Origin of the sequence: Egicoccus sp. AB-alg2 (assembly GCF_041821065.1) — a bacterium.
GTDB lineage: Bacteria > Actinomycetota > Nitriliruptoria > Nitriliruptorales > Nitriliruptoraceae > Egicoccus.
The window spans coordinates 343,114-511,464 of record NZ_JBGUAX010000003.1 but is presented as its reverse complement, the minus strand read 5'-3'; the positions used below and the strand labels follow the sequence as shown (position 1 = coordinate 511,464).

Annotated in this window: 137 protein-coding genes, 1 other RNA gene and 1 riboswitch (1 of these 139 only partly in view); of the genes, 62 read left to right on the top strand and 76 right to left on the bottom strand. The window is 73.0% G+C overall.

Features of this window, described 5'->3' with window-relative positions:
* The 6 genes from ACERM0_RS07550 to malQ all read left to right on the top strand — a co-directional run.
* Positions 1-411 (top strand): hypothetical protein (locus ACERM0_RS07550; RefSeq protein WP_373677947.1); only part of this gene is annotated, 411 nt, incomplete at its 5' end.
* A gap of 81 nt (positions 412-492) precedes the next feature.
* Complete coding sequence (locus tag ACERM0_RS07545; RefSeq protein ID WP_373677946.1) at positions 493-1,824, top strand: NAD(P)/FAD-dependent oxidoreductase; 1,332 nt, start codon at positions 493-495, stop codon at positions 1,822-1,824.
* A complete protein-coding gene (treZ, locus tag ACERM0_RS07540) occupies positions 1,821-3,674 on the top strand; it encodes a malto-oligosyltrehalose trehalohydrolase (RefSeq protein ID WP_373677945.1) in 1,854 nt (617 codons plus the stop codon). The genes ACERM0_RS07545 and treZ overlap by 4 nt, the downstream gene beginning before the upstream one ends.
* 163 nt (positions 3,675-3,837) lie before the next feature.
* Positions 3,838-5,943, top strand: a complete 2,106-nt coding sequence (gene glgX / locus ACERM0_RS07535; RefSeq protein WP_373677961.1) for a glycogen debranching protein GlgX — start codon at positions 3,838-3,840, stop codon at positions 5,941-5,943.
* The gene (treY, locus tag ACERM0_RS07530; protein ID WP_373677944.1) at positions 5,940-8,507 is read left to right on the top strand and encodes a malto-oligosyltrehalose synthase; all 2,568 of its coding nucleotides are present in this window, start codon (positions 5,940-5,942) and stop codon (positions 8,505-8,507) included. Before glgX ends, treY begins: the two co-directional genes overlap by 4 nt.
* Positions 8,507-10,456, top strand: coding sequence for a 4-alpha-glucanotransferase (gene malQ, locus ACERM0_RS07525; protein ID WP_373677943.1), 1,950 nt, complete (start codon positions 8,507-8,509; stop codon positions 10,454-10,456). The genes treY and malQ overlap by 1 nt, the downstream gene beginning before the upstream one ends.
* A 22-nt stretch (positions 10,457-10,478) precedes the next feature.
* Here the strand turns inward: malQ and ACERM0_RS07520 are convergent, their stop codons facing one another.
* The 8 genes from ACERM0_RS07520 to ACERM0_RS07485 all read right to left on the bottom strand — a co-directional run bounded on the left by ACERM0_RS07520 (position 10,479) and on the right by ACERM0_RS07485 (position 20,332).
* Positions 10,479-11,759, bottom strand: coding sequence for a glycosyltransferase family 4 protein (locus ACERM0_RS07520; protein ID WP_373677942.1), 1,281 nt, complete (start codon positions 11,757-11,759; stop codon positions 10,479-10,481).
* Positions 11,760-11,806: 47 nt separating this feature from the next.
* Positions 11,807-13,051, bottom strand: coding sequence for an NAD(P)/FAD-dependent oxidoreductase (locus ACERM0_RS07515; protein WP_373677941.1), 1,245 nt, complete (start codon positions 13,049-13,051; stop codon positions 11,807-11,809).
* Positions 13,051-13,956: a TIGR01777 family oxidoreductase gene (locus ACERM0_RS07510; protein ID WP_373677940.1), complete on the bottom strand. Its 906-nt coding sequence runs from the start codon at positions 13,954-13,956 to the stop codon at positions 13,051-13,053. The genes ACERM0_RS07515 and ACERM0_RS07510 overlap by 1 nt, the downstream gene beginning before the upstream one ends.
* Positions 13,957-14,028: 72 nt before the next feature.
* On the bottom strand, positions 14,029-14,925 hold the full coding sequence (locus tag ACERM0_RS07505) for a RimK family alpha-L-glutamate ligase (protein ID WP_373677939.1): 897 nt from the start codon (positions 14,923-14,925) through the stop codon (positions 14,029-14,031).
* Positions 14,926-15,015: 90 nt separating this feature from the next.
* Positions 15,016-16,173, bottom strand: a complete 1,158-nt coding sequence (locus ACERM0_RS07500) for a hypothetical protein (RefSeq protein WP_373677938.1) — start codon at positions 16,171-16,173, stop codon at positions 15,016-15,018.
* Positions 16,163-16,537 carry a thioredoxin family protein gene (locus ACERM0_RS07495; protein ID WP_373677937.1) on the bottom strand — a complete coding sequence of 125 codons (375 nt, stop codon included), beginning with the start codon at positions 16,535-16,537 and terminating at the stop codon, positions 16,163-16,165. The genes ACERM0_RS07500 and ACERM0_RS07495 overlap by 11 nt, the downstream gene beginning before the upstream one ends.
* 128 nt (positions 16,538-16,665) lie before the next feature.
* Entirely contained in the window at positions 16,666-19,779 is a 3,114-nt protein-coding gene (locus ACERM0_RS07490) for a BTAD domain-containing putative transcriptional regulator (RefSeq protein WP_373677936.1), read from the bottom strand.
* Between the two features lie 121 nt (positions 19,780-19,900).
* The gene (locus tag ACERM0_RS07485) at positions 19,901-20,332 is read right to left on the bottom strand and encodes a VOC family protein (RefSeq protein WP_373677935.1); all 432 of its coding nucleotides are present in this window, start codon (positions 20,330-20,332) and stop codon (positions 19,901-19,903) included.
* Between the two features lie 139 nt (positions 20,333-20,471).
* Between ACERM0_RS07485 and ACERM0_RS07480 the strand changes: the two genes are divergently transcribed.
* From ACERM0_RS07480 to ACERM0_RS07470, 3 genes are all read left to right on the top strand, one after another.
* Positions 20,472-21,065: a carboxymuconolactone decarboxylase family protein gene (locus ACERM0_RS07480; protein WP_373677934.1), complete on the top strand. Its 594-nt coding sequence runs from the start codon at positions 20,472-20,474 to the stop codon at positions 21,063-21,065.
* A complete protein-coding gene (locus ACERM0_RS07475; protein WP_373677933.1) occupies positions 21,062-21,931 on the top strand; it encodes an RNA polymerase sigma-70 factor in 870 nt (289 codons plus the stop codon). Before ACERM0_RS07480 ends, ACERM0_RS07475 begins: the two co-directional genes overlap by 4 nt.
* A 97-nt stretch (positions 21,932-22,028) precedes the next feature.
* Positions 22,029-23,081, top strand: a complete 1,053-nt coding sequence (locus ACERM0_RS07470) for a CAP domain-containing protein (RefSeq protein ID WP_373677932.1) — start codon at positions 22,029-22,031, stop codon at positions 23,079-23,081.
* A gap of 11 nt (positions 23,082-23,092) precedes the next feature.
* Here ACERM0_RS07470 and ACERM0_RS07465 read toward each other — a convergent pair whose 3' ends face one another.
* The 4 genes from ACERM0_RS07465 to ACERM0_RS07450 all read right to left on the bottom strand — a co-directional run bounded on the left by ACERM0_RS07465 (position 23,093) and on the right by ACERM0_RS07450 (position 26,778).
* Positions 23,093-23,857, bottom strand: coding sequence for a nitrilase-related carbon-nitrogen hydrolase (locus ACERM0_RS07465; protein WP_373677931.1), 765 nt, complete (start codon positions 23,855-23,857; stop codon positions 23,093-23,095).
* A gap of 30 nt (positions 23,858-23,887) precedes the next feature.
* Positions 23,888-25,066 (bottom strand): aminotransferase class I/II-fold pyridoxal phosphate-dependent enzyme, encoded by a 1,179-nt coding sequence (locus tag ACERM0_RS07460; protein WP_373677930.1) that lies wholly within the window; start codon positions 25,064-25,066, stop codon positions 23,888-23,890.
* A complete protein-coding gene (locus ACERM0_RS07455) occupies positions 25,063-25,728 on the bottom strand; it encodes a TetR/AcrR family transcriptional regulator (protein WP_373677929.1) in 666 nt (221 codons plus the stop codon). Before ACERM0_RS07455 ends, ACERM0_RS07460 begins: the two co-directional genes overlap by 4 nt.
* Positions 25,729-25,803: 75 nt before the next feature.
* A complete protein-coding gene (locus ACERM0_RS07450) occupies positions 25,804-26,778 on the bottom strand; it encodes an acyl-CoA desaturase (protein WP_373677927.1) in 975 nt (324 codons plus the stop codon).
* A 147-nt stretch (positions 26,779-26,925) separates the two neighbouring features.
* Here ACERM0_RS07450 and ACERM0_RS07445 point away from each other — a divergent pair, with 147 nt between their 5' ends.
* Entirely contained in the window at positions 26,926-27,744 is an 819-nt protein-coding gene (locus tag ACERM0_RS07445; protein WP_373677926.1) for an inositol monophosphatase, read from the top strand.
* 81 nt (positions 27,745-27,825) lie between these two features.
* Here the strand turns inward: ACERM0_RS07445 and ACERM0_RS07440 are convergent, their stop codons facing one another.
* A complete protein-coding gene (locus ACERM0_RS07440; RefSeq protein ID WP_373677925.1) occupies positions 27,826-28,068 on the bottom strand; it encodes a hypothetical protein in 243 nt (80 codons plus the stop codon).
* A 370-nt stretch (positions 28,069-28,438) separates the two neighbouring features.
* On the opposite strand from ACERM0_RS07440, the gene ACERM0_RS07435 reads away from it, so the two are divergent.
* Positions 28,439-28,684 (top strand): hypothetical protein, encoded by a 246-nt coding sequence (locus ACERM0_RS07435; RefSeq protein ID WP_373677924.1) that lies wholly within the window; start codon positions 28,439-28,441, stop codon positions 28,682-28,684.
* A 16-nt stretch (positions 28,685-28,700) separates the two neighbouring features.
* Here the strand turns inward: ACERM0_RS07435 and ACERM0_RS07430 are convergent, their stop codons facing one another.
* From ACERM0_RS07430 to ACERM0_RS07420, 3 genes are all read right to left on the bottom strand, one after another.
* Positions 28,701-29,177, bottom strand: coding sequence for a MarR family winged helix-turn-helix transcriptional regulator (locus ACERM0_RS07430; protein ID WP_373677923.1), 477 nt, complete (start codon positions 29,175-29,177; stop codon positions 28,701-28,703).
* A 30-nt stretch (positions 29,178-29,207) separates the two neighbouring features.
* Positions 29,208-32,078 (bottom strand): AAA family ATPase, encoded by a 2,871-nt coding sequence (locus ACERM0_RS07425; protein ID WP_373677922.1) that lies wholly within the window; start codon positions 32,076-32,078, stop codon positions 29,208-29,210.
* Positions 32,079-32,170: 92 nt separating this feature from the next.
* Positions 32,171-42,772 (bottom strand): hypothetical protein, encoded by a 10,602-nt coding sequence (locus ACERM0_RS07420; RefSeq protein WP_373677921.1) that lies wholly within the window; start codon positions 42,770-42,772, stop codon positions 32,171-32,173.
* A gap of 574 nt (positions 42,773-43,346) precedes the next feature.
* Between ACERM0_RS07420 and ACERM0_RS07415 the strand changes: the two genes are divergently transcribed.
* Positions 43,347-44,903: a hypothetical protein gene (locus ACERM0_RS07415; RefSeq protein ID WP_373677920.1), complete on the top strand. Its 1,557-nt coding sequence runs from the start codon at positions 43,347-43,349 to the stop codon at positions 44,901-44,903.
* 159 nt (positions 44,904-45,062) lie between these two features.
* Here the strand turns inward: ACERM0_RS07415 and ACERM0_RS07410 are convergent, their stop codons facing one another.
* From ACERM0_RS07410 to ACERM0_RS07350, 13 genes are all read right to left on the bottom strand, one after another.
* Complete coding sequence (locus ACERM0_RS07410; RefSeq protein ID WP_373677919.1) at positions 45,063-45,662, bottom strand: M23 family metallopeptidase; 600 nt, start codon at positions 45,660-45,662, stop codon at positions 45,063-45,065.
* A 609-nt stretch (positions 45,663-46,271) separates the two neighbouring features.
* Positions 46,272-47,117, bottom strand: a complete 846-nt coding sequence (locus ACERM0_RS07405) for a hypothetical protein (protein ID WP_373677918.1) — start codon at positions 47,115-47,117, stop codon at positions 46,272-46,274.
* Positions 47,118-47,161: 44 nt separating this feature from the next.
* Positions 47,162-48,286 (bottom strand): hypothetical protein, encoded by a 1,125-nt coding sequence (locus tag ACERM0_RS07400; RefSeq protein ID WP_373677917.1) that lies wholly within the window; start codon positions 48,284-48,286, stop codon positions 47,162-47,164.
* Between the two features lie 80 nt (positions 48,287-48,366).
* Positions 48,367-49,245 carry an SIR2 family protein gene (locus ACERM0_RS07395; protein WP_373677915.1) on the bottom strand — a complete coding sequence of 293 codons (879 nt, stop codon included), beginning with the start codon at positions 49,243-49,245 and terminating at the stop codon, positions 48,367-48,369.
* Positions 49,246-49,503: 258 nt separating this feature from the next.
* The gene (locus ACERM0_RS07390) at positions 49,504-49,872 is read right to left on the bottom strand and encodes a hypothetical protein (protein WP_373677914.1); all 369 of its coding nucleotides are present in this window, start codon (positions 49,870-49,872) and stop codon (positions 49,504-49,506) included.
* A gap of 108 nt (positions 49,873-49,980) precedes the next feature.
* On the bottom strand, positions 49,981-50,331 hold the full coding sequence (locus ACERM0_RS07385; RefSeq protein WP_373677913.1) for a hypothetical protein: 351 nt from the start codon (positions 50,329-50,331) through the stop codon (positions 49,981-49,983).
* Positions 50,332-50,369: 38 nt separating this feature from the next.
* Positions 50,370-51,200 (bottom strand): hypothetical protein, encoded by an 831-nt coding sequence (locus ACERM0_RS07380; protein ID WP_373677912.1) that lies wholly within the window; start codon positions 51,198-51,200, stop codon positions 50,370-50,372.
* Positions 51,201-51,247: 47 nt separating this feature from the next.
* Positions 51,248-54,289 (bottom strand): type I restriction endonuclease subunit R, encoded by a 3,042-nt coding sequence (locus ACERM0_RS07375; protein ID WP_373677911.1) that lies wholly within the window; start codon positions 54,287-54,289, stop codon positions 51,248-51,250.
* The gene (locus tag ACERM0_RS07370) at positions 54,289-54,681 is read right to left on the bottom strand and encodes a hypothetical protein (protein WP_373677909.1); all 393 of its coding nucleotides are present in this window, start codon (positions 54,679-54,681) and stop codon (positions 54,289-54,291) included. The genes ACERM0_RS07375 and ACERM0_RS07370 overlap by 1 nt, the downstream gene beginning before the upstream one ends.
* Positions 54,678-55,103, bottom strand: coding sequence for a hypothetical protein (locus tag ACERM0_RS07365; RefSeq protein WP_373677908.1), 426 nt, complete (start codon positions 55,101-55,103; stop codon positions 54,678-54,680). Before ACERM0_RS07365 ends, ACERM0_RS07370 begins: the two co-directional genes overlap by 4 nt.
* Before the next feature lie 28 nt (positions 55,104-55,131).
* Positions 55,132-56,289 (bottom strand): hypothetical protein, encoded by a 1,158-nt coding sequence (locus tag ACERM0_RS07360; protein WP_373677907.1) that lies wholly within the window; start codon positions 56,287-56,289, stop codon positions 55,132-55,134.
* The gene (locus tag ACERM0_RS07355; RefSeq protein WP_373677906.1) at positions 56,286-58,322 is read right to left on the bottom strand and encodes an N-6 DNA methylase; all 2,037 of its coding nucleotides are present in this window, start codon (positions 58,320-58,322) and stop codon (positions 56,286-56,288) included. The genes ACERM0_RS07360 and ACERM0_RS07355 overlap by 4 nt, the downstream gene beginning before the upstream one ends.
* Before the next feature lie 159 nt (positions 58,323-58,481).
* A complete protein-coding gene (locus ACERM0_RS07350) occupies positions 58,482-59,012 on the bottom strand; it encodes a hypothetical protein (RefSeq protein ID WP_373677905.1) in 531 nt (176 codons plus the stop codon).
* Between the two features lie 218 nt (positions 59,013-59,230).
* Between ACERM0_RS07350 and ACERM0_RS07345 the strand changes: the two genes are divergently transcribed.
* From ACERM0_RS07345 to ACERM0_RS07330, 4 genes are all read left to right on the top strand, one after another.
* A complete protein-coding gene (locus ACERM0_RS07345; protein ID WP_373677904.1) occupies positions 59,231-60,007 on the top strand; it encodes a hypothetical protein in 777 nt (258 codons plus the stop codon).
* Between the two features lie 144 nt (positions 60,008-60,151).
* Positions 60,152-61,123, top strand: coding sequence for a hypothetical protein (locus tag ACERM0_RS07340; protein WP_373677903.1), 972 nt, complete (start codon positions 60,152-60,154; stop codon positions 61,121-61,123).
* Complete coding sequence (locus ACERM0_RS07335) at positions 61,120-62,772, top strand: hypothetical protein (RefSeq protein ID WP_373677902.1); 1,653 nt, start codon at positions 61,120-61,122, stop codon at positions 62,770-62,772. The genes ACERM0_RS07340 and ACERM0_RS07335 overlap by 4 nt, the downstream gene beginning before the upstream one ends.
* A 124-nt stretch (positions 62,773-62,896) precedes the next feature.
* Positions 62,897-63,700 (top strand): hypothetical protein, encoded by an 804-nt coding sequence (locus ACERM0_RS07330; protein ID WP_373677901.1) that lies wholly within the window; start codon positions 62,897-62,899, stop codon positions 63,698-63,700.
* On the opposite strand, the gene ACERM0_RS07325 is transcribed toward ACERM0_RS07330, so the two are convergent.
* The 7 genes from ACERM0_RS07325 to prfB form a co-directional block, all read right to left on the bottom strand.
* Entirely contained in the window at positions 63,659-64,099 is a 441-nt protein-coding gene (locus ACERM0_RS07325) for a DUF488 family protein (protein ID WP_373677900.1), read from the bottom strand. The two genes, ACERM0_RS07330 and ACERM0_RS07325, sit on opposite strands and share 42 nt — an antisense overlap.
* A 281-nt stretch (positions 64,100-64,380) precedes the next feature.
* Positions 64,381-64,740, bottom strand: a transfer-messenger RNA (tmRNA) gene (gene ssrA, locus ACERM0_RS07320).
* A gap of 222 nt (positions 64,741-64,962) precedes the next feature.
* Positions 64,963-65,451, bottom strand: a complete 489-nt coding sequence (smpB, locus tag ACERM0_RS07315) for an SsrA-binding protein SmpB (RefSeq protein WP_373677899.1) — start codon at positions 65,449-65,451, stop codon at positions 64,963-64,965.
* Positions 65,452-65,497: 46 nt separating this feature from the next.
* Positions 65,498-67,003, bottom strand: coding sequence for a M23 family metallopeptidase (locus ACERM0_RS07310; RefSeq protein ID WP_373677898.1), 1,506 nt, complete (start codon positions 67,001-67,003; stop codon positions 65,498-65,500).
* A gap of 138 nt (positions 67,004-67,141) precedes the next feature.
* Complete coding sequence (gene ftsX / locus ACERM0_RS07305) at positions 67,142-68,035, bottom strand: permease-like cell division protein FtsX (RefSeq protein WP_373677897.1); 894 nt, start codon at positions 68,033-68,035, stop codon at positions 67,142-67,144.
* A gap of 144 nt (positions 68,036-68,179) precedes the next feature.
* A complete protein-coding gene (ftsE, locus tag ACERM0_RS07300) occupies positions 68,180-68,878 on the bottom strand; it encodes a cell division ATP-binding protein FtsE (protein ID WP_373677896.1) in 699 nt (232 codons plus the stop codon).
* A gap of 174 nt (positions 68,879-69,052) precedes the next feature.
* On the bottom strand, positions 69,053-70,168 hold the full coding sequence (gene prfB / locus ACERM0_RS07295; protein WP_373677894.1) for a peptide chain release factor 2: 1,116 nt from the start codon (positions 70,166-70,168) through the stop codon (positions 69,053-69,055).
* Positions 70,169-70,565: 397 nt separating this feature from the next.
* Here prfB and ACERM0_RS07290 point away from each other — a divergent pair, with 397 nt between their 5' ends.
* The gene (locus tag ACERM0_RS07290) at positions 70,566-70,736 is read left to right on the top strand and encodes a hypothetical protein (RefSeq protein WP_373677893.1); all 171 of its coding nucleotides are present in this window, start codon (positions 70,566-70,568) and stop codon (positions 70,734-70,736) included.
* Positions 70,737-70,837: 101 nt separating this feature from the next.
* The gene (gene add / locus ACERM0_RS07285) at positions 70,838-71,902 is read left to right on the top strand and encodes an adenosine deaminase (protein ID WP_373677892.1); all 1,065 of its coding nucleotides are present in this window, start codon (positions 70,838-70,840) and stop codon (positions 71,900-71,902) included.
* Positions 71,903-71,921: 19 nt separating this feature from the next.
* Here add and ACERM0_RS07280 read toward each other — a convergent pair whose 3' ends face one another.
* Positions 71,922-72,350 (bottom strand): antibiotic biosynthesis monooxygenase, encoded by a 429-nt coding sequence (locus ACERM0_RS07280; RefSeq protein ID WP_373677891.1) that lies wholly within the window; start codon positions 72,348-72,350, stop codon positions 71,922-71,924.
* Positions 72,351-72,612: 262 nt separating this feature from the next.
* Between ACERM0_RS07280 and ACERM0_RS07275 the strand changes: the two genes are divergently transcribed.
* The 4 genes from ACERM0_RS07275 to ACERM0_RS07260 all read left to right on the top strand — a co-directional run bounded on the left by ACERM0_RS07275 (position 72,613) and on the right by ACERM0_RS07260 (position 76,344).
* Positions 72,613-73,287, top strand: a complete 675-nt coding sequence (locus ACERM0_RS07275) for an ABC transporter permease (protein WP_373677890.1) — start codon at positions 72,613-72,615, stop codon at positions 73,285-73,287.
* A complete protein-coding gene (locus ACERM0_RS07270; RefSeq protein WP_373677889.1) occupies positions 73,284-74,444 on the top strand; it encodes a betaine/proline/choline family ABC transporter ATP-binding protein in 1,161 nt (386 codons plus the stop codon). The genes ACERM0_RS07275 and ACERM0_RS07270 overlap by 4 nt, the downstream gene beginning before the upstream one ends.
* On the top strand, positions 74,441-75,268 hold the full coding sequence (locus ACERM0_RS07265) for an ABC transporter permease (RefSeq protein ID WP_373677888.1): 828 nt from the start codon (positions 74,441-74,443) through the stop codon (positions 75,266-75,268). The genes ACERM0_RS07270 and ACERM0_RS07265 overlap by 4 nt, the downstream gene beginning before the upstream one ends.
* A 68-nt stretch (positions 75,269-75,336) precedes the next feature.
* Positions 75,337-76,344, top strand: coding sequence for a glycine betaine ABC transporter substrate-binding protein (locus tag ACERM0_RS07260; RefSeq protein ID WP_373677887.1), 1,008 nt, complete (start codon positions 75,337-75,339; stop codon positions 76,342-76,344).
* Between the two features lie 25 nt (positions 76,345-76,369).
* Here ACERM0_RS07260 and ACERM0_RS07255 read toward each other — a convergent pair whose 3' ends face one another.
* A complete protein-coding gene (locus ACERM0_RS07255) occupies positions 76,370-76,867 on the bottom strand; it encodes a DUF427 domain-containing protein (RefSeq protein ID WP_373677960.1) in 498 nt (165 codons plus the stop codon).
* Positions 76,868-76,981: 114 nt separating this feature from the next.
* Here ACERM0_RS07255 and ACERM0_RS07250 point away from each other — a divergent pair, with 114 nt between their 5' ends.
* Complete coding sequence (locus tag ACERM0_RS07250) at positions 76,982-77,395, top strand: hypothetical protein (protein ID WP_373677886.1); 414 nt, start codon at positions 76,982-76,984, stop codon at positions 77,393-77,395.
* On the opposite strand, the gene tkt is transcribed toward ACERM0_RS07250, so the two are convergent.
* Positions 77,346-79,364 (bottom strand): transketolase, encoded by a 2,019-nt coding sequence (tkt, locus tag ACERM0_RS07245; RefSeq protein WP_373677885.1) that lies wholly within the window; start codon positions 79,362-79,364, stop codon positions 77,346-77,348. The genes ACERM0_RS07250 and tkt overlap by 50 nt on opposite strands.
* Positions 79,365-79,475: 111 nt before the next feature.
* Between tkt and ACERM0_RS07240 the strand changes: the two genes are divergently transcribed.
* Positions 79,476-80,975 (top strand): NAD-dependent malic enzyme, encoded by a 1,500-nt coding sequence (locus ACERM0_RS07240; protein WP_373677884.1) that lies wholly within the window; start codon positions 79,476-79,478, stop codon positions 80,973-80,975.
* 4 nt (positions 80,976-80,979) lie between these two features.
* Here ACERM0_RS07240 and mscL read toward each other — a convergent pair whose 3' ends face one another.
* The 4 genes from mscL to ACERM0_RS07220 form a co-directional block, all read right to left on the bottom strand.
* Positions 80,980-81,381, bottom strand: a complete 402-nt coding sequence (gene mscL / locus ACERM0_RS07235; RefSeq protein ID WP_373677883.1) for a large conductance mechanosensitive channel protein MscL — start codon at positions 81,379-81,381, stop codon at positions 80,980-80,982.
* 25 nt (positions 81,382-81,406) lie between these two features.
* Positions 81,407-82,150, bottom strand: coding sequence for an alpha/beta family hydrolase (locus ACERM0_RS07230; RefSeq protein ID WP_373677881.1), 744 nt, complete (start codon positions 82,148-82,150; stop codon positions 81,407-81,409).
* Positions 82,147-83,754: a class I adenylate-forming enzyme family protein gene (locus ACERM0_RS07225; protein WP_373677880.1), complete on the bottom strand. Its 1,608-nt coding sequence runs from the start codon at positions 83,752-83,754 to the stop codon at positions 82,147-82,149. The genes ACERM0_RS07230 and ACERM0_RS07225 overlap by 4 nt, the downstream gene beginning before the upstream one ends.
* A gap of 126 nt (positions 83,755-83,880) precedes the next feature.
* A complete protein-coding gene (locus ACERM0_RS07220; RefSeq protein ID WP_373677879.1) occupies positions 83,881-84,324 on the bottom strand; it encodes a universal stress protein in 444 nt (147 codons plus the stop codon).
* A gap of 171 nt (positions 84,325-84,495) precedes the next feature.
* On the opposite strand from ACERM0_RS07220, the gene ACERM0_RS07215 reads away from it, so the two are divergent.
* Both ACERM0_RS07215 and ACERM0_RS07210 read left to right on the top strand, forming a co-directional pair.
* Positions 84,496-85,098, top strand: coding sequence for a PH domain-containing protein (locus ACERM0_RS07215; RefSeq protein ID WP_373677878.1), 603 nt, complete (start codon positions 84,496-84,498; stop codon positions 85,096-85,098).
* 112 nt (positions 85,099-85,210) lie between these two features.
* A complete protein-coding gene (locus tag ACERM0_RS07210) occupies positions 85,211-85,603 on the top strand; it encodes a CBS domain-containing protein (protein WP_373677877.1) in 393 nt (130 codons plus the stop codon).
* Between the two features lie 23 nt (positions 85,604-85,626).
* Here the strand turns inward: ACERM0_RS07210 and ACERM0_RS07205 are convergent, their stop codons facing one another.
* Together ACERM0_RS07205 and ACERM0_RS07200 are read right to left on the bottom strand one after the other, a co-directional pair.
* Positions 85,627-86,649: a YbhN family protein gene (locus ACERM0_RS07205; protein WP_373677876.1), complete on the bottom strand. Its 1,023-nt coding sequence runs from the start codon at positions 86,647-86,649 to the stop codon at positions 85,627-85,629.
* 80 nt (positions 86,650-86,729) lie between these two features.
* Positions 86,730-87,047: a hypothetical protein gene (locus ACERM0_RS07200; protein ID WP_373677875.1), complete on the bottom strand. Its 318-nt coding sequence runs from the start codon at positions 87,045-87,047 to the stop codon at positions 86,730-86,732.
* A gap of 68 nt (positions 87,048-87,115) precedes the next feature.
* Here ACERM0_RS07200 and ACERM0_RS07195 point away from each other — a divergent pair, with 68 nt between their 5' ends.
* Genes ACERM0_RS07195 through ACERM0_RS07175 form a run of 5 tightly spaced genes read left to right on the top strand, consistent with a single transcriptional unit; the run spans position 87,116 to position 90,639 of the window.
* Complete coding sequence (locus tag ACERM0_RS07195) at positions 87,116-88,144, top strand: GlxA family transcriptional regulator (protein WP_373677874.1); 1,029 nt, start codon at positions 87,116-87,118, stop codon at positions 88,142-88,144.
* 43 nt (positions 88,145-88,187) lie between these two features.
* Positions 88,188-88,769, top strand: coding sequence for a TetR/AcrR family transcriptional regulator (locus ACERM0_RS07190; RefSeq protein ID WP_373677873.1), 582 nt, complete (start codon positions 88,188-88,190; stop codon positions 88,767-88,769).
* A 5-nt stretch (positions 88,770-88,774) separates the two neighbouring features.
* Positions 88,775-89,449, top strand: a complete 675-nt coding sequence (locus tag ACERM0_RS07185; RefSeq protein ID WP_373677872.1) for a lysoplasmalogenase — start codon at positions 88,775-88,777, stop codon at positions 89,447-89,449.
* Positions 89,450-89,474: 25 nt separating this feature from the next.
* On the top strand, positions 89,475-90,020 hold the full coding sequence (locus ACERM0_RS07180; protein WP_373677871.1) for a TetR family transcriptional regulator: 546 nt from the start codon (positions 89,475-89,477) through the stop codon (positions 90,018-90,020).
* 55 nt (positions 90,021-90,075) lie between these two features.
* The gene (locus ACERM0_RS07175; protein WP_373677870.1) at positions 90,076-90,639 is read left to right on the top strand and encodes a zinc-binding dehydrogenase; all 564 of its coding nucleotides are present in this window, start codon (positions 90,076-90,078) and stop codon (positions 90,637-90,639) included.
* 5 nt (positions 90,640-90,644) lie between these two features.
* Here the strand turns inward: ACERM0_RS07175 and paaK are convergent, their stop codons facing one another.
* The 7 genes from paaK to paaA form a co-directional block, all read right to left on the bottom strand.
* The gene (gene paaK, locus ACERM0_RS07170; RefSeq protein WP_373677869.1) at positions 90,645-91,958 is read right to left on the bottom strand and encodes a phenylacetate--CoA ligase PaaK; all 1,314 of its coding nucleotides are present in this window, start codon (positions 91,956-91,958) and stop codon (positions 90,645-90,647) included.
* Positions 91,959-91,965: 7 nt separating this feature from the next.
* The gene (locus ACERM0_RS07165) at positions 91,966-92,811 is read right to left on the bottom strand and encodes a 3-hydroxyacyl-CoA dehydrogenase family protein (protein WP_373677868.1); all 846 of its coding nucleotides are present in this window, start codon (positions 92,809-92,811) and stop codon (positions 91,966-91,968) included.
* A complete protein-coding gene (gene paaZ / locus ACERM0_RS07160; RefSeq protein ID WP_373677867.1) occupies positions 92,808-94,844 on the bottom strand; it encodes a phenylacetic acid degradation bifunctional protein PaaZ in 2,037 nt (678 codons plus the stop codon). The genes ACERM0_RS07165 and paaZ overlap by 4 nt, the downstream gene beginning before the upstream one ends.
* A gap of 72 nt (positions 94,845-94,916) precedes the next feature.
* Entirely contained in the window at positions 94,917-95,417 is a 501-nt protein-coding gene (gene paaD / locus ACERM0_RS07155; protein ID WP_373677866.1) for a 1,2-phenylacetyl-CoA epoxidase subunit PaaD, read from the bottom strand.
* A 32-nt stretch (positions 95,418-95,449) separates the two neighbouring features.
* On the bottom strand, positions 95,450-96,283 hold the full coding sequence (gene paaC, locus ACERM0_RS07150) for a 1,2-phenylacetyl-CoA epoxidase subunit PaaC (RefSeq protein ID WP_373677865.1): 834 nt from the start codon (positions 96,281-96,283) through the stop codon (positions 95,450-95,452).
* Positions 96,280-96,624 (bottom strand): hypothetical protein, encoded by a 345-nt coding sequence (locus ACERM0_RS07145; RefSeq protein ID WP_373677864.1) that lies wholly within the window; start codon positions 96,622-96,624, stop codon positions 96,280-96,282. The genes paaC and ACERM0_RS07145 overlap by 4 nt, the downstream gene beginning before the upstream one ends.
* A gap of 11 nt (positions 96,625-96,635) precedes the next feature.
* Positions 96,636-97,592 (bottom strand): 1,2-phenylacetyl-CoA epoxidase subunit PaaA, encoded by a 957-nt coding sequence (gene paaA, locus ACERM0_RS07140; RefSeq protein WP_373677863.1) that lies wholly within the window; start codon positions 97,590-97,592, stop codon positions 96,636-96,638.
* Positions 97,593-97,828: 236 nt separating this feature from the next.
* Between paaA and ACERM0_RS07135 the strand changes: the two genes are divergently transcribed.
* The 10 genes from ACERM0_RS07135 to thiD all read left to right on the top strand — a co-directional run bounded on the left by ACERM0_RS07135 (position 97,829) and on the right by thiD (position 109,674).
* The gene (locus ACERM0_RS07135; protein WP_373677862.1) at positions 97,829-100,051 is read left to right on the top strand and encodes an NADP-dependent isocitrate dehydrogenase; all 2,223 of its coding nucleotides are present in this window, start codon (positions 97,829-97,831) and stop codon (positions 100,049-100,051) included.
* 80 nt (positions 100,052-100,131) lie between these two features.
* Positions 100,132-103,077 (top strand): BTAD domain-containing putative transcriptional regulator, encoded by a 2,946-nt coding sequence (locus tag ACERM0_RS07130; protein WP_373677861.1) that lies wholly within the window; start codon positions 100,132-100,134, stop codon positions 103,075-103,077.
* Positions 103,078-103,194: 117 nt separating this feature from the next.
* Positions 103,195-104,289, top strand: a complete 1,095-nt coding sequence (locus ACERM0_RS07125; protein WP_373677860.1) for a trans-aconitate 2-methyltransferase — start codon at positions 103,195-103,197, stop codon at positions 104,287-104,289.
* Positions 104,286-105,200, top strand: coding sequence for a hypothetical protein (locus ACERM0_RS07120; RefSeq protein WP_373677859.1), 915 nt, complete (start codon positions 104,286-104,288; stop codon positions 105,198-105,200). The genes ACERM0_RS07125 and ACERM0_RS07120 overlap by 4 nt, the downstream gene beginning before the upstream one ends.
* Positions 105,201-105,221: 21 nt before the next feature.
* Positions 105,222-105,336, top strand: a riboswitch (TPP riboswitch).
* The gene (gene thiE, locus ACERM0_RS07115; RefSeq protein ID WP_373677858.1) at positions 105,326-105,979 is read left to right on the top strand and encodes a thiamine phosphate synthase; all 654 of its coding nucleotides are present in this window, start codon (positions 105,326-105,328) and stop codon (positions 105,977-105,979) included. Its footprint overlaps the riboswitch before it by 11 nt.
* Positions 105,976-107,121, top strand: coding sequence for a glycine oxidase ThiO (gene thiO / locus ACERM0_RS07110; protein WP_373677857.1), 1,146 nt, complete (start codon positions 105,976-105,978; stop codon positions 107,119-107,121). Before thiE ends, thiO begins: the two co-directional genes overlap by 4 nt.
* Positions 107,118-107,318: a sulfur carrier protein ThiS gene (thiS, locus tag ACERM0_RS07105; protein WP_373677856.1), complete on the top strand. Its 201-nt coding sequence runs from the start codon at positions 107,118-107,120 to the stop codon at positions 107,316-107,318. Before thiO ends, thiS begins: the two co-directional genes overlap by 4 nt.
* A 33-nt stretch (positions 107,319-107,351) precedes the next feature.
* Complete coding sequence (locus ACERM0_RS07100) at positions 107,352-108,167, top strand: thiazole synthase (RefSeq protein ID WP_373677855.1); 816 nt, start codon at positions 107,352-107,354, stop codon at positions 108,165-108,167.
* Complete coding sequence (locus tag ACERM0_RS07095) at positions 108,164-108,835, top strand: thiamine phosphate synthase (protein ID WP_373677854.1); 672 nt, start codon at positions 108,164-108,166, stop codon at positions 108,833-108,835. The genes ACERM0_RS07100 and ACERM0_RS07095 overlap by 4 nt, the downstream gene beginning before the upstream one ends.
* Positions 108,832-109,674: a bifunctional hydroxymethylpyrimidine kinase/phosphomethylpyrimidine kinase gene (gene thiD / locus ACERM0_RS07090; protein ID WP_373677853.1), complete on the top strand. Its 843-nt coding sequence runs from the start codon at positions 108,832-108,834 to the stop codon at positions 109,672-109,674. Before ACERM0_RS07095 ends, thiD begins: the two co-directional genes overlap by 4 nt.
* Here the strand turns inward: thiD and ACERM0_RS07085 are convergent.
* Both ACERM0_RS07085 and ACERM0_RS07080 read right to left on the bottom strand, forming a co-directional pair.
* Positions 109,647-110,852, bottom strand: coding sequence for a citrate synthase (locus ACERM0_RS07085; RefSeq protein WP_373677852.1), 1,206 nt, complete (start codon positions 110,850-110,852; stop codon positions 109,647-109,649). The two genes, thiD and ACERM0_RS07085, sit on opposite strands and share 28 nt — an antisense overlap.
* A 17-nt stretch (positions 110,853-110,869) precedes the next feature.
* The gene (locus ACERM0_RS07080) at positions 110,870-111,868 is read right to left on the bottom strand and encodes a serine hydrolase domain-containing protein (protein ID WP_373677851.1); all 999 of its coding nucleotides are present in this window, start codon (positions 111,866-111,868) and stop codon (positions 110,870-110,872) included.
* 116 nt (positions 111,869-111,984) lie between these two features.
* Between ACERM0_RS07080 and ACERM0_RS07075 the strand changes: the two genes are divergently transcribed.
* Entirely contained in the window at positions 111,985-113,106 is a 1,122-nt protein-coding gene (locus ACERM0_RS07075; protein ID WP_373677850.1) for a citrate synthase, read from the top strand.
* On the opposite strand, the gene ACERM0_RS07070 is transcribed toward ACERM0_RS07075, so the two are convergent.
* The 4 genes from ACERM0_RS07070 to ACERM0_RS07055 form a co-directional block, all read right to left on the bottom strand.
* Positions 113,074-115,833 carry a cation-translocating P-type ATPase gene (locus ACERM0_RS07070; RefSeq protein WP_373677849.1) on the bottom strand — a complete coding sequence of 920 codons (2,760 nt, stop codon included), beginning with the start codon at positions 115,831-115,833 and terminating at the stop codon, positions 113,074-113,076. The genes ACERM0_RS07075 and ACERM0_RS07070 overlap by 33 nt on opposite strands.
* 228 nt (positions 115,834-116,061) lie before the next feature.
* Entirely contained in the window at positions 116,062-117,171 is a 1,110-nt protein-coding gene (locus ACERM0_RS07065; RefSeq protein ID WP_373677848.1) for a CaiB/BaiF CoA transferase family protein, read from the bottom strand.
* Positions 117,168-118,499: a sensor histidine kinase gene (locus ACERM0_RS07060; protein ID WP_373677959.1), complete on the bottom strand. Its 1,332-nt coding sequence runs from the start codon at positions 118,497-118,499 to the stop codon at positions 117,168-117,170. The genes ACERM0_RS07065 and ACERM0_RS07060 overlap by 4 nt, the downstream gene beginning before the upstream one ends.
* 50 nt (positions 118,500-118,549) lie before the next feature.
* Entirely contained in the window at positions 118,550-119,251 is a 702-nt protein-coding gene (locus ACERM0_RS07055; RefSeq protein ID WP_373677847.1) for a response regulator transcription factor, read from the bottom strand.
* Positions 119,252-119,478: 227 nt separating this feature from the next.
* On the opposite strand from ACERM0_RS07055, the gene ACERM0_RS07050 reads away from it, so the two are divergent.
* Both ACERM0_RS07050 and ACERM0_RS07045 read left to right on the top strand, forming a co-directional pair.
* Positions 119,479-120,033, top strand: coding sequence for a cysteine hydrolase family protein (locus tag ACERM0_RS07050; protein WP_373677846.1), 555 nt, complete (start codon positions 119,479-119,481; stop codon positions 120,031-120,033).
* Positions 120,030-121,004 carry an EamA family transporter gene (locus tag ACERM0_RS07045; protein ID WP_373677845.1) on the top strand — a complete coding sequence of 325 codons (975 nt, stop codon included), beginning with the start codon at positions 120,030-120,032 and terminating at the stop codon, positions 121,002-121,004. The genes ACERM0_RS07050 and ACERM0_RS07045 overlap by 4 nt, the downstream gene beginning before the upstream one ends.
* On the opposite strand, the gene ACERM0_RS07040 is transcribed toward ACERM0_RS07045, so the two are convergent.
* Positions 120,953-123,136 (bottom strand): malate synthase G, encoded by a 2,184-nt coding sequence (locus ACERM0_RS07040; RefSeq protein ID WP_373677844.1) that lies wholly within the window; start codon positions 123,134-123,136, stop codon positions 120,953-120,955. The two genes, ACERM0_RS07045 and ACERM0_RS07040, sit on opposite strands and share 52 nt — an antisense overlap.
* A gap of 197 nt (positions 123,137-123,333) precedes the next feature.
* On the opposite strand from ACERM0_RS07040, the gene ACERM0_RS07035 reads away from it, so the two are divergent.
* From ACERM0_RS07035 to ACERM0_RS07020, 4 genes are all read left to right on the top strand, one after another.
* Positions 123,334-125,475: a heavy metal translocating P-type ATPase gene (locus ACERM0_RS07035; protein WP_373677843.1), complete on the top strand. Its 2,142-nt coding sequence runs from the start codon at positions 123,334-123,336 to the stop codon at positions 125,473-125,475.
* 60 nt (positions 125,476-125,535) lie between these two features.
* Complete coding sequence (locus ACERM0_RS07030) at positions 125,536-125,805, top strand: metal-sensitive transcriptional regulator (protein ID WP_373677958.1); 270 nt, start codon at positions 125,536-125,538, stop codon at positions 125,803-125,805.
* A 19-nt stretch (positions 125,806-125,824) separates the two neighbouring features.
* A complete protein-coding gene (locus ACERM0_RS07025; protein WP_373677842.1) occupies positions 125,825-128,323 on the top strand; it encodes a heavy metal translocating P-type ATPase in 2,499 nt (832 codons plus the stop codon).
* A 108-nt stretch (positions 128,324-128,431) separates the two neighbouring features.
* Complete coding sequence (locus ACERM0_RS07020; RefSeq protein WP_373677841.1) at positions 128,432-129,043, top strand: GNAT family N-acetyltransferase; 612 nt, start codon at positions 128,432-128,434, stop codon at positions 129,041-129,043.
* A gap of 15 nt (positions 129,044-129,058) precedes the next feature.
* On the opposite strand, the gene ACERM0_RS07015 is transcribed toward ACERM0_RS07020, so the two are convergent.
* Genes ACERM0_RS07015 through ACERM0_RS07005 form a run of 3 tightly spaced genes read right to left on the bottom strand, consistent with a single transcriptional unit; the run spans position 129,059 to position 130,382 of the window.
* On the bottom strand, positions 129,059-129,403 hold the full coding sequence (locus ACERM0_RS07015; protein WP_373677840.1) for a rhodanese-like domain-containing protein: 345 nt from the start codon (positions 129,401-129,403) through the stop codon (positions 129,059-129,061).
* The gene (locus ACERM0_RS07010; RefSeq protein WP_373677839.1) at positions 129,400-130,035 is read right to left on the bottom strand and encodes a hypothetical protein; all 636 of its coding nucleotides are present in this window, start codon (positions 130,033-130,035) and stop codon (positions 129,400-129,402) included. Before ACERM0_RS07010 ends, ACERM0_RS07015 begins: the two co-directional genes overlap by 4 nt.
* Complete coding sequence (locus tag ACERM0_RS07005; RefSeq protein WP_373677838.1) at positions 130,032-130,382, bottom strand: rhodanese-like domain-containing protein; 351 nt, start codon at positions 130,380-130,382, stop codon at positions 130,032-130,034. The genes ACERM0_RS07010 and ACERM0_RS07005 overlap by 4 nt, the downstream gene beginning before the upstream one ends.
* A gap of 126 nt (positions 130,383-130,508) precedes the next feature.
* Between ACERM0_RS07005 and ACERM0_RS07000 the strand changes: the two genes are divergently transcribed.
* Positions 130,509-133,808, top strand: a complete 3,300-nt coding sequence (locus ACERM0_RS07000; protein ID WP_373677837.1) for a BTAD domain-containing putative transcriptional regulator — start codon at positions 130,509-130,511, stop codon at positions 133,806-133,808.
* Here ACERM0_RS07000 and ACERM0_RS06995 read toward each other — a convergent pair.
* The 6 genes from ACERM0_RS06995 to ACERM0_RS06970 all read right to left on the bottom strand — a co-directional run bounded on the left by ACERM0_RS06995 (position 133,784) and on the right by ACERM0_RS06970 (position 142,244).
* Positions 133,784-134,434, bottom strand: a complete 651-nt coding sequence (locus ACERM0_RS06995; RefSeq protein WP_373677836.1) for a class I SAM-dependent methyltransferase — start codon at positions 134,432-134,434, stop codon at positions 133,784-133,786. The two genes, ACERM0_RS07000 and ACERM0_RS06995, sit on opposite strands and share 25 nt — an antisense overlap.
* 105 nt (positions 134,435-134,539) lie before the next feature.
* Positions 134,540-136,039: an MFS transporter gene (locus ACERM0_RS06990; protein WP_373677835.1), complete on the bottom strand. Its 1,500-nt coding sequence runs from the start codon at positions 136,037-136,039 to the stop codon at positions 134,540-134,542.
* A complete protein-coding gene (locus ACERM0_RS06985; protein ID WP_373677834.1) occupies positions 136,036-139,047 on the bottom strand; it encodes a BTAD domain-containing putative transcriptional regulator in 3,012 nt (1,003 codons plus the stop codon). Before ACERM0_RS06985 ends, ACERM0_RS06990 begins: the two co-directional genes overlap by 4 nt.
* Before the next feature lie 113 nt (positions 139,048-139,160).
* Positions 139,161-139,997 carry a lysostaphin resistance A-like protein gene (locus ACERM0_RS06980; protein WP_373677833.1) on the bottom strand — a complete coding sequence of 279 codons (837 nt, stop codon included), beginning with the start codon at positions 139,995-139,997 and terminating at the stop codon, positions 139,161-139,163.
* Positions 139,998-140,123: 126 nt separating this feature from the next.
* The gene (locus ACERM0_RS06975) at positions 140,124-141,569 is read right to left on the bottom strand and encodes a PAS domain-containing protein (RefSeq protein ID WP_373677832.1); all 1,446 of its coding nucleotides are present in this window, start codon (positions 141,567-141,569) and stop codon (positions 140,124-140,126) included.
* Complete coding sequence (locus ACERM0_RS06970) at positions 141,570-142,244, bottom strand: response regulator (RefSeq protein ID WP_373677830.1); 675 nt, start codon at positions 142,242-142,244, stop codon at positions 141,570-141,572.
* A gap of 328 nt (positions 142,245-142,572) precedes the next feature.
* Here ACERM0_RS06970 and ACERM0_RS06965 point away from each other — a divergent pair, with 328 nt between their 5' ends.
* On the top strand, positions 142,573-144,258 hold the full coding sequence (locus ACERM0_RS06965; RefSeq protein WP_373677829.1) for an EAL domain-containing protein: 1,686 nt from the start codon (positions 142,573-142,575) through the stop codon (positions 144,256-144,258).
* Between the two features lie 48 nt (positions 144,259-144,306).
* On the opposite strand, the gene ACERM0_RS06960 is transcribed toward ACERM0_RS06965, so the two are convergent.
* The gene (locus tag ACERM0_RS06960; protein ID WP_373677828.1) at positions 144,307-145,851 is read right to left on the bottom strand and encodes an HD domain-containing phosphohydrolase; all 1,545 of its coding nucleotides are present in this window, start codon (positions 145,849-145,851) and stop codon (positions 144,307-144,309) included.
* Between the two features lie 187 nt (positions 145,852-146,038).
* Between ACERM0_RS06960 and ACERM0_RS06955 the strand changes: the two genes are divergently transcribed.
* Both ACERM0_RS06955 and ACERM0_RS06950 read left to right on the top strand, forming a co-directional pair.
* Positions 146,039-147,289, top strand: a complete 1,251-nt coding sequence (locus tag ACERM0_RS06955; protein WP_373677826.1) for an MFS transporter — start codon at positions 146,039-146,041, stop codon at positions 147,287-147,289.
* Between the two features lie 321 nt (positions 147,290-147,610).
* Positions 147,611-148,492, top strand: coding sequence for a CapA family protein (locus ACERM0_RS06950; protein ID WP_373677825.1), 882 nt, complete (start codon positions 147,611-147,613; stop codon positions 148,490-148,492).
* Between the two features lie 22 nt (positions 148,493-148,514).
* Here the strand turns inward: ACERM0_RS06950 and ACERM0_RS06945 are convergent, their stop codons facing one another.
* Both ACERM0_RS06945 and ACERM0_RS06940 read right to left on the bottom strand, forming a co-directional pair.
* Positions 148,515-150,953, bottom strand: coding sequence for an AAA family ATPase (locus ACERM0_RS06945; protein ID WP_373677824.1), 2,439 nt, complete (start codon positions 150,951-150,953; stop codon positions 148,515-148,517).
* A gap of 1 nt (position 150,954) precedes the next feature.
* Entirely contained in the window at positions 150,955-151,590 is a 636-nt protein-coding gene (locus tag ACERM0_RS06940; RefSeq protein WP_373677823.1) for a hypothetical protein, read from the bottom strand.
* A 295-nt stretch (positions 151,591-151,885) separates the two neighbouring features.
* Between ACERM0_RS06940 and ACERM0_RS06935 the strand changes: the two genes are divergently transcribed.
* From ACERM0_RS06935 to ACERM0_RS06920, 4 genes are all read left to right on the top strand, one after another.
* Positions 151,886-152,467 carry a response regulator transcription factor gene (locus tag ACERM0_RS06935; protein WP_373677822.1) on the top strand — a complete coding sequence of 194 codons (582 nt, stop codon included), beginning with the start codon at positions 151,886-151,888 and terminating at the stop codon, positions 152,465-152,467.
* Between the two features lie 178 nt (positions 152,468-152,645).
* A complete protein-coding gene (locus tag ACERM0_RS06930) occupies positions 152,646-153,413 on the top strand; it encodes a hypothetical protein (RefSeq protein WP_373677821.1) in 768 nt (255 codons plus the stop codon).
* Positions 153,414-153,464: 51 nt separating this feature from the next.
* Positions 153,465-155,093, top strand: a complete 1,629-nt coding sequence (locus ACERM0_RS06925; protein WP_373677820.1) for a long-chain fatty acid--CoA ligase — start codon at positions 153,465-153,467, stop codon at positions 155,091-155,093.
* Between the two features lie 137 nt (positions 155,094-155,230).
* On the top strand, positions 155,231-155,644 hold the full coding sequence (locus tag ACERM0_RS06920) for a nuclear transport factor 2 family protein (RefSeq protein WP_373677819.1): 414 nt from the start codon (positions 155,231-155,233) through the stop codon (positions 155,642-155,644).
* Positions 155,645-155,681: 37 nt separating this feature from the next.
* Here ACERM0_RS06920 and ACERM0_RS06915 read toward each other — a convergent pair whose 3' ends face one another.
* A complete protein-coding gene (locus ACERM0_RS06915; RefSeq protein WP_373677818.1) occupies positions 155,682-157,433 on the bottom strand; it encodes a sensor histidine kinase in 1,752 nt (583 codons plus the stop codon).
* A gap of 268 nt (positions 157,434-157,701) precedes the next feature.
* Positions 157,702-158,148 (bottom strand): hypothetical protein, encoded by a 447-nt coding sequence (locus tag ACERM0_RS06910; RefSeq protein WP_373677817.1) that lies wholly within the window; start codon positions 158,146-158,148, stop codon positions 157,702-157,704.
* A 302-nt stretch (positions 158,149-158,450) separates the two neighbouring features.
* On the opposite strand from ACERM0_RS06910, the gene ACERM0_RS06905 reads away from it, so the two are divergent.
* Positions 158,451-159,674, top strand: a complete 1,224-nt coding sequence (locus ACERM0_RS06905; RefSeq protein WP_373677816.1) for an FAD-dependent monooxygenase — start codon at positions 158,451-158,453, stop codon at positions 159,672-159,674.
* Between the two features lie 13 nt (positions 159,675-159,687).
* On the opposite strand, the gene ACERM0_RS06900 is transcribed toward ACERM0_RS06905, so the two are convergent.
* The gene (locus tag ACERM0_RS06900; RefSeq protein WP_373677815.1) at positions 159,688-160,749 is read right to left on the bottom strand and encodes an alpha/beta fold hydrolase; all 1,062 of its coding nucleotides are present in this window, start codon (positions 160,747-160,749) and stop codon (positions 159,688-159,690) included.
* Positions 160,750-160,894: 145 nt separating this feature from the next.
* Between ACERM0_RS06900 and ACERM0_RS06895 the strand changes: the two genes are divergently transcribed.
* From ACERM0_RS06895 to ACERM0_RS06875, 5 genes are all read left to right on the top strand, one after another.
* On the top strand, positions 160,895-161,395 hold the full coding sequence (locus ACERM0_RS06895; RefSeq protein ID WP_373677814.1) for an ASCH domain-containing protein: 501 nt from the start codon (positions 160,895-160,897) through the stop codon (positions 161,393-161,395).
* A 28-nt stretch (positions 161,396-161,423) separates the two neighbouring features.
* A complete protein-coding gene (locus ACERM0_RS06890) occupies positions 161,424-162,134 on the top strand; it encodes a Crp/Fnr family transcriptional regulator (RefSeq protein WP_373677813.1) in 711 nt (236 codons plus the stop codon).
* A gap of 228 nt (positions 162,135-162,362) precedes the next feature.
* Positions 162,363-163,583: an FAD-binding oxidoreductase gene (locus tag ACERM0_RS06885; protein ID WP_373677812.1), complete on the top strand. Its 1,221-nt coding sequence runs from the start codon at positions 162,363-162,365 to the stop codon at positions 163,581-163,583.
* 65 nt (positions 163,584-163,648) lie between these two features.
* Entirely contained in the window at positions 163,649-165,286 is a 1,638-nt protein-coding gene (locus tag ACERM0_RS06880) for a LuxR C-terminal-related transcriptional regulator (protein ID WP_373677811.1), read from the top strand.
* A gap of 113 nt (positions 165,287-165,399) precedes the next feature.
* Positions 165,400-166,314 carry an alpha/beta fold hydrolase gene (locus tag ACERM0_RS06875; protein WP_373677810.1) on the top strand — a complete coding sequence of 305 codons (915 nt, stop codon included), beginning with the start codon at positions 165,400-165,402 and terminating at the stop codon, positions 166,312-166,314.
* 121 nt (positions 166,315-166,435) lie between these two features.
* Here ACERM0_RS06875 and ACERM0_RS06870 read toward each other — a convergent pair whose 3' ends face one another.
* On the bottom strand, positions 166,436-167,221 hold the full coding sequence (locus ACERM0_RS06870) for an SDR family oxidoreductase (RefSeq protein WP_373677809.1): 786 nt from the start codon (positions 167,219-167,221) through the stop codon (positions 166,436-166,438).
* Positions 167,222-167,235: 14 nt separating this feature from the next.
* A protein-coding gene (locus ACERM0_RS06865) for an MFS transporter (protein WP_373677808.1) crosses the window boundary here: on the bottom strand, positions 167,236-168,351 show its 3' portion. Its footprint extends 285 nt past the window's final position; only the last 1,116 of its 1,401 coding nucleotides appear in the window; the start codon falls outside the window, past its right edge; the stop codon is at positions 167,236-167,238.

The following is a 168,351-nucleotide window of genomic DNA, read 5'->3' as shown; positions in this document are numbered from 1 at the left end:
CTGCGCGAGGCGCTCGCCGGTGATCCCGAGCCCGAGCGTGTCCAGGCGCTGATCGCGGAGGCCGACCGCTTCGGCGTGACCCTGGACACCGACGGCCTCGCCCACGCGTTCGGGCAGGCGTTGACGCGGCTCACCCGCCGCGTGCGCCGCGCGGTCGCCGACGACGACACCTTCGCCACGTTCGGGCCCGAACAGGCCCGGGTCATCGCCGGTTTCACCACGCTCGTGGAGATCGCGGAGTCCCTGCCGTTCGAGGTGGATCTGGCCCAGGCGCAGAACCTCACCTGGCAGGTGCGTCGTCAGCGCCGCGAGTGGCTGGAGACGCGGGCGGGCGCCGGTGACGAGGCCGCCCGGGCCTGGGCGGACGCCATCGACGCCCTGACCGAGCGACTGGGCTTCGCACTCCGGTGACCCTGTCGACGGACCGGGTCGGCGTCACGCAGGAGCTGGAACACTGCCGCGTCCTGCCCGACACCGACGCCCGGAGCGTGCATGCAGGTGGGCGAACGCCCCGAAGGAAGCGACCGACGTCACCACGTCGTCGTGGTGGGAGCCGGCTTCGCCGGACTCAACGTGGCCCGGCGACTCGGCCGGGCCGCGAGTGACACGCCGCTGCGCATCACGCTGGTCGACCGCCACAACCATCACACCTTCCAGCCACTGCTGTACCAGGTGGCGACCGCCGGGCTCGAGTCCGACAGCATCGGCCACAGCGTGCGTGGGCTGTTCCGGCGGCTGCCCGTCGACGTCCGTCTGGGCACCGTGGTCGGCGTCGACTGGGACGCCCGCCGGGTCGAGCTCGACGACGGTGCGTCCCTGGACTTCGACACGGTCGTGTTCGCCGCCGGCGCCGAGTCCGCCGACTACGGCATCGAGGGCGTGTCCGAGCACGCGTTCATGCTCAAGTGGATCCCGGACGCGCTGCGGCTGCGCAACCACCTGCTCCGACAGTTCGAACGGGTCGAGTCGCACCCGGAGCTGATCGAGCAGGGCGCCTTGAACTTCGTCGTCGCCGGTGGCGGTCCGACCGGTGTCGAACTGTCGGGCGCCATCGCCGAGCTGGTCGAGCACGTGGTCCAGCGCGACCACCCCAACGTCGACATCGCCAAGGTGCGCGTCGTGCTGGTCGAGATGATGGACGCGTTGCTGGGCACGTACAGCCAGGCCAGTCAGCGCTATGCCCGTCGAGCGTTGGAGGAACGCGGGGTCGAGGTCCGCACGGACACCGCGATCGAGGCCGTCGAGGCGGACGAGGTCCGGCTCTCCGACGGCGAACGCATCCCCACCGCGACGGTGGTCTGGACGGCGGGCGTGCGCGCGAACCCCCTGGCCGACGTGCTGGGGCTCGAGCAGGGCAAGGGCGGACGCGTGAAGGTCGCCGGCGACCTGCGCGTCCCGGGCCGCGCCGACGCGTTCGTCGTCGGTGACCTCGCCGCCGTGACGGGCAAGGACGGACAGGTCCTGCCCCAGCTCGCGCCCGTGGCCATCCAGCAGGGTCAGCACGTCGCCGACCAGATCGTGCGACTGCGCCGCGGCGAGCCGACGGCGCCGTTCCGCTACCGCGACCGGGGCACCATGGCGACGATCGGCCGCCGCGACGCCATCGCGGAACTGGCCCTGGGCGTGAAGCTGCACGGCAGCCTCGCGTGGCTGTCGTGGCTCGGCCTGCACCTGCTGTACCTCGTGGGCTTCCGCAACCGCGTCGCCGTGCTGGGCAACTGGGCCTACGCCTACCTCACCTACGACCGCGCGGCGCGCCTCATCATCGAACTCGAACCGCCACCGGGCGACGACGACGACCGTGCCCAAGGAGCCCACCGGTGACCCACCACGCGGACCACGACCACCTCGGTGCCACCGCACGCGACGACGGCTCCACCCGTTTCCTCGTCTGGGCCCCGGAGGCCGAGGGCGTCGAGGTGGTGCTCGACGACGGCCAGCGCGTCGAACCGCTGGCCGCCACGCACCGCGGCTATCACGAGGCCACGGTCGACGGCGTCGGTGCCGGGGACCGCTACCGGGTGCGGCTGCGCACGTCCGACGGCAGCCACCTCGACCGCAACGACCCCGCCTCCCGCTGGCAGCCCGACGGGCTGCACGGCCCGTCCGCCGTCGACGACCCGAGCTTCGACTGGACCGACGCCGGCTGGGTCAACCCGCCGCTGCGCGAACACGTCCTCTACGAACTCCACGTCGGGACGTTCACGCCCGAAGGCACCTTCGACGCGATCGTCCCCCGCCTGCCGGACCTGCGCGAGCTCGGCGTCACGGCGATCGAGCTCATGCCGGTGTGGCAGTTCCCCGGCGAGCGCAACTGGGGCTACGACGGCGTACTGCCCTATGCGGTGCAGCACTCCTACGGCGGCCCTGCCGGGCTGCGCCGGTTGGTCGACGCGGCCCACGCGGCGGGTATCGCGGTCGTGCTCGACGTCGTCTACAACCACTTCGGGCCGGAGGGCAACCACCTGTCCGACTTCGGCCCGTACCTCACCGACCGCTACGACACGCCGTGGGGCCAGGCGGTCAACGTCGACGGTGCGCACAGCGACGCCGTGCGCCGCTACTTCGTGGAGAACGCGGTCCGCTGGGTCCGCGAGTTCCACGTCGACGGGCTGCGGCTGGACGCCGTGCACGCCATCCTCGACCAGTCGGCGGTCCACCTTCTGGAGGAGATCGCGCGCGAGGTCCACGCCGAGGCCCGACGGGCAGGTCGGCACACCTTCGTGATCGCGGAATCCGACCTGGCCGACCCACGCCTGGTGCGCGCGACGGCGCTCGGCGGCTACGGGCTGGACGGCCAGTGGCTCGACGACGTCCACCACGCTCTGCACGTCGCGTTCACCGGAGAGCGCACGGGCTACTACGAGGACTACCGCGGGCTGGTCGACCTCCAGCACGCCCTGCGCGACCGCTTCGTGATGGCCGGCCGCTGGTCGGCACATCGTCAGCGCACCGTCGGCCGGCCGGCGCGCGACGTGCCCTACGGCCGGTTCGTCGCGTGCACGCAGAACCACGACCAGGTCGGCAACCGCATGCTCGGCGAGCGCCAGGCCGACCTGCTCGACCACGAGCAGCTGAAGACCTCGGCCGCGGCCCTGCTGCTCCTGCCCTTCACGCCGATGCTGTGGATGGGCCAGGAGTACGCCGAGACGGCGCCCTTCCAGTACTTCGTCTCGCACACCGACCCGGACCTCGTCGAGGCGGTCCGCACCGGCCGGCGACGCGAGTTCGCCTACTTCGCCGACCAGGGCGAGGCCCCGGACCCGCAGGCCGAGGCCACCTTCGAGCGTTCCAAGCTCGACTGGTCGCTGCGCGAGCAGGACCGCAACGCCACCGTGCTCGCGTTGTACCGGGAACTGCTGCGACTGCGCCGCGAGGTGCCAGCACTGACCGCGGAGGACGCCGGCCCCGCCGACGCCGTGCTGCACGCCGCGACGACACTGTCGTTCCGGCGCTCGCGCGCGGCCGATCCCGCCCAGGACGTCGTGGTCGTCCTCCATGCCGGGGAGGCGGCGGCCGACGTGCCGCTGCCACCGGACGCGACGTGGCAGGTGGTGTTCGACACCGCCGACGTGCGCTGGGGCGGCCCGGGTGGTGTGGCGGTGGACGACGCCCCTGGCGCACCTCGCGTGCGCCTGCCGGGCACCTCGGCGGTGCTGCTACGGCGAGGGTGACGGCGCCGAGCGCGCCGCACCGCCGCATGCGCCATGCTCGCCCCCGGTCGGGACGTACGGATGACCGTTCGGGCCGCCTTCGGGCCCGGCGGCCGCTTCCGAGGCGCGAAGATGCCACTCGCTCCTCCACCCGCCCGGGGACGACGAAGGAACACGTGTGACGATCGAGACCTGGCCCGGTCAGCCTTACCCGCTGGGCGCCACCTACGACGGCTTCGGCACCAACTTCGCGCTCTTCAGTGCGGCCGCCGATGCGGTCGACCTGTGCCTCTTCGACGACGAGGGCACGGAGACGTGCGTCCGCCTGAGCGAGGTCACCGGCCACGTCTGGCACGGCTACCTGCCCACGATCGGGCCCGGCCAGCGCTACGGCTACCGCGTCCACGGGCCCTACGACCCCGCACGCGGGCTGCGGTGCAACCCGAGCAAGCTGCTGATCGACCCCTACGCCAAGGCCGTCGACGGGGAACTGCAGTGGGGCCAACCCGTGTTCGGCTACACGTTCGGTGACCCGGATGGTCCGCCCAACACCGAGGACAGCGCGCCGTACGTGCCCCGCAGCGTCGTCGCCAACCCGTTCTTCGAGTGGGGCGACGACCGCCACCCGCGCACGCCGATGCACCAGACCGTGATCTACGAGGTCCACGCCAAGGGGCTGACCAAGCTCCACCCGGATGTGCCCGAGTCGCAGCGCGGCACGTACGCCGGGCTGTCCCACCCGGCCGTGATCGAGTACCTGCAGGACCTCGGCGTCACCGCGGTCGAACTGCTACCGGTCCACCGGCACGTCCCCGAGTCGGACCTGGTGGAGCGCGGCCTGACGAACTACTGGGGCTACAACTCGATCGCCTACCTCGCCCCGCACGACGGGTACGCGTCGGGCACGGCCGAGCAGGCGGTCACCGAGTTCAAGCAGATGGTCAAGACCCTCCACCAGGCCGGCATCGAGGTCATCCTCGACGTGGTCTACAACCACACCGCCGAGGGCAACCACCTCGGCCCCACCCTGTCGCTGAAGGGCATCGACAACCCGGCCTACTACCGGCTGGTCGACGACGACCCGCGCTACTACATGGACTACACCGGCACCGGCAACTCCATGAACATGCGCCATCCCCACGTGCTGCAGTTGATCATGGACTCGCTGCGCTACTGGGTGAACGAGATGCACGTCGACGGCTTCCGCTTCGACCTCGCCTCCACGCTGGCCCGCGAACTGCACGACGTGGACCGGCTGTCGACCTTCTTCGAGGTCATCCAGCAGGACCCGGTCATCAGCCAGGTCAAGCTCATCGCCGAGCCCTGGGACGTCGGCGAGGGCGGCTACCAGGTCGGCAACTTCCCGCCGCTGTGGTCCGAGTGGAACGGGATGTACCGCGACACCATCCGCGACTTCTGGCGCGGCGAGCCCGCGACGCTGCCGGAGTTCGCCTCCCGGTTGACGGGCAGCTCGGACCTGTACGAGTCGGACACCCGCCGCCCCGGCGCCAGCGTCAACTTCGTGACCGCCCACGACGGGTTCACGCTGGCCGACCTGGTGGCCTACAACGACAAGCACAACGAGGCCAACGGCGAGGACAACCAGGACGGCACCGACGACAACCGCTCCTGGAACTGCGGCGCGGAGGGGCCGACCGACGACCCCGAGGTGGTCGCGTTGCGGGCCCGCCAGCAGCGCAACTTCCTGACCACGCTGCTGCTCAGCCAGGGCGTGCCGATGCTGCTCGGCGGTGACGAGTTCGGACGCAGCCAGGGCGGCAACAACAACGCCTACTGCCAGGACAACGAGATCTCCTGGTTCGACTGGGAGGCGGTCGACGAGGACCTGCTCGCCTTCACGACGGGGCTGATCGCCCTGCGCTCCGAGCACCCGGTGTTCCGTCGTCGGCGCTGGTTCCAGGGCCGACCGTTGCGCGGCGAGGAGATCGACGACATCGGCTGGCTGCGGCCCGACGGGTCGGAGATGGACGACCAGGACTGGGACGCCAGCTTCGCCAAGTCGCTGCAGGTCTTCCTGAACGGTCACGGCATCCCGAGCCCGGACCCGCGCGGCCAGCAGGTCGTCGACGACTCGTTCCTGATCCTGTTCAACGCCAGCGACCAGACCATCGAGTTCACGCTGCCCCCCGAGCCGTGGGGCGAGCGCTGGCAGGTCGTCGTGGACACGGCGGCGAAGGTGCTGCCGGACCCCGGCGAGACCATCGCCGCGGGTGGCGCGTGCAAGGTGGTCGGGCGCGGCATCGTCGTCCTGCAGGAGCTCGACGCGTGACCGACCGCGACGTCCCGACCGGCACCTACCGCCTGCAGCTCCACGCGGGCTTCACGTTCCGTGACGCGGCGGACCAGGTGCCCTACCTGGCCGAGCTCGGCGTGTCGCACGTGTACCTGTCCCCGGCGCTGCAGGCGGCACCGGGCAGCAGCCACGGCTACGACGTCGTCGACCCGGGCCGCCTCAACGAGGAGCTCGGCGGCGACGAGGCGTTCGCGGCGCTCGCCGACGCCTGTCGCCAGCACGACCTGCGGCTGGTGCTCGACATCGTCCCGAACCACGTCGGGCTGGTCAGCCCGCACAACCCGTGGTGGTGGGACGTGCTGCGCCACGGCCCCGACAGCCAGTACGCCGACCACTTCGACATCCGCTGGGAGCACCGTGGCGACGGGCCGCCGCAGGTGCTGGTCCCCCACCTCGGCCAGCCACTGGAGGTCGAGCTCGCCGACGCCGGCGACCTCCGGCTCGTGCACGCCGGCGGCGAAGCATCCGCCGACGGCGAGGCATCCGCCGGCGACCCGGAGGCCGGCTACCGGGTCGTCTACCACGAACACGCCTGGCCGGTGCGCCCGGGGTCGCTGGCCGAGCTGGAGCTGGACCCCACCGACGTCCAGGCGACGCTCGCCGCCTTCGAGGCCGACCGGGGACGGTTGTTCTCGCTGTTGCTCGGGCAGCACTACCGGCTGGCGCACTGGCGGCGCGCGAACACCGAGCTCAACTACCGCCGCTTCTTCGACATCACCACGCTGGGCGGCATCCGGGTCGAGGAGCCGCACGTCTTCGACGCGGCCCACCGTCGGGTGCTCGACCTGGTCGACGATGGGATCGTCACCGGCCTGCGCATCGACCACCCCGACGGCCTGTACGACCCCACCGGCTACTTCCAGCAGCTGCGCGACGCGGCCCCGGACGCCTGGATCGTGGTGGAGAAGATCCTCGAGGCGGACGAGCCGCTGCGCACCGACTGGCCCGTCGACGGGACCACCGGCTACGAGTTCGCCAACGACGTGCTGGGCCTGTTCGTCGAGCCCAACGCGGCCGGAGTCCTCGACGACCTCTACGAACAGGTCGTCGCCCGCGACGGCATCGAGTCGCCGGCCTACGACGGGATCGTGCGCGAGGCCAAGCACCGGGTGCTCGACCGGCTGCTCGTGGCGGAGTTCCGCGGCCTGTGTCGGGCCTTCATCGACCTCGCCCGCCAGGCCGGCGTCGTCGCCGACGAGGACGAGCTGTCGGCCGCGCTGCGGGCGGTCGTCGTCGCCTTCCCGGTCTACCGCACCTACGTCCGCGCGGAGCTGGCAGCCGTCGACGACCTCGACCGCCACTACGTCCACGAAGCGGTCGCCCGCGCCCGGGCCCGCCACCCGGAACTCGAGGAGGCGCTCGACCTGCTGATCGAGCTGCTCCTGCTCGACCAGGTCGGTGTCGGCGCCACCGACTTCGTCATGCGTTTCCAGCAGCTGACCGGGCCGGCCATGGCCAAGGGCGTCGAGGACACCGTCTTCTACCGCTACCTGCGATTCGTGGGCGTCAACGAGGTCGGCGGTGACCCCGCCCACCTCGGCACCGACCCGGCCGTGTTCCACGAGCGCAACCGCCGACGGCAGCGCACGTGGCCCGCCTCAATGCTGTCGACGTCCACCCACGACACCAAGCGCAGCGAGGACGTGCGCGCCCGGCTGGCCGCACTCTCGGAGCTGCCCTACCTGTGGGTGCGCACGGTCGAGGAGTGGTTTGCATTGACCGCTCGGCACGTGGGCGAGCGTGGGCCGTCCGCGCTGCACGGCTACCTGACGCTGCAGACCCTGCTCGGGACGTGGCCGATCACCGCCGACCGGACCGTGGAGTACCTGCGCAAGGCGGCCCGCGAGGGCAAGCAGTACACCGACTGGATCGACCAGGACGCGCGCTACGAGGCCGACCTCGAGGCGTACGTCCGGGCGGTCCTGGCCGACGACGAGGTCCTGACCGCCCTCGAGCGACTGGTGGACACGCTGCGGCGTGCGGGCCGGCTCACCTCGCTGTCGCAGACGCTGCTGAAGCTGACCTCGCCGGGGGTGCCCGACGTCTACCAGGGCTGCGAGGTGTGGGACCTGTCGCTGGTCGACCCCGACAACCGACGCCCGGTGGACTTCGACGGTCGCCGGCAGCTGCTGAAGGAGCTGCAGGCCGACGACCACCCGGTCGAGCTCCTGGCGCGGATGGACGAGGGCGCCCCGAAGCTGTGGGTCACGCACCGGGCGCTGCGTCTGCGCGCCCGGATGCCGGAGGCGTTCGGGCCCGGGGGGACCTACGAGCCGCTCCACGCCGAGGGCCTGCGCGCCGGTCACGTGGTCGCGTTCGTGCGCGGCGGTAGGGTCGCCACCGTGGCGCCGCGCCTGACGGTCGGACTCGGTGGCCGCTTCGAGGACTGGGACTGGCGCGGGACCTCGTTGCAGCTGCCCGCCGGGACGTGGCGCTGCGAGCTGAGCGGACAGGTGGTCCCCGGGGACCGTCCCGTCGCGCTCGCCGAGATCCTGACCGCCTTCCCGGTCGCACTGCTGGTGCGGGACGAGGACGCCTGATGGCCGACACCCCCGAACGCCGCTCGGACGAGGAGCGGCGACGCACCGGCGGCCGCTCCGCCGCCCCCGATGCCTGGGGCATCGTGACGGCCTACGAGGACGCCTTCGGCGCCTGGGCCGAGGTACCCCGCAGCACCCGCGACGCGCTGGTGCGGGCGATGGACGGTGATCCGGCAGCGGCGGGGCCGCCCCCGGTCGACGCCGTCCTGGTGGTACGCACCGGCGAGTCCGTCGACGTGCCCGGCGCGGTCGAGGTGCGTCTCGAGGACGGCACGGTCCGCCCGCTGGACGGTGCGGTGCCCGGCGATCTGCCCGCCGGCTATCACGACCTCGTCGTCGACGGGGACGAGGAACCACGCCGGCTCATCGTGAGCCCGGGACGGTGTCACCTGCCCGACGACCTCGTCGCCTGGGGCTGGTCGGTGCAGCTCTACGCCGCCCGGTCGGCCGACAGCTGGGGCATCGGGGACCTCGCCGACCTGCGCCACCTCGCGATGTGGTCGGCCGACATCGGCGCCGGCACGATGCTGATCAACCCGTTGGACGCCGTCACCCCGGTGGCGCCCCGTGAGACCAGCCCGTACTACCCCACCTCGCGCCGCTTCCTCGATCCGCTCTACCTGCGGATCGACGAGATCCCGGGAGTGGCACGGCTGGAGGACTTCGAGCAGCTGTGTGCGGCCGGGCGCGCCCTGACCGACGACCAGCCCATCGACCGGGACCGGATCGCCCAGCACAAGCTCGCCGTCCTCGAACGGGTGTGGAGCGAGGTCGACGGCGCGGGCGACGATCCGGCGTTCCACGCGTTCGTGGAGGAGCGCAGCGATGCGCTGACCGAGTTCGCCACCTTCTGCACGCTGGCCGAGCACCACGGCTCCGGGTGGCGCAGCTGGCCGGCCGAGCACCGCCACCCCGCGTCCGAGGCGGTCGCGAGCTTCGCCAAGGAGCACGCCGACCGGATCCGCTTCCACTGCTGGCTGCAGTGGCTGTGCGACGAACAGCTGCGCTACGCCGGCGCACCGCTGGCGCTGCTGGGTGACCTGCCGATCGGCGCCGACCCGGACGGTGCGGACGCGTGGGCGTGGCAGGACGTGCTGGCCACCGGCGTCAGCGTGGGGGCGCCACCGGACGAGCTCGGCCCGCAGGGCCAGAACTGGACGCTGCCGGCGTTCGTGCCCTGGAAACTGCAGGCGGCCCGCTACGAGCCCTTCATCGACACGGTGCGCGCCGCCCTGCGCCACGTCGGCGGGCTGCGGATCGACCACGTGCTCGGGCTGTTCCGGATGTTCTGGATCCCGCCGGGCGGCACGGCCGCCGACGGCGCCTACGTGAAGATGCCGACCGACGACCTGTTCGACATCCTCGCCCTGGAGTCACAGCGGGCGCGGGCGTTCGTCGTGGGCGAGGACCTGGGCACGGTGCCCGAGGGCGTGCGGGAAGAGCTCGACGCCCGTGACGTGCTGCGCTACCAGGTGTGGTGGTTCGAGGAGGACCCGATCGAGGCGTGGAGCACCAAGGCGCTCGCGTCGGTGTCGACCCACGACCTGCCGACCGTGGCCGGCGTCTGGACCGGCAAGGACGCCCGGATGTTGGAGTCGCTCGGCCACGAACCCGACGACGACTGGCACGCCCAGCTGCGCACCCGCATCGTCGCCGCCACCGGCCTGGACCCGGACGCCTCGGCGGCCGAGGCGATCGTCGCCCTGCACCGCCACCTCGCCTCCGCTCCGAACCAGCTCGTGCTCGCACAACTCGACGACGCGGTCGGCACCCCCCACCGCCCCAACGTGCCGGGCACCGACCGCTCCGTGCGTGCGGAGAACTGGTCGCTGCCGCTGCCGGTCCGCATCGAGGACCTGCCCGGTCATCCCACCGTGACGGCTCTGGCCACCGCCATGTCCCACGGCCGCGCCTCCCGCGTCACCCCCACCGGCGACGCCACCCGCTGAGCTTCGTCGGCCGGCCGCGTGATCAGCCGGCGGCTTCGCCGAGCTCCAGGATCGGGGCGGCGTGGAGGATCGGGCGCAGCGCCGGGCGCTGCTCGCGGCCGGCCAGCGCCGCCTCCTCGCGCGCGGCCCGGGCGTAGACGTCGACGGTGGCCGCCGCGACCGACGACCAGTCGTAGCGTTCGGCGATGCGGCGGCGCGCCCGGGCGACCATGCGCTGGGCGAGCGCGTCGTCGGTGAGCACCCGGGTCAGGGCGCTGGCCAGCTCCTCGGCGTCCTGGGGCGGGAAGCTCAGCCCGGAGCCACCGGCGACGATCTCGCGTAGGCCGCCCGTGTCACCGGCGACGACCGGCGTCCCGCAGGCCATCGCCTCGACCGCGACCAGCCCGAACGGCTCGTAGATGCTGGGCGCGACGGCGACGTCGGCGGCCGCGTAGTGCAACCGCAGGTGCTGGTCCTCGAGGAAGCCGGTGAAGTGGACGTGCCGGCGCAGGCCCAGCTCGCGGACCCGGCGTTTGAGCTCGTCGGAGTAGGTGCCGATCCCCGCGATGAAGAACTTCACGGGTCCGACACCGCCCCGCACGGCCTGCAGTGCCTCCAGCACGGTCTGCACGCCCTTCTCGTACTCGAGCCGTCCCGCGAACACCACCATGCGCGTGCGGGGCCCGACGAGCGTGCGCCGGTACGCGGCCACCTCGTCGTCGGGCAGGGCGAAGTCCCGTACGGCCACGCCGTTGGGGACGACGTCGACCTTCTCCGGCGGGAGGACGAAGATGTCCTCGACCTGCTCGCGCATGTACCTGGAGCAGGCGATGACCCGCCGGGCCTCGTAGGTCAGCCACCACTCGACCTGGTGGATGAGTTTGTTCATCGGGCCGGGCAGCCAGCCCTGGTGGCGGCCGTACTCGGTGGCGTGCACGGTCGCGACCAGCGGAAGGTCGAACGCCTCCTTGATGCCGGCGGCGGCGTAGGCGACCAGCCAGTCGTGGGCGTGGACGACGTCGAAGTCGTAGCGGCGGGCCAGCTTGGCGGCCGCCGTCTGGACCCGGTTGTTGAACGCCAGCACCCAGGGCACCAGGTCCTGGAACGGGATCACCGGCGGCGCCTCCGCGACGCGCACGACGTGGACGCCCTCGAGCCACTCCTCGCCCGGGGCCGGAGGGCCGTCGCCCGTGACGTGGTCGCGGGTCACGACGTGGACCTCGTGCCCCTGGGCGACCAGGTTGCGGGCCAGCGCGGCGCAGTGACGGCCGAGCCCGCCGACGACCCGCGGCGGGTACTCCCAGGTGAGCATGAGGACGCGCATGGGCGGCAGCCTGCCAGAGCGGCGGCCGGAGGCACCAATCCGTGCTCTCAGGCGGCGAGCACGGCGTCGGCCGCACGCCGGCCCGACACCAGTGCCCCCTGGATCGAGGCGGTGTCGAGGTGGTCGCCGCAGACCCAGGTGCGCTCCCCCGCACGCGATTCGCGGGCGAGGACGTCCAGATCCGGGAGGTCCTGGCGCGGCTGCGCGTACGGGACGCGGTGGACGGCCAGGGGCTGCCAGCCGTCGACCTGGCTGCCGTACCAGCCGCGCAGCTGCGCACGGACGGCGGCGTCCAGGGTGGCGTCGTCGTCGCGCGGGTAGCCACGCAGCGACACCGCGAGGCAGGTGCGACCCGGCGGGGCGTAGCCCGGTGCCACGTCGCTCATGGCGGCGACGTTGTTGACCGGGCCGTCGTCGTCCGCGGCCAGCACGAGATCGGGTGCGTCGACGGGCGAGCGGTCGGCCGCGTACCACAGCGTCACGTTGCCGCGCCCGGGCGCGGGCGCCCGCGCGAGACGCTCGCCCAGGAGGGCTGCGGCCGTCGGGCCGTCGACCGCGACGACGACGTGGTCCGCCGCTCGCGTGCTGCCGTCTGCGAGGGTCACCTCGCCGTCGCCCACCCCGTCCACGCGCGTGGACAGCCGCACCGTGCCGGCCGGCAGCCGGGCGGCGAGCTGTTCGGGCAGGCGCTGCATGCCCCCGTCGGGCACGGCCACCTCGCCGCGGAAGAACGACCGGAACACCAGCTCGGTCATCCGGCTGGAGGTGGTCAGCTCGGCGTCGAAGAACGTGCCGGTCAGGAACGGCCGGAAGAAGCGCTCGACCAACGCGTCGGAGAAGCCCCGGCGGCGCAGCAGGTCGCGGGTCGTGAGCGGGCGCCGGTCGGCGAGTTCGCGTCCGGGGGTCGCGAGCAGGTCGTGGCGCCAGGCCACCAGCCGCAGGGCGTCGCGCGGGCCGAGCCGGACCCGCGGCAGCGAGCGGAGGGCGGCGACGGGGTCCTGCAGCGGGTCGACCAGCCGTTCGAACCGTCCGGCGCGCCGGATCGTGACGCCCGGTGAGAACGGCCGCAGCTCGAGCGCGGCGTAGTCGAACCAGCGCCGCGCCGCCGGGTAGCCGGTAAGCAGCACCTGGAAGCCGCGGTCGACGCGGAAGCCGTCCACCACGTCGGTCCGCACCCGTCCACCGACGCCGTCGTCCGCCTCCAGCACCTCGACGTCGGCGCCGGCCTCGGACAGCCGGACCGCGCAGGTCAGGCCGGCCAGGCCGGCCCCGACCACCAGCACCCGCGACATCAGGCCGCCGGGCGCTGTAGGGCGGCGCGCAACGCGGAGCGCAGGTCACCGTGCACGAACGTGAAGCCGGCCTCCAACAGGCGGGCCGGACGCGCCCGCTGGCTGACGCTGGCCAGGGTCCGGCCCATCTCGCCGTACAGGGCGGTGACCGCGAACGTCGGGATCGGCAGCACGGTCGGGCGGTGCATCACCTCGCCCAGCGCCCTGGTCAGCTCGGCGTTGGTGACCGGTTCCGGACCGGTGAGGTTCACGGGCCCGGCCAATTCGCGCTCCAGCAGGAACCGCAGGGCACGCACGTGGTCGGTCAGCGAGATCCACGGCACGTACTGACGTCCGGAACCGACCTTGCCGCCGATGCCGAGCTTGAACGGCAGCTCGATCTTGTCGATCAGCGGCCCGTCGGCGGCGATCACCACGCCGGTCCGCGGGTGCACGACCCGGATGCCGGCCGCCCGTGCGGGGTCGGCGGCGGCTTCCCAGGCCACGCACACTCGGGCGAGGAAGTCGTCGCCGGGTGCGGCGTCCTCGGTCAGGATCTCGTCACCGCGGTCGCCGTAATAGCCGACCGCGGAGCCCGACACCAGCACCGCCGGGGGGCGGTCCAGGCCCGCCAGGGTGCGCGCGAGCAGGTCGGTGCCCTGCACGCGGCTGTCGCGGATGCGGCGCTTGGTGTCCTCGGACCAGCGCGCGGCCCCGATGGGCTCGCCGGCCAGATGCACCACGCCGTCGAGACCCTCGAGCCGGGCCGCGTCGATGGTGCCGGCCGCCGGGTCCCAGACCACGTCGTCGGCGCCGGCGTGGGCCCGCGACCGGGTGACCCGCACGACCTGGTGTCCGTCCGCGCGCAACTCGTCGGTCAACGTCTGACCGATCAATCCTGTGGCGCCGGTGATCGCGATCCGCACCGTTCCCCGCTCCTGATCCGCTGGCTGCTGGACGACCGCCTCGACCGTGCGGGTCCGTCCGAGCTTCGCAGATCAGCCCTCGACCGGACGGGTGCCCGGGCCGTCGGACGGACGCAGCCGCGCGACGACGGCGTCGGCGATCCGCTCCCCCGCCTCGGGTACCGAGCGCAGGAACAGGTCGGGTTCGGTGGCCTCCAGCTCGATCAGCTGCGGCTGGCCGACCTCGTCCTCCAGCAGGTCGACGCGGGCGAGCAGCAGGTCGTGTCCGGTCGACTCCACGATCCAGCGGGCCAGCGCGACGGTGTCGGCGTCGGGTTCCTCGACGAGGTTGCGGCCGCCGAACTCCTCGTGGATGCGGAACTCGCCGCCCTCGGGGACCTTGCGCACGGCGTGGCTGACCTCGCCGTCGACCACGACCACGGACAGCTCGCCACGGGTCTCCACGCTGGCGAGGTACGGCTGCACCAGCACGTCACCGGCGGCGAGCTGTGCCTCGAGGTGGGCCTGACCGGCAGGGTCGCCTGCGCGGATCCGCTGCAGGCCGCTGGCGCCGGCCCCGACGGCGGGTTTGACGATCGCCTCGGTCCAGCCACGGGCCTGCAGCAGCTCGTCGAGCCGGATGCGGTCACCCTGGCCGAGCCATGCGGTGGGCACGACCGGTGCGCCGCGCTCCTCCAGCTCCAGCAGGTACGACTTGTGGGTGTTCCAGCGCAGGACCCCGGCAGGGTTCCACAGCCGGGTCCGCTCGCCGGCTGCGGCCGCCCACGCCACGAACTCGTCGCGCCGTTGCGGATAGTCCCAGGTGGTGCGCACGACGGCGGCGTCGAAGGACTCCCAGGCCACGTCGGGGTCGTCCCAGCGCGGCTGGGTGACCGTCACGCCACGCGCCTCGAGCGCCGTGACGAGCGGCACGTCGACGTCGGCGACGAAGTCCAGTTCGGAGCTGCCGGTGACCAGCGCGACCTGCATGGGTGTGGGTTTCCTCGTACGCGAACGCGGTGCGCCCGGCCGGACGCACCGCATCCACAGGCTACTGGCGTGCGCCTGCCCTGCTCGCCGTCACGAGCACGCGGGATGGCACTCGAGCGGGTTCGCCAGCATCCGTCCCGCCCCGCCGAGGATCGCGGTGGTCCGCCCGCGCGCGACGTTGTCCTTACCGCCTGCGATGCTGGCGTGGTAACCGTTGGCCGTATTGCCGTGACCGCCGCTGACCGTCGAGTAGTCGCCGTCGCGGAGGATGTCGTCGCCGTTGCCGGTCGCGACGTTCTTCCGGCCGCCGGTCACCGAGGAGGCCAGCCCGCTGGCCGTGTTCTCGGCCCCGCCCGTGACCGCGGCCCGCGTGCCGGACGCCACGTTCGCCCCGCCGCCCGCCACGACGGCATGGGTGCCGCTGGCGGTGTTGCCGAGCCCGCCGGTGACGGTGGCGTAGTGCCCGCTCGCGGTGTTGCGCTCGCCGCCGAGCACCGAGGCGGCGAAGCCGTCGGCGGTGTTCCAGTGACCGGCGACGATGCCGCCGGTGGAGGTCCACGAGTGGAAGTCACCGATCACGAGGTAGTGCGAGCCGGTGCGGCGCGGTTCCTTCGCCGCCGCGGCGTAGCCGAGCAGCAGGTTGCCCCGGCCGTTGGCGACATCGGTGCGGCCACTGCCGTTGACCAGCTGGAGGTTCACGCCGTCGAAGCGGATCGTCGGCTGACCGGCGACCTGTCGTCGTTCGACACCTGCCAGGAGGGCCTCCAGGTCGGCCACGCGTGCCGCCAGCTGCGTGTCTGCGCCGGGACGGGCCTCGAGTTCGACGACGCGGGCCTCCAGCGCGGCGTGCTGTGACGTGAGTGCGGCGTGGCTCGCCTGTAGCGCCGCATGTTCGGCCTTCAGCTTGTCGAAGGCGGACTTCGGCGTGAACGTGGACGCGTCCTTGCCGTCGAGCAGGTCCGCGTTCAGGTTGGCGACACGGACCGACCGGTTGACCCGTAGTGGGGGCGCGCCGGCCGGCGCCTGCAGCGACAGCGCCGGGCCGGTCGTGTTGGACAGGGTCGTGACGGTCTCGGCGATGTTCTTGCGCCCGAGGACGAACGTGCCGCCGGTCGCGGCGAAGGCCGTCCCGCCGAGCGCGATCAGCAACGCCAACGCCACCAGGACGACGTTGGCGGCGCCACGTCGTGCTCGGCTCGCGCGGCGGCGTGGGGCGTGCGCGGGAACGTGCGAACGGTCAGAGCTCATGGTCGTGACTCCTGGATACGGCCGACGACGCGACCGACGGTGGGTATGGGTCGAGCAGTGCCGCGAGCTCACGGCGTAGCTGGTCCGGCTGCCGGGTACCGACGAGCCGGTGGCGCAGGACCCCGTCGACGAAGACGAGCAACGTCGGCACCGACGTGACGCCGTAGCGCCGTGCCACGGCCGGGGCGGCGGTCACGTCCAGCCGTCGGACGACGAGGCCGGGCCATGCGTCGACGAGGGCCGTGAGCACGAGCGAGAAGCCGGCCGACGACGCCCAGTCGGGTCGATCGAGGTCGACCAGGACGACCCCGGAGGCGGCGAGCACCTCCTGCTCCCAGGTGTCGGCGGTCACGTCGATGCTCACGGGGTCCTCCCGCAGCCCACCGGTTCCACGCCGGCAGCTGCTCGGAGGTCACCGTCCGCGACGCGGCTTGTGCTGGCCTTGGCACGGCCTTGGAGCGGCGCTCCGCCGGTCTCGCGCCGACCGGGACCTCAGGCCGCAGGCACCGTCGGTGGTGTCCCCAACGTCCCCTGCAGGCGCCGCAGCCGCTCGGCAGGCAGCGCCTCTGCCGTCTCGGCGGCGAGGGCCACGGCCTGCCACAGACAGTCGCGGGCGTCGTCGAGCGCACCGGCGAGCAGGAAGGTCTCGGCGGTGAAGAGCAGGTACTGGGGCTGGGCGTAGCGCACGCCGGTGGCGAGGATCGCCTCGACCCCGGCCCGCATGTCCGCCGCCCGAGCGGCGGCGTCTCCGTCGATCCGCGCGCGGGCCCAGTTCGCGCTGACCGTCAACATGTCGCGGGCGAGGCCGAAGCCGTGACGGGTCGCCACCTCGATGGCGGGCTCGGCGATCTCGAGGACGAACTCCGGGTCGTCGGCGACGATGCCGGTCCAACCCGACAGCAGGGCGGCCCAGGCGAAGGCGAAGAGGTCGTCCGTGTCGGCGGCAAGACGTTGCGCCGTCCTGGCCGCGGCGAGCGCCGGTCCGGTGTTGCCACGCATGGCCTCGGCTTCACCGAGCAGGCAGTGGACGACGACGGTCAGCGTGGCGCCGAAGCCGTCGAGGCGTCGCACGCCGGCGCCGGCCGACCCACGGCGGCCGGTCGCCTCGGGGGCTCGCCACTCGGCGAGCTCGCGCGCGACCCGGGTGAAGGTGTCGACGGCGACCTCGGGGTCCAGCCCGGTGTCCAGCCCCGTCGAGGCGCGCATGACGGCGCCGGCCAGGTCGGCCAGACGCTGCGCCGATCCGACGGCCGGCACCTCCGCGGCGACGGCCAGGGCACGATCGAAATCCGCCCGGTTCTGGTGGTAGGTCCACAGCGACCACCACAGGCCCACGTGGGTCTGGCCGTCGATGTCCCCGTCCCTGGCCAGATCCAGCGCGCGCTCCACCACCTCCACGATCTCGGTCGCGATCCAGCCGTGCGTGGTCGTCAGCAGGCTGAGCAGCGCCAGCAGGACCTCCAGCTCACCCGCCGCGTCGCCGCGGGCGGCGGTCAGCTCGCGGGCTCGACGCAGGTACCGCTCGGCCTGCTCGTGGGCCAGGACGGCGCGTGCCTCGGCCGCCGCGAGCAGGAGCTGGCGGACCGGCCGGTCGTCGTCGATCAGGTCAGCCGCCCGCCAGTAGTGCTCGGCGACGGCCGACGCGGGTGCCCGTCCGGTGGCCTCGAGCGCGGCCCCGAGCTCCCGGTGCAGCCGGAGCCGGCGCGCGGGCGGGACCGCGTCCACGAGGCACTCGCGGACGAGCGCGTGCACGAACCGGTGTGCGGTGACGGGCCCGGTCCGCTCGACGAGGCCGTGGGCCACCGCCGGCTCCAGGCGCTCCAGCACGCCCGCGGTGTCGCCACCCACGATCGGCCCGACGACGGCCGGGTCGATGTCGCGTCCGGCGAGGGCCGCGGCCTCGAGCAGCGTGCGGGTCTGGTCCGGCAGGGCGGACAGGCGGCGTGCCAGCACGTGTCGGACGCCCGCGGGAAGCGCCTCCGACGTCGGGACACCGTCCGGGTCGGACGACTCGCGACGCAGTTGGGCGAGCTGGTGCACGAAGAAGGGGTTGCCGCCCGTGCGCTCGTGCAGGCGCAGCAGTTCCTCGACCGGCAGTACCTGCCCGGTGCGGTCGGCGACGACGCGGGCGACGTCGGCGGGGAGCAGACCCGCCAGGCCGAGTTGCTGCAAAGTCGGTGCGCGCACGAGTTCGGCGAGCGTCGCCTGCAGTGTCGGTGACCAGTCGGCGACCACGTCGCGGTAGCTCGCCGCGAGGACCAGCCGTCGATCCCCGACATGGGGTGCGAGGTAGCCCAGCAGTTGCAGGCTCGGCTCGTCCGCCCAGTGCAGGTCGTCGATCACGACCAGCAGCGGACGCGCGGCGGTGAACCGGCGCAGGAAGAGGTCCACCGCGTCGAAGAGCACGAACCGGGCCTCGGCGTGTCCGGCCAGGTCGCCGGGCGCCGCCCCCGTCCGGTCCGCAATCGTCGGCACGAGGTGCGCGAGCGCGCTGGCCTCGCCCGCCACCAGCTGCGACAGCGTGGGGTCGTCCACGGCGTCCGCGAGGGTCCGCAGCGCCTGGACCCAGGGCCAGAAGGCCGGCGCACCGGGCGTCTCGGGGCACCGGCCCCAGGCCGCGACGGCACCGAGGGCCACGGCGTCCTCGACCATGCCCTCCAGCAGCGTCGTCTTGCCGATGCCGGGCTCGCCGACCACCAGCAGCACGCTGCCCGTGCCGGCCGTCATCCGCTCGAGCGACGAGCGCAGCTCCGTCCGCTCGTGGACGCGACCGGCGAGGCGGGTCGGGGGGGCGTCCGGGCCGGCGATGGGAGCAGCCACCGGTGGGGCCGCAGGCGGGGTCGCCGCGCCGTCGCGTTCCCGCGACAGCTCCGGCTCCTGCCGCAGGATGTCGTCGGCGAGTCGCTGCAGGTGGGGACTGGGGTCGAGGCCCAGCTCGTCGGCGAGCAGGGAGCGGAACCCGTGGAAGGCCTCGAGCGCGTCCGGGCCACGGCCGGTGCGGTACAGCGCGAGCATCAGCTGGCCGCGGGCGCGCTCGCGCAGCGGCTCGCGAAGCACGAAGTCGGTCGCGGCGGCCACGACCTCCTCCGGGCGTCCCAGCTGCAGCAGCGCCTCCATCCGGTCCTCGTGCGCACCGCGCCGCAACTCGTCGAGCCGGACGGCGTCGCCGCGCAGGAGTTCGTTGTCGGCCGCGTCGGCGAAGACGTCACCGCGCCAGAGCGCCAGTGCCGCGTCCAACGCCCCGAGGGCGGCCGCGGGATCACCGGCCCGCAGGTGGCCACGGCCCGTCGCGAGCAGACGCTCGAAGCGGACGTGATCGACGGCGTCCGGGTCGGCGTCGAGCAGGTAGCCACGATTGCGCGACGCGATGGTCACCCCGGTGCCGTCCAGCGTCCGACGCAGGTTCGAGACGTACGAGCGCAGGCTCACGAGCGCCTGCGCCGGCGGCTGCTCGCCCCACAGCCCGGCCACGAGCTGCTCGATGGGGACGGGCCGCCTCGCCTGCACCAGCAGGTGGGTCAACAGGGCCCGCTGCTTGGGCGTCGTCACGTCGATCGTCGCCCCGTCACGGACGAGCGAGAGCGGTCCCAGTACTCCGAACTGCACGTCGGTCCCTGCCCCCCGGATGCCCGCTCGGCGTCCCGGACGATACCAACTCCTTCAGTGCGAGTTCAGGGAAACGGCAGCCCGGCCTGGGTACGCACGACGACGGATCCGGTGCCGGTGCTCAGCCGACGAACACGCAGAACGTGTGGCCGGCCGGGTCGACGAACACCCGCAGCGGCTCCTCGGGGTCGTCGGAACGGTCCAGGCGCAGCGCCCCGCCGAGCGCGAGCACCCGCTCGTGCACCGCCTCCAACTGCTCGACCCCGTCCACCGTCAGGTCCAGGTGCAGTTGCTGGGGCACGGCGTGCTCGGGCCAGGTCGTCGGGGCGAGGTCCGAGACGTGCTGGAAGGCCAGGCGCGGGCTCCCGTCGCGATCGAACAGGTTGAGCCAGTCGCGACCGGCGGTGTCGTCCTGGCCCTCCGGCGGCGGCTCGTGCCCGGCGCGATAGACCAGGCCCAGCAGTTGCCGCCAGAACTCCGCGGTCGTGCGAGGGTCCGTGGCGTCGATGACGACCTGGCACAACTTCGGGACCGGGACGGCCTCGGCGGACATGGCGACGTCTCCTCGCGTGCGCGTCGGCGTCCTGCCGATTCGGCAGCGACCCGACACATCCGTCGCAGTCTCGCACGGTCTGTCACAACCCGCCGCCGGCCGGTGTCTTCATGCCATGGCATGAACGACAGGAGGACCCATGGCCAGCACCACCCGAGTTCCCTCCGCAGAGGTCGGCGGCATCAAGGGGACACTGCTCAAGCGCATCGTCCGGAAGAAGCTCGGCGAGGTGCCCGAACCGCTGGGCGTGATGTGGCACAACCTGCCGGTGCTGAAGGCCTTCTTCGGGCTGTCCACCAAGGCCGAGCGCTGGAATGCGTGCGACAAGCAGCTGAAGTCGCTCGCGCACATGGCCACGGCCTCGCTCGTGGGGTGCAGCTTCTGCCTGGACCTCGGGTACTTCCAGGCCAACGACGAGGACCTCGACCTCGACAAGGCGCGCGAGGTGCCGCGCTGGCGCACGTCGGACGTGTTCACCCCGCTGGAACGCGAGGTGATGGCGTACGCCGAGGCGATGGCGGCCACACCACCGACGGTGACCGACGAGATGTCGGCCCGGCTGTTGGAACAGCTGGGCCCCGCCGGACTGGTCGAGCTGACCGCGTTCGTCGGCGCGGCGAACATGGCGGCACGTTCGAACATCGCGCTCGGCATCCGGTCGCAGGGCTTCGCGGCGTCGTGCGGGCTCCCGCCGCTGGCCAGCCCGAGCCACGACCTACGCTCGACCGCATGAGCGAGGACCCGTTCGTCACCCACCGCGGCCTGCTGTTCACCGTCGCCTACGAGATGCTCGGCTCGGCCGTCGACGCCGAGGACGTCGTGCAGGAGACGTGGCTGCGGTGGGCCGAGGTCGCCCACGCCGAGGTGCGAGACCCGCGCGCCTACCTGGTCCGGATCGTCACCCGCCAGGCGCTGAACCGGCTGCGTTCGCTCGGCAGACGCCGCGAGGACTACGTCGGCCCATGGCTGCCGGAGCCGCTGCTGACCAGCCCCGACGTGGCCGAGGACGCCGAGCTGGCCGCGAGCGTCTCGGTCGCGATGCTCACGGTGCTGGAGACGCTCGGCCCGGCCGAGCGCGCGACGTTCGTACTTCGCGAGGTCTTCGACACCCCCTACGACGAGATCGCCGGGGCGCTCGACAAGTCCCCCGAGGCGGTGCGGCAGATCGCCCACCGGGCTCGGGAGCACGTCGCCGCCCGACGGCCACGCATGGAGGTGGACCCGACGCAGCAACGGGAGGTGGTGGAGCGGTTCCTGGCCGCGGCACAGGACGGCGACGTCGACGCGCTGCTCGAGGTCCTGGCGCCCGACGTCGTCGCGGTCGCCGACAGCGGCGGGCTCGCGGCGGCGATCCGGCAGCCGGTGCACGGCGCGCAGCGGGTGGCACGCCTGCTCGGCGGGCTCACCCGGGCGGCACCCGGCGCCCGCATCCAGACCATCTGGCTGAACGGCGCCCCGGCGGCCCGGCTCGACCTCGACGGAGAAGCCGTCGCCGTGGTCAGCCTCGTCGTCGCCGACGGCCGCATCACGCACCTCTACGCGGTCAACAACCCGTACAAGCTGGCCGGGATCGACGAACCGTCCCTGCTCACGAGGTGAGGCGGCTGTCGCCCCAGCGCGCGGGCGCTCAAGGCTGGCGCATCGACGGTCGACGAGTTGGACGAGCGACCGCCGCTGCCGACCAGGATCGCCCGCGATGCTCCGACGAACCGTCACCGCGCTCATGGCCGTGCTGCTGCTCGCCGGCGCCACGAGCGTCCCGGCGAACGCCACGACCGTCGCGTGCACGGAGACGGCGGCGCGGATGGAGCGGCTCGCGCTGGAGTTGATCAACGAGACGCGCGCCGCGGGCGGGGTCGCGCCCGTCGCACCGCTCGAGGGGCTGCACGACGTCGCCCGCACCTGGTCGCGCAACATGGCCTCCACCGGCACGTTCGCGCACAACCCGTCGTACTTCGGCCAGTACCCGGCCGGCGCGACGAGCGGCTCGGAGAACATCGCCTACCGCTACCCGGAACGGGGGCTGGACTCGGTGCGGGCCCTGCACCAGCAGCTGGTGGACTCGCCCGGCCACCACGCCAACATCATGCGGGCCACGTCGACGCACGTCGGGCTCGGCTTCGCCTGCGCCCCGGCCGCCTACGGCAGCGCCATCTACCTCACGCAGAACTTCGCGACCTATCCGAGCACCACGTCGCCGGCGACCCATCCGGCACCCGCACCACCGGCGTCGCTGACCGGCAAGGTGGCGGGGCCGGGCGCGGTACGGCTGGCGTGGCCACACCCGACCACGCCGACGACGAGTCTGCGCGTCCAGGTGAATGGCACCACGGTCGCGAAGCTCCCGCCGGAGACGACCACGCACACCCTGACCGGCCTGCCGACCGGCACGACGGCGACCTTCGGCGTGCGCGCGGTCAACCAGGCCGGCACGTCGAAGGCCGTCACCGTCGAGGTCAGGCCCATCGACCGCCCGGCGCGCCCCGGCGGTGCGAGCGCCACCGCGCTGGGCAGCGGGCGGGTCGAGGTCCGGTTCACGCCGGCGGCGTCCACGACGGCCGCGCCGGTCAAGGGCTACCGGGTCAAGTGCGTGGCGGGCTGCGCGTCCACCGCGACGCTGGCGACGGTGAAGACGTCGCCGGCCGTCGTCACCGGCCTGCCGCGCGGCAAGACCGTGACGCTGCGGGTCATGGCCTACAACGCGGCCGGCCGGTCCGCGGGCCGGGACGTGTCGCTCACGGTCCGGTAGCCGGACCGAGGTCAGCCGGTGCGCCGGTCGGGCAGGAACGGCAACTGGTCGCGGACCTTGGCGACCACGTGCGGGTCGAGATCGGCGAACAGCACCGTCTCACCGCCGGCTCCGGACACGAGGACCTCACCGAGCGGGTCGACGATCCGGCTGTCGCCCGTGTAGCTGAGTCCGCCGCCCTCGCCGACACGGTTCACGCCGACCACGTACGCCTGGTTCTCGATCGCGCGGGCGTCCAGCAGCGCCCGCCAGTGGTGGCGGCGGGGCGCCGGCCAGTTCGCCACCACCAGGTAGGCGTCGGTGGTCGCGGCGCACGCCCAGAACTCGTCGGCGAAGCGCAGGTCGTAGCAGACGAACGGCGTCAGTCGGACTCCCTCGACGTCGACGGTGACGAACCGGTCGCCGGCCCCGAACCGCTCGTGCTCGCCGGCGTAGCTGAAGGGGTGAATCTTGTCGTAGCGGTGCACCTCGCCACCGGGCGAGACCACGCACAGGGCGTTGACGGGCAACTCGCGCTCGGGCAGGCGCATCGCCAGCGACCCGGCCACCCAGACGTCGTGCCGGGCGGCCTGGTCGACCATCCACGTGACGGTCGGCCCATCCGGCGCCTCCGCGGTCGTGTGCGTGTTCATGGAGAAGCCGGTCGCGAACATCTCCGTGAACGCGACCAGTCGGGCGCCGCCGGCCACCGCGCCGGCCACGCGGTCGTCGAGGTGGCGCAGGGTCGCCTCGCGGTCCTCCCACACGATGTCGTGCTGCACGGCGGCGATCCTCATCGCGGCGCTCCGATCGGTCGACGACGACGGCTACGGCCGATGCTCGCGCGCGCGGAGGAGCCGGTCCAGCCCTTCCTCGAGCACGGCGTCGGGCTTGCAGATGGCCAGTCGCACGAGCGTACGCACCGGCCCCGGGTCACGGACGAACGCGCTGACCGGTACGGCCGCGACGCCGAGCGCCTCCGGCGCCCAGCGGCAGAACGTCTCCCCGTCGTCGTGGCCGAGCGCGGCGACGTCGAGGGTGACGAAGTACCCGCCGGCGGGGCGGTGCACGGGCAGATCGGCGGCCAGGAGCCGGTCGACGACGAGGTCGCGGCGGCGCCGGTGCCGCTCGCGGACACCGTCGTAGACCGCGTCCTCGGCGCCCAGGCCGACCGCGACGGCGTGCTGCAGCGGGGTACCGCCCGCGAAGGAGAGGAACTGCTTGGTGGTGCGCAGCGCCCGCGTCAACGGCGGCGCGGCGCACGCCCAGCCGGTCTTCCAGCCGGTGCAGGAGAAGGTCTTGCCGGCCGAAGAGATGGTGACGGTCCGTTCGCGCATGCCGGGACGCGTGGCCAGCGGCACGTGGCGACCGTCGTAGACGAGGTGCTCGTACACCTCGTCGGTCAGCGCGATCACGTCGTTCTCCACGCACAGCGCGGCGATCGTGTCCAACTCGTCGGGCAGCAGCACGGTGCCGGTCGGGTTGTGGGGGGTGTTGAGCACCATCGCGCGCGTCCGTGGGGTGATGGCGGCTGCCAGCGCGTCGAGGTCGAGGGTGAAGTGCGGCGGGCGCAGCGGGACCCGCACCTCCACCGCACCCGCGAGGGTGATGATGGCCGTGTAGGCGTCGTAGGTCGGCTCGAGCACGATCACCTCGTCGCCGACCTCGCACAGGGCGAGCAGGCTGGCGGCCATCGCCTCGGTGGCGCCGAACGTGACAGTCACCTCGGTGTCCGGGTCGTGGTCGAGGCCGTGGAAGCGCTTCTGGTGGTCGGCGACGGCCTGCCGCAGGGCGGGCACGCCCGGCCCGGGTGCGTACTGGTTGTGGCCCGCACGCATCGCCTGCGCCGCCGCCTCGACCATCGCCGCGGGCGGATCCTCGTCGGGGAAGCCCTGGCCGAGGTTGACGGCGTCGTGCGCGATCGCCAGCGCGGTCATCTCGCTGAAGATCGTCGTGCCGAAGCCCTGGAGGCGGGCGATCAGTTGCGGCTCGGGGCGCGGGATCATGCGGGATCCTCCTCGGCCGCGCTGGCGTGGCCACGCAGCCGGTCGTCGCGGAGGCGGGTCGTGGGTGCCGGGTCGAGGTGGCGCAGGCCGTTCCACAACAGATTCACGACGTGGGCCGCCACGACCTCGCGCGGCGGCTCGCGGACCTCCAGCCACCACTCGCCGACCAGGGCCACCGCGCCCACCAGCATGCGTGCGTACATGGGCGCGGTGTTCTCGTCGAAGCCCCGTTCGCCGAACTCGTCGACCAGCAGCCGTTCGGCGCGGACGGCCACGTCGTCGAGCACGGAGGCGAGGGTGCCGTCGCTGGCGCCGACGGGGGCGTCGCGGACGAGCACCCGGAAGCCGTCCTCGTGCTCCTCGATGTAGGCGAGGAACGCGTCGGCCGCGGACTCGGCGACGAGCCGCGGGTGGATCGCGTCGAACGAGCCGGCGATCGCACTGGTCAGCCGGCGGACCTCACGGTCGACGACGACCGCGTACAGGCCCTCCTTGCCGCCGAAGTGCTGATAGACCACCGGCTTGGACACACCCGCGCGGTCGGCGATCTCCTCGATGGCCGCACCCTGGTAGCCGCGTTCGGCGAAGACGGACCGTGCGACGCCGATCAACTGCTCGCGCCGCTCGGGCGCCGTCATGCGCACCCGCCTGACCGTGGTCACGCACGCCCCCTCAGCGCCGGCGATGGTCTGGCCCGGCACGCTACCCGCCCGGGGCGCGGCTACGCGCGGGCGCGACTACGCGCGGGCGCGGGCGCGACGGGTACGGCGCTCGAGTTGGGCCGTCGAGGGCAGCTTGATGTCACGCGCGAGCCGCAGCACCTGCAGGGTGCGGATCACGACCCACGACACGTCGAACTCCCACCAGCGCAGCCCGTGGCGGGCCGAGGCCGGGAACGCGTGGTGGCCGTTGTGCCAGCCCTCGCCGAAGCCGAGCAGGGCCATGACCGGGTTGTTGCGGCTCTCGTCGTGCGCGGCCCACGGGCGGGTACCGAAGACGTGGCAGATCGAGTTGATCGACCAGGTCACGTGGTGGAGCAGGAAGATCCGGACGAGACCGCCCCACAGGAAGCCGGTGAGCGCACCGGCGAACGACATCGTCAGCAGACCACCCAGCACGGCCGGCAGGAGGAAGGTGGCGAGGATCAGCCACGGGAACAGCCGGTTGACCCGCAGGATCGCCTTGTCCTTGAGCAGGTCGGGCGCCCAGGCCTGCTGCACGGTCTGCTCGGGCGAGACGAGCCAGCCGACGTGCGCGTGCCACAGGCCCTTGAGCAGACCTCGGAAGCCGTCCTCGAAGTCCACGTGCGGCGAGTGCGGATCGCCGGGCCGGTCCGAGTAGGCGTGGTGACGGCGGTGCGTGGCGACCCAGTCGATGACGGCGCCCTGGATGGCCATCGACCCGGCGACCGCGAACAGCACCCGGACCCACTGCGGCGCCCGGAAGCTCTGGTGGGTCAACAGCCGGTGGAAGCCGACCGTGATGCCCAACCCCGTGAAGACGTAGAAGCCGAGGAACAGCCCGAGGTCGACGGCGCCGATCCCGCGTCCCCACCCCCACCACAGCGCGGCGCCGAGACCGAGCAGGGGCAGCGCCACGATCAGCAGGATCGACAGCCGCTGCCAGCGCACGGCGCGGGGCGAGGCCAGTTCGACGCCACGGACGGGCGTGTCGGGCTCCGGAGCAGGACGGGACGCAGTGACGGAGGACACGCGGGCTCCCTCGGGGACGGGGGTCTGGCTACGAGAGAGTAAGTTACGGTGCCGTAGGCGTCGACGCGAACGGCCAGGCGTCCGTCGCCCACCGAACGGCCCCGACCTCGGCGGGTAGGGTGCCGACATCCCCCGCTGAGGACCGCCGTGACGCCGCTGCCCGCCGACGTGCGCCTGGTGATCGAGCATGCCCGTGGGCTGCTCCACCCCACGTTGGACGCGCTCGGTGTCGACCTGCGCCAGGCCAGCGGACGTGTCGAGGCGAGCGCGAAGGCGGACGGCACGCCGGTCACGGACCTGGATCACGAGGCCGACGAACGCCTGCGAGCCGCGATCGGCCGCGTGCTGCCCGGCCACGGGATCCTCAGCGAGGAACACGACACCGTGGTTCCCGATCGCGAGTGGTGCTGGGTCATCGACCCGATCGACGGGACCTCGAACTTCACCGCCGGATTGCCGTACTGGTGCGTCGCGGTCGCCCTCACCTACCGGGGTGAGGTGGTGCTCGGCGCCGTGGACGCCCCCGCCCTGTCGCGGCGCTACGAGGCGGTGCGGGGCGAAGGCACGCGTCGCGACGGTGCCACGGTCCACGTGCGCCGTCCCGTCGCCTGGGACGACGCCACCATGGGTCACGTCCCGGTCATGCTCACCACCGGCACCGCTCGGCGGGCCCGGCGGGCGGGTGTGGCCCTGAACCCGCGCGTGATGGGCTCCACGGCCCTGGACCTCGCCCTCGTCGCCGAAGGGGTGGCGGCCGCGTCGGTCGCGGTCGTCCCCCACGTCTGGGACATCGCCGCGGGCTCGCTGCTCGTCGAGGAGGCCGGTGGCATCGTCGTCACCCTGGAGGGCGACGACCTGCTGCCCCTGCGCCCGGGCGACGACCACGCGACGCTGCACGCAGCCACGGCGGCCGGCGGCGACCTCGAGGGTGTGCGCTCGCTGGCCAAGCGCCTGCTCGCCGACTAGGCCGCGCCGCCCAGGCATACGACGGCGACACCCACCGCCGAACGGCGGTGGGTGTCGCGCGAAGGTCGTTCGGAGAGCGGATCAGCCCTCGGTCTCCGTGTCCTCCATCGTGTCGCCACCGGTGGCGTCGTCGGTGGCGCCGGTGTCCTCGGTGCCGGTTTCCGCGCCGGTCTCGCCACCCAGGTCCTCGGTGCCGGTGTCCTCGGTCGTCCCGGTGTCGGTCGTGCCGGTGTCCTCGGCGGTGCCACCGTCGTCGCAGGCGACGCCCGCGAGGGCCAGGCCGGCGACCGCGGCGAGCGAGAGGAAGCGTTTACGGAGCAGCATGTGTCGATCTCCTTGGTCAGGGGTCCCAGCCGCGCGGCTGGGAGGTGCTTGGGGAAGCGTCACCCACCGGGCCGGTGAGGTGGTCGCGCCCCCGCCACCCTCCGGACGGTGACCCGGGCGGGCCGCTGGCCGGGGGGCGGTGTCCGGACGAGACCCGTTCGGACACGAGGCGGGAACCCCCGTTTCGGATGACCCCATGCTGACCTACGACCGCGGTCGGAGACAGGGGGCGGGTCCCGCCTCCCGGCCATGACCTCCTGGCCACGTCCGCCCGGACAGGAGAGGATGGTGCACCCGCCTGCCCGCCACGATTCGCGTCCCCGGTTGGGTACGGTCCGGTCCACGCCGAGTCGCCGACGCACGGGGCAGGATGCAGGACCGGTCCACGATCCGTCGCCCGTCACGCGCCATGTGGCTGGCCTGGGGGCTGGCCTTCGCGGGCGGACTCGCGGTGATGGTCGCCGCCGTCCTGGCGTTGCTGCACCCGTGCACGCGTGAGGGTGCCTGTACCGCCGACTCGCTCGCCCTGGCCGGCTACCTCGCGATGGGCGGGACCGCGACCGCCGTCACCGGCGGGGTCGGCTCGGCCGTGCTGCTGGTCCGTCGCCGGACCTGACCCGCCGGACCTGCCGTCAGGCGCGCGGTGCGTAGGCGTCCGTGTCCAGCCGGGCCACGATCGCCCAGCAGATCCGCTCGAGGTCGGCCACGTCCGCGGTGTCCAAGGCGTCGAACACGAGGGACCGGACGGCCCGGACGTGTCCGGGGGCCGCCGCGACGACCTGGGTGAACCCGTCCTCGGTCAGGACCGCGTAGGTGCTGCGGGCGTCGTCGGGTACCGGCTCGCGCACCACCCAGCCGCGGCGCTCCAGCCGCGTCACGACATGCGAGAGCCGGGACAGCGAGCAGTTCGCCTGCGCGGCGAGATCCCGGAGCCGCCGTGCCCGGCCGTCGGCCTCGCTGAGCAGTGCCATCACCCAGTACTCGAAGTGCGACAGGCCCGCGTCCCGCTGCAACTGGCCTTCCAGCGCGCCCGGCAAGCGCAGGAACACGGCGGCCAGCCCGCGCCAGGCGCGTTGCTCGTCGTCGGACAGCCACGGCGTCGCATCCATGGCCGCACCGTAGCAACGTGCTCGACGCCGTCAGCCGGCCGGTTCGCAAAGCAGCTCGGGGCCCGGCAGGTCCCGCCGCGACGACACGCCGAGCTTGCGGTAGGCGTTCCCCAGGTGCCATTCGACGGTCTTCGGGGTTACGAACAACTCACGGGCGATGGCGGCGTTCGTGCGCCCGCTCGCCGCGAGCCCGACGATCCGACGCTCCGACGGCGTCAGTGCGGGGAGTCCCTCGAGCGGGCGCGGCGGGCGGTACCGGCCGCCGGCACCCCGCAACTCCCGCCGTGCCCGCTCACGCAGCGGGACGGCGCCGGCCCGCTCGGCGAGATCGATGGCCTCGACGAGCCGGCGGCGCGCGCCGGTGCGGTCACCGCAGCGGTGGAGCGCGACGCCCAGGTCGCAGCGGGCCGCCGCCTCGTCGAGGCGGGCGTGGGTACCGGCCAGCACGGCCACGGCCGCCTCGAGGTCGGCGATGGCGGCGGGGCCGGGTTCGGCGACCACGCCGGCCGTGTGCAGCGCCCGGCCGATGCAGCGCCCCGATCCGGTGCGGCGCGCCCGTTGCCGGGCAACCGCGGCGAGCCGCGTGGCGACGTCACGGCGTCCGAGACCGGCCGCGACGACCGCCGCGCGTGTCTGCCACGCGGAGACCACCGGGCTGCGCAGGCCGATGGCGTCCAACCGCGCGCCCGTCTCCAGCAGCAGGGCGAGCGCGGACTCGTCGTCGCCGTCCGCCTGGGCCAGCCGGCCGCGCACCTCCGTGACCAGGGCCGCCCCGAGGGCGTCCGTCGGGAAGGTGGCCGACTTCTCGACGACGGCGATGGCTTCTGCGAGCCGCCCGCGATCGAGGTGCACATGGGCCAGGACGGCCGCCGTCCACGAGGCATGGAGGTTCCAGCCGTCCTCGCGGCCCGACAGCGCGCGCTCGGCCTCGGCGCGAGCGGGATCGAGGTCACCTTGCAACCAGTGCAGGGTCGCGCGCCAGTGGCCCACGACCACCCGTGCGGCGCCACGGCCGCGGGTCGCCACGCAGGCGGCGGCAGCCGCCAGGCTCGCCGCCGCCCGCGGACCCGTCTCCGCAAGCACGAGCGCGGCGGCAGCGAACGCGTAGGGGACGCCGTGCGCACCGGCCGCCACCAGCGGATCGGCCGCGAGTGCCTGCTCGGCGGCGCGCACGACCCCTTCCGTGTCGGCACCGGTCGCCATGGTGAGCGCGGCGAGCCGGGCGGCCAGGGCCGGGTCGTCCGGCACGCGCGCCCGGCGGGCGTCGGCGAGGAGGCGACGCAGCCGCGGCGACGGCGGCGTGGTCGTGCCCCGGCCGAGTGCGCTCGCCACCAGCACGTCGGCCTCGAGTACGTCCCGACGCCCGTCGCGCTCGGGCAGGTCGCGACGCGCCGTGTCGGCGAGTTCGGCGGCCGCGTCGAAGGCCCCTCGGGCGAGGAGCAGCCGTCGCAGGTGGTCGCGACCCTCGTGACGACGCTCCACCGGCAGGCGGTCCAGGTGGCGGCGGAGCTCGTCCGTCGACGCGGTGTCGCCCCTGCCCGCCCGGGCCAGGGCGAGCTCCGCGTCGAGTTCGGCTCGGACGTCCGGGGCGGGCGACTCCCGAATCGAACGCTCCAGGAAGGCGACCGCGCCGTCGAAGTGCCCGCGCGCCGACGCCTGGGCCGCGGCACGCCGCAGACCGGCCACGACCCAGGCGTCCTCACCGGGTCGCACCAGCAGCAGGTCGTCACCGACGGCCGTGTCGTCCTCTCCATCGGCGTGGCGGAACTCGGCGGCACGCCGGTGAAGTCGGGAGCGCTCGAAGGCCGCCAGCTCGCCGAGGAGGGCGAGCCGGACCAACGGCACGCGGAAACGCAGCGGCTCGCCGGCGTGCAGCACCTGCCACGCCGCGAGCTCGTCCGCACACGCCTCGGCCTCGGCGGCCGCCAGCCCGGCCGTTCCTGCCGCCAGCCGCAGCGAAGGGTGCCCGCCCAGGACGGCGACCGCGTTCGCGAGCTCACGGCAGGCGGCGGGCAGGTCGTCGAGTGCGCGCAGCACCACCCGCCGGACCGGCTCCGGGGGTGCCCAGCCGTCCGGAGCGCTCGACGGCCCGGGCGCGGTCGGACCGAGGCCCGGCTCCAGCAGCGACCGCACCAGTCCGGGACGCCCGCCGGCCAGGGCCGTGATCCGCCCGGCGACCACGTCCGGTGGTGGCTCCGGCGTGCGGGCGATCATCGCGGCGACCTCGTCCGGGGTGAGGGGCCGGAGCCGCAGCACCGTGACGTCGGGCCGCCGGCACCAGTGGTCGAGCCGGGCACCGACGGCACCCGCGGCGACGGGACCGCGCGCCGCGACGATTCCGATGGCGCGTTCGCCGGCGCGAGCGGCCAGGTAGGTCAGGAAGTCCAGCGACGCCGAGTCGGCGTGCTCGAGGTCGTCGACGACCACCAGCAGGGCCGAGCCGGGGAAGGTCTCCGCGAGGTGGACGGTGAGCCAGAACAGGCCGTGCACGACGGCCGGCCCCGTGCTCGGCCCCGGTGTGGATGCGGACGTCCGCGACCACCACGGGAAGAGGGGCGCGGCGAGTCCGGCGGCGCCGCGCAGCAGGCTGACGGGCGACTCGGCGGCCCGCAGGGCCGGCTCGAGCAACTCGCGCACGATCCCGTACGACGGCGGCGCGCCCAGCGGCACCCCGCGAGCGCGCAGCACGCCGATGGCGCGGGTCGACGCTGCCTCGGCGGCGGCTTCCAGCACCGCGGACCGGCCGCTTCCGGCCGGTCCGTCGACGACCACCGTGGTGCCCGTGCCGCCCTGCAGCCGTTCGACCAGGCGATCGATGACGGCGAGCTCCCGCCGCCGCCCCACCAGCGGCGACGGTGTCGCGGCCGTCTGCCCGACGGCCGCCGTCTCACCCCTGCCCAAGGCCACGTCTCCGGCCCGACGGCGACGCCAGACCGGTTCGACCACCGAACCGGTCCCCCCTTGTCACGACGCTAGCAGTTTCCCCGCGGGGGTCACCGGCCGCGCCCGTTGCCGTTGCCCGGGTTGCCGTTGCCCGGGTTGCCGTTGCCATTGCCCGGGTTGGACGTACCGTCGTCGGCACCCGTGTCGGTGGACTGGTCTGCCGGCGGCTGCACCCCACACGTGGCGTTGTTGCCGGGATGATCCGCATGCGGCTGCCCGCGGTTCTCCGCCGCGTGTTCCTGGGTGACCAGCGCGAGTTGACGCCAGCCGGACGACGTGGTGTCGCTGGCCCGCCAGGCGCCGTCGGCCTCGGCGAGCAGGAGCAGCGCAGACTGGATCCCGGGGCTCGGCTGGCGCAGGATCCACCCGGCGCCGTAGGCCCCCTCACACGTCAGGAACAGGTTGTAGGAGCCGTAGAAGTTCAGCAGTCGGTCGCCCTCCTGCTGGCCCGGCCCGCCGGCGTCGGCCTGCAGGACGTCGCGCCCACGGCCGCCGTAGACGAGGTCACGGCCGTTGTCGACACCCCACTGCGGGCTGCGATCGACCGCCGGCGCCAGCGTCCAGGCCGCGTCCCACCACGAGGTGTCCGCGGTCCACCACGCCGCACCGGTGTGGACGACGTCGGTGAGGTGGGCGTCGAACGTGGGCTTCTTCACGTCGACGAAGTTGCGGCCGTTCCCGCCGTAGATGCGGTCGTCGCCGGGACCGCCCCAGACGATGTCGTCACCGTCGCCGGCGAAGATCACGTCACCGGAGGGATGCTGCTGCGTCCCGTCACCGGGACTGCCGACGATCACGTCGTTGCCCGGCCCGCCGAAGACGACGTCGCCGTCGCTGCCGCCGCGGATGACGTCGCCTGCGCCGCCCTGCCCGTCGAAGACGTCCACCTCGTAGACGAACGGCTGCTCGCGGAGGACCAGGTCGAGGAACCCGTCGTTGGTGCGGACGGCCACCGGCTCGGGGGCCTCCCGACGCCAGACGCGACCGTGGTCGCCGACCAGCGCGTTGCGTCCTGCCGTGGCCTCGATGCGGTCGTTGCCCAGCCCGCCGAAGACGACGTCGTCGCCGTCGCCGACCTGGATCGCGTTGCGTCCCGGCGCGGGCAGCGCCGACACGCCGGCACGGTCCAGCAGCCCGTCGTCCTCCCACATGGTCCGGATCTCGTCGGGCCGGCGCGCGATCCCGTCGTTGCGGGTCGCGAGGCGGTCGTCACCCAGTTCCGTGACGAGCCTGCCGGCCGCGTCCCGGTAGCGGATGGTGCCGTGATCGGCGAACACGACGTCGTCGCCGGCCCCGGTGGTGATGGTGTCGTCGCCGCTGCCACCGAAGGCGACGAAGCCGAGGGTGGCGTCGTCGCCGTCCAGGACGTCGTCGCCGTCGCCGAGGTTGACGACGAGCAGCCCGTCGGACCCGGCGTCCACCGCGACGCCGACCCGATCATCACCGCCGCCCGTGTTCAGCGTGGTGATCGTGCGCGGACCACCCTCCGGACGGTCGAGGTGCCAGTCGAGCGTGGTCGGGTCACCGTCGCGCCGGGCGCCGGTCACCTCGACGTGGTCGGCGTGTTCGTCGCTGGTCCAGACCGTGACGCCGCCGGTGAAGGTGCCCTGGGCGTCGTAGTGGATCGTGCCGTCCGCGAACCCGCGCAGGTGGTCGGCTCCCAGCCGTGCCGGTGACGTGGCGGTACCGGTTCCCGATGCCGCGTCGAGGTCGCTGACCATGAGCAGGTTGTCGCCGGTCCCCGCGTCGACGTCGAGGTCGCCAGCCACGGCCGCGAGCGTCCCGGGCAGGTGGGCCGGCGACGGCACGCCGGGGTCGTCCTGCCGTGGCCGGGGCTCGGTGCCGGGTTCCCGGACACGGTGGCCCGGGTCCAGCCCGTAGTCGGCTGCGTCGGACACGAAGACGCGGTCGTCGCCCTCTAGACCGCTGAGGCGGCTGGTCACCGCGGTCGTGCCGGTCACGTTGGCGACGTCCGCGCCGTCGGTCAGGGCGACGTGCAACAGGTCGACGTCCTCGAAGACGACCTCGCCTGGCATGCCGAGGCCGCGGACCACGCCGGGTGCGACCTCGACGACGTCCCCGAGCCCGTCGGGGCCGACGCGTGTGCCGCTGGCGTCGAGGTGGACGCTGACCGGCCGCCCCTCGGCGTCCTCGCCGCCGGAGACGCGCAGGCGGTCCACGATGCCCTCCAGGGTGCTGAGACCGTCGGGCACGTCGACCGTGCCGGCGGCCGCCCGGGAGCCGACCACCACGTCGTTGGTGCCGGCGGGCGCGACGACCTCGGTCGGGCCGGCGATCGCACGGACGGTGACCACGTCGTCGCCGGCCCCCGTGTCGACGGTGGTGACCGTCTCGATGGGCGTCGCAGTGGTGACGTCGTCGCGGAAGTCGTCGACGTCGTGCTCCGTGACGACGCCCTCCTCGACCGTGATGCAGGTGCGGTCGCGGCTGCCGTCGGGGAGGCGCCGCAGGTACTGCTCGTAGGGCGGTCGCACGAACGTGGCGGTGTCCTCGACCAGTAGCTGCTCGCTGCCCTGGCCGAGCAGCAGCGTCAGGTGGTCGAACTCGGCGTAGCGCAGTCCGGGCGGGAACGGCACCGGACCGTCCTCGGTCCGCACCTCGCCTCCCGGGTACAGCCCGAGGCCCTCGAGCCGGTCGCCGGTGAGCCGTCCGGTCACGTCCGCGGTCTCACCGGCGCCGAACACCACCAGCTCGTTGGGGGCCGGTGCGTAGCAGATGCGCCGCGGGTCGGGGGCGACGGTGGCGTCCTCGCCGGGCAGCGCCACGGGCTCCCGGGTGGCCAGCTCGAAGTCGACGCCGAGCTCGTCACCCAGGTCGCCGGCGAGCGTCACCGGCCCGCGAACACCCGTGAGCCGGCCGTCGGCGTCACCGACCAGGACGGTGGCGCCGTCCGGTCCGCCATAGGCCTCCATGACGCGTTCGGGGCTCGTGCCACGCACCCAGATCGCGTTGCGACCGCCGGTGCTGGCCGCCACCACCCGGTGGATCTGCCGGTAGGTCGCGTCGATGGCGCAGCTGACCCCGTCCTGGCCGGGCTCGCCGGGGACCCGGTCCACCGGCATCCCCTCGGGGAAGCCGTCGGACACGCCGCGGACGAGCACCGAGCAGACCGCCAACCCGCCGACCTCGGCGTCGGCCGGCTCGGCCCCGTCGAGCAGGTCGTCCGGGTCGACCAGGTCGAAGTCGTCCGGGTCCAGCCCGTCGTCGAGGAGGAAGCCGTCCGAGCCCTGCGTGCCGTACACGAACATCGTGTTGAAGCCCGACCCGCCGACGATGTCGACCGGTGCGTTCTCCACGTAGCGGAACACGTCGTTCCCGTCACCGCCCAGGGCCCGCACGGTGCCGTCGGCGATGAAGGCTCGCAGGACGAAGGAGTTGTTGCCGGAGACGCCCAGGAGGTTCAGCCCGGCCACGTTGCTGTAGACGCTGAACTCGTCGTTGCCGCGCCCGCCCTGGATGGTGGTCTCGTGGCTCACGCCCAGCGTCATCGGCCCCTGGTCGAAGACCGCGCGGGTGCGCACCTCGTCGTCGGGGCGGGCGAGGTTCGCCAGCGCGTTGTCGAACTCGCGCGTGTGCTCGAACAGTTGCCCGACCTGGAAGAGGTTGCCGCGCGTGCCGGCCCCGTCGCCACCGCGGATGGTGGTCCGGGTCGCGACGTCGTCGAGGTAGAACTCGTTCTCGCCGGCCACGCCGTGGACCTCGAGGGTGTCGACGTGGTGGTCGTAGGTGATGCGCTCGACGGGGGTGTCGGCACCGCCGGCCGGGTCGAACAGGGCGACGAAGCCGTGCTCGGCGGCGGCGTTCTGCCCGGCCTCGGGTGCCGGCTGGTGGGTCACCTCGTCACCGGGCGGCTGGGCGCGCAGCAGGAACGTGTCGGCAGCCCGGGTGCCGGTGACGACCAGCGTCTCCTCGGCGTCCGGGTTGCCCTCGACGACGATCTCCCGGTCGCGGGTGCTGACGTCCGTCTCGATGCGGTTGCCGTCCCCGCCGCCGACCCTGACGACGAAGCCGTCGGGCACGTCACCACGCAGGGTGATGTCGTCGCCGTCGGCGGCCGTGGTGTCCAGCCGGTCGGCGCCGTCGACGTTGAACTCGAGCAGGTTGCTCCCCGCCCGGATCTCACCGACCCCGAAGAAGGTGTCGCCGACGATCGGGCCGGTGGCGCCGGTGAAGTCGAGGTACGCGCCGCCGCCCGCGTGCGGTTGCTGGGTCAGGATCGTGCGGCCCCAGTTCCCGAGGAAGTCGTAGTCGACGCGCCCACCGCCGGCACGGACGTCGTTGTCGCCGCCGGCGAGGGTCACCGTGTCGCCGCCCTGGACGACGAGGGCGTTGGTCCCGGCCGACACCTGCACCGAGGAGCCACCGCCGTTGGTCACGACCCGGGCCGTCACGTCGGCGTCGATCCGGATCCGGTCGGCACCGGTGCTGCCGAGGATCGTCACGGGTGTGCCGCGCAGCAGCGCCGACGCGCTCGCCTCGATCGTGATGGCGCCCGCCACGGTGCCGTCGCGGCCACCGAGGTCCACGAGCACCTCGTCGATCTCGTCCGGATCGAACCGCAGGTCCCGGAACTGCGCCTCGGCCGGTGTCGAGGCGTTGCCGGTCCACGACACCACGACGTCGCCGGCGTCGCCCCGGATCCGGAACCGTTCGGCGCGGCCCGGCATCCGGTCGAGACGGTCCTGCCAGTGGTCGGGACCGGCGTTCAGCACGAGCTGACCCTCGTCGAGCTTGGCCGCCTGGTGCACCGCCGGGCAGCTCACGCCCGCCGCGAACCCGGGCCAGTCGCTCTGCCAGCTCCCGCTCCACACCTTGCCGCCGAGTACGTACGCCGCGGCGCTGAAGCCGAGGTCGGCCGTGAAGCGCACGCCGGGCCGGAACACGCACAGCGTGTTGGCCGCCGCGGCGAAGTCGCCGCTGCCGAACAGGCTGGCCACCCCGGGCAGGTAGTGGCCCTGCTGCACGAGCAGCACGTCGTCGAGGTGCATGCGGCCGTTCGTGCGCCGGGCCGGCGGGATGACGGGCGAGTCGGTGTACAGGTTCAGCCCCACGGACAGGCGCGCCTGACCGCCGCCGCGGAAGCGGGCTTCGGCCACGTTGAGCCCCGCCACCTTGATGGCGAAGTTGCCGTCGATGCCGGCGCCGAGTTCGGCGAACAGGGCGACGACCTCCTTGGGCCGGCCGCGGTCGTCCTTGGGCTCGATCAGGTACAGCCCGTACAACAGGTTGCCGCTGGTGATGCCGCGGGAGTCGTACCCGAAGCCGAGCGTGAGCTCGAGTCCGGCCTGGCCGGTCGCCTTGACGGTCAGGGAGCCTTCGAGGAAGGCGACGTCCAGCGCGAACAGCTGCCGTTCGAAGCTGCCGCCCTTCGCGATCCGTACCGACCCGGGATCGACCTCGACGAACGAGACCGGTTGGGCTGGCTCGCCGCCGGTGGCCAGCGTGACCAGGCCGATCGGGTCGTCGAAGACCGGGAAGCGGATGAGCCCGCTCGGCAGCCCGCTGGCGGTGGTCCCCGAGCCGCCCGAGCCACCGGAGCTGCCGGACCCGACCGAGCCACCGGACCCCCCGGAGGTGCCGCTGCTGGGCCGGCGGGACAGCTCGGCCGGGAAGATGTTCTGCAGCCGCTGCAGCACCGCGAGCAGGTCCTCGATCTCCGCGAGGTCGAGTTCGATCTCCGACCGGTACGTCGGCAGCACCTGCAGGTGGCCGAGCCCGACCACGCCGCTGAGCCCGCTGTCGGCGAGGTCGTCCGCGATGAGCACGAGGTCGAGCAGGGCCAGCAGCAGTTGCAGGCCGGGCTGACCCGCGGCGCCGATCTGGACCAGGTCGCGAACCGACTGGTCGATGGTCGGGATCGTGTAGTCCAGCCCGCCGCGCACGGGACCGAAGTCGACCGGGTTGTGCTTGGCGATCTCGCGCAGGATCGGGTTGATCAGCTCCTCCGCGATCGACGACGCGTCCACGACGATGGGCGTGTCGGCAGTGCCGAGGGTGAGCGTCATGTCGGGCCGCGGGTCGAAGGGCGCCGTCACGACGTAGCGCTTCGGACCCCAGCCGAACTCGATCGGCAGGTGCACCTCGGGCACGTAGTCCAGCCCACCGGCGAACACGATCGGCAGCGAGGCCGCCATGTCGACGTCGACCAGCGGGGTCACCAGCCGGTCGGCCGGCGTGGCGCGGTTGGCGAGGTCGACCAGACGCAGCGGCGCGCCGCCGTTGAGCTGGAGGGCGAAGCCGCCGCCCGTGCCCTGGGGCCCGAGGGCGCCGCCCAGACGGATGCTCCCGTCGCGGACCGCGGCGAGCTCCACGCCGGCGACCCGCACCTGCTCGTCGAGGTCGTCGACGTCGAGGGAGGCGTACAGCTCGACGAGGTTGCCGCTGCCGCCGATGGTGTCGACGACGAACCCGTCCTGGATGTCGACCACCAGCGCGAGGCCGGCGCGGTACCCGACCGTGTAGTCCAGTTCGGTGTCGAGGCCGAGGTCGATGGCGCCGTCGAAGGCCAGCCCGCCGTTCAGCGGCAGCGCGCCGGTCAGCTCCTTGCCGAACGCCACCTCCAGGCGGACCTGCGTGGCGGTCCCGATGGTGGTCGGCTGTCCCTGGGCGTCCAGCATGCGCAGGGTGACGCAGTCGCGCCCGACGAGCTCGGCACACACCGTCTGGTTGAGTTGCTGCTCCGCGTCGGCGACGAAGGCGGCACTGTCCGCGTCCGCCGCCTCCCACAGGCGTTCGACCTCGTCGGCGAGGGTGCGCAGGTCGCTGCCGACCGTCGCGGCATCCGTCAGGGCGTCGCCGACCAGCGGCAGGCCGGCGCCCAGCGTCGCGGAACGCGTCAGGGTGTCGCCGACGAACCGCGAGGTCTGGATGGCGCCGCGGGCGAGGGTTTCGAGGCTCAGCTCGATACGACCCCAGTCGATCGAGCTGCGCTCGACGGTCAGGCCGTTGCCGGCGAGCAGGTCGGCGAACGATCCCCGCAGTGCCAGCTCACCGCTGGGAACCGGCCCGACCGACAGGTTGGCGGCGAGCGTGCCACCGGGTGTGACCACCGCGTCCGGGGCCGGCAGCGCCGGCTGGCGCAGCGCACGCTGCAGTGCCGCGGCGGTGAGCTCCTCGCCGCCCACGAAGGCGCCGAGGTCGAGGGTCAAGCTCGGGTCGGCCTCCAGATCGCCGCGCAGGTTCACCGGCATGGGGCCGAGGTTGACGTCGCCGCGGACGTCGGCCGCCAGCCTGGCGGAGACCGACGGGTTGGCGCGGATGCGCGCCCGCTCCAGCGGGTCCTCGCCCTGGTAGGTGAGCCCGAACGTGGGTCGCCAGGTGAAGGACGCGTCGGCGGTGAGCGTGGCGCCGCCGTCGAGGGGCGCAATCGGCACCGGGAGGTCCGTCAGCCCCGGCAGGTCGAGCGAGAAGGGGTAGGTCGCCGACACGGACCGGCTCATGTCGAGCCCGAACTCGAGGGCCGCGTCCGTCGCCTCCACGGTCAGCGGCCCGTCGTCCAGCCCGGCCTCGCGCATCGCGCCGCGCAGGGCCGACGTCACCGTGGTCAGGCGCGTGGGGACGCGTTCGCGGATGCCGGCCGCGAGGTCCTCGAGCGCGGCCGGCGCGGCCGCCATGTCGGGCAGTCCGACGCCGGTGAAGGGCACCTCGACCGCGACCACGGCGGAACCCAGGACACCGGCCACCGATTCGAGGCTGCCCGCGAGCCCGTCGACGGCCGCGCGGGCGTCGAGGTGCTCCAGGCCGGCCCAGTCGCCGAGCACGATGGCGACGACGAGGTCGTCGTCACTGCGTGCGGCGACCCGGTCGGCGCTCGGCGCGGCGTCGTCCGCAACGCGGGCGAGCGGCCCGGAGACGTCCACCCCCAGCTCGACCGGGTTGCGGGCCGTCGCGACGACCTGGTTGTCGAGGTCGACGGTGCCGTGCACCGTCCCGATGACCGTCGGCGTGGCGATGACGTGCTCGAGCGCGTCGTCGTCGCCGTGCCGGGCGAGCTCGATCAGGTCGATGCGACCGGGGTCGCGGGCGAACGCGTCGTCGTCGGTCGGCTGGCGCAGCGCGACACCCAGCGCGGGCGTCAGCTCGATGGTGCCGTTCGGGACCGCGTCGAGCAGGCCGAGCCGCACGTCACCGTCCTCGACCGTGCCGTCGAGGTCGAGGTCGACCGTCAGCAGGTCGGTGCCGGTGGGTCGCAGCGAGACGCGGTGCCCGAACTGCACGGGAGACGGTTCGGCGGGGAGGTACTGCAGCGGCTGCGGGCTGGCGCCGCTCGCGGCCCGGACGGCGCTCGCGCAGGCCGAAGCGGTCCCGCCGTTGAGGGCGACGAAGTCGGCGACCGGGACCTGCCAGATCGCGGCGGCGGCCGCGCACAGCCGTTGATCCGTGACCGTGCCCGCAGCCTCGTCGTCGCCGCCGGAGGGCAGTTCGACCGTCGGCGGCGTCGCCCGGAGCGCCGCGTCGCAGGACGCATCGGCGGTCTCGCTGCCCAGCCAACCGTTGGCGCGCTGCAACGCGAGCAGCGACACGGACACGCCCTCGTCGTTCAGGGCACGGACGAGGCCCTGGCACAGTTCGCCGGCTGCGGGCAGGTGCCGATAGGGCGTCGCGTCGGCGGGCCGGTCGCTGCCGTCGAGCGCGAACGCCGCCTGCAGCTCGTCGTCCGTACGCAGGTCCAGGACGAGTTCGGCGGCCAGACGCACCTCGGCGCTCGAGCCGTCCCAGGTCACGTTGCTGAGGACGACGTCGAAGCCGGGCACCTGGCCGGCGTCCAGGCCGGGCACGGCGTCGACGAGCGACAGGTCGAGGTCGAGCGTCAGCGGCAGGTCCGACCATGCCTCGGGCTCGGCGGGCGCCGCGGCGGGGAAGGTGTGCTCCACCGTGACGTCCAACGGCAGCACGAGGCGGGTCGGATGCGTGTCCCCGTCGGTCGCCGTCTGCGCGGGGTCCCCGGCCTCGATGAGCAGTCCCGGGACCCCGGTGCAGTCCGCCGCGTCGAGCCATCCCTGCTCGCAGAGGAGCCTCGCCGTCGCCTGCGCGCTGAGATCGCCGCCCGCGTCGACCACGGCGCCGACGACCTCGTCGAGCTCCTCGCCGAGCAAAGCCGCCACGTCCACTGCGTCCAGCGGTGAGCCGGCCACGAGCGGCATCGCGCGTCCGGCGACCGGGTCCTCGCGCAGCGCGTCGAGCCACTGGACGACGCCTTCGATGGCCAACGTCACCGCGTTGGACGCCAACGTGTCGAAGCGGATCAGGCGGGCGTCGTCGAACGCCTGGCGGTGGGTGACGGCGAGGTCCACCGCGTCCGCGGAGGCCGTCACGGTGATGGTGAGCGGGTCGTCACCATCGGTCACGTCGTACGTGTGGGTCGTGTCACGGTCGGTGACCTCGAAGGCGTCGATGGTCAGCGTGCCGCCCCCCGTGAACGTCGGGGCGGTCACGACACCGTCGAGCTCGCACGCCGCAGCCCCGTCGGGACAGGACAGGCCGAGTGGCGCCTGGACGTCCAGGTCGGCGTCGACACCCGTCGCGGTGGCGTCGACGTAGCCGAGACGTGCGGCGAGGTCGTCGTCGTGGTCCACGAGCACGGCGATGGCCAGGTCGGTGCCGGCATCCAGGACGCGCGTGTCGGTCGTGGCGTCGCCGGCACCGTCCGCCATGGCGGTCACGCCGACGACCAGGCCGTTGCGCAGGCCGAGCGTGAGGTCGAGGTCGGGCTCCTCGACCAGGAGGCCGAGTTCCTCGACCGGAAGGGCGGGTTCGTCGACGACCGCGGCGGCAGCGTGCGTGTCGTCGAACTGCAGACGCAGGGTCCGGTTGCCGAACCCCAACGTGAGACCGACGTCTTCGATGGCCTCGGCCAGGCGCCGCTGGGTGAGCTCGTCGCCGTCCAGTTCGGCAGCCAGCGCCGCACGGGTCGGCAGCGGTGCGGCCAGCAGGTCGTTGAGGGCCCGCGGCGTCGACGTCGTGGTGAGCTCCACGTCGACCAGCGCGTGACCGTCGGGCAGCTGCAGGTCGAGTTCGGGGTCCTCGAGCAGGGCCGCCTCCATGGCGGCGGGCAGTGCGCCGTCCGGGCGGCTGCCGTCCCCGTCCAGTGGGGTCGTCACCGCCGACGCCGCGGTCCGCAGGTCGGCCAGCCACGTGCCGGCGAACGGCAGCTGCTGCAGGTCCGCGAGGTCCAGCGGCAGTGCACCGAGGTCGTCCGCCAGCAGGTAGAGGTCGGCCTCGGTCATCGGCACGGGCTCGGTCAAAGCCGGCGCCGGCTCGTCCTCATCGACGTAGAAGCCCTGGAACCGCAGCGAGGTCACGTTCGGTTCGACCGGCCCGTCGAGGGTCACCTCCCACGTCGTGCCGTCACCGGTCGCGGCGAACGACTGCACCTCGACGTCGCCGGACTCCTGCCCGTCCGCGTCGAGCACGGCCACCCGCGCGCCGGTCGCCGCCTCTTGCTCGCCGTCCTCGTCGGCCGGGCCGGCCGAGAGGGGCTTGGAGAACGTGACGCTCACCTGTTGGTAGCCGTCGGCGGTCGACGACTCGACGACTTCGAGATCGCTCGCCATCGCCCCCAGTACGAGGAACGTCGTGGCCGCCACGGCTGCCACGGTGCCTGCGGCGAGCACGATCCGTCGAGTCAGCATCGGCCCCTGCTCCTGTCACCCCTGGTGCAGGCGTCGGCCCACGCGTGACCGGCCCCTGCGGGCGCATGCCCGCGGCACGCGCCCGACCCCTGGCCGATGCGCCGCCATGACGGCGCGACCGACCGATTCGGCCGGACACGCTCCGGCCGTTCGGCCATCCTCCCATGACATCGACCGGGTCGATACCCGGGTGACCCCCGGGGAATAGGCAGCACGACCCCGGGGGCCAACGTCGAACCGGGCATCGGCCGAGCCACGGCGACGTCGAACGGTCGCGGACGACGGAGACCCCGCCGGGGTCGGCGGGGTCTCGTTCCTTCCGGCGTCGCTCACGCCGGGCGTTCATGCGATGAAGGCGTGGACAGGACCCGTTGCGTCGCTCCCTTGGCGGAGCGGCGCCCGGTCGCCCGTCCCCTCGGTCCGGCCCTTGGTGGCTGACCCGGAGGCGCGTTCATCACACGAACCCGCCGAGTGTCGGCCGTCACACGGAGGGCCCGCAGTGACGAACGTCCCGAATCGCTGCGGTCCAGGTGCCCCCGTCGGGATGTCACAGGGTCGGTGTTCACTGTCGGCCATGTACTCGACCACCCGGATCCGCACCGCGCCCGTCGCCCACGGGCGGCGCCAGCGGTGCACCGCCCGCCGGCCGGGTGGCCCGGTCCTGGCCGGCGAACACCAGGGGGCCTACCAGGCGTCGCCGGCCGGCCCGACGGGTTCGCCGTCGACGTCCGAGGCACCGTTCGGGCTGCCGGTACTGGCCGAGCTGCCGCAACTGGCCGGGGTGCTCCAGCGGCTGCAGGCCGCGGACGGCGCGCTGCTGGACGCCGTGGCCGGGCTGGCCGACCTGCTGGCCAACGACACGGTCGAGCGCACCACCGGTGTCGGCATCGAGCACTGGCTGGCCACCATCGGCGTTCAGACACGCATGGACCGCCGCCTGCTGTTGCGGGCCTGCCGGCTGCTGCGACGCCTCCCGTCGCTGCACGCGGCCGTCCGCGGCCACCGGATCTCGTTCGCACAGCTACGTGGCCTGACCATCGGGCTGCGCAACGCCCGCCGTGAACTCGACCAGCAGCTCGACCAGCTCTTCGCCGCCCTGCTCGACGAGCTCAGCCGGCTTGCACGTCCCGACCCCGACGTGCTGGTGCGCCAGATGGTCGATGCCGTGGACGAACTCGACACCGACGACCTCGCCGCACGCGAACGCGACGCGCAGGCGGGCCGGTTCCTGCATCTGCAGCCGCGGCTGGACGGAACCGGTGGCACCCTGCACGCCGAACTCGACGCCGCCGGGCTGGCCCTGATCGATGCCGCCACCACGCCCACCGCCGCGGCGATCGAGGCGACCGGCAGCGTCAGCGCCGCCCGCCTCGACACGTTGCTGGCCCGCCTGACCGGCTCGTTCCAGACCGCCGACGGGGAGCCCCCCGCCGAGGTCGCCGAGGTCGCCGAGGTCGCCGATGCGTCGGCCGCCCCCGACTGGCGGGACACGCTGCCCGCGCCCCGGCTGCTGATCCGCCTGCCGTTCGACGCGCTGCTCGACGACCGGCTGCCCGCCGACCTGCTCACCACCCTGGTCGGTGGCCGGCTGCGGCTCACCTCTGCGGCGGCCGCTCGTCTGCTCGAGCGGGCCGGCACCCGGCTGCGCACGATCATCATCGACGACGACGGCGAGGTCCTCGGCATCGGCCGTGCCTCACGCCGACCGCCCGGCTCGTTCGGCGACATCCTCGCCGCCGTGTACGACACCTGTACCGGCCCGGGCTGTGACCGCCCCGCCAGAGGCGCCCAGATCGACCATGCCGCCCCCTGGTGGCCGGCCGGCCCAAACACGCCGGCCGGTACGACCGACCTCGACAACCTCGGACCGCTGTGCGCCCGCACCAACCGGGACAAGGAGTCGGCCGGCTGGCAGGTCACCCAACGGCGCGGCGGCACCCGGACCTGGGTGCATGCCCGCTCCGGGCTGACCACCACAACCATCCCCACGACCTGGCGGCCAGCCAACGACCCCCGCCGACGACGACCACCCCGCCCCGAACCGCCCGGCCACCACGGCCCCGGGCCGACCGACCCTGCCCCGCCCCCACCCGAACCCACCCGAGGCGGCCCCGACGCCCTGCCGTTCTGATGACGCGAGTCCGGCGGTGGGCGCTCGGGGCGTGCCGCGACTTCGTTCGGGACCGCCCGGGGCGAGCACGTGATCGTCGTCACCGACCAGCCAGTCAGGACGCGTCCCCGCGCGGCAGCGGGACGACCTGCTTCCGGGCCGTCTCGTCACTGAGTGGAACTACAGCGGCTCGACGACTTCGAACTCCTCGGGGATGCCGCGATCGACCAGCACCGGGGTCCTACTCCGCCGGCGCCACACCCGATAGTTCTCGAAGGCAATCGGCAGACCGCGTGCGGTGAACGGATCCGCAGCATCCATGACCTGGATGTGGACGTGCGGCTGCGTCGAGTTCCCCGAGTTGCCACAGGCGGCCAACTGCTGGCCGGCGACGACCCTGGCGCCGACGTCGACCCGCAGGGAACCGGCGCGCAGGTGGGCGAGCACGACGTGGCTGCGCTGCTGCTCCAGTTCGACGATCACGTGGTTGCCCGCGAGCGCAGCAGCACCCGCGCGTGCCCGCGCCGCCTGTGTCAGGGCGTAGGAGACCCGCGAGGGCGGCGAGCGGCGAGCGGCGTGATCGGTTTCGCCATCGTGTGCGGCGACGACCCGGCCACTCGCCGGTGCGACGATCGGCTGACCGAAGGCGAAGAACCGTGCCGCCGGCTCCGTGGTCAACAGCGTGCGCCAGTCCTTGGTGGACGCCGTGCGCCGATCCTTCACGGCGATGAAGTCGATGGCGTAGGTCGTGGCGAACAGATCGGTACCGTGGCTGGGCACGCGTCGGACAGGGCTGTTGCGCGCCAGCCAAGAGCCATCGAACGGCAACCTGAGAAGGACGGGGTCGGATCCGGACATCGTGAACCACCCGCAACCGCGCGCGCCGAACGCCGTGAACGAATCGTCCGCCCGTTCGAGGCGGTCCACGTAGAGGCGAAGGTCGGCCTGGTACGAGATCCGCTCCCGGCCATGCCCGTCGTGCCCGCCGGCCGACCCGGCCCGGACACGACGGAGACCCCGCCGAACTGATCGGCGGGGTCTCGTCACTACAGGCGTCGAATCGCGCCATGGGTATCGTGAGATGAAGGCGTGGACAGGACCCGTTCCCGCGTCCCCTTGGTGGAACGAAGGCCGGTCGCCCGTCCCCTCCGAGTCGTCCTTGGCGACGATTCGGGAGGCGCGTTCATCACACGAGCTTGGTGAGCTGGACCGTTTGCGAAGGCACGTTCGGTGACGTACGTCTGCCACGGTGGCTCGCGGTGGGGTGTTCGGCGAAAGCCCGCACCCCCGCCTACGACATCACGGGGGGCCGTTCCGGCCGGCGCCGCATCGAGGGATCCACACCGCTGCCCTCCGTTCGTCACACGGCCTTTCAACGAACGAACGCGGTCACCCGGCCGGTCTTACCGTCTGTTCCCACTGGGCGTGAACCTCACGCCAGGCGGGCGAGCGGTTGCCCGGGTGTGTCAGCGCGTACCACCGTGCCCGGTACCGACCGATACGCAAGGTGCCAGGTTCGCCGTAGTTATCACGCCGGAGGTCGCGTGCCGGAACGCCGTCGGCGTCGTCCACGATCTGACGAAGGGCCTCCCGCGCCTCGCTGCCCAGCGTCACGATCACGGACGCGCCCGCGGCAGCCAGCTCGTTCCTCAGTCGGTTTCGCTCCTCCGTTACGACGCCCGAAACCAGCTGTCGCTGTGCGGGGCGGGCCGGCAGGTTCGCCGGCGGAAGACCGACGAGCCGAGCGAACGGTTCGTACACGTCCCGGATGCGATCGCCCTGCTCGGCGCGACCGCCGGTCCCCGTCTTCACGAAGAAGCGCGGGACGAGGTCGGTGAACATCGTCCGGCAGGGATCGACGCCCAGGGGGCCGAGAACTCGCTCGACGACGGAGCGCCCCGAGGTGCCGTTCATCGTCTCGCGGACGTGCCCGTGCTTCCCCGGCTCGTCACCAGAGAGGAAGCCGACCCGTTGCTGCCATGCCGCAACGAGTTCTGTCGGTTCGGGGTCGGTGCCGTCCCAGAACACGGTCGGTTCAACGTCGACAGCCAGTGCACCGACACGCGGCGGCAGATCCTGACCCGCGACAGCCCAAGTAGGCAGGTCCCAGCGGACGTGAAGTGCACTCGGGTAGACGCCGACGACCGCGAGGTGGGTGTCGCCAGAGGGCGGCACATTGGCAGGTCGCAGGGTGGAAGGAGCTCCGAAGGGGAACCGGTCGTTCCCAGCGATCACAGGCACCTCACTCGATCGGGTGCCAGCAACTTCAGGCGGTCTGGTCATACACCGGTGCTGCCCTTACCGGCATGCCCGTCGTCCGGACCCTCCGGAAGTTGAAGGATCGGCGGACCGTCGAGCTTGATGAACCGTAGACCGGGGAGTCGCTCGCGCACCAGACGGCTGTAGGCAAGGTCCTCTTGGGAAGTCGGGACTGGATCCTCCGCATCCTCCTCCGGCTCGGGCAACGGCTCGTGTCGTACCTCCACGCTGTATCCAGCGTCGATCCGGTTGGCGAGCTTCCTCAGGGACCGCAAGAGTTCGGAAGTCAGTTCGTTGCGACGATGGCCGTCCAGGTGCTCGGGGAACTCAGTCTTCAGCTCCTCTACGACCCGCTCCAGACCCTGCTCCATCGTTGCTTCGACATGGCGCTTCAGCCCCTCCAGCGCTTCTGGCGGCACTTCGTGATCACTCAGTTCGTTGCGCAGTCGGCGTAGCTCGAGGACGTTCTTGTAGAGCGCGATCACCCGCTCGACCGCGACCGCTACGCACGCGGCCGCTGCGGGTAGAGCGTCCAAGAAAGCTGTGAAGTCTGACGAGCCGATGGCCCGCACCTGCAGCGGGGGCCGACTTCCCGTCGCGAGCTCGACGAAGGGCAGCAGGATGCGCTCGATCTCGATGAACTCGTTACCCAGCTCAGCAAGTTCACTGTCGACCGCGTGTCGCGGTACGAGGATTCCGAGCTCGTAGGCGCCGGGTTCCAGTTCCTCACGACCGACCCCCAAGCTCCCCAGTCCAGCGACTGCTTGTTGGACGGCCTCGAGCAGTTGCGCGAGGTCGTCACGCACCGGCTCAAGCTCATCTGCTGCAGAGGCGGGGGTGATCTCGTTGGCCGTGAAGACCGACTCGATGGTCTGCAGGAGCTCTGCGCCGAGCAAGTGGGCGATTCCCAGTTCCTCCAGATGCTGCCGCCAGCCGGGCGAGAAACCGTCGCTGGAGGCGCGCCCAAGAGCTTCGCGCAGCTGAGTGCGCAGTTCACTCACCTTCTGCTGCGGTTCAGGCTGATTGGGCTGCTCGACCACACGGCGTAGAGCGGCCACGAGGTTCTCGAGCAGCTCAGGCGTCTTGTCCGACTTGAGTTCTTGCAGGACCTCAGCGAGCAGCGCATGAAGCCGTTCCGAGTTCATCCCCACTCCCCATCGTTGACAGCAGCGTAGACGCAGACGGTGACGCCGGCCCTGAGCCGGTTCATCGCCGAAGCGAGGGCCTACGGACCAACAAGCGCCCGGACAGCCTCCGCGCTGGGTAGACCGACGTCCACCGGAAGGACTTGGGCCTCGTCGAGGGTGCTTCCTGCCGGCAGGGCGCCGCGAAGAGCTGCGACTACATCGTCTACCGCTTGAGTAGCCGTCGGTCGCCAGTCCTGTAGGAGTCGCTGGTTGTCCGCGGCCAGGTATCGCGCAAGCCGTGTGTTCAGCGGCACGTCCCCGAACCCGTATCCACCGACGACCACGCTCGATGCACGCTCGAGGTCCACGCTCAGTGCCTCGTAGTAGGAAGCGAACGGCTCCTGTCGAATGCTGTGGCGCTTCGCGTCCCCGAGGACCACGGCGGGCAGACCAGGACCGAAGTCGCCGTCACGCCAACCTTCGAGCATCCTTCGGGCTCTCACGTCTTCCATCCGCGTCTTGCGCACACTGCCGTCAGGTGTCTGGTAGGCGCCCAACGTTCCGTGCAGCGGGTAGAGCGGCAGCTGGTTCGGCCAAGGTGCGAGCGGGTAAGCGAGTTCCCCGTACGGAAACCCGTCGTAGACCACTCTGCCATCGCGGCTATCGAGGAGCGCTTCCATCAACAGGGAGTCGTAGTTCAAGGTGTAGATGGCCAAACCTTCTCGTTCGAACAGCTCCCAGAGGGCGATGCCCATCTCTCGGATAGCCATCCGGTCGGCACCTACGTAAGGATGGGCTGGGTCGAAGTCCCGCGGGGCAACCGCGTTGTCCACGGCCAGCAGCGCTGTCCCGACGACGCGGACGTAGAGAACTCGCAGGGCATGGGAAGCGTCGGCCAGAGCGTCTGCGATACCCAGGCCCGCGTTGATCAGCGGAACGATCTCGCGAACCGCCCCGCGAGAGACGGTCAAGGGCACCCGCGATCGCTTCGAAGTTGCGTTCGTTGTCGGCGGCGTCCAGCTCTGGTTGATCCGGCCGACTCCATCGGACAATGGCTCTAACATCCTCATCGAGACCTTGGACGCCCAGCCACTCCCAGACGGCGGGCATGAGCTGGGGCAGGGCAAGGCGCCCACCGGTGGGCGCGTACGAGAGCCCGTTTCCGAAGACCATTACGTGCATAGTTCCTCCTTGGGAGCGACGAGACGCTCGTGCACCGATAACCGGCCCTTACGTCAACCGGGCAGGTCGTTGGGGTGGCTGTGGCGCCACAGCAGCAGCTCAGCGGCGAGCTGCCCGAGGAGCTCGTGTGCATCGAGCGTCTCGAGCGCGAGGTCGGTGCTGCCCTCGCGTACGAGCCGGCTGCGGCGGATGAGCCGCTCGAGCTCATCGTTCGCGGGTCGCCGGTCCAGCGGCTCGCCTGCCGGCGCGGTGAGGACCGGGTCGAGACCGAGAGACCTTCGAGCTTCGTGAACGACCAGGCGCCAGCTGCGCGCCTCTCCGAACCCCTGCTGCTCGTGGTGCTGCGTCATGCGCTCGGCGAAGACCGCGATGCGCTGCACGGCCTCTTCGAGCGTTGGCGCCTCGTTCGCTTCTGCGTTCATCGCTCCGGACCCTTCCAGCACCGCCCTGTGACGGAGCCAGTGTCGCTGCGGGCTGTGACGTGCCACGCCGCGACGCTCGGGCAGACGGCTCGGGACCACACTGCACGTCTACGGTCCGGTGGTGAAGTCGTCGCGCAACCGTGCCCGGACGGGTCGGCTCCGGTCGAGCTCGAGCACACCTGCCTTCTCGAGGACGACTGCGACCCAGTTCGCGGTCTCGCGCTTCACGAAGCGCTTCAGGTGGGCACTCAGGGAGCCTTCCTCGGACTCGGTGTCGAAGGTCCCGGTCGTGCGCAGCCAGCCGCGACCTTCGAAGACCCCGGGGATCTCCTCGAGCGCCTGCCACGGCAGGCGGGTGTGCGACTGTCCCTGCCCGAGTAGGAGCACGATCCCTCTGGCGTCGATCCGGTCGAGGACGAAGCTGGCACCGGTCGGGGTGAGCAGACTCTGGCCGGCCACGCAGCCTCGCCGGACGGCGGTCTCGACAGGCCCCATGGTCAGCCGCCCCCGACCCGGGTGCCGTAGTACTTCTCAGCGTCGACCGCGAGCTGACGGAGTGCGTCACTTCGCTGCTCGAGATCCTCTGGTGTGAGCCGGAAGCGGTAGGCGTTCCACCGCGTGTCGTAGGGCAGCACGTCGAAGCCGAGTGCTTCTTGCTCCTCGCGGCGAGCCTCGTCGAGGGCGAGGCGGAACTCGGCGATGAGGTGCTGGCGGCGTGGGCGCATGATCAGGAAGTTCTTGGCGACGCCTTGCTTGGCAAGCCCGATGTAGTGCTTGTTGTAGTTGAGCTCGATACCCGGATCGACCGGCTCGACAATGGCGTGGAGCCGGTCAGCGAGCTCGACGGTCGCCTGGGAGCCCTTCGCGATCCAGTAGCTGCGGTCGGCCGGCTCGGCTGCTTCGTCCTCATCATCTGTGGCGAGCGTGACGTGGTCGAGCACCCGGGTGAAGACCAGGGTCCGTGCTTCCCCGACCTCGAGCAGCTGGACGTGGATGGCGATGATGGGGATCTGGCCGTTGAGCAGGCTGATGACGTTGAAGAAGCGGGCGGTGATGTCCTCGGCGACGATGACCGCGACGTGTTCGTACTGCGGGTAGCGTCGCCGTTCGTTGTCCCAGTACTCGATCGTGCGGATGATGTGGGACTCGTCCGTCGCGCCGAGCTGCAGCTCGACCTCGTAGCGGGTGTTGGTCTCCGCGTCGTGCAGCAGCAGGTCGAGGCGCCCGGTCGCGTGCTGACGACGCTCGACGTCCTTGACGTCGACCTCACCCAGTCCGAGTAGCGCCGGGTCGGCGATGATCCGCTCCTGCAGCCACTTCTCGGACACGGTCGGATCGGTGCGCATTTCGATGCGGCGATGAGCGACGTAGTCCATCACGGGGCTTCCAGGTCGAGCTCTGGCGTGTCGTGACGTTCGGCAGCGCGGCGGTGGACGTAGCGCAGCATCCAGGTCTTGACAATGCTGGCGTAGGCGGGGTCGTCGAGGAGGCGCTTGCCGAGGTCGGTGTTGTGTTCCATGGCGTCGATGACGGCTTCCATGAACGCGTCGTTGAACGCGTACTGGAAGGTCGCCTCGTCGTTGACGGCGGCCTGCTGCTGGAGCTCGGGGTTGGCCGACATCCGCTCACCGACGGCTTGGTAGAAGATCTTGTCGTCGTCAGTGACCTCGGCGCCGAACCGGTCGTTGATCGCGTCGACGACCTCCGACAGCAGGGCGAGTTCCTCGTCGGTCAGGCTGCCTTGCCCGGTGCCGGTGAACGCGGTCTGGTCGTGCTCGCCGCCTTCGAGGTGGATGTCCTCGGTGCCGCGTTCGGCGAGCTTGAGGTGGGTGAGCTCGAGCTCGTCGGAGAGGTCCAGCGCGGTACCGGCGCGTGCGCCGATGCGCTTGAGCAGCATCTTGGCGTAGGGGTAGGCCTTCTCGAACTCCTCGTCGGCGTAGGGCAGCACCTGGGCGAGGAAGGCGTACATGCGGGTGAACTGCGCCAGCGCGGTCCGGAAGGTCTCCTGCCGCTCCTCGTCGAGCGCCTCGAACCGTGCTTCGGCCGGTGCGAGCGCCGCGTGCAGGAGCGGGTGGGCGCTGCGGTCGTCGGGCGTGGAGGTGAACCAAGCCTGCGCGAAGGTGGCGAGGTCGGCCTCGTCGAGGACGTGGTGGTCCTCGAGCCGCTGCCACACCTCGTAGAGGGTCTGGTCGTCCGTGGGAACGCCAACGGGGCCGTCGTAGAACGGCTCGAACGCGGCGGCGATGCCGTCGCGGTCGTTGACGAAGTCGAGCACGAAGGTGTCGTCCTTGCCATCGCGGGACCGGTTGAGCCGGCCCAGGGTCTGCACAGCGGCGACGCCGTCGAGCTTCTTGTCGACGTACATCGTGTGCAGCTTCGGCTGGTCGAACCCGGTCTGGTATTTCTCCGCCACGACCATCAGGTGCATGTCATCGCCGTCGAACCGTCGGACGGTCTGGGACTCGCCGAAGCCGTTCATGGACGCTTCGGTGTGCTCGACCTCCGGTGCATCGGGGTCCTGGACCTTGCCGGAGAACGCCACGACCACGCCAAGGTCATAGCCCTGCTCGGCGATGTAGCGGTCGAGCGCCTGCTTGTAGCGGACCGCGGCGAGCCGGCTGCGCGTGACCACCATCGCCTTGGCCTGCCCGCCGATGCGGTGGCGGACGTGCTGCCGGTAATGCTCGACGATGACCTGGGACTTCTCAGCGATCATCGCCGGGTGCAGCACCGCGTACTTGGTGACCGCCGATGAGGCCTTTGACTTCTCGACCTCGGCGCCGGAATCGGTGGTGACCTTCCAGAACGTGGCGTAGGTGGTGTAGTTGCGCAGGGTGTCGAGAATGAACCCCTCCTCGATGGCCTGGCGCATCGAGTACAGGTGGAACGGGCGGAGCTTGCCATCTGGGTGTCGGGTGCCGAACAGCTCCAGCGTCTTGCCCTTCGGGGTCGCCGTGAACGCGAACAGCGACACGTTGTCCGGCCGCCCTCGCGCCTTTGCCGACGCCGCGACCGCCTCGGCGACGGGGTCGGCGTCGTCGTAGACCGCCCATTCCTCAGCCGCGAGCGCGACCTGCTCGCCAGCGCCGAGGTCCGCCGGACGCAGGACCTCCTTGAGCTGCTTGGCCGACTCCCCCGACTGTGACGAGTGGGCCTCGTCGATCAGCACCGCGTACCGGCCGCCGCCAGCGTCTCGGATCGCTTCCAGCTGCGCTGCGAACGGGAACTTCTGCAACGTCGAGACCACGATGCGGGTCGAGGGCCGCGACAACGCGTCCGCGAGTTCGCGCGATGAGTCGACCGACACGACCTTGCCGGCCGCCGAGGCGTGTTCGAACTGCGCGACCGTGGCCGACAGCTGCGCATCGAGCACGCGGCGGTCGGTGATGACGATCACCTTGTCGAACACCCGGGCCGTCCCTGCCGGGTCGGTCAGCCCGGTCAGCCGGTGGGCGAGCCAGCCGATGGTGTTGGACTTGCCCGACCCTGCCGAGTGGACGACGAGGTAGGACTGGCCGGTGCCGTGGGTGCGGGCGTGCGCTTCGAGCTTGCGGACCGCGTCCCACTGGTGGAACCGGGGGAAGATCATCTGCGTCACCGCGCCCGGGTCGGCCGGGTCGGCGGGAGTGACGTGCACGAACCGGTGCAGCAGATCCAGCCAGTTGTCCCGCTGCCACACCTGCCGCCACAGGTACGAGGTCTTGTGCGACCCATCCCCCGGGTTGTAGTTCCCGGCCCCGCCGGCACCGTCAGGTGATGAGCCGCGGTTGAACGGCAGGAACCTGGTCGTCGGACCCGTCAGGCGGGTGGCCATCATCACCGCGTCGGTGTCGACCGCGAAGTGCACCACTGAGCGGAACCCGAGCAGCGTGTCGCCCGGGTCGCGGTCGTGGCGGTACTGGCGGACTGCTTGCTTCACCGACTGGCCGGTCAGCGAGTTCTTCAGCTCCGCGTCCGCGACCGGGATCCCGTTGACGTACAGCGCGAGGTCTACCTCACCCCAGGTGCCGTCGGGCTTACGGACCGGCGCCTCCAACACGACCGTCAGCCGGTTCGCCTGGTAGGCGGCGACCAGATCGAAGTTGAGATCGTTGGCGGGCTTGAACTGGCAGAACGAGAACCGCACCCCACCTCGGACCTTCTTCCCGCCACGCAGCAGGCCGAGTGCCCGACCGGGTTCCTTGTCGAGGTCGTTGGCGACGATGTCCGCCAGCTGCTGCTGCCACCCAGCGCCGGCGACCGACGCGAACTTCTCCACCGCCGCCGGCTGCGTCGCCTCGAGGTAGCCGACCAGGTCGTCGACCAGCAGCCGCGTCGCTCGGTCGACCTCGGCCGCCGGCCGCTGCTGCCAGCCGGAGTTGGCGACCATCTCCGCGGCGATGTCGCGCTGGAACTGCCCCTCGTTGTGTACCGACATCACGGCCCCTCGACTTTCTGTGGTTGCGTCCGGCGCAGGTAGCGCGCTCTGACGGTCGCGAGCGGCACCGTCGTCCCGTCCCGCTCGACCGCCCAGAACGCCCACCCGTTGGTGGCCTTGCCGCCGCGGACGTGCGATCTGGTAGCTGACGGCGTGGCGAACCCCCGCCCGTCGATGGTGAGGCCGCCGTCACTGCTGACAACCGCGGTGGCCTGTGCTGACGCCTGCGTAGAGCTCACACGCTCGTCTACGGCGAGGGCGGCGATGAGGTCAGCGACCGTGACGTTGTACTGCCGGGGCGCTGACCGCACCGGCGACTCCGACGGCGCGCCCTCATCGAAGGCATACGGCGAACACCCCAGCAGACGCATCACCGCCGAGATGGGCGTCACCGCCGCCTCCAGCGCGATTCGGGCGTAGGCCGGCAGTGTCTCGTCCTGCGGCCGGTTCCCATTCGACGGCTCAGCGAGCGACGCCCCATCCAGAAGGTCGTACAGCCGCCCCTCAAGCCAGCCAACCTGAGCCGAATGCCACCCGTGGTCGTGTCACGCACCACCAGTAGCGCCCGCGCCCAATGGACCTTGCCCTTCAGAGGCTGCCTCAGGCAGGTACGGAGCCCTGCCGGCGCCTTGCCCACGTAGACCCCGTAGGCGCCGTCCAGCGCCACCGGGTCGAGCAGGTACACACCCGGCGCGTCCCACGACTCGTCGAGCCCGTACACCGACTGCCGGTCGACGACCGTCATCCGCAGCGCCGCGTTCGAGTCGAACACCACGACCGGCAACCCAGGCTCCGACGCGAGCAGAGCCATCACGGGCAGGGCATCTCCCGTCACCGCCACGTCACACCTCCAGCTCGCCCGTCACCGCTGCCGTGATCAGCGCCTGCTGTCGTTCCATCAACAGCCGGTCCTGCGCTTCAGAGACCGCGAGCAGCCGCTCGAAGCTCTGCAGTTCGGCTTCGAGCTCCCTGCATCGCGCGTCGAGTTCTGGTCGGGGAGGGACGAGTACTGGCGTTCGGGCGATGTAGGCCATCTCGACTCGCTGCTGGCTCCGCGTCGCCGATCGGACGTTGGCATCGAGGTATGCCCGAACCGGTACTGACCGCATGCTGTGCCAGACCCAGGCAAGAGGTAGCCGTCGCGGCTTTAGGATGAAGAACTCCGTCGAGGCAACCGAGCGCTGAGAGCTTGTGAAGGTTCGGAACACATGACCTCGTCGGGGGTTGAGCCGCGATACCAGTAGCTCACCGCCCTCCACGACGAGCTTGTCGCTCGCGATGTCGGCCCCTGGCTGCAGTCGGGGCTTTCCCGACTGAGCCAACTCCTCGATGGTCCAATGTGTGACCTCAGAAAGCTCCGCGAGCTGTTCGACCGTGACCTTGCCAGTCGCAGCGTCACCCACCGAGGCCAAGCGGGTCACTGCCCATCCTGCTGGAGCCTTGGCCGCAGCGTGCGAGGTTGTGTCGAGGGTCTCGATCGGATCCACCCAGGGCGCCACGACCGATGCCTGCCATGCCGCAAATCGTTCAGATGCAAGTTGACGCATGCGTTCGTTGGCTCGCATGACGCGATCGATTCGGGCGGTCTCGGTGTCGAGGTAGTCCGCGATGCGCACCTGCTCGGCCAGTTCCGTCGACGGCAGGCATTGCTCCGCCAAAAGCCGGCCAGTCAACAGCGGCTGCGCTGTGCCAGTCAGCTGAGGGCCCCAATCGAGGGTTGACAGCCAGTACGCCACCCATCGTCGGTCGAGTTGGGCGGTGTCAATCGCGCAGACGAGCGCATTGTCGCTGACACCAAACTGGCCAACGGGCACTGTGACCCTGCCCACGCTCCCGACGCGGCCCACGAGCACGACAGAGCCCCGCTGGAGCTGGTCCGTGCAGCCGATGACTCCGTTTGCCCCATAAAGTTCGTACGTCCCACCTTCGACCTTCGTCTGCTGCCCGCTGAAGATGCGCGCGACAGTCCAAAGACGTCGTGTGCTCGCCAGCCGGGTCACTCCGTGACCTCGGCGAGGAGCTGGAGGATCTCGGCTTCGACCTGCTTGATGTCTGCGTCGATTTCGGCGAGGGGGCGAGGCGGTTGGTAGCGGTAGAAGATGCGGGTGAAGGGGATCTCGTAGCCGAGCTTGGTCTTGGTGTGGTCGACCCAGGCGTCGGGGGCGTGTGGGAGGACCTCGGTCTTGAGGTGGTCTTCGACACCGTCGGTGAGCACGTCGGTGGTGTCGTCGTTGGGCTGATAGGTGTCGGGCAGCGGGACGGTCTCCTGTCCGCGCAGGTCAGGATCGGGCTGCGGATGGCCCTTGGCGTCAACGAGTGGTTCGGCGTCGGGGTCGGGGACGGTGAGCGCGGCAGCGATGGCGTCCTTGGCCTTCTTCAACAGCGCCGTGTAGCCGTCGGTCTCCTTGACGCGGGTAACGGCCTCTGCCGTGGTCAGCTCGTCAGTCGGCAGGTCAGCGACGACCTGCTCGATGCCGGCCAGGATGTCCTCGGCGCGGTCGGCATCGGACTTGCGGACCTGGGCCGCGTTCCAGTCGGGTGAGGTGCGGAGCCGATCGACGGCTGCGGCGCCGCCCTCGTAGCGGGCCCGTAGAGGTCGTTCGATGGTGACGCGGCGGAACCCGAAGCGGTGGTTGGGGACGAGCTTGGCCTGCTCACCGTCGGCGTCGAGGCCGTGGTAGAGGTCGACGATGCGCTCGATGTGCTCGTCGGCGAGTTCGTTGCGCTTGGCGCCGAGGCTCTTGCGCATCCTGCGGAACTGCTGGCGGGCGTCGATGAGCTGGACATGCCCCGCGCGTTCGGGTGCCTTGCGGTTGGTGATGACCCAGATGTAGGTCGAGATGCCGGTGTTGTAGAACAGCTGGTCGGGCAGCGCGACGATGGTCTCGAGCAGGTCGTTCTCTATCAGGTAGCGGCGAACCTCCGACTCACCGCCGCCGGGGGCGCCGGAGAACAGGGGCGAGCCATTCATGATGATGGCAAGCCGACCCCCGCCGGTCCCGGTGGCGTGGTCGTAGGGCTTGAGCTTGGACAGGAGGTGCAGCAGGAACAGCAGCTGCCCGTCGCCCTTCGCGGGCAGACCCGGGCCGAACCGGCCGTCGTGGCCGAGTTCGGCGTGTTCTCGCTCGATCGGCCCTGCGTAGCCCTTCCAGTCGACCCCGAAAGGTGGGTTCGTCAGGGCGTACATCACGCTTCGGTTCGGGAAGGCGTCCTCGGTGAGACTGTTGCCGAACGCGACGTTGTCGGCGTCCTGCCCCTTGATGAGCAGGTCCGCCTTGCAGATGGCGTACGACTCGTCGTTGATCTCCTGCAGGTGCGGGATCAGCCGGGCCCGGCTGTTGCGCGCGCGCAGGTGCTCTTCGAACACTGACGCCATCCCGCCGGTGCCAGCGCAGCAGTCCAGCATGGTGACGATCGCACCCGGCTGCGAGAGCCGGTCCCAGTCGGCCGCCGCGAGGAGCTCGACGCACAGGGCGATGACCTCGCGCGGGGTGAAGTGTTCACCTGCGGTCTCGTTGGACTGCTCTGCGAACCGGCGGATGAGCTCCTCGAACAGGTAGCCCATGTCGAGGTTGGAGACGCGGTCGGGGTGGAGGTCGACGTCGACGAAGCGCGCGAGAATCGGGTAGAGCAGGTTGGCACCGTGCAGCTTGTCGATCTGGGTGTCGAACCCGAACTTCTCGATCACGTCGCGGGCGTTGGGTGAGAACGCCTCGATGTAGGCGCGCAAGTTGGCCGGGACGTTGTCCTCGTCGTCGAGCAGCCGGTCGAAGGTCAGCGGCGAGGTGTTGTAGTACGACCGGCCGGAGACTGATCGGAGCACCGGTTCGCGGTTCTCGATGCCACGGTCGGCCAGCTTCGCATCGCGCTCCAAGACCGCCGGCTTGGTGTCGAGCAGGGCCTGGTCGAGACGTCGGAGCACGACCAGCGGCAGGATGACGTCGCCGTAGTCATGGGCCTTGTAGGTGCCCCGAAGCAGGTCCGCGATCGACCAGATCAACCCGACCGCTTCCCCATGGGTGTACGCCGCCACTACCGCTCCTCGCGTCCGTTCGCGCTCTCGCCCCGCCCGCCGCGGGCCGCGCCGGCAGGGACCGCCACTGTAAGCGTTGTCTGCCGGGCAGCCCGGGGGTGATGAGCGGGATGGTCGCGACTCGCACTGCTGCGGGCAACCCCGACCGTGACCGCGGGGTTAGAGTTCGCCGCGTTCGTCGAGTGGCGGCTCCGGCTGCTCATCAGGACGCTGCAGCAGCTCAGGCGAACGGGCGACCTTGAGCCGCAGCGGGCGGCCCTCCTCGATGGCGGCCCGCAAGCCGCTGGCGCTTGAGAGCACTGCCCAGGGTGCGTCTCGGATGTCGACCAGCGTCCAGTGGTCGTCCTCGTGGAGGCGGCGGACACACAGGACCGCCGGCAGACCGCCTCGTCCGACCGCCACGAGGGCCCACGAGGGGCGCGTCGGCGTCGCGTCCGGGGACCAGCCGAGCAGCGAGACCATCGCCGCCATCCTGCGTGGGGCCGCCAGGAGCTGGTCGAGCTCGGCCATGACCGCATCGCGTGTCGCGGGCCCACCTGGGAGCAGGAGCGCATCAGCGCCGTCAGCCACGGCGACGGCCATGTCGTGCTCGCCGGGGGCGATGCCGAGATGGTCGACCGAGGTGGCGACCAGGTGGGCGAAGCGCTCGAGCTCGCTGCGGGTGACGGGCGCGTTGTTGACGTCGAACATGCCATCTCCTTCGGGTCGTGGGGTGGAACGACCCGGACGGTGACGGCCGGCTCACCCCTCGCAGCCGCCACCGACGCGCCCTTCGCGGCCGTCACCGACGCAGCACTGGTGCCGCCTCACAACCCGGAGCCGGTCGCAGCGCGAGCTGGCCGCTACCGCTGCCGTTCACCGCGGCGGAGGCGGTTGCACGCACCGGTGGCCCACGGACGGTGGGATGCATGGACACCTCACACGCCCCCGCCCCCCTTCCGCTTCCGACCGCGGTCAGCCAGGTGCTCACCTCCTACCGGCCGCGCACCCTCACCGAACCACAGTGGACCGCCCGTCGCGCCGAGGTCATCGAGCTTGTCGCTGCCGCTCCACCGGCCGACGAGGCCGACGTCCGCGCATTGCTCGGCTCCGCCGTCGCTCTGCTCGCGTGGGCAGCGCCACAGGTCGCAGACCTCCGGCTGGTGGACGTGCTGACCGGCCCGTGGGTCGAACGGTTCGCCGTCGCCTGGCGCCAGGAAGGCAGATCGGACAACAGCCTGCGCAACCACCTCGCGGCCCTCCACCGCCTGCAACGGACCCTCGCCGGCGAGGACGGGTCACGACGCATCAACCGCACTGATCGGTCCGGTCCCCGGACGGCGGCGCCCTACGGCGACATCGAGTTTTCCGCAGTCCGTGCAGCCGCGGAACACGCGCCACGCCATCTGGCGGACGCCATCGGCACAGCGCTCACCCTGCACGAGCAGGGCATCGTCGCGCCGGATGCCTTCGACCACGGTCTGGACCCTGCGGCCTGGTCGGAGGCCAAGCGGTGGATGCGCGAACACCGGCTGCCACCGCTGGACGCCACCCAGTTGCGGCGAGCGTGGGCGTTCACCGTGGTGCAGAGCACCTCGCTTCTCGAGGCCATGCGGGCTGGGCTCCGCAGCGACGAGATCGACGGCCTGCGCGACCACCTGCCCGCTGACGGCAACGCGAGCCGCGATGCGCTCCGCAGCTTCTGACCTTTCTCCTTCCCCCCTTGCGCCCCCGCCCCCCGGCGGGGGCGCTGCGCATCCACCGCGCACCGGCGCCTGCCCTCATCGGGGCGAATGCCCGCGCCGACCGCGTCCTCACGGTCCGTCGCGTCCACCACGAAGGAGATGGACGTGACAAGCAAGAAGATCAGCAAGGCCGCCGCCCGGCGGATGGCAAAGCAGGTCCGCGGCCACCAGCAGGGACGGCAGCTGCCCGGTGAACTCCAGCAGCTGCTCGACGACTACTCCCCGGCCAGCATCACCCCCACGACCTTCCAGATCGTCAAACCGACCATGATCGAGGTCATGCGGCGAACCACGACGACCGGTGCGGAGAAGTTCCGCCAGCAGCGCCAGTACGTCGCGCAGCTCACTGCGTGGAGCCACGAGCACGGTCTGCCGCTCGAGCCGGAACTGCTGCTGACCGTCGGTCGGATCGGTGCGTTCATCACCTCGCCGAGGTGCGCGCACCTGAGCGACGCATCCCGCGCCGACCTCCGCAGCGACCTGCTCGAGATCGCCAAGCAGGTCAACCCTGCATACGACGGCATCCCGCGGCCTCAGCCCATCGCGCGTCCGCGGGTGAAGCCGCCGTACCTCGCCGACGAGGTCGCCACGATCGTCCGCGTGGCACGGAACCAGAACACCGCTGTGCGGCGACAGAGCATGTGCGCCGTCGTCGGGCTCGGCCTCGGGGCTGGACTCGACTCGACCGACATCAAGCCGTTGCGCCGCAGCCACGTCGTCGACGTGAGCGTCGATGAGCTGGACGTGCAGGTGTCGGGTCGGCGTCCACGCGTCGTTCCGGTCCGCGCCCGGTATGTCGGGCTGGTGAGAGAGGGGCTCACCGGGCTTCGCCCCAATGACCTGGTGATCGGCCGCACCGAGGACCGCAAGGACGTGGTCAACCGGGTCGTGGCTCAGGCGGTCATCCCCTCGACCTGCCCGCACATCGAGCAGACCCGCCTGCGGGCGACCTACCTCGCCGAGCTCATCCAGCTCAGCGTGCCGCTGCTCGACCTCCTCGACGTCGCCGGGCTCAAGTCGGTGCAGACGCTCGTGGACATCGCCCGCTACGTGCGGGAGCAGGAGGGCGACCGATGATCACCGTCGGCCAGTACCTCCTCGCCTGTCACCTCGTCGACGCGCACGGCGCCGCGGAACGGTTCGAAGCCTTCTGCTACCCGAGCAAGCAAGGCCGACGGAACCTCTCCCCACGGACGTTCCTCATCGGCAGCCTGCTGAGCATCCAGGCGAAGGGCAGCATGCGCTACAACGACGTCCATACGCTGCTCACCAGCGAGATCCCGCCCTTCGCAATGGTCGAACTGGGTGTCGCCAAGGAAGTCCGACGTGAAGACGGCACCCGTGTCGCGTGCGTCTGTCTGACCATGGACGGCCTCTACAACTTCACCCGCAAGGTTAGGAAGTCCTGCGGTGCGCAGGGACGAGCGATCGACCCCGCGACCAAGGACGTCCTGCTCGACATCGTCAACCGCATCATCCGAGCGACGCTGCCGACCCGCCCGGACGGTTCGAGCGCGTACGCCGCCGACGAGACCGGGGTCTGGGCCTGGAACAAGGGCCGCAAGGTGCCGACCGAGGTGAAGGACCGTCCTGAGTACCTCGAGGATGACGTCACCACCGACGAGCTCGAGCGATCCCAGGATCGCCGGTCGGTCGACCCCGACGGCGCGTGGGGACGCAAGACCAAGAAGCGCGGCGGCACCGAGACGTTCTTCGGCTACTCGATGCACGGCATGGTGCGCGCACCAGCGATGGGCTGCGGCTACGAATCCGAGCCCTTGTTGCTCGAGTACGTCGACCTCACCCCGGCGTCCACGGACCTGGTGCGCGCGACTCTCGGCATGATCGACCAGATGCGTGCGGCAGGGAGCAAGGTCACCGAACTGATCGTCGACCGGCACTACAGCTTCAAGAGCCACGAGCGGTGGTCCGTGGAGCTGCGCAAACGCGACGTCCGGCAGGTCCTCGACCTGCGCAGTGAAGATTGCAACGGCTTCCTGGATGCGGGTGGTACACGCGTCGCGGCTGGCGTGCCGCACTGCCCGCTGATCCCCGAACACCTGGGACACCTGACGCGCCCTGGTCCGGTCGAGAAGCGCCCGAAGTCGCTCTGCGGCCCGAACGGAGAGGACCCCGACGCCGACGAACGCAAGGCGAAGCTCGAGCTCTTCCGCCAGCAGATCGACCTGCGGTCCAAGTACGCGCTGGAACGTCATGGACCGGGGAACGGCAACCCGCTCGACAGCCGGTGGGGTTGCCCCGCCGCCGCTGGGAAGATCGGTTGCCCACTCCGGCCGGGAACGGTCGAAGCGGCTACCGCTCTCGGGCTGCCCGTCGTTGAAGGCGCTGGTGACCTCACTCCGCCGCCCAAGGTGTGTACCCAGGCGACGGTGACCCTCAAGTACGAGGACGTCCAGCCGAAGCTGCAGCAGGAGCACTACTGGGGCAGCGAGAAGTGGGAGGTGTCCTACGGCCGCAGATCCCGTGTCGAGGGCTTCTTCGGCACACTAAAGGACGCCTCCGTCGGGAACCTCCGGCGTGACGCGTTCCGCGGAGACTGTCTCGGACTGCGGCTCCTCCACGTCGGACTGTCCTCCGCCATCACCAACGTGCGGCTGCTGCGGAAGTGGCACCTCAGCACGGGGAACCGGCTCGACCTGCCAGACGTGCTGCTCGCGAACTTCGACCCGCCGACCGAGTACCTCCTCGAGGACCCGGCTGCCTGACCGGCGGACCGGCTGCGAACGCCGCCCTGACGGCGCTTCGGGGCCGGTCCGTCCTCGGCTCCGCCGGCAGGCCGTCGCGCTGTGGCAAGCTCGGCACGAACCAGGGGGACTCATGCACCATGGGGTGAAGGAGCGCCTGCGGATGCTCGTCACGGTGAAGGCCTACCCGAGCATCTCGAAGCGCAAAGGCGAAACCGTCTGCGTCGCCGGGCTCCGCGAGCGTGGCGAGGGCAGCTTCGAGTGGGCGCGTCTTTGGCCAGTGCCGTTCAGGGACATGGACATAGCCGGACGCTTCTCGACCTGGCAGTGGGTCGAGCTGGACGCACAGCGGACGTCCTCTGACCAGCGGCCCGAGAGCTGGCGGCCAGTGATCGACAGCATCGTCACCAGGGAGCCGGTGGAACCGCGAGCCGGGTGGCGCGACCGGCTCCACTTCCTGGAACCGGTCATGCTGAGTTCGATGTGCGAGCTCCGCCGGAAGCAGGAAGCGGCGGGAACGTCCCTGGCCGCCTTCCGCCCACGCGAGGTCTTCGACGTCACAGCCGAACCGAATGATCCCTGGTCGGCAGAACACGAGGCCGTCGCCTCGCAGACGTCGCTGCTGATGCCCGACAAGCGGCCCCTGGAGTGGATTCCCACGCGGTTCAAGTTCCACTACTCCTGCGGAGACGTGGAGGCAGGGTGCAGGGGACACTCACAGACGGTCGTCGACTGGGGGCTCCTGCAGCTCTACCGCAACTCGAAGCGGAACCACGGCCCCGCGAAGGCCGAAGGCGACGTCATCCAGATCGCGGGCCCTACGAAAGACACGATCTTCTTCGTGGGGAACCAGCATCAGGCCCGCAGGGGCTGGATGGTCATCGGCATGGCCTACCCGCCCGTGAGATCAGAGGGGGAGAGCGACCAGCTTCGGCTCGAGCTCCTGTAGGTGGTCGATGAGCACGTCGCGGTGACAGTGGCGAGTGTCTCGCTCGAAGCACAGCAGGGCCGCACTTCGCTCGCGGACCACCTCGAGCAGGTCCGCCACCACTGGTGAAGACCCATTGCTCAAGTGCTCGCGGTAGCGATCCCTCGCAGCTTCAGCGGTCGGACCCGCCAGGTACGCGAAGCCAGCACGGTTGTCGCGGTCATTGCCGAGCGCGCGGAGGTGGAGGTAGTCGATGCCCGCTGCCGCGAGATGTTCACGTAGCGCGGTCTTGGCGAAGCCCCGTTTGCGCGATGACGCGTTCTGGCGAACGTCGACGAGCACCTCGACACCGGCCGCGCACAGGGCCTGCACGAGCTGCGCTGGCTCGCGCCCTTCGTAGCCGATCCCGTAGACGAGCATGGTCCCTCCGTTCGGGGGCACGCTACCCGCGGAGAAACCACACGCGGACACCGGCACGACAGAGACCCCGCCGACATCGTCGGCGGGGTCTCGTCTCGCAGGCGTCGATGCGCCGTGTCACGTGTGGTGGAAGCGTGGACAAGACCCGTTCCGTCGCTCCCTTGGCGGAGCGGCGGCCGGTCGCCTGTCCCCGTCCGGCAGCCCTTGACGGCTGTCCGGACGGCGCGTTCACCACACGAGCTTTCCACGAACGGATGGGGCGTTCTTCAACGAACACCCCGCGGTGGAGCTGCCGGGAGTCGAACCCGGGTCCCGCGATCCCGAAGCTCGGGGCTCTACGTGCGTAGGTCCTGGATGATCTCGGATGCGGTGCTCCAGGGCCAGACAGCCTCCGCATCCATACCGTCGAAGGTTTCCCCCACCGGCCCGACGGTCGGAGCCGGCGAGGTGGAGCCTCGTGATGTCGATCCGGTCCCCCTACGAGGCGTCAGGGGCGGATCGTCGCGGGTGTTTAGGCCGCGAGAGCCAGGTCGTTGTCCTTGGCGATTATGGTTTCCCACGCGTTTTGTCGAGGTCGCGTGAGCACCCTCGGCACGCTCCCATGGCAACGGACTGACCACGGTCGAGACCGAATCAGCCCCAGGTGTGTGCGCGTTTCGACGCTCTGCAGTTGTCAAACCCGGTCGGCCTTCCGGCTGAGCCGGGCCGATCAGTGTAACCCGCGCGGCCGGGCACGCGCAGCCCTTCGTGCCCGGAAGGTCACCGACGCGTGCCCGGCCGGCGGTCCCCGTCCCGGACGCCATGCCCACCGGACCCGTCGGCCGCGAGCGCCGCAGCTGAAGTGGCCGCGGACCGAGTAGCCGTCAGCGCCGCTGCTTGAGCGCTCGTTCGATCTCGCGCTGGGCGTCCCGCTTGGCGGCGGTCTGCCGCTTGTCGGCGACGTTCTTGCCGCGCCCGACGGCGAACTCCAGTTTGGCACGGCCGTCGCGGAAGTACAGCCGGGTCGGCACCAGCGTCACGCCCTTGGTCTCCACCGCGTGACGCAGCCGTTCGAGTTCGCGGCGGTGCAGCAGCAGCTTGCGCGGCCGGACCGGGTCGTGGTTGTTGCGGTTGCCGTACTCGTACTCGGGGATGTGGGCCTGCATGAGCCAGGCCTCGCCGTCCCGGTCGACCTTCACCCAGGCCTCTGCGAGCGAGCCCTTGCCACCACGCAACGTCTTCACCTCGGTGCCCTGCAGCACGAGGCCGGCCTCGAAGGTGTCGTCGAGGTGGTAGTCGAATCGGGCCCGCCGGTTGCTGACGATCAGCTTCGTGCCGTCGCCGCCGGCGCCCTTCTTGTTCTTGGCAGCCATCGCCGACGAGCCTAGCGGTCGTGCCAGCGTGCCCGACGCGTCGTGCCTAACAGCCGATGTAGGGGCACGGATCGGTGCGCGACCCGCCCTTCCAGATCTCGAAGTGCAGGTGCGGACCGGTCGAGTTGCCGGTCGAACCCTCCCGCCCGATGACCTGCCCCTTGGTGACCGAGGTACCGGCACCCACGGCGAGGCTGGACATGTGGGCGTACAGCGACAGGTCGCCGTCGAGGTGGTCGATCATGACGCACAGCCCATAGCCGCTGCCGCAGTTGGTGGTGTGGACGACCCCGCCGCGGCTGGCGTAGATCGGCGGGTTCCCACCGAGTTGGCTGGTGCAGGCGATGTCGACGCCCTGGTGCATGCGGCCCCAGCGCGAGCCGTACCGCGAGGTCACCCGTCCACAGGCCGCCGGCCACCCCCACGACGTCGAGGACGGTGGAGCGGCCTGGCCGCCACCACCGCCGCCGCTCCCACCGCTGCCGCTCCCGCCACTGCCGCTGCCGCCGCCACTGCCGCTGCCGCCACCGCTCGAGCTGCCACCGGCGGACGCCTCGCGCTCGCGTGCGGCCCGTTCCTCGGCCTCGCGACGCTCACGCTCCTCGCGCTCGGCCGCCTCGCGTGCGCGCTGCTCCTCCTCGGCACGCTGCCGGGCCTCCTCGGCGCGGCGGCGGGCAACCTCGGCGATCTCGCCCTCGAGGCGGGCGGCGTCCGCCTCGACGGCGGCGAGGTGGTCCTCGATGGCGTTGCGGTCGTCGACGATCGCCTCGAGCGCGGCCTGCTGCTCGGCGCGCTTGTCCGCGACGACCGCCGTCTGCGCCTCCTGGTCGGCGACGGCCCGTTCGACGTCGGCCGCGGCCTCGGCCGCCCGGGCCTCCTTGGCCTCGGCCTCGTCGGCGGCCCGCTGAGCGGCGGCGGCCTGCACCTCGGCGGCCTGGCGCAGCTGCTGCGCCCGCTCCCGCTGGGCCTGTACCCGGTCGAGCAGGCGCAGCACGGCCTCGACCAGCTCGCGGTCGTTGGCCATCACCTTGCCGACGTAGGTCGAGGAGTTGAGGAAGTCGGCGATGTCCCGCACGCCGGTGAACGCCTCGGCGAACGACACGTGGCCGTACTTGAAGGCCGCCCGCACCCGCTGGTCGAGCCGGGCCTGCTGCTCGTCGAGTTCGGCCTCGGTCTGCTCGAGCTCGTCGGTCACGCGCCGCAACTCGGCGCGGGCCTCGGCGGCCTGCTCGTTGGCCTCGTCAGCGGCCGCAGCGGCCTCGTCGGCGGCGGCCCGGGCTTCGTCGAGCCGTGCCTCGGCCGCGGTCAGCTCCGCGCGCCGCTCGCCAAGCGCGGCCTCGGCCTCCTCGAGCGCGGCCTGGGCCTGCGCGAGCCGCTCGCGGGCGCCCTGCTCGCGGGTGCGCACCTCGCCGAGCTGGCGCTCGCCCTGCTCTCGCTGCTGCTGGCGGTCCGCCAGCTCCCGTTCCAGTTCAGGGCTCTGCGCCGAGGCGACCGTCGGCAGCAGCAGCACCAACACGGTCGTCCCGGTGACGAGGTGGCGCAGGCGCAGCACGAGCCACGGCCCCTGATCGATCGGACGGCGCGAAACGGTAACACCGAAGTCCCACCGATGCGGGACGTTCTTCCTCGCCCTGTCGGCGTACCCGCCGCCGTCTCGAGCGTTTCTTGCACGGCGGCGGGTACGGGCCCCTCAGACGTCCAGGAAGCGGCGGAGGGCGACGACCGACGAGAAGGCGGCGATACCGGCACCGGCGGCCAACAGCCACGGGCCGACGGCGATCACCTGCGTGACGCCGATGAACGGCATCAACTCGATGTCACGCGACAGCTGGGCGGCGACCCGCGGGACGGAGGCGTACAGCAGCCCCCAGGAGATCACGGCGCCCAAGACCCCGGCGAACACACCCTCGAGCACGAAGGGGAGCCGGATGTACCAGTTGCTGGCGCCGACCAGCTTCATGATCGAGGTCTGCTCGCGGCGGGCGAACGCGGCCACGCGGATGGTGTTCGCGATCAGCACGCCGGCGGCGATCAGCTGGATGGCGGCGACGATGAGCGCGGCGTTGCGGATGACGTTGGTGAACCGCAGGAACTGGTCGAGCACCTGGCGCTGGTCGACGATCTCCTCGACCCCCGGGTAGGCCTCGAACTGCTCCGCGATCACGTTGAACAGCTGCGGGTTCTCCAGCCGCACCCGGAACGAGGCGGGCAGGACGTCCGGGTCGACCGACTCCACGAGGTTGGGCTGGTCGCGGAACAGCTCCCGGAACCGGTCGTAGGCGTCCTCCTTGGACTCGAAGAACACCTCGGCGACGACCGGCTGGGACTGGAGGTCCTCGCGCAGCTGCTCCTGCTGCTCCGGGGTGATCTCCGGGCAGGTGCGCCCGTCGCAGAGGAAGATCGAGACCTCGACCTTGCCGACCCAGTCGTCGGTGGCCAGCTCGACCTGGTCGGAGAGCAGCAGGCTGGCGCCCAGCAGCGTCAACGACACGGTCACCGACAGGATGACCGCGACGGTCATCATCAGGTTGCGTCGGAGGCCGACGAAGGCCTCCTGGAGGATGTAGCGCCAACGCGCGGACATGCGCCGTCCTTGTCGCTGTTGCGCCCCGGGACGGGGGGCGGCTTGCTGGTCACGTCCCCGCCACCGGCGGGGGTGGACGTGGCAGGGCTTATGTTTCGCGGGCAGGCGTGGACCCGGCGTCGGGAGCCGGGACGCCGCCCAGTCCTAGCCGGCGTAGCCGTAGACGCCGCGGGACTGGTCACGGACCACCAGACCGTTCTCGAGCTCGATGACGCGGCGGCGCATCGAGTCGACGATGTGTTGGTCGTGGGTCGCCATCACGACGGTGGCGCCCGTGCGGTTGATGCGATCGAGCAGCTTCATGATCCCGACGGAGGTCGACGGGTCGAGATTCCCCGTCGGCTCGTCGCACAGCAGGATGCGGGGGTTGTTGACGAACGCGCGCGCGACGGACACCCGCTGCTGCTGCCCGCCCGACAGTTCGTGGGGGTGGGCGTTGGCCTTGTCCTCGAGCCCGACGAGCTCGAGCACCTCGGGCACGCGCCGGTCGATCTCGCGGCGGTGGCGGCCGATGACCTCCATCGCGAACGCGACGTTCTCGTAGACGGTCTTGTTCGAGAGCAGCTTGAAGTCCTGGAAGACGTAGCCGATCTCGCGCCGCAGCATCGGCACCTTCCAGGGCCGGATGCTGGCGAGGTTCTTGCCGGCCACCCAGATCTCGCCCTCGTCGGGGCGCTGCTCGTGGGTCAGCAGGCGCATGAAGGTGGACTTGCCCGAGCCCGAGGGGCCGACGACGAAGACGAACTCGCCCTTGGCCACCTCGAGGGACACGTCCTTCAGCGCGACGACCTCGTCGTCGGCGCCGCGCTTGTAGGTCTTGGTCACGTTTCGGAGCGTGATCACGAGGGATCCTCCGACCGGGGGTGCGGTACTGGGGGGAGGCACCGCTCGGCGCCCCGACTCACGGGGCGCCGCTGGCTATGGGAACTGGGCGGTGCCGCGAGAAGGGCGCGGCCGGCCGCCGGACGATCGGGCAGGTTACCCAAGCTGGACGGACCGTCGAGGCGCCCGGCGGGGTCAGGCCTCGGCCGTGGTGCGGACCCGCCGCCGGAGTTCGGCCTCGATGAGGGCGTCGAGGTCGCCGTCGAGCACCGCCTGCACGTTGCCGGTCTCGTGCTCGGAGCGCAGGTCCTTGACCATCTGGTACGGGTGGAGCACGTAGCTGCGGATCTGCGAGCCGAATCCGACGTTCTGGACCGCGCCGCGCAGTTCGTCGAGCTGTTCGGCCCGCTTCTGCCGCTCGAGCTCGGCGAGCTTGGCCTTGAGCACGCGCAGCGCGGCCGCCCGGTTCTGGTGCTGCGACTTCTCGTTCTGGCAGCTGGCGACCAGGCCGGTCGGCAGGTGCGTGATACGGACCGCGGAGTCGGTGGTGTTGACGCTCTGGCCGCCCGGCCCGGACGAGCGGTAGACGTCCACCCGGATGTCCTCGTCGGGGACGTCCACCTCCTCGTCCACCTCCGGCAGCACCGGCACGACGTCGACCAGGGCGAAGGAGGTCTGCCGGCGCGCCTGCGAGTCGAACGGGCTGATGCGCACCAGGCGGTGCACGCCGTGCTCGGCGTTGAGCCAGCCGTAGGCGTCGGGCCCGCGCACCTCGAAGGTGGTCGACTTCAGGCCGGCCTCCTCGCCGTACGACTGGTCGAACACCTCGGTGTCGAACCCGCGCGTCTCCGCCCAGCGCAGGTACATCCGCTGCAGCATCTGGGCCCAGTCCATGGCGTCGACGCCACCCTCACCCGCGTGGATCGACACGATGGCGTCGTCGTGGTCGTGCTCGCCCCCCAGCATCGTCGCGATCTCGAACCGGTCGAGCTCGGCCCCGACCGCCTGCAGACCGGCCACCACCTCCGACGCCGAACCCTCGTCGTCCTCCTCGGCGGCGAGCTCGTCGAGCACCTCGAGGTCGTCGAGACGGGCGACCAGCGCGTCATAGCGCTGCAGGTCTCCTTCCACCCGTGACAGCTCCGTGGTCACGCCGCGGGCCCGATCGGGGTCGTCCCACAGTCCTGGCGACGCCGCCAGCTCCTGCAGTTCCTCGAGGCGCTGCCGCTTGGCGGCGATGTCGAGGTCGGCCTCGAGCTGCGCGACGCGACCGCGCGCCGTGGCGATCTCGTCGGCATGGGTGTCCGGCATCGGGGACGTGCTCCTGCGGAGAACGGGCGTCGGCGCCACCCCTCGGAGGTCGTCACGAGGCGGCGCGGCGATGCTATCGACCCGGCTTCGACCGGCCGACGGCGGGGCTGCGCACGCCCGGACGTGGGCATGGCGGGACGGGAGCCCTCCCCTCCAAGGGCGCCCGCCCCACCGGAAGTGCGCCCCGGACCGGACTCGGGATGCACCGCGTACCGGGTTCTGCGGTCGCCGGGCTCGCTCCTGCCGGGCGTCGCCCGACGAGCGGGCACCGCCCACCGTGGCGGCTGATGGGCGCTCGACGCGCAGGGAGGTATCGGCAGCAACCCGCCACACCTCCGGTGCGTCGAACGGGGCGCGGGCGGCCGGTGCCGCTCGCCGCGGCACCAGGAGGCCTGCCATGGAACACCTGCTCGTCGTCGCCGGCGTGCTGGCGACCGCCACGTTCGCCACGGGTGTGCTGCTGCCGGTGCTGGCACGCCGTGCGGCCACCGACGCCGACCGTGCCGCCGGTGACCGCATCGCCGCCGACGAACTGTCGGCGCTGCGTCGGGGCGCCGCGTCGCGCTGACCGCCCCGGACGGTGGTGAAGTAGGTTGCGCCGCCACCCGGTGCACCGGTGCACCGGGCCGGCCCGCGTGACGTCCCGCGCGGACCTCGAAGGAGCCGGTCGTGTCCGCGTCCTCGCCCTCGTCCCGCGCGTCCGCCCCGGGGGTGACGGACGACGACCTCGTCGCACTGCCCAAGGTCGAGCTGCACGTGCATCTCGAGGGCTCGATCGCCGCACCGACGGCCGTGGAACTGGCCCGGCGGCACGGGGAGGACCCGGAGGCCGTGTTGGAGGTGGTCCGCGGCCGCGACGGTCAGCTGGCCTACCCGGCCCCGTTCCGCGACTTCCTCCACTTCGTCGACACCTTCCTGGCCACCAGCCGCCAGGTCCGCACGCCGGACGACCTCGCGACGGTCGCGGCGGCCTTCGCACGAGGTCAGGCCGCGCAGGGCGTGCGCTGGACCGAGGCGACCTTCACCGCGCTGACCCTCGTCGACAACGGCATGGAACCGGCCGCGATGTGGCAGGCGCTGCGCGACGGGTTCGCCGAGGTGCCCGACACCCGCGTCGGCCTGATCGTCGACAGCGTGCGCGACCTGGGCGTCGATGCCAGCAAGCGCACGGTGCGCCTGGTCGAGGAGGCCGACGCGCCGATCGTCGGACTCGGCCTGACCGGGATCGAGGGGTCGGTGCCCGAGCGTGACTTCGGCCACCTGCGCGAGGTCGCCGACCGGCTGGGGCTCGGCCTGGCCGTCCACGCCGGCGAGACCGGGACGCCCGACAACGTCCGCTCGGCGCTCGACGACCTCGGCGCGCAGCGCATCGGTCACGGCATCGCGACCGCCGCGGACCCCGAGCTGCTCGCGCGGGTCGCCCGCGAGCAGGTGGTGCTGGAGGTGTGCCCCAGCTCCAACGTGACGCTGTCGATCGTGCCCGACCTGGACGCCCACCCGCTGCCGACGCTGTGGGAGGCCGGCGCCGCCGTCACCATCAACAGTGACGACCCGCCGTTCTTCTCCACCACGCTGACCGACGAACTCCGGCACGCCGAGCGGCTGCTGGGACTGAACCGCCGCGACCTCGCCGACCTGCAGCGCCGGGCCGCGCGCGCGGCCTTCGCGCCGCCGGAGGTACGGGCCGACCTCGTGGGCCAGATCGACCGCTGGGACGCCGGCTCCCCCGGGTGAGGAGCCGGCGCCGGACGGCTCAGGCCTTGACGGCGCTCGTGACCACGTCGAAGTGCCACAGTTCCGAGCCGGTGGCCGCCGGGCCGCCGTGCCCGGCGCCCGCCTCGCCGCCGTGCCCGGTCGGCGCGCCAGCGCCCTGCGGGCCGCCGCCGGCGGGCACGCCCGGGTGGCCGCCGCCCTCGCTGGCCTCGGCCCGGGCCGCGTCCGCCTGGCTCTGCGCGTGCCCCTTCTGGAAGGCGTTCGAGCTCATCCAGGCCTCGAACGCCGCCTCGTCACGCCAGCGGGTCACCACGAGATAGCGGTCGAAGCCCTCGGTCGGTCGCAGCAACTCGAACGACTCGAACCCGTCGACCTTCTCCACCTCCCCGGCGCGGGCGGCGAAGCGCTGCTCGAGCACCTCACCGCGACCCTCGGGCACCGTCAGGACGTTGATCTTCACCACGGACACGTCTCGCACTCCTCTGGGCGGGATCCCATGAGCCTACGGGCGCGCGCCGGCGTCACCGTGCGCCACGGGCAGCACGGTCGCCGTGTGTGCCGCGGGGCAACACGCCGGCACCCCGGACCGCCACCGGCCGATATGGACGAGCGGACAGGAGTTCGTCCGTTCGGACGGGCCTAGCGTGCTCATTCCGGGGACGAGGCCGCGCGACGCCCCACGGAGCGCGGCCGGGAGGAGAAGCAAACCGGCCGCGTCCGGCCCTGCCGCCGTGACGCTGCCCTCGACGAAGACGGACGACGTGACGGTCTGGGACTACCTCGAGCGCCGGTGGGACACCGTGCTCGAACTCGCCATCGAGCACCTGCTGCTCGTGCTCGGTTCCGTCCTGATCGCCACCATCATCGGCGTCGGCCTGGGTCTGCTGGTCCACCGCCACCGGGCCGCGTCCACCGTCCTCGTCACGGTCACCAACACCGCCTTCACGGTGCCGTCCCTGGCGTACTTCTCGGTGTTCCTGGTGTGGTTCGGGCTCGGCCTGCAGCCATCGGTGTGGACGTTGGTGATCTACGCCCTCCTGCCGATCGTGCGCAACACCATCACCGGACTCGCCCAGGTCGACCAGGCGATCGTGCGCGCCGCCACCGGCATGGGCATGGGCCGCGGCCAGGCGCTGCTGCGCATCGAGTTGCCGCTGGCCCTGCCGGTGATCATGTCGGGCGTGCGCATCGGCGCGGTGCTGACCGTCGGCATCGCCGCCGTCGCGGCCTACGTCGGCGGACCGGGCCTGGGCAGCGAGATCTTCGGCGGCCTCGGCGCGATCGGTTCGGCGCGCGGGGTTCCGCAGGCGATCGTGGGAACGCTCGCGATCGTGGTGGTGACCGTGATCGTCGACCTGATGATGGCCGCCAGCCACCGGGTCCTGACGCCGAAAGGCCTGCGATGACCGCCGCATCGGAGCCGATGATCCGGCTCGAGGCGCTGACCAAGCACTACCCCGGGCAGCGACAACCGGCCGTCGACGCGCTGGATCTGGCCATCCCCGAGGGCGAGATCGTCATGCTGGTCGGCCCGTCGGGCTGCGGCAAGACGACCACCCTGGAGATGATCAACCGGCTCGTCGAGCCCAGCTCGGGACGGATCATCCTCGAGGGCGAGGACGTCACGCACATCGACCCGGACGCGCTGCGGCGCCGGATCGGCTACGCCATCCAGCAGATCGGGCTGTTCCCCCACCGCACGATCGCGCAGAACATCGCCACGGTCCCGCGGCTGCTCGGCTGGTCCAAGGAGCGCATCCGGGACCGTGTCGACGAACTGCTCGAGATGGTCGGGCTCGAGCCCACCGAGTACCGGGACCGCTACCCGAAGGCACTCTCCGGCGGACAGCGGCAACGCGTCGGTGTGGCGCGGGCCATGGCCGCCGACCCGCCCGTGCTGCTCATGGACGAGCCGTTCGGCGCCACCGACCCGATCACCCGCAACCGGCTGCAGGACGAATTCCGTCGGATCCAGGACGACATCGGCAAGACCATCGTGTTCGTCACGCACGACATCGACGAGGCGATCACGCTCGGCGATCGCATCGCGATCCTGCAGGTGTCCGCACAGATCGCCCAGTACGACACTCCGGAGAACATCCTCAGCAACCCGGCCGACGACTTCGTCGTCGACTTCCTCGGCAGCGGCAGCGTCTTCAAGCGCCTCGATCTCGCCCGCGTCCGTGACGCGCATCCCGACCGCGACTGGCCGACGCTGCCCGTCGACGCCGACGTCGAGGCAGCACGGCGCCTGACCGCCGGCGACCACCGTCCCGTGCTGGTCGTCGACGAGGGCAAGCCGCTGCGCTGGCTGCGCCCGGAACACCTCGCCGACGCGCCGGAGCTGCGCGACGCCGGCCTGGCGGTGGGCCGTCTGCTGCAGCCGACCGACCGGCTGTCCGAGGCGCTGACCGAACTGCTGGTCGCCAGCGTCCCGGCGGCACCCGTCATCGACGGCAACGGCCGCTACCTCGGCGTGCTCGACCTCGCGACCCTCCACCGCGCCGTGGCCGACCTGCAGTCGGAGGCGCGCGGCACCGGCCAGCAGGGGGCCGCGACGTGAGCGCACCGACGGAGGCGGACGCGGCACCGTCGCTCGAGGAGGGCGACGACGCCGGTGCGAGCCCGCACGCGCCGGTCACGCTCGGCGCGACCTCCCCGGCCGGACGGGTGCTCGGTTACGTCTGGACCCCGCTGCTGGTCGGTGCCAGCTGGGCGCTGCTGTACTGGTGGCTGTCGCAGCGGGAGCTCGGTTCCATCGAGCAGCGCAACCTGACGTGGAGCAACGTCCGCACCGCGTTCGTGCAGCACCTCGACATCTCGCTGTGGGCGACCGTGTTCGTGCTGCTGATCGCGATCCCGCTGGGCGTCGCACTGACCCGGCCGTGGGCACGGCGCGTGGCGCCGTCCATCGTCACGTTCGCCAGCATCGGCCAGGGCGTCCCGTCGCTGGGCACGATCATCCTGGCCTTCCTGATCATCACCCGCACCGGCCGCAACGCCGCGATCATCGGCCTGGTCGCCTACTGCTTCCTGCCCGTGCTGCGCGGCACGATGGTCGGGCTGCAGCAGGTGTCCGTGGACGTCGTCAAGGCCGGTCGCGGCATGGGCATGAGTCGCGGCCAGGTGCTGCGACTGATCGAGCTGCCGCTGAGCGTGCCGGTCGTCCTGACCGGGGTGCGTACCTCGTTGGTCCTGACCGTCAGTTCCGCGCCGCTGGCCGCGTTCATCGGCGCCGGAACGCTGGGCGCATTCATCACCAGCGGCTTCGCCCTCACCCGCCCCACGCTGATCTACGTCGGTGCCGTGCTGGCCGCCGGCCTGGCGCTGCTGGCCGACTGGCTGGGCGGGATCATCGAGGACGTCCTGCGCCCCCGCGGGCTGTGACGTCCTCCCCCGCCTGCTTCTCCGCCCGCTCTCGTCCACCACACGAACCCGACGACAAGGAGCATCACGTGCGACCCACCATCCGATCGGTGCGGCGACCGTTCGCCGCCGTCGCCGCCGCAGCGCTGCTGCTGGCCGCCTGCAACGGTGACGACGACGCCACCCCCGACGGCGGCGGCGACGCCGGGGCCGCCGAGGACGGCGGCGAAGGCAGCATCGCGCAGAACTACGACCTCTCCGGCGCGTCGTTCCACGTCGGCACCAAGGACTTCGCGGAGCAGTACATCATCGCGCAGATCCTCGTCCAGGCCCTCGAGGCCGCCGGCGCGGACGTGGAGTACACCCAGGACCTCGCCTCACCCGACGGCGCCCGCAACGCGCTGCTGGCCGGCGAGGTCGACCTGGCCTGGGAGTACACCGGCACGGCATGGATCAACTACCTCGGCAACGACGAGCCCCTCGACGACCCGATGGAGCAGTACGAGGCCACCGCCGAGCAGGACCTCGAGGAGAACGGGGTCGTCTGGTCCGAACCCGCACCGTTCGACAACACCTACGGGTTCGCGATGAGTCGCGAGGCCTACGAGGAGTACGGCCTCGACACGGTGTCCGACCTGGCGGCCTGGGTGGAGGAGAACCCCGATCAGGCGACGCTCTGCGCCGACGCGACCTTCCCGACCCGTGACGACGGTCTGCCGCGCATCGAGGAGGTCTACGACTTCCAGTGGCCGACCGACGTCATCATCGGCAACATGGACTTCGGCGTGATCTACCAGTCGATCGCCGAGCGCGACCCGTGCGAGATCGGCGAGATCTTCACCACCGACGGCCGCATCCTCGCCCTCGACCTGCAGGTGCTCGAGGACGACCAGAACGGCTTCATCAGTTACCTGTCCGCCGTGCAGATGATGGAGGCGACCGCGGACGAGTACCCGGAGCTGCTGGACCTGATCGCGGAGCTGGGTGCGCCGATCGACGAGGAGCTGATGACGGAGATGAACGCCGCCGTCGACGTCGACGGCGAGTTCCCCGAGGACGTGGCCGAGCAGTACCTGCGCGACCAGGGCTTCATCTGAGCCGACCGACCCTACGGTGGCCGGCTCACCACCACTCGGTCCCGGGCCCGCCCTTGAAGGGCCCGACGACCCGTGAGGTGATCCAGCCACCGTAGAAGTCGCCCTGGACGCTACGAACCGTCTCGTCGTCGACCGTGATGCGCTCGACCCGCTGCGGGTAGAAGGCGATGCGGTCGGTGAGCACCTCGTAGCCGGGCGTCGGCCGCGGGTACCACCAGCAGGCGTGCGCGGAGCGCTGGCCCTCGACCAGCAGGTCCGCGTACGCCGCCTGGCCCTTGAACTCGCACCAGGTCCGCCGCTCGGTGGGCGCCAGCGCGGATGCGTCCACGTCCTCCCGCGGCAGGTAGTAGACCGGCGGGTGCGAGGTCTCGCACACGCGTACGGCCGCGTGGCTGTCGCCGACGATCCGCCCGGCGAACCACACGCGCACGTGCTCGCGCGACGGGTCGACGGTCGGCGGTCGCGGATAGTCCCAGACGGATTCCTGACCGGGGCCGGGACGCTCCGGACGTGGACGACGCAGCACGGCGCTTCCTCTGCCGACGGCTTCCATCCCACGTTCGAACCCGATCCGTCCCTGGACCGTACGCTCCCGCCCGCACGCAGACGACCGACCCCGAGCACACGAGTCGACGCCGTGGCCAGGATCCCCGACCCGGACGACCACCGCCGACAGTTCGCGGCGCTGGATCTCGCCCAGCGCCGGGCCATCGTGCGGGCCGTCAACCGCGGCGTGGCCGTCGACAAGCGCAAGCACGCCCCGCTGGCCGTGGTGATCGCCCGCCGTCAGATGCGCCTGTGGCGCTGGGCCTGGCTGCTCGGGCCGGTCATCGGGCTCGTGCAGATCACCGCGGGCTGGCAGGCGGCGCTGCTCAACGCCCTCATCGGCACGACCATGCTGGGGCTCGTCGCGCGCTTCTGGTACCTGCGGGCCAGCCGGGCCGAGGCCGCGAACCTCGCCTTCGCCGAGGGTCGCGGCCGCGGCCGGCCCACGAAGGACGTCAGCCGTCCAGCAGGCCGCGGGCGACCTCGGCGACGTGCTCGGGGGTGAACCCGAACACCTCGAAGAGCTTCTCGGCCGGCGCGGACGCACCGAAGCGCTCCATGGCGACCACTGCACCGGCGTCGCCGACCCAGCGCTCCCAGCCGAAGTTCGCCGCGGCCTCGACGGCGACCCGCGCCCGGACCTGCGGGGGCAGCACCTCGTCGCGGTAGGCCTGGTCCTGGGCGCCGAAACGCTCCCACGAGGGCATCGACACGACGCGGACGCGGTGGCCCTCGCCGGCCAGTTGCTCGGCGGCGCCGAGGCAGTGCTGCACCTCGGAGCCGGTACCGATGAGGATCAGCGCCAGCTCCGTGTCGGCCGGGCCGAACTCGCCGAGCACGTACGCGCCGCGGTCGACGGCGTCGGCCGGCTTGTCGCCCAGCGGCGGCAGCCCCTGGCGGGTCAGCGCCAGCACCGACGGGCCGTCGTGCTCCAGCGCCGCCCGCCACGCGCCGACGGTCTCGTCACCGTCGGCGGGGCGCAGCACCTGCAGCCCCGGGATGGCACGCAGCGCGGGCAGGTGCTCGATCGGCTGGTGGGTGGGGCCGTCCTCGCCCAGCCCGATCGAGTCGTGGGTCATGACGTAGACGACGTTCTGCTTCATCAGCGCCGACAGGCGGATCGCCGGGCGGCAGTAGTCGGTGAAGATCAGGAAGGTGGCGACGTACGGCCGGATCCCGCCGTGCAGCGCCATCCCGTTGGCCATCGCGGCCATCGCGTGCTCGCGCACGCCGAACCGCATGTTGCGCCCGAGCCTCCCCCCGGGGCCGCCCCCACCCGGCCGCTCGTCGGCGGAGAAGTCGCCGCCGCCCTTGACGTCGGTGTTGTTCGAGGCAGCCAGATCGGCCGAGCCGCCGAACAGTTCCGGCACCCGCTCGGCGATGGCGTTGATGACCGCTCCCGAGTGCTGGCGCGTGGCGGCCTTCTCGTCCAGCGTCGGCAGGGCGTCGGTCCAGCCCTCGGGCAGCTCGCCGCGCACGACCCGGCGCTCGAACTCGGCCGCCAGGTCCGGGTGGGCGTCGCGGTAGGCGGCGAAGCGCTCCTCCCACGCCTCGCGCGCGGCCCGCCCGCGCTCGCGCAGGTCGAGGTGGTCGCGGACGTCGTCGGGGACGGTGAACGGCTCCTCGTGCGGCCACCCCAGCGCCTGCTTGGTGGCGGCGACCTCGTCGGGACCCAGCGGCGAGCCGTGCGAGGACGAGGTACCGGCCTTGTTGGGAGAGCCGAACCCGATCACCGTGCGCACCGCGACGAGGCTGGGGCGCTCGTCGGCGTCGGCGGCGGCGATCGCCGCGCGCAGGGCGTCGAGGTCGTTGCCGTCCTCCACCCGCTGGGTGTGCCACCCGTAGGCGTCGAAGCGGGCCAGCACGTCCTCGCTGAAGGCCAGGTCGGTCTTGCCGTCGATCGTGATCGTGTTGTCGTCGTACAGGTAGGTGATCCGTCCGAGTCGCAGGTGGCCGGCCAGCGAGGCGGCCTCCGCAGCGACGCCCTCCATGAGGTCGCCGTCGGAGACGATCCCGTAGACGCGGTGGTCGACGACGTCGTGGCCGGGCCGGTTGAACTCGGCCGCGAGGCGCTCGATCGCCACGGCCATGCCGACGCCGTTGGCGAGGCCCTGACCGAGCGGCCCCGTCGTGGTCTCCACGGCGTCCAGCAGGAAGTTCTCCGGGTGGCCCGCGGTCGGGTAGCCCCACTGGCGGAAGTGCTGCAGGTCCTCGAGGTTCGGGCGTTCGTAGCCGGCCAGGTGCAGCGCCGCGTACAGCAGCATCGAGCCGTGGCCCGCGGACAGCACGAACCGGTCGCGGTCGGGCCAGTCGACCCGCGTCGGGTCGAGCCGCATGACCTCGTTGAACAGCACGTACGCCATCGGGGCGCACCCCATCGGCATCCCCGGATGACCGGAGTTGGCCTGCTGGACGGCATCCATGGCCAGCGTGCGGATCGTGTCGATGGACCGCTGGGCGAGTTCGGCGGACATGCAGGAGGCTCCGGAGACGAGGACGGATACGGCGCGCGGCGCGAATGCGGGCGACGGTGGCCGGCAGCCTATCCTCGCCATGGTCCTGGCCCGGGAGAGCGGGAAACCACTGTGCCACCGTTGCCGCAACGCCTGACCCTCCGGCTCGCCCTGGAGAACGCCCCCGGGATGCTGGCGCGGGTCACGGGCGTCCTGGAGGCGTGTGGCGCCGAACTCGTCGCCACCGAGCGCACCGACGAGCAGCGCCACGTCGTCTTCCGCGACATCACCGTCGAGGTCCGCGACGACACCCACGCCGACGCCGTCGCCGCCGCGCTCGTCGACGAGGAGGGCGTGGAGCTGCTGTCGATCCTCGACGACGTGCTGGCGGCGCACGAGGGCGGCAAGATCCGCGTCGAGGTGACGCGCGAGGTGCGCGGCCCCGAGGACCTGGCGCTCGTCTACACGCCCGGGGTCGCGAAGGTCTGCCAGCTGATCGCCGAGGACCCGGTCGCGGCCTACCGGTTCACGGTGCGCGGCAACTCCGTCGCGATCGTCACCGACGGCTCGGCGGTGCTCGGACTGGGCGACATCGGACCGCTCGCGTCACTGCCCGTCATGGAGGGCAAGGCGATGCTGCTGAAGTCGTTCGGCGGTGTCGACGCCTACCCGCTGCTGGTCGACGAGCACGACCCGGACGCGTTCGTGGAGACCGTCGCCCGCATCGCCAGCGGCTTCGGTGGCATCAACCTCGAGGACATCTCGGCGCCGCGCTGCTTCGAGATCGAGGGCAAGCTCCGTCAGCGGCTGGACATCCCCGTCTTCCACGACGACCAGCACGGCACCGCCGTGGTCGTGCTGGCGGCGCTGATCAACGCCGCCCGCGTGGTCGAACGCGACCTCACGAGCCTGCGGGTCGTCGTGCAGGGCATCGGCTCGGCCGGCGTCGCGATCATCAACCTGCTGCGGGCCGCCGGTATCCAGGACATCGTCCCGGTCGACGTGCACGGCATCGTGGAACCGCGCCGGAAGGGCACCGACCCGATCCGTCGCCGCCTCGCCCGGCAGGTCAACCCTCGGGAGTTGAGCGGCGGCAAGGCGGTCGCCCTGCGCGACGCCGACGTGTTCATCGGCGTGTCCGGCCCGAACTCTCTGCCGCTGGAACTGGTGCAGACCATGGCACCGGACCGGATCGTGTTCGCGCTGGCCAACCCGACGCCGGAGATCCATCCCGACGTGGCCCGCGGGCACGTCCGGGTGATGGCCACCGGTCGCTCCGACTTCCCGAACCAGATCAACAACGTGCTGTGCTTCCCCGGGCTGTTCCGCGGCCTGCTGGACGCGGCCGCGACCACGGTCACCGACGAGATGAAGATCGCCGCCGCGCACGGCATTGCCTCGATCGTCGGCGACGACCTGGGGGCGGACTACGTCGTGCCCTCCCCCTTCGACCGCTCGGTCGTGCCGGTCGTCGCCGACGCGGTGGCCCGCACGGCCCGCGAGCAGGGGCTCGTGCGGCCCGGATCCCACGGCTCGCGCGACTCGGAGTCCCAGGCGGCCCTGCACGAGGCGGCGCGGCGCGCGGTGAAGCGCGCCGTGGCCGCCCGCTTCGCGAGCGAGTCGACCGGCTGAGGCGTCAGACCTGAGGGCCGGCGGGGTCGCGGTGGGCGAGCGCGTCGCGGATCTCGCGTAGCAGCACGACCTGCTCGGGGTCGGCCTCGGGCTCCGGCTCGTCGGGGTGCTGGCGCTGGAGACGGTTGTAGCCCTTGACGATGAAGAACAGCACGATCGCGATCAGCAGAAAGTTGACCAGCGCCGTGAGCACCGCGCCGACGGAGCCGGCGCACTGGCCGCCCTCGCAGGCGAACTGCCCGACGCTGTCGAAGTCGGGCTGACCGAAGACGAGGGCGATCAGCGGCATGATCAGCCGCTCGACGATGGCGTTGACGACGCCGGTCACGGCCACACCCATGACGAAACCGACGGCCAGGTCGACGAAGTTGCCGCGGTTGACGAACTCCCGGAACTCCTGGATCACGCGGGGAACCTCCTGGCGCCCGCGCTCATACGTGCAGCGAGGCGAGCCACTGGGCGATCGGGTCGGTCAGATCCTGCAGGACCCGGACCGCGCTGCGGGGGGTGCCGTCGGGGCTGGCGGCACCCGTGACCTTCAGCGAGTGGTCGCCGCCCGGGACGACCTGGAGCGTCGCACGTCGCGGCAGCTTGCGCACGTGTTGGCGTAGCAGGTCGAGGTCGCAGAACGGGTCGCGGTCGCCCTGCAGGAACAGGCACGGCACCGGCACGTGGGGCCAGTGGGCGACGCGCAGCTTGTCCGGCTTTCCCGGCGGGTGCAGTGGATAGCCGTAGAACAGCAGGCCTGCCGCGGGCGGCTGGGCGCCGGTCGCGTCCGAGGTACCGGGCTCGGTCGCGACCGCGAGCGAGGCGACCCGACCGCCGTAGGACTTGCCGCCGACCACCCAGCCGACCGGGCCGGGGTGGATGCCCTCGGCGTGGAGGAGCCCGTCGGCGGCCTGCCACAGCGAGCGGAAGGACGCGACGGAGGTCTCCGCGCGGGGCGCCGCACGCCGGCCGGCCTCGCGGTAGGCGAGGTTGGCGCGGACGGTCACGCAGCCGAGCCCCGCGAGGACGTCGGCGAGCGCGACGAGGCCCTCGCCGTCGAGGTCGCCGCCGGCACCGTGCGTCAGCAGGACCGCCGGCCCGGTGAGTTCGTCGGGCAGGTGGAGGACGGCCGTGACGTGGTCGACGTTGGCGTCGACGACCGGGAGGGTCAGTCGTTCGGTCTTCACGGGGCTCCTGTTGCGTCGTCGTCGCGCCGTTCGGCCACCAGCCGCGTGGCCGCGTCGCGGTCGATCTTGCCGTGGTTGCCGCGCGGGATCGCCTCGACCGTCACCACCTCGCGGGGACGGCGGTAGCCGGCGGTCTGCCGGCCGGCCCACGTCAGGAAGCGGTCGGCGTCGAAGTCGGGCGCCGGCACGACCGCCGCGACCGGCCGCTCGCCGGTGCGTTCGTCGGGCAGGCCGACGACGGCCAGCTCACGCACGCCCGGCGCGTCGCGCAGCGCCGCCTCCACCTCCGCGGGGAAGACCGAGAAGCCGGCGACCTTCAGCCGGTCACGGTGGCGTCCGGAGACGGCGAGCAACCCGCCCGGCCAGACGCGCCCGACGTCGCCGCTGGCGAACCATCCCTGCCCGTCGGGGCCGGGGTCGTCGCGGCCCTCGTAGCGACGTAGCACGGCGCTTCCGCGCCACTGCAGCTCGCCGCTGCGGCCGGCCGACAGTGGTCGTCCCTCGCCGTCCACGGCGCGCACGCGGACGCCCGGCAGCGCGAACGCCAGCGGCGGGGACGGCAGCCGGCCGACCGGGCTCGGCGGCAGCAGCCGCACGGCCGCCGGGCCGGACAGTTCGACCATGCCGTAGATGTCGAGGAAGGCCGCCTCCCCCACGGCCCGACCGGCGACCTGCGCCATCGCGCCCCGGCGCTGGAACCGGCGGGCCCGGTCGAGCGGCATGGCGTCCGCGGACGAGACCCACAACTGCACGCTCGACAGGTCGAACGCGTCGGCGCCGGCGGATTCGAGGTCGGCGTACATGGTGGGGACGGCGACGACGACGTTGGGGCGGCGGTGCTCGAGCAGCTCCAGCACCTCCGACGCGTCGAAGCGCGACCGCCGCAGCAGCGGCACGCCGGCGGCGAGACTCGCCAGCAGGACCGACAGACCCATGACGTGCGTCAGCGGCAGGGCGGCGAAGACGAGGTCGCGGCCACCGCGGACCCCGGAGCGACGCCCCACGGGGAGGCCCGCAAGCCGCCCGAGTACGCCCAGCAGTCCCCGGCTGCTCAGCGCGGCCGCCTTCGGCACCCCGGTGGTACCCGAGGTGGCCAGCAGCACGGCCGTCTCCCGCGGGTCCCGGCCAGCGGCAGCGAGGGGAGCCGCGGTCTCGACGGACCGGGCGAGCTCCGCGGTGGCCCAGACCTCGAGCCCCGAGGGCAAGCGGTCGCGCACGTCGGTGTCGGCCACCGCGGCGGTGGCGTCGGCGGCGTCGGCCACCGCGGCCAGCTCTGCCGGCGCGAGCCGGGGGTTGACCGGCACTGCCACCGCGCCCAGCCGCGCCAGGGCGAACAGCAACAGCGCGACGTCGACGCGATCGTCGATCACCACCAGGACCCGCCGACCGGGACCCGCGCCGGTCTCGCGCAGGACGGCTGCGAAGCGCCCGACCGCCTCCTCCAGGTCCCGGAACACGAGCGCCACCCCAGCCGCCGACGTGGGCGTTGGGGTGGGATCCTCGATGGCCGGCCGGTCGCCGTAACGCGACGCGAGCACGGCGGTGAGATCCCCGAGATGGACGCCGCGACCGCGCACGAGCGCGGCCGCGTCCGGGCCCAGCACTCGGACGGGCTCCTCGGTGGGGGACGCGGTGCGGGCGCGCAACCTAGCCGCCGGTGCGCCGGCGGCGTCGAGTGGTGCGCCGCGCGGCGCGGCCGGGGCAGTGGACGCGCCGGCGGAACTTCCCCGTCAGTCGGCGTGCCGGCGCTCCGGCACGACCACGACGACCGGGCAGGGACTGTGCGTGACGACCTGCTGGCTGACCGAGCCGAGCAGCAGACCCCGGAACCCGCCGAGCCCGCGGGCACCGACGACGACCAGCTCCGCGTCGGCGGCGCGGCCGCACAGCACACCCGCCGCCCCGCCCGCCTGGACGGTCGTCACCGTCGCCACGTCCGGCTTCGGGACGATCTTGGCGACCGCGTCCTCGACCACCTGCTTCGCCGCGGCCTCGAGCTCGGCGTCCGTGGGCAGGTCCGTGACCAACATGCCCGGCATGAACGCGACCTCTGGCCTGGCGAAGGCGTGGACGAGCTCCAGCTCCGCTCCTCGTAGTTCGGCTTCCGCGAATGCCCACTGCAACGCGCGCTGCGCGTCCTCCGAGGCGTCGATACCCACGACGATGGTGCCCATGTTCTGACCTCCCGGACCAGGACGGCCGTGTGGCGGTCCGAGATCAGCATCGCCACAACGGCGGCGCTCCGGCAGGGAGGCAAGGCCCCAATGGGATGGTCCAAGGGCCCGGCGGCGGGTCGGGCTCTCCTAGCATGCCGTGTCGGGGCGTCGCGACGACGGAGGACCTCCATGCGCTATCCGGAGCGGCTGTTGTCCGACGACGAAGAGGTGCTACTGCTGTTCCGGCCGCACTGGAAGGTGCTGCTCCCCGCCCTGGCGTGGGCGATGGTCCTCGCGGCGCTCGGCGGTGCCGCCTTCGCCGCGCTCGACGCCCCGTGGGAATGGACGGCCGTCGGGGTGGCCGTCGCGCTGTGGCTGCTGCTGTCCGGCCGCGCCGTCCTGTCCTGGTGGTTCACCGCGTACGTGCTCACCACGGAACGGATCGTCGTGCGGCGCGGCATGATCGCCCGCACGGGTGTGGAGATCCCGCTCGAGCAGGTGACCAATGTGCTCTTCAGTCAGACGGTGCTCGAGCGGCTGTTGCGCTACGGCGACGTGGTCCTCGAGGCGGCCGGGAGCCAGGGGCGCAGCGAACTGCACGACATCCCGGATCCCGAGGGCTTCCAGCACGACGTCTACAAGGCCCGCGAGCTGCGCATGCTGCACCACCGCACCGGTGCCACGCGAGCCGACCCGGTCGGGGCGCTGGAACGGCTGGCCGACCTGCGCGAGCGTGGCCACCTGACGGCCGAGGAGTTCGAGGCCGAGAAGCGCCGCCTGCTCGGTCGGTGAGATCCGGCCCGACAGTGCCCTCGCCAAGGTCCCGACGACGCGGTGACCTTGTGCCCTGCCCCGGCAGGTGCCCGTGCGCGACGGTGACGGCCCCGCCTGCAGGAGGCACCTCATGACCACCACCCTCACCTCCAATGTCGGCGACGTCGTCCACGCGCCGATCGCCACCGTGGCCCCCAGCGCCACGCTCGAGGCGGCCGCGTCGCTGCTGGCCGCCGACCAGGTCGGCCTGCTCGTGGTCGTCGACCCGACCGGGGTCCGTGGCGTGCTGTCCGAACGGGACATCGTCGCCGCGGTCGCCGACGGGGTCGAGCTGGCCGTCGAACGCGTCGCCGACTTCGCCGTCACCGACGTGCTGATGGTCGACGAGGCCAGCACGATCCGCGAGACGGCGACGCTGATGGGCGAGGCGCAGGTCCGCCACCTGCTGGTGACCCGGCGCGGCACCCCGGTCGGCGTCGTGTCGATCCGCGACCTGTTGGCAGCGCTGCTCCCGACGGCCTGATCGCGGCGTACCGACCCGTCGGGTCAGTCCCCGGCCGCGGCCGCCTCCCCGCCAGGGGGCCGGACCAGCATCGTCGTCCCCGCCAGCGCCGGGAGCCACGTCGCCAGGACGCGGTACAGCACGACCACGGTCGCGGCCTGCGAGGCCGGCGTGCCGAGGGCGACGAAGGCACCGACCATCCCGCTCTCCACGAAGCCGACGCCCCCGGGCGTGACCGGGACGGCGGCACCGATCTGCGAGACGCCGAACCCCACCAGCAGAACCGTCAGCGACACCGGTTCGCCGATGGCCAGGAAGACCAGGGCAAGCGCGGCGATGTCGGCGCTCCAGTTGACGGCGGACCAGGCCACGACCCGGAGCAGCCTGCCCACGGTCGGTGGGTCGTCGTGCACGACCTCCAGGGAACGCCGCCAGCCGTCGACGCGGGTCGCGACGGCCCGATGGAGCCGCCCGAGCCGTCCGAGCACCCGCCGGGCGACGGCCGGCGAGCGCAGGACCGCCACGACGGCGGCGACGACGCCGAGCAGGACGACGACCAGGCCGGCGATGCCGCCGAGCACGATCCCGGGCAGTTCGGCCTCCAGGACGGCCGAGGCGACACCGACCGCGGCGAGCAGTGCGATGGTGACGGTCGCCAGCGTGGCCGTCAGCACCATGCTTGCGGTGGCCTGTGGCCCGCTGAGGCCGAAGGCCTGCAGACGACGCACGATCAGCGCGCCCGCGACGGCGCCGCCGCCGGGCACCGTCTGGCTCACGGTGAACGCGCTCATCGACACGTTGAGCGCCTCGCGCAGGCGCAGGCGGCCCCGTACCGCCGCGGCGCTGCTGCGGTGGACCTGCCCGAGCGTCACCAGCGTGATCGCCTCCAGGCCCAACGCCGCCAGCAGCGGCCACCAGGCGGCCCTCGCCAGCGCGTCGAGGGCGTCGCGGACACCGATGAACGCCACCCCGACGGCGTAGACGGCGACCACCAACACGACGCCGAGGAGGAGCCGCCGCCCCGGACGCGTGGACGCGGTGGCGTCCGCGTCCGTGTCCTGTCCCAACGCTCGCTCCGGCCGCCCGACGGTTCGCCCCACCGCGGGACCCTAGGGGCTGCGGCGGGGCGCGAGGCACCGGCGACCGGTCAGGCCGCGGGGTGCCGACGGGTGCCGTCGGCCTCCGGCGTGACGGCGCCGTGCGCGAGCCGGAGCAGGCGCCGATGGGCGGCGGCGAAGCGTCGTCCGATGACCGGCGCGGGTGGCACGGGCTCGGCGATGGTGCTGGTCGGGTCGGCCTCGTGCTCGATGCCGCGGGTGTGTCGCCAGGCGGCGTCGACTGCGCCGCGTTCGAGGTCGGCGGCGACGCGGGCCGCGAGGTCGTCCAGGCGGGCCCGCAGGAGCTCCGGCGCGACGGCGCCGTTGCCCATGATCGGGGCGGTGAAGGCGGTGCGGGTGGGGTTCATGGCGGTCCTCCGTGGTCGAGGCCCACTGTGCGCCGAACCCTTGACAACCACGACTGGCAGGAGAGACGATGTTCGAAACTTTTCTGCCAGCCACCTCGGAGCTGCGTGCCATGGGCCACCGTGTCGCCGCCGTCGTCCTGGACGAGGCCAACCCGTTCGAGTTCTCCGTCGCGGCCGAGGTGTTCGGGGTCCACCGCCCGGAGATCCCCGGCTGGGACTACGACTTCCGCCTCGCCGCACCACGGCGCAGCGTGCGCCTGGCCGGCGGCATCGAACTGCGCACCCCGTACGACATCGACGCCGTCGCGGGCGCGGACACCGTGGTGCTGCCCGCCCTGAACCCGTTCGGCGACGTGTCGACGGACCTGCTCGACGCCGTCCGCCACGCCCATGCCGGCGGCGCGCGTGTCGTGTCGTTCTGCAGCGGCGCGTTCCTCGTCGCGGAGACGGGACTGCTGGACGGACGCCGCGCGACCACGCACTGGATGTACACCGACCTGTTCCGTGAGCGCTTCCCGCGGGTGCGCCTGGATCCGAACGTGCTGTTCGTCGACGAAGGCGACGTGCTGACCTCCGCCGGCACCGCGGCCGGCATCGATCTGTCGCTGCACATCGTGCGCAAGGACCTCGGTGCCGAGGCCGCCCGGGTCGTCGCCCGCCGGATGGTCGTGCCGCCGCACCGGGACGGCGGACAGGCCCAGTTCATCGACGGGGCGGCCGAGCCGCGGGTGCGCGCCGACGACCTCGCCGGGGTGCTCGAATGGGCGCGCCGTCACCTCGAGGAGGACCTGTCCGTGGCCGTGCTGGCCGGCCGCGCCAACATGAGCGAGCGCACCTTCGCGCGCCGGTTCAAGGAGTCCACCGGCACCACGCCGTTCCGGTGGCTGCTGACCCAGCGGCTGCAGCGCGCCCAGGAACTGCTGGAGACCAGCGACCTCGACGTCGACCACATCGCCGTGCGGGCCGGCTTCGGCACCTCGACGAACCTGCGGGAACACTTCCGGCGCGAACTGCGCACGACGCCGTCGGCCTACCGCCGCTGCTTCGTGGGGACGCGCCCGCCCGCCACGCCACTCCCCGACCGCCGAAGCGCCTGAGCGTACGAGGCGGACCTCCCCCCGTGTGTCAGACTGCCGCGCCATGCCGACCACCCCGCGCCCCAACTACTCGGCCACGTCGCTGCTGGACGTGGCCGTGCGCGTGTTCAACGAGCGCGGCTACGACGGCACCTCGATGGGCGATCTCGCCACGGCGCTGGGCATCACCAAGTCGAGCATCTACCACCACGTCGCCGGCAAGGAGGCTTTGCTGGGCCTCGCCCTGGACCGGGCGCTGTCGGCCTTGTTCGCGGTGCTCGACGAGCCGGCGTCCACGACCGGTCGGCCGCGCGACCGCCTCGAGCACGTCGTGCGTCGAAGCGTCGCCGTCCTCGACGCCGAACTGCCGTTCGTCACCCTGCTGCTGCGGGTGCGCGGCAACACGCCGACCGAGCAGGAAGCGCTGGAGCGGCGCCGGGAGTTCGACCGGCGCGTGGCCGACCTGGTGGCCCGGGCCGTCGCCGACGGGGACCTGCGCGCCGACCTCGACCCGGCGCTGGTGACCCGGCTGCTGTTCGGCACGGTGAACTCGCTGGTGGAGTGGTACCGGCCAGGGCGCGGGTCGTCGGCGGAGGAGGTCGCCGACACGCTCGTCGAGATGACCTTCCGCGGCCTGGAACGCTGACGTCCATGGCCGTGCTGTGGGCGTACGTGGCGCTGTCCATCGCCAACGTCGTCGGCCACCTCGGCGACGCCGCCTGGCTCACGACCGCGTCGAAGCCGCTCCTGATGCCGGTGCTGGCGGCCTGGCTGTGGACGTCCACGCCTCCATCACGGTTACGGCGCCTGACCTTCGTGGCCCTGGCCTGCTCGTGGCTGGGCGACCTCGCGCTCATGGGTGCTGGCGACGGCTGGTTCCTCGCGGGCATCGGTGGGTTCGCCCTGGCGCAGATGGTCTACGTGGCTGCCTTCTGGCCGCTGGCACGCACGGGACCGCCGCGACGCCGGCCGGCGGTCCTGCTCCCCTATGCCGTGGTCTGGATGGCGCTGATGCCGTACCTCGCGACGCGGGTCGACGAACTGTTCGTCCCGGTCGCGGTCTACGGGCTGCTGCTGGTGACCATGGCGGCGCTGGCCCTGGGCGTGCACCGCCTGACCGCGATCGGGGCGGTCCTGTTCGTGGTCTCCGACGGCCTCATCGCGTTGACCGCACTCGCCGACCTGACGCTGCCGGCCTCGGGCGCGCTGGTCATGGCCACCTACACGGCCGCGCAGGCGCTGATCGCCGCGGGCGTGCGGGACCGGTCCCGCGCGGCCGAAGACTCCGCGCACCTCGGCGACGGTGCACCGCGCCTTACGCTGTAGGCCCCGGCCGGTGGAGATGCCGAAAGTGACGTCGCAGTCCGAGGCGCGCACGCCGCGGCGCCCGCTGAGCCGCGAGCGGGTGCTGCGCGCCGCCATCGATCTCGCCGACCGGGACGGGATCGAGGCGCTGACGATGCGCAACCTCGCCCAGGGGCTCGGGGTGGAGGCGATGTCCCTGTACCACCACGTGCGCAACAAGGACGCACTGCTGGATGGCGTCGTCGAGGTGGTGGTCGAGGAGATCAACGCCGCCGTGGCGCCGGTCGACGGGACATCCGCGCAGGACTGGAAGGCCGCGATGCGCGAGCGGATCCTCACCGCCCGCGCGGTGCTGCTGCGCCACCCCTGGGCGCCTGCCCTGATCGAGACCCGCCCGTCGATCAGCCTCGCCGTCATGCGCTACTACGACGACCTGCTCGCGCTCATGCGCACCGGCGGGTTCTCCTACGACCTCGCGCATCACGCCCTGCACGCGCTGGGCAGTCGCGCGCTCGGCTTCACCCAGGAACTGTTCGCCCCGGACGACCTCTCGCCGAGGACGACCGCTGCCTGCCGCTGCCCGACGGGCTGACACCGCAGGAGGCCGCGTCGCTCCCGGTCTCTCGGGCAACACGGCACTGCAGGCGGTGCGCCGCCACGGCCGGGTCCGGGCCGGCCAGCCCGTACTGGTGCTCGGGGCCGGCGGCGGCGTCGGCACGCTCGCCGTCCAGGTCGCGGCCACCGACGGGGCCACCGTCACCGCCGTCTGCAGCGCCGGCAAGGCCGGCCTCGTGCGCGAGCTCGGCGCCGCCGAGGTGATCGACTACCGGCGGGCCGACCCGCTGGAGCGCGAGCACGCGTACGACCTGATCGTGGACATCGCGGGGCTGCGTCCACTCTCGCACCTGCGGCGGGCGCTGACGCCGACGGGCACGCTGGTCATCGTCGGCGGCGAGGGCGGCGGACGCTGGTTCGGGGGGCTCGGGCGGAACCTGCTGGCCTCGCTCCTCACCCCCTTCACCTCGCAGCGGCTGACGTGGTTCGTCGCCACCGACCGGCCACAGGATCTGCAGGAGGTCGCCGCCGCGGTCGCCGACAGGACGATCCGACCGGTCCTGGACCGGACCTTCCCCCTAGACGAAGCCGCGCGGGCCCTGCGCCACGTCAAGGACGGCCACGCCCGCGGCAAGGTCGTCGTCACCGTGACCTGACGTTCTCAGCGGGGCTCGCGCAGGTCGCGGACGCGTCTGGCCTTGCCGATCGAACGGGTGATCGCGGCCGGGTCGACCACCTCGACGCCGACGCTGACGCCGATGCGGGCCTTGATCCGCTCGCGCAGCCGCGTGGCCGCGCCGTCCCGCTCCTGCGGCGAGGTCAGCTCGCCGTCGCGAGCCTCGACGCGGACCGTCAGCTGGTCCATGCGCTCGGGCCGGCTCAGCACGCACTCGAAGTGGGGCGCCAGGCCCGGCACGTCGAGGAGCAGTTCCTCCACCTGCGACGGGAACAGGTTCACCCCGCGCAGGATGATCATGTCGTCGCTGCGTCCGGTGATCTTCTCGATCCGGCGCATGGTCCGGGCGGTGCCCGGCAGTAGCCGCGTCAGGTCGCGGGTGCGGTACCGGACGATCGGCATCGCCTGCTTGGTCAGCGAGGTGAAGACCAGTTCGCCCTCCTGGCCGTCGGGCAGGACCTCGCCGGTGACCGGGTCGACGACCTCCGGGTAGAAGTGGTCCTCCCAGACGTGCAGGCCGTCCTTGGTCTCCACGCACTCGTTGGCGACGCCCGGGCCGATCACCTCGGACAGGCCGTAGATGTCGACCGCGTGCATGTCGCAGGTCGCCTCGACCTCCTGCCGCACCGCGTCGGTCCAGGGCTCGGCGCCGAAGATGCCCACCTGCAGCGCGGTCGCCGCCGGGTCGACCCCCTGTGCGCGCATCTCGTCGATCAGCGCCAGCATGTACGACGGCGTGACCATGATGACCTGCGGCGCGAAGTCGACCAGCAGCTGGACCTGCCGCTCGGTCATGCCGCCCGAGACCGGGATCACGGTGCAGCCCAGCCGCTCGGCGCCGTAGTGGGCCCCCAGCCCGCCGGTGAACAGCCCGTAGCCGTAGGCGACGTGCACCTTCATGCCGGGCCGGACCCCCGACGCCCGCATCGAACGGGCCACGACGTCGGCCCAGACGTCGAGGTCGTCCTTCGTGTAGGCCACGACGGTCGGCTTGCCGGTCGTCCCCGACGACGCATGGACGCGGGCGACCTGCTCCTGGGGCACGGCGAGCATCCCGAACGGGTAGTGGTCGCGCAGGTCCTGCTTGGTCGTGAACGGGAACCGCGCCAGGTCGGACAGCTCGCGCAGGTCGTCGGGATGCGCGCCGGCGTCGTCGAAGGCCTTGCGGTAGTGGTCGACGTGCTCGTAGGCGTGCCGCAGCGACCACTGCAGGCGTTGCAGCTGCAGGCCACGCAACTCGTCGACGGACGCGACCTCGATCGGGTCGAGGCTCTCCCGCGGCGGCGTGAGGTCCAGCATCGCTCGCTCACTCCCAGGTGAAGAAGCCCTCCCCGGACTTCTTGCCGAGCTTGCCGGACGCCACCAGGTCGCGCAGCAGTTGCGGCGGCTCGAAGCGCGGGCCGAGCTCCCCGGCGAGGTACTCCGCGATGCCCAGCCGCACGTCCAGGCCGACCAGGTCGGTCAGCCGCAGCGGCCCGATCGGGTGCTTGTAGCCCAGCCGCATCGCGGTGTCGATGTCCTCGGCGGAGGCGACCCCGTCCTGCACCATGCGGATCGCCTCGAGCCCCAGTGCCACACCCAACCGCGAGGTCGCGAAGCCGGGCGCGTCGCCGACCTCGATGGTGGTCAGTCCCAGCCGCCCGCCCAGGTCGGCCGCCGCGGTCATGGTCGCCGGCGCCGTGGCCGACCCGCGGATCAGTTCGAGCAGGTCGGAGGCCGGCACGGGGTTGAAGAAGTGCATGCCGCAGAACCGCTCGGGCCCCTGCAGCGCCTTGGCGAGCCCGTCGATCGACAGCGACGAGGTGTTGGTGCCGATGACGACGTCGTCACCGACGGCGGCCTCGATGCGGCCCAGCAGCCCCTGCTTGAGGTCGACGACCTCCGGCACCGCCTCGACGACCAGGTCGACGCCGGCCAGCGCGCCGGGCTCGCCGGCGACCGTCAACCGGCCGAACACCTCGTCCACGTCGGCGTCGAGGTAGCCGCGCCGTGCCGCGCGCTCGAGACTGCCGGCGACCCGTTCGCGGGCCGCGGCGGCCTCGGCGTCGTCGCGCTCGACGAGCACCACCTCGAGGTCGTTGACGAGGCAGCGGTGCACGATGCCCACGCCCATCGTGCCGCCGCCCGCGACCCCGACCGTGGTGAGGCTCATGCGGGCACCTCGCGCTTGACGATGGTCAGCACGTCGTAGGCGGCCACCACCTCGCCATGCTGGTTGACGACCTCGACGTCCCAGGTGACCGTGCCCTGGTCCGGCTCGCGCCGCGTCACCTTGTCCTTGCAGGTGAACAGGACCTTGATGCGGTCGCCCGGGTAGACCGGCGTCAGGAAGCGCAGGTTCTCCAGCCCGAAGTTGGCCAGCACCGGGCCGGGGTCGGGCCACACGAACAGGCCGGCAGCGGCGGAGACGAGGAAGTAGCCGTGCGCGACGCGGCCCTCGAAGATGGGGCTGGCCTTGGCGGCCTCCTCGTCCATGTGGGCGTAGAAGGTGTCACCGGACAGCTCGGCGAACCGCTCGATGTCCGCCAGCGTGATCTCGCGCTCCTCGGACTCGAGCGCGTCGCCGATCCGCAGCTGGTCGTAGGTGAGCTTGAAGGGGTGGTCGACGTCGAGGTGACGCGGAGCCCCCGGGGCATAGCGGCCGGTCAGGCGGGTGATCAGCTCGGGCGAGCCGGTCAGGGCCGTGCGCTGCAGGTAGTGGTGGATGCCGCGCACGCCGCCCATCTCCTCGCCGCCACCGGCGCGACCCGGGCCGCCGTGCACCAGGTGCGGCAGCGGCGTGCCGTGCCCGGTCTGTGTCTCCGCGGACACGTCGTCGACGAACAGCAGTCGCCCGTGGTGCGAGGCGATGCCGGCGAACACGGTCGCCGCGTCGGGGTCGGCCGCGTCCCCGAACACCGACGTCACCAGGCTGCCGCCGCCGCGCTTGACCAGTTCGACGGCCTCGTCGGCGTCGTGGAACGGGATGATGGTGGTGACCGGGCCGAAGGGCTCGAGCTCGTGCACGGCGTCGAAGTCGCGGTCCTCGAGCAGCAGCACGGTCGGCGCCATGAACGCGCCCGGGTCCACGTCACCGACCAGCTGCGGGGCGTCGTCGCCCACGACCTTGCGGCAACCGGCGAGCAGCTTCTCCACCGTCCGCACGACGTCCTGCTTCTGCGAGGCGCTGACCAGCGCGCCCATCCGCACCGACTCGTCGGTCGGATCGCCCAGCGTGACGTTGGCGAAGGCGGCGCGCAGGCCGTCCACGACCGCGTCGACCGCGGCCTCGGGCACCAGGGCCCGACGGATCGCGGTGCAACGCTGGCCGGCCTTGGTGACCAGCTCGCGCTTGATCTCCTTGACGAACCGTTGCACGTGCGCGTCGTCGGACGCGGCCGCCGGCAGCAGGACGGAGGCGTTGAGCGAGTCGGTCTCCGTGATGAAGGTCGCCGAGCGGGCCGTGAAGGCCCGGTGGCCGCGCAGCAGCTCGGCCGTCGCCGCGGAGCCGGTGAAACCGACCACGTCGCGGCCGTCGAGGTGGTCGAACAGGTCGCCCGGGTGGCCCGCCACGAACTGGATCGCGCCCTCGGGGAAGACCCCGGACGCGATGACGTGCCGGTACAGCGCCTCGGCCACCTGGGCCGTCTGCGGAGCCGGCTTCACGATCACGGGCATCCCGGCGACCAGCGCGGGCGCGAGCTTCTCCAGCGAGCCCCAGCAGGGGAAGTTGAACGCGTTGATCTGCACGGCGACGCCCTCGCGGGGCGTCCACACGTGCTGTCCGAGGAAGCTGCCGTCGCGGCTGAGGTGCTCGGGCTGACCGTCCACGGCGACCTTCGCGTTCGGCAGCTCCTTGCGGGCCTTCGAGGCGTAGGTGGCCAGCACGCCCATGCCGCCGTCGACGTCGACCCACGCGTCCTTGAGGGTCGCGCCGGACTCGGCCGACAGCGCGTACAGCTCGTCCTTGTGCTCGGCGATGACGCCGACGAGTTCCTTGAGCTTGGCCGCCCGCTCGTGGAAGGTCAGCGCGCGCAGGGCCGGGCCGCCGACCTCGCGGGCATGGCGGACCACCGCGCCGAAGTCGATGCCGGCCGCGGTGCTGATGGCCAGCAGCTCGCCGGTGACCGCGCTGTGGATCGGCTCGCCGTCACCCTCTGGCGTGACCCACTCCCCCAGGACGTAGCTCTGCAACGTGCGTGCCATCGTGCCTCTCCTCACGCGAGACGCGGCGTGCCGGCCCCGGTTCCCGGTCGGGCCACCGGCGGGTCGCCGCGTTCAGAACGTCTTGAACGCCTCGAACGGTTGCTGGCAGGCCTCGCAGAACCGTAGGTCACGGCACGGCGTCGGGCCGAAGTTCGATTCCCGGATCGTCGCCTGCGCACCGCAGTAGGGGCACGGGCGCGGGTCGCTGCCGGGCGCGATGGCCAGCGGCAGGGTCGGACGCCCCTCGGGACGCGGGGCTCCCGTGGCGCCACCCGGCGGGGCGATGCCGAACTCGCGCAGCCGCTCGCGGCCGGTCGCGTCGATGCGGTCGGGCGTCCACGGCGGGTCGTAGCGGAACCGCACCCGCACCGCCTCGACGCCGTCGACGGCGTGGACGGCGGCGACCACGTCGCGCTCGATCATCTCGGTCGCGGGACAGCCGGAGAAGGTCGGCAGCAACTCGACCCGCACGGCGCCGTCGTCGCCGACCTCGAGGTGGTGGACCATCCCGAGCATGCCGATGGTGAGCGGCGGCAGCTCGGGATCCGGCACGCCCTCGACCGCCCGACGCACGGCGTCGGAGTCAACGCGGGTGCCGGCGCGGGTCACCACCGGGCTCCGGGGAAGGCGCGGTACAGCGCCGTCATCTCGGGCCACACGTCCCGGGTGAAGTCCTCGGTGTGCCGTCCGGCGCGCCCGCCGGCGGCGGCTAGCGGTACCTCGGCGTCGGCGCCGGGCAGCAGGTCGCCGAGACCGGCGTCGTCGAGCATCGCGCCCACGATCTGCGCCCACCGCGTCCGCAGCTCGGACGAGGGCACCCGCAGCAGACCGGCGGCCACGGCATCGGCCTCGCCAGCAAACGGCTCGAACAGCCCGAGCGCCTCCGGGAGCACCTCGGCGAGAGCCGTCCGCAGCCGCTGCCGGGCCTCGTCGCCGCCACCGGCCAGCCGGGCGAACCAGTGGTCGGCGTGCTCGAGGTGGTATCGCTCCTCGTGCAGCAGCTTGGTCGCCACGGCCGCCACGGCGGCGTCCGACGAGTCGGCGAGGGCCGCGAGCCGGACCACGTCGAAGCGGTCGTAGGCCCAATGCCGGGCCAGCGTGTAGGCGAAGTCCCGCGGGGCGTGCTCGCAGAGGATGGCGTGCCGGTAGTCCTCCGGTGCCCGGCCGAGGCCGAGCGCGTCCACGCCGGCCCGCACGTCGGGATGGTCCTCACCGAGCAGCAGCTGGTACCAGACGTCGGCGTGGTTGATCTCGTCCTGGGCGATGGTGGAGAACGCGAGGTCCTCCTCCAGCGACGGGGCCACCCCCGTCCAGTGCGAGGCGCGGTGCCCGCTGATCAGTTCGTCGTCCGCGACGCTGAGCAGCAGCTGCGCCCGCGGCGTGCCGAGGTCGGGCAGCGCGACCGTGGCCGTGGTGTCCGTGGCCGTGGTGTCCGTCATGCCTCGACCTTCTTCCCACGACCGGGGGCGGGCCGCTCGCGCAGGTGCGAGCGGCCGCGGCGGTCGGCGGCCTCGCGGGCCGCCTGCCGCTTCTCGCGGAAGCCCGAGTAGCCGGCCTGCAGCCGGTAGTCCATGTCGACCCGGTGTTCGAGCAGCGACGGGTCGTCGAGCCGGAAGACCTGGTCGGCTGGCACGACCGCGTAGTCCACGCCCTCCTTGTGGCGGAAGTGGGTCTCGCGCACGAGCAGCAGCGCGGTCTGCGGGTCGGCGGCGTGGACGGCGCCGACGTGCTCGAGCGGGTCGTCGGCCTTGCGGCGACCGAACACCTCGAAGACGGGCATGGTGGGTCTCCTCAGGCCGCGACGGCGGGGGGCCGGTCGCCGGTGACGATCTGGCGCACCCACTCGTGGTTGCTGGCCAGCAGTTGCCGCCAGTACAGGCGGCGGGCGGTCGCCTCGGTCGGCTCACCCTTCACGATCTGCTTGAGCCGGTCCCAGTCCGGCTCGGTGTAGTGCCAGACGCCGGTGGCCTCGTCGTAGCGCAGGTTCGGGTCCGGGGTCTCGATCCCCATGTCCCACATCTTGGGCACGTACTGGTTGATCCACTCCTGGCGGGACTGCTCGTTGGTGCGCGTCTTCACCCCCCAGTGGATCATCGGGTCGTCCTCGGCAGGGACGTCGGTGCCGAAGAAGTGCATGATCGGCTCCCACCAGCGGTTGACCGCCTCCTGCAGCATCTCGAACTGCTCGTCCGTGCCGCTGGCCATGGCCAGCATGATGTCCTCGCCGTGGCGGTAGTGCAGCGACTCCTCGGCGACCACGCGGCGCATGACGCGCACGTAGGGCAGATACGAGGTGTCGAGCAGCGCGCGCTGGGTCACGATCGCCGCACCGTCGACCAGGAACCCGATGCAGGCGACGTCGCCCCAGGAGTAGGTCGGGTAGTGGAAGACGTTGTGGAACTTGCCGCGTCCGGCGACGAGGTCGTCGTACATCTGTTGTCGCGGCTTGCCCAGCGTCTCCGCCACCCGGTAGATCAGGTGGGCGTGACCGACCTCGTCCTGGACCTTGGCGGCCAGCGAGCGCTTGCGCCGCAGCGTGGGCGCGCGGGCGATCCACTCGCGCTCGGGCAGCGCCCCCATGATCTCCGAGTTGGCGTGCATCTCGATGAACTTCAGGTGCAACTGCCGGTAGGTGTCCGGCATCCAGGCGTCGTCCCACCCGGGACCCACCCAGCCGGTGGCCTCGACCTTGCCCCCGGCGTGGATGTGCGCCAGGAACTCCTCGGTGCGTTGGTCGGTGGACGTCATCGCGTTGCGCTCCCCTCGGCTGGCTCGTGCCACGCCGGACCGAACGTTCGGTCGGTCAGCCTACCCGTCCCGCTCAGCTCCGACAAGGGCGGCTGACCATGGACCCGTGGGGAGCCGCGGCCATCCGGGCCCCATGGCCCAGCGAGTAGGTTGTCGACGTCCCGGCACCCGGCGGTCCGGCGCACCCCTCCTGCGGCGCCACCGCGGCTCCACGACACGCGAACGGGCGAGCTCACATGACGAAGATCATCTACACCTACACCGACGAGGCGCCGGCCCTGGCCACGCACTCGCTGCTGCCGATCATCGAGGCGTTCGCCGGCGCGGCGGGCATCGACGTGGAGACCCGCGACATCTCGCTGGCCGGGCGCATCCTCGCCGCCTTCGCGGACCGGCTGCCGGAGGACCAGCAGGTCGCCGATGCGCTCGGCGAACTGGGCGAGCTCGCCAAGACGCCCGAGGCCAACATCATCAAGCTGCCCAACATCAGCGCCTCGATCCCACAGCTGAAGGCGGCCGTGCGCGAGCTGCAGGCGGCCGGCTACGCCCTCCCGGACTATCCGGAGTCGCCGTCCGACGACGACCAGCGCGACGCGAAGGCCCGCTACGACGCCGTCAAGGGCAGCGCGGTCAACCCCGTCCTGCGCGAGGGGAACTCGGACCGGCGTGCCCCCGCCGCGGTCAAGGAGTACGCCCGCAAGCACCCGCACTCCATGGGCGAGTGGTCCTCGGACTCCAGGTCGCACGTCGCCACCATGGGGGCGGGCGACTTCCGTTTCTCCGAGCGCTCGACCACGGTCGCCGACGCCGACGACGTGCGCATCGAACTGGTCACGGCCGACGGACGGACCACGGTGCTGAAGCCGTCGACCCCGCTGCAGCCGGGCGAGGTCATCGACGCCGCGGTGATGCGCAAGGCGGCGCTGGTGGACTTCCTGCGCGAGCAGGTCGAGGACGCTCGCCAGGCGGGGGTGCTCTTCAGCGTCCACCTCAAGGCCACGATGATGAAGGTCTCGGACCCGATCATCTTCGGTCACGCCGTGCGCGCCTACTACGGCGAGCTGTTCGAGAAACACGGCGACACCTTCGCGCGGCTGGGCGTCAGCGCCAACGACGGCATGGCCAGCCTCGAGTCCGCCATCGAGCAGCTGCCGGAGGACGAGCGCGACGCGATCCGGGCCGACATCCAGGCCGCGTACGAGCGCGGTCCCGACCTCGCCCAGGTGGACTCGCACCGCGGCATCACGAACCTGCATGTGCCGTCCGACGTCATCGTCGACGCGTCGATGCCGGCCATGATCCGCTCGTCCGGCCAGATGTGGAACAAGGACGACCAGACGCAGGACACCAAGGCCGTCATCCCCGACTCCAGCTACGCGGCGCTGTACCAGGAGACGGTCGAGCACTGCCGCCAGCACGGCGCGTTCGACCCGTCGACCATGGGCACCGTCCCCAACGTCGGGCTGATGGCGCAGAAGGCCGAGGAGTACGGCTCGCACGACAAGACGTTCGAGATCCCCGCGGCCGGGACCGTCCGCGTCGTGGCGCAGGACGGGACCACGTTGCTCGAGCACGAGGTCGAGGCGGGCGACATCTGGCGCATGTGCCAGACGAAGGACGCCGCCATCCGCGACTGGGTGAAGCTGGCCGTCAACCGGGCCCGCGCCACCGGCTGGCCGGCCGTGTTCTGGCTCGACCGCGACCGCGCGCACGACGCCGAGCTGCTGAAGAAGGTCGAGGAGGAGCTCCAGCGTCACGACACCGACGGGCTCCAGATCGAGATCCTGCCCGTCGCCGAGGCCACTCGCTTCACGCTCGAGCGGGCCCGTAACGGCGAGAACACCATCTCGGTCACCGGCAACGTCCTGCGTGACTACCTCACGGACCTCTTCCCGATCCTCGAGCTCGGCACCAGCGCGAAGATGCTGTCCATCGTGCCGCTGATGAACGGTGGTGGGCTGTTCGAGACCGGTGCCGGCGGCTCCGCGCCCAAGCACGTGCAGCAGTTCGTCAAGGAGAACCACCTGCGGTGGGACTCGCTCGGCGAGTTCCTGGCGTTGACGGTCTCGTTCGAGCACCTCGCCCAGCAGGCCGGCAACGCCAGGGCGCAGGTGCTGGCCGACACCCTGGACCGCGCGATCGGCACGCTGCTGGAGGAGGGCCGCTCGCCGCAGCGCAAGGTGGGTCAGCTGGACAACCGCGGCAGCCACTTCTACCTCGCGTTGTACTGGGCCCGCGAGCTCGCCTCGCAGGGCGCCGACGCGAATCTCGCGACCGTGTTCGGCCCGCTGGCCGAGCAGCTGGGCGAGCAGGAGGCGACCATCGTCGAGGAGCTCAACGCCGCCCAGGGCGGGCCGGTGGAACTCGGTGGCTACTACTGGGTCGACCGCGAGAAGGTCTCCGCGGCGATGCGTCCCAGCCGGACACTGAACGGCATCATCGACGGGTTCCGCGGCTGAGCGCCGGCGAGGTCCGATCCGACGGGGAGCGCGACGGTTCGCGCTCCCCGTCGGCGTTCGCGCCGGCCATACTGCGCGACGTGGTCGAGCCGGTACGGATCCGGGTGCTGGGACCGCTCGCGATCGAGCGGGCCGGCGTCGCCGTACCCCTGACCGGGCCGCGACGCCAGCGGCTGCTGACCGCGCTGGTGCTGGCCGGCGGCAGCACCGTCTCCACCGACGCGCTGGTCACGGCCGTGTGGGGCGACGACCCACCCGACAGCGCCCGCAACAGCCTGCAGTCGCACGTCACCCGGCTGCGCGAGCTGCTGGGCGGCGTCACCACCATCCGTGGCGGTGCCGCCGGCTACGCGCTGACGCTGGCCCCGGGCCAGGTGGACGCCGAACGGTTCACGGCCGCGGTGGCCGCGGCACGCCGGCGGACGGGCGAGCCCGCGACGACGGTGCCCGTGTTGGAGGCCGCCCTGGCGTGGTGGCACGGCCGCGCCTACGGCGAGTTGGCCGACGACCTCGCGCAGGTCGAGGCCGCACGGCTCGAGCGGCTGCGGTTGGAGGCGCGCGTGCTGCTGGCCGGCGCCCGGCTACGGGTCGGCGACGCACCGACGGCCGTGGCGGAGCTGCAGGCGGTGGCCGCCGAGCAGCACCTCGACGAGGAGGCGGCGCTCACGCTGGCGACGGCGCTGGCCGCTGCCGGTCGTGTCCCCGACGCGCTCGCCGCGCTGGGGCGATGGCGCCGCACGCTGGCCGACGAGCTGGGGCTCGACCCCGGCCCGCGGGTGGCCGACCTGGAACGCCGGCTGCTGCGCGGAGGAACCGTCGCCTGGCACGAGGACCCGACACCGGCGGTCTCGACGACCGCAGCCGTCACGTCGCCGCGCTCAACCGTGTCCCCGACCGGCGCCGCGGCGCCGCCGGAACACACCGCCAGCTACGGCCGTGACCGCGAGCGCGAGCGCGTGACGGCGGCGCTGCGGTCGGGGCCGCTGGTCACGGTCGTCGGCCCGGGCGGGGTCGGCAAGACCCACCTGGCCGGTCTGGTCGCGGCCACGGAACCTGCCGTGTGGGTGGACCTGGCCACGGCCCGCACGGGCGACGAGGTCGCCGGCGTCGTGCTGGAGGCGATGGACGCCGGGCCGTCCGGCGGCGCCGACCCGCTGACGCAGGCCGTCGAGGTCCTCGCCCGCCACCGCGGCCTGGTCGTGCTGGACAACTGCGAGCACGTCCTGGACACGGTGGCCACCGTCGTCGGCACCGTCCTGCGGCGCCGCACCGACGTCCGGCTGCTCGCGACCAGCCGGCAGCGCCTGGACGTGGACGGCGAGGTGGTGCGGCGACTGGAGCCGCTGCCCGTGCCGGCGACCGACGACGCGTCGGAGGCGGATGCGGGCGTCGCGCTCTTCCTCGACCGGGTCGCCCGCGCCGGTGGTCCGCCGGTGGCGGTGCGCGACGCGGCCGCCGTCGTCGGGGCGGTCGACGGCCTGCCGCTGGCGATCGAACTGGCGGCTGCCCGTGCCGCCGCACTCCCGGTCGGCACGCTGCTGGCCCGCCTGCGGACCCACCTCGACGTGCTCGACCGTCCGGGCGGCCGCGGCGCGCTACGGCACCGCACCGTCCGCGGCGTCGTCGACTGGTCCTACGACCTGCTGCCCGAGGTCGACCAGCGGCTGTTCCGCCACCTGGGCGTCTTCTCCGCCACGTTCGGCCTGCAGGACGTCCGGGCCGTGTGCGGCGAGCCGGGCACGGACGGGTACGCGACCGCCGCCGCGCTCGGCCGCCTGGTGGAGTGCTCGCTGGTGGTGCGGGTCGGCGACGAGCGCTACCGCCTGCTGGAACCGGTGCGGCTGGACGCGTGGGACCGGCTACGGCGCGACCCCCAGGCACCGATGGTGTTCGCACGACAGACCGCGGCCGTGCTCGACCTCGTCCGCCGCTCCGACCAGGCCGTGAACACCGCGGCGGAGACGGAGGCGCTACGCGACCTGGTGCTCGCGCTGCCGGATCTGCGGGCCGTCCACCGGCGGGCGCTCGCGGCCGGCGACGGCGCCACCCTGGCCGAGATGACCGGGATGGTGCACCGGGCCGCCTACGTCCTCGCGCGGGCCGACCTGCTGGACTGGGGTCGCGACGTGCTGGACCGCGACGACGTGACGTCGCCGTCGCTGCGTACCCGCGTCCAGGCCTGCGCCATCGCCGCCGCGATGATCGCCGGACGCACCGAGGAGGCCCAACGGCTGGCCGCACCGCTGCGCGACGGCCCCTTCGCCGGGCCCGAGGCCACGACGCTCACGGAGATGCTCGGCGACCTGTGCATCACCACCGGGGACCTGGACGGCGGGCTGGCGCTGTACGCCACCAACCTGGAGCTCGCCCGCGCACAGCAGCATCCCGGGCTGATGGCGCTGGCATTGGTCGGCACCTCGCTGGCACACGGCTACCAGGAGCGCAGCGGCGAGGCGGTCCGCGCCGCCGAGGAGGCGGTCGCACTCGCGGAGCGCAGCGGCGCCCCGAGCACCCGCGCCATGGCCCACTACGCGCTCGGTGAGGCGCTCGCGGACGTCGCGCCCGACCGGGCGCTGGAGGCGCTCGACACGGCGCTGCAGGTGGCCGCCGCGGGCGGCGCCCGCTTCGCCGAAGGGGTGGCGCGGCTGGCCGATGTCGCCGTCCGCGGCCGCCACGGCGAGCCAGGAGACGCCCTCCGGCGCCACCGCGACGCCCTCACCATGTGGCTGGAGGCGGGCGCCGACGCGTTCCTGGCCACGGGGCTGCGCAACCTCGTGGTCCTGTTCGCCCGCATCGCGGCGGACGCCGACGCCGTCGAACTGGCCGCGGCGCTGGAGCGGCTCGTCACCCGGCCCTCGTTCGGCTCGGAGGCCCGGCGGATCGGTTCGGCGCTGGAGGCCGCCCGGGCGCGGCTGGGATCCGCCGAGGTGGCGGCCGCCCGTCGCGCGGGCGACACCCACCCCGACATCGCGGCGCTGACCGTGTCGTGCCTGGCACGCATCGACGCGCTGGCCGCGAGACGCTGAGGACCGGCACACGCGTGCACGCGCCGTCATGCGGCGTGCACGCGACGTGCAAGGCCTGTCGGCCACGGTGCGGGTGCCGGCCGGAACGCCGGCCCGCCCACGACCCTGGAGTCCGCCGTGTCCACCTCGATCACGACCCCCGTCTCCGTCGACGAGCGCCTGCTCGCCGACGCCGTCGCGGCCATGGAGCTCGCCAGCGTGTCCCTCGGCCTCGAGCTCGGCCTCTACCGCGCTCTGCACGAGCAGGGCCCGGCCACGGCCGAGGAACTGGCCGACCGCGCCGACGTCGCGCCCCGCTACGCCCGCGAGTGGCTCGAGCAGCAGACCGCCGCCGGCTGGCTGCGCTGCCCGAACCCGGACGAGGCCGCCGAGGTGCGGCGCTTCTCCCTGCCGGCGGTCGCGGCCGCCGTCCTGCTCGAGCCCGACAGCGGGATCCACCTCGGCCCCCTGGTGCACATCGTGCGCGCGTCGGTCGGCGTCTTCGACCGCCTGCTGCCGGCCTACCGCACCGGTACGGGCATCCCGTACGCCGACTACGGAACGGGCGTCCGGCAGGGGCTCGCCGCGCTGAACGGCCCGACCTTCGACACCCAGCTGGCGGCATGGATCGCCGCGCTGCCCGACGTCGACCGGCGGCTGCGGGAGGGCGCCGCACCGCGCGTCCTCGACCTCGGCTGCGGCGTGGGCCGCTCCACGCTGGCGCTGGCACGCGCCTACCCACGCGCGGTCGTCCACGGCATCGACCTCGACGCGGCCTCGGTCCGCGAGGCCGAGGCCGCCGCGTCCGCCGCCGGGCTCGCCCACCGCGTCACGTTCCGCGTCGCCGACGCGGCCGAACTGGCCAGCGAGGGACGCTACGACCTCGTGACGGTGCTGGAGGCGCTGCACGACATGGGCGATCCGGTCGGTGCGTTGCGGGCCGTGCGGCCGCTGCTGGCCGAGCACGGCGTCGTCTACGTCGCCGACGAGCGGGTGGCGGACACGTTCGGCGAGGACGCCGACCTCGTCGAGCGGCTCACCTACGGCTTCAGCATCCTGCACTGCCTGCCGGCCACGTTGGCCGAGGACCCGGTTGTCGCCAACGGCACGGCGCTGCGCGCGACGACGCTGCGGGCGTGGGCCCGGCAGGCCGGTTACCGCGACGCGGTCGACCTCGGCGTCGACGACCCCTTCTGGCGCCACTACCGCCTCGATCCGGAGCCCGTGGCATGAACCGCACCTCCGACGCCACGACCGTCGCCGTCCCCGCGACGTCCCCCGCCCCGGCCGGCACGGTCACCACGCCGTTGCCGCCGGTGCGGCCGGTCGCCGGCAGGGACCCGGCCGGTCACCTCGCCACCGGGTGGGAACCCCACCGCCCGGTGCAGGACGGCCTCGTGCGCCGGTTCGTGCACGCCTACGCGTCCTCGTTCGCGGCCGTGGTGCAGGCGCACGGCGGCCGGGTCGTGCAACGCGACGGCTACGTGGTGCACGACCTCGGCCGGCCCGCGGCCACGTACGGCGGCGTGTCGCTGCTCGCACCGCTGCCGCACGGCGAGCACCGCCGTGTGCTCGCCGCGATCGAGGCCGACCTCGTCCCCGGCGGCACCGGCGACGTGCTGCTGTGGAGCGCGTGGCCGACGCCCGACCTGTCGGCGGACGGGTGGCGGCTGCAGGGCCATCCGCCACTGCTGCTGCGACCGACCGGCGAGGCGGAACCTCCACCACCGGCCTGGCTGCGGATCGAGCGGGTGTCCGACCGTCGGCGCCTCGCGGACTGGGAGCGCGTCGCCGTCGAGGGCTACCCCTTCACCGACGTGCAGCCCTGGCGGCCCGGCGTCCTGGCCGCACCCGCGCTGCTGGACGACCCGCGTTTCCATGCCTGGGTCGGCTACGACGGCGACGAACCGGTCACGATCGGCACCTCGTACGTCGCGCACGGCGTGCACGTGTTCGCGCTCGGCGTCACGCGGCCGAGCCACCGCGGTCGGGGGGCCTGGGAGGCGATGGCACGCCGGCGGCTGGGCACGTTCCCGCGCCTGCCCGTGATGTCGCTCTTCTCCGACTTCAGCCGCGGACCGGCCGAGCGGCTGGGGTTCCTGCCGCTGTCGCGCTGGACCCTGTGGGGCCGTGCACGGAGGTGAACCGCTCGCTACGGTCGGGAACGCAGACGCCGAGGGAGCCCTCCGAACCGCAGGGCTGAGATCGCGCCGGGCGGGCGCGCTACCTCGGAACCTGATCCGGGTCATGCCGGCGGAGGGAGTGCGTCGTGCGGGAGACCACCGTCCCGTCGCTTCACGTCATCACCGACGACCGTCCCGGTCGCGAGGTGCTCGCGACCGTGGCGTCGGCGCTGTCCGCCGGGGCCCCGTGCGTGCAGGTGCGCCGCAAGCGCGGCCGCGACCGGGACCGGCTCGCGTTCGCCGTCAGGGTGGTCCGGGACTGCCACGCGGCCGGGGCGCGCTGCATCGTCAACGACCGCGTCGATCTCGCGCTGGTCGCGGATGCCGACGGCGTCCACCTCGGCGCCGACGACCTGCCGGTCGCCGCGGCACGCGCCCTCGCGGACGCCGTCGCCGGGCCGGGCTTCCTCGTCGGCGGCACCGCGCGCGACCCGGACACCGCCCGGGCGCTGGTCACCGACGGCTGCGACTACCTCGGCGTCGGCCCGGTCCACGCCACGCACACGAAGGACGGCCTCCCGCCGCCGCTCGGCCACGATGGGTTGCGGCGCGTCACGGCCGCCGTCGACGTCCCGGTCGTCGCGATCGCCGGCATCACCGCGGCGCGCGTACCGGACGTGCTGGCCGCAGGTGCCCACGGCATCGCCGTCGTCGGCGCCGTCTCGGACGCTGCCGACGCGGCGGCGGCGACCCGCGACCTGCTCGACGCACTCGCCGGCACGACGGCGGGGCGGTCATGACACGGCAGGACGTCCTGGTCGTCGGCGGCGGCCTGATCGGACTGAGCATCGCCTGGCGGGCCGCCCTGGCCGGGCGACGCGTCACCGTCGTCGACGACCGGCCCGGTGAAGGCGCCTCCGGCGTCGCGGCCGGCATGCTGGCACCGGTGACCGAGGCGGCCTACGGCGAGCAGGCCCTGCTCGCCCTGACGGTCGCGTCGGCACGCCGCTGGCCGACCTTTGCCGCCGACCTCGAGGCCGCCGCCGACACGTCCGTCGACCACCGTCAGGAACCCACCCTGCTGGTCGGCCACGACCGCGACGACGTCACCAGCATCGAGGAGCTCGCCGCGTTCCAGCGCGACCTCGGCCTGGACGTCGAGCGCCTGACCGCTCGCGCCTGTCGGCAGGTCGAGCCGCTGCTGCACCCGCGCGTCCGCGGCGGCGTGCTCGCCCGCGACGACCACCGCGTGGACGCCCAGCGCGTCGTGTCGGCACTGCTGACGGCGTGCGCCGCCGCCGGCGTGGACGTCGACCGCCGCCGTGCGGTGCACCTGGAGCACGACGGCCGCCGTGTCGAGGGCGTCACGCTCGACGACGGCACGCGACTGGCCTCGACGACGGTGGTCCTGGCCGCCGGCACGTGGTCGGCGGACCTGGCCGGCATCCCGGACGCGGCCCGCCCCCCGGTCCGCCCGGTCAAGGGCCAGCTGCTGGTGCTGCGGGCGGACGACCCACTGGCCCTGCGGCCAACCGTGACGGTCCGCGCGCTGGTCCGCGGCCGGCCCGTCTACCTGGTGCCCCGCGAGGACGGCCGGCTGGTCGTCGGCGCCACCCAGGAGGAACGCGGCTTCGACACGACCGTCACCGCCGGTGCCGTCCGCCAACTCCTCGACGACGCCGTGGAGGTGCTGCCGGTCGTCGACGAGCTGACCGTCGAGGACGTCCGTGCCGGGCTGCGGCCCGGCACGCCCGACAACCGCCCGCTCGTCGGGCCGACCGGGCTGGACGGGTTGCTCGTGGCCACGGGACACCACCGTCACGGCGCCCTGCTCGCCCCGCTGACCGCGGACGTGGTCGTCGCCCACCTCGACGGGGGCGACCCGGGCGTCGACCCCGCGGTCCTCGACCCCCGCCGTTTCGCCGCCGAGGTCATCGTATGAACGTCCACGTCAACGGCCACACCCGCACGCTGACGCCCGGGACCACGCTGGGGCAGCTCGTCGACGGACAGGTCCCCGATCGACGCGGCGTCGCCGTCGCGGTCGACGGCGAGGTGGTGCCCCGCCGCGACTGGGACGCCACCGCCCTGGACGACGGCGCACACATCGAACTGGTGGGCGCCGTCCAGGGCGGCTGAGCGACCCCTGACCACCCGTCCGCGGAGGAGCGCATGACCGACCCACTGACCGACCCACTGACCGACCCGCTGGCCATCGGCCGCACCAGCCTGTCGTCGCGGCTGATCCTCGGCACGGGCGGCGCCAGCAGCCTCGACGTGCTCCAGCGGGCCATCCTGGCGTCGGGCACGGAGCTGGTGACCGTCGCCCTGCGCCGTGTCACCGACCACGGCCCCGGCTCGCTGCTGGAGGTGCTGCGCCGCACGGGGGTCGCGGTGCTGCCCAACACCGCCGGCTGCCGGACCGCCGCGGAGGCCGTGATGCTGGCCCGCCTCGGCCGTGACGCGTTCGAGACGGACCGGGTGAAGCTGGAGGTGATCGGTGACGAGCGCACGCTCCTGCCGGATCCCGTCGAACTGCTCGACGCCGCGGAGACGCTCGTCGACGACGGCTTCGAGGTGTTCGCCTACACCAACGACGACCCTGTCACGGCCGTGCGGCTGGCCGACGTCGGATGCGTGGCCGTGATGCCGCTGGGCTCGCCGATCGGCAGCGGCATGGGGATCGTCAACCCGTACAACCTGGCGCTGGTCCGGGAGCAGGTCGAGGTACCGGTGATCCTGGACGCCGGCATCGGGACGGCGTCGGACGCGGCACTCGCGATGGAGCTCGGCTGCGACGCGGTGCTGCTCGCGTCGGCCGTCACCCGCGCACAGGACCCTCAGGCGATGGCCGCGGCCATGCGCCACGCCGTGGCAGCCGGCTGGCTGGCGCGGCGGGCCGGCCGCATTCCCCGCCGCCGGCTGGCGCTGGCCTCGACCAGCGACGTCGGCCGGCCCGACCTCGCCGCGGTGGGAGACCCCACGTGAGCACGACGCTCCCGGCCGCCCGCCCCACCCCCGTGGCCGTGCCGCGGCTGCTCGTGCTGAGCGACCGCGGGCAGGCGGCCGCCGCCGGGAGTGATCTGGTCGGCCACGCCCGTGCCGTCGGGGAGGCCGGCGCGGACGCGCTGGTGCTGCGCGAGAAGGACCTGCCGCGCGCCGAGCGCCGCCGACTGGCCGAGGCGGTCGCCTCGGCCCTGGCCGGTACCGCGACGCGCCTGCTCGTGGCCGGCGACCCCGAGCTGGCGACGGCCGTGGGTGCCGCCGGCGTACACCTCGCCGCGAACCAGCCGGCGCCTTCCGACATGCCCGGACGCCTGGTCCTGCGCTCGTGCCACGACGCCGGCGAGGTGGCCCGCACACGACGCGCCCCGGTGGACGCCGCGGTCGTGTCGCCGGTCGCCGTCACCACCTCGAAGCCGGGCTACGGACCCGCCCTGGGCCGCGACGGGCTGCGCGACCTGGTCGAGGTGGCCGACGGGCTCCCGGTGCTCGCGCTCGGCGGCGTCACGCCGGACGACGTCGCCGCCTGGTGCCACGCCGGTGCCCACGGCGTGGCGGTCATGGGCGCGGTGATGCGCGCGCCCGACCCGGCGGCCGTCGTCCGGCGCCTGCGTGCCGCACTGACCCCGCCCGGCCGAGAGGATCGCCCGTGACCGACCGCACCCCCACCCCCGCCGTCGCGCTCACCATCGCCGGCTCGGACTCCGGCGGGGGCGCCGGCCTGCAGGCCGACCTGCGTGCCTTCGCGGCCATGGGCACGTTCGGCGCCAGCGTCGTGACCGCCGTGACGGCCCAGAACACCCGCGCCGTCACCGACGTCCACGTCGTGCCGGCGCAGGTCGTGCGTGCCCAACTCGACGCCGTGCTCGACGACCTGCCCGTGGCCGCGGTCAAGACCGGCATGCTGGCCACCAGCGAGCTGGTCGCCCTGGTCGCCGACCAGGCGGCGGCCGGACGCCTGCCTCAGCTGGTGGTCGACCCCGTCCTCGTCTCCGCGACCGGGCACCGGCTGTTGGAGCCCGACGCCGTGGCGACCTACCGGGAACGGTTGCTGCCGCACGCGGCCGTGGTCACGCCGAACCTGCCCGAGGCCGCCGCCCTGCTGGAGCGGGCCGTCGACGACCTCGACGCCGCACGCGCGGCCGCCCGCGACCTGGCCGCGACGGGCGCCGGCGTGGTGGTGGTCAAGGGCGGCCACCTCGACGGCGGCGAGGCGGTCGACGTGGTCATCGCCGGCGGCGAGGAGCACCTGCTGTCCGCGCCGCGGATTCCGACCGCCAACCTGCACGGCACGGGCTGCACGTTCGCGGCGGCCACGGCGGCCGGCCTGGCGTCGGGCCTGCCCCCGCTGCGGGCGGTCGAGCGGGCCAAGAGCTACGTGACCGGCTGCATCGCGCGCGCGGCGGACTGGCGGCTGGGCGCCGGCGCCGGACCGCTGGACCACCTGGGCATCACGCATGCCGCTCAGGCCGACGGCGCCGGCCCGGTGTAGACGGCCTTCGGGCGCAGCAGCCCGGGCTCCTCGTACTGCTCCATGGCATGCGCCAGCCAGCCGACGGTGCGGGCGACGGCGAACAGCAGCTCGCCGGTGCCGACCGGTGCGTCCATGGCCAGCGTGAGTCCCGCGAGCGCCGCGTCGACGTTCGGTGGCGGCAGGCCGCGGTCCGCGGCGACGGCGAGGACGGCGTGCAGCGGCGCGAGCCGGCCCGCGGGCACCTGCTCGTCGAGCAGAGCGAGCAGGTGCGCGCCGCGCGGGTCGCCGGCCGGGTACAGCGGGTGCCCGAATCCGAGGCCGACCGGGGAGCCGGGTCGCACCTGGGCCAGGGCGGTGGCGGGCGGGCGGCCGTCCCGGACGGCCAGCAGCGCTTCCTCGAGCCCGCGGGACGCGGCGCCGTGCCGGGGGCCGCTGAGCACGGCCAACCCGGCGAGCACCACCGCGTAGGGATCGCAGCGGGCCGAGGCGGCCACCCGCGCCGCGAGGGTCGAGGCCGCCAGTTCGTGGTCGGCCAGCAGGATCAGGGCGGCCTCGACCAGATGCGCCACCTCCGGGGTGCCAGCGCCCGCGCTCGACCACCGCGCCAGCCGCTCGGCCAGCGGGCCGTCCGAGCCCCCACCGTCGAAGGCGGTCGCCGCCGCGAGCAGCAGCGCGCGTCCGGTCGCGGCGACCACCTCGCGCCGTGGGGCACCCTCACCCTGGTCCGTGGCGCGACCGAGTGGGTCGGCCGCCCGGGCCGCGGCGGTCGCGGCCAGCAGGACCTGACTGGCCTCCAGCCGATCTCCCGCCGGGTGTGCCAGCGGGCGCACCGACGCGAGCACCTCGTCGGGCGCACGCCACGTGTCGACGTGGTCAACGTCCCACAGGTGCGCGGCCAGGGCTTCGAAGGTGGTCGTGCCGGCCAGGTCCCGGGCGAGGCGGCCGCGGTAGGCCGGGCCGTCGGGCGTGATCGCGGTCAGTGCCGTCGGGACGATGACGTCGGAGGGCCGGGTCGGTCGGGCCCGCCGCCCGCGCACGGCCAGGGTCGCGACGTCCCCCGGGTGGTACTCGCTGCGGCGGCCGTCGGCCGCGGTCCGGCGGCGAAGCTGCCCGCGGGACACGTAGGCGTAGAGCGTCGGGGCCTTCACCCCCAGACGCCGGGCGGCCTCGGCGGTGTCCAGCCAGGTGTCGACCACGGTCGTCCGCCTTCTCGTCAAGCCTCGTTGGCGAGCCACTTCGCCACCGGCCACGCGCCTTCGCTGCTATTGGCGACGACCGTGAGCGTGCGGGCCTCGGCCGGTCGGTGGATGCTGCGAAACGACACGCCGGCGTCGTAGCCCTCGAGTGCCACCCCGTCGCCGTCGGGCTCCAGCCAGAAGCCGAGGCCGTAGCGCAGGTTCTCGGCCGGCACGTCGCTGTGTGGGTGCACCATCGCCTCGACCAGCGCGGCCGGGACGATGCGGCCCTCGAACAGGGCCCGCCACAGCGCGTGGACGTCGTCCACGGTGGTGTGGATGCCCCCGTCGCCACTGCCGCGGACCGGCAGGTGCAGGAGGTTCGTGCGCGGCCCCTCGGCGTCGAGGTAGCCGAGCGCGACGCCGCCGGGCAGGGCGTCGGTGCGTTCGAACGCGGTGTCGTGCATGCCGGCCGGCGCGCAGACCCGCTCGACCACCAGGTCGTGGAACGGCCGACCCGTGATCCGCTCCGCGAGCAGGGCCAGCACGACGTAGCCGCTGTTGCAGTAGGTGAACCGCTCGCCCGGCGGGAACTTCTGGGGATGCCCCTCCAGTAGCGGGAGGTAGCCGTCGGTGGTGGCCAGCGTGTGCACCGGCACCGACAGCACGTACTCGTCGATGTCGCCCAGGCTCTCCTCGTCGAGGTAGTCCCCGATCCCGGACCGGTGGGCGAGCAGATCGCCGACCGTGACGGCGTCGTCGATCGAAGGCAGGTCCGCGCCGAGCAGCGCGCGCGCCGGCGTGTCCAGTCCCACCGCCCCGTCGGCGACCAGGCTCATGACGGTGAGGGCGGTCAGGCCCTTGGTGCCGCTGGCGATCGCGAACCGGGTGTCGGCTCGGTTGGGGATCCCCTCGCCGCGCTGGGCCATGCCGCGAGCGACGACCACCTCGGGGTCACCGTCGCGGTCGATGCGGACCACGCCCGAGAACGCGGCGTCAGCGACGAGGTGGCCGAGCCGGTCGGCGAGGGCGGTCAACACGGTTCCTGTCGGGCGGGGAGGTGCGTGCGCAGAGTGACGTTGACGACGTCATCAACGTTGACGTTACCGGGCGCGGCGCGGAATCGTCGCCCCATCGACCAACGGAGCGTGACATGACCACGGCAACCGCCGCGCCGGCCGGCCTCGAGGGCCTCGTGGTGACGGACACCGCCATCGGCGACGTCCGCGGGGACGAGGGCTTCTTCCATTACCGCGGTCACGACGCCACGGTGCTCGCCCGAACGCGCCGCCTCGAGGAGGTCTGGCACCTGCTGGCGCTCGGCCACCTGCCCGACGCCGTGGAGGTCACGGCGTTCACGGGGCGGCTGGCGGCCTGGCGCGAGCGCGTCCCCGCCGACCTGGTGGCCGCGACCCATCGAGCGGCGCGCAGCGGCGCCGACACGCTCACGACGCTGCGCACGGCGTGGTCGGCGGCGGCGACCCCGCTGGGCGCGCGCCCGTGGCTGGACCTCGCGCCGGCCGAGCGCCTGGACCAGGCGCTGGGACTGGCCGCGATCGGGCCGGTGCTGGTCGCGGCCGGCCACCGCGCCGGCGTCGCCGACGACCTGGCGTCGGCGCCGGCCCCGACGGCGGCGGCGTACCTGCACCTGCTGACCGGGGCGACGCCGCCGGCCGCGCACGTCCGGGCGCTCGAGCGCTACCTCGTCGCCACGATCGACCACGGGCTCAACGCGTCGACGTTCACCGCGCGGGTGGTGGCCTCCACCGGGGCGGACCTGGCCGCGGTGCTGGTGGCCGCGCTGGGGGCGCTGTCCGGACCGTTGCACGGCGGCGCGCCGAGCCGGGCGCTGGACATGCTCGACGCGATCGGGACACCCGGCCGGGCCGAGGCGTGGGTGGCCGACGCCCTGGCCCGCGGTGAGCGGATCATGGGCTTCGGCCACCGCATCTACCGGACCGAGGATCCGCGCGCCGCCCTGCTGCGCGAGACGGCCCGCGACCTGGGCGGCGACCGGTTCGAGCTCGCGCTGGCCGTGGAGACGACCGTCCGCGAGCTGCTCCGGCGGCATCGACCCGATCGCGTCCTGGACGTCAACGTGGAGTACTGGGCCGCGGTCGTCCTCGACGCGGTCGGGGTCCCACGCCCGCTGTTCACCCCCACGTTCGCCGTCAGCCGGGCGATCGGCTGGATGGCCCACGCGCTGGAGCAGACCGAGCACAACCGGATCATGCGCCCGAGCTCACGCTACGTGGGAGCCTTCGGGTCGGGGTGACGCGTCTGGCGACGGCGCCGTGCGGGCCTGCCGGCGGGCGAGCAGCCGCACCACGAACTTGCGCAGCTCCTCGACGACGATGATCGACGAGGCCGTGGCCGCAGCCAGTGCCCAGTGCACCGGCTCCAACTCGACCGTGCCGACGATCGGTCGCAGCAGCGCCAGGTGCACGGCCGCGATCTGCAGCACCAGCACGCCGCCCAGGGCCAGCCACAGTTGCCGGTTGCGCAGTGTGTGCCGGGAGAACACCGTGGCGCTCTCCACCCGGGCGTTGATCGCGTTGCCGAACTGGTACAGCACGAACGTGGTGAACGCGAGGGTGACCGCGAACGCCGCGTCGTCGTCGGGGCGGACCGAGAGCCCCCAGCCGAACACGACCAGCGTGCCGGTGGCCATGACGGCCCCCGTCAGCAGCAGCCGCGACAGGCGCCGTCGATCGAGGATCTGGGCGGACGGGTCGCGCGGCGGGCGGTCCATCGTGTCGGGGCGGGCAGGGTCGACGCCCAGTGCCAGGGCCGGCGGGCCGTCCATGATCAGGTTCACCCACAGCAGCTGGATCGGCGTGAACGGGGTCGGCAGGCCGATCGCCCGGGCGGTCAGGATCGTCAGGATGGCGCCGATGTTGGTCGCGACCTGGAACCGCACGAACGAGACGATGTTGTCGTAGATCGCGCGGCCGCGCTCCACGGCGGCGACGATGGTGGTGAAGTCGTCGTCGGCGAGGACGAGGTCGGCGGCCTGCTTGGTGACCTCGGTGCCGGCGATGCCCATCGCCACGCCGATGTCCGCCCGTTCCAGGGCGGCGGCGTCGTTGACGCCGTCACCGGTCATGGCCGTGACGTGTCCGCGTTCGCGCAGCGCCGCGACGATGCGGACCTTGTGCTCCGGCGCGACCCGGGCGCAGACGCCGATGTCCTCGATCTCCGAGGCGAGGCGGTCGTCGTCCATCGTGTCGAGGTCGGCGCCGGTCACGGTCCGCCCCGGGATGCCGAGCTCGCCGGCGATCGCCGACGCCGTGGTGGGGTGGTCACCGGTGATCATCTTGACGGTGATGCCCGCGCCGTGCGCCCGCGCCACCGCGTCGGCGACGCCGGACCGTGGTGGGTCGACGATCCCGACCAGCGACTCGAACACCAGCGACTCCGCCAGCGCCTGGACGTCGGCACGCGCCTCCGCGGGCGCGTCGACGCGGCGGCTCGCGACCGCGAGCGTGCGCATGCCCTCGCGCGCCAGGGCGTCGATCGCGTCCCGGATGCGCGCCTCCCAGTCCTCGTCGAGGGCGACGACACCGTCGGGCCCGACGACCTCGGAGCAGCGTCGCAGCACGACGTCCGGGGCACCCTTGACGTGGACGAGCGTGCCCCGGCCGGTGTCGTCCTCGTGCACCGTGGCCATGAACTTGATGGCGGCGTCGAACGGCAACTCGGCGACGCGGGGGCGGGCCCGCAGCGCCCCGACGTCCGCCCCGGCGCGCTCGGCGAGGACCAGCAGCGCGCCCTCGGTCGGGTCCCCGACGATCTCGCCGTCGCGGACGTCGGCGTCGTTGGGACGCACCATGGCGGCGAAGCCGAGGTCGCGGCCCTCGGCCCACGTCGGGCGCGGGCCGTGCCCGTCCTGGCTCGGGTCACCGTCGACGTCGTGGCGCTCGCCGGCGTGCCACACCGCCCGCGCGGTCATCTGGTTGCGGGTCAGCGTGCCGGTCTTGTCCGTGCAGATCACGTCGGCCGAGCCCAGCGTCTCCACCGACGCCAGCCGCTTCACGATCGCGTTGCGGCGCGCCATCCCGGCCGTGCCGACGGCGAGGGTGACGGTCACCACCGCCGGCAGGCCCTCCGGCACGGCGGCGATGGCCAGCGCGATGGCATCCATCGCCGCGGCCAGGAAGGTCTCGCCGCGCAACAGCGAGATCGCGAGCACGACCAGCACGGCGACGCCCGCGATCGCGGCCAGTCGCTTGCCGAGCGCGTCGATCTGCCGTTGCAGGGGGGTCGCCCGCGGGGTCGCCTCGGACAGGAGTTGGGCGACCTCGCCGATGCGGGTGCGCATGCCGGTCGCCGTCACCAGCAGCTCGGCGCGGCCGCGCACGACGGTGGTGTTCATCCACAGCATGCTGTCGCGGTCGGCGACGGGGGCGTCGGCGGCGACCGGCTGCGCGGTCTTGTCCGCGGCGGTGGTCTCGCCGGTCAGTGACGACTCGTCCGCGGCGAGGGTGGTGGCGACCAGCAGGCGCCCGTCGGCCGGGACGCGGTCGCCCGCCTCCAGCAGCGCCACGTCGCCGGGGACCACCTCGGCGCCGTCGACGTCGAGCAGCCGCCCGTCGCGCCGCACGCGGGCGCGGCTGGGCAGCATCTGCTTCAGCGCCTCCATGCTGCGCTGCGCGCGCCCCTCCTGGACGTAGCCGAGGGTCGCGTTCAGGAGCAGCACCACGGCGACGACGACCGCGTCCTTGTACTCGCCGACCAGCGCCGCGAGGCTGGCCGCCACGACCAGCACGACGATCAGCAGGCTCTTGAACTGGCTCGCGAAGCGGCGCAGTCGTGAGGGGCGGGGCGGTTCTGCGAGCTGGTTGGCGCCGTGACGCTCGAGGCGCAGGGCGGCCTCGACGGCGGACAGTCCGCGGGCGGGATCGACACCGAGGTCGGCGGCGACCGCGGCGGACTCACGGGCGTGGGGGTCGTCGCCGGCGAGGGTGTCGGGGGCGGACGGGGCGGGGGACGATCGTGGCATGGGCGAAGGCTCCGGCAGCAGGGAGAACGTGACGTTCGTGCCGAAGGTCTCCCCCACCCGGCCGCCTGCCGGGCGCGGCACCGGGCCCGAGCGGGCCGTCCTGACGATGCCGACGTGGTCGGGGTACTCCCCTTCGCGATCCACGGTACGTCCGCCGGAGGTCGCTGTCCCGGGAACGGCCTGCCCCCGCGCGACCACCGGACGTCCCGGCGCGGCCGCTCAGGCGGGTCAGCCGGTCCCGGCGGCACCGGCCCACGAGCGCACCGCCGCCGCCAGGTCCGTGCTGCCGGGCGCCGGAGGCCGCTGCGGCTCGACCGCGGGCGTGCGCGACAGCCGCGGCGCCGCGGCGGCCTGCTCCACGTCGCCGACCACGCCCACGCTGCCGCGTGCGGCGACGTGTGGGTGCTTGGGTGCCTCCGCGAACGTCAGCACGGGCGTCACGCAGGCGTCGGTGGCCTCGAACCGTTCCGCCCACTCGTCACGGGTCCGGGTGGCGAAGACGGCGGTGAACCGCGCTCGCAGGGTCGGCCAGCCGGCGGGGTCGTACTGGGCCGGCAACGCCTCGCCGGCCAGGCCGAGTCCGGCGAGCAGCTGCGCGTAGAACGGTGGCTCCAGCGCGCCGACGGCGACGTGGCGGCCGTCGGCGCACGCGTAGGTGTCGTAGAACGGCGCGCCGCCGTCCAGCAGGTTCGCACCCCGCCGGTCCTGCCACAGGCCCTGGCCGCGCAGCCCCCACACCAACTGGGCCAGGTTCGCGACCCCGTCCACGATCGCCGCGTCGACCACCTGCCCGAGCCCGGACCGCTCGCGCTCCAGCAGTGCCGCCAGGATCCCGAGCACGAGGTAGAGCGAGCCGCCGCCGTAGTCGCCGACGAGGTTCAGCGGGATCGCCGGACGCTCGGCCGGGCCGATCGCGTGCAGGACCCCGGTGACGGCGAGGTAGTTCAGGTCGTGCCCGGCGCGCTGGCTCAGCGGCCCATCGGCGCCCCAGCCGGTGATGCGGCCGTAGACGAGCCGGGGGTTGCGTGCCCGCAGCCCGTCGGGCCCCAGGCCGAGCCGGTCCGTCACGCCGGGACGGAATCCGTCGATCAGGACGTCGGCGCGGTCGAGCAGGGCCAGGACCCCGGCGAGGTCGTCGGGATCGCGCAGGTCCGCGTGGACGGACCGGCGGCCGCGCAGGACCGGGTCGCGGGTCGCGTCGGCGACCTGCAGGCCCCCGGCGGGGCGCTCGATCCGGACCACGTCGGCGCCGAGGTCGGCCAGGAGCATGGCGGCGTGGGGCCCGGGGCCGATGCCTCCGAGTTCGACGACGCGCAGGCCGTCCAGGGGTGCGGTCACGAGGAGATCCCTTCCGAGCGGTCGGCGGCACCGGCGGCCGGGAGACGGATCTCGGCGACCAGGCCGCCGCCCTCCCGGGAGTGCAGCGCAATGGTGCCACCGCTGACCTCCACGAGCCGCGCCGCGATCGGCAGGCCCAGGCCCGAGCCGCCCGCGGTGCGGGTCTCGCCACGCCAGAACCGCTCGAAGGCGCGGGCGCGGTCCGCGTCGCTCATGCCGGGGCCTCGATCGGCGATCCGAACCGTGACCTCGTGTGGGTCGCCCTCGACGGTGACGTCCACGCCGCCGTCGGGTGGCGAGGCCTGCAGGGCGTTGGCGAACAGGTTGTCCAGCACCTGCCGGATGCCACCGGGGACCCCGGTCGCCACGGCCGGTCCAGTCGCCGACGAGCGCAGCGTGACACCGGCGGCCGCCGCCAGCGGTGTCCACGCCACGGCCACCCGCTCGCGGACCACGGCGGCGACGTCGACCGGCTCGGGTCTCGGTGGCGCGTCCTCGGCGCGGGCGAGGGTGAGCAGGTCGTTGATGATGGTCGCGAGGCGGTCGACCTCCTCGATGGTGGCAGCGATCCGTCCGTCCGGGTCGCCCGCCGCCAGAGCCATGTTCTCCAGCCGCAGGCGTATGGCGGCCAAGGGCGTGCGCAGTTGGTGGGAGACATCGGCGACGAAGCTGCGCTGCCGGGCGAGCAGCACCTGGATCTGCTGCGTGCTGTGGTCCAGCCGCTCCGCCAGGCGGGTGATCTCCGGTGGGGCGCCCACCAGGTGCGCGCGCGCCTCCAGGTCGCCCGCCTCGAGCCGGGCGGCGACGGCATCGAGCGTCTGCAGTGGCCGGACGACGGTGCGTGCCAGCGCCCGGGCCGACAGGGCGCTGGCCACCAGCAGCGACACGGTCAACGCGGCGACCAGCCCGAGTCCGGGGCCGAGCCGGTCGGTGATCACGCTGGTCGGGACCCACACCACCGCCGCCCCGGCGGCTCCGTCGCCGGCCACGGGCGCGGCGGCGACCACCAGCCCGAGCTCACGGTCGACCGCGGCACCGAGGTGGCCGGCGAGCGCGCCACCGACGACCTCACCGCGCCGGACCCGGAGCGGCAGGTCGGCGCCCTCCACGGTCACGCCATGCCGGTCGACGACGGCGAGCTGCTCTCCCGGCAGGTCGGCGAGCCGGTCCAGCCCCGGGAGGGGTCCGGCGTCCGGTTCGGCGGCCAGCAGCGACACCGACACGGCCCGCCGTTCGGCGAGTTCCACCACCTGGCCGCGGACCTGCCGTTCCATGACGACCAGCAGCGGGGTGACGAGGACGAGGAGGGCGACCAGCACGGGGACCATCACCCGCCGGACGATCCGGCTGCGGAGGTCCGTGCCGGCCCGTCCGCGGGTCACCGGACCCGGCTCACCCGGAAGCCGACGCCCCGGACGGTCTCGATCCAGGCCGGGTCGCCGAGCTTGGCCCGGAGCGAGGCCACGTGCACGTTGAGCGTCTTCGTGGAGCCGAACCAGTTCGCGTCCCAGACCTCCTCCATGAGCTCCTCGCGTCGCCGGACGGCCCCGGGGTCCGTGAGCAGGGCGGCGAGCAGGTCGAACTCCTTCGGTGTCAGGTCCACCGCGACGTCGTCGACGGTGACGGCGCGGGTGCGACGGTCCAGCGCCAGCCCGCCGTAGCGGACGATCGCGCCGGTGGACGCGGTCCCTCGCGCGGGCGGCGCTCCGGCGCGCCGCTGGTCGATGCGCTCCAACCGCCGGGCGAGCGCGTGCAGGCGCGCGACCAGTTCCCGCGAGGAGAAGGGCTTGACGAGGTAGTCGTCGGCGCCCGTCTCCAGGCCCAGCACCTTGTCGATCTCCTCGCCGCGTGCGCTGACCACCACGATCGCCACGTCGGAGCTCGCCCGCAGCCGCCGGCACACCTCGAGCCCGTCCAGGTCGGGCAGGCCGAGGTCGAGGAGCACCACGTCGGCCTCGGCGGCGGCCGCCAGCCCCTCGGTGCCCGTACGGACCCAGTGCGGGTCGAAGCCCTGCAGTCGAAGGCCGTCGATCAGTGCCTCGCCCACGGACGGATCGTCCTCGACGACCAGCACGCGCACCGCTCGCCTCCCCGTGCCCACGGCCGGTCAGGCTACCGCCGCAGGCCCCGCCTGAACCGGTGTCTGCCGAGCCGCGTACTTGCAGACGGGCCCCGCCGACCGGCACCCGACGAGCGCCTGCCCGCGCCGCCCGTGGCAGGAAGCTTTCGCAACGTGGCGTCCCTGCCAGTGGCCGGCCGTGGGCCCGTCGGCGATCGTTCGCGCGTTCCCGGACGAAGGCCACCGTCATGCCCACCGCCCTGATCGTCGTCGACGCCCAGCAGGGGTTCCACGACCCGTACTGGGGGCGTCGGGACAACCCCGCCGGCGAGGAGCACATCGCGGCGCTGATCACGGCCTGGCGGCGGCATGGCGAGCCGATCGTCTTCGTGCGTCACGACTCGGTCCACCCCGACTCCCCGCTGCACCCGTCGTCCCCGGGCAACGCCTTCCTGGAGGTCGTCCACGGCGAACCGGACCTGCTCGTCGTGAAGTCGGTGAACTCCTGCTTCTACGGCGAACCCGACCTGGACGCCTGGTTGCGCGCCCGCGGGGTCGATCGCGTCGCGATCTGCGGGTTCACCACCAACCACTGCTGCGAGACGACCGCGCGCATGGCCGGCAACCTCGGCTACGAGGTGCAGTTCGTCCTGGACGCGACCGTCACCTACGACCGCCGTGACCTGGACGGCGCGATCATCCCCGCGGAGACGATCCGGCGGGTCAGCGCCGCCAGCCTGCAGGACGAGTTCGCCGACGTGGTGGACACCGCCACGTTGGTCGGCGCACGAGGGGCCCGGTGACGCCGCCGCGGGCGCGGGGTCGCGCGCTGCCGTGGGTGGCGCTGGTGGCCGTCTACGTGCTGTGGGGCTCGACCTACCTCGGCATCAAGGTGGCGATCGAGACCCTGCCGCCGTTCACGATGGCCGGGGTGCGCTTCCTGCTGGCCGGGACGTTGCTGTACCCGCTGGCGCGGCGGCGGCCGGCCGCCGCCCGGCCCACCCGGCGCCAGTGGGCGGCGGCGGCCGGTGTCGGCGTGCTGCTGCTGGTCGGCGGCAACGGCCTGGTCACGTTCGCGGAGCAGACCATCCCGTCCGGGATCGCAGCGCTGCTGGTCGCCACGGTGCCGCTGTGGATGGTGGCGCTCGACCGGCTGACCGGCGGCGGCCGGCTGCGGTGGCAGGTGGTCGCGGGCCTGGTCCTGGGCAGCGCGGGCGTCCTGCTGCTGGTGCGCCCGTGGGAGGGGGTCGGCGGCGAGATCGACGCCGTCGGCGCCGGCATCGTGCTGATCGGGTCGCTGTCCTGGGCGATCGGCTCGCTGCGGGCCCGCACCGCACCCCTGCCGCCGGAGCCCCTGCAGGGCACCGCCATGCAGATGCTGGTCGCCGGGGTCGTCCTACTGCTGTTGGGCGCCGCCACCGGTGAGCCGGCCGACGTGCGCGTCGGCGAGGTCTCCGCCGCGTCCCTGGCGGCATTGGCCTGGCTCGTCGGCGCCGGTTCGATCGTGGCCTTCTCCGCCTACGGCTACGCGCTGCGGACCCTGCCGACGGCGACGGTCGCGACCTACGCCTACGTCAACCCGATCGTGGCGGTGGCACTCGGCTGGGCGATCCTGGGCGAGCGCCTGTCCGGCCAGACCCTGCTGGCCGGCGCGGTGATCGCGGTGGCGGTGGTGCTGATCGTGACGTTCCGGACGCGACCGGCGGCTCCGAAGACGGGCGGTCAGGCGCCGGTCCCCCAGAAGCGTGCCTTGGCCTCGGCCCGCCGGCGGTGAAGGATCGGCTCGGTGTAGCCGGAGGGCTGCTCACGCCCGGCGAGGACGAGTTCGACCGCGGCCGCGAACGCCGGCCCGTCGAAGTCGGGCGCCATCGGCCGGTACAGCGGGTCGGCGGCGTTCTGCTCGTCGACGACGGCGGCCATCCGCCGGAAGGCGGCCAGCACCTCCTCCTCGTTCACGACGCCGTGGTGCAGCCAGTTGGCGACGTGCTGGGACGAGATCCGGCACGTGGCGCGGTCCTCCATCAGCGCCGTGCCCGACAGGTCCGGCACCTTCGAGCAGCCGACGCCCTGGTCGATCCAGCGCACGACGTAGCCGAGGATCCCCTGCACGTTGTTGTCGATCTCGGCCCGGCGCTCCTCGGCCGACCAGTCGTGCCCGTCCGCCAGCGGGATGGCCAGCAGATCGTCGAGCGGCGCCATCGGCCGGTCCAGCAGTTCCGCCTGCCGGGCGTGCACGTCGACCCGGTGGTAGTGGGTCGCGTGCAGGGTCGCCGCCGTCGGCGAGGGCACCCAGGCACAGTTCGCCCCGGCCTGCGGGTGGCCGATCTTCTCCTCGAGCATGGCGTGCATGCGGTCGGGCGCGGCCCACATGCCCTTGCCGATCTGGGCCCGCCCGCGCAGGCCGGCGGCCAGACCGATGTCGACGTTTCGGTCCTCGTAGGCCTGCAGCCACGGCTGTGACTTCATGTCGGCCTTGCGGACCATGGCCCCGGCCTCCATGGAGGTGTGGATCTCGTCGCCGGTGCGGTCGAGGAAGCCGGTGTTGATGAACGCGAGCCGGGCGCCGGCGGCCTGGATGCAGGCGGCGAGGTTGACCGACGTGCGCCGCTCCTCGTCCATCAGCCCCAGCCGGATCGTGCCCTCCGGCAGGTCCAGCAGCCGTTCGACCGCGGCGAACAGGTCCACGGTGAAGGCGACCTCGTCGGGGCCGTGCAGCTTGGGCTTGACCACGTAGACCGCGCCGACGGCCGAGTTGCGGTCCTCGGGCGCGCGCTGGAGGTCGTGGCGGGCGGCCAGGACCGTGAAGACGGCGTCGACGATGCCCTCGAAGACCTCGTGGCCGTCGGCGTCGTGGACGACCGGTGTGGTCATCAGCGGACCGACGTTGCGCACGAGCAGCAGGGCACGGCGTCGGCGGCGCAGCGGCTGACCGTCGGGGGCCGTCCAGACCACGTCTGGCTCGATCCGGCGGACGAAGCTGCGATCGCCCTTGGCGACGGGGGTGGTGAGGTCGCCGCGCATCAGCCCGAGCCAGTTGCCGTACACCGCGACCTTGTCGACGGCGTCGACGGCGGCGACGGAGTCCTCGGCGTCCATGATGACCGTGACGGCCGCCTCGAGCTTCACGTCGGCGAGGCCGGCCGGGTCGTCGGCGCCGACCGGGTGGTCGCGGTCGACGACGAGGTGGATGCCCAGGCCGTGGTGCTCGAGCAGGATGCCCTCGGGCGCGGCCGCCTCCCCGAGGTGGCCGAGGAAGGCCTCGGGGTCCTGCAGGCCGGCGGTCCCGCCGTCCTGCGTGGCGGCGACCAGCCGACCGTCACGCACCTCGTAGCCGGTGACCTCGCCGTGGCCGGCACCCTCCAGCGGCACGACGTCGTCGAGGAAGGCGCGCGCCCAGGCGACGACCCGTGCGCCGCGCGCGGGGTCGTACGGTCCGGGCGGGGGCGGGTCGCCCAGCGCGTCCGTGCCGTACAGCGCGTCGTAGAGCGAGCCCCAGCGCGCGTTGACGGCGTTCAGGGCATAGCGGGGATTGGAGACGGGGACGACCAGTTGGGGCCCGGCGATCTCGCCGATCTCCGGGTCCACGGCGGCCGCAGGGATCCGGACGTCGGACGGCTCCGGGCGCAGGTAGCCGGTCTCCTCGAGAAGGGCCCGGTAGGCGTCCGCGTCGTGCGGTTCGTCCCGGTGCTTGACGTGCCAGGCGTCGATCTCCTGCTGCAGTTGCTCACGGACCGCGAGCAGGTCGCGGTTGCGCGGGGTGAACTCGCGCACGAGTTCGGCGAACCCCGACCAGAACCGGCTGGTGTCCGCACCGCTGCCCGGCAGCAGCGCGTCCTCGACGAAGTCGTACAGGACCCGGTCGACCGTCAGGCCCTCGACCGTCACGGTGGCGTCGCTGCTGGGCACGTCCTCGCTCCTCGACGTCGTCGTCTCCCGATGCGACGTCGTCGGCGTGGACGCCGCGCCCGGCACCGTAGACGCCCGCCGACGGCCCGGCAGCGACCGATCGACCCGCCACTTGACGGAATACCCTACGGGGGTATGGTGGCGGGCACGGCCGGATACCCCCTACGAGTATCTGGCCTCGATCGGAGGCGAGGACGATGCAGCGCCACGGCCACACGTCGGAACCCGCGCCCGTGCGGCACGTCCACCACGACGAAGCGGCCGACGACGCGGCGCGCCCTGCCGCCGCCGGCGAGCGCGGCCACGAGGGACACGAGGGGCGTGCGGGTCACGGGGTCCACCACGACCACGGCGACCACGCCGCCAGCTTCCGTGACCGGTTCTGGCTCACGCTGGTGCTCACGATCCCGGTCGTCGTCTGGTCCCACCACGTCCAGGACCTGCTCGGCTACCAGGCGCCGGCGATCCCCGGCGCGGCCTGGATCGGGCCCGTGCTGGGCTCGGTGGTGTTCTTCTACGGCGGCTGGCCGTTCCTGACCGGCGGCCTGCAGGAGGCTCGCGCCCGCACGCCCGGCATGATGCTGCTGATCGCCACGGCGATCACGGTGGCCTACCTCGCCTCCATGGCCACCTCGCTCGGCTGGTTCTCGCAGGAGGTGTGGTGGGAACTGGCCCTGCTGATCGCGATCATGCTGCTTGGCCACTGGATCGAGATGCGGGCCATCGGACAGGCACGCGGCGCGCTCGCGGCGCTGGCCGAGCTGCTGCCCGACGACGCCGAGCGCGTCCGCGAGGACGGCGAGGTCGAGCACGTCCGGGTCGGCGACCTGGCCGTCGGCGACCTCGTCCTGGTACGGCCCGGGGCGCGCACGCCCGCCGACGGCGAGGTGGTCGCGGGCACCGCGGACGTCGACGAGTCGATGATCACCGGCGAGTCGACGCCGGTCACCCGCCGTCCCGGCGACCGTGTCGTCGCCGGCACGGTGGTCGCCGACGCGAGCCTGCGTGTGCGCGTGACCGCAACCGGTGAGCAGACCGCGCTCGCCGGCATCCAGCGGATGGTGACCGAGGCGCAGGCGTCGCGGTCGCGGACGCAGGTCCTCGCCGACCGCGCGGCGGCGCTGCTCTTCTACGTCGCCCTGGCCGCGGGCGCCGTCACCGCGGTCGTGTGGCTCCTGCTCGGCCAACCGGCCTTCGCGCTCGACCGGACCGTGACGGTCCTGGTGATCGCCTGTCCGCACGCGCTCGGGCTGGCGATCCCGCTCGTGACCGCCATCTCGACCGCCAAGTCGGCCCGGTCGGGCATCCTCGTCAAGGACCGGCTCGCGCTCGAGCGGATGCGGACGGTCGACGCCGTGCTGTTCGACAAGACCGGCACGCTGACCCGCGGCGAGCACGTCGTCACCGGTGTCGCGGCCGCCGGCACGGCGACGCCCGACGAGGTGCTCCGGCTGGCCGGTGCCGTCGAAGCGGACTCGGAGCACCCACTGGCCCGGGCGATCCACGCCCACGCCCGCGAGCAGGTCGGTGCGCTGCCGGCCTCCTCGGGGTTCCGGTCCATGACGGGCCGCGGTGTCGCGGCCGCGGTCGACGGGGGCGAGGTCGCCGTCGGCGGGCCGGCGCTGCTGCGCGAGCGCCACCTCGAGGTCCCGGCGTCGCTGACGGCGCGGACGGCGGCGTGGTCGCGGCGCGGTGCCGCCGTGCTGCACGTGGTCCGCGACGACGAGGTCGTGGGTGCGGTCGCCCTGGAGGACGAGGTCCGCGACGTGTCGCGTCAGGCGGTCGAGCAACTGCACGCCGCCGGGGTCACGGTCGTGATGATCACCGGCGACGCGCGGCCGGTCGCCGAGGCGGTGGCGGCGGAACTCGACATCGACGAGGTCTTCGCCGAGGTGCTGCCGGAGGACAAGGACGCCAAGGTGGCCGAACTGCAGGCGCGCGGCCTGACCGTGGCGATGGTCGGCGACGGCGTCAACGACGCGCCGGCGCTCGCCCGCGCCGACGTCGGCATCGCCATCGGGGCGGGCACCGACGTCGCCATCGAATCGGCCGGGATCGTGCTCGCGTCGGACGATCCGCGCGGTGTGGTCGCCGTGCGGCGGCTGTCGGCGGCCAGCTACCGCAAGATGGTGCAGAACCTGTGGTGGGCGGCCGGCTACAACCTCGCGGCCATCCCGCTGGCGGCCGGCCTGCTGGCGCCGATCGGGTTCGTCCTGCCGATGGCGCTGGGCGCGGTGCTGATGAGCACCTCGACCGTGATCGTGGCGCTGAACGCCCAGCTGCTGCGCCGCGTGCAGTTGGCGCCACCGGTGGCGACCGCACCGGCGTCTGCCACCTGAAGGCATACCCCAGTACCGTAGTGGGCACCGGGACAGGAGACCTCGTTGCGCGGCTACACGATGACCAAGGAGCAGTACCAGGCGCGCCTGCGCCGCATCGAGGGCCAGGTCCGCGGCCTGCAACGGATGATCGACGAGGACGTCTACTGCATCGACGTCCTGCAGCAGATCGCCGCGGTCAACGGTGCCCTGCAGAACGTCGCCATCGGCCTCCTCGACGAGCACGTCGGCCACTGCGTCGCCAACGCCGCCGCCGAGGGCGACGTCGACAAGGCCCGCGCGATGGTGACCGAAGCCACCCGCGCCATCGAGCGTCTCGTCAAGTCCTGACCGACCGGAAGCGAATCCCATGTCGACCGACACCTCGACGAACCGTCTCGACCTCCCCGTCGAGGGCATGACCTGCGGCTCGTGTGCCGCCCGGGTCCAGCGCACGCTGGCCAAGCAGCCCGGGGTCGCCGACGTCGAGGTGAACTTCGCCACCGGCAACGCCCGGGTGCGGGTCGCCGACGACGTCGACCTCGACCAGTTGCGCGAGGCCGTGATCCGGGCCGGCTACACGCTGCTGGTCCCCGAGCCGGCGCCGGCGTCCCCTGCCGCACCGTCGGTGCACACGCTGCAGGTGGACGGCATGACCTGCGGATCCTGCTCCGCGCGCGTGCAGCGGGCGCTGACCAGGCAGCCCGGGGTCGTCGACGCCCAGGTGAACTTCGCCACCGGCGTCGCCACCGTCACGGCCGGGCCCGACGCCGATCCGGCATCGTGGCCGAGCGTGATCGAGGCGGCCGGCTACTCGGTGGAGTCGGGCACGGCCGCCATGGACCCGGCGAGCTCGTCCGGCGAGGCCACCGATGCCAGCGCGGGCCGCCCGGTGGCGGCCGGCCCGACGCCCGCCGAGCGGGCCGCTCGCGCGGAGCGCACGGAAGCCGAGCACCGGCGGGGGTGGGGGCGGCGCCTGGCGCTGGTGGCCGCGCCCGCGCTGTTCCTGCTGTCGACGATGCTCTACCACGACTTCGCGGTGATGGACCCGCGGATGCGGGCGGCGCAGTCCGTCGTCGCGACGCTGGTCCAGTTCCACGTCGGCTGGCCGTTCCTGCGCGAGGCCGCCCGGCGGGCGCGCCACCTCAGCGCCAACATGGACACGCTCATCGCGATGGGCACCTCGGCGGCCTACCTGTACTCGACCTGGGAGGTGTTCACGGGCGGGCACGACCTGTACTACGAGGCGCAGGTCGTGATCATCGCGTTCATCGTGCTGGGCCGCTACCTCGAGGCCCGCGCGAAGGGCAACGCCGGGCGCGCGATCCGATCGCTGCTGGAGCTGGGCGCCAAGGAGGCCCGGGTCCTGCGCGACGGGGTCGAGCACCTCGTGCCGGTCGAGCAGGTGCAGGTCGGCGACCTGCTGAAGGTCCGCCCGGGCGAGAAGATCCCGGTCGACGGCGAGGTCGTCGACGGCGGCTCGGCGGTCGACGAGTCCATGCTGACCGGCGAGTCCGTGCCGGTCGACAAGACGGTCGGCGCGACGGTGGCCGGCGCGACGGTCAACACCTCGGGGGCGCTGACGATCCGGGCGACGGCGGTCGGGGCCGACACCGCACTGGCCCAGATCGTGCGGCTGGTGGAGGACGCCCAGGCCGGCAAGTCGGATCTGCAGCGCCTGGCCGACCGGGTCTCGGGCGTGTTCGTGCCCACCGTGATCGTGATCGCGCTGCTGACGTTCGCGGCCTGGTCGCTGGTCGGCGGTGACGCGGGGCAGGCGATGCTCGCGGCCGTCGCGGTGCTGATCATCGCCTGCCCGTGCGCGCTCGGGCTGGCCACGCCGATGGCGACCATGACCGGGACCGGGCGGGGCGCCCAGCTGGGCATCCTGATCAAGTCGATGGACGTGCTCGAGCGCACGCACGAGATCCACACGATCGTGTTCGACAAGACCGGCACGCTCACGAAGGGCGAGATGGCGCTCACCGACGTGGTGACGGCCGCCACCGACGAGCCGACCCTGCTCCGGTCCGCTGGTGCGGTCGAGGCCGACTCCGAGCACCCCGTCGGTCAGGCCATCGCCGCCGGCGCACGGGCCCGGCTCGACGACGCCCTGCCCGCGGCGCACGGGTTCGCCAGCGTGGCCGGACAGGGCGTGCGCGGCGTCGTCGACGCCGTCGAGGTCGCCGTCGGCCGCCGCAAGCTGATGGCCGAGGCCGGGCTCGTGCTGCCCGGACACCTCGAGGAGGTCGCGTCCGGGCTGGAGGCACGGGGCCGCACCGCCGTGTTCGCCGGCTGGGACGGCGAGGTCCGTGGTGTGCTGGCGGTCGCCGACACGTTGAAGGACGGCGCCGCCGAAGCGGTCGCGCGGCTCCACGGCCTGGGGCTGCGGGTGGCCATGATCACCGGTGACAACCAGCGCACCGCGCAGGCCATCGCCGACCAGGTCGGCATCGACCGGGTGCTGGCCGAGGTGCTGCCCGAGGACAAGCAGGCCGAGGTCGAGCGTCTGCAGGCCGGCGGGCACGTGGTCGCCATGGTCGGCGACGGGGTCAACGACGCACCGGCGCTGGTGCAGGCGGACCTCGGCATCGCCATCGGCACCGGCACCGACGTCGCGATCGAGTCCAGCGACCTCACCCTCATGCGCGGCGACCTCGCCGGCGTGGCGAGCGCCATCGAGCTGTCCCGGCGCACCCACCGGACGATCCGCCAGAACCTGTTCTGGGCGTTCGCCTACAACACCGCGGCCATCCCGGTCGCGGCCCTCGGCTTGCTCGATCCGATGATCGCGGGTGCCGCGATGGCGTTCTCCAGCGTGTCCGTGGTCACCAACTCGCTGCGGCTGCGGCGCTTCGGTCGGGGCTGACCGAACGGCGACGGATCTGCGTAGTCGGACGCGTGCCAGCACGCAGGTCGGGCGACCGCGGTCTCCGTAGCGTCGGGCGGTGACACCCCGCGCTACGAGGAGACCACGATGACGGCGCCGACCGTGTCCGCACCCAGCACCCTGCCGGCCCGGCCGGCGACCTCGCCCCCGACCCCGCAGGAGGCCGGCGCGACCCTGGTCGTCGCCTTCGCCACCGACCCGGTCATGCGGTGGCTGTGGCCGGAGGCCGACGACTATCTCGCCGGCTTCCGGGCCCTCGCCGAACTGATGGGGAGGACGGCGTGCGATGCCGGCACCGCCGACCGGTCCGCGAACGACGCCGGCGTGGCCCTGTGGATCCCGCCCGACACGGAACTACCGGACGAAGCGGTCGCCGACCTCGTCGAGCAGATCCTGGCGCCGGAGCGCCGGGAGCGGCTCTTCGCGTTGCTGACGGCGCTCGCGGAGCTCCACCCGACCGACGTGCACTGGTACCTGCCGCTCATCGGGGTCGACCCCAGCCACCAGGGCCACGGGCACGGCTCGGCCCTGCTGCGCCAGGGCGCACGACGTTGCGACCGCGACGGGCTGCCGGCCTACCTCGAGGCGTCGTCGCCGCGCAACCGGGCCCTCTACGAGCGCCACGGGTTCCGGGTCCTCGGCGAGGTGCGGGTGCTGGACTCGCCACCGCTGTGGCCGATGCTGCGCGCACCTGCGTGAGCCCCGGCCGGGACCTCACGGCCGGGATGGCGGGCGCGCACCGCCGCCCTCCACGGGTGCCCCGCTCGCCCGCCACTCCGTGAGCCCGCCGGCGTACCACCGGGCGTGCCGGTAGCCACGGGCATGCAGACCGGCCGCGAGTTCGCGACTGCGCAGGTCGTCGTGGGACTCCCCGTAGACGACCACGTGGTCGTCGCGGCGCAGCATCCGCTCCAGGTGCCGGTCGTCCGGGAAGGCGACGGCGCCGGGCAGGTGGGCGGACCGGAAGCTGACCGGGCCAGCGGCGTGCACCAGCCAGAGGCGCTCGCCGGCGGCCAGTCGGCGCCGCAGCTCGGGGCCGCCGATCACGGGCGCGTTCACGGCCGCGCCGCCTCGACCTGCGGGACGCGACTGCCGATCCCCGCACGAGCCGCGGCGACGGCCACGGCGAACGCCGTCATCGCCACCGCGCCGGTCAGGCCCGGGTGTCCGGCTGCGAACAGCACCGCGCAGGCCAGCAGCGCGTAGGCGACCAGCGGACCCCGTCCGGCACGGTGCGCGGCGATCGCCGCGGCCGCCACCGCGATGGCCCACGAGGCCACGGCGGCGGCCGACAGCCAGCCGACCACCGCGGGGACCTCCCACCACCACTGCACCAGCGCCTGCGCACCGGCCCGCTGGGCTGGCGGCAGGGCCGCCGCCTGCCGGGCGAGGAGTCCGGTGGCCAACCCGACCAGCGCGTCGAACGCGGCGTAGAGCGCCGCCGCGGGGACCGCCAGGGTGCGTGCCGCGGCGGCGGCGCGCCCGTCGATCCCGCGCAGCACGTCCCGCAGCAACAGGGCGAGCAGCGGCATGGCCAGCAGCAGCCAGAGGTGGATGGCGGCCCATCGCACGGGGATGTCGGCGAGCGCGACGGCGAGTTCGGGGTCGCGCGGGTGCCAGGCGAGCAGCGCCGCGGTGACCAGTGGGACGGCGACGGCCGGTGCGGTGCGCAGCAGGTGGGTGCCCGTCATGCCGCCACCTCCCGGCGCTGGTCGTCGGAGGCCAGCGGCAGCCCGGCCGCGTCCCAGTCGGCGAGCCCGCCCGGGTACCGGCGCACCGAGGTGTAGCCGCGGCTCTGCAGCACCCGGTGGGCCCAGCGGCTGGCCGTGCAGTCGGGGCCGGAGCAGTACAGGACGATGTCCTCGTCCCGCTGCAGCGCGTCGAGGGCCGCGTCGAGGTCCTCGAACGTCTCCGAGCCGGGGATGTGGGCCTGTGCGAAGCGGCGCGGCCCCATGGCCATGACCACGCGCGTGCCGGTGTCCGCGGCGAGCAGGTCGCGCAGGGTGTCGCGGTCGACCGTCTCCATCTCGATCACCATCCTTTCGTGTCGTCGGTTGTGGCGTCGGGCGTCACCCTCGCGGGCCGCGCTGTCACGGCGCTGTCGTGCCACTGCTGCCACCGCGTTCCGGCTCGTGCGCGGGAGCGAGCGAGTAGCGTCGGGGCCGTGGACTTCCGCGTACTGGGACCGCTCGAGGTGCGCGTGGCCGGTCGGCCCGTCGACCTCCCCGGAGCCAAACAGCGCCTGCTGCTGGCGGCGCTGCTCGTCCGTGCCGGTGAGGTGGTCGCCGCCGACCAGCTGATCGAGCTGCTGTGGCCGCGGGCGCTGCCGGCCAACCCCCGCAACGCCCTGCAGTCGCAGGTCGCCGGGCTGCGACGGGCGCTCGGTCCGGCCGGCCACGACGTGCTGGTGTCACGCCCGCCCGGCTACGCACTGCTGCTGGAGCCCGCCGACCACGACGCCGCCCGCGTCGAACGGCGTCTGTCTGCGGGCCGGCGGGCGCTGGCCGCGGGGCGGCTGGACGAGGCGCAGACGCACCTCGACGCCGCACTGGCCGAGTGGCGTGGCGAGGCCCTGGAGGAGTTCGCCGGCCACGCGTTCGCCGACCCGGAGATCGGCCGGCTCGCCGAAGTCCGCCTGGCCGCCATGGAGACCCGCGTCGAGGTGCTGCTGCGCCGCGGTGCGCACGCCCAGCTCGTCCCGGAGCTCGAACGCCTCGTACGCGAGCACCCGCTGCGGGAAGGTCTGCGCGCCCAGCTGATGCTGGCCCTGTACCGGTCGGGCCGCCAGGCCGACGCGCTGGCCGTGTTCGCCGACGCCCGCCGGGTCCTGGCCGACGAGCTGGGCCTGGACCCGGGCCCGGAGCTGCAGCAGCGTTACGAGGCCGTGCTGCGCCAGCAGGACCCCGACCCCCCGGTGGCGGCACCCGCGGCGGGCGTCGCGCCCCCGACGCCGCCCGACGTCGGCACCGGCCCGAGCGCGACGGCCGGCAACCTGCGGCGGCCGATCTCCACCTTCGTCGGGCGCGAGGAGGAACTGCCCCGGGTGGCGGACCTGTTCGACGGCGGTCCGCTGTTGACGCTGGTCGGCCCCGGCGGGGTCGGGAAGACCCGGCTGGCGCTGGAGTTGGCGACGCGGGTCCTGGGCGCCGGCGAGCTGCCCGGCGGCGCCTGGTTCGTCGACCTCTCCACCATCACCGACCCGTCCCAGGTCGCCGAGGTGGTCGCCTCGACGCTCGGGCTGACCACCACCGGTTCGCCGGCGGGTGCCGGCGCCGGCGACGACGCCGCCCGGGTGGTGGCGGCGACGCGGCAGCGGCCGACCCTGCTGGTCCTCGACAACTGCGAGCAGGTCGTCGACGGCGTCGCCGTGTTCGCGCAGGACGTCCTGTCCGCCGGCGGCCGGGCACGCCTGCTGTGCACGAGCCGGGAGACGTTGGGCATCGCCGGGGAGGCGGTCTGGTCGGTCGCGTCGCTGCGCACCCCGGCGCCGGAGGCGAGCGGCCCGCAGGAGGTGGGCGACGTCGAGGCGGTCCGGCTGTTCCTGGACCGCGCGAGCCGCGTGCGACCCGACTTCGCCCTGACGGCGGACAACGCCGCCGCGGTCGGCGAGGTGTGCCGACGGCTGGACGGCATCCCGCTGGCACTCGAGCTGGCGGCCGCGCGGCTGCGCACGATCGGGATCGCCGACCTCGCCGAACGGCTGGACGACCGGTTCCGGCTCCTGACCGCCGGGGACCGCACCGCCCAGCCGCGGCAGCGGACCCTCCGCGCCGTCGTCGAGTGGAGCTGGGACCTGCTCGACACGCACGAGCGCCGGCTGCTGCGACGGCTGGCCGTGTTCGCGGGCGACGTCACGCTGGCCGACGCCGAGGAGGTCTGCTCCGACGGCGCGACCCCGACCGGCGAGGACGCGTTGGCCACCTCGGACGTCCTGGACGTGCTCACCCGGCTCGTCGACAAGTCGCTGGTCGTCGCGAGCCCCGATGCCGACCCGCCCCGCTACCGACTGCTGGAGACCCTGCGGGCGTTCGGACACGAGCAGCTGGTGACCGCCGGGGAGGCGGACCACGTGACGGATCGGCACGCCGCCCACGTCACGACCCGGGCCCTGGCGGCGGCTCCGCTGCTGCGCTCGGCCGACCAGTTGCGCGCCGCCCGGGTGCTGGACGACCTGCTCGACGAGCTGCGTGCCGCCCTGCGCTGGCTGGCCGGGACCGGCCGCGTGGAACGGATCACCCCGGTCGCGGTCGGCCTGGGCTGGTACTGGTATCTCAGCGGCCACCGCCGCGAGGGTGAGCGCTGGCTGGCGCTCGCGGCGGCCAACGGCGACGCGCGCGACCGCGCCCTGGCCACGCTGTGGGGCACCTACCTCGCGCTGGACCGCGTGGTGATCCACACGCGCCGCGACGAGCTGGACACGGCGATCCAGACCTTGCGCCGGCATGGCGGCGACGACGACCGGGCGCTGGCCGAGCTCGTCGGCGCCGTCGTAGCCACGCAGGTGGGCGACGTCACGGCCGCCGACGCGCATCTCGCCGCGGCACGGGTGGCGGCGCAGTCGGCCGGCGACGCGCTCGCGCTGGCCACGGTCGAACTGGTCGAGGCGACGGGCTGCCTGCAGCTGGGTGACCTGGACACGGCCCGGACGCGGATGACGGCCGCCCGCGAGCGGTTCCGGACCCTGGGCGACCGGTTCGGGCAGGTCCAGACCCTCATCGCGCTCACGCAGCTGGACGTGTGGGCGGGCTGGTTCGGCGAGGCGGTCGCCGGCGCCGACGAGGGGCTGCGGCTGGCGGCCGAGCTGCGGCTCCGGGACCTCGAGGCGGTGCTGGCGACCCGGCTGGCGCTGGCACTGGTCGAGACCGGCGATCTGGCCGGCGCCCGCGAGGCGGTGGCCCGCGCACGCCGGCTCGGCGACGACCTCGGCTCGACCCTGGTGGCCCGGCACGCCGACCAGGCGGCCGGGGTGATCGCGGCCGCGGCCGGTGACCTCGACGAGGCACGGGTCCTGCACCAGCGGGTGCTGGACTGGTTCGCGTCGCTGGACCTCGGGATGTCGGCGGTGGCCCAGCGACACCAGCTCGGCATCGTCGCCGAACTGGGCGGCCGGTTCGCCGAGGCCCGCCGGTGGCACCTCGACGCGCTGGCCGCCGTCGTCGACTCGCTACCACCGGGGACCGACGTGCAAACCAGCGCCGGTGCGGCCCGCTGGCTCCTGGGCCAGGGGCTCGAGGCACTGGCGGCGACCCTGGCCGGCGACGGGCAGCCCGCCACCGCCGCCGCCTGCCTCGGTGCGGCCGCGGCCCTGCGCCCGGCGGACGCGCGGCCGGATTCGACCGCGCGGCGGGCTCGGGCTCGGGCCGAGACGGCGCTGGGGGCCGCGGCCTTCGCGGAGGCGGCCGAGGACGGCCGCCGCGCGACGCTGGCGGCTCTGCTCGATCAGGCGCGGGCCGGCGCCGGCTGACCCGACGCTGGCGACGTCGAGGTACGGATCGCCACGCCCTGCACCACGGGTTGGAGGCGTTCGGTCAGCGCGTCCCCGCCGTGCTCGACCAGGTGGCTGATGCGGAAGCCGGCGTCGCGGACCGCGGCGACCGTGTCGCGGTTGGGGTGGCAGTTGCCGGCGACGCGGCTGGTGACCGGGACCAGGCGGTCCTGCCAACGGGCGATCCGCGGCTCGGGCGAGCGGACGTGCTCCAGGAACAGCAGACGACCGCCCGGCCGCAGCACCCGGTGGACCGCCGCCAGTGCCCGCGACGGGTCGCCGACGCTGCAGAGGACCAGCGTCGCGACCACCGTGTCGACCGTCGCGTCGTCGAGCGGCAGGGCCTCGGCCGCGGCGTCCAGCACCTGCACGCCGCGGTGGTCCGCCGCCCGCGCCTGCAGCCGCCGGCGCATGTGTGGGTCCGGCTCGGTGAGCAGCACCTCGACGTCGTCGGGATACAGATCGAGGTTCGCGCCGGTTCCGGCGCCGAGTTCGACGACGGTGCCGTGTGCCTCGCGCAGCAGCTCGTGGCGGCGCGGTCGCATCACGGTGCGCTCGTAACCGGCGCCGATGTGGTCGTAGAGGGCGGCGAACAGACGGGGCACGGGGTTCCTCCTCGGACGGGGCGGGCGGCCGCGGGTTCGCGGACGCTCCTCACACCGCGGCACCGTCGCCGAGCCCGCTGTGGAACCACTGTCGCGGCGCTGCCGTCATCGTGCCGCCTCCTCGCCCATCGCGGGACGCAGGGCCGGCGGGCCGTCCAGGGGGCAGGCCGTGCAGGGTTCGAGCTCGGCGGCCTCGCCACCGACCGCGGGGGTGAGCACGTCGTGGCGAACGAACATCCAGGCCACGCCCGCGCCCAGCACCCCCAGTGCCGCAGCGACGCGCATCGCGACCGGGAAGGCCGTCGACATGGCCGCCGGGTCGGCGTACGCGTCGCCGGACAGGCCGGCCACCAGCGGGAGCACGGCGACCGCCAGCAACTGGGCGGTGCGGGCGACGGCGTTGTTGACGGCGCTCGCGACACCCGCCTGCCGGTCCGGCGCGGCCGCCAGCGCGGTGGCCGTGACCGGTGCGACGATCAGCACGAGCCCGAGGCCGAACACCACCACCCCCGGCAGCACCCCGCGGGCGTACGTGTCGCCCGCCTCGATCCCGCCGAGCACGACCGTGCCCGCCGCCAGCACGAGCGAACCGACGGCGAGGGGACCCCGCGGGCCGACGCGCTGGGCGAGGGCACCGGCCCGGCCGGACAGCACGAGCAGCAGCAGCGTGATGGGCAGCGACGCCGCGCCCGCCTGCAACGCCGTGTAGCCCAGCACCGTCTGCAGGTGGATGACGAGCAGGAAGAAGACCCCGCCGAGCGCCGCGTAGACCACCAGCGTCACCCCGTTCGCGGCCAGGAACGTCGGGTGACGCAACAGCGACGGCGGCAGGACCGGTGCGGCGGCGCGGTGCTCGATGGGGTGCAGCGCGGCGAGGGCAGCCACGGCGACGGCGAGCCCGAACCAGACCGGTGCGTCGACCCCGTCGCCCGCGCGCAGGAGCGCGAACGACCCGGCTGCCAGTGCCAATGTCACGGTCAGGGCGCCGGCGACGTCGAGCGGACGTCTCCGCGCGGCCGGGTCGAACGACTCGGGGACCGTGCGGGCCGCCAGCAGGGCCGCACCGAGGGCGAGCGGCACCTCCAGCCAGAACACCGCCGGCCAGCCCACCGCGTCGACGAGCCAGCCACCGACGACCGGTCCGACGGCCGCGCCGATGCCGCCGAACGCGGACCAGTACCCGATGGCGACCGGCAAGTCCTCGGGCGCGAACCCGGCCTGCAGGATCGCGAGCGAGCCGGGCGTGACGAGGGCGCCGGCGACCCCCTGCAGCGCGCGAGCCGCGATCAGCCACGCGAGCGAGGGCGCCAACGCACACAGTGCGCTGGCGGCGGCGTAGGCGACCAGGCCGATCACGTAGGCGCGCCGGCGCCCGTACCGGTCGCCGAGCACCCCACCCAGGAGCAGCAGCGCGGACAGCGTGACGAGGTAGGCGTTGAGTACCCACTGCAGCTGCGTCAGCTCGGCGTCGAAGGCGCGACCCAGGGTCGGCAGCGCCACGTTGACCACGGTGGCGTTCAGGAGCACGACGGCCGAGCCGGCGACCGTGGCGACGAGTGCCAGCCGACCGGCGCGGTCGCCCAGGCGCAGGCCGCCGGCGCTCATGGGACCGGTGTCGCGGGCTCGCCGTCGGCGGCGGCGAGGCTGGCCTCGGCGTGGGCCAGCACGCGGGGGTCCGACACCCGGGCGGCCGCGGCCACGGCCGCGCGGGCATGCCGCTGCGCCGCGGCGCGGTCGCCGTCGCCGGCCTGGAGCAGGGCGAGCTCGGCGTGCGTCAGGGCCGTGCCGAGGTCGTCACCGAGCTCCTCGAAGACGGCCGACGCCGCCTGCAGGTGCGCGTCCGCGGCGGCGGGGTCGCCCGCCCGGCGCGCCACCTCCCCGGCGCGCAGCCGGGCGTGGCCGAGCCCCAGGTCCCGGCCCGCCCGTGCCGTGTCCGTCACCGCACGTTCGAGGTGCTCGCGGGCCTCGGACAGCTCGCCGAGCTCGGCCAGGGTCGTGCCGAGCTGGACCCGCAGGCGGGCCTCGAGCTGCGGGTAGCCGAGCCGCCGGCACAACGCGAGCCCGTCCGCGGCCAGCTCGGCGGCCGGTCGCGTCTCGCCGCGTTCGAGCAGGTCGTCGACCACCAGGTCGATCGCGTACGCGCGCGCCCAGTCGACGCCGGCCGCGGTCAGCAGCTCGAGGGCGGCGCGGGCGTCGTCGGTGACCTCGACCGCCCGCCCGGCCATCCGTCCGAGCTGGGCCCGGATCAGGTGCCGGAAGCCGGCCGGCCAGCCGCCGAGCTCGTCGGCGAGCGGCCGTTGCGCCTCGAGGTCGTCGAACGCCTCGCGCAGGCGCCCGGCCCGCGCGTGGCCGATCGCCCGGAACACGGTCGCGACGAGCCGGGCGGTCCGTGTCGGCGCCACCGCGACGGCCAGGTCGGCCCACGCGGTGGCGGCGGGATCAGGCAGACCGACGACACGCAACGCGCCCGCCCACGCGACGGCGTGCGGGTCGACGTCGGCCGGATCCAGCTGCGCCGGATCGCCCAGCCCCCGGTCCAGCCACCGGACCCCCTCCCGTGCCTCGCCGCGCAGGAACCATGCCCACCCGCACCGGCCGGCGACGCGCTGCAGCCGCCGGCGATCGCCGTCGCGGTGGGCCCACGCCAGCACCGTGCGTGCCTCGTCGAGCCACGTCAACAGTGCGGCGACGTCCACGCCGAACCGACCGTCGTCGAGGCCCGCGTGCGCCGCGGCCAGGCGTCGCTCGACGGCGTCGGCGTGAGCGGCACGGGCGGCGGGGGCCACCTCGTCAACGCGTTCGCGGCCATAGGCACGGACCGAGTCGAGCATCCGGTACCGCGCCCTCGCGCCCTGCGTCTCGGCGACCAGGAGGGACCGGTCGACGAGGTCGGCCAGCAGGTCCACGGGATCGCCCGGGACACCCGCGGCGTCCAGCAGTTCGGTCGCGAACGTGCGGTCGACGTCCCCGGCCGGCAGCGCCAGCACCGCCCACGCCTGGCGGGTCGGCTGGTCGAGCAGCTCCCAGCTCCAGTCGAGGGCGCCGCGCAGGCTGCGCTGCCGCGACGGCAGCCGGTCGCCGCGGGCGGCCAGCAGGCGGAAACGGTCCTGGAGGCCGTCGAGAACTTCGGGCAGCGACAACACGCGCAGCCGTGCCGCCGCGAGCTCGATCGCCAGCGGCAACCCGTCGAGCCGACGGACCAGGTCCGCGACCGCCGGCGTGTCGGCGTCCCGGAGTGCGTACGTGGGCGTGTGTGCCCGGACCCGCTGCACGAACAGTTCGACGGCCGCGGTGGCGGCCACGGTCGTCGGGTCGGCATCCGCTGCAGGCAGCGCGAGCGGCGGGACGGACCACACCACCTCCCCGGGCACGCCCAGCGGCGCGCGGCTGGTGGCCAGCACGCGGACGTCGGGGGCGGCGGCCAGGAGCCGTGCCACGACGTCGGCGACCTCGTCGAGCAGGTGTTCGCAGTTGTCCAGCACCACCAGCCGCCGCTGGCCGGCCACGGCCGCCGTCAGGGCCTCGACGTCGAGGTTGCCGGCCAGCCCACCGCCGCCGAGGTCGAGCGCCGTCGCGACGATGGACGGCAGCGCCGCGCCCTCGGTGACGGGCGCGAGCTCCACCAGCCACGTGCCGTGGGACGGGCGGGTGTGACGACGCGCGGCCGCCAGGGCCAGCGTGGTCTTGCCGGCCCCGCCCGGGCCGGTCAGCGTGACCAGTCGCGCGTGTTCGAGCAGCCGTCCGACCCCTTCCACCGCGTCGTCGCGCCCGACGACGTCGCTGGTGGCCGCGGGCAGGTTGCCGTCACGGCTCGGCCGGGCGGGTGCCGCCGGTTGCCCGCCGGCCACGTCGGGCCCACGCGCCAGCAGGACGGCGTCCTGCCGGAGGATCTGCTGGTGCAGCGCCTGCAGGTGCGGGCCGGGGTCGACGCCGAGCTCCTCGGCCAGCAGCTGGCGCGTCGCCTCGTGCACGGCCAGCGCGTCGGCCTGCCGGCCGGCCCGGTACAGCGCGAGCATCAACTGGCCGCGGCGACGCTCGCGCAGGGGCTGTGCCGCGACCTGGTCGCGGAGTCCGGCGACGAGCTCGGCGCCGCGACCCGTGGCGAAGGCGGCGTCCGTGCGCTCCTCCTCGGCGCTCAGGTACAGCTCGGTGAGGCGCGCGGTCTCGGCGACGGCCCACGGTTCCTCGGCGCAGCCGTCCAGCGCCGGCCCCTGCCACAGCGCCAGCGCCTCGGCGTAGGCGACCTCCGCCGCCGCGGCGTCTCCGGCGGCCAGCGCCCGGGAGGCCTCGGCCAGTCGTGCCTCGAAGCGGCGGGCGTCGACCTGCTCGTCCTCGACCTGTAGGACGTACCCGCCGTCTGCCGCCCGCAGGACCCGGCCGGTCCGGTGCGGGTCCAGCAGCTTGCGCAGGCTGGAGACGCGCTGCTGCAGGGCGTTGGCAGGGTCGCCCGGCAGGCGCGTGCCCCAGACGACCTCCACCAGCCGCGACGCGGAGACCACCCGCCGGGCGTCGATGGCGAGGGCCGCCAGCAGGGCCGGTTGCCGCCCGGCGACGGCCACCGTCACCCCGTCGACCTCCGCACCGGGGCGACCGAGGAGGCGGATCTGCACCATGGCGCTGTTCCCGTCGAGGGCCGGAACGCCTGCCCCGGTCCGGCCGCCTGCTGCCCCGCCGACCGGATGCTACCGACGACGCCCCGGCGCGTCGCCACCCCGTGGCAGCACGGTCAGGAACCGCCGGCCACGAGGGCGAGCAGGCCCAGCAGGAAGACGAGGTTGATGGTCACGTGCGCGGCCATGGCGACCTGCGTGCTACGGCGGCGCCACGCCACCCACGTCAGCGGGAGGAAACCCACGATCCGGGTCAGGTTCTGCCACGGCGTCCAGAAGTGGTAGAGCGAGAACAGCACCGTGTTGAGCACCGGCGCCCACCGCCCGTACCGGTCGATGCGCGGCAGCAGGTAGCCACGGAAGTACAGCTCCTCGGTCACCGGACCGACGACGCCGTTGAACACGAACGCGACGACGATCATGACGAGCGTGGCCGCGGCAGGGGCCGACTCGCCGGCCTCCTGCACGGCCGAGAACTGCAGGATGGCGTCGGGCACCCAGGTGAAGAACCGGGCGGCGATCCATTCGTCCAGCACGGCGGTCGCCAGCGCCAGCAGCACGGTGAACCAGGCGAACAGTCCGAGCACCATCGGCACCAGGCGGCGGGTGGCCATTCGCTCGCGGTAGACGACGGTGGCGCGCAACGAGAAGGAGCCCGTCGCCCGCCTGGCGTGGAGCAGCAGGATGCCGAGCTCGATCGGGACGATGACCAGCGGGATGCCGACGAACAGCGCGAACACGGACGGGAAGCCCGCCGCCCGCACCACGGGCGCGGCGAGGACGATGAAGACGGTCAGGGCCGCGCCCGGCAGCAGATGCAGCAGGATCGACAGCGGCAGGGCGTGCTGCTGCGGGCTCGGCGGCCGGTGCTCGGGTGGCGTGCCGGCAGCGTCCGTGGGGTCGCCGCTGGCGCGAGCGGACGTGGTGTCGACCGGGTGTCGTGTCGTGCCCATGGAAGGTTCTCCGTCGAGGTGGTGGGCCGCCGGACCGGCGGTGCGGCGCGTCGCTCGCGCCGTCATCACCACCACCGTGCGCGGAGGGCCTGTCACCGACCTGTGACGGGCCTGTGCCGCCGCGTGTCAGGCCGGCAGGTCCCAGCTGACCCGGGTACCCCGCGGCTGGGCCCGGGTCACGCTCGCGTGGCCGCCCAGGACCTCGGCGCGCTCGCGCATGAGTCGCAGGCCGAGGTGCCCCGGCGACTCGAGCGAGCCGTCCGGCAGTCCGCGGCCGTCGTCGACGACCTCGCCGCGCAGGGCGTCGCCCTCCCGGCGCACCTCGACGCGCACGTGCCGGGCGTGCGCGTGCCGACGGACGTTCGCGAGCGCCTCCTGGGTGATCCGGTAGGCCGTGAGCGCGACGTCGTCCGGGAGGTCGTCGACGCCGTCGACCGCGACGTCGACCGCGATCCCGTCGACCTCCAGCAGCCGGTGTGCGTACGCCGACACGGCGGATGCCAGCCCGCCGTCAACGACGTCCGCACTCGCCAGCTCCAGGATCGTGCGGCGGAGGGCGTCGACCGCCTCCGCGACCAGGCGCCGGACGTGCTCGACGCCGACGTCCGCCTGCTGGCCCAGCAGCTGCAGACGCAGGTCCGTGGCGGCCAGCACCTGGACGACGTCGTCGTGCAGCCGTTCCGCCAGCCGCTGGCGTTCGTCGTCGGCGGCGGTGACGCTGCGGTGCAGCAACTCGGCCCGCTCCCGCTGCCGCTCGACCTCCTCGGTGACGTCCTGCACGGTGCCGAGCATCCGTACGGCCCGTCCGTCGTCCGCCACGCACTCACCGCGTTCGTGGAGCACGCGGACGCGCCCGTCGGGCCGCTGGTAGCGGTAACGGCTCTCGTACGAACCACCGGCCCGCAGAGCATGGTCGACCAGCGCCGCGAAGCCCTCCACGTCGTCGGGATGGATGCCGGCGAGCAGGGTCCCGTAGCCGAACCGTTCGTCGGGGTCGTGGCCGAGGATGCGCCGCATCTCGTCGGACATGGTCACGACGTCCTGCTCGACCAGCCACTCCCAGCTGCCCAGTCGGGCGACACGCTCGGCCTCCGCGAGGAGGCGTTCGCTGTGCCCGAGGCGCTCCTGGGCGCGGTGCGGGGCCGTGACGTCGCGCACGACGACTCCGACCGCCCGCCGGCCGGTCCCCCGGCGCAGGGGGAAGAGGCTGGCCAGCCAGTGTCGGACGTCGGCGGCATCCGCCGGTGACGGACCGGTGACGAGTTCGTCGACCAGGACCTCACCGTCGAGGGCGCGTCGCAGCAGCGGCTCGATCGACGGCCACAGGTCCGGCAACACGTCGACGACGGGGTGCCCCACGTGGACCTCGGCGGGGCGGTCGTGCAGCTTCCCGAGGTGCGCGTTCACGTAACGGAACCGCAGGGTGTCGTCGACCACGCCCAGGCCGATCGGCGCCGCCTCGACGAGTGGGCCGATCAGGGCGGCGTTGCGCGCGTCGTGGACGGCGCCGCGACTCGGATCGGCTGCGGCCTCCATGTCGTCCCCGTCGTCGAACCCGGCCCGGGCGGCCACCTACCGGCCGTTCCCGAGCCGTTGCGGTGCTGTGGCCGACCGGCCGTCCACCCCGTCGACCGGCGCCACCCATCCGTTGCGGATCGCCAGCGTGACGGCCTCCAGCTTCGTGTGTACGCCCAGCTTCGCCATGAGGTTGCGCACGTGGTTGCGCACCGTGTGCCGAGAGATCACGAGCCGCCGGGCGATCTCCTCGGTCGAGCAGGGTTCCGCGAGCAACTGCAGGACCTCGCGCTCGCGGGCGGTCAACTCGGCCGAGCGCACGTCGCGATCCCGCAGCGCCGTCGTGGCCGAACGCAGTTCGATCGGGGTGAACAGCACGTGGCCGGCGGCGATCTGCCGGATGCCGTCGACCACCTCGGGCAGGCTGGCCGTCTTCGGCAGGAACCCGGCCGCACCGGATTCCACGGCCTGCGCAAGCAGCTCCGGACCGCTCGAGGCCGACAGCAACAGGACCCGGGTATCTGGCGACCGACGCGTCAGTTCGGCCGTCGCGCGGGTGCCGTCGCCGTCCGGCAGGCGGACGTCCATGACGACGACCTGCGGGCGCAGGCGATCGACGAGCCCGCGGACCGGCCGCAGGCGGTTCGCCACACCCACGACGTCGATGCCCTGGTGCACGAGCGTGTCGCGCAGGGCCTGGGCGAAGACCTGGTGGTCGTCGACCAGGACCACCGTCGTCCTCGCCGTCCCTGCGCGTGCGTTCACATCGCCCTCTCGGCGGCCAGGTGCCTCCGGCGACCCCGTCGCGCGACTGACATGTTCGTGCCACCACCAAGATGGCGCAAGCGGATCGCGCGCATGCGCGCCCCTGCCGCGACACTCCCCGGCGACCCACGGCTCACCACCGGGCCGACGCTGCACCACGTGCATCGAGGTGAGCTCTCGGGGGGGAGCGCGCTCGCAGCGACCATGTCGGACGTGGTCGCGGTTCGACCTCGGACGTCGGACGTCCTCGGTGGTCGTTCGCCGTGGCTGCCCGCTCCCGCAGGAGAGAACCCCCGTGGACGTCCGTCAGCGCCTCCGCTCCCCCGAGCACACGCGACGACTCGACGACCCCCTGGCACCGGACGTGGTGTGGCTCCTGGCCGGCACGGCGGTGCTCGGCCACCTCGTCGCCCTGTGGGTCGGCTCCCACGACGCCGCCATGGTCGCGTACGGACTGCGTGACCTCTGGACGCACGAGGTCGTCGCCGTCGTGGCCGGCCTGCTGACCGTCGTCCCGGCGCTGGTGACCGTCGCGGCGGCCCGGGCCGCGTCGACCCCGCTGGCCGAAGTCGCCCCCGGCCCGGACGGTCGACCGCACCTGCCGGCACGCCCGCAGGTGCGGGCGCGGACGCTGGCCGCCGTCGTGCCGACCGGGGGCGGCCGCCTCGGCCGCGGCCTCGTGACCGACCCGAGACAGGCGACGGAGGCGCTCCGTCAGGGTCTGGACGACGCGCAGGTCCGGCTGGTGTTCGAGCCACTGGTCATCCCGTCGACCGACACCGTCGCGGGCGCCGAGGTGCGCCTGCGCTGGGACGCGCCGGCAGGGGCCACGCTCGAGCACGAGGCCGTGCTGGAAGCGGCGGCGCACGCCGACTCCAGCACCGAACTGGGCGTCTGGATGGTCGAGCAGGCCATCGCCGAGCGGTCCCGCTGGCCGACGGGCATGTTCGTCGCGGTCGACGTGCCGGGCGGCCTCGTCGCGGACCCGACACCGCTCGTCCGCGCGGTCACCGGTGCCTGCCGACGGTTCGGGGTGCGACCCGAGGACGTGTGGCTGGAGTTCGACGAACGTGTCGTGGCCGACGTGCCACTGGCGGGCGCCTCGCTCCAGGCCGTCGCCGCCACGGGCGCGCGGATCGTGCTGGACCGGTTCGGGGCCTGCAACGCCTCGCTGATCCAGCTGCGTGAGCTGCCGGTCGATGCCTGCAAGCTCGATCCGTCGCTCGTGGACGCGCTGCTCGATCCCGCCGGCATGTTCGTCGTCAAGGCGGTCCGCACGGTCGTGCACGCCTACGACATGGAGGTCGTCGCCGCCGGGGTCGCCACGCCGGACCAGCGGCTGCTCCTCGACGACCTCGGCTTCGACCTGTTGCAGGGCGACGGGGCACACGGGCCGCTGACGGCTCCCGAGTTCCGGGCACTACTCGCCGTGGTCCCGGACGTGCCGGCCGAGCCGCCCGCCCCGACGCCCGCGGATCCCGTCCACGCCACCACGTCCGCGCAGCAGCAGCGCGTCCTCTACTACCGCGACGAGCGGGTGCTGGCCGAGTGGGTCGCCGACGCGTTCGCCGCCGGGCTGGCCGCCGGCCATCCCGTGGTCGCCATCGCCGACGCGACACGCCTCCATGCCGTGACCGAGTGCCTGCTCGAACGCGGCGTGGACGTCCTGGCCGAGCTGCGCGCCGGACGGCTCGTCGAGGTGGAGGCGCGCACCGTCCTCGACCGCCTCCTGACCACCGACACCGTCCCCGACGCGATCGCCTTCGAGGAGCTCCTCGACGACCTGCTGAGCATCCCCGGGCGGCCGTGGGTCTACAGCGAACTGACGGCACAGCTGTGGGAACGCGGCGACGTGGCGGCGACGATGGCGATGGAGGCCCTGTGGGAGCGGGCGCTCGAGCGTGACCCGTTCCTGTTGCTGCGCAGCCATCGGACCTACGAGACCATCAGCGACGGGGCCACCGACGCCGTCGAGTGGTGAGTCCAGGGGCCGCCCGCCCACCGCGTCTCTGGTGCCACCCGCTGCGCCTCAGTGCAGCAGGGCGTTCTCCATCGCGAACACCGCCGCGGCGGCACGGGTCGACCCACCGATCTTGGCGTAGATGGCCTGCACGTGGTGCTCGGCCGTCCGCGGGGAGATGCGCAGCCGGCTCGCGATCTCCCGGTTGCGGTCGCCGGCCGCGAGCAGCCGGAGCACCTCGACCTCGCGATCGGTCAGCCCGGCCGGCCACGTCCGCGGGCGCCGGACGGTCCGCTCGCCGGCCGCCTCGGTGACGGCGCGGGCGCAGTCCACGTCGAAGCGGCCACGGGCGGCCTCGGAGACGAGGTGGTCGGCCGCCGCGCCCGGCGGGTGGGCCGGACGGTGCGCACGGGCCTGCGTCATGGCCTGGAACGCGTCCGCCGCGGCCAGCAGGCGCGCCTCGACCGGGATGGCGCTGCCGGCGAGCCCGTGGTGGTAGCCGGAGCCGTCGTGCCGTTCGTGGTGCATCCCGGCGATCCGTGCCAGGGGTGCCAGCACCTGCGAGCGATCGAGGATCCGCTGGGTGTGGTACGGATGCAGGCGCACCTGTTCCCAGTGACTGGTCGTGAGTGCGCCCGGGCGTTCCCACACCGCCGAGGAGACGGCGACCCGACCGAGGTCGTGCAGCAGCCCGGCACGGCGCACACGCGCACGCGCCGCCTCGTCCAGACCGAGGCGGGCCGCGGCCCCGACGGCGAGCTCGGCGACCGCGCGGGAATGACCGTGGGTGAACGGCGTCTTGAGGTCCACCATGTCCGCGAAGACGGCCGCCACCGCGTCCACCTGGCCCGCCGGGACGTGGCGGTGCGGTTCCGGCTCCGCGGCCAGGACCGCCGCCCAGACGTCGACCCCGGCGAGCTCGCGCAGGTGCGACTCGCTGCCGGCGAGGAACGTCGCGGCGACGTCGGGCGCGAACCAGTGGCCGGCGCGCTCACGGACCACGGTCGCGGCGGCGCCCGGACCGCCGACGCGGTCCCAGAGCACCACCTGGGCGGCCAACAGGGCGAACCGGGCCGGGACCGGGATGTCCTCACCGCCGGTCCGGAAGGCGCCGCTGCTGCCGTCCCACACCTCGGTGCTCGCCCGCAACGCCGCGCTGACCCCGTCGCCGAGGTGCAGGCGGTCGGCCATGCGCGAGCCGACCTCGCAGGTGGCGCGCATGATCGTCGTCGCGCCGGCGGTGCCCGCCCCCAGCAGGCGCGCCAGGTACTGGGGGCGGTGCAGGCCGGTGCCCTCGCCGACGACGCCCAGCAGCTGCAGCGACGCGCGCAGGGACGCGTCGTCGGTGCCCTCGGCACGGGCGAGGAACCGTCGCTCGTCGCCGGTCATGTGCGCCAGCTCGTGCGCCGGTGCCGTGCAGCCGAGGTGCAGCAGCATCGAGGAGTAGTACACGTCGCGAACCTCGACCTCGCGCAGCCCGCAGGCCCGGGCGAGGCTGGTCGCGAGCAGGCACGAGCGCACCGCCTTCTCCGACTCGTGTCCCATGCCGAGGTCGGTCGCCACCGACAGGGCGGCCAGCAGGTCCGCCAGGCGCAGGTCGTCCGTCGCCGTCATGCCCACCGCGCCGCCCATTCCCGCCGTCCGCCTCGCGGCTTCGCCCGGTCCAGGTACGCCCCCGTCGAGCCGGCCGGTCCGCGACCGCTCCACCATCGCACGCCGCGCCGTACATGGGTAGCCCTACCGATGCGTGCGACGGCGTCACGGGCGCAGGCTCGCGGGACACCAACTCGGAGGACCGACGGTGCGACCCGGCAACCGGCCCGATCTCTCGCCCACGACGGACGGCGCGGCGGCGGCGGCGCCACGCCCGCGCCTGTTCACCTCGACGTTCGCGGCCGTCGCCGCGGCGTCGCTCGCCTACTTCACCGGGGTGGGCATGCTGATCCCGGCGCTGCCGCGCTACGTCGAGGGTCCCCTCGGCGGCGGCGACGTGGCCGTCGGGTTCACGTTCGGCGTCTTCAGCGTCTCCGCCGTGCTGCTGCGGCCCGTCGCCGGCATCCTCGGCGACCGCCGTGGGCGACGGCCACTGATGCTGGCGGGCGCCACGATCGTCGCCGCATCCGTCGCCGCCTACGGCCTGGCGGACACACCCGGCGTGCTGGCGGGGATCCGACTGGTCAGCGGCGCGGGCGAGGCCCTGTTCTTCGTCGGCATGGCGACCGCCTTCACCGACCTCGCACCACCCGAACGCCGCGGCGAGGCGATGAGCCTGGCGTCCCTCGCCCTCTACCTCGGCATCGGAGTCGGCCCGCTGCTGGCCGAGGCGCTGCTGGCCCGGACCGGCTTCACCGCCGTGTGGCTGGGGTCGGCGGCCGCGGCGCTGATCGCCGTCGGACTCGTCCTGCGCACCCCGGAGACCCGCCCCGCCGACGCGATCGACAGCCCGCCGGCCACGAGGTCGCCGCGACGTCTGGTCCACCCCGCCGGTCTCCTGCCGGGGGTGGTGCTCCTGGCCAGCATCGTCGGGATGGCGGGGTTCGTGGCGTTCGTGCCCCTGCACGTCGGCGACCTGGGCATGCGCGGGGCGGGGCTCGTGCTGCTGCTGTTCTCCGGCACGGTCGTCCTGGTCCGCAGCCTCGGGGCCCGCCTGCCCGACGTGCTGGGGCACGGCCGCGCCATCCGGCTGGCCCTGACGCTGTCGCTCGTCGGGCTCGCGACGATCGGCTCGTGGCGCCAGCCCGGCGGCCTGCTCCTGGGCACGGCCGTCTTCGGCGTCGGCATCGCGCTGCTCACCCCGTCGGTCTTCGCGCTGGCGGTCGCCGGCGTCCCGGCCCGCGAGCGCGGGCAGGTGATGGCCACCACCTCGGCGTTCATCGACCTCGCCTTCGGGCTCGGACCGGCGGCGATGGGGATCGTGGCGGCGCTGTTCGGCCGCCCGTCCGTGTTCCTGGCCGGCGCTGCCGTCGCCGCGGCGGGACTCGTCCTGGTCGCCGCGGCGGGGGTGGGTCGACCCGCGCCTGCCGCGGCGGTGGCACGCGCGACCGCGACCTGAGCGCCGGGGGCGGCGTGGTTGCCGGGCCGTGGTCGCACGGCCAACTAGGCTCCCGCGCCGTCTCCGACCCGGGTCCCCGACATCCGCGCGTTCCGACTTCCCTCGCCCTGGCTCGCCGCGGCCACCCTGGCCGGGCTCGCCGTGCTGCTGCTGGTCGTCGCCCTCCCCCTCCGTCCGCCCGCGGCGCCGCCGACGGACCAGCAGGCCTACGTTCCCCCGCCGTCGACCACGGACGAGCCGACGACGGACGACGGCCACACGGCGGGTCCGGAACCGACGGAAGGTCCGGAGCCGACAGATCCACCCGCGCGCGGACGGCTCGTGATCGTCCACACCGGCGACGTGAGCCTGGACCCCGACTACGTGCCTGCCCTGCGGCGTCACGGTCCCGACGCCGTCTGGGACGGCGTCCGCGAGGCGTTCCACGGCGCTGACGTCGTGGCGGTCAACCTCGAGTGCCCGGTCGGCGAGGGTGGCGTGGCGCAGGACAAGCAGTTCGTCTTCCGGTGCGATCCCGCCGCGTTGCCGGCGATGCGTGACGCCGGCGTCGACCTCGTCACGCTCGCGAACAACCACGCCGGGGACCACGGGCTCGACCTCATGCTGGCGTCGGTCGAGCGGGTGGAGCGCACGGGCCTGCGTACCGTCGGGGTCGGCCCGGACGAGGCGCGAGCCCACGAGCCGCAGTTCCTCGACGTCGCGGGCTGGCGGGTCGCCGTGCTCGGCTTCGGCGGCGTGGTACCGGAGCCGGACTGGATCGCGTACGGGGACGCGCCGGGCCAGGCCACCGGCTACGACGCCGAGCGAATGGCCCGCTCCGTCGCACGGGCCAAGGCAGATGCGGACCTCGTCGTGGTGAGCGTCCACTGGGGTGAGGAGGGCGCGCTCGAGCCGCGGCCCGAGGACCGGCAGAAGGCGCAGGCCATGGCCGCCGCCGGGGCGGACGTCGTGTTCGGCCATCACGCCCATCGCCTGCAGCCGGTCGAGCAGGTCGACGGTGCGGCCGTGTTCTGGAACCTCGGCAACTTCGTCTGGCCCCGCTTTTCGGACGACGGTGCCCGCACCGCGCTCGCGCGGTGGACGGTGGAGCCCGACGGCACGACCTCGGCCTGTCTCGTGCCCGCGGAGATCGACGACGACGGCGTGCCCCGCCTGACCGACGACGCGCCGACGTGCCTGCCCACCTCGCTGCCGCCCGGGTGACCGGGCAGCGCCCGCGCGGACGTCAGGGCGCGGTGCCGCCGAGCTCCGTCCCGTGACCGTCGCCGGAGGTGATGCCACCGACGCCCACGGGAGCGAGCTGAGGCAGCGGCACCGGGATCCGCGCGTGCCGCTTGTGCGCGGCCAGGGCCGAGCGGTGGTAGTCCTCCGCGGCGACCCGGAACGTCTCCGTGCGGTAGAGGCTGCCGTCGAGCAGCGGTCCCGGACGGCCGTCGATGATGGCCGCCACGTCCTCGCCCGTGACGGTCTTGTTGCTCTCCAGCGCGTGCGCGACGGCCAGCACCTCGAGGCGGTTCTCCGCGAGCAGCGCCTCGCAGCGCGCCAGCAGCGCCGCCAGCTTCTCCTCGATGCGTTCCCCGAGCGACGAATCGAGCAGGCCCGAACCGCCGTCCTCACCCTCACCCGGCCGGGCGCCGCCCGGGATGCCGGCCTGGCGGGTCACGCCGTGCGACGACAGGCTGGCGCCCATGCCCCAGTACCCCTCCATCATGGTGGCCAGACGCGTGGCCGTCTCCAGGTCACCCGACACGCCCGAGGAGTTGTCGCCGTCGAAGAATCGCCGTTCGCCGGCGAGTGACGCGAGGCTGACCATGATGTCGGCCTCGTACTCGCTGCGCCAGCGGGTGAACTGGTCCTCGGGCGGGATGGAGGCGACCATGCCGAGGTAGGTGCCGCCCTTCTCGATGGTCGCGATGTCGATCGTCAGGTGGTGTCGCACCCGGTAGGCGGTCACGGCGTGGCAGGCCTCGTGGATCGCCACGGCGTGCCGTTCGCGTTCGATGTACTCGACGTCCTCCGGCGGGCCGAGGTCCTTCAACTGCTTGGCCTTGACGACGTCGCGCCAGTTGATGACCTCACGCCCGTCGCGGATGGCGTTGATCAGCGCCTCGTTGACCAGGTCCTTGATGGTCGCGCCCGTGGCGTACGGGGTGATCGTCGCGAGCCGGTCGACCTGTTCGTCGGTCAGTTCGTGCCGGACCTTCGCCAGGTAGCCGCCGTAGGTGCGCAGGCGGCCGGCCTTCGAGGGGTAGCCGACCTTGTAGATGCGGTCGAGGCGTCCGGGCCGCAGCAGCGCCTCGTCGAGCGCCTGCGGGAGGTTGGTGGCCATCATCACCATGATCCGGTACTTCGGCGGCGGCTTCGGGCGCAGCCCCAGGGCCCGCCGCACGATCCGGTTGAAGAACCCGCGTGGCTTCTTCAGGCCGCTGAGCTCGGTCAGCAGCGCGTTGAGCGTTCCCATGCCGCCACCGCCCATGCCGCCCATGATGATCCGGTCGCGGGTGGTGCGGCGCGGCGCTCCGGTCGACAGGGTGTCGCGGGCCAGCACCGCCTTGGTCACCGGATCGAGCAGGTCGAAGCCGTGGCAGTCGCCGGCGTGCCACGGGGCCGGCGTGGCTCCGGACCCACCGGGCCCGGGTTGCGCGAGGGCGCCGCGCGAGCCCAGCGAGTCGGCCTCGTCGAAGAACAGGATGACCCCGCCATAGCGCAGCGCGAGCTTGCGCGCCTTGCGGAACAGCGCCTTGACCTTGAGGATCCCGACGCCGAGGAACATGTTCTGGAACGCGCCGGGGTCGACGAAGACGAAGGGCTTGCCGGTCTCGCCCGCCACCGCCTCGGCCATGAGGGTCTTGCCGGTCCCCGGCGGGCCCCACAGCAGGATGCCGCCGGGTACGTAGCCCCCGCGGTCCTCGATCGCCTCCGGGTCCTCGAGGAAGACGAGGTTCTCCCGGATCTTCTCCAGGACGCTGTCCTGGCCCCACACGTCCTCGAAGCGGGTCTTGATGTCGTCGGGGAAGTAGACGTCGGTGCCGCCGCGCGACAGGAACCAGAACAGCCCGATGAACTGGAAGATGATGAAGAAGAACCCGAAGGCGAGCTGCAGAATGAACGGCAGGGCCGCGACGAAGCGGGCCGGTGCCTCGAACAGCGCCGTCGTCGGCGGCACGTGCAGCAGGGCGCCCAGCACCACGCTGAGCACCACCACGACGACCAGGAGCTTCAGGACCCGGGTGATGCGGAAGCGCGTCCAGTCGCTCATCCGCTGCAGCCGCCGCTCGAACCGGCCGAACACGCGCTGGGTCCAGAACCGGTGGTAGGCCGCCGAGCGCTCGCTGACCAGGTAGTGGAGCTGGCGGAGCAGCTCGATGCCGGCCAGGACGGCCAGCACGCGGCCGCTGCCGGCCGTCAGCAGGATCGCGTCCTGGAGACCCAGCCAGGCGCTCTCGCGGAAGGTCACCGCCAGCGGCGGCATGGACGCGATGGCGTTCCACACCACCACGAGGTAGGCGATCCCGAGCAGGAGCAGGAACTTCACCCGGTCCCACCACTCCAGCGGGCGTCGGGTCGGTCGGTCCTCGTCACGGGGGCGCGAGCGGTGCTGCGCGGTCGGACCGTCGGTGGCCGGTGGCAGCCCCGGCCGCGGCGCAGGTGGGCTCGTCGACATGTCAGGGCTCCTCGATGCTCCAGGACTCCACGACGGCCTCGATGTCCGAGCGCTGCTCGGCGTAACAGCTCTGCGTGCACCCGACGACCAGCCCGTACACGACCTGCGTGCCAGCGTCGACGAGCACGACCTGCGTGAGCGTGTAGGTGCCCTCGTCGAGGCCGATCTCGAACGTGCTCTCGGTGCCGTGCAGGCCGGTGTCGGTCTCGATGTCCTCGCTCGCGAGCAGGCGGACACGACCGGGCGGCAGGGAGTCCACCGGCAGGAACTCGTTGCGCAGCGCCGCCAGCGAGAGCTGGTCGCGTTCCCGGATGCTCAGCAACCGCACGCGGCTGAGTCCGGCCGGGTGCGCGGCGTCTGGATGGAGCAGATGCTCGACGGCCGGGTCCGGAGCGGCGTCGAAGCCGATCAGGCGCTGGGTGTCCGCGTCGGCCGTCGGGCTCGCGAACTGCTCCGTGACGCCCTCGTCCGGCAGCGTCGTCCACCCGTCGGGCAGCTTGAAGTAGACCCCGGCGTCGCGATCGGCCACGTAGCGGAAGCCGGAGCCGCCGCAGCTGGCAGCGAGCGCGACCGCCAGGCCGGTCGCGATCGTCCAGCGCCGTCGCGGCGGTTGTCGGCGCAGCGTCTGCCGAGCCATGAGCGGCCCTCGCGAGATCGGCGGCCGCGCTCGTCACGCGGCCGGCGACGCCCGGCCCGGCCACCCGCGAAGGCTGCGCGCCGGACCGCACCGCGCCGCCGCTCCGCAGGATGCCGAGCATCGGGGCACCCCGAGACTCGTCGACGAGGCCGGTGCGTTGAACGCTCGTCCCGTCCGTCGGTGGGCGCGCGCGTCGGCCACCACGCCGGCCGGGTGATGTGGTGGTCACATGGACACCCGTCCCTAGGACGCGCGACCACTACGCTCCCGCCGAAGGCACGCGACGGAGCAGCCCATGCGTCGGCAGCAGGACCGTTGGCAGGCCGTCGACGTCGTCGCCGTTGCGGACGAGCCGGGGCGCCGGGCGGCCGCCTCCTCGAAGCGCTGTCAGCGCTGCGGCGAGAAGCTGCTCGAGCTGCAGCGATTCCGCGTCACCGTCCGCAACGGGGACACGGTCGACGATCAGATCGTCTGTCCCGTCTGCGCCCGTGTGGCGGAACTCCGACGCGACGGCGTCGCCCCTCGCCGAGTGCTGATCGTCGACGACGACCCCATCTACCGCGACGTCACCCGCCGCTGGATCGAGATGACCGGCGTCGCCGAGGTGATCGGTTTCGCGTCCGACGGCAAGGACGCGCACGGCCAGATCGCCCGCACCGCGCCGGACACCATCGTGCTCGACATGCTCATGCCGCGTGCGACCGGGGACCAGCTGCTGACAGAGCTGCCGGCCGACCTCGACGTCGTGGTCGTGTCGGCGTCCGAGCCGATGCGCGAGGAAGCCATCCGGCTTCGGCCGGACGCCCTCGTACTGGACAAGCGCACGACCTCGTTCGACCGCCTCGTGCGCCACCTGGCCGGGCTGGCGACGACCTGACGCCGCCCCGGTAGCCGACCTGCGCATGCAGGCGGTCACGGCCGGTCTGCGGTCGAGCGCCGACACCACACGTCCGGATCGCGGCGCCAAGCATGCCGCAACGCGGCGGCAAGGCGTCGCCAACGCCGCCGGCGGAGCCTCCCGGGGACAGCCCACCCCGACCTCGGGAGACCCCGACATGAACCGCTCCGCCACCCGACCGTTCCGACGTCCACTCACCGCCATCGGTCTCGCGCTCGCGCTGCTCGCCGGCCTGTACGCCGCACCCGCGGGCGCCACGCCATTCCCGAACGGCTACCGCTTCGCCCAATCCGTCCAGCTCGCCGGCGCCAACTGGACCACGCTCGACGACGGCCTCTTCGAGGACCTCACGATCGTGGTCGTCGACGGCGCGGAGACCTCCGGCGAGCGTCCGGGGATGACCCGCTACGAACCCGCCATCGACGTCGTCTACGACCGCTGGGAGACCAGCGACGCGGGCGTGACCACGCACCTGACCTACCGCACCATCGAGCCGGTCGAACCGGCAGCCTTCGCCTTCGACCCGGCCATGCGCCGTGCGTCCGTCGACGTCGAGGTGACGCTGCGGGGCGGCACGATCTGCACCTACCCCGGCTCCGACCCACCGGACGGGCGGCACCCGGCCAGCGACTTCGACGAGGAGGAGGACGACTGCACCCAGCTGCCCGCAGTGCCCGCTCGCGTCTCGCTGCAGTGGACGGGCACCGGCGACATCCACCGGGGCAACGTCCGGTTCCGGGAGACGTTCGATGCGCAGGGGCGGTTCTTCCTCCACGAGCTGACGACGTCGCGGGACGCCGACGTGGCGGGCGGCGTGCGCCTGCTGGCGCCCGCGCCGGCGGAGCTCACCCTGCCCGAGCGCCCCGCCGACGTGGGGGTGCTCGTGCGCGGCCGGGTGCGCGAACAGCTGGTGCTGCCGCGTTGAGCGCCCAGTAGGGTCCGCGCCCGGGTCGCGACGATGGGGAGCCGGGCGCCGATGGTCACCAGCACGATGATGGACTACCCGCTGACCCTGACCCAGATCCTGGAGCACGGTCGCCGGGTCCATGCCGGATCGAAGGTCGTCACCTGGCGCGGCGCCCACGCACGCGAGCTGACCTTCGCGGAGACCTATGAACGGATGGGTCGTCTCGCGCAGGGTCTGGCGTCGCTCGGCGTGGGCGCCGGCGACGTCGTCGGCACGTTCTGCTGGAACCACCAGGAGCACCTCGAGGCCTACTTCGCCATCCCGTGCACGGGCGCGGTGCTGCACATGCTCAACATCCGGCTGTTCCCCGACCAGCTGGCCTACGTCGTCAACGACGGCGGCGACCGGGTGATCATCGTCGACGACTCGCTGGTCCCCGTGCTCGCCCGCGTCCTCGACCAGATCGGGGAGGTCGAGCACTTCGTCGTCGTCGGGGACGGCGATGCCTCCGCGCTGCCCGCGGACAAGGTGGTTCGCTACGACGAGCTGCTCGGGGCCCAACCCGGCGGCTACGCGTGGCCGGAGCTCGACGAACGCCAGCCGGCGGCGATGTGTTACACGAGCGGCACGACCGGCAACCCCAAGGGCGTCGTCTACTCGCACCGCTCCAACTGGACGCACACGTTCGGTTCGGCCGTCGGCGGCCTGCGCCTGAGCGACCGCGATCGGCTGCTCCTGGTCGTGCCGCAGTTCCACGCCAACGCCTGGGGGCTGATCTACCTCGGCTGGATGACGGGCGCCGACATCCTGCAGCCGGAGAAGTACCTGCAACCCGAACCGCTGGTCGCGTTCATCGAGGCGGAGCGCCCGACCTGCTCCGCGGCGGTCCCGACCGTCTGGAACGGGGTGCTGCAGTACGGGATGCAGACCGACGTGGACCTGAGCTCGCTGCAGTGGGTGGTGGTCGGCGGCGCTGCCGTCCCCCGCGCGCTGATCGAGGCCTACGAGCAGCGGTGGGGCGTGGAGATCATCCAGGCGTGGGGCATGACCGAGATGAGCCCGCTGGGCTCGGTCGCGATCCCGCCATCGGGCACCGCTCCCGAGGAGTCCATCGACTGGCGCGCGAAGACGGGACGCATCGCCCCGGGCGTCGACGTGCGGATCGCGGACCCCGACGGCGTCGAGCAGCCATGGGACGGTTCGTCCATCGGCGAGATCCAGGTGCGCGGCCCGTGGATCACCGGCGGCTACCACGGGGTCGACGCCGAGGCGGACCGGTTCACCGGTGACGGGTGGCTGCGAACGGGCGACGTCGGGACGATCGACGACCGCGGCTTCCTGCAGATCGTCGACCGCACCAAGGACGTCATCAAGTCCGGCGGCGAGTGGATCAGCTCCGTCGACCTGGAGAACGCGATCATGGCCCACGAGGACGTCGTCGAGGCGGCCGTCATCGGCGTTCCTGACGAGCGCTGGGACGAGCGGCCACTGGCGGCCGTGGTCCTGCGCGCCGGCGCCGAGGTCACCGCGGAGGACCTCAACCACTTCCTCGTGGACCGGGTGGCGAAGTGGTGGCTGCCCGAGCGCTACACGTTCGTCTCGGAGATCCCCAAGACCAGCGTCGGCAAGTTCTCCAAGAAGGACCTGCGCGGCAGCTACGAGCACGGGGACCTCGAGGTGGTCCGCGCCGACGCCTGACCCGCGCCAGGTGGTCGGCCAGCTCGGGCACGGGCGGTGTGTCGTCGAACGACGCCGTCCCTCCGTCGGTAGGCGGCCGGTGTCGGCGCCGCGTCCCGCATGCACGGTCTACGCACGCAGACGAGGACGGAGCACGCGTGGACGACGATTCTGGCCCGGGCAACGGACGAGACATCTCTCGATCCACCGCCGAGGTCATCGACAGCCATCTCGTCCACCGGCGTGACGGCAGGCTGGGCGAGGACCTCGGGGACAACTACACCGAGGACGTCGTCGTCCTCAGTCACCTGGGTCACTTCCAGGGTCGTGACGCGATGGCCAAGCTGGCTGCCCTGCTCGCGGAGCAGCTGAAGGACGCCGAGTTCTTCTACGACATGGTGTTGGTCGACGGCCCCTATGCGTTCCTGCAGTGGCGCGCCGTCGCGCAGGACATGCACGTGTCGAACGGCGCCGACTCCTTCGTGGTCCGTGACGGTCGCATCTGCATGCAGACCATCTCCTACGCCCTGTCCACGAAACCGAGCGCGCCGGACGGGCCGATCGGGGACTGAGGCCACCAGCGCGTCGACACCGCCCGGCACGAAGAGCTCAGTCGACGGTCCTCGGGAGCCGCAACTGGAAGTGGGCGCCGGAACCACGAGCCAGTAGCTCGATGCTGCCACCGTGGCTCTCGAGGACGCGCCGCACGAACCCGAGGCCGACGCCGTGGCCGCTGGCCCCGGCGTTGCGGCCGCGCTGGAAGGGGGCGAAGATCAGCTCGCGGTCCCCGGGGTCGATGCCGCGTCCGTCGTCGGCCACGTCGATCACGACCGTGTCGGAGGTCGTGCGTCCCGAGATGCGGATCGTGACGTCGGGTCGCCCGCCGTGCTTGGCGGCGTTGGTGAGCAGGTTGTCGAACACCTGCTCGAGCGCGAGCCGGTTGCCGACGACGCTCGGCAGTGGGTCGGCGTGGACGGTCACGCTCGGATGCGCGGCCGCGAGCCGGTCGATGGCGGCTTCGACGATCAGGTCGAGGTCGACTGGTTCCAGGTCGGTCTGCGTCGTGCCGAGCCGCGAGAGTTCCAGCAGCGAGTCGATCAGCCGGTTGAGGTAGGCCGTGCCGGCGCGCATCCGTCCGAGCAGCTCGATGCGGCGGTCGCGGTCGTCGACGTCCGGCAGCAGGTCGAGGTACAGCTCGACGGCGGTGATCGGGGAGCGCAGGTCGTGGGCCAGGCCGGACATCATGGCCTGCAGGTCGTGGGCGCTCTGCTCGAGCTGCCGACGAGATCGTGTATTGGCTTCGTGCAGCCGGGCACGCTCCAGCGCGAGCCGCAGTTGCAGCGCGAGGCCGACGAGCAGGTCCTGTTCGTCCTGCCCGAAGATGGGCGTGTAGGGGGTCGTCAGAACGACGAGCGTGGCGCCGTCGGCTGCGACACGCTGCTCGCCGGCTGCGGGCGGATCACCGGTCTTGAGGCGATCGGCGATAGCGGTCGCTTCTTCGACGGGGAGCTGTGCGTGCGCGAGCATCCTGCCGTCGCGGTCGACCACGACGGCGCCGGTACCCAGGACCTCGGCCACCTGCGGAGCTACCGCTTCGGCGACCTGCGTCGGGGTCACGGCCGCGATCAGGTCCAGCTGGCGGCGCTGCCAGTCGGTCGTCGCGCGCCGTCGCCACCACATCCGCAGTGGCCGCGGCGGGGCGAAGCCGACAGCGAACAACGCCGCCGCCCCCAGCGCCAGGAGGTTCGGGAGCAGCTGCCACAGAGACCGCGACGGTGCCCCGCCCGAGACCAGCAGGGCGGACGCGAGCACGAGCGCACCGGAGGCCATCAGCCGCATCCGCGTGCGGACCAGCCGATGGCTGCCACCCGCACGCCACAGTCGCACGGCGGCGGCACCCGCGAGCACCGCCCACGTGCCGATGAAGAGGTTGACGAACAGCAGCTCCTCGACCGCCTGGGGTTCCCCGAGCAAGGGCAGGGGTGGCAGGAGCAGCACCCACAGCGCCAAGCCGAACACCGACGCTGCCGCGGCTCTCACCCAGAGCGGCAGCCGAGGCTCGAACGACCAGGCGAACGCCAGCAGCAGCCAGGCGAAGGCGGCCACCCCGATCGTGGCCACGTCCCGTGGCAGTGCCGTCGGGATCGCCGGTACCGCCGCAGCGATCCGCTCGACCAGTAGCCCCGCCGCGATGCTGGCGAACGCGGCGGCCAGGAACCCTGCCGGCCGTTGCCGCTGGCGAGCCCAACGAGCCAGCGTGGCCAGCGAGAGACCAGCGAACACCGTCGGTAGGACCCACTGCAGAACGGCTCGTACGACGCTCACCGTGGCCTCGATCCCGTCGAGCGCTGCACCGATCACCAGTGACCACGCTGGACCATGACGGACGTTCGGCGCGACCGCCGCGTGGCAACCGCCGGAGTGAACCCCCGGAAACCGACGCGGCGATCGTCCAATCGACCGCTGCCTGCTCAGGCAGCTCGGCGTGGGCCGCAGATGGCGTCAGGTCGAGATGGGGCGGATGTCTTGGCCTCACCCGAGCAGGAGTGGCTTCAGGGCCGAGCACGCCCACCGCCCGTAGCCGCTGATCCCCGCCCCCGGATGAGGCTTCCTCGAGGAGCGTCCACCGTCAGAACCGCGGCTCGAGCCCCCGCTCTCGGCACGCCGTGGCGGGGTCGTGCACCGCCAGGGCCCGCGGCGACAGGCGGCGGTAGTCGAGGTGGACGACACCGAGGATCTCGAAGCCGATCATGCCGGTCGTGCAGTCGGTGTGGACGTCGATGACGTGTCCCGTCGCGACCATGCCGGTCGACGTCGTGAAGGTCTCGGCGTCCCAGTCGATGGGGGTCCCCCGGTAGTCACGGTACGGAGCTTCGTAGCCGCCGCGGGTGCCGTCGATGCGGGCGATGTCGATGCCCGCCCCCACGAGCACGGCGACGAGCAGGACGCCGCCGGTGACGGCGGCCACGTTCCGTGCGACGTCGACGAGGCGTGAGACGCGGGTGGTCCCGACGGCAGCGGTGCGGTGGCGTGGCACGACGATCTCCTGGCGATTGACGATCCGACGGACTGGCATGCGGTCAGCCTGCACCGACGCGCTGTCGTGCGACCGCCGTCGCGCTGTCGTGACATCTGATGCCCTCGGTGCGCCGGACCGACCTCCGGGATGACGACCTCGGTGTGCCTGCGTCTACCGCGATCGGCGTAGGCGAGTCGCGCCAGCCGGCGGACGGCAACGAAGCACTGCCTCCGTAGCGTCGTCGACGCGGTCGATCTCCGACGGGACGCAGCAGCTCTTTCGACGCGCAGGCCGCCACCCAGCGGCCCGCAGACCCCTTTTACGCCCGTCACAACGCCGCGTGACGCTCAGGAGCACTCATGAAGCCGCAGACAGCCGCCATCATCGGCGGCGGCATCGCCGGCCCGGTCCTCGCCATGGCGTTGCAGCGCGTGGGCATCCACGCCACCGTCTACGAGGCGTACACGGAGCCGGCCGCGCACGTCGGCTCGTTCCTCAACGTGGCCTCCAACGGCATGGACGCGCTGGCGACCGTCGGCCTGGCCGACCAGGTCGCGCGCGCCGGACTCGCGACGCCTCGGATGGTGATGTGGAGCGGGACCGGCAAGCGCCTCGGAGAGGTCGCCAACGGCGTCCGCCTGTCCACCGGGATCACCAGCACCACGATCCAGCGCGGCCGCCTCCACCAGCTCCTGCTCGACGAGTTGCGGCGACGCGACCTGCCCGTCGTCCACGGCCGGCGGCTCACGGACGCCACCACCGGTGACGGCGTCGCACGGGCGAGCTTCGAGGACGGCACGTCGGTGGAGGCCGACCTGCTGATCGGTGCCGACGGCGTGCACTCGCGGCTGCGCACGATCATCGACCCCTCGGCTCCGCCGCCGAGGTACTGCGGGCTGCTGAGTCTCGGCGGCCACGCCCGGGACCTCGACCTGCCGGCCGAGCCGGGCACCTTCCACATGATCTTCGGCCGCCACGGGTTCTTCTCCTACACCGTTCAGCCGAACGGCGAGGTCTGGTGGTTCGCCAACCTCCCGCAGGCCCGCGAGCCCGCGCGCGGTGAACTGGCCGCCACACCCTCGGCGACCTGGCAGCAGCGGTTGCTGACCACGTTCGCCGCGGACCGGGCGCCCGCGCGCGACATCCTGCAGCGCACCACCGGCCACATCGGCGCCTACGCCCTGCACGACCTCCCGCACGTCGCCACGTGGCATCGTGACCGGATGGTGCTGGTCGGCGACGCCGCCCACGCCACCTCCCCGAGCGCCGGACAGGGCGCCTCGATGGCGATCGAAGGGGCGCTGGTGCTCGCGCGGGCCCTCCGGGACCTCGACGACCACCGCCAGGCGCTTCGCGGCTACGAGCACGTGCGCCGTCCACGCGTCGAGCGGATCGTGCGCTACTCGGCCCGCATCTCCGGCAGCAAGACGGCCGGGCCGGTCGGCCGCGTCCTGCGCGATGCGGTCATGCCCCTCGCGCTGCGGTGGCTCGCCAAGCCGGAGCAACACGCCTGGATGTACCGCCACCACATCGCGTGGGACCGGGACATCAGCAATGACCTCGCCGCCACAGCGGCGAACTGAGAGGCAGGTCGCATCAGCCTGGTCGGCTCTCGGCCGCGACGTCGAGGATCGCCGCGGTGACCCTGGCGGCGTGCTGCCGCTGGGTCACGATCGTGACGTGTGCCGCGTCGTCGAAGACGACGGTCCGCCCGCGGGTCGAGAGTCCGGCGAGCTGCTCCCGCAGGGCTGCCGCGGCCTCGACGGCCTGCCGACCCGCCGGCGTGGGGCTGTGGCCGGCCACGAGGACGCGCAGCGGCAGGTCCCCGAGGTCGACGTCGTCTGCGGCGAGGTCGGCACCGATGCGGTCGAGCGCGGCGAACTCGGCCAGATAGGCGTCGAAGTAGGCGGGCCGGACCTGCTGCACGAGCGCCTGCGTCCGGGTCGGTTCGGGCAGGTCGGCGATGGCGGCGGCGAACGGGTCGAACACCCGATGCAGGCCGATCCGGGAGGTCACCTGCAGCAGCCGCATCAGCAGCCGGCTCCGCCGCTGCTCGACCTCGTAGCCATCGATCGCCTCCGCCTGCCGTTCGTGAGACGGGTCGACGAGCACCATCCCGACGACCTCGTCGGGATGGGCCTGCGCGAACGCACGCACGTAGTGGCCGCCGAGGCTGTGACCCGCCAGGACGAAGCCGCGACCGCTCAGCCCGAGCGCGTCGAGGCCGGCCCGTAGGTCGGCGACCACGTGCTCGGCGTCCGGGCCGTCGGGTGACGGGTCGGACCAGCCGAGACCCGGCCGGTCGTAGGACACCACCGTCACCTGTTCCGCCAGCGCCGGCTGGATCCAGCCCCAGGCGGAGGTCATGCCGCCCATGCCGGTCTCGAGCACCACGACCGGGCCCTCGTGTTCCTCGCCGTCGACGACGAGGTGGAGCGAGCGGCCGTCGGGAAGCGCGACCAGTTCGCCCGGCGCCGGGTGTTCGCGTCCGTCGCGGGCCTCCGCGATCGCCTGCAGGGCCGTGCCGATCACGGCCAGGACCAGCAGCGACAGGAGCCCGCGGAACGACCAGCGTGCGAGCCGGCCCAGGCGGGGCGAGCGGTCGCGCCGGTCCGGCGTGCGCTCGGAGCGGTGCTGACCGGGAAGTATGGTGTCCATGAGGGCCTCCTGCGACGGTGGCGGCCGCGCGGCGGCGGCTCGATCGCGGTGACCGTGACCGGGGACGCTGCGGTGGCGCTGTCGTGTCGCTGCCGTCGCCGCCGTCGCTGGCCGGCCCGCTGGCGAGCCACGCGAGAGGTGTGCCGTGCCCGAGGACTTCGCTGCCGCCTACCGGCGCGCCACCGGGATGCGCCTCCCGACGGATCGCTTCGCCTTCGCGGACACCCCGGCGAAGGCCGACGAGCTCGCCGCGCTGGTCGCTCAGGGCCGCAAGCAGGCCACGGCGAGCCTGCTGGCCGACTACGACCCGCAGCAGGACCCGCTGCCCGTCACCGGAGAGCGATCCGTCGTACTGGACGGCCACGACGAGCCGGTCTGCGTCATCGAGACGACCGACGTCGAACTCCGGCCGTTCGACGAGGTCGATGCTGCGTTCGCGTACGCCGAGGGGGAAGGCGACCGCAGCCTGGACGGCTGGCGAACCGAACACGAACGGTTCTTCCGCGAGCGCTGCGAGGCGCTGGGTCTGGACTTCACCGGTGACCTGGAGGTCGTGTGCGAGCGTTTCACGGTCGCGTGGGCCCCGGCGAAGTCCCGGTACGCCGAACGGCCGGACGAATCGACGGCGCGCAGCGGCGATGGATGACCGACACGGCCCGTGGACGGATCCGGCGGTGGCGCGCGCACTCGCCGGGTCGTATCTGGGCGACCTGCCGAAGGCGAGCCGCGAGCAACTGTGGAACGGGGCACGGCTGACGTCGCTGCCGGCCGGCGAGGTCCTACGGCGGGAGGGCGACGCCACGGCGCACCTCGAGGTGGTCGTGAGCGGCTTGGTCCGGGTGTTCGTCACGGCACCGGACGGGCGCACCATGACGGTGCGCTACGTGTGTCCCGGGGGTCTGCTCGGTGGCGTGTCGCTGTTCGCCTCGCCCTTCGCGCTGCCCGCCACGCTGCAGGCCGTCACGGAGGTGCGGCTGCTCTGCCTCGACGCCCGTGTCGTCCGTCATGCGGCCGAGACCGACGTGCGCGTCGCCCGGGTGCTGATCGACGAACTCACCGAACGGGTCCTGTCGTTCATCCCCGAGATCCCCAGCGGCGCATTCGCGACGGTGCCCCAACGGCTGGCCCGCCACCTGCTCGACCTCGCGGTCGACCCGGCGACGGGGAACGACATGGTCGCTTCGGTGAGCCAACGGGACCTGGCCGACGCGATCGGCACGGTTCGCGAAGTCGTCGTGAAGGCCCTTCGACGGTTGCGGGACGCCGGGCTGGTGCGTACCGGACGCGACGGCATCGTGATCCTCGACCCGGAGGGGCTGGCGGCGGAGGCCTATCCCGGTACCCGCCCGGCCACCACCTCGGGCGAGTGGAACCCAGGTTCCTGACCCCGGCGCCGCACGCGGCGACGATGACCGGCCGGGCCGGGCAGCGACCTGCGCGGCCGGGAGAAGGTCATGGTGTCGACGCGCCTGCCCGTGGGCCGTCTGGCGGGGCGGTTCGCCGGCCGTGTCGTCGTACCCGGCGCACCTGACTACGAGCAACACCGGCGAGTGTGGAACGGCTCGATCGACCGTCGGCCGGCGGTGATCGCGTGATGCGCCGACGGCGACGACGTGGTCGCGGCGCTGGGCTTCGCCCGCGAGCACGCGCTGGAGGTCGCGGTTCGCAGTGGCGGGCACAGCTTCCCCGGACTGTCGGTGGTCGACGACGGCCTGGTGGTCGACCTCGGTCCGATGAAGGCCATCGAGGTGGATCCCCGCGCGGGTCGGGTCCGGGTGCAGGCCGGGGTGCTGCTCGGCGAACTCGACCGCGCGACGCAGGCGTACGACTCGGCGGTCCCCACGGGTGCCGTCACCCACACCGGCGTCGCGGGGCTCACCCTCGGTGGCGGGATCAGGTGGCTGATGCGCCGCCACGGGCTGTCGGTCGACCAGCTCTGGCGGGTGTCCCTGGTCACCGCGGACGGTCGACGGGTCGTGGCCGACGACCGTCACCACCCCGAACTCTTCTGGGGCGTGCGCGGCGGCGGCGGCAACTTCGGCGTCGTCACCAAGTTCACGTTCGACCTCCACCCGGTCGGGCCCGGCGTCCTGTCCGGGCTCGTGCTGTGGCCCTTCGAGCAGGCGGACGAGGTCACCCGCGTCTACCGCGACTGGTGCCGCGACGCACCACGCGAGCTCACGACGGCACTGCTGCTGCGTCGTGCGCCGGCCGTCGACCTGATCCCGGAAGACCTGCACGGTCGGCTGGTCGTCGGCGTGATGTGCTGCTGGTCGGGTCCGCTCGCGCGTGGGGAGCTGGTCCTCGCGCCTATGCGTCGTCTGGGCGATCCGGTCATCGACCTGACCGACGTGCGCCCCTTCGTCGAGCACCAGTCGATGCTGGACGCCAGCTACCCGCACGGCATCTGGGTCCACCTCCGAGCGTGTGACGTCGGTGTGCTGGACGACGAGGTCCTCGACGTCACGCTCGAGCACGCGGCGCGGATGCTGTCCCCCCGCTCCAGCGTCGTCGTGTGGCAGTTGGGCGGCGCGGTCGCCGAGGTGGATGCCGCCGCGACCGCCTTCGGGGGCCGTGCCAGCGGCCACGTGTTCAACGTCTCCGGTATCACCGCGGACGCCGAGGGGTTCGAACAGGAGCGCGCCTGGGTGCGCGAGTTCGGCAAGGCGCTCCAACCTCATGCGACCGGCGTCTACGTCAACTTCCTGATGGAGGAGGGCGCCGACCGGGTCGAGGACGCCTACGGCCGTGAGCGCTATCGGCGTCTGCAGGCCGTCAAACGCGCCTACGACCCCGACAACGTGTTCCACCGCAACCAGAACATCGCCCCCTGACCCCTGCGATCTCGACGGCGGCCCGCTTAGGATGCAGGTGCCGGCGGTGTCCGGGAGCGGTGTGCATGACCTCGACCGACGTCCTCGTAGCGGCGCGGGCCAGCATGGCACGGCGACGATGGAGCGTCGCCTACGCCGAGTTCCTGGCCGCCGATCACGAGAAATCGCTGGCCGCTGAGGATCGCGAACTGCTGGCCAGTGCGGCCCACCTGATCGGTGAGGATCGCGTGTGCGCCGACTCGTGGGAGCGCGCCCACCACGACCACCTGGCGGCTGGAGACGTCGCGGCCGCGGCCCGGTGCGCCTTCTGGCTGTCCTTCGGACTGCTCAACCGTGGCGAGACGGCCCGCGGCGCCGGCTGGCTCGCGCGGGCACGGCGGCTCCTCGACGACCATGACCTCGACGTGGTCACTCGCGGCTACCTGCGCGTGCCCGACGGCCTCCATGCCCTCGAAGCCGAGGGTGACGTCGCGAGGGCAGGTGGCGCGTTCCGGGAGGCGACCGCCTACGGCGAGCGCTTCGGCGATGCCGACCTCGTGGCGATGGGTCGGCTCGGGCAGGGCCAGGCCATGATCCGCGGCGGACAGATCGTCGAGGGCGTCGGCCTGTTGGACGAGGTCATGGTCGCCGTCACCGCCGAGGAGCTCTCGCCGATCGTCGCCGGCACCGTCTACTGCGCGGTGATCCTGGCCTGCCGGGACCTGTTCGACCTCCGACGCGCGCACGAATGGACGGAGGCGCTCGACGACTGGTGCCGGTCGCAGCCAGGACTCGTCGCCTTCCGCGGGCAGTGCCTCGTGCACCGTTCGGAGATCCTGCAGTTCCACGGCCTCTGGACCGAGGCCTGGGAGGAAGCGCGCCGTGCGCGTGACCGCCTCACCACACCATTCGGTCAGCCGGCAGTCGGCATGGCGCACTACCAACTCGCGGAGCTGCTCCGCCTCCGGGGGCGGTTCTCGGAGGCGGAGCGGGCCTACCGTCGTGCGCGTGAGGCCGGTCACGACCCGTACCCCGGCCTGGCGCTCCTGCGGCTGGCACAGGGACGCGTCGAGGAAGCCGCCGGTGCGGTTGGGCATGCGCTTCATGCGGCGACCGACCGCCTCGCGAGGGCGAAGATGCTGGCAGCCCAGGTCGAGATCATGCTCGCCGCGGGGGACCTGGACCGTGCCCGGGAGGGTGTCGACGAACTGGACGAGAGCGCCGCCGCGCTCGGCGCCCCGCTGCTGCAGGCGATGGCGGCACAGGCCAGGGGCGCGGTGGCCCTCGCCTCGGGGCGGGCCGAGGAGGCCGTCGAGGCCTTCCGTGACGCGTGTCGCCGGTGGCAGCGGCTCGAGGCACCGTACGAGCATGCCCGTACCCGGGTCGGCCTCGGGCTCGCATGCCGGGCGCTCGGCGACGAGGAGACCGCCGCGCTCGAGCTTCACGTGGGACGCGACGCCCTCGATGAGCTCGGCGCGGGCCCGGATGCCGAGCGGGCCACGAGGCTGCTGGGCGCGAGCGCAGGCATCGGCCACCGGCTGACGAGCCGCCAGCGGGAGGTGCTGGCCCTCGTCGCCGCCGGGCACACGAATCCCGAGATCGCGGCGGCGCTCGTCGTGAGCGAGCACACCGTCCGCCGTCACCTTCAGGACATCTTCGCCCGGCTCGGCGTGACGTCACGTGCGGCGGCCGCCGTCTACGCGGTGGAACACGGGCTGCTGTGACCCGCCTGGTACGGACGTACCAGAAGCCCCTCGCCACACGAATGGCATGGACGGGCGAAGGCGTGTGCTCACCGGATCCGTAGCGTCGTCGGCGACGAGCGAACGGAGCAGCCATGCAGACGACCAGAAGCGTCGCCACCCACGAAGCGGCAGCCATGGCGCGCAAAGCGCTCCTCGAGGACGTCCCGATGACCGAGCGGCAGCTGCGGGCAGCCGGGATCGATACCGCGCTGCTGGAGGGAGGCAACGGGCCGCCCATCGTGCTGCTGCACGGCCCCGGCGAGTCAGCGGTGAACTGGCGGTGGGTGATGCCGGACCTCGCCGAGACGCACCACGTCATCGCTCCTGACCTGCCGGCACACGGTTCGAGCGGCGGCGGTGACGAGGACCTCGACGAGGACCGGGTGGTCGACTGGCTCGATGACCTGATCGCGCAGCGTTGTTCGACAGCACCCGTCGTCGTCGGTCATGTGCTCGGCGGCGCGATCGGGGCCCGCTACGCGATCCGTCACGGCGACCGCCTCGAGCAGCTCGTCCTCGTCGACTCGCTCGGGCTGGCACCGTTCCGACCGACGGCCCGGTTCGCCACGTCGTTCGTGCGCTTCGCCGTCCGGCCGACCGAGCGGTCCTACGAACGCTTCATGGGCCAGTGCGCCTACGACCTGGACGCGCTTCGTGCCGACATGGGCGACGAGTGGCCCGTCTTCGTCGCCTACAACCTCGGTCTCGCCCGGTCGCCGCGGTCCAGGGCCGCCGGGCGGTTGTTCCGTCGGCTCGGTGTCCCCCGGATCCCCGACATGGACCTGGCCCGTATCGAGGTCGGCACCGCGCTCATCTGGGGTCGCCACGACCGTGCGAACCCGCTCGCCGTCGCCGAGCACGCCAGTCGGCGCCACGGCTGGCCGTTGCGCGTCATCGAGGAGGCCGCCGACGACCCGCCGCGCGACCAGCCGGCGGCGTTCCTGCGCGAACTGCGCGCCGTCATCGACCCTTCCCGCCCGGCCACGCCCCGGGCAGGAACGTCCTGACGCACTCCCGTTCCCGAGATCGCGCTCGCATCGCGGCACTGCGTCAGCAATAGGCATCGGATCGCTGTTCGTCGGCGTGTCCGCTTGCCGGGTGTGCAGCGGCCGATCGATCGCGCCTCGATCACACGCTCGGAATCATCCCGCCGTCGACTCGGATGATCGAACCATTGACGAAGGATGCCTGCTTCGAGGCGAGGAAGGCCGCCACGGCGCCGTACTCGGCCGGGTCGCCGTAGCGGCCGACCGGGATCGACGCGGTCGACTCGGCGACCACATCGGCAACCGGTCGGCCTTCGCGTTCGGCCTTCTTCTCGTCGAGGAACGTTATGCGCTTCGTGGCGATCCGGCCCGGCAGGACGATGTTGCAGGTGACCCCGTCAGCTGCCACCTCGGCGGCGAGGGTCTTGTTCCAACCGACCAGCGACGAACGTAAGGCGTTGGACAGACCGAGATTCGGGATGGGGGCGACGACCCCAGACGACGTCGACGTGATGACACGCCCCCAGCTACGCGCTCGCATGGACGGAAGCACGCGGTCCGTCACGGAGATGACCGACAGCACCATCTGCTCGAAGTGGCGGCGCCAACTGGCGGCGTCCTGTCCCGACACCGGCGTCGGTGGGGGCCCACCGGTCATGTTCACGAGGATGTCCACGGGCCCGAGGTCGGCTTCGACGGCGGCAACGTGGCCGTCGATGGCGTCGATGTCGGCGAGATCCCATGCCAACGCCGTCGTCGAGACCCCTCGCGACGCGCACCGATCGGCGGTGCTTCTTGCCGCGCCTCCGTCGATGTCCGCGGCGGCGACGGCAACGCCCTCCCCCGCGAGCGATTCGGCGATGGCACTGCCGAGTCCGCCGCCGGCGCCCAATACGAGACTGGTTCGTCCTGCGATGCCGAGATCCATGGATTCTCCTGTGTCTATGCCTGCCCACCTGGGCTGGCCCGTAGGTCTTCGTCGGGTGGCATCGAGAGGTCGACCTTCAGCGGTGAACGCGGGCGATGATGCCGACGCCCGCGACGGCGGAGGACCAACGGCAGCACGATTCCACCGGCGAGGAGCACCGAGGAACTCGCCACTCCTGTGGGAACCGTCGTCCGTTCGGCGACGGCGCCAACGACGATCGGCCCGAGGGCGCCGCCGGAGAACAGAAACAGTTGGAAGGTGCCGATGGCCGTGTTGGCCTGAGGCTCGCCGGGAGCGCGTAGGACCGAGGTGGTGTGGACCACTTGTGCGCTCATGCTGGCGGTCGCCAACAGGCACAAGCCAGCAACCCAGGCCAGCGGCGTCCCGCCGAACGTGATCACCACGAGGCCGCCGAGACCGGCGAGCACTGCGGCGTGGGCGACCAGTGACCAACGGGCTGGCCGCACGTGCCGGCCGGTGAGACGTGCGGCGACCGTGCCGACAGCGGCCGCGGGCAGGACGGCCAGCCCCAACTGGAACGGCCCCCAGCCGAGCGCATCGGTGAGCAGGAGCGGCACGGCGAACATGCCACCGAGGTAGATCGCCAGCAAGCACATCGCGGCAACGCCGGCACCGACGAGCGACGGGTCCGTGATCAGGTCGCGGCGTAGGAATCCGCTCGGGCGCCGACGGACGCGGGCGACCAGGCCCGCGATGGCGGCCATGGAGACGACGACCAGCGGCCACACGCCGACAGACGAGCCGATCGCGAGCTGGCGAAGAAGCAGGAGCGGGGCTGCAACCGCAGCGAAGGTGAACGCCGCACCGGGCCAGTCCACGTCGCTGCCCGGTTGCGGCGTGTCTGGCAGGTCGCGCCAGATCGGTACGGCGACGAGAACGGTGAGCAGCGGCAGAGCCAAGGTGGCTCGCCAGTGCACGGCGCCGGCGAGGCCCCCGCCGAGCAGCGGGCCAGCCCCGGAGTGGATCGACACGACGGCCGTGAGGAAGCCGACCCGACTCGCGCGCTGACGAGCACCACCACGTGCAAGTCTTGCCAGGGAGAGCACCGGGATGGCCCCCGCACCGACGCCCTGCACGAGGCGGCCGACCACGATCGGGGCGAACGACGG

What these genes read in the sequence shown, in the direction of transcription:
- thiO (WP_373677857.1), top strand. Translation starts at nt 105,976, where the DNA reads ATGACACGGCAGGACGTCCTGGTCGTCGGCGGCGGCCTGATCGGACTG.
- ACERM0_RS07200 (WP_373677875.1), bottom strand. Translation starts at nt 87,047, where the DNA reads ATGAACCCCACCCGCACCGCCTTCACCGCCCCGATCATGGGCAACGGC.
- ACERM0_RS07440 (WP_373677925.1), bottom strand. Translation starts at nt 28,068, where the DNA reads ATGCTGCTCCGTAAACGCTTCCTCTCGCTCGCCGCGGTCGCCGGCCTG.
- ACERM0_RS07020 (WP_373677841.1), top strand. Translation starts at nt 128,432, where the DNA reads ATGACGGCGCCGACCGTGTCCGCACCCAGCACCCTGCCGGCCCGGCCG.
- ACERM0_RS07375 (WP_373677911.1), bottom strand. Translation starts at nt 54,289, where the DNA reads ATGTCGGTACACAACGAGGGGCAGTTCCAGCGCGACATCGCCGCGGAG.
- ACERM0_RS07520 (WP_373677942.1), bottom strand. Translation starts at nt 11,759, where the DNA reads ATGCGCGTCCTCATGCTCACCTGGGAGTACCCGCCGCGGGTCGTCGGC.
- tkt (WP_373677885.1), bottom strand. Translation starts at nt 79,364, where the DNA reads ATGTCCGCCGAACTCGCCCAGCGGTCCATCGACACGATCCGCACGCTG.
- ACERM0_RS07415 (WP_373677920.1), top strand. Translation starts at nt 43,347, where the DNA reads ATGTACTCGACCACCCGGATCCGCACCGCGCCCGTCGCCCACGGGCGG.
- ACERM0_RS07215 (WP_373677878.1), top strand. Translation starts at nt 84,496, where the DNA reads ATGCGCTATCCGGAGCGGCTGTTGTCCGACGACGAAGAGGTGCTACTG.
- ACERM0_RS07135 (WP_373677862.1), top strand. Translation starts at nt 97,829, where the DNA reads ATGACGAAGATCATCTACACCTACACCGACGAGGCGCCGGCCCTGGCC.
- ACERM0_RS07470 (WP_373677932.1), top strand. Translation starts at nt 22,029, where the DNA reads ATGCTCCGACGAACCGTCACCGCGCTCATGGCCGTGCTGCTGCTCGCC.
- ACERM0_RS06880 (WP_373677811.1), top strand. Translation starts at nt 163,649, where the DNA reads ATGACCTCGACCGACGTCCTCGTAGCGGCGCGGGCCAGCATGGCACGG.
- ACERM0_RS07390 (WP_373677914.1), bottom strand. Translation starts at nt 49,872, where the DNA reads ATGAACGCAGAAGCGAACGAGGCGCCAACGCTCGAAGAGGCCGTGCAG.
- ACERM0_RS06900 (WP_373677815.1), bottom strand. Translation starts at nt 160,749, where the DNA reads ATGGACACCATACTTCCCGGTCAGCACCGCTCCGAGCGCACGCCGGAC.
- ACERM0_RS07290 (WP_373677893.1), top strand. Translation starts at nt 70,566, where the DNA reads ATGGAACACCTGCTCGTCGTCGCCGGCGTGCTGGCGACCGCCACGTTC.
- ACERM0_RS07335 (WP_373677902.1), top strand. Translation starts at nt 61,120, where the DNA reads ATGATCACCGTCGGCCAGTACCTCCTCGCCTGTCACCTCGTCGACGCG.
- ACERM0_RS07005 (WP_373677838.1), bottom strand. Translation starts at nt 130,382, where the DNA reads ATGGTGATCGAGATGGAGACGGTCGACCGCGACACCCTGCGCGACCTG.
- ACERM0_RS07420 (WP_373677921.1), bottom strand. Translation starts at nt 42,772, where the DNA reads ATGCTGACTCGACGGATCGTGCTCGCCGCAGGCACCGTGGCAGCCGTG.
- ACERM0_RS07165 (WP_373677868.1), bottom strand. Translation starts at nt 92,811, where the DNA reads ATGAGCCTCACCACGGTCGGGGTCGCGGGCGGCGGCACGATGGGCGTG.
- ACERM0_RS07465 (WP_373677931.1), bottom strand. Translation starts at nt 23,857, where the DNA reads ATGAGGATCGCCGCCGTGCAGCACGACATCGTGTGGGAGGACCGCGAG.
- ACERM0_RS07025 (WP_373677842.1), top strand. Translation starts at nt 125,825, where the DNA reads ATGTCGACCGACACCTCGACGAACCGTCTCGACCTCCCCGTCGAGGGC.
- ACERM0_RS06925 (WP_373677820.1), top strand. Translation starts at nt 153,465, where the DNA reads ATGGTCACCAGCACGATGATGGACTACCCGCTGACCCTGACCCAGATC.
- ftsX (WP_373677897.1), bottom strand. Translation starts at nt 68,035, where the DNA reads ATGTCCGCGCGTTGGCGCTACATCCTCCAGGAGGCCTTCGTCGGCCTC.
- paaA (WP_373677863.1), bottom strand. Translation starts at nt 97,592, where the DNA reads ATGACGTCCACCGACCAACGCACCGAGGAGTTCCTGGCGCACATCCAC.
- ACERM0_RS07460 (WP_373677930.1), bottom strand. Translation starts at nt 25,066, where the DNA reads ATGATCCCGCGCCCCGAGCCGCAACTGATCGCCCGCCTCCAGGGCTTC.
- ACERM0_RS07070 (WP_373677849.1), bottom strand. Translation starts at nt 115,833, where the DNA reads ATGCCACGATCGTCCCCCGCCCCGTCCGCCCCCGACACCCTCGCCGGC.
- ACERM0_RS07010 (WP_373677839.1), bottom strand. Translation starts at nt 130,035, where the DNA reads ATGACGGGCACCCACCTGCTGCGCACCGCACCGGCCGTCGCCGTCCCA.
- ACERM0_RS07075 (WP_373677850.1), top strand. Translation starts at nt 111,985, where the DNA reads ATGACCACGGCAACCGCCGCGCCGGCCGGCCTCGAGGGCCTCGTGGTG.
- ACERM0_RS06980 (WP_373677833.1), bottom strand. Translation starts at nt 139,997, where the DNA reads ATGGGCACGACACGACACCCGGTCGACACCACGTCCGCTCGCGCCAGC.
- ACERM0_RS06875 (WP_373677810.1), top strand. Translation starts at nt 165,400, where the DNA reads ATGCAGACGACCAGAAGCGTCGCCACCCACGAAGCGGCAGCCATGGCG.
- ACERM0_RS06930 (WP_373677821.1), top strand. Translation starts at nt 152,646, where the DNA reads ATGAACCGCTCCGCCACCCGACCGTTCCGACGTCCACTCACCGCCATC.
- ACERM0_RS07485 (WP_373677935.1), bottom strand. Translation starts at nt 20,332, where the DNA reads ATGTCCGCCGAGGCCGTCCCGGTCCCGAAGTTGTGCCAGGTCGTCATC.
- ACERM0_RS07505 (WP_373677939.1), bottom strand. Translation starts at nt 14,925, where the DNA reads ATGCAGGTCGCGCTGGTCACCGGCAGCTCCGAACTGGACTTCGTCGCC.
- ACERM0_RS07480 (WP_373677934.1), top strand. Translation starts at nt 20,472, where the DNA reads ATGGCCAGCACCACCCGAGTTCCCTCCGCAGAGGTCGGCGGCATCAAG.
- ACERM0_RS07545 (WP_373677946.1), top strand. Translation starts at nt 493, where the DNA reads ATGCAGGTGGGCGAACGCCCCGAAGGAAGCGACCGACGTCACCACGTC.
- paaZ (WP_373677867.1), bottom strand. Translation starts at nt 94,844, where the DNA reads ATGGCACGCACGTTGCAGAGCTACGTCCTGGGGGAGTGGGTCACGCCA.
- ACERM0_RS07145 (WP_373677864.1), bottom strand. Translation starts at nt 96,624, where the DNA reads ATGCCCGTCTTCGAGGTGTTCGGTCGCCGCAAGGCCGACGACCCGCTC.
- ACERM0_RS07270 (WP_373677889.1), top strand. Translation starts at nt 73,284, where the DNA reads ATGACCGCCGCATCGGAGCCGATGATCCGGCTCGAGGCGCTGACCAAG.
- ACERM0_RS06945 (WP_373677824.1), bottom strand. Translation starts at nt 150,953, where the DNA reads ATGTCGACGAGCCCACCTGCGCCGCGGCCGGGGCTGCCACCGGCCACC.
- ACERM0_RS07400 (WP_373677917.1), bottom strand. Translation starts at nt 48,286, where the DNA reads ATGAACTCGGAACGGCTTCATGCGCTGCTCGCTGAGGTCCTGCAAGAA.
- ACERM0_RS06960 (WP_373677828.1), bottom strand. Translation starts at nt 145,851, where the DNA reads ATGACGGCGACGGACGACCTGCGCCTGGCGGACCTGCTGGCCGCCCTG.
- ACERM0_RS06935 (WP_373677822.1), top strand. Translation starts at nt 151,886, where the DNA reads ATGCGTCGGCAGCAGGACCGTTGGCAGGCCGTCGACGTCGTCGCCGTT.
- ACERM0_RS07060 (WP_373677959.1), bottom strand. Translation starts at nt 118,499, where the DNA reads ATGGTCCCCGTGCTGGTCGCCCTCCTCGTCCTCGTCACCCCGCTGCTG.
- ACERM0_RS06990 (WP_373677835.1), bottom strand. Translation starts at nt 136,039, where the DNA reads ATGAGCGCCGGCGGCCTGCGCCTGGGCGACCGCGCCGGTCGGCTGGCA.
- prfB (WP_373677894.1), bottom strand. Translation starts at nt 70,168, where the DNA reads ATGCCGGACACCCATGCCGACGAGATCGCCACGGCGCGCGGTCGCGTC.
- smpB (WP_373677899.1), bottom strand. Translation starts at nt 65,451, where the DNA reads ATGGCTGCCAAGAACAAGAAGGGCGCCGGCGGCGACGGCACGAAGCTG.
- ACERM0_RS07035 (WP_373677843.1), top strand. Translation starts at nt 123,334, where the DNA reads ATGCAGCGCCACGGCCACACGTCGGAACCCGCGCCCGTGCGGCACGTC.
- ACERM0_RS07345 (WP_373677904.1), top strand. Translation starts at nt 59,231, where the DNA reads ATGGACACCTCACACGCCCCCGCCCCCCTTCCGCTTCCGACCGCGGTC.
- ACERM0_RS07195 (WP_373677874.1), top strand. Translation starts at nt 87,116, where the DNA reads ATGTTCGAAACTTTTCTGCCAGCCACCTCGGAGCTGCGTGCCATGGGC.
- ACERM0_RS06870 (WP_373677809.1), bottom strand. Translation starts at nt 167,221, where the DNA reads ATGGATCTCGGCATCGCAGGACGAACCAGTCTCGTATTGGGCGCCGGC.
- ACERM0_RS07120 (WP_373677859.1), top strand. Translation starts at nt 104,286, where the DNA reads ATGAACCGCACCTCCGACGCCACGACCGTCGCCGTCCCCGCGACGTCC.
- ACERM0_RS07190 (WP_373677873.1), top strand. Translation starts at nt 88,188, where the DNA reads ATGCCGACCACCCCGCGCCCCAACTACTCGGCCACGTCGCTGCTGGAC.
- ACERM0_RS07350 (WP_373677905.1), bottom strand. Translation starts at nt 59,012, where the DNA reads ATGTTCGACGTCAACAACGCGCCCGTCACCCGCAGCGAGCTCGAGCGC.
- ACERM0_RS07515 (WP_373677941.1), bottom strand. Translation starts at nt 13,051, where the DNA reads ATGTCGCGGGTGCTGGTGGTCGGGGCCGGCCTGGCCGGCCTGACCTGC.
- ACERM0_RS07430 (WP_373677923.1), bottom strand. Translation starts at nt 29,177, where the DNA reads ATGGATGCGACGCCGTGGCTGTCCGACGACGAGCAACGCGCCTGGCGC.
- thiS (WP_373677856.1), top strand. Translation starts at nt 107,118, where the DNA reads ATGAACGTCCACGTCAACGGCCACACCCGCACGCTGACGCCCGGGACC.
- ACERM0_RS07185 (WP_373677872.1), top strand. Translation starts at nt 88,775, where the DNA reads ATGGCCGTGCTGTGGGCGTACGTGGCGCTGTCCATCGCCAACGTCGTC.
- malQ (WP_373677943.1), top strand. Translation starts at nt 8,507, where the DNA reads ATGGCCGACACCCCCGAACGCCGCTCGGACGAGGAGCGGCGACGCACC.
- ACERM0_RS07435 (WP_373677924.1), top strand. Translation starts at nt 28,439, where the DNA reads ATGCAGGACCGGTCCACGATCCGTCGCCCGTCACGCGCCATGTGGCTG.
- ACERM0_RS07030 (WP_373677958.1), top strand. Translation starts at nt 125,536, where the DNA reads ATGACCAAGGAGCAGTACCAGGCGCGCCTGCGCCGCATCGAGGGCCAG.
- ACERM0_RS06910 (WP_373677817.1), bottom strand. Translation starts at nt 158,148, where the DNA reads ATGCCAGTCCGTCGGATCGTCAATCGCCAGGAGATCGTCGTGCCACGC.
- ACERM0_RS07325 (WP_373677900.1), bottom strand. Translation starts at nt 64,099, where the DNA reads ATGCTCGTCTACGGGATCGGCTACGAAGGGCGCGAGCCAGCGCAGCTC.
- paaK (WP_373677869.1), bottom strand. Translation starts at nt 91,958, where the DNA reads ATGCTGGACCTCACGCCGCCGCGGGAGAGCCTCGACCCGATCGAGGTC.
- ACERM0_RS06940 (WP_373677823.1), bottom strand. Translation starts at nt 151,590, where the DNA reads ATGGCTCGGCAGACGCTGCGCCGACAACCGCCGCGACGGCGCTGGACG.
- ACERM0_RS06905 (WP_373677816.1), top strand. Translation starts at nt 158,451, where the DNA reads ATGAAGCCGCAGACAGCCGCCATCATCGGCGGCGGCATCGCCGGCCCG.
- ACERM0_RS07210 (WP_373677877.1), top strand. Translation starts at nt 85,211, where the DNA reads ATGACCACCACCCTCACCTCCAATGTCGGCGACGTCGTCCACGCGCCG.
- ACERM0_RS06985 (WP_373677834.1), bottom strand. Translation starts at nt 139,047, where the DNA reads ATGGTGCAGATCCGCCTCCTCGGTCGCCCCGGTGCGGAGGTCGACGGG.
- ACERM0_RS07050 (WP_373677846.1), top strand. Translation starts at nt 119,479, where the DNA reads ATGCCCACCGCCCTGATCGTCGTCGACGCCCAGCAGGGGTTCCACGAC.
- ACERM0_RS07100 (WP_373677855.1), top strand. Translation starts at nt 107,352, where the DNA reads ATGACCGACCCACTGACCGACCCACTGACCGACCCGCTGGCCATCGGC.
- ACERM0_RS07500 (WP_373677938.1), bottom strand. Translation starts at nt 16,173, where the DNA reads ATGAGCTCTGACCGTTCGCACGTTCCCGCGCACGCCCCACGCCGCCGC.
- ACERM0_RS07475 (WP_373677933.1), top strand. Translation starts at nt 21,062, where the DNA reads ATGAGCGAGGACCCGTTCGTCACCCACCGCGGCCTGCTGTTCACCGTC.
- ACERM0_RS07220 (WP_373677879.1), bottom strand. Translation starts at nt 84,324, where the DNA reads ATGGGCACCATCGTCGTGGGTATCGACGCCTCGGAGGACGCGCAGCGC.
- paaC (WP_373677865.1), bottom strand. Translation starts at nt 96,283, where the DNA reads ATGACGGACACCACGGCCACGGACACCACGGCCACGGTCGCGCTGCCC.